This window comes from Pararhizobium sp. DWP3-4 (genome assembly GCF_049898205.1).
Lineage (GTDB): Bacteria > Pseudomonadota > Alphaproteobacteria > Rhizobiales > Rhizobiaceae > Pararhizobium.
Genome location: NZ_JAFCXF010000006.1, coordinates 222,267 through 448,517, shown reverse-complemented (window position 1 = coordinate 448,517; position 226,251 = coordinate 222,267). Strand labels below are relative to the sequence as shown.

Sequence of the window (226,251 nt, the reverse complement as noted above, 5' to 3'; positions counted from 1 at the left end):
GAAAAACCCCTGATCATCAACTTCGCGCATCACCTTGGCATTGTGTTTGCGGCCGGTGACCTGCCACCAATCGACAACGGTCATGCCGACGGTCAATTCCGACTTGGTCTCGATCTCGACATTGCAAGCGCGGCCCTTGAACAGCTCGGGACGCAGCAGATAGGCAATGACGGTCGGATCATGCAGCGGGCCGCCATCGGAGCCGTATTTCTCGATATCGAAGCGTTCGAAGAATTCCAGCATTTCCGCCATGGCGACCGCCGCCGGCGAGCCGATCGCCTTGATCTTTTCGACGCGGGCCTTGTAGGTCAGCACCCGGTGTGTGACATCAAGCGGCATCATGACGATCGGAATGCCGGACTTGAAGACGATGTCGGCGGCATCCGGATCGACATAGATATTGAATTCTGCAGCCGGCGTGATGTTGCCGCCCTCAAAGAAACCACCGCCCATCATCACGATTTCGCGGACGCGCGGCGCGATCTGCGGCGCCTTGTTGAGCGCCAGCGCGATATTGGTGAGCGCGCCCAGCGTGCAGAGCGTGACGGTGCTTGACTCCTCAGTAAGCAGGGTCTCGATGATGAAATCGACCGCATGCTGCGCCTGCATCGGCATGGTCGGCTCTTCGACGACAGGACCGTCGAGGCCGGTCTTGCCGTGTACGTGCTCCGCCGTCACCAGCTGGCGCACCAGCGGCCTGTCGGCCCCGGCATAAACCTTCACGTCGCGGCGATTGCACAGCTCGCAGATCACCCGAATGTTGCGGGATGTCAGCGCGACCGGCACATTGCCGGCGACGGCGGTAATGCCCAGCACATCGAGCTCGCCGGGGCTGCCGAGCGCCAGCATGATCGCGGCGGCATCGTCCTGCCCCGGATCGGTATCGATGATGATCTTTCTCGGCACGGCCATGCGGGTCTCCTCCAAATCGGCGAGCGGGACTATGATTTGCCTCTTGGCCCAGTGCAAGCGCCTTGCACTCGCTACGCACAGCTACCATATTAAGCCTCGCGGATGCTGCCTCGCAGGTCCGTCAAAACAGTCGCTTGAGCTGCAAGGACTAGATATGACCCGGATCACGCCCTTCACGAGCCCGCTTTTGCTCGGTTTCGACGCGATGGAAAAGACCCTTGAGCGCATCGCCAAGGGCAATGACGGCTACCCTCCCTATAATATTGAGCGCGTGCGCCACGACGATTCATCCGTCGAGCCGGACAGTCTGCGAATCACCCTGGCCGTCGCCGGTTTTTCCGAGGACGATCTCGACGTTACGACCGAGGAGAACCAGCTGATCATCCGCGGGCGCCAGACCGAAACCGGCGATCGCGACTATCTGCACCGGGGCATTGCCGCGCGCCAGTTCCAGCGCATGTTCGTGCTGGCCGACGGAATGCAGGTTTCCAAGGCCGAGCTGAAGAACGGCCTGCTGTCGGTCGATCTCATTCGTCCGGAACCTGTCCGTATGGTAAAGAAAATTAATATTTTGGTCCCAGAGTAGGATGACCGGCAGCTTGTGCCGGCTGCACCAAGGACCCGGCCGCTCCCAATGGCCTCGAACTTCGTACAGGAAAATCAATGTGTTGCGGATTTGATTGTCCTAAGGACGACGAAATCGGCAAAGCCACGGAGTACGACTCATGGGATTGAAACACGTCAGCTCACATCTGTCGAAAAATGACCTGGCGCATCTGGGCGCCGGCGAAGTTGGCTATATCCGCAAGATGCGCTCGGACGAAGTGTCCCGCGTCTTCCCGGAAGCCCCCAACATGGACCCTGATCTTGACCTGTGGGCCCTGTTCGGCGCCGACGGCACGCCGATTCTTTTAACCGACAACCGTTCCAGCACCTTCTTCAAGGCCGCAGAAGACGATCTGCGCACCGTCAGCCTGCATTAAGACGACGGGCTGACGTGACATTCCGGCCTAGGGCGCTTCATCTTGAAACGGGAGCGATTCTGTTGGCTCAAAACGGCCGCTCCACACGAAGGATGGTGCAGAGCGATGCCGATCCATCGGGCCAGCCATCCGACACAGTGGACGGCCGTTTTGAGCCAACCCGAAGGGCCGGATGAATTTCGGCCATTACCGGCGGCAGCCGTCTCGACCGCAGCTTCTGCTGCGCTCTTCGCCAACCGCCTTGGTCCTGGCCGAAATTCCTTCCGGCAGAATGCTTCCGTTTCAAGATGAAGCGCTCTAGACGCGCCGGAATGTCAGATAGGCGGACTTGCGGCCTTCCCGGCGCGCCTTGGCCTCGTAGCGCGTGCTCGGCCAGCCGGCATAGGGCGTCAGCCAGTCTGAGGCGTTTTCCGCCGTCCATTCGAACGCCGCGTGATCGTGGCAGTGCGACAGCGTCCAGTTGACATAGGTATCGATATCCGAGGCGAAGCAGAAGATGCCGCCCGGCTTCAGCACGCGCGCGAACCGGTCGAGATTGACCGGAGACACGAAGCGGCGCTTCCAGTGTTTCCGCTTCGGCCACGGATCCGGATAGAGAAGATCGATCTGATCGATCGAATTTTCCGGTAGCCAATCCAGGACCTGCGTGGCGTCATCATCGTGCAAGCGGATATTTTCAGCACCGCGCTCCTCAATGTACCCCACCAGCTTTGCCATGGAATTGACGAAGGGCTCGACGCCGATAAAGCCTGTATCCGGGTCTTCAACGGCGCGGTGAATCAAGTGCTCGCCGCCGCCAAATCCGATCTCCAGCCGCACACGTCCGACGGGATGCGTAAACAGCGTCTTCACGTCTGCGGGTGCGGGCGCGGCCAAGTCGAGCCGGATCAAGGGCAGGACCGTATCAAGATGCGTCGCCTGCAGCGCGCGCAAAGGTTTGCCCTTGCGGCGGCCGAAGAAAGCTTCGGTCGAGCGGCTGCGATGCTGTTCAGTCATGGCAATGGTCTTTCACGATAAAAGCGGACGTCTCCGTCAGGAAACATCCGCTTTACAGTTTTATCGGCAGGTCCGTAAAGAGCCGGATCAGGCGGCCTTCAGCCCTTCTTCCTTCAAAGCATCCTTGAGCGGCTTGACCAGATCAAGCTTTTCCCAGGAGAAGGAGCCGTCGCGCCCAGCCTTGCGGCCAAAATGACCATAGGCCGAAGTCTTGGCATAGATCGGCTTGTTGAGATCGAGATGGCGGCGGATGCCTGATGGAGACAGATCCATCGTCTTGCGGATTGCGCCTTCGACCTGGTCTTCCGTGACCTTGCCGGTGCCATGCAGATCGACATAGATCGACAGTGGCTGCGCGACGCCGATCGCATAGGCGATCTGGATCGTGCAACGGTCTGCAAGGCCAGCGGCCACGACGTTTTTGGCGAGGTAGCGTGCAGCGTAGGCTGCCGAACGGTCGACCTTGGTCGTGTCCTTGCCGGAGAACGCGCCGCCGCCATGCGGGGCTGCGCCACCATAAGTGTCGACGATGATCTTGCGGCCGGTCAGGCCCGCATCACCATCCGGACCGCCGATGACGAACTTGCCGGTCGGGTTGATGTACCAGTTGCAGTCGTCGGCAATGTCGATGTCGTGCAGCGCTTCGCGGATATAGGGCTCGACGACTGAGCGGACTTTGGCCGAATCCCAGCTTTCGTCGAGATGCTGGGTGGACAGGACGATCGAGGTTACCGCGGATGGCTTGCCATCGACGTAACGGACCGTCACCTGGCTCTTGGCGTCAGGACCAAGGCGGCCAGCTTCGCCGACGCCCTTCTTGCGGGCCGTCGCCAACAGATCAAGGATGCGGTGGGAGTAATAAATCGGCGCCGGCATCAGCTCTGCCGTTTCCTTGCAGGCGTAACCGAACATGATGCCCTGGTCGCCGGCACCTTCGTCACCCTGCTTGTCGGCGGCATTGTCCACGCCTTGGGCGATATCGGCCGACTGGGGATGCAAAAGCACGTCGATCTTGGCGGTCTTCCAGTGGAAGCCGGCCTGCTCGTAACCGATTTCACGGATCGCCTTGCGGGCGGCGGCCTTGAACTTCGCAGGATTGATAACCGGATGGCCGGCGGCGTCCTTCAAAACATTGCCGTCCTTGTCCTTCTTCAAAAGCGTGTCCGGCACGCGGACTTCACCGGCGATGATGACCCGGTTGGTCGTCGCCAGAGTTTCGCAGGCGATGCGAACACCCCAGGGATCCACGCCGGTTTTGGCGGCTTCACGATACACAAGATCGACGATTTCGTCGGAAATCCGGTCACAGACCTTGTCTGGATGGCCTTCTGCCACGGATTCACTCGTAAACAGGTAGTTAGCGCGCATGCGGGAAGTCCCCTCAAAGAAAAAACTGCTTCAAACGTGTTAGTGATTTTGCCAGGAAATGACAAGCACACAAGGACATAAATATATCTTTATATCAGCAAAAGAGGAACGATTTTCCGGGCATTCGACGCTTTTACGTGGCATTTCAGCAGTCTGCCACTTTCAAGACAACCGTCGTGTCGTGCATCAGCGCACAAAAAAAGCGGCACTATCGGCCGCTTTCTTTCACTCTGTGCCGTCACGTCAGCCTTATTCGGCTTCCGCTTCTGCTGCCAAAGCCTTGACGAGGTCCACGAGCTTACGGCGCACCTTGGGATCGCCAATCTTGACGAATGCACGGTTGAGCTGGAGGCCTTCGGAGGAAGACAGGAAATCGACCACGTAGTTCGAGCTCGAGGCTTCTGCCATGCCAGACGCACCGGTGGACGAATCGCCCGGAGCATCTTCGAAAAAGAAGGATACCGGAACATTCAAGATGCTTGAGATGTTCTGCAGACGGCTGGCGCCGACCCGGTTCGTGCCCTTTTCATATTTCTGAATCTGCTGGAAGGTAATCCCGAGGGCCTCTCCGAGTTTCTCCTGGCTCATGCCCAGCATGGTACGCCGAAGACGAATCCGGCTACCGACATGAATGTCGATAGGGTTCGGCTTCTTCTTGTTCTCTATCATAACGGTTTCCTAATAAGAGAAGTTTCAATTGCTCCATAACCTGGACACTTGCCGAGAGCAGACTACACGTCACGTGTGCAGCCGGGGCGGAAACCCCTCGAACATAGGTGAAGATCGATGGTGAATGCCACTATGCAATTTTAGGGGTTTTTGGTCAATTCTCTCGCAGAATAAAACTTGCGCGGGAAATAATCGCTAAACCGAGCAGAAGGCACCCAATCAGGATTGCGTTTCGTTCTTGCTCCTCATGGCTCATTAGCAAAGCAAACTTTCCCGGCAAAAGTGTGTCCACGAAGCCCCTTGTTCCGAGCGGAAACCCGGTGACGATCTCTCCGCGTCCGTTGATAACAGCCGAAACGCCGGTGTTGGCGTCGCGAATGAGCGGCAGGCCTGTCTCCACCGAGCGTACCTGGGCCTGCTGGAAATGCTGGTAAGGTCCGGGCGTATTGCCGAACCAAGCGTCGTTGGTGAGATTGAGCAGGGCGTCGGCCTGGCGCGCATCCCTGCCGATTTCGCCAGGAAAAATAGCCTCATAGCAGATCAGCGGATAGAGCGTCGTACCGCCCGGCAGTGTCAGCAACGAGCGTGTTGCCGCAGCGGAAAAGCCGCCGGGCATGGCGACCGTATCAAGCCCGGCCGCCTGCAGCAGGTTTTCCAGCGGCAGATATTCCCCGAAGGGAACAAGGTGCACCTTGTCGGACGCGCCAACTATCTGGCCCCGGTCGTCAATCACATAGATCGAATTGTAGTAGCGCGGCGGCTGGCCGGGGCCACTGGCTTCAGCCCGCACGGCGCCGGCGATGAGCAGCTGGCCATCTTGCAGCACATCGGAAATTCTCAGCAAAGCATCGGGATTTTCGGTCAGGATGAACGGCACTGCTGTTTCCGGCCAGACGACGATATCTGGGCGCTTGCCGCCATCGGCCGGTGGCGCCTGTGTCAGTGCAAGATGCTCTTCAAAGATCTTCATCCGCTCGTTATCATCGATTTTCTGCGATTGATCGATCAACGGTTGGACAAGCCGGACCATCAGAGCGGGATCGGCAGGCGGTGGCAACGGCTGTTCCAGCCGGTAAAAACCGTAGCCGAAATGTGCGCATACCAGCAGAACAGCAAGACCCAATCCGACACGCAGTCCCTTGCGGGTGCCCAGCAGCGCCGGCGCTGCGAAGACGAAGACAGCCAGCATATTGACGCCGGCAAGGCCGATCATCGCGGCCGACTGCATCATCAGCGGAACGGGCATGGCCGCATAGCCGATCGCATTCCAGGGAAAGCCGGTGAGGACAAAGCTGCGCAACCACTCAAAAAGCCCGAAGGCAAAGGCGAGCGCAGCAATCCGGCCGAGGCCGTCGGACCAAAGGATGCGGGAGATCGCGGTTGCGAACGCATAGAAGAAAGCCAAGAACGCCGGGACGCCGATAACAGCCAGTGGCACCGCCCAGGCAAAATCATCGGCTTCGACGAGAAGCGCATTACCCAGCCACCACAGGCCGCCAAGGAAGTAGCCGAAGCCGAAACACCAGCCGATCCAGAACGCCGGAAAGCTGCGCCTGATCATGCCATGGTCGGGATTGCCCGATGCGCCATCGATCAGCCAGACGAGAATGGGGAAAGACAGGAACGGTGCCGCGAAAATGCCGAAGGGCGGCAAAGCGAAAACGGCAATCAAACCGGCGACGAAGGCAACAAGAGCCCGGCGGGCTCCCGACAACAGCATGATCCTGCCCGCAAGCCACTCCATTCACTTCCCCCAATCGGCACAAGCCGCCACCCGGTCATTTGCGCGGCAAACAGAAACGCGCAAAAACCGTCGATCCGAATCAACGTGGCGGCAGTGTTCCAAAAAAGCAGCGGCTTGTCGTGCCTGGAAACAGCGTTTTAGGCGAAGAGCGTAGGGGCTCAGCCGGTTTCGCGCAGTGTTTTTTCCGGCTCGGCGATTGGTGATGCCTCGAAAGGCACATCCTCTTCGCCCTTTGCCGGACGGCGGCGGGCCGGTGGACGCTTTCGAACGATCCGCACGCGCTTCACACGGCGCGGATCGGCATCCAGAACCTGGAACTCGAAACCGGGGATCGCCTGGACCACTTCGCCACGGGCGGGAATGCGGCCGAGTGCTGCAAAGACCAGGCCACCGAGCGTATCGACATCCTCCAGCTGCTCGCGCACATCGAAATCCGGTCCGATCGCTGCGGCAATCTCTTCCAGTTCGACGCGGGCATCAGCCACGAAGACATCATCGGAGGTTTTTGCGAACATGACTTCTTCATCGTCATGCTCGTCTTCGATATCGCCGACGACCATTTCGACGATATCCTCAAGCGAAGCGAGACCATCGGTGCCGCCATATTCGTCGATCACCAAGGCCATCTGAATACGGGCGGCCTGCATGCGCTGCATCAGATCCGAGGCGTGCATGGACGGCGGCACGAACAGGACCTGGCGGATGATGCCGGCCTCTTCGACTGTCTTTGACAGATCGATGCGGCCGAGATCGAACCCGGCTTTAGGCTGGCGAACCGGCTTTTCCGCCGTGCTGGCTGTTGCGCTGGCCGTTGAACGGCTGCCGTTGCGCCGCTTGTTACGGGCCTGTTTGGTGACATAGGACAGCAGGTCGCGGATATGGACCATGCCGCGCGGGTCATCGAGGCTTTCGCTGTAGACCGGCATGCGCGAGCGGCCGGATTCCTCGAAAATGACCATCAGCTCGGCGATGGTTATGCTGAGATCCACCGCTTCGATATCGGCCCGGGGGACCATGACATCCTCGACACGGACCTCACGGAAACGCAGAATATTGTTGAGCATGGCGCGTTCGGCCGGCGTAAAAGCCGTATCGCCATCGGCCGCACCAGTCATCAACGCGTCGGTAAGATCTTCACGAAGGCTGGAGGCATTGCCCGCACGCCAGATCCGGGCTGCACGGCTCCAGAAGGAGGAGCCAGACTTGCCGTTCTCAGGTTTCGGGGCGGTGCTACTACTGCCCGCTTCGTCCTGACTGGAGGCTTCCGCCTCGTCTCTTACAGCCGGGGCCGGCTGTGCTCTAAAATCGCTCATTGTTCCAAACTATCAAACGGGATCGCTGTCCCCATAGGGATCAGATAAACCAAGACCGGCCAAAATGCGAGTCTCCAGGCTCTCCATTCTTTCGGCATCACTCTCATCGAGGTGATCATAGCCGAAAAGATGCAGAAATCCATGCACCAGGAGATGGGTCAGGTGCTCGTCGAAAGGCTTGCCGAGATCATTGGCCTCGCGCACCAGCGTCTCATGGGCAAGGATGATATCGCCGAGCATCGGCCCCGGCATCTTGCCCGGCGTCACCGGAAAGGCTGGAAAAGACAGCACGTTGGTCGGCTTGTCCTGGCTGCGCCATTCCGCGTTGATCTCACGAATGGAGGCATCGTCGGTGAAGACCAGCGACACTTCCGGCGGCATTTTCGGAAACGGCTGTTTTTCCTCGCGCTGCAGGAATTCGGCGCTCGCGCCAAGGACGCGCTCGCTCAGCGATAAAAGTTCCGCCTCGGAAGGCCATGGGCCTTCCTCGACGCTGATCTGAATATCAAGGCTCGTCATGATTGGCTTGCTTCCGCCTCAGCGGTCGCCCTGCTCGCTTTCGTCATGCACGGCGGTCGTTGCCTCATAGGCACGAACGATGCGGGCAACCATCGGATGGCGAACAACATCGACATCCTTGAAGCGGACCACCGACACGCCCTCGACCCCCTTGAGGATCTGCAGGGCCTCGACAAGGCCGGACTTGACGCCGCGGGGCAGATCGACCTGGCTTGGATCGCCGGTGACGATCATCCGGCCGTTTTCACCGAGACGCGTCAGGAACATCTTCATCTGCATCGCCGTGGTGTTCTGCGCCTCATCGAGGATGACGGCGGCATTGGCGAGCGTGCGTCCGCGCATGAAGGCAAGAGGCGCGATTTCGATGACACCGGCAGTGATAGCCCGTTCGACCTTGTCGCCGGGCATCATGTCGTAGAGCGCATCGTAGAGCGGCCGCAGATACGGATCGACCTTGTCCTTCATGTCGCCGGGCAGGAAGCCGAGGCGTTCGCCTGCTTCGACGGCAGGACGCGACAGCACGATGCGGTCAACCGCACCGCGCTCCAGAAGCTGTGCAGCGTGTGCCACCGCCAGATAGGTCTTGCCGGTACCGGCAGGGCCGACACCGAACACCAGCTCGGACCGCTCCAGCGCGCGCATATAGGCGTCCTGCGTCGGTGTGCGGGCCGCAACAGTCTTCTTGCGCGTCGAAATCTGCGCGAGGTTGAGCTTGGCTTTCTTTTCCATTGTCGGCAACTGTAGCTGGTCATCGGCGGCAACAGCCATGCGGATGGCGCCTTCGACATCGGAGGATTCAACGGTGCTGCCGTTCTGCAGGCGCCCGTAGAGATAATCGAGCGCCCGGCGGGCCTGATTGGTGGCGACCACTTCGCCCGAGATCGAAACGGAATTGCCGCGCGGCCGTGCATCGATATGCAGGCGCTGTTCGATCAATTTGAGGTTCTGGTCGAACTGGCCAAACAACTCGCTGGCGAACCGGTTGTTCTCAAATGTGAGCACGAAGTGATTGACGTCTGTCGCGGATGTTTTCGACTGGCGCGGCGAGGATGAAACCAATTCGTGTCCGTTCAAGCGGTCAGGCTCCTTGAGTTAGCGGTCCTTCAGCTTACCACTTCGGCAAACAGACTGTTAGGGCCCGCACCAGTGATTCGTACAGAAACAATGTCACCGATTTGCGATGCGTTTGCATCAACATTCACCGACTGCAGCCAAGGCGAACGGCCGATCAGCTGCCCCGGCATGCGGCCAGGCTTCTCTAGAAGCAGGTCGATGGTCTTGCCGATACATTGCTGGGCAAATTCGTTTTGCTGTTTTAGCAACAAAGCCTGCAATCTTTCCAATCGCTTGGCTTTGACGTCTTCCGGAACCTGATCGCCGAGGTCGGCGCCGGGAGTTCCCGGGCGGGTCGAATACTTGAACGAAAATGCCTGTGCATAACCAACGGTTTCCACCAGGCGCAACGTATCCTCGAAGTCCTCGTCGGTCTCGCCGGGAAAACCAACAATGAAATCGCCCGACAGCGCAAGATCGGGCCGGGCTGCCTTGATACGGGCAATCAGCGCGATGTACTCGGCCGTTGTGTGCCGCCGGTTCATCGCCTTGAGGATGCGGTTGGAGCCGGACTGGATCGGCAGATGCAGGTAGGGCATCAGCTGCTTCAGGTCGCGATGGGCCTCGATCAGGCTGTCTTCCATGTCGCGCGGGTGGCTGGTGCTGTAGCGCAGACGGGCAAGGCCCTCGATCTGGGTCAGGCGATGCAGCAGTTGGCCCAGCCCCCACTTTTCGCCATCGGCTCCAAGGCCGTGCCAGGCATTGACGTTCTGGCCGAGAAGCGTGATTTCGCGTACGCCGGCATCGACCAGCTTCTGGGCTTCGGCAACGATCTGAGCAACCGGCCGGGACACTTCGGAGCCGCGCGTATAGGGCACGACGCAGAAGGTGCAGAACTTGTCACAGCCTTCCTGCACGGTGAGGAAAGCGGTGACGCCTCTCGCCTTGGTCTTGGCCTTGTCCGGTGCCGGCAGGTGCTCGAACTTGTCCTCGATGGCATAATCGGTTTCCAGCACCCGCTCGCCGCGCTGGACGCGTTTCAAGGCTTCCGGAAGACGGTGATAGGTCTGCGGGCCGATGACGAGATCAACGGCGGGCGCCCGGCGCAGGATTTCGTCGCCTTCGGCCTGCGCCACGCAACCGGCAACGCCGATCATCATTTCGCGGCCTTCGCTGGCCTTTTTCTTCTTCAAATCACGCAACCGCCCGAGCGCCGAGTAGACCTTCTCGGCCGCTTTCTCACGGATATGACAGGTATTCAAAAGCACAAGATCGGCGTCTTCCATGACGTCGGTCGAGACATAGCCGTCTTTCGCCAGCGCATCCGTCATCCGGTCGGAATCGTAGACGTTCATCTGACAGCCGTAGGTCTTCACAAAGACCTTGCGGACCGGTGGGCTTTCAAGAGCAATTTCGGGCTTTGCGGATAAAACGGCGATTTCCTGTGTCATGCCCGGTTCCATAGAGCATCGAGGCCCAAAATTGAAGCCCCTTCCCTTGCCCCGGCTGCGTCAGCGGCCGCGCAACTTGAGAGCCAGCATCGAGCGGATGCTCTTTTCCACCTGGCGGCTGACGACCTTGCGATTGCTCTCTGCGGTGTAGGTGATCTGCTCGCCGTAGATCACATCGACATCGACAGCACCCTCGTAGAGGATACCGAGCAGATGCGGCGCCAGCGCGATGTCACCCGGCCAGGCGGCGACCGGCCGGTGATAACGGCCCATCGGCATGCCGTGAATGCCGGTATAGGCGATGGCGACCGGCTGGACATGGACGGCACCGGTTGGCGACATCGGCACGGCGGCAGCGGCGGCGCCAAACAGCGAGGTCTTGATCTCCAGCAACCGGTTGCCATCCGATGTGGTGCCCTCGGGAAACAGAACGACGATCTCGCCGTCGGCCAGCCGCTTGCCGATCTCGTTGACCTGATTGCCGGTGGTGCGCTTTTGATCGCGATCGATGAAGATCGTTGCCTGCAAGCGTGCCAGAAGGCCGAAGACCGGCCAGGCCTTGACGTCGGACTTGGCGACGAAGACCACATCGGCGATCGAGCCGAGAACAAGGATATCCTTCCAGCTGGCGTGGTTGGATACCAGCATCAGTGGCCGCTGCCGGTCCGGCGTACCGTGGACGCGGACCCGGATACCGACGAGGTGGCAGGCCAAGCGGTGCCAGAGGCGCGGCAGCGTACGCCGTTGCGGCGTGTCCAGCCAATGGAAAACGATTTGCACCGGCGCCATGACAAGGGTCGCAAGCACGAGAATCGTCATGCACAGCGTGACGCGCAGCCAATTGATCACGCGCTGTTTCCCAGCACGGCGGCCGGCATAGCCGCCACCCGCAACGAGCCGCGTCTATCGTGATCTCTGCATGGTCTGTGGGGATTGCAGCGCAAGCGCGTTTCTCTTCCAGGTCCGCTTCACATCAGTCAGGTCAAGCGGGTACGGCTAGCCAAGATCGAGACGCATGACAAGGGCGCCGGTTTTGGCGCCGTTAATATCTTGATAATATGCACGTCTCTCACCAACCTTGGCAAAGCCGAGTTTCCGGTAGAGAGCGATGGCGGCAATATTGGTCTCGTCAACTTCAAGAAAAACCGCTTCGGCCGCCTGATCGCGCACCTCGCGCAACGCGGCCCGCATCAAACGCCAACCAAGACCGAGGCGCGAAAATCGTGGATCGATACCGATCGTCAGGATTTCCGCTTCACCGCCCGCCACCCTCGACAGCACGAAGCCACCGACAAGCGGTTGCGTAATGAATGGTCGCGTATAGGCGTTGTTCTGACGGGCGATGAAGCCGAAAACGGTGCCCTGGCTCAGCAGCGAATGCAGTTCGCCGTCGCTCCAGGCGTGGGTAAAGCGCGATTTGTGGATCGCGGCTGCCTGCGGCAGATCAGCTGTTTCCAGGGCGAAGATTTCGAATTCCGGCTTGCGGACGAAATAGTCGGACAGCGACATCTTATGCTCGCGCCACCGCAAAACCGGCCTGCGACTTGACGTCGGGACCCCGCAGATAGAGCGGGCTCGGCTTGCCGCGCGAAGGATCGGCTATGGCACCCAGGCGGGCGACAAGACGGATGTCGGTCAAATCCGTTTGCGCGGTGTTTTCCGGCGGGTTGTCCTTCAGATGCCTGGTGGCGGTGCCGCAGATGAGGCCGTCGAAATCGGCAAACAGTCTTTGGGCCTCTGGAATTTCAAGCATCAGCGCTTCACTGCGCGGCCTGCCGTCGGCTTCAAAACTCTGGCAATAAAGCTCGTCGCGCTTGGCATCGATCGTCGCCAATATGGCGCGTCCCGGATGCGTTTGGCGGGCAGCTTCGGCAATGGCGGCAAGTGTTGTCACGCCGACGGCGGGCACGCCAAGCGCCAGGGCAAAACCACGCGCGGCAGCGACGCCGACACGGATGCCGGTGAAGGAACCGGGGCCGACGGTGACGGCGATGCGGTCGATATCCGCAAGTACCTTGCCACAGGCCGCCAGCGCCTCATCGATAAAGCCCATCAGTTGCTCGGCGTGGCCACGGCCGATATCGGCACCGGCAGAGGCCAGAACCATGTCGTTGCCGCTGTCATAGACCGCAGCAAAACAACCCGTCCCAGCCGTGTCGAGGGCCAGGACGATCATGCTTTTTCAACTTTGATGGATAGTCGCGGCACGGATGAACGCTCGCTCAGACGGCTTCGACCGCCTGCACTTCGGGGATGAAATGATGCAAAAGGTTCTGCACGCCGTGCTTCAACGTTGCCGTCGAAGATGGGCAGCCGGCGCATGCGCCCTTCATGTTGAGGAAAACCGTGCCGTCGCGAAAACCCTTGAAGGTGATGTCGCCACCATCCTGGGCCACGGCCGGACGAACGCGGGATTCCAGCAATTCCTTGATGGTCGCGACAATGGTCTCGTCGCCCTCATCGAAGAACTCGCCGTCCTGATCGCTTTCTTCAGCGCGCGTATGGACTGCCATCACCGGCTGGCCGGACATGAAATGTTCCATGATCGAGCCGAGGATAGCAGGCTTCAGGTGCTGCCATTCCTGCGCTTCCTTGGTGACGGTGATAAAATCATAGCCGAAATAGACGCCGGTCACGCCGGGGATCATGAACAGGCGCGCAGCGAGAGCCGATCCGGCTGCAGCTTCTTCCTCATCGCGGAATTCCGCCGTGCCATTTTCCATCACCACCTTGCCCGGCAGGAATTTCAGCGTGGCGGGGTTCGGCGTGGCTTCGGTCTGGATGAACATGTTTTTGCTCCGCGTCGGCCGGGATCGCGTTCAACCAGCCTGTTTAGAATTGTTCAAAAGAATATAAGCCGTTTGGACGGCGGCTTCAAGATGCGTGGGCAAGCGTTTCGGCCGCCCAGGATCAATTCCGTTGATCCTGGCATTAACGGCAGGGCTCAGCTCAGCGCGTCGATTTCCTCGTCCGTCAGCAAATCCGGTATCACCGTCACCGGAATCGGGAAAGCCGCAGTTTTACCGGCAATCGACGACACCAGCGGACCGGGGCCATCCTTGGCGGAACCGGCGGCCAGCACGAGGATGGCAATATCTCGATCCTCCTCGATCAGGCTGTAGATCTGATCGGTTGCGCCACCTTCACGGATGACCATTTCCGGCTCGATCCCGATCGTTTCGCGCACAGTCTGGGCGATCTTGGCAAGCGTTGCCTCGGCTTCGGCGCGGGCTTCCGCGCGCATGATACCCTCGACACCCAGCCATTGCTGGAAGTCTGCGTCGGCAATGACATAAAGCAGAACAAGACCGCCATTGGAGTTTTTGGCGCGCATGCCGGCATAGTGGACGGCGCGGCCGCATTCCGGCGTATCGTCGATCACCGCCATGAATTTGCGGCGGTGACCTTCCAGTCTTGAGAGTCGTGTTGAAACCATGAGGCGACTCTTACACCCGATATTTTTGGCTGCAAGGTTTCTTTTGCGGCGAATTATTGCAGAAAGCCGACGATTTCCCGGACCTGTTTCATCGTCACTTCCGCCCGTGCCCGCGCTCGCTCGCCGCCATCACGCAGGATGCCGTCGATATGGCTGGTGTCATCCATCAAGCGGCGCATTTCGCCCGAGATCGGGGCAAGAATAGTCACCGCAAGATCGACCAGAGCCGGCTTGAAGACCGAGAACTGCTGGCCGCCGAATTCTGCGAGCACCTCGGGCTTGGTCTTGTCGGATAGGGCTGCGTAGATGCCGACGAGATTATCGGCTTCCGGGCGGCCCTTCAGGCCATCGACTTCGCTCGGCAGGGCATCCGGGTCGGTCTTCGCCTTGCGGATTTTCTTGGAGATCGTCTCGGCATCGTCCATCAGGTTGATGCGCGACAGGTCGGAAGCGTCCGACTTCGACATCTTCTTGGTGCCATCGCGCAGCGACATGACGCGCGGCGCTGGACCGCCGATCAGGGGCTCGACCATCGGAAAATAGGCATGCACCGGCTCATCGCCGACCTTGATATCAACACCGTAATCGGTCCGGCGGATATGGTCGCTGAAATCGATGTTGAACTTCTGAGCAATATCGCGGGCGAGCTCCAGATGCTGCTTCTGGTCGTCGCCGACCGGCACATGCGTACCGCGGTAGACGAGAATGTCTGCAGCCATCAGGCTCGGATAGGCGAGCAGGCCCAGCGAAACCTGCTCGGCATTCTTGCCGCCGGACTTGTCCTTGAATTGGGTCATCCGCTCCATCCAGCCGATGCGGGCGACGCAGTTGAAGATCCACGCGAGCTCGGCATGCTGAGGCACGGCGGACTGGTTGAAGACGATGTGCTTCTTCGGATCGATGCCGGCTGCAATGAAGGCGGCAGCGATCGAGCGGATCTGGTTGCGCAAATCCTCATGAACCAGCTGTGCGGTCAGCGAGTGAAGATCGACGACGCAATAGATGCAGTCGTTGTTTTCCTGCAGCGCCACGAACTTGCGGATCGCCCCGAGATAATTGCCGAGATGGAGATTGCCTGTCGGCTGAACGCCGGAAAAGACGAGCGGCTTGAAGTCTGACATCGTGTCCTCATTCGGGCTTGTGGAGGGCCCGGCCTCTGTTGCTGTTGGCGGCTTATGCACATTGGAACAGCGGCGATCAAGAGGCGTGCGATCGACGCCGGCGGCAAATTCCCTCCAGAGTGGAGGAACGGCCTGCCAAGATATTGAATCCAAAGATCCAATTTGGAATTTTTTCCTCTAATGTTCCATGAGAGTTAACAAGTATGGCGCCAATACGGCATAGCTCTTTAGAGCTAGAAGACGAAAATTTCACAAAATTGCTTCATTTCGGATGAATTTACCAATTCGTCACCGCAACCAGGTTCTCAGCCGAGCTCGTTCTGCTGTACTGCGCACTCCGATAGCGCGGCGAACCAATATCTGGATGGGGCCTGCTCCAAAAAGGACACCGAGCAGAGCCATGCCAAGAGGATTGTCATGCGCAACCTACTATCGCTCGCGCTTGCGTGCCTGCTCGCCGTTTCCAATTTCGCCGTCGCCGAAGCCAAGGACGACCGTCCGCGTAAAGTGAGGCTTCCCGTGCACAGCAGAACCACGGCCTATGCCGTCCAGACCGTATCGGTCAAAACCGGCTGCTTTTCCCCGCGTCTCGAGGGCATACTGGCACATATCGCTGCGAAAACCGGACGCCGGCCGTTGGTCACCTCCGGCCACCGGCCGCGCTCACACCGTTCCGGTTCGATGCACCGGTTTTGCCAGGCAGCGGATATCCGCGTATCCGGTATTTCGGATAGCGCAATCATCGCGGCGGCGAAAACAGCACCGGGCATTGGCGGTATCGGCCGCTATTGCAACGGGATCATTCATGTCGATACCGGGTCCCGGCGCCAGTGGACCTATTGCGGCAAATCGAACCGCCACTTCCTCAGCGCCAAGCGCCGTTCCGGAAAGCGGGCGTGAAGCCCTGCTGCTCGCCTCACGTGTCCGTGGGGGGCGGTGTGTTGGCGGCACCCTTGCGCTTGATGTTTCGCCGGATCATCGACAGGTCTGCTCCGCCGATCAGGAAAGCGACGGCGAAATAGACGACCATCGAGACGCCGATCAAAATTCCGAGCGCGCCCAGTTTTGTCCAGAACGGCGACCCTGACGCCAATGAAACGGCGAACACACTGCGTAGATAATAGAGAACGCCACCCATGATCGACGCGGCAACAATCAGCAGAACCGTGCGGCGCAGCAGAGCCCATTCCCATGTCAGATGACCGCGCCGCAGCAGCGTCACGAAGAGCAGGACCGTGCTGATCCATCCGGCTGTGGCTTCGGCAACCGCGATGCCCGGCGCACCCAAGCGGGGAAACAGCGTGATTGCCAGAGCGCAATTGGCAGCAATGGCAACGGCCGAGAAGCGCATCGGCGTCTTGGTGTCCTCGCGCGCGTAAAAACCCGGCTGCAGCGCCTTGATCAGCACGAAGGCCGGCAGGCCAATACCGTATATGGCAAGGATGGAGCCGACGACGGCGGTATTGCCGGCATGGAAGGCACCGCGTTCGAACAGCACCCGAATGATCTCGTCGGAGAGAATCCACAGGGCGATGGCAGCCGGAATGGTGAGGAACAGCACGAACTCGATCGAGCGGTTCTGCAGGTTTCCGGCCTCGCGCAGATGGCCGCCTTTCAGCGCCCGCGACAGTTCCGGTAGCAGCACGACGCCGACAGCGACCCCGACAACACCAAGCGGAAGCTGATAGATACGGTCGGCATATTGCAGCGCGGCGATGGCACCATCCTGCGCCGAGGCGATCGCCTGGCCGATCAACTGGTTGATCTGGGTGATACCACCGGTGATGGCAGCTGGGACCGCCAGGATCAGCAGGCGCTTGACGTTGGGCGTGATGCGGGGAAACCTGAGGCCGATGCTCATGCCGGCATGAAGGACGCCAAGATAGACGACCCCGAGCTGCAGCACGCCTGCTACCATGACGCCCCAGGACAGATACCAGGCGGTCGCCAGCGGATCGGCACCGGTGTAGAGCGCGTAAAACAGCGCGCCGATCATCACAACGTTGAGGAAAATCGGCGCCACGGCGGCGGCAAAAAAGTGGTGCAGCGAATTGAGCATGCCGCTCATCATCGCGGTCAGCGACATGCACATGAGATAGGGGAACATCACCATCGCCATGCGCACGGTGAGAGCTGATTTCTCGGCATCATCGGCAAAACCGGGCGCGATGACGAAGCGCACCAGAAGCGGCATCGACAGTTCCATCGCTATGGTGATCAGCAGCAGCACCGTGAACAGAACGCCGAACACTTCCTCGGAGAAACGCTTGGCGCCATCCGTGCCGTTGGCTTCGATCTCCTTGGAAAACAGTGGCACGAAGGCGGCGTTGAAGGCGCCTTCGGCAAAGAGGCGGCGGAACAGGTTGGGGAACCGGAACGCCGCATAAAAGACGTCGGCCATCGGGCCGGTCCCAAGTGCCGCCGCCATCAGCATTTCACGGGCGAAACCGAAGATGCGGCTGCCGAGCGTGGCGCCGCCGACGGTCATGAATTTCTTGACGAGGCTCATGATTCTGCCTTGGATTTTTTAGCACCGGTGACGGAGCGCGTGTGCTGCGGCGCGATCATGCCGGAGGGCATGCGGTCGCGCATCTCGTCCGCCTCGTCCGACATCACCGCCTTCAGCCGCGCGACGATATTGCTCTGCCGGCTCTCATTGGTGATCTTCTGGCCGACAAGGTCGGTGACATAGAACGTGTCGATGACCTTCTCCCCAAAAGTGGTGATATGCGCCGAGGCGATATCGAGCGACAGGTCGGAGAGCACGGCGGTGACCTCCGACAACAGGCCGGTGCGATCGAGGCACTCGACCTCGATGACGGTGAACTTGTTCGACAGGCTGTTGCTGATGGTGACGGCCGGCGGCACCGTGAACGCCTTGTTGCGCTTGCGATGTTTCGTGCGGCTGGCAATCACTTCCGGCAGGCGTTTCTTGCCCGACAGCACGTCCTCGATCATCTTGCCGATATTCGCCGCCCGGCGCATCTCGTCGTCATCGACCGGAAACTCGCGGGTGATCAGGATCGTATCCAGCGCCCGGCCGTCGGAGGTGGTGAAAATCTGCGCATCGACGATATTGGCCCCGGCGGCGGCACAGGCGCCCGCGATGACGGCAAGCAGACGCGGATGGTCCGGTGACAGGATGGTGATCTCGGTGATGGCGTGGAACTGGTGCGTGCGCACCATCGTTGCCAAAGCACGGCCGGTCTTGTCGGCCTCGCGAATGAAGCGGGCATGGCGCAGCTGGTCTTCGAGCGGCACCGACAGCAGATAGGGCTGGTAGTGCAGCTTGGTATAGGTCTCACGATCCTTCTGGCTCCAGTCGGACAGAGCCTCAAACAGCACATCGGCCGCATGCGCCGCACGCTCCTTGCGCGGCAGATCGGAAAAACCGCCTGACAAAAGCAGTTCAGTCTCGTAGTACAGCGTGCGCAGCAGTTGGCCCTTCCAGCCGTTCCACACACCGGGCCCGACGGCACGGATATCGGCGATGGTCAGGATCAAGAGCATCTTCAGGCGGTCGAGCGATTGAACCTTTTCGGTAAAATCGATGATCGTCTTGCGATCGTTAAGGTCGCGCGTCTGTGCGACCATCGACATGGTCAAATGCTCTTCGATCAGCCACGCCACCGTTTCGGTCTGCTTGGGCGTCATGCCAAAGCGCGGGCAGAGTTTTCGGGCAACCTTGGCACCGGCAGTCGAATGATCTTCCGGACGGCCCTTGGCGACGTCGTGCAGAAGAACCGCAACGAACAAGGCGGTGCGATCCTCGACGCCCGGCATCAGCTTGACGGCCAGTGGATGCAGTTCCTCGTCACGGCCCTGATCGATCCGTGACAGCACATCGACGGCGCGCAGCAGATGCTCGTCAACGGTATAGTGGTGATACATGTTGAACTGCATCAGCGAGACGATCTTGCCGAATTCAGGGATGAAGCGGCCGAGCACACCGGCTTCGTTCATCCGTCGCAGGATCAGCTCCGGATCGCGGCGCGAGGTCAGCATCGACATGAACAGCCGGTTGGCCTCTTCATTGTCGCGCACTGCAGGGGTGATCAGGCCGAGCGACCGGGTAACCTGCTTCAAGGCGGCGGGATGGAACTCCAAGCCGTTGATATCGGCCACGTGGAAGATGCGGATCAGATTTATGGGGTCGCGCTTGAAAATATCCGGGCTTGCCAGCGCGATACGGCCGCCGTCATCGACGAATTCCAGGGTGCCGGCGATCTTGCGGATGCGGTGGGTGAAGCGGCTGAGCGCGGCGGTGAAGCCCGGAAGCTGCTTGGCCTGCTGGTCTTCCAGTGCCGCACAGAAGATACGGGTGAGATCGCCTACACTCTTGGCGACCAGGAAATAGTGCTTCATGAAGCGCTCGACGGCGGTCATGCCGGGGTGGTCGTGATAGCCGAGGCTTTCGGCAATCTCGCGCTGAATATCGAAGGACAGTCGCTCTTCCGCCTTGCCGGTCAGGAAGTGCATATGGCAGCGCACCGCCCAGAGGAAATCGTCGGCCTTCTGGAAAAGCTGATATTCCTGACGCGACAGCACGCCGAGCTTGATCAGATCGGCAGAATCCTTCACCCGGTAGAAATATTTGGCGATCCAGAACAGCGTGTGGATATCACGCAGGCCGCCCTTGCCTTCCTTGACGTTCGGCTCGACCAGATAGCGCGTGTCGCCAGCCTTGCGGTGGCGCTCGTCACGCTCGGCAAGCTTGGCGGCGATGAAGTCGGGGCCGGTATTCTTGACGATCTCGGTATCGAAGCGGGTCTCAAGCTCGTCGGCCAGCTCCTTTGAGCCGCAGATATAGCGGGTTTCGAGGATCGCCGTGCGAATGGTCATGTCGCCGCGCGACAGCCGGATGCACTCTTCGATCGTCCGCGTTGCATGCCCAACCTTGAAGCCGAGATCCCACAGGATATAGAGCATGAATTCGATGGCGGGCTCGGCCCAGACGGCCTTCTTCACCGGCAGCAGGAAAAGAAGGTCTATATCCGACCCCGGCGCCAGCGTGCCACGGCCATAACCGCCGACTGCGGTGACGGAGATGCGTGTCCACGGCTGCGCGTTGGCGGCGTTGAAAACCTCGTTGAGGACGAAATCATGCAGGACGGTGATCAGCAGGTCCTGCAGCCAGGAAATCCGCTCGGCGCATTTCAGCCCGCTGCCATCCTTGAGCAACAGTTCATGGGCCTTTTCACGGCCGGCCAAATTGGCTTGCTTGAAAGCTGCCAGCAGCGCCTGACGCATCATGTCGCGGTGTTCCGCATGCGCAGAAGCGATGAAACTGCACTTGGCCCTGAGTGCCGCTGCATTCAGGATATCGGGAAATGACGTCTCATGTATGGTCATCAAAGGCCGACCGTCTTCCTGTCCGGCGGGCTCGGCGAGCCGCTGCTTTTGCATGCGCTATAGACCTTTTGTCCGAGAATGGACAGGACTGTAGCGGTCAAGAATTGCCAAGTTGTTTCTTCAACGCGTAGAGCGCGTCCATGGCCTCCCGTGGCGTCATATCATCGGGATTGAGGCTTTTCAAAGCTTCTTCCACCTTGGATGGACCGGCCTTGACGCGCTCCTCGCGGCGGATGGCCACCTGGAACAGCGGCAGGTCGTCGATCAGCTGGCTGGCCGGGTTCTTGCGGTCAGCATCTTCGAGTTTTGCCAGCACATCCTTGGCACGCGCAACGACGGAGGCGGGCAGGCCGGCAAGGCGCGCGACCTGGATGCCGTAGGAACGATCGGCAGCACCAGGCCCGACTTCATGCAGGAAGATGACGTCGCCGTCCCATTCCTTGACGCGCATGGTGGCATTCGACAGGCGCTCGAGCTTTTCGGACAGGACCGTCAATTCGTGGAAATGCGTGGCGAACAATCCGCGGCAGCGGTTGCCCTCATGCAGATGCTCGACCGAGGCCCAGGCAATCGACAGGCCGTCGAAGGTGGCGGTACCGCGGCCGATTTCGTCGAGGATAACGAGCGAACGATCGGTCGCCTGATTGAGGATCGCCGCCGTCTCGACCATTTCGACCATGAAAGTCGAGCGGCCACGGGCGAGATCATCGGACGCGCCGACGCGCGAGAACAGCCGGTCGACAATGCCGATATGAGCCGATGTAGCGGGCACGAAGGAGCCCATCTGCGCCATGATGGCAATCAGGGCGTTCTGGCGTAGGAACGTCGATTTACCGCCCATGTTGGGACCGGTCAAAAGCCAGATAGCGCCATCGCCCTCACCGTCATGCGGCGACAGATCGCAGGCATTGGCGACAAAGGCTGCACCCGACTGGCGGCGCAGCGCCTGTTCGACGACCGGGTGGCGGCCACCATCGATGGCAAACATTTTCGACATATCGACCAGCGGACGGCAATAGGCCTGCTCCTCGGCCAGCGTTGCCAGACCTGCCGACACGTCCACGACGGCCAGCGCAAGCGCTGCCGCCTTGATCGCTTCGGCTTGCGCCACGACCATGGCCGACAGCCTGTCGAAGGCTTCGAGCTCGATGGTCAGCGCCCGGTCGGCTGCATTGGCAATCTTGGTTTCGAGATCGGAGAGTGCCGTCGTGGTGAAGCGCATGGCATTGGCCATGGTCTGGCGATGGATGAAGCGGGCCTTGGCCTCCGGGGTATCGGTCATCGGCCCGGCATTGCCCTGGGTCACCTCGATGAAATAGCCGAGCACATTGTTGTACTTGATCTTCAGCGACTTGATGCCGGTTTCTTCTGCATAGTCGAGCTGCAGCCCGGCGATCACCCGGCGCGACTGGTCGCGCAGCGCCCGCATCTCGTCCAGTTCGGCACTGGCGCCATCGCGCAGGAAGCCGCCGTCGCGCTTCAACAAAGGCAGTTCGTCGCCGAGAATGGCCGCCAGTTCTGCGACCATATCCTGCGGCAGCGCGCTGACCGCTTGACGGGCGGCACCCAGCTCTTGCGAAAGATCGCTGCGGCCGAGCAGGCCGGCAACCTCGGCTGCAGACTGGCAACCGGCAAGGATGCTGCCGAGATCACGTGGACCGCCACGGCCGAGCGACAGGCGCGACAAAGCGCGCGGCATGTCGGGTACGTGTTTCAGCGCGGCCCGCAGGTCGCTGCAGAACGACGGCTGTTCTGCAAGCGCCGAGATGGAATCGAGCCGGGCGTTGATCCGCTCCGGGTCCGTCAGCGGCGACATCAGCCGTTCGGCAAGCAGGCGAGCGCCGCCGCCGGTGACGGTACGATCCAGCGCCTTCAACAGCGTACCGTTGCGATCGCCGGACTGGGTTTTCACCAGCTCGAGATTGGTGCGGGTAGCGGGATCGATGAACAGTGTCGAGGCAGCACTCTCGCGCTCCGGCGCGCCCAGAGGCGGGCGTTCGGCAAACTGGGTCTTTTCGACATAGGAGATCGCGGCAGACGCTGCAGCGAGTTCGGCACGTGAGAAACTGCCGAAGCCGTCGAGTGTCTTGACGCCATAATAACGGGTGACGCGGTTTTCCGCCGTGGCGCTATCGAACAGCACGGCCGGCTGCGGAACCGCGACGCGGCCAAGAATATCGATAACCGGACGCATCTCCGGGTCATGAAAGACCGTATCGGCCAGGATCAGCTCACGCGGCTCGATGCGCAGGATATCGGCGAGCAGCCGCGTCTCGGTGGTCTCGGCAAGCCGGAAGACGCCGGTGGAAATATCGATCCAGGCAAGCGCGATCGCCGGCTCCGTGCCGCGAACGCGGGCGAGCGCCATCAAATAGTTGGATTCGAATGGCGACAGCAATTTGTCTTCAGTGATCGTGCCCGGCGTGACGAGGCGCACGACATCGCGTTTGACCACCGATTTTCCGCCGCGCTTCTTGGCTTCCGCCGGGTCTTCGACCTGTTCGCAGACGGCGACACGGAAGCCAAGACCGATCAGCTTCTGCAGATAATCGTCGGCCGCGTGGACCGGCACGCCGCACATCGGGATATCCTGACCGAGATGCTGGCCACGCCGGGTCAACGTGATGCCGAGCGCCCGCGATGCCTCGACCGCATCCTGGAAGAACAGCTCGTAGAAATCGCCCATCCGGTAAAACAGGATCGAATCCGGATTGTTCGCCTTGATCTCGATGAACTGTTCCATCATCGGCGTGGCCGTGGCGCGGCTTTCCTCCGTCGCCAGTTGCGCGGCGGTCAGAACCTCGGGAGGGCGGGTGATTGGCTCGGCTACAAAAGTCATGCTGGTTCCAAAAAAGTGGTGCCACACTATCCATGCGCGTTTATAGAAGACAACACCAAAGCGGCTGAGGAGAGCCGTCGCCCACAAAAGGTTGGAGGACTTATGCCCGCAAACGACAAGCCCGGTCGCAGCACGACCAGCGTTACGGATCAGGAAGCGCTGGATTTCCATTCCCAGGGGCGGCCCGGTAAACTGGAGATTTCGCCGACCAAACCGATGGCGACGCAGCGCGATCTATCGCTTGCCTATTCGCCAGGGGTCGCCGTTCCGGTCAAGGCGATCGCCGCCGATCCCTCCAAGGCCTATGACTACACGACCCGCGGCAACATGGTGGCCGTCATTTCCAACGGTACGGCCATTCTGGGCCTCGGCAATCTCGGCGCACTCGCTTCCAAACCGGTGATGGAGGGCAAATCCGTGCTCTTCAAGCGGTTTGCCGATGTCGATTCGATCGACCTTGAAGTCGATACCGAAAATGTCGACGAGTTCATCAATTGCGTGCGGTTCCTCGGCCCATCCTTCGGCGGCATCAATCTGGAGGACATCAAGGCACCGGAATGTTTCATCATCGAGCAGAGGCTGCGCGAAGTGATGGATATCCCGGTCTTTCATGACGACCAGCACGGCACTGCGATCATCGCAGCCGCCGGCCTGATCAACGCGCTAACGCTGACCGGGCGCGACTTCAAGACGACCAAGCTGGTCTGCAATGGCGCCGGTGCAGCGGCGATCGCCTGTATCGAGCTTATCAAGTCGATGGGCTTCAACCCCGCCAACATCATTCTTTGCGACACCAAGGGCGTGATCTATCAGGGCCGCACCGAGGGCATGAACCAGTGGAAATCGGCGCACGCGGTGAAAACAGATCGCCGCACCCTGACGGAAGCCATGGATGGCGCCGACGTTGTTTTCGGTCTTTCACAAAAGGGCGCGCTGTCGGAGGAAATGATCCGCTCGATGGCGGACCGGCCGATCATCTTCGCGATGGCCAATCCCGATCCGGAGATCACCCCGGAAGAAGTCGCCCGCATCCGTGACGATGCGATCATGGCGACCGGCCGCTCCGACTATCCCAACCAGGTCAACAACGTTCTCGGCTTTCCCTACATCTTCCGCGGCGCGCTCGACGTGCATGCCTCGACGATCAATGAGGAAATGAAGATTGCCGCGGCCCAGGCGCTGGCAAGTCTCGCCAAGGAAGACGTGCCGGACGACGTCGCCGCCGCCTACCAGGGCAACCGGCCGCGTTTCGGGCCGCAATATATCATTCCCGTGCCTTTCGATCCGCGCCTGATCTCGGCCATCCCGGTCGCCGTCGCCAAGGCTGCGATGGAGAGCGGCGTTGCCCGCAAGCAGATCCCCGATCTCGCCGCCTATGGACGGCAGCTGTCGGCCCGCCGCGACCCGATCGCCTCGACGCTGCAGCGTATCTACGAGCGCGTTCGCCGCCAGCCGAAGCGGATCGTCTTTGCCGAAGGCGAAGAGGTGCAGATGATGCGTTCGGCGCTTGCATACGCCAACCAGGAACTCGGCACCGCCATGCTGCTTGGCCGGGAAGACCGGATGCGCGAAACGGCGGAGCGCGAAGGCATCGATCTCGACCGGCCCGGCATCCAACTCGTCAATGCCCGCATTTCCAAGCGCACCGGTGCCTATACCGATTATCTTTACGCTCGCCTGCAGCGGCAGGGTTACCTGTTTCGCGATGCACAGCGGCTGATCAACAACGACCGCAACCACTTCGCCGCGTGCATGGTGGCACTGGGCGACGCCGATGGCATGGTGACGGGCATTACCCGCAACTATTCCACGGCACTGGACGACGTTCGCCGCTGTATCGATCCAAAACCCGGCCACCGGGTGATCGGCGTGTCGCTGGCGCTCTGCCGTGGCCGGACGGTGCTGGTTGCGGATACCGCAGTTCACGACATGCCGTCTGCGGACGAACTGGCCGACATCGCCGAAGAGGCCGCCGGCCTTGCACGCCGCCTCGGCTATGTACCGCGCGTCGCACTGCTCGCCTATTCGACCTTTGGCCACCCCTCCGGAGAGCGTTCGGAGCGGGTGCGCGAAGCGGTCAAGCTCCTCGACAAACGCCGCGTCGATTTCGAGTATGACGGCGAGATGGCGGCGGATGTGGCGCTGAACGCCAAGGTGATGGAACAGTATCCGTTCTGCCGCCTGTCGGGACCGGCCAATGTGCTGGTCATGCCGGCATTCCATTCGGCATCGATCTCGACAAAGATGCTTCAGGAACTCGGTGGAGCGACCGTTATAGGCCCGCTGCTCGTCGGCCTCGACAAATCGGTCCAGATTGTCTCGATGTCCGCCAAGGATTCCGACATCGTCAACATGGCAGCACTTGCGGCACATAACGCCAACAGTTGAGCCAAATGAAAACCCGCCTTGGAAAATACCGAGGCGGGTTTCATTTTGCGCAATATCAGACTTGATTTAAAACAGCCAAGCTCAATACTCGATACACAGCATCGGAACACTTATCAAAAGCCTCCATCAACAGGCGATGTGTATTAGCATTATCTAAACTTTGTCAAGTTAACTCTCGGTAACCTTTGCGCCCGAGCATTCAGCTTGCGAAACGGCCAGCGTCGGCTCCGTAATAGTTCAGGTAGCGGCCGGAAATATTGGTGATCGGCAAAACGATCAGCACGTCGGTGGTGCGGAAAGCGTGATCGACCACGGCACCGTCGCCGACCATGGCGCCCAGACGCATGTAACCCTTGATCAGCGGCGGCAAAGCGGCCAGTGCCTTGCGCATGTTGATGGCTTCGACCGGCATCAGGTCCATGGTGCGGTAGAGTTCCGGGCGGGCAGACACGTCCCACTCGCCCCGCACAACCATGTTGTGGTGCAAGAAGGACAAAGCCAATGCGTGCTCTTCAGGAATAACGCCTGGAAACGAGCCGCAGCCGAACATGGCATCGACGCCGTATTTCAGCGCATAGGCCCAGTTGCCCTGCCACAGAAGTTCGACGGTGCGCTTGGTGCGGTATTCCGGCAGGACGCAGGAACGCCCGAGTTCCATGAACTTCTTGTCCGGATGGCGCTCCAGCAGCGATCCAACCGAAAACTCCGAAGCCGAATAAAAACCACCGGTACGGGCAGCGATGTCCTGGCGAAGCAGGCGATAGGTTCCGACGATCTGGTCTTCGGGATCGCCTTCGATGGACGTATCGAGAACCAAGAGGTGATCGCAGACCAGATCCCAGGCATCTGCGTCGCGTTTGCGGCGATCGGCGTCCTGGGGAATCTGCGCCTTCATCTCCTCGACGAAGACCCGGTATCGGACAGCCTGCGCGGCATCGATCTCGGACGCGTTGCGGGCCAGCCGTGTCTCAAGGTTGCCGATACGGCCGAGTATGTCATGCACCGGGGCATTGACGCCCCGGACACGGGTCTGCGGCTGTTCAACCGCCACAACCATATCCAGAGTTTCGATTGTCATCGTACGTCATCCTAGTCGCTTTGAACCTGTCCGGCTTAAACCATGTTTCTGCGACAGGATAGTGACATCGGCGAGCCAAGAAAACAGTGGAAATCACGGAGCGAGCAGGCGATTGATCTCTGCGGTCAGCGCCTTCGGATCGGCGGGTTTCGACAGCACTGCGTTTGCTCCGGCAACCATGAGTTTCTGGCGCGTCTCGAGTTGCGTATCGGACGTCAGGATGATGACCGGGACGGGTCTGCTGCCGGACTGGCGCTCATGCTGGCGCAGGCGCTCCATCATCGATAGCCCATCACCGCCCGGCATGTTCAGATCGCTGATGATCAGCTCCGGCGCGATACGCACGGCAGCCGGCGCATCGAACAAGGTGACGGCAAGCGCAGCGAAATCATCGACGACCCGAACGGTGTGGCCCGCCCGCTCCAGCACCGAACGCACCATCAGGGCATTGATCGGATCATCCTCGGCGAGAAGCACGCCGCCTTGGCCCGGCATCTGGCGCAGTGCGGGGACCTCGCGCAGCATCGGGCGGTTGTCGTTAATCGCGTCGCGCACTTCCATTCCTTTCATGCGACCGCGCAGCACCTCGACCAGCGACTTTTCCCGCAGCGGCCTGATCAGCCAGGCATGGTAACCGTCCATCTGGTTGATCTGCCGGCCGTTGCGCTCTTCCGGATTGATCAGATAGGTCTTGCGAAGCTTCTGATGTTCGAGGCCGGGCATCTGCGCCAGCAGGCGGCGGAACTGCGCAGCGTGGCGATGATCGACGATGATGTCGGTCAGGGGCATCCCCGTTGACATCGCCCGCACAGCGGCGGCTTGCGCCTCCTCTATCGTTCCGGCACGTTCGCAGAAGCCGCCGAGCGTCCGGATCGTCGCAGACAGCGCTGCGGATGCCGGACCGGCCGGTGCCATGACCAGAACACGGGACATGCCCAGCACGTCTTTTCTGGCAAGAGAGGCGTTGGCGAGATCGCACCCAAGGGCGGGGAAGCGGATTTCAAACGTGCTGCCTTGGGCGGGAACGCTGGAAAGCGTCAGGGAGCCGCCAAATTCCTCCATGATCCGGCGCGAGATGGCGAGGCCGAGACCGGCGCCGCCGGCGCGCTGGGCGCTGGCGCCCGCTTGCTCGAACTCGTCGAATATCCGCGCCTGTTCCTGGGCGGTCATGCCTGGACCGCTGTCATCGATGCTGATGACGATCATTTCGCGTTCCAGCGCGGCACTGACGAGCACACCGCCAGCATGAGTGAATTTGACAGCATTGCCGATGACGTTGAACAAAACCTGGCGCAGACGGGCCGCGTCGAAATCCATCAGGCCCGGCACATCCGCGGCAATGGTGGCGCCGATCTCAATACCCTTTTCATGGGCTCGGTGCGACAGCATCTCGACAACGCTCTCGATGGTTTCCCGCAAGGGTTCCGGCGCTGGGCGCAATTGGAACCGGCCAGCCTCGATCGACGAAAAATCGAGCAGATCGTCAACCAGTTGCACCAGCGCATGGCCCGATTCGCGCATCCCGGCGAGATAGTTCTTCTGCTCGCTCGTCAACCGCGTCTGGCTGATCAGATGGCTCATGCCGAGAATGCCGGACAGCGGCGTGCGGATTTCGTGGCTTACGGTCGCCAGCAATCTCGACTTCGCCTGGCTTGCGCGTTCGGCGCGGCGGCGCGCCTCCTCGCTTTCGCGGGCGATCCGGCTTTCCTCGGTGACGTCGCGGGCGATACTGTGCAGCATGAAGACACCGCTTGCCGGCTCGCGGGCGATTACATCATGCCAGTCGAATATTTTTGACCCCGCATCGGTCAAGATGCGGACTCGGTAGCGATCGGGGGCCGATGCCGGTTCGAATTCGATCCCGAGCGCCTCGCAGGTCCGGCCTTCCGGCTTCAACCATCCGGTCAGCCGGCAAAACACCGAATTGGCCTGGACGATCTTGCCGCCCGGTTCGCGAATGATGGCGATATCGCCGAGCGCGTCGTGGATGGTGGACAGAAGCTGCGACGTCTCGCTGCGCTCCCAGCGGCTATCGCTGGCTTTTTCTTCCCGGACACGTCCCTTGGCGGCAACGGGCCTGACGCTGGATCCGTACCAATCCTTGAGCAACAGGGCGGCACCGGTGACGCCGGCAACGGCAAGACCGGCCGAAAGCAGATAGAACCCGGCGTCGATGCCGGTGCCGAGAATGGCGGCAGAACCCAGAAGACCGGTGCCGGCCAAGGCCGGTTTCAGCGCCGGATAACGCTCCTTGGAAGCATTGAAGCCATCCTCCGGCTCCAGCGAATGCGGATCATCGGCAAGGGGCGCCTTGGATACACGCCTGTTGTCCAGCGTCCGCTTCGGCGCGCTGAATTCGGTGGCAATCCGTTTTCTCAGGTTTGGCAGGTCGCTCATGACACTTGGCCTAGCACGGCAAGCGTTTTGATTGGCTTCAGCCGGTCTCTAAGATTTTAGCGATCCTGCTTTTTCATATGCAGGAGTTCGTCGAGAATGATGAAACCGGCACCGATCGTGATGAAGCTATCGGCAAGGTTGAAGACGGCAAAGGACCATGTCGGCAGGTGAAACAGCACGTAGTCGATGACATAGCCAAAGATCAGGCCATCAATCACATTGCCGATGGCGCCGGCAATAATCAGCGCGTAGCCGAGATGCGTCAGAAACCGATCCGCCGGCGTCTTGCGCCAGAGCCAGATGACGAATGCCACGACGACAATTCTCAGACCAATGATGGCCCAGCGCTCGACACCTGAAAAAAGCGAAAAGGCGACACCGTAATTGTAGACACGGTGCAGAGCCAGGAATGGCAGGACAGCAACGCTTTCGCCGTAGGGCAACCAAAGCTCGACGGCTGCCTTGATCGCCTGATCAAGCAGGACGGCGACGACAATCAGGATTGCGACCGGCACCGGGCGCGAAAAAAGGGCAGTCTTTTGCATCAGGTTCTATCGTCCAGCGTCAGCAGATGGCGGCGGGCCTCGAACAGCATGATGCCGGTGGCGATGGCCAAATTAAGGGAATCGGCCCGGCCCTGCTGGGGAATGCGGGCAAGCGCCGTCGCTTCCCTGGCAAGTTCTTCGGGCAGACCGGCCTGTTCATTGCCCATCAGCAGAACCACCGGCTTCTTGCGGTAGTCGATGGTGCGATAGTCGACGGCACCGGCCAGATGAGTGGCTGCAAGCTGCACGCCGGCGGCCTTCTGCCATTTGACGAACTCGGCGACAGTGGCGCGCATCAGCGGCATGGCGAAGACCGAGCCCATGGTGGCGCGCACCGTTTCCAGCGAAAACGGATCGGTGGTCTCGCCGATAAGGATGACGCCGGATGCACCTGCCGCATCGGCGGTGCGGATGATGGTGCCGAGATTGCCGGGGTCACGGACACGGTCGAGCGCAACATAGGTTTCGCCAACAACCGGCTTCATGTCGCGCAGATGGGCGTAACGCTGCTCGAAGACGCCGACGACCATTTGCGGATTGTCGCGGCGGGTGATCGCGGAGAGCACCTTCTCGCTGACTTCGAGCACGAGACCGCCGGTGGCGACCGTCTTCAGCGCCACCTGTTCGACCTGTGTCTTGCCCTTGGCAGCCTTGGCATAGACCAGCGTCTTGATGGTCCAGCCGAGGTCCAGCGCATCGATGACCAGCTTCAGGCCTTCGGCGATGAAGGAGCGGGTTTCGTCGCGCTCCTTCTTGTTGGCCAGCGCTTTGATATCCTTGATGATCGGGTTGGCAAGGCTGGTGACTTCCTTGACCTGGCCAACGCGCCGGGGTCCCTGATTGTAGTCGTTCATTTCGGCACCCAGCGGCTAAAGAGGGAAGTAGACAGCGCGCGGCCCGGCTCGTTGCCGTCAAGGCCGCCTTCGCGCAGGATCAGTTCGCCCGATTCCACCGCGCCGCCGCGTCCGCGCATCGTCTCGCGCATCAGCTCGTGGATGGAATAGAAGCTCGCGCGGATCGAATAGGCGGTGAGCACCAGCCCCCTGGCATCGTGCGACAGGATTTCGCGGCAAATGTCGAGCATCAACGCGAGGTGATCGAAGAGCTGCCAGACCTCCCCATTGGGTCCACGGCCGAATTTCGGCGGATCGGTGAGGATGATGTCGTAGCGGCTACCGCGGCGTTCCTCGCGCTGGATGAATTTCATCGCGTCTTCGCAGATCCAGCGGATCGGCAGATGGTCGGCGCGTCCCAGCGCCTGGTTTTCGCGTGCCCAACCGATCGCCTTCTTGGAGGCATCGACATGGGTGACCTCAGCGCCCGCCTTTGCCGCGATCAGCGAGGCGACACCGGTATAACCGAACAGGTTGAGCACCTTCAGCGGACGGCCAGCCCTTTCGATCTGCTCCTTCATCCAGCTCCAGTGCGCCAGCTGTTCCGGAAAAACGCCGACATGGCGAAACGCGGTGAAGCGGCCGTAAAATTCGGCATCGAGAATCTGCATCGGCCAGGTTTCGCCGAGCGCTTGCCTCGGAAAGCGCCAGCGCCCCATGCCGTCTTCATCGGTATCGCCGGTGAAAATCGAATCGGCGTTCTCCCAGACATGCGCGGGCAGCGTCTTCGGCCAGAGCGCCTGCGCTTCGGGGCGGACGATCCGGTAAGGGCCATATTGTTCAAGCTTGAGGCCGTCACCGCTGTCGATCAGGTGATAATCGCGCGCACCCTTGGTCTCCAGAATGATCGGAATGCGTTCGTCCGGCCTGTCGCCGGTGCGGATGCGCACCTCGGCGCGCGGCGCGGGCTCGGATGCAGCCGGCTTCGGCGCCATCTTTTCCGGTGCAGCCTTGGCCGCTGGCCGGCCGTCGCCGCTTCGCGGCGCCTGGGGCTTGGAGTACTGCGGCCGGCTGACCGGTGCCTGCACGGCACGGCCCTGCACGCCGCGCGACGACGTTGCCGGTGCGGCTTTGCCCTTTGGCCGTCTATCTTTATCTTTCACGCCGTTTCGTCCGTCAGCTGCTGGGGTTCAAAGGCTGCAAATAGCACCGCTCTTTCTCTTGGCAAAGCTGTTTCCTATCTGAGATACAATCGTGCCGCAGCGGTAAGGAGAGAATGCCAATGGAAATGAAGGGGGAAGAACGCATCGCCGCACCCCGCGACCTCGTCTGGGCGGCGCTCAACGATCCTGATGTCCTTAAAGTGTGTATCCCCGGCTGCACGGCCATCGACCGCCAATCGGCGACAGACTTCACCGCGACGCTCAAGGTCAGGATCGGGCCGATCCCGATGACCTTTTCCGGCAATATGACGCTGTCGAATATCGATGCGCCGCACAGTTACACGCTGAGCGGAGAAAGTGCCGGCGGCATCGCCGGGCTGGCAAAAGGCCGCGCCGATGTGACGCTCACGGCTGATGGCGAAGAGACGATTCTTGCGTACGATGCCACAGCCGAGATCGGCGGCAAGCTCGCGCATCTGGGATCGCGGCTTGTCGGCTCGAGCGCCAGCAAGCATGCGGCGAGGTTTTTTTCGGGTTTCAGCGATGCGGCGCGTGCAAAGGCGATGCGGAAAGCCTGAACGGCGATCGCATGCCAGCCATTATTTGGACGAAGCCGGAAGCAGCGTCTGCGAGGCGATGGTTTCGGCGCGGGTGCGGTGCTTTTCGGCTTCCGCGTGCCATTTGACCGCTTCATGCGCCTCGTTGCGGGCCCGCTTGCGGTATTTTCCCTGCGTGAACCAGGTGGTCAGCGATCCGACGACCATGCCGAAGATCACCGCGAGAAACAGGAAGACGAAGAAGGGGGCCGAGGCCGACAGGACGCTGTCGGTGGGATTGAACGGGTTGAGCGCCAACGTCACCGTCTGCCGGTTGGCGACCGAAAGCACGATCAGGATGATCGCGACCGGAACCAGCACCACGATATTCAACAGCTTCTTCATCATCATTCCGTGTCTCCGTCATGCCGCCTGCCCGGCGCTATCAGTACCGGGCGGACGTCTCATTCATCATCTTCGTCATCGGCGCCAGGATTAAGGCGCTCGCGCAATTCCTTGCCGGTCTTGAAGAAGGGAACCCATTTTTCCTCGACGAACACACTGTCGCCGGTCCGCGGGTTGCGGCCGGACCGCGAGGGCCGGTTTTTCACCGAAAACGCGCCGAAACCGCGCAATTCGACCCGGTTTCCGCCCGCCAGGGCATCTGTGATCTCATCGAGAACCGCATTGACGATATTTTCGACGTCACGGTGATAGAGATGCGGGTTGCGCGCCGCAACAATCTGCACCAGTTCTGACTTGATCACTGTCGCCCCCCTGTTGTGAATTTCCGTGTGATCTTAAAGCGTTAAGCCCATCCGACGGCCTTGTCCACCTCTTGTGCAGGCTTGCATGCCATTTTCAATCTTTCTAAAACGGCATGCAAAAGGCCGTCGCGTCTTTTCAGTCGCCGCCAACCTGCCAAACGGAAACCAGACCGTCAAGAAACAACTTGTCCCGGCCCAAACTTTCGAGCGCGCCAAAACCCGGAAAAGCGTCATATCCCAAGGATTTGACCAGAGCGGCGGCAGCAGATCCAAGGCCGAACGGCAAGGACGAACTCGGCGCCTTCCAATCGATAACGTCCAGTCCCATGCCAACCTTGCGGCTATCGAGGTAGGCGCGGATCTCGTCATCGCCGCCAAGTTCGTCGATCAGTTTGAGCTTCAGCGCCTGGCGGCCGGTAAAGATGCGTCCATCGGCAAGCTTGAGCGCCTCGTCGCGCGGCAATTTCCGCCGGTCGGCGACCAGATCGACGAACCAGTTGAAGCTGTCATCGATCATCGCCTGGATCACCGCCTTGGCGTCGTCGCTCGGTGGATGGAACGGCGACGGCTCTGCCTTGAGAGGCGCGGATTTGATTTCCTCAAGCGAGACGCCGATCTTGTCCATCAAGGTCTTGAACTGCGGATACTGGAAGATCACGCCGATGGAGCCGGTGATCGAGCTGTCCCCCGCCACGATACGGTCGCCGGCAAGCGCAATCATATAGCCCGCAGAGGCGGCCAGGGTCCGCACGTCGGAAACAACCGGTTTCTTCGCCGCGACCTTGCGGATGGCCTTGAACAGCACTTCGCCGCCATAGGTGGTGCCGCCCGGCGAGGAAATGGTGACGACAAGCGCCTTGACCGCGTCGGTCTCGGCGATCGTGTCCAGCCGCTCCAGCAGTTCGCGGTCGTCCTGGATGATGCCGGAAATATCGACACGGGCGATATGCGGCTGGCCGAGGCCGCCCATCGGGCCCGCGCCGGAATAGAAATAGGCAGCCATGCCAGCGCAGAGCACAACAGCAATGGATACAAGCCGCCAGAAACCGAGCTTTCGCCGAAGTTGGCGCCGGTCGGCGATGGCAAGCTGATCCATGATCTTTCCTCCTGTTCAAGGGTATCGGGGGAACGTCGCCCCTTCAACGAAACGAATAATTCAATAGCGTCAGCGCGGCCGCGTTGTAACCCGGTTTGAACAAAATTCGCGCCTCCATTGTCGTGGAACAAAAAAATCTCCATATTCGCGCTCACTCACATCACCTGGAACGCACGGCGCACGCGCCTTTGCGCCGCGATGTATTTTAAATAACGGATTTATTTCATGCTGAATGAAGTGCAGTTTTCCGGCGCCCTGCCGCATTCGGGGCCGACCTTGGCCGACGCCTATTCGGTCGCGGCGCGCCATTCGCGCCGGGTTAAGCGGCTGAAGATCATCCTCCCACTCGTTGCCGTTTTGATCGGCGCCGTTTTCGTGGCCGTGTCGGTAGTCCGCGCTTTCCTGCCGGAGAACCTGACGATCGAGAACGCGACGATCGAGAACGGCAAGATCGTCATGCAAAATCCAGCGATTTCCGGACGCAACAAGCAGGACATCAGCTATTCGATGAAAGCGAAACGGGCGCTGCAGGATATCGCCAATCCCGACATCATCACCCTTGAGACGATCCATGCGGAAATGCCCGTCAATGACACGCTGATGGCCACAGTCGAGGCGATCAGCGGCATCTATGACCGCGGACGCAATACGCTGGATATGAACGCCCCCTTCAGCATTACCATGAACAATGGGCTGATCGCCGATTTCGAAGCGGCCTATCTCGATATCAATGCCGGCGAAATGGAAACAAAGAAGCCGATTGCAATCAGCATGAAGGGCGGTTCCATTGTTGCACAGTCGCTGAGAATGACGGATAAGGGACGCATTGTTACATTTGAAGGCATGGTGAAGGTCATCGTCGATCCCAAAACCATCCGTAAAACCGCCAACTAGAAAACCGGGGCACATATGTCGGCCACTTCAGCCTTTTCCTTTCGGCTTGCCGGAACAGTTATTCTCTTGAGCCTTTTTGCCAGCGCTTCCCTTTCTCCTGCCGCCGCCCAGGCGACGACGAGCAAGATGAAGGGCATGCAGCTTTCCAACGATGAACCGATCCAGATCGAAAGCGACAAGCTGGAAATCAAGGACGCGGAAAGCAAGGCCATGTTCACCGGCAATGTGAAGGTCGTTCAGGGAACGACGACGCTGCAGGCCGGCAAAATGGTGGTTTTCTATAAAAAGGGCGGCGGCTCGATTTCCGGCGGCAATGCCGAGATCGATCGTATCGAAGTCGATCAGAAGGTATTCCTGCAATCGGGAACCCAGCAGGCGACCGCAGACACCGGCGAATTCAACATGACGGCGCAGACGCTGGTGCTGAAGGGCAAACAGGTCGTTCTGTCGGAAGGCAAGAACGTCTTTAGCGGCTGCCAGTTGAACGTCCAGATGGATACTGGCGAGGCACAGCTCGAAGCCTGCGGCGGCCGCGTCCAGATTCAGCTCGACCCGAAGTCCCAGAAAACGAATTGATGCAGACGCCCACGTGAACATTCCCTTTCTTCACAAACGCAAACGGGGCGCCAAACCTGAAGCCGCCGCGCCTGCCCGCGCCGTCGACAAGGCGCGCTATGAGGGCACGCTGATCGCGCGCGGCTTGACGAAGGCCTATCGTGGGCGCCGGGTCGTGGACGGTGTGTCGCTTGTGGTCCGCCGCGGCGAAGCCGTCGGCCTGCTTGGCCCCAACGGCGCAGGCAAGACCACCTGTTTTTACATGATCACCGGCCTTGTACCGGTTGATGAGGGCTCCATCGAGATCAACGGCAATGATGTCACGTCAATGCCGATGTATCGCCGCGCCCGCCTCGGCGTCGGCTATCTGCCGCAAGAAGCTTCGATCTTTCGCGGCCTGACCGTTGAAGACAACATTCGCGCTGTCCTTGAGGTGCACGACAAGAATCGCGAGCGGCGCGAAAGCAAGCTCAACGAACTCCTCAACGAGTTCAACATTTCGCACTTACGCAAATCGCCGGCCGTGGCACTTTCCGGCGGCGAGCGGCGGCGCCTGGAAATTGCCCGCGCGCTGGCAACCGACCCCACCTTCATGCTTCTCGACGAACCCTTTGCTGGCGTCGATCCGATTTCAGTTGCCGATATCCAGGCCCTGGTGCGGCATCTGACATCGCGCGGTATCGGCGTCCTGATCACCGACCACAATGTCCGTGAAACACTCGGCCTGATCGACCGTGCCTATATCATCCATGCCGGCGAAGTGCTGACACATGGACGGGCCAACGATATCGTCACCAACCCGGACGTCCGCCGCCTCTATCTCGGCGACAATTTCAGCCTTTAAAGCCCGCGCTCCAGCGGTTTAGGGAACCAGACCGGCGGTGGAGTAAAATCCTGCCGCTTTTGGGACAACTTCCTCTTGACCGGCAACAGGAATTACGCGAATTTTCGTAGCCCGGAAATGTTGCAACGCGGTATTATTTCCATGATGGGCATGGGATTCGACATTCCGCAGTGACGATAGCTGTTCAGCCTCGATTTGCACCGCGCCGATCATATTAGACGACCCTTGCACATAAAATGCGCGGCGTTGCCGATATTCACCTTATTTCCTGCCGCCGCTTGACCAAACCACATTAATAAGCAATTTTTGGGCCAGTTGACGAACTGGCATTTTTACCCCTCAAAAAATGGGTGCCGGCTCCGATCATCAAGGGGAGTTTTGCGTCAGAATGGCACTTTCAGCCAGCCTCTTCCTGCGTCAAAGCCAGACACTGGCCATGACGCCGCAACTGATGCAGTCGATCCAGCTGCTGCAGATGACGCATTTCGAATTGAACCAGTTCATCGAGCTGGAAGTCGAGAAAAACCCCCTGCTGGAATTCGCGGCCAATGACGACGGGCCTACCGGAGGCGACCGGAACGGCAAGGACGATCTGCATATCACCCAGGACGAACGTAGCGACCGGGACAACGCAGAGGCCACGACATTCGATCCGCTGGGCGACGTTTACGACAGCGCGACGTCTGCGACCGGCGAACGGATGAGCGAACAGCTCGATGCCAATTTCGAAAATGTCTTTCCAGACGACACGGCACCGCAGCGCGCCGATGCGCCGGAACTGCTGAGCCACTGGAAATCCATGCCCGGCGGCGGTGGGGAGAACAGCGACGGTTACGACCTCGACGACTTCGTCGCCAACCGCGTGACGCTGCGCGATTTCCTCAACGAGCAGGTTCCTTTCAGTGTGCATGGTGCAGCTGACCTGCTGATCGCCCAACACCTGATCGATCAGCTTGACGAAGCCGGCTACCTGCACGCCGACATAACGGAAATGGCCGAACGTCTTGGCTGTGCAACAGCGGACGTAGCGCGGGTGCTGGACAGCCTGCAGCAGTTCGACCCACCGGGCGTCTTTGCCCGCACGCTCAGCGAATGCCTGGCCATTCAGCTGAGAGCGCGCGACCGGCTTGACCCAGCCATGGCGGCATTGCTCGACAATTTGGAACTGCTGGCGCGGCGTGACTTTACCAGCCTGAAGCGGATCTGCGGCGTCGATGAGGAAGACCTTCTCGATATGCTTGCCGAAATCCGCAAGCTCGACCCCAAGCCCGGCACCGGTTTCGAGGCAAGCCCTTCGGAAGCGATCATGCCGGATATCGTCGTGCGTCCGGCGCAGGACGGCAGCTGGGCGGTGGAACTCAATCCCGACGCGCTGCCGCGCGTTCTCGTCAATCAGACCTATTACGCCACGGTCTCCCGTCATGCCCCGAAGAACAGCGCTGACCATGCCTTCCTGACCGACTGCCTGCAGACTGCCAACTGGCTGACCCGCAGCCTCGACCAGCGCGCCAAGACGATCATGAAGGTGGCGACGGAGATCGTACGCCAGCAGGATGCCTTCCTGATCAACGGCGTCGATCACCTGCGGCCGCTGAACCTCAAGACCGTCGCCGATGCCATCAAGATGCACGAATCGACCGTCAGCCGCGTGACCTCGAACAAATATATGCTGACGCCGCGCGGGCTGTTCGAGCTGAAATATTTCTTCACCGTGTCGATCGGATCGGCGGAAGGCGGCGACAGCCACTCGGCGGAATCCGTGCGTCATCGCATCCGTAACATGATCGTGCTGGAAAGCCCGGAGGCTGTCCTTTCGGATGACGATATCGTCGATCTCCTGAAAAAGGGAGGCGTCGATATTGCCCGCAGGACTGTGGCGAAATACCGCGAAGCGATGAACATCGCCTCCTCCGTTCAGCGCCGAAGAGAGAAAAAGGCGATGGCCAAGGTTTCCGCCTGACCGTTTGCAGCGCTTGAACACAACCCGTCAATTGCCCATATTTATCCCCGATATCCCGGCGATCAACGGGCTTTCGACCTCGAATTCTTGTTTTCTTAACTGTTTCGTTGACTCAAGCAACAACCGGTAGTATGAGGCGGCCGCAATGAGTACGGGCATAGAGCCTGCTTAAGCATATCCCTCCAAATCCAGGCCGTTCTGACGCAAATTTGTTTTGCGTGCGTGAAGTGCTTGGATGACGGATGCGGTTGGAATAGACTGGCTACGCAAATCACGAAAAGAGAGGAAACTCCATGAGTGTGCGTGTATCCGGTAAACATATGGAAATCGGCGAAACGTTTCGTCTGCGGATCGAAGATCAGATAGAACAAGCCGTAACCAAATATTTTGACGGAGGATATTCAAGCCAAGTCACTGTGGAAAAGTCTGGATCCCGCTTCAGCGCCGATTGCAAGATACACCTCGATTCTGGTGCTGCCTTGCAGGCGAGCGGCGAAGCGAACGACCCGCAAGCTGCATTTGATGCGGCGTCGGAACGGATTGCCAAGCGCATCCGCCGTTACAAGCGGAAGCTTAAGGACCACCACAATGGCAATGGCCATGCTGGATTTGCTGAAGTAGCCTACACCGTGATGGATTCAGTGCCCGACGAAGACGATGAGCTTCCGGACAATTATGCACCGACGATCGTGGCGGAAAGTTCAAAACAACTGAAGACGATGTCTGTCGCAAACGCCGTCATGGCGCTCGACATGACGGACGATCCCGTTCTGATGTTCCGTAGTCCTGGCAATGAACAGTTGAATATCGTCTATCGACGCAACGATGGAAACATTGGCTGGATCGACGCAGCCAATATAAAGAGCTAAGTGGATGATGTCCCGGGCCGGTCAGCCGGCGCGGGACGGTCTACTTTTTTCTGGTGGTTTACGCATGGAAGACCGTTGACGGTCCGCCGGTAAAGCGCCGAGAGAAAGATGGATGGGGACCGCCGTCCGGCATTTTGCCGGGCGATGCGGTTTCTACCTGCGAACGAGGACAAAAGAATGGCATTGGCAGGCTTGCTGCAGCAGAATGCGATACTTCCGGCCATGAAGGCCAATTCGAAGAAGCAGTTGCTTCAGGAATTGGCGGCAAAAGCATCCAAGATCACTGATCTACCCGAGCGTGAAATTTTCGACGTCATCCTTCAGCGCGAACGACTGGGCTCCACCGGTGTCGGCAATGGCATTGCCATACCGCATGGCAAGCTTGGCCATCTGTCGTCGATCGTCGGCATTTTTGCGCGTCTGGAATCGCCGGTCGATTTCGAAGCGCTGGACGACCAGCCGGTTGATCTGGTCTTCCTGCTGCTCGCGCCGGAAGGCGCCGGTGCCGATCATCTGAAGGCGTTGTCGCGGATTGCACGCGTGCTGCGCGACCCGGACATGGTCGCCCGGCTGCGCGCAACGGATTCCGCATCCGCCATCTACGCCTTCCTCAGCGACGACCAGGCCTCCAACGCGGCCTGATGTGGTCGCCTCAGTACAGGTTATGCTGATTGAGGTGATCGATGAAGATGCGAAACAGCTCTGCCTGGCTGGAAATGGCCAGGCGCTTGTAGATGTTCTTCCGGTGGATGCGCACCGTGCCTTCCGAAATACCCATGCTCTGCCCGATCGAGCCATTGCTGTGCCCGCGCAGGATAAGCCGAACGATATTGCGCTGCTGCAGCGTCAGCCGCTCGGCGCAGAGTTTTTCGAACGCCTCCTCCATCAGGTCATCCCGCCCAGCCTGTGCATGCACCGGCCTTTCCGCCGCATGCCGCCAGCTCGCACGGATCGCCGCCTGCACGATCGGCTCGTAGGCGCGCAAGTTGTCCAGTTCCGTATCGCTGAAACCCAGATGACCCGTCACCCGCATCAGCGAATACGTGGCGGTGACGCCGCCCTCCAGCGGCACCAGAAATCCGACCTCCTCCACCAGCGATCCCGATTGCGTCGATACACATGGGTGGACCTCGCGTGACGTGCTGAACTGCGTGTCGAAGAAATCATCCGGCGCCAGTTCCCGCATCCGCCACAGCCCGGCCGGATGGCGGTTGTTGCAGGCGACATAGAAGGGGTCGAGCAGATACGCGCCGCCGAGATAGGCGGCCCAGGCCTGCGGCGCCACATGCCGGGTGTAGCCGTCATGCAGAAGCAGCGGCCGCGCGTCATAGGGAAAGACGAACACACCGGACAGATCGAACGCCGCCGCCCGGCGCAACATCGCATCGAGCGCCGCGCCGAACCCAGGCGTCGAGAGACCATCTATCAGCGCAGCGATCTGGCGGGATTCCTCTGGCAGCAAAGGTGGTACCTCTATGTCTCTGGGCATTCTTCGGGCGATCTATCCCTTATGGGATATCGACAGCCCCCATTGCGTCAACAATAATCCTTGGAAAGCAAAATCACGAGGAGAACGGCGATGGCAGGCAGACTTTCCGGAAAGACCGCGTTGATCAGTGGAGGCGCCGGGGGATGCGGCCTTGTCGCCTCACAGCTGTTTGCCCGCGAAGGCGCCCGCGTCGGCATCGTCGATCTTCCCCGCAGCAAGGGCGAAGAGGTTGCAGCCCAGATCCGCGCCGAGGGTGGACAGGCCTTCTTCGCACCGGCGGATGTTTCGGTTTCTTCCGAGGTCAAAGCGGCCGTCAAGACCGTGGAAGACACGTTCGGGGCGATCACCGTTCTCTTCAATCATGCCGGCATCCTGGCCGTTGGGCCGTTTCTGGAAACGGAAGAAGACGAGTGGGACCGGCTGATGGCCGTCAATGTGCGCTCGATGTTCCTGATGACTAAGGCCGTTCTGCCGGGCATGCTGGCCGCCGGTGGCGGCAGTATTGTCTCGACCTCGTCGATCTCCGCCGTCGCCGCGACCCCGATGGAAGTGCTCTACGATACGACCAAGGGTGCCTGCCACATGTTTGCCAGGGCGATTGCGGTGGAGTTCCGCGACCGCGGCATCCGCTCCAACGCCGTCTGCCCCGGCTTCATTGCCACCGACCACGGCAAACGCGAGCTGGTCGGCCTTGCCAAATATGGCGTCGATGTTTCCGATGCGGCGATCGCCGCCCAGCAGGGGCGGATGTGCGATCCGATGGAGGTGGCGCAGGCTGCCCTGTTCCTGGCGAGCGACGAATCCAGCTTCGTCAACGGCACGCATCTGTTCGTCGATAATTGTTTTACGGCGATGTGAAGAACAAAGGGGAGAACGGGAACATGATGCAATCAGGTGGCCACTGGCGCAACTGGGTGGGGAATCAATCGTGCATCGTCCGGCACCGGGGGGCGCCGGACAGCGAGGCGGCTCTGGCGGATATGGTGCGCGAGGCAACCTCGAACGGGCTGAACGTGCGCTGCGCCGGCTCAGGGCATTCGTTCACGCCGGTGGCGCTGACCAGCGGACTGCACCTGACGCTGTCCGGCCTGCAGGGCATCAGCCATATCGACACGGCGCGCAAACGCGTCTCCGTCCATGCCGGCACGACGATCAACACGCTCGGCAAGGCCTTGAAGCGCAGCGGGCTTTCGATGATCAACCAGGGCGATATCGACAGCCAGGCGCTGGCAGGCGCGCTGACAACCGGCACGCACGGCACCGGCCTTACACTTGGCAACATGGCTTCGCAGATCGTCGGCATGCGGCTGGTGCAGCCGGACGGCAGCATTCTCGCCATCGATGATAGCGAGCCGGACATGCTGAACGCCGCCCGCGTTTCCATCGGCATGCTCGGCGTCATCTCCGAAATCACACTACAGGTGATGGACAGCTACAATCTGCATGAGAAGCTGTGGCGCTGCACCTTCGACGAATGCATGGAGCAACACGACGATCTGGCTGCCAACCACCGGCATTTCGGCTTCTTCTGGTGCCCCGTGCCAGAGAGCCGCCATTGCTACTGCCTGCCGGATACATCCTCGGTCTCGACCACCACAAGCCTGTCTGACGTCTGCGAGATGAAGACCATCGACATCACCGATGCGCCGCCGATGGAAAGCGCGTTCGAAAAGATCGCCTATTCCTCGGAGATCTATCCGATCGAATATGTGCCGAACTTCCACGAGCTGGAATATGCGGTGCCGGTCAAATACGGCAAGCAGGCCTGCACCGAGGTGCGCAAGCTGATGCTGGAGAAACACCCGACCTGCATCTACCCGATCGAATACCGCTTCACCGCCGGCGATGGCGGCTGGATCAGCCCGTTCTTCGAACAGGATTCGATCACGCTCTCGGTCTCCGGTCAGCCAGGCACGGACTACTGGAACTACCTGAAGGATGTCGACGATATCCTGCGCCAATTCGGCTCCCGCCCGCATTGGGGCAAGCTGCATTTCCTGGGCAGCGAGGATGTGACGGCGCTCTATCCACGCGCCGGGGATTTCCGGGCGCTCAGGAACAAGCTCGATCCGGAGGGCCGGTTCTTGAATGATCATTTGAGGCAGCTATTTGGGTGAGACCAATCCTGCGCTGCGAAAAATTTTAGGAAACGCATGCATTAATATGAGATTGGAGCAGGAAATGAAGTCCATTTTTGTATCGATTGTTTTATCAGCATTTATGCTACTTCCCGCGGCGGCAGCGGGCGATGTTTTTGTTACCGGATGTACGTCGGAGAATACGCCTGTACGGATCAAGCTCCTTGCTTCGGTTAAGGATCAGCCGGCAATTCAGGCAGCTTTTCGAAGCTTCAGCAAAAGCAAGGCGGCGAGTTGGTTCCTTGAGCAGAAAAAACATCCGAAGGGCAAAGACTGGCAATCAGCCCTGGTCTCGCTCCAAGGGCAAAGCGGTGGAAGACTTTCGGAACAAAATCCTCTTCGCGTCGCAAAAACCATTTCTTTTTCGAAAAAAGCATCGACCAAAAGGGTCTATTGCGGCGGTTAGGAAAGCGGCCACCAGCAAGAAGTGATGTACCGCCTCTTCCCAGGCACGGAAGCAACAATCAAGCTTCCGGGTTTTCTTCCGCCGCAACCACCTTCGGGCCGCCCTTGGCGACGCCGACCATGGCGGGGCGCAGGACGCGTTCGCCGATGGTGTAGCCGGCCTGGACCACCTGGACGACGGTGTTGTTCGGAACTTCTGCATTCGGCACTTCGAACATCGCCTGATGGAAGTTCGGGTCGAATTTCTGGCCGACCGGCTCCAGTTTCTGGACGCCATGACGCTCCAGCGCCGACAGCATGGCGCGTTCGGTCATCTCGACGCCTTCGATCAGCGCGTTGAAGCCGACATCGCCGGCCTCGCGCGCTTCCGCGGGGATGGCATCGAGCGCGCGGCGCAGGTTGTCGGACACGGCCAGCATGTCGCGGGCAAAGCCGGCGACGGAATAGGATTTTGCATCCTTGACGTCGCGCGCGGTGCGGCGGCGCAGGTTGTCCATTTCAGCGGCAAGGCGCAGGTAGCGGTCGCGCATGTCGGCAGCTTCAGCCTTGGCAAGCTCCAACGGATCCGGCTCGGAAACGGCGGTATCGACCTGATCATCGGCGGCTTCGGCATAGGCGGCAGCTGCTTCGTCCGCGTTCACTTCAGCACCGTGTTTGTTTATATCGTCGGTCATGACGGTCTCCGGAATGTCAATATGTCTAGGATTTGGTGTCGATATCGAGCTTTGAAGCCGAAAAATCAAGGGTACAATCGAAAGCTGCCGGAAAAACCGGCTTCTTCCCGGCCGATTACCGCGACAAACGCGACATCAGCTGCGCCGTATAGTCCACCATCGGCACAATGCGCGAGTAATTCAGCCGCGTCGGACCGATGACCCCGACAGCGCCGACGATCTTGTCGTCACTGTCCCTGTAGGGCGCCACGATCAGCGACGAGCCGGACAGCGAAAACAGCTTGTTTTCCGACCCGATGAAGATCCGCACCCCCGGCCCGCTTTCGGCCAGATTGAGGATTTCGATCAGGCTGTCCTTCTTTTCCAGATCATCAAACAGCATACGCAGCCGGTCGACATCCTCGGCGCCAGCCAGCCCTTCCAGAAGATTGGCACGGCCACGCACGATCAGCTGCGTCGGCTTGTCATCGGCCTCGCTGCCAGACCAGATGGCAAGGCCGCGCTCGACCAGATCCTGGCTCAGCGTATCGAGTTCGCGCCGGACGGTTTCCTTGACCTTCTCCAGCTGGCCGCGCACTTCCGGCAGCGTCTGTCCGGCGAGATGGGCGTTCAAGAAATTGGCGGCTTCCGTCAGTTGCGAGCTGGTGACGCCGGCCGGCAGCTCGATGATACGGTTTTCCACCTGGTCATGCTCGCCGACGAGGACCGCCAGCGCCTTGGTCGGCGTCAGCCGGACGAATTCGACATGCCGCAGCACCGGATCATTCTTGGCGGTGATGACCAACCCTGCCCCGCGCGACATGCCCGACAGCATCTGGCTGGCATCGTTCAGCAACGTCTCCACAGGCTGGTCGCGGTCGACGCGGCGCACATGCCGGTCGATCGAGGCGCGGTCCTCGGGCGACAGATCGCCCACCTGCATGAAGGCATCGACGAAAAACCGCAGGCCATTCTGTGTCGGCAGGCGCCCGGCGCTGATATGCGGCGAATAGATCAGGCCGAGGTCTTCGAGATCGCTCATGACGTTGCGGACGGAGGCCGGCGACAGCGACATCGGCAGGATGCGCGACAGGCTGCGCGAACCCAGCGGCTCACCGCTTTCCAGATAGCTTTCCACGATGCGACGGAAGATTTCGCCCGACCGCTCGTCGAGCGCCGAAAGCCTTTCCCGCATTGCAGATTTATCCAGGACCATTCGAACGCAAAAACCCATGTTGTTGAAGTCAATTGGAATATAGTGATCCCCGCCCGGATAGCAAAAGGGAAATTGGCTGGAAAACCCGCCGTACGCGCCTTTTGGCCCTCCTCCACTCTTTTAGAGCAAATGATTTCCCTTCCTCCCAAGTTAGGTTAGAAGGCTGACAAACATCACAGGAGTTCATGATGCGGCCTTCCGGCAGAAAAACCGACCAGATGCGCAAGGTTTCCTTCGAGCGCAATGTTTCCAAACATGCAGAAGGATCCTGCCTGGTGAAGTTCGGCGATACGCATGTGCTGGTCACGGCGAGCCTGGAAGAAAAGACGCCACCGTGGCTGCGCAACAGTGGCAAGGGCTGGGTTACCGCCGAATACGGCATGCTGCCGCGCGCCACCGGCGAGCGCATGAAGCGCGAGGCAGCCTCTGGCAAGCAGAGCGGCCGCACCCAGGAAATCCAGCGACTGATCGGCCGTTCGCTGCGCGCGGTGGTCGACTTGAAGGAGCTCGGCGAGCGCCAGATCTCGATCGACTGCGACGTCATACAGGCCGATGGCGGCACCAGAACCGCCTCCATTACCGGCGCCTGGATTGCGCTGCGCGATTGCCTTGCCTGGATGGAAGCCCGCAACATGATCAAGGTGGAAAAGGTCCTGAAGGACCATATCGCTGCGATCTCCTGTGGTATCTTCGCCAATCAGCCGGTGATCGATCTCGATTATCTGGAAGACTCGGCCGCTGAAACCGATGCCAACTTCGTCATGACCGGCTCCGGCGGCATCGTCGAGATCCAGGGCACGGCCGAAGGCAAGCCATTTTCCGAAGAGGAATTCGGCACGCTGCTCGGCCTCGCCAAGAACGGTATCGCCGAACTGGTGGGCATGCAGAAGCAGGCCATCGGGGGCTGAGCCATGGCCGCACCGTTCGAAGGCATTCTGGAGACGGCGCTCTATGTCGATGATCTCGATGCGGCAGAGGCGTTTTACGGCTCCGTTCTCGGCCTCGAGAAAATCAGCCGCGCCAGCAACCGGCATGTTTTCTTTCGCTGCGGTCCCGGTGTTCTCCTGATCTTCAATCCGGTGGAAACGCTGACACCGCCGCTGCCGCATGGCACGCAAGGTCCCGGGCATATGTGTTTTCGGGTAGCAGCCGGTGATCTCGATGCCTGGAAGAAGAAGCTGTCGGAAGCCGGGATTGCGATTGAATCCGAAGTGATTTGGCCGTCGGGCGCACGTTCATTTTATTTCCGCGATCCGGCTGGAAACAGCCTGGAATGCGCCGAAGCCCGTCTTTGGAATATCGACTGACACGAATGGGCGGAATGCCCGCCGGATGAGAAAGACGCAGATGCGCAAGCTTGAAGACAAGACCCTGATCGTTGCCAGCCACAATGCCGGCAAGATCCGCGAAATCCGCGACCTGATCGGCCCGATGGGCTTTGAAGCCAAATCGGCGGCCGATCTCAACTTCGTCGAACCGGATGAAACCGGCACGACCTTCGAGGAAAATGCCACGATCAAGGCACTGGCCTCGGCGAAAGCCTCCGGTCTGCCGGCGCTTTCGGACGATTCCGGCCTTGTGGTCGATGCGCTGAACGGCGACCCGGGCGTCTACACCGCCAATTGGGCGGAGACTTCCGACGGGACGCGCGATTTCACTATCGCGATGCAAAAAGTCGAGACCGCCCTCCAGGAAGCCGGAGCCACCGCCTTCGACCGGCGCACCGGCCGTTTCGTCTCGGTGCTGTGCCTCGCCTGGCCGGATGGACATGTCGAACTGTTCCGTGGCGAAGTGGAAGGCCATATCGTCTGGCCGCCGCGCGGGGACCAAGGTTTTGGTTACGACCCGGTCTTTCAACCGCTTGGCTACGACACCACCTTCGGCGAAATGAGTGCTGCGGAAAAGCACGGCTGGAAACCGGGCGATTCCGAGGCGCTGTCGCATCGGGCGCGGGCGTTCAAGCTTTTTGCCGAGACGTGCCTGAGTGCTTGAGAGGCCCAGGCCGGCCGTTTGCTCCGAATGTGGGTAATTACCCCCCTCTGTCACTCCGTGACATCTCCCCCTCAAGGGGGGAGATCATTCTTTTCCCTCAATGCCCAAAAGCCTGCGGCTAATCTCCCCCCTTGAGGGGGATATGTCGGCGTCGCCGACAGAGGGGGGTGACCCGGCTCCGATTTCAGACATAGAGATAAAAGACCAAACCATGTAAGAGGCGGGATAGCGTTTAGCGTCTCCGGTCTCTAAATGTGCAGACAACACGACCCTAACGACATCGCGCCCGAGCGCCTGAAAGACCTGAAAACAGAATGGCCACTTTTTCTTCCATCGGTGACAGCAAGGAGCCCGGATTCGGGGTCTATGTGCATTGGCCCTTCTGTGCTGCCAAATGTCCCTATTGCGACTTCAACAGCCATGTCCGGCATCAGCCGGTCGACCAGCCGCGTTTCGTCACCGCATTTCTCACCGAAATGGCGGCGATGCGGCATATGTCGGGGCCGCGCACCGTCACCAGCATCTTCATGGGCGGCGGCACGCCGTCGCTGATGAACCCTTCGACGGTCGAGGCCATTCTCGATGGCATCGCCAATCTCTGGCACGTGCCCGACGGCATCGAAATCACCATGGAGGCCAACCCGTCCAGCGTCGAGGCGACCCGTTTTCGCGGTTATCGTGCCGCCGGGGTCAACCGGGTTTCGCTTGGCGTGCAGGCGCTGAACGACCGGGACCTCAAGTTTCTCGGCCGGCTGCACAATGTCGAGGACGCCCTGAAGGCGATCGGCCTGGCGCGCGACATCTTTCCGCGCATGTCGTTCGACCTGATCTATGCCCGCCCGAACCAGACCGTCGAGGCCTGGGAACTAGAACTGAAGCAGGCCGTCTCCTATGCCGTCGATCACCTGTCGCTCTACCAGCTGACGATCGAAGAAGGCACGCCCTTCTATGGCCTGCACAAGGCGGGCAAGCTGATCGTGCCGGATGGCGAGCATTCCGCCGTGCTCTACGAGGCGACGCAGGAGATCACCGAAGGTTTCGGCATGCCGGCCTATGAGGTTTCCAACCATGCAGCACCCGGCGCCGAGAGCCGCCACAACCTGACCTACTGGCGCTATGGCGACTATGCCGGCATCGGCCCGGGCGCCCATGGCCGCCTGACGCGCGGCCGCAACAAGATCGCCACAGCGACGGAGCGCAAGCCTGAAGACTGGCTGCAACTGGTCGAGGAGCACGGCCACGGCATGGTCGAGCAGGAAGTGCTGGGCTATGACGAACAGGCCGACGAACTGTTGCTGATGGGCCTGCGGCTGAAGGAAGGCATCGACCTCGTGCGCTGGCAGGACCTGTCCGGCCGAGAGCCCGATCCGGACCGCGAACAGTTCCTGATCGAACACGGCTTTATCGAGCGGCTCGGCAATTCCCGCCTGCGCTGCACGCCGGCCGGCATGCTTATCCTCGACGCGGTGGTTGCCGATCTCGCCTGCTAGAGCAATTCCAGCAAAAGTGCGTCGCGGTTTTACGTCCGCAATTGCGCCAAGACAAGAAGCTGGAGCGTTTTCGCGATTCGGAGAAAAGCGGAAATGCTCCAAGTTCTATTCAAACGCTGCGAGATATTTTTTGGCGATCGTATCCAGCGTCGCCCGCTCGTCAGGCTCCAGCAGCGCCGTCAGCCGGTGCTGGTTGGCGACATGGGCGGTCACAGTGCGTTCGACCAGAGCAAGCCCTTCCGGCTTCAGCGCGATCAGCACGCTGCGGCGATCTTCCGGATTGGTCAGCCGTTCGACGAGCCCGGCCTTTTCCAGCTGGTCGATCCGGTTGGTCATCGTGCCCGACGTGATCATCGTCGTTGCCAAGAGGTCGCCCGGCGACAGCCGGTAAGGCGGGCCGGAGCGGCGCAGGGCCGCCAGCACGTCAAAGCTCGCCGACGACAGTCCGAACTCCGAAAAGGTCTTCTGGACCTCGCGGCTGAGATAGGTCGATAGCCGCGCCAGCCGGCCGAGAAGCCCCATCGGCTCGACATCGAGATCCGGACGCTGCTTGCGCCATTGTGCCAGAATTCTATCGACGTGATCTTCATCCATGGCTTCTGGTACGCAGAATTCATCTTGACGTCAAGATAATCGCGAGTATCCTGATTTTATCTTGAAATCGAGATACTTTAAATGAAGATAAAATCCGCATCCCTTACCGATATAGGCCTGACCGCCATCGCACCCGCCATCTGGGGCAGCACCTATCTGGTCACCACCGAATTCCTGCCGCATGGCTATCCGCTCACCGTCGCCATGCTGCGCGCCTTGCCGGCAGGCCTCATCCTGCTCTTTATTGTCCGGCAATTGCCGCAGGGCATCTGGTGGGCGCGCAGCTTCATTCTGGGTGCGCTCAATTTCTCGTTCTTCTGGGCGATGCTGTTCGTCTCGGCCTATCGCCTGCCCGGCGGTGTTGCTGCGACCGTCGGCGCCATCCAGCCGCTGATCGTCGTCATGCTCGCCCGGCTTTTGATCGGCACGCCGGTCAAGACGATGGCGATCATTGCCGGCAGTGTCGGCATGGCCGGCGTCGCCCTGCTGGTGCTGACACCCGGAGCAGCGCTCGACCCGATCGGCATCATCGCCGGGCTAGGGGGCGCGGTCTCCATGGCGTTTGGGACAGTGCTGACACGCCACTGGGCGCCGCCTGTGTCGAGCCTGACCTTTACTGCATGGCAACTCACCGCTGGCGGTCTGTTGCTGTTGCCGGTAGCCCTGCTGTTTGAACCGGCGCTACCAATGCCGACCACGGCCAATATACTTGGCATGGTATGGCTCGGCCTGATCGGCGCCGCCTTCACCTATCTCCTGTGGTTTCGCGGCCTGTCCAAGCTGGAACCAGCAGCCGTCGCATCGCTCGGTTTTCTCAGTCCGCTGGTGGCCACACTGCTCGGCTGGGGCGTGCTGAACCAGAACCTAACGCCGCTGCAGATCATCGGCATGGCCGCCGTGCTGGTCAGCGTATGGCTCGGGCAACGGGCGCAGATGGCGCCCCGTGCTGCAGTACCGGTCACGCCGAAAACCGTCAGCCCTTAGCGGCCTTGTCCCTTGCGGCCGCCAGCCCCTTGGAGATCGGCCCGGCGATATCGGCCGACAGCATCGCCGTCAGGCCGGCCGCAGTCGTCCCGCCGTACTCGGTAAAGACCCTAACAGTATCGGCCGGTGTTTCCGAAGCATCGGCCATCCACGCGCCGGAGCCGAGAAAGAGCTGACGGACGGCGGTATCGGCAACATCCGGAGCCACGCCGTTCTCGATCGCATCACGGATCATCACATCGGCGAACGCCGCAATGAATGCCGGGCCGGACCCTGTCAGGGCGGTGAAATAATCCAGCTCGCTTTCCGCGGACAGTTTTGTCGTCTTTCCGGAGCAGGCAAAGAAGCCGTCGGCAAAAGCAGCGTCCGCAGCAGTTACCCCCGGTGTCGAAAGCCAGGGGGTAAAAGAAAGCCCCTGCTCGGCGCAGGCATTCGGCATGGCGCGAATGACGCGTTCGCTTTTGAAGCGCGCAAGCAGCACTTCTGCAGGCACGCGAGCCATGACCGAGATGACCAGCTTGCCGGACAGATCAAGCTCCAGCGCATCGATATCCTCTGGCCGCACCGACAGAATGACGATGTCCGCCTGAGCAGCCAGCGACTTGTTATCGGTAACAAACCGGATATCCGGCCAGGCCTCGAATCCTGCTGTCTTGCCGCTGCGCGACGACAGGATGAGATCGGTGGCAGCGACGAAGCCCTTGGCAAGGGCCGGTCGAAGCAGAGCCCCGCCCAGCCAGCCGGTTCCGCCGATGACGCCGAGCGTCGTCAAGCCCACTCGCCCTTGCGCATCACCGGAACCTTGGCGCCATCGACGCGAACGCCGTCGATATCGACTTCCCCTGAACCGATCATCCAATCGATATGGATCAGGCTGGAATTGCCGCCCTGCGCCGCGATCTGTTCCTGGCTGAGCGAGGCGCCGTCAAGGAAGCATTTCGAATAGCACTGGCCGAGCGCGATGTGGCAGGAGGCGTTTTCATCAAACAGCGTGTTGTAGAACAGCACGCCGCTGGCCGAGATCGGCGAGGAATGCGGCACCAGCGCCACTTCGCCGAGGCGCCGCGCGCCTTCGTCGGTATCCAGCACCTTGTTCAGGACCTCTTCGCCCTTCGATGCCTTGGCCTCGACGATGCGGCCACCTTCGAAACGAACCTGGATATTATCGATCAGCGTACCCTGATGCGACAGCGGCTTGGTGCTTGACACATGGCCATCGACGCGCAGCGCATGCGGCGTGGTGAAGACCTCTTCCGTCGGAATGTTGGGATTGCAGGTGATGCCGTTCTTTGCAGTCGAAGCACCGCCATGCCATTCATGACCGTCGGCGAGCCCGACCGTCAGGTCGGTGCCGGGGCCGGTGAAATGCAGCGCGGAAAAACGCTCGCCGTTCAGCCATGTGGAACGCTTGGCGAGGTTGGCATTGTGCTGCCCCCAAGCCGCGATCGGATCGGCGACATCGACGCGCGAGGCGGCAAAGATCGCATTGGCGAGTTTTTCGACGGCAACAGCTTCGGCATCGTCCGGGAACATCTGCCTCGCCCAGGCGGGGTTGGGATAGGAGACGATGTTCCAGTTGATGTCGAAATTGGAGATTTTCTCCAGCGCCGGCTTATAGGCCATCGACATGGCCTTGTTGGCGCGCGCCACCTTGGCCGGGTCCTGGGCGGCCAGCATCATCGGGTTATCGCCGGAGATGGCAAGACGGGCGGTGTTGCCGGCAAAGGCTTTGGCCATGCCGTCGTAAAGCCAGCCACTGGCCTTGTCGAAGCTCTCGTCGGGGGCATGGGCATAGCGGGCGAGCGTCGTATCCTCGTCGGAATAAAACGTCGTCACCAGCCCGGCCCCGGCAATATAGGCATGCTCGGTGATCAGCCGCACCAGCGGTAGCGCGGCAATCGGCGCCGTGATCAGGAGATCCTGGCCACGCTCAAGCCTCAGCCCCACCTTGATGGCGACTTCGGCGAGCTTGTCCAGTTTGACGGGATCGATGGCTTGGTGAACGGGAGAGGTCATCGCATATCCTGCTGGCTGTTTTTTCCGAACCACTGGTTTAGAGCGCTTCATCTGGAAACGGAAGGCTTTTGCGATGACCAGGTCAGGCGGTAATCTTGCTGTGCGTCAGAAGATGAGCGCCATGATGGCGCAGGAAGGCGAGCAGCCGCTCCGGATAATCCGCCTCCACGGCACCCACCACGCTCGGCCGGACGGCAAGCATCTGCCGCCATGCATTGACGCGCGGCAATCCATCGAAGATGCCGCTTGGCAACAGGGCCTCGAACAGTTCGAAATAGCGGAACACCGGTGCAAAGACAGCATCGACCATGCTAAACCGTGACCCGGCGAAATAAGGCCCGGCTCCAAGCTCCTGCTCGAGGGTTGCGAATTTGGCCTTCAGCACCTGGCGCTTGGCCTCGAACTGCGCTGGGTCCTTTGTTGTCTCGTAGACCCAGAGGTCGGCAAGGATGGAGGATCCAAACTCCATCCAGCCGCGATGCAGGGCACGAAGCAACGGGTCTTCGGGATGCAGCGCTGGAGGTCCCTGCGTTTCCTCGAAATATTCGCAGATGACGGCGCTTTCAAACAGGATCGCATCGGCACGACCGCGCGGGATGGCCAGCAGCGGAACCTTGCCGAGCGGCGAGATCCGCAGGAACCAATCCGGCTTGGCGGCAAGATCGATATAGGTCCGCTCGAAGGCGACGCCTTTTTCCGCCAGGACGATCGAGGCACGCTGAACATAAGGGCAGAGGTGATGGCTGATGAGGGTGAGGACTTTGGAGTGCATGGCGAGGCTCCAGCTAATTATATGCAATTGCATATATTAACATTTGCCCATCCCGTCAAGATAGATGTAAATGCATTTATGTCTTTGAAAGCACCCCCAGCGGTTCAGGCGCCGAGCGCCGATGTGACGCAGGCCTGGATCAATCTGATGCGGGCACAGCAGCGCGTGCTCGGCGCCATCGAGCGCGATTTCAAGCATGCCGGCATGCCGCCGCTTAGCTGGTACGATGTGCTGTGGGAACTGGCCCGCGCCCAGGACGGGCGCTTGCGGCCATTCGAAATCGAGGAGCGGACGCTGCTTGCACAATACAATCTGTCCCGCCTGATTGACCGGCTGGAGAAAGAAGGCCTGGTCGCGCGCCGCACCTTCGACGATGACGGACGCGGCCGATGGGTCGTGATCACCAACAAGGGCCGCAGCCTGCGCGAGGCGATGTGGGAGGTCTATGGCAGATCAATCGCCCGGCATGTTGGGGCAGAACTTCAAGAGACCGAGGCGACGCAACTCGCTGGGCTATTGTCGAAACTCGCCTGAGATCAGGCGATCAAAGATGCTGCAACCGCATTCAACGCCTTGCGGGCATCATCGGGTTTAAGCCGCACCTGCAGACCACGCTGACCGCCATTGATATAGACCAGCGGCTCGGCAAGGGCAGCCTCCTCGATCGCCGTCGGCACCTGTTTCTTCTGCCCGAACGGGCTGATGCCGCCGACATGATAGCCGGTCAGCCGCTCGGCCTCGGCCGGTTTCATCATATTGGCCGATTTGCCCTGAAACGCCGCCGCCAGCTTCTTCATGCTGACTTCGCGATCGGATGGCACGACGACGCAGACCGGCTTGCCATCGACCTCTGCCATCAGCGTCTTCAACACGCGGTGCGGCGCCTCGCCCAGCGCCTCGGCCGCCGCCATGCCGATCCGGTCGGCCGACGGGTCGTAGTCATAGGTGTGGACGGTGAAGGGGGCTGCGGCCTTTGTCAGCGCAAGCGTCGCGCGGGTGCTTTTCGACATGGTCTATCCCTGGAAAAGGCCGCCATAGATTTCCGGCTTGAAGCCGGCAGTCAGCGTGCCGTCATGGTCGAGCACCGGGCGTTTGATCATCGACGGCTGGGCGAGCATCAGGGCGATCGCCTTGTCTTCGTTGAGGTCCTGCTTGTCGGTATCCGGAAGCGCGCGAAACGTCGTGCCGGCGCGGTTCAATACCGTTTCCCAGCCAAGCGCCGCCGTCCAGCGCTGCAGCACTTCGCGCGACACGCCGGAGGCCTTGTAGTCGTGGAAATCATAGGCGATCCCCTGGCCTTCCAGCCAGGTCCGCGCCTTCTTCATCGTGTCGCAATTCTTGATGCCGTAAATGGTCACGCTCATGCTCAATCCCTTTTTACCGGTATGCGGGATAGCATGAAGATATCCGGCTGAGAATGCCGGACGGCGTCTATCAGCGCTCCAGCATGTCGATCAGCTGCGGCAGGCCGGCGACGGTTTCGATGACGTGATCGGCACCGGCGGCCTTGAGCTTGGCACCGATCTTTTCATGAAGGGCAGCGCGTTCGTTCGGCGAAAGAGCGGCAAGCTCCGGCAGTGTCAGGCCTGCCTCGTTGCCCGAGAGCGTCAGTCCGACCGTGACGCAGCCGGCGGCCACGCCCTCAGCAATCCCAGGCTCGGTATCGTCGACCTTGATCACCGCGCCGGCCGGATAGACCATCAGGTCGAGGAAGCACTTGTACATGCCGATCGGCGTCGGGCGGCCAAGCGGCAGGTCATCAGCGCAGATCAGGTTTTCGGGCGCAAAGCCCTGTTCGGCCGCAAGCGGCAGCACCCGCTCCATGATCGAGCGCGTATAGCCGGTAGTCGATCCGATCTTCATGCCCTTGGCGCGCAGGTAGGCAACCGTTTCGAGTGTGCCGGGAACAAGCGTGCAATAGTCGCCGACCACCTCTTCGTTCAACGGCACGAACAGGTCATAGACCCTGTCGATGGCGCTTTCATCGGGTGCTGCCTCTTGCGCGGATGTCCAGCCCGCCGCGATATGCGGCTCGGACAGCATGGCGCTGATATGGGCGCGCTTCGGCAGCCCCATCGGTTTGCGGGCATCGGCGATGGTCACATGGACGCCGAATTTGGCAAAGGTTTCGACAAAGGCGCCCATCGGTGCGAAGGAGCCGAAATCGATGACCGTGCCGGCCCAATCGAATATGACGGCCTTGAACTTGCTCATGCGGCACTCCCATAGAGTTCATTGATGGTTTCCTCGCCGATGCCGAACGCCGTCGAGGCGCCGCATCCGGCGGTGACGACGACAATGCGGGTGCTATCGGAAGGCTTGTCGGTAAAGCGCCAGCGGTCCGGCGCCGAGGCATAGGTTCCGATCCAGCGCTCGGAAATCACGCGTCCCGGCAGATCGAGCACCCGGTCGAATTCACCGAGGATCAGGGCATCGACCGCGTCGGAGGCAAAGGGATCGGGCGTAGCGGCGTAATGATGACTGTCGCCGACGACCAGCGAGCCATCGGCCGACTGGGTGACGATCAGGTGGATGCCGTTGTCGCGCTCCGCCCTCAGGTCGGCATCGAGGCGCTTTTTCAGCAGCTCCGCCTCGGGCAGGTCGGCATAGCCGAGATAGCGGCCGAGCCCGAGATCGGACATCACGGCCGTCTTGAAACGGACCGGCTGGCGCGGCCGCACGCGCAGCATCTGCAGCTTGCAGCGGGTGACATTGTAGGCAGCAATGCGCTCGGCAAAAAGGCCGGTGAAATCGTCGCCTGGGCAAACGACCACCGTTTCGGCCTCGATCACGCCATCCGCCGTTTCCACGCGCGGCGGTTCGACCGCAGTAACGGTGGTGCTGCGCAGGAAGATGATGCCGAGCCGCTCTTCGAGAAATTGCGCTAGCAGCGGGATCGCCGTGCGGGATTCGACGCGGATTTCGTGTGGGCTATAGAGCGAGACGCGAGCAGCGTCGGTGCGCAGGCAGGCAATATGCTCTTGCGCCTGGCGCGCCGTCAGCCTTGCGCAGCCCTCTGCCATGTCTGTGCGCAGGAAAGCATCGATCACCGCTTCGGATTCATCGAACCGGGAGGCGAGCACCATGCCGCGCTGAACGACGGCGATGCCGGCCTTGTCGACGGTCTCTGCCCAGATATCCCGCGCCCGCCGCGCCATGGTCCAGCAATCGCCGGCCCCTTGGCCTGTGACGGTGACGAAACCGAAATTGCGCACCGAAGCGCCATTTGCCTGCGCATCGCGGTCGATGACGATAACCCTCTTGCCGCGTTTCGCCGCCGCATAGGCATGGGCGAGGCCGACGATACCGGCACCGACAACGGCGAGATCATAGATGGGCATGCGTTCTCTCCCTGCGTGCCTGCGACGGGTCAGTCGGGTTGGCTCGCGGCTAAAGAACGCAATTCCATAAAAGGATTATGACAACCGCCGGCAGGGCGGCGATTATCCACTTCATTCACGCCTCAAACCCGGACGGATTTTCCGAAGCGCGCCCCGAGGACAAAGACGGTGACTCAGGCTTCCAGCGCACCGGGCTTGCGCACCGCCTTGGTGGGCTCGTCGCAGGCGATCTTCATCAGGTTGTCGCGGCGGCGGGCAAAACGTTGCGAGGTGCGTGTCGCGATCAGGCCGGCCTGAGGGGCGTGGATATCAATCGCACCGCCTTCCATGCCCGGTGCGGTAATGATCGTCGCCAGGAGATCGCCGGCAGCGACGGTTTCGCCGATGGTGCGATGGAACAGCACGGCACCAGCCTGCGGGGCGCGGATCATTTCGATATTGTCGAGCGGTGTGACCTTGCCCTTGTAAGGCTGAAGGGCGGCGACGGTGCCGCGGACAGCACCGCGTGCGGCCAGAAAGCGCCACAAACCGTCGGCATCCTTGTGGGCCATGTCCGGATAGACGTCGCGCGTGCCGCGCAGCTCGACCGTGACGGCGAGGCGGCCGGGCAGCCGTTTTGCCTTTTCGGCAGTCTCGTGCTTCCAGGCATAGCCGACAGCTTCCTCGAAGGCGCTGCTTTCGCCGTCAGCCAGAAACACGGCCCCCATATCGAGCGCCGATGCCAGATCGGCGGCCTCCGGCCAGAAGGCTTCGTCGACATAGGTATATTGCACCGATTCATCGTCGCAATGCAGATCGAGCATCAGATCGGCCCCCAGCGCCATATGCAGCAGCTGCCGCTTCAGCTGTTCGACTGCCGGATAGTGCTCCAGATCCTCGACCAGCGTCTGGCGTTCGGACAGCGGGATCAGCGGGAACTCGCGGTTGAAATTGGTGCGCGAGCCGAGGTCGAAACGGCCCTGCAGATCGCCGAAATGCGATTGCGCCGTGCCGATCGGATTGGCCTGCGGAACGATGGTGATATCGCTGAGGATCGTACCGTCGGCATCGGCCTGACGCAGCTTTTCGCACAGGAAATGCAGGAGTGCTGTGCCCGGAAGTTCATTGGCATGCAATGCCGCCTGGATATAGATTTTCGGCGCCTTGGCGTCGCTGCCGTTGAACCGGATGATCGGAAGCCGCCATTCGACACCCGGTGTGTCACCCTTGATGACGATTTCAGAAATGTCCATGACCATCCTCCCTTTTGCAATTTCAGGGGCTTATGCGGGTTCCGGCCGATGGGCGCAAGATGCCAAAACTTGCAGCTTGCCCAGGATCGCGCATTGCCGAGACAGCAATGGTAAGCGTCAATCGGCGCGTGGATGACCACGCGCCGATTGACTTCAAGAAGGTTCGCGGTGACAGAAAATCACTTCTTGTCGAGGAAGGACCGGATTGCAGCAACCGTCGCCTCCGGTTGTTCTTCCATCAGCCAGTGACCGGATGCCGGGATCACCACTCCGGTGACATTGTCGGCCGCAGCACTGGCAACCACAGCCATGGTCTGCCCGAAAGACTTTTCGCCGCCGATCGCAAGGACCGGCATCGTCAGCTTGCCCTTGGCCAGAAATGCCTTGCTGTCGATCGCATCCTGATCGAAGGCCGCGAATTGCGCAAAACCGGCGTGCATCGCACCGGGCTGGGCGTAGAGAGCGGCGTAATGCTGCCGTGAAGCCTCATCCCATTTCTTCGGATCGGCGGAAAACTCATTCCAGAAGCGATCGAGATAGATGCGCTCACGGCCAGCCACAAGGCGTTCCATATCCGGCCCGCCGAAGCGGAAATGCCAGAGCAGCGGATGCTTGAGGATTTCCTCCCATGGCCCGACGCCTGGGATCGGCGCGTCCAAAAGCACGAATTTGCTGACGTCCTGCGGATATTGAGCAACGAAGGCGTATCCCACCATGTTGCCGATATCGTGGGCGACCACATCGGTCCTTTCCACATTCAGCACCTTCAGAACACCGGCGATATCCTGACCTTGCGTCTTCTTGTCGTAACCTTCAGCTGGTTTGGCCGAAAGACCCATGCCGCGCAGATCGGGCACGATGACCGTGTGATCCCGGGCGAGATCGACAGCCAGCGGCACCCACATGTCGCCGGTTTCGCCATAGCCATGCAACAGGACCACAGCCGGCCCCTTGCCGCCCACCCGGACATGCAGCACCGTGCCGTTGGTGGCGATTTCCTGCGTGGTGAACTCTGCAGGATAGTGCGGAACGCCCTCGGCAAAAGCGGGAGCGGAAAAAGCGATGACGGCAGATGCGATCAGAGAGCGGAGCATGACGATCTTCCAGTTTTGCGACAGCCGAAATAGCCGTCTGATGGCGGCAAGATCGCATTCGTTTCCGGTTCGCACTAGACACCCAATTCCGGAACTCACGTTCGGAAATGGCGAACAATCCGCCCGGGCCTTGTGCCTGCCACTGCAAGCTCAAGGCCCGATACAGGTCAATCCAGCAAAGGCCAGCGATCGAGATATTCGTATTCGCTCTTGCCAATGAGACTGCGGATCAGCACGAATTCGCGCGCAATCCAGCGGACGGGTTCGGCCAGCATATGTTCCGGCACCGGCGTCTCATCGTAAAACACCGTCATATGCGGCATGAAGCGCGGATTGTAGGTAAAGTTCAGACCCACCGCCCACATTTCCTTGGCGAGTTGGACGTGCAGGTCCATCATCTCCTCGCTGCGGATCGCATTGGCCAGAACGACAGCCTTGGCGCCGGCGAAGGACATGGCACGATCGAAGTTCACCTCGAACGGTGCCGCCTTGACGGTCGCCATCGCCGCCGATATGGCGAAGACGATATCGTCCGGGAAATCCTGATATTTGCCGATGCCATTGAGCGAGACATGCATCAGCTCATGCGGCCGCGGACTTTTCGACAGCCCATAGCGCCGCGCGATGTCCCTTCCCGTCTCGACGGCCTGCAACGCCACCTCCCGCTCCGGCACGAGGGCAAGGAACAGATTGCTCTTTCCATGATCATCGGCATATTTCTGGTGGGACCGGAGCGGCACGGCTGCGCCGGCCTGACCGAGTGAAAATGACTTCTGTTCAATGCGCACGACCCCGGCTTTTCCAAGCATGGCAGACCTCATCTCTTTTTGGATGTCGCCACTATAGCCGAGTCGAGCTTGAGATCAAGAACAAAACAAGAACAATATGAATTTATTCCCACGCCGACGGAGGTACTGCGGCGCGCCCTTGCACCAATTTGACCCTCCCCGGAACGGAGTGAAATCACCTTGGACCCGTCATTCCAGTGCAAGAAACGGGTGGCGGGATGCGAAAAACTGAGCGAAACTGCGCCTATGACCTACATTCACGAAATCATCGCCTCGCCCGTCGGCAGACTTGAGCTTGTTGCCCGGGGCGACGGTTTGGCTGCCATTCTCTGGGAGAAGGATGACCCGAAGCGTGTCAGGCTCGGGGAACGGATAGAGGGGCCAAATCACCCTGTTCTGCTTGAAACAGAACGGCAACTGGAAGAGTATTTCGCTGGCGTCAGGACGAACTTTACCGTTCCGCTTGATCTGGCCGGCACCGCGTTCCAGAAAGCGGTCTGGCAGGCGCTGTTGACAATCCCCTACGGCCAAACCCGAACCTATGCGGGCCTTGCCCGGCAGATCGGCCACCCCACGGCATACCGTGCGATGGGAGCCGCCAATGGCAGAAACCCGGTGTCGATCATCGTGCCCTGCCACCGCGCCATCGGATCGGACGGCCAGTTGCATGGATTTGCCGGAGGGCTGGAGGCCAAGCGATATCTGCTGGCACTGGAAAGCAACCGGCTGAAGGCGGCGGCCTGAAGGACGCCAGAGTATTTAACCCCGCTGCCTTGCGCGGGCAACGGAAGGAATGGAGCGATGGCAGAGAAAGCACAGACCTATCACGTTTTCGAAACAGCCGGCGGCTATTGCGGCATTGCCTGGAACGATATCGGCATCACCCGCTTCCAGTTGCCAACGAAAAGCGCAGAAGCCACCGAACGCAACGTGCTGCGCCGCGTGCCAGGCGGCGAACCCGGTGCGCCGACGCCCGCTATCAGCGAGGTCATCACCGCCATCCGGCGGTATTTTGACGGCGAGACCATCGATTTCTCAGGTGTAGCCCTCGATCTTGACGGTCAGGACGAGTTTTTCCGGCAGATCTACCAGGCTCTTCGCCGCGTCGGCTGGGGCCATACGACCACCTATGGCAGCCTCGCCAAGGAACTCGGCGCCGGACCACAGGCCGCCCGCGATGTCGGTCAGGCCATGGCCAGGAACCCCGTGCCCTTGATCATTCCGTGCCACCGCGTGGTTGCCGCCGGCGGCAAGGTCGGCGGCTTTTCCGCACCCGGCGGCGCGACCTCCAAGGTCCGCATGCTGGAACTCGAAGGCGTGCATGTCGGCGCGCCGGAAGCAGCGCAGCAGTCGCTACTGCTGTGACCGATCCGTTGACGGATGGACTGACCTCGTCATCAACCGTGCCGGGTCACAGCACATCCGCCTGAGCGCTGCAGCGGCAGGGCCTTATTCAGAAAAGACCGCGTCGGCCAAAATCATTCCCACTCGATCGTGCCGGGCGGCTTCGACGTCACGTCGTAGACGACGCGGTTGATGCCGCGGACTTCGTTGATGATGCGGGTGGCGGCGCGGCCGAGGAAGTCCATGTCGTAGTGGTAGAAATCGGCGGTCATGCCATCCACCGAGGTGACGGCGCGCAGGGCGCAGACGAATTCGTAGGTGCGGCCGTCGCCCATGACGCCGACGGTCTGGACCGGCAGCAGCACGGCAAAGGCCTGCCAGATGGCGTCGTAAAGGCCGGCCTTGCGGATTTCGTCGAGATAGACGGCATCGGCTTCGCGCAGGATTTCCAGCTTTTCGCGGGTGATGCCGCCCGGGCAGCGGATGGCGAGACCTGGCCCCGGGAACGGGTGACGGCCGATGAAGCTATCGGGCAGGCCGAGTTCCTTGCCGAGGATGCGGACTTCATCCTTGAACAGTTCGCGCAACGGCTCGACCAGCTGCATGTTCATGCGATCAGGCAGGCCTCCGACATTATGGTGCGACTTGATGGTGACCGAAGGGCCGCCGGTGAAGGAAACGCTTTCGATGACATCCGGATAGAGCGTGCCCTGGGCGAGGAAATCGGCGCCACCAAGCTTCTTGGCTTCCGCTTCGAATACGTCGATGAACAGCCGGCCGATGGTCTTGCGCTTGGTCTCCGGATCGCTCTCGCCTTCCAGCGCATTGATGAACATGTCCGACGCATCGACATGGACCAGATGCAGATTGTAGTGCTCCTTGAACATGGCAACGACATCGGCCGCCTCGTTCTTGCGCATCAGGCCGTGGTCGACGAGGATGCAGGTCAACTGGTCACCGACCGCTTCATGAATCAGCAGTGCCGCAACCGAACTATCCACGCCGCCGGAGAGACCGCAGATGACGCGCTTGTCACCAACCTGGGCACGGATATTGGCAACGGCCTTGTCGCGATAGGCGGCCATCGACCAGTCACCCTTGAGGCCGGCGATCTTGTGGACGAAATTGGCCAAGAGCTTGGCGCCATCGGGCGTGTGCACGACTTCGGGATGGAACTGCACGGCGTAAAATTTCTTCGCCTCGTTGGCGATGAAGGCAAACGGCGCGTTCGGCGAGGTGGCAACGACTTCGAAACCATCCGGGATCGCGGTGACGCGGTCGCCATGGCTCATCCAGACCTGATGGCGGGAGCCGACGGTCCAGATGCCGTCGAAAAGCGTGCATTCCTTGTCGATCTCGATGAAGGCGCGGCCGAATTCGCGGTGATGACCGGCCTCCACCTTGCCGCCAAGCTGTTCGCACATGGTCTGCTGACCATAGCAGATGCCGAGCACCGGCAGGCCGCTGTCGAACACCACTTGCGGTGCACGCGGCGAGCCGATGTCGAGCGTCGAAGCCGGGCTGCCGGACAGGATGATTGCCTTCGGATTGAGGCGCTTGAAGCCTTCATCGGCCGACTGGAAGGGTACGATCTCGCAATAGACGCCGGTCTCGCGTACGCGCCGCGCGATCAGCTGGGTGACCTGGCTGCCGAAATCGACGATGAGAACGGTATCGGGATGGACTGTCGCTGTCATGACGCGCTTCCGTTGGCTTGGCTTATTTGATGGGGAACTGTGGGCAGCCTTTAATTAAAGGCAGCCCCAAGCGCAACGTTTACATTGCACCCGGACAATTTTGCGGCTTCAGACGGCGATTTCGCCGGTTTTGACGGCCTTTTCGAGTGCATCGATCGCCCCTGCCAGCTTCTCGTCGATCACGTGCAGATATTCCGTCCAGTCGCCGATATGCTTGAGTTCCGCCTTGCCGTCGGAAATGCCACGCAGGCCGATCAGCGGAATACCGAAGGACTGGCAGGCGCGAAGGACCGCGAAGGTTTCCATTTCCACCATGTCGGCGGCAACGGCCTGATACGCAGCACCGGAAACGATGTTGGCGCCGGTCGAAAGGCTGGCCGTCTCGACGCCGGGTACGCGCAACGGCAGATCGACCGTGACAGGCAGATCGAGAAACGGCGTCGCGCCCTTTACAAAGCCGAGCGGTGAAGCGTCCATATCGCGATAGGCAACCGAGGTGGCCTGATAGACTTCGGCCTGTTCCAGCCGGGCAGAACCGGCAGAGCCGAGCGAAATGACGAGGTCGGGCCGGCTGTTGCGGTGCGCCAGTTCCGCGAGCGTGCGCGTCAGCGTTACCGCCGCTTCGACCGGACCGACACCGGTCATCAAGGGCGAGATGCGCTCGCGCAGGTGCACGCCGTATTCGGCATCGACGGCCATCACGTAGAGCAGGCTCTTATCCGCTACATGCTTCAGTTCGAATGTCATCCTTCGATCCCCTCGCGCCCACGGATCACCATCATCGTGCCGGTCATCGAGGCGATCAGCTTGGCCGGGCCATCCTGCGAAATCGCATAACCACGGCCGTCGGAGACGATGATCGTCGTGCCGGGTTTCGTCACTTCGCCGCGAAACAGGAAGCGTTCGCCCCGGCCCGGCGACATCAGATTGACCTTGAACTCAATGGTGAGGATCGAGGCATCCGGATCGATCACCGAATAGGCGGCATAGGTGCCGGCGGCGTCGAGCGCTGCTGAAATGATCCCCGCATGCAGAAAACCATGCTGCTGGGTCAGTTTCTCATCGAACGGCAGCTCGATCTCAACCGAGCCCTGCTCCACCCGTGTCAGTTCCGCCCCGATGGTCGCCATGGCGGGCTGGCGGCCGAAGCTGTTGCGGATGCGCTCGCGAAATTCCACCTTGTGCTCTCTATGTCTCAGTTTCTGGTCGCCGTTGCACAGACAGTCGCATGGCGGAAAAACAAGGACAAGCCTCAATTCATGAGGAAAATCGACGTGTTGAGCAATGTCGCGAATGCGACCCAGGCGAGATAGGGCGTAAACAGCAGCGCCGAGACAGCATCCTGCTTCCGGCTGACGACGATGAAGCCGACGATCGAGATCAGGAGCGCGGCGATGACGATCAACGCCATTGCAATTTCCTGAAATCCGAAGAACAGCGGCGACCAGGCGAAATTGAAGACCATCTGCGCCACCCAGAACCGCATCGCCGTGGTGTCGCGATGGTTGAGGAAGGTGCGGGCGCCGACAAAGCCGATGATGACGTAAAGCGCTGACCAGACCGGCGCGAAAATCCAGTTGGGTGGATTGAAGGAGGGCTTTGCCAGCGACTGGTACCATTCGCCAGGAATGTTGTTGATGCCGATCAACAGGCCGCAGCCGAGAACGATGACGATGAAGAGGATATGGATCAGGATACGGTTCATGCAGCCGACATAGGGCGAGCATGAACCGAACGCCAGATGGACCGGGCTTTTAATTTGCCACCGGCAATCCCAATATCATCGTCATGAGCGACCAAAAATCTTTCGAGATCAGGACGGGCACGGGCGATGATCTGTTCATGATCGCCGGAGTGCTGGTCGATACATGGCGATCGACCTTTCGCGGCTTGCTGGCAGACGATTTTCTCGATGGCATGTCCCGCGAGGAACAGGCCATCCGCCACGCCCGGCGCATGGGCGCTCCGGGCGTCTGTTATCTGGTCGCGGTCGAGCCTTCGGCCAATGAAATCATCGGCTTTGCCAATTTCGGGCCAGGTCGCGGCAAAGTGCCCGGCGATATCCACGAGATTTATGCGCTGTATGTCCGGGCCGGCTATCAGGGATTTGGGATCGGCACGGCGCTTGTCTGCTCGGCGGCGAGGCTCTGCGCGGAGCAAGGGGCGAAATCGCTGTTTGCATGGGTCTTGTCCGGCAACCCCAACCGGCCATTCTACGAGCGGCTGGGCGCAAAAGCGGTAGAGACGAGCAGCATCGGGCTGGGCGATCGGAGTTACGAACAGGTTGCCTATCTTTGGGAGGATATTGCTCCTCTCTTAACGCGCTGACCGGTTTGCGATCAGAGCTTGCCGACTCTGACGATATGCTGATCCCAGGCGACCCGGCTTTTGGTTTCGCCGAACGCGCCCGAATAGGACGATGCGACGAAGCCATGTGCCGATGGCGCTATCCCGGCCGCATCGGCGATACTTTTCTGCCGCACGACCCGGCCGGTCCTTGCATCGACCGTCACCTCAGCGCCGCCTTTGGGCGATGTCAGGCCGACCAATCCGTCGCGCCGGTTGACCGCAATGGCACCGACATAGTTGGCGAGCGCCAGTGTCGTCTCCTCCGGCAAATCCAAGAACCGGATGTCCTCGCCGCGCGAAAAAGAACCGGCAAGCGGCGGCAGATCGTTGCGGGCACCCTCGTACTGGCAGGCAAACCAGACTTTTCCATCCGCATCGATATCGACATGACGGGTCGAGAGCTGGCGCAAGTTGTCCGGCATCGCGTGACGTTCGATCAGCGCGCCGGTGGCCGTGTCGATCAGCGCCAGCGACGGCTCCATATGGTCGAGATTGAGCTTGGTGCGGCCGAAATCCGGATGGGTCTCGATGCCCCCATTGGCAACCACGAGCATCCGCCCATCCGCCGACAGGGTCATGTCGTGCGGCCCGATACCACAGGACGGAAACTCGCCAATGCGGGCAAAGCGGTTGGTGCCGTCATAGACGCCGATCATGCCGCGATTGGCCGAAAAATCGTTCTCTGTGGCATAGAGCAGACGCCCATCGGCGGAGAAGCAGCCATGGCCATAAAAGTGCCGGCCTTCGACGGAGGTGATCACGATCGGCTCGATGCTATCATCCGGCGCGAAGATCATTGCATAGGTGCCGGGACGGCGGGCAAAGGCGACGACGCGGTTGCTGACCGGCGACCAGGTCATGCCATGGGCACGGGCCGGCAGGGGCACCCGCTCGATGATCGCTCCCTCCTCCGTCAACGTCGCCACGCCGTAGGCACCATCGGGCGCCATGAAGGCGGAGGCGTAGATGGCGTCAGTGCCTGACAGGGCAAAGGCTGCTTGCGGGGCAAGGGTCGCCGCCCATGCCACACCGGCCATTGTCAGGAATGTGCGACGGTCGGTGAGAGTTTGGCCGGTGGAGATGGTTTGGTATGCCATGCAAACAGATCCAAATTGGCCGGTGGCGCTTTCTAGCCTCCGTCACTCCTGTGCTCGTCACAGGAATCCAGCCATGCGACGTCTGTCGCATGGAAGAGTCTCTTGCGGCGCGAACGCGCCGCAACTGGATCCCCGCCACAAGGGCGAGGATGACGGAGAATCTGGGAAATCGCCAGAGACACCGGGGTGAATAATGCGATTAAAGCCAGCCCCGCCGCTTGAAATAGAGGAACGGCAGGAAGGCCGACAGCACCATGAAGAACAGGGCCAGCGGATAGCCGAACTGGAACTTCAGCTCCGGCATCGCATCGAAGTTCATGCCGTAGATCGAGGCGACCAGGGTCGGCGGCAGGAAGACGACGGAGGCCACCGAGAAGATCTTGATGATTTGGTTCTGCTCGAGATTGATCAGGCCCAGCGTCGCGTCGAGCAGGAAATTGATCTTGTTCGACAGGAACAGGGCGTGGTCGCCGAGCGAAGCGGCGTCGCGCTGGATCAGCTTGATCCGCTGGCGGCTTTCCTTGATCGCCTTGCGCGTGCCGATCCCGTCCAGCGCCGTATGATAGGCGACGAGACGTCCGACACTGACGAGGCTTTCGCGGATGACGCTCAGAAAATCACCCTTCTGGCCGATCTGCTCGATCAGCGACTGCAGATCGCGGGTCTTTTTGGTGACGCTCGAATGGTTCTTGCGGAACACTTCCCGTGAAATGGCGTCGATCTCGTTGCCGATCCGCTCCAAAGCATCGGCCGTACGATCGATCATCGCTTCCAGCAGGCCGAGCATGACCAGTTCGCCGCTTTCGCAGGAAATGCCGTTCAGGCGCTGCGTGCGGGCGGCATAGAGATGGAACGGTTTGGGATCGGCATGACGGACGGTGACCAATGTCGCGCCCTTCAGGATGAAGGTCACCGGCACCTTGATCGGGTTGTCGCCATCGAGTTCGGTTGCCGCCGTCATCGTCATGAACTCGGCGCCGTCTTCCTGATAGAGGCGGTCGGAGAGCTCGATCTCCTGCATTTCATCGCGCGTCGGAATTTCGATGCCGAGCTGCTGTTCGACGATCCGGGTTTCATCCTGGGCGGGATTGAACAGGTCGAACCATACGACCGGCGTGATGTCACTCAGTTCCGGGATGGCGTCGATAACGGCAAGGTGATTGTTCTGGCAGGAATAGATGCGCAGCATGTCGGGTTCCAATCTGGCAAGTCGTCGACCGCCAGCGGACACCCTTGTGATCAGGGCCTGACGGTCGAAAAAATCGAAGCTCTACTTCGACTGTCGGGGTTCATGATCCGTTGATCCTTGTTTGGCCGTGCTCACAGGTGAACACGGCCGATCCCTTGCGCCAATGTGTGTTTGTTGTCAACCGCTTGCTAGCGGCCGGAATGCAGTCTTTTTTGCTCAATCGCCATCGGCAAAAGAGAAGCCGGAGCTCAGCCCGATCGCGGCACCGAAATCCAGGTTTAGCCGCTGCAGAACATCGTTGGTGTTCTGCAGGATACGGTTCAGCCTGCCGCGCTGTTCGTCACTGGCAATCGCCTCTTCGACCGGCAAATCGATCTCGTCGAGATCATCGACGATCGCCTGCAGCAGATAGTTCACGGCGCTGACCACATCGGCGTTGCCATCCGGCAAAAGCGCCTTCATGTCCGCGGTGTTGAATAGGGTCTGCAGCGCCGTGAAATTCGCCGAGAGCGCCGGCATCGTATTGCCGGAGCGCCAGTAGATCGCCATTTTCGGGTGGCCCTTGTCGGGTTCACCCTTGATGATCCCGGCATAGAACGGCCGCAGACGCTGGTCCCGGATGGCTTCGACACCATGGACGAGGATGCCGAGCAGCTCTGTCGCGGCCTCCTTGCCGTCGCGGTAGATCGGATTGTTCGGGCCGGGGTTCTTCCAGGCGGCCTGGATACCATCCGGCTTTTCCCATTCGGCATGCAGCTCGCCCGCTACCGCTTTCAGATTGTCGGCAATGGCGGCACCATAGCGGCAGCGAAAACCGTTCTTCTCGGTCGGCAGGATTTCGGCTCCGGTGCCGTAGAGCACATATTCGAGCGCGCCGAGTCCCTGCGCCGCAACGCTCTTGCCTTTGAGAGTTTCCGCCGAGGTCGCGGTTTCGTCATTCGTTGCCAGAATGCGCTGGACCTGTTTCAGGCCGGTGCTCTTGCGATCCGGGAAAAACAGGAAGCGCTCGAAACGGTTGCCTTCGATCACCGGCCCGACACGGACGATCTCGATCGTCGACCATTGCTGCACGACCTCGTCAAAACTCATCTGCACGTCGCCAAGCGTCTCGTCCGATGGCTTTTCGCACAGCATATGCGCAGCCTCTGCCAGGGCCTCGGTACCCTCCAGCAGATCGCGGTAACCGGGGCGGATGAAATCGTCGACGGCCTTCTGCATGACACCAGCCACCGCCTCCTGTTTCAGCCCGGCGCGTGGCGCCACCGCCTCTTCATCTTCCGCCATGGCAGGCAGCGACAGGAAGGCAAGGCTCAAACCGAGAAGCAGGATATGCCGGTGGCGCATCAGAGAGACTCCAGAAATGTGATCAGGGCTTGTCTATCGGCTTTTTCCAGCGCGGCAAACCGGTCGCGGGCTTTTGCCGCCTCGCCACCATGCCAGAGGACGGCTTCCGTCAGGTTACGGGCGCGCCCGTCATGCAGGAAGAACGTGTGGCCGCTCACCGTCTTGGTCAAGCCGATACCCCAGAGCGGCGGCGTGCGCCATTCGCTGCCGGATGCGACACCCACCGGCTGCCCGTCGGCAAGGCCTTCGCCCATGTCATGCAGCAGGAAATCGGAATAGGGCCAGATCAGCTGGAACGCATGCGCCGTGTTGGCGGCATCGCGGCGGGTGACGAATTTCGGCACATGGCACGACACGCAGCCGGTGTCGTAAAACACCTTCTTGCCCGCAAGCGTTTCGGCAAAGCTTGCCTTGCGCCGCGCCGGAACGGCGAGGTTCTCGGAATAGAACGTGATGAGGCCAAGGACAGGGTCAGGCGCTTCCGTATCGCCCAGGCGCGGCTGCACGCCGTCTGCCATCGACAGACAGGCCGTCTGGGCGGGCGTGCAATCGCCGTGGCTGCGCCGGGCATCCGGCGATGAAATACCGATATCGCCTGCCAGCGCGTCGGCTGCCTGCTGCCGCACCGTGGCGCTCTGCGCCTTCCAGCCGAAGCGGCCGAGCGCCAGCTTGCCGGATTGCGGATCGCGGACCACAGGCAGCTTGCCGCTGATGCCATCGCCATCGGCGTCGTCCGGATCGGCATTCGCGACGATATCGGCGGGGTGAATTGCCTCGATAAGACCGAGGCCGGACATCACCTGCGTCACCCTTGGCGAAAGGGTGGTCGCCGGGTCGAGCGGGCCGTAACCGGGCTTATCGACCGAATAGCTTGGCTTGCGAAGGGAAATGGTTTCCCCGCCCGCCAGCGCCACCGGAATTTCGGTGTAGCGGATCCGCATATGACCTTCGGCCGCAAGACCGGGGACCGCACTGTCCTGCAACTGCTGGCCATAGACGGGATCGGGGAAATTCAGCACGTCATGCGCCGCGATCGCCGCGCGCTCGGCATCGTTTTTCGGCGCACGGGCAAGGCGCAAGAACATCGACGTGGCATCATTGGAGCCTTCCGGCGGATGGCCACGACCGTCCTTCAGATGACAGGTCTGACAGGCACGGGCATTGTAGAGCGGTCCCAGACCATCCGAAGCCTGCGTTGAGGACGGCGATGACACCCAGAGCTTGCGAAACAGCGCATTGCCGAGCTTGAAGCTCTCTTCCTCGGAAAAGCTGATATTGGCGGAAAATTGCGAGAGACTATCTTGGTTGACGGATGCGATCGACGTGCCCGCTCCGCCGGACATGGCTTCGAACTTTTCAGCCTTGGAAAAATCAGTGGCGGGGCGCGTGACAGTCTCGACGCGAGCTCGATCAGCCTCAGTCAGATCATCACGGGTGGAGGAAAGCGGGAGCTGTTCCGCAAGACTTTCTGTCTTGGCAGGCCGCATACCCCCCTCTGCCCTGCCGGGCATCTCCCCCTCAAGGGGGGAGATCGATGTGGCAACCTCGCTCACCCGCTCGAATTTTCCAGTTTTTGACAGCAAGGGCTCTGAAAGATGGTTTTGCTCTGAGCCGATCTCCCCCCTTGAGGGGGAGATGTCACGCAGTGACAGAGGGGGGTATGCCGCACCCGCAAAAATATTGCCGCCAAGAACGGAAAAGCCGCCCGCCGCTGTCAGAAACAGAACGGCAGACGGCAGGATCAGGCGTCGGACGAGCCAAGTACGCATTCAGAAAAAACCGGGCCGCTCACCGAAAGCGGCGGCCCGCCTTTGCTTTTTCATTGGAAGACAGCGTTAGGATTATCCAGGCTGTCGGAACCTTCAAGCTCGATCGTACCAAGTTCCAGCGACGCAATGACGCGCTCCACCGTCTTTGCCTGCGCAACGAGGCCATCGATGGCCGCCTGAACGACGGCATTGCCCTCGGTATTGCCTTCACCGATCATCTGGTCGTACTTTTCCACGGTCTCGCCGCGCTTGGCCATGGCTTGCATCGCGGTGATCGTGGCGGCCAGCTTTTCCTTCATTTCCTTGTCGAGCGCCGGATCCTTGGCGGCAACGAGTTGCGACAGCGACGGGCCGGTCACCTTGGTACCATCGACCTTGGTATAGTCGCCGGTATAGGCCGACTGAATGCCGATCGCGTCATGAAGATGCGAGTTGTAGGTGTTGTCGGAGAAGCAATCATGCTCTTCTTCCGGATCGTGCAGCAATAGGCCGAGCTTCATGCGCTCGCCGGCCAGTTCGCCGTAGGACAGCGAGCCCATGCCGGTCAGGATGGCGCCGAGGCCAGCCTTGGGGTCGGCTTCGACATTCTTGGTGGCAGCGCCGTCCGGCGTCCAGTTGCCAACCATGTCCTTCAGATCGGACACCAGCAGGTCGCTGGCAGCCTTCAGATAGGCAGCGCGGCGGTCGCAATTTCCGTTGGTGCAGGCCTTGGCGTCATAATCGGTATACGGCCGGTTGCCGGCGCCCGGGCCGGTTCCGTTCAGATCCTGGCCCCAGAGCAGGAATTCGATGGCGTGGTAGCCGGTGGCGACGTTCGCCTCGATGCCGCCTGCCTCCTGCAGGGTGCCGGCGAGGAATTCCGGCGTGATGTTGGTCGCGTCGACATCCTTGCCGTCGATCTTGATCGACTTGTTGGCAATGACGTTGGCGGTGAACAGCGCGTTCTCGTCGCTTTCCGCGCCATAGCTCGGGTCGACATAATCGATCAAGCCTTCGTCCAGCGGCCAGGCGTTGACCTTGCCTTCCCACTCATCGACGATCGGGTTGCCGAAACGATAGACTTCGGTTTCCTGATAGGGGTTGCGGGCGGCGAGCCAGGCTTCGCGGGCGGCCTTCAGTGTCGCGTCGCTGGGTGTGTCGATCAGCGCGTCAACGGCCTTGTCGAGCGTTTCTGCGGTCGAAAGAGCATCTGAAAATTTCGCGTGAGCCACATCGGCATAGTGCTTGACGACTGCGGCGGCATCAGTAGCAGCCTGCGCCGGCTGCAGCGCTAGCATCGAGGTTGCGGTGGCAAGCGCCAGCGCAGCGCCGCGAAGGAATGATTTGGTCATGGCCTCTCCTGGTATTTTCCCGGAAAAATCCGGCGTTCCCGCCGCCCGGTCCGGTCGCGCAAGCCGCGCGGCCCGAGATTAGGGCGTCGCTGTTCAGCCCGGTTTTCATGAACCAAAAGCAAACTGGTGTCAAAGTGTATAGTTTAGAATGTTTTCAATGTGGGGTGCCGCAGAAAGGCCCGCCGCATCTGTAGCGACGAGCCCATCGGGAACCTCAATCAGGGCTCAGCTCTTGCGGCCCATCACACAGAAGAAGAAACCATCGGTATCGGTCGATGCCGGCGTCAGTGTCACGGTCTTCATGTCCGCAGACCACGGCTGCCTCTTGTCGGTGCCGTAGAGATCGGCCCAGGCGTCGGCTGCCGACAGGATTTCGAACTCGGGATTGTCCTCACAGAACGCATAGACCTGCGCCTCGTTTTCCTCCGGCAGTACCGAACAGGTAACGTAGATCAGATGACCGCCGGGACGCACGAAGGAGGCGGCACCGCCAAGCGCTTCCTGCTGCTGGCCCAGCCGCTCTTCAAGGTTCTTCTGCGTCAGCCGCCACTTGGTATCCGGACGGCGGCGCCAGGTGCCGGTGCCGGTGCACGGCGCATCGACGAGAACGCGATCGAACTTGCCGGTAAACGGCTTCAGGCCGTCCAGCCGGTCATGGACCTGGACATTGCGGGTGCCCGCACGCTTCAGACGCTCGATGATCGGAGCCAGACGCTTGCGGTCGGTGTCGTAGGCGTGGATCTGGCCCTTGTTGTTCATGGCGGCTGCCATGGCCAAGGTCTTGCCGCCACCTCCGGCGCAATAGTCGAGGATCTGATCGTTTTCCCTCGGCATGACGAGATCGGCGACGATCTGCGAGCCCTCGTCCTGAACCTCAAACCAGCCCTTCTCGAAGGAGATTTCGGCGGTGACGTTGGGAAGGCGCGATGCGCCCTCGCCCGCCTTGACGCGGATGCCGTTGCGGGCGATCGCCGTCGGCTCGACCGCGCTGCGATCCAGTGCCTTCAAAACCTTGTCGCGCGTCGATTTCAGCGTGTTGACCCGCAGGTCGAGCGCCGGACGGCCAGCCAAAGCCTGGGCTTCTTCAAGCCAGTCTTCGTCAAAATTTTCTTCAAACGACGGCTGAACCCATGCCGGGATATCGCCCTGCACATGCAGCGGCGCATCTTCGAGCTTGCGGCTGGCAAACGCGGCGGTCATTTCGGCGGTCAGCGGCTCAGGCGCAAACTTGTCGCCATCCAGTTCAGCGGCCAGCTGTTCGGGCGAAACGCCCCACTGGCGAAACATGACGGCATGGCCGAGCGCCGTGGCGCTGTCGCTATCCATCAGATAGGCATGCGAGAGTTTCATACGCAGCGCGTCATAGACGATATTGCCGATCGCGGCACGATCGCCGGACCCGGCGAAGCGGTGCGCCAGCCCCCAATCCTTGAGGGCGTCGGCAACGGGACGCTTGCGCGTTTCGATATCGGCAAGAACCTCAATGGCTCCGGCGAGCCTGCCACCCAGTCGCATCTTTTAAACTCCATTTTCCGCCGTGGTAGCGGTGATGGCCGTCAAGAGCAAGCCGGGAGGTGCTGGCGTATGACGAATGCTGACCAGATGGGAGGCTGTGGCTTATGTCGAAAGGCAGCGCCTTTCCATTCGAACCGTATCAAATCCATCCGGAACAATTCCCGGGCGGACGTGTTGTTGTCAGCTGACGACGCGGTAACAGATGCTGGCAGTACCCGAGCTGACCATGCCGATATGGGATGCGGCGGCCTTGGAAAGATCGAGGACACGGCCGCGAATAAACGGGCCACGATCGTTGATGCGAACAACGACGGTCTTGCCGTTGCGCTTGTTTGTAACGGCGACCTTGGTGCCGAATTTGAGATTGCGATGAGCCGCCGTGAGAAAGCTGGCGTTCATGCGTTCGCCGGAGGCGGTGCGCGATGAGAGCGCATACCAGGAGGCACCGCCGCAATTACCGGCCCGGGCCTTTGACTGACCAGATGCAGCCTGGCTCGGTGTCACCGCTGTAAAAGTTGCCCCCAAGGCAAAAACCGCTGCTAGAGCAACAGACGTTATTTTCATCTTGATCAAACAGATGACCCCTACGCTGGAAAATTAGTTAAGTCTTAAGAATGAAGGCTTGTGTTTTCAGCGGGAAAAATGGCGAAAACGTGCTTCAACCTTTAATGTTGCGTTAGGAACTATTGGCGATCTACGAAAAATTCAAATTACGAAATTTTGAAATTCTGTCACAAAGCTGCAGAAATGCTTTGGATTCAGGCGTTAGCCTGGTGGAGTCAATTACCATCCTCGTGAGCCTCTATAGCCTCAAGAAAAAGGATTCAATTTTTTGAAATTGCCTAAAACCCTCCCATTTCTAAGCTAGAGAATCCAATATTCCCGTCATAAGTGTATGAATTTGGCAATACCACGGGGATATTCTTGCCGCTCCGATAGACCATACGGCCATCGCCGGGGCGATATTTCGCCACAGTTTGCCCCGATCTATCGGAAACAAAACATAGACTATCGGGAGCGTTTTTTACTTGAAATATTAGCCACGCCAGTGGCCGTTACTCCATAATTCAGCTAGCGAAATCCGATAGTCTGGGAAGCGGAAGACGAAGCCGAGATCACGCAGCCGTTTATTGGAAACGCGCTTGTTTTCCCCATAGAAAGACCGGGCCATCGGCGAAAGTTCGGCGGTTTCGAAGGGTATTTCCGGTGGTGGCGCCACACCCATCAGGCGGGCCGCCTCCGCGACGATATCCTGTGGCGGCGCCGGTTCGTGATCCGTTACATTGTAAATGCCGCCGATCGACCTCCCGGAGAGAAAGACGGCAGCACCGGCAATATCCTCGACCCGGATGCGGTTGAAGACCTGGTTGGGCTTGATCAGGCGGCGCGCGGTTCCAGCCGCAAGATTGCAGAATGCATTGCGGCCGGGTCCATAGATGCCGGAGAGCCGCAGCACGGCCACGGGGATGTTGCTGGCCTGTCCGATAGCCAGCCATGCCTGTTCGGCCGCGACCCGCTCGACGGAACGGGCGGAAACGGGCTCCAGAGAGGCATCCTCAGTCACCCAGGCGCCGCCATGGTCGCCGTAAACGCCAACTGTCGAAAGATAGCCCGCCCATTCCAGATTGGGCATCAGCTCGGCAAGAGACGGTGCGCTGGGCCGCATCATTGGATCGCCGTCGCGGCCCGGTGCAATCGACTGGATGAGATGCGTCGTGCGCTTCATGATTGCGGCCAGTTCCGGTGAGATCGCCGCACCGTCATAGACAAGCGCATCGATGCCCAAAGCGCGCAGGCCCGCAAGCTTGTCCTCGGAGCGTGTCGTTCCGGTCACCGATTGCGCCAGGGGTAGAAAAGCCTTGGCAATCGCCGAGCCGGAGAAACCGGCGCCCAGAACCAGAACATGCATCAGACAACTCCTGCCAGTTTCCATTCGCCGAGAACCTCGGGATCGGTCTCGTCCTGCCGTCTTGCCGCAAAATCAGAGAAATCGCCAGCCGTCATCAACTGCGACAGCGCCCAGACCGCCACTCCCCGCACAATCGCCGACGGATCGGCGGACAGGATGCGACAAAGGTCGATCAGGCTGGTCTCACCGGAATTGCCGGCAGCAATCAGACAGTTGCGGACAAACCGGTCGCGGCCGATGCGCTTGACCGGAGAGCCGGAAAAGAACGTCCGGAATGCCGGATCGTCGAGCGTCAGCAGAAACGACAGCGGCGGTTCCTTCAGGTCCTCGCGTGCCTTCAGCTTCATCTCGGAGGCTGCGGCGGCAAACTTGTTCCAGGGGCAGACGGCAAGACAGTCGTCGCAGCCATAGATGCGGTTGCCGATCCTTGGGCGGATGGCAGGATCGATCGGGCCTTTATGTTCGATCGTCAGGTAGGAGATGCAGCGCCGCGCATCGATCCGGTAGGGTGCCGGAAATGCGTCGGTCGGGCAGGCATCGAGGCAGGCACGGCAGGAGCCGCAATGATCCCGCTCGGGCGCGTCGATCGACAGATCGGCCGTGGTGAACAGGCTGCCGAGAAACAGCCAGGAGCCGAACTCGCGGCTGACGAGATTGGTGTGCTTGCCCTGCCAGCCAAGGCCAGCCTGCTCGGCCAGCGGCTTTTCCATCACCGGTGCGGTATCGACGAACACCTTGACGTCCTCGCCTGCCCTTGCGGCAAAACGGGTGGCGACTTCCTTCAGCTTGCCCTTGATCACGTCGTGGTAATCGCGATTGCGGGCATAGACGGAGATGGCGCCGAGTTCCGGCCTGTCGAGAAGATAGCGCGGGTCTTCGTCCGGCCCATAATTCATGCCGAACAAAACGACGGAGCGAACATCGCTCCAAAGGACACGGGGATCGGCCCGGCGGTCGGCCGTATCGGCCATCCAGTCCATCGTACCGTGATAGCCTTCGGCGAGGAAGTCGGCGAGGCGCTCCGGTGCTTTGGGAATGGAATCGGGAAGCGTCACCCGGCAGACGTCGAAACCCTTGTCGCGGGCCTCGTCCTTCAGGAAGCTGGTGAGCGTCCGGCGCCGCTTGTCATGCTTCTCCTCAAGGAGCGCATTGCCGGGCACGGGACCGCTCCTTAAAAATCGAGGTCGGCGTAATGGGACACAGGCGTGACCCCGCGCACGCGCTCAGCCAGCAATGGGCGGAACGATGGACGCGACTTGAGGCGCTGATACCAGTCCTTGACAGCCGGGGCTTCCGACCAGTCGATTTCACCGAGATAATCCAGGACCGAGATGGCAGCAGCGGCGGCAAGATCGGCGTAGGACAACCGGTCGCCGGCCAGATAGGTGCGCGAGCCCGCAAGCCAGCCGAGGTATTTCAGGTGCTGGCGGATATTGGCGCGCGATGTGCGCAGCATTTTCGAGTCCGGCGCGCCACCGCCCTGATCGGGTGTCATCTGCAGCTTGAAAATGCGTTCGCGCACCAAGGGCCGCGTTACGTCGGCTTCCATCTTCTGCAGGAACCATTCGACCAGCCGGCGGATTTCCGCACGCTGGAACGGGTCTTCCGCCAGAAGCCGGCGGTCGCGCTTCAGCACGCCGTGGGTTTCGTCGACATATTCGGAAATGACCATAGCACCACAGAGCGCCCGCATGCTGTCATCGACATAAACCGGCAATGTGCCCGCCGGGTTGAGCGTCAGGAAATCCCGGCGCTTCTCCCAGGGCTGCTCCTCCGCCAGTTCCGTCTGATAGCCGTATTCCGACAGGATCAGGCGGACGAACCGGGAGGATGTGGACATCGGGTGGTGATAAAGTGTCGGCATAAGCGATCGGATTTCGTCAGTTCGGTTGGGAGGGGATGGGTGTGTCGTGGCGGTTTCGTCTGGCCACGGTGTGTTAGAAAAAGCTATAGGAACTTGCTGCCGCAAACACAAGCGAATCAGCCAATGCCCTTCGTTGGCCCAGAGCCTAACCTCCAATGCTTCAGGGAAGCTTAATTCATGGCCGATCAATCGATCATCAGTGCGCTTATCCTTGGCCTTATCGAAGGCCTGACCGAATTCATTCCGGTTTCCTCCACCGCCCATGTCCTGCTCGCCGGGCATTTCCTCGGGTTCAAATCGCCCGGCAATACCTTTGCAGTGCTCATCCAGCTCGGTGCGATCCTCGCCATTCTGCTGGTCTATTTCCAGCGGCTGCTCTCCATCGCGCTGGCCCTGCCCTCAAGCGCCAAGGCCCGGCGGTTCGTCCTGTCGGTCCTGCTCGCCTTCCTGCCGGCTGCCGTGATCGGCGCCATTGCGCATGACTTCATCAAGACCGTGCTGTTCGAAACGCCGATGCTGATCTGCGTCGTGCTGATCATCGGCGGCGTCATTCTCTACGCGATCGACCGCATGCCTCTGAAGCCGATATATCGCGACGTCATGGATTATCCACCCTCGCTGGCGTTCAAAATCGGCCTGTTCCAGTGCCTGGCGATGATCCCCGGCACCTCGCGCTCCGGCGCGACGATCGCCGGCGCGCTGCTGATGGGAACCGACAAGCGTTCGGCGGCCGAATTCTCGTTCTTCCTGGCCATGCCGACAATGCTCGGCGCCTTCACGCTCGATCTCTACAAGAACCGTGACGCACTCAACTTCGACGACGTGACGCTGATTGCAGTCGGCTTCATCGCCGCCTTCGTCTCCGCGCTGCTGGTGGTGCGTTCGCTTCTGAACTTCGTCTCGAACCGGGGCTTCGCACCGTTTGCCATCTGGCGCATCCTCGTCGGCACGGTCGGCCTCATCGGCCTTTGGCTGTTCGGCTGAGCCCAATAAAAAAACCGCATGCACCTCAAAGAAGAGGATGCATGCGGTCCCTGGCCCCCGCCATAGTCCATGCCGCCTTTTGAAAGGCGGAAACTCTTATTCTGCTGCGAGCGCACCGATCGACGCGGTCGTGCAAGGATCGACGCCATAGGCAGGCGCGCAGCCGCTATGATTGCTGGCGACCGTCTTTGGCGCAGCGAAGGATCCAGCCAGGACGATAAGTGCCGCGCACGCAAAGAAAATCGCGATCGACTTGCCCATAAAATGTGCCTCTCAAGATGATGTGACGGCGCCGGTCATTCCTTGGGTAAACGATGCGGCGCGGCTGCTGTGTATGTGCTGGAACCGTTGTTATCAATATCGATACATGTTGAATCGACGGTAAAGACCAATCGCTTTTTTAAGTGAGGCAGAACTGCAACGTTTTATTCTGCGACGGTCAAAAAGAAACCGCCGGTTTGTACCGGCGGCTTGTTCGACGACAGATTTTCAAGCTGCAGTCAGCGTGATCAGGCAGCGCTGCCGGAGCGGGTATACTGGCCCTGCGGGCGATAGCGCACCACGTAGGAGGGCAGCACGGCCTCGACCGAGGTCGGCTCGATACCGAACGCTTCCAATGTGCGGCCTTCGGCCTGCGCCTTGGCAGAGACGATATTGTCGCTCTTCAGCAGGGTCACCTGATCGACGGTCAGCGGCGGCGCGATGAACGGCACCATCGAGGCGACGGAGCCGATCAGGGATGCAAGACCGAACGGGATCGGCAGCAAGGTGCGCTTGCGATCGATGGTCTTCAGGAGAATTTCGAGACAGTTCTTGAAGGTGAGGACGTCCGGTCCGCCGATCTCATAGATCCGGCCGCGCGCAACCTTGCCCTCGACGGCCTTGGCAACGGCTTCGGCAATGTCGGTGACATAGATCGGCTGGAACGCCGTATTGCCACCGCCGACCAGCGGCAGGACCGGCGAAAAGCGTGCCATTTCGGCAAACTTGTTGAAGAAGCCGTCCTCTGGACCGAAGACGATCGAAGGCCGCAGGATGACGGCTTCCGGGACGGTCTCGAGGACCGCCTTTTCCGCACGGCCCTTGCTGCGGGCATACAACGATTCAGCATTGGCATCGGCACCGATGGCGGACACATGCGTCAATGTCGCGCCGGCACCACGGGCGGCCTCGGCGACGGCGCGGGCGCCGAAATCCTGGACCGAGTCGAAGGTGTTGCGCCCGGCTTCAAACAGGATGCCGACGCAGTTGACGACGTGATCGGAGCCAAGAACGGCCGCATCGACCGACTTGCGGTAGCGCAGGTTGGCCTGGACGAAGGAAATCTGACCGACATTGCCCAAAGGCTGCAGGAAGCCTGCGAGATCGGGCCGGCGAACGGCGACGCGAATGCGAAAGCCGCGCTTGGCCAGGGCCCGCACGACATGCCGGCCGACAAACCCGGAACCGCCGAAAACGGTGACGAGCGGCGGGAGATTGGACAAAGTCATGGCACAGGCACTCCTGATCTGCAGTATGGCGTATATGAGCTACATAGCCCAATCATCGGGCCACGGGAAGGCTTATCACCAGGGCATTGCTGCCGCTTTCCGCCGCAGTTGCGGCCGGGCGTCAGACGCCCTCGACAACGACCATTTCAGCATCGGCGACCTGCTGGCGGATTGCAGCGGCGATCTGGTATTCGGGAGAATTGTAGCAATCGATCGCCGCCTGCAGCGACGGGAATTCGATCACCACGTTGCGGGCACGCACATCGCCCTCCAGACGCTGGAAAGCGCCGCCACGCGCCAGAAAATTCGCACCGTATTTCTCGAACGCGGGCTTGGCGGCTGTGACATAGTCCTTGTAACGCTCGGTATCGCGAACATCGACCCGTGCAATCCAGTAGCCCTTGGCCATGGCAATCTCCTCAATCTCTCCGCTTACTGCGAATTGTCGCCTCGATTTCTTCCGTCAAATCGCCGGTTTGGTCAAGCCGAGGGAAGACATGTCCGGGGTGGCATCTGCAGCAGGCGTAGCAGGGCGATTGCCTAGAGGGCGCCGGTCATTTCATTCAGGATAGCCAGGGCCGCAGCGTGCGGATCGGCGGCCTTGACGATCGGGCGGGCGACGACGAGATGGCTGGAACCGGAGCGCAACGCATCGGCCGGTGTCATCACGCGCTTCTGGTCGCCCTTGTCGCTGCCGGCCGGACGAATACCTGGGGTGACGATGGCCATGTCCGCGCCGACGATCTTGCGGACGGCGGACGATTCTTCGGCCGAGCAGACGATGCCGCCCATGCCGGCGGCGCGGGCCTGTTCGGTACGGCGCAACACCAGCGTATGGGGGTCGTACTGATAACCGGCATCGATGACGTCCTGCTCGTCCATGGAGGTGAGCACGGTGACGCCGAGCAGGCAGAGATCGGAGCCTCGTGCGGCTTCCACGGCCGCCCGCATCGCCTTCGGATAGGCATGCAGCGTCAGCATTGACATCCCCATCTTGGCGATGTTTTCGACACCCTTGGCAACCGTGTTGTCGATGTCGAGCAGCTTCATGTCGAGAAAGATCTTCTTGCCGTCGGCAGCCAGATCGCGGGCAAATTCGAGACCGCCGGCGAAGGCCAGCTGGTAGCCGATCTTGTAGAACAGCACGTCGTCGCCGAGCGCTTTGACGATAACCTCTGCCTCGCCGATGGTGGGGATATCAAGGCCGACGATCAGCCGGTCGCGCGCGGTTGCAGTCATTGTTGCCATCCTTGCCAGAGCTCCATGGCGGTCCAGTCGCATGCAAGAGAACGGTCCGCAAGGGAAAATGCGTAGAGGCAGCCACCGCCTGGCAACTGGTCGTGGCTGCGCGAAATCGGCAGACCGGCCAAGTGGCATTTCAACAGCGTTCCGACGCCGCCATGCCCGACAAAGGCAATCGGCATTGCCGGATCATGCCGGTCCAGCACGGACGTGACTGCCGTGACAATCCGCCTCTGGGCATCGATCGCCCGCTCCCAGCCATGGAAACTCTGTTCGGGATTGGCGAAGAACCAGTTGGCGGCCTTTTCGAATTCTTCGGGTATGAGAAAGCCAGTGGCCGAGCGGTCGTTTTCACCGGAATGTTCCAGGACCTCGACTTCGATGCCGCTTGCCCGTGCCATGATCGTGGCCGTTTCCAGCGCCTTGGTCTCGTCGCTGGAGAGGATGCGGGAAAGCTGGTTTGTCCAACTCAGCTGCGCCGTCTTTTCGGCCCGCGCGATGCCGACCTCAGACAGTCCCCAGCGTGGAACCGGCACATCCGGCTCCAGACGGATTTGCGGATGCGTCATATAAACTGCGAACATCGACAGGCCTCAATGCGTCTTGCGGTAAACCCATAGCTGCGCGGGCGGGATGTTGCGGACGACGAAATCATAATGGGAGATCTGGTAGCGATCAGGCATGGCGACAACAGGCGAGAGCGGGCCGTAGGAAATCTGGATGACCGGGCGGCCGACGGGGATACGCGACAGGAGATCATCAATCAGCGAGACACGCTTATGCATCGGGAAGTTCAATAGCGGCACGGCGGAAACAACACTGTCGAACTGCTGGTCGCGGCGTGTGCCGAGCGTCTTGTCGAGATCGAAGGCATCGCCATTGATGAAATCGACATCCGGATAGGTCTTTACCAGATGCTGGAAGAAATCGGTGGAAAATTCGACCGACACGAGGTTTTCCGGCTGAACGCCCTTCTGCAGGATCGCCTTGGTGATGACGCCGGTGCCTGGCCCGAGCTCAAGAACGGGGAGCCCTGAATGCGGATTGACGACGCTGGCCATCCGCCGCGCGGTGATGCCGGATGTCGGCACGATCGAACCGACCGCCTTCATATTGCTTCGCCAGCCCTTGAAGAAACGGATTTCCTCATCGAATTTCTTGCCAAAACGCTCTTTCAGACGAAAATTCATGCGTATCTCCAGAAATCCCCCGTCTGCGTCTCAAACAGGCTTCATGCCTGCCGGCGCAAACGCAGCGGCCCCAACTGCAAAATGATTATGTCTTGCCCTATGCGACAAAAACAAGTCATTCCGCGCCATTATAGTCGACTACCAACAAGCGGTTAAGTCCTTGCCGCAGGTGGATAACTGCATACGAAAACGGCCGGATCAGGTCCGGCCGCTTTCGATTTCAAATATCTACCGGGCCTAAACCCGCATCGGCATCAGAACATAGAGAGCGTCATCGCCCGCCATGTCGCGCACCAAAGTCGGCGAGCCGGCATCGGCCAGCATGAAGACGGCATCGGTGCCGGACAGCTGGGCGGTGATGTCCAGCAGGTACTTGGCGTTGAAGCCGATTTCCAGCGGATCGCTGTCGTAACCGACGGCGAGTTCTTCCGTGGCGCTGCCCGAATCCGGGTTGTTGACGGTGAGCGTCAGCTGTCCGTCCGACAGCGCCAGCTTGACGGCGCGGCCGCGCTCGGACGAAATCGTCGAAACACGGTCAACGGCCTGGGCGAAGGACTGGCAATCGATCTTCAGCTCCTTGTCGTTATTGGCCGGAATGACGCGCTGGTAATCGGGGAACGTGCCGTCGATCAGCTTCGAGGTCATGATGATCGAACCGATCGTCAGGCGGATCTTCGCATCCGACACTTCGACGGTGACGACGACATCCGGATTGTCGACCAGCTTCTGCAATTCGCTGACGGTCTTGCGCGGGATGATGATGCCCGGCATGCCTTCCGAGCCCGACGGGGCTTCGAGATCGGCGCGGGCGAGACGATGGCCGTCGGTAGCCACAGCGCGCAGCTTCAGCTGCCCCTTGCTTTCGATCGTGTGAATATAGATGCCGTTCAGATAATAGCGTGTCTCTTCCGTCGAGATCGCAAACTGGGTGCGATCGATCAGCATCTTGAGGTCCGTCGCCTTCATGCGGAACGTGTGGGTGAAGGCACCGGCGGTCAAATCCGGAAAATCGGACTGGGGCAGGCATTGCAGCGAGAATTTCGAGCGGCCGGACTGCACGGTCATGGCGGTGCCGTCGGCATTGGTGGCGAGTGCCACTTCGGAGCCATCCGGCAGCTTGCGGACGATATCGTAGAGCAGGTGGGCGGGTACCGTCGTTGCACCGGGTGTTTCCACCTGCGCCGGGGTTGCCTCGGTGATTTCGAGGTCGAGGTCGGTTGCCTTCATTTCAAGGCTGGCACCGTCGGAGCGCAAAAGCACGTTCGAGAGGATCGGAATGGTATTGCGACGCTCGACCACGCGGTGAACGTGGTTCAGCGACTTCAGGAGATTGGACCGCTCGAGAGTAATGCGCATGAGATGCTACCGCTTTCAACCATCGCCGGGCGGGCCGCGCCTCCCGGCTTGAACTTTTGAAGTGTCCCCTTTCGGACGGGGAAGATGTGGACGGGCAAAATGGCAGAAACAAGCCGTCAAAAGCAAGGGGTAACGGTGGTTGAGCCCCAGTAATGTTTGCGTTGCCGCAAATTCGCTGCTCTTGCTGAAGTGCTGCCGCTCCCCCATAAAGACCGGGCGCCGGCTCAACGGCGGACAAAGGCATGAGGGCATAGCGTTTTGGAAAAGCAGGCATCGGGCGAAACGCAGACGAACGAGCGGCAGAAGAGCTACCGCCTGCACAATGTCGCGGTGCCCGCACGGCCGCTGGAACCGGCGCTCTATCTGGTCGCAACGCCGATCGGCAATCTCTCCGACATCACCCTGCGTGCCCTAGAAACATTGGCCGGGGCCGATGTGTTGGCCTGCGAGGACACCCGCGTCACCCGCGTGCTGCTCGATCGTTACGGCATCGTCAACCGGCCCTATGCCTATCACGAATACAATGCCAACGAAGTCGGCCCCAAGCTCCTGGCCGCACTTGACCAGGGCAAGTCCGTTGCGCTTGTCTCTGACGCCGGCACGCCGCTGGTTTCCGATCCCGGCTACCGACTGGGCCAGATCGCCATTGAGGCCGGGCACCGGGTGGTGCCGATCCCTGGCGCTTCGGCGCCCTTGGCAGCCCTGGTCGGGTCCGGCCTGCCGAACGACGCCTTCCTGTTTGCAGGTTTTCTGCCCTCCAAGGACAAGGCGCGCCGCGACCGGTTTGCCGAGCTTGCCGATATTCCAGCGACGCTGATGTTCTTCGAGTCCCCGCACCGGATCGCGGCCAGCATCGTTGCGGCCCATGATGTGCTCGGCGGTGAACGGCGCGCCTCGGTCTGCCGCGAATTGACCAAGACCTTCGAGGAATTCCGCCGCGGCACGCTGGCCGAACTCAAGGCGTTCTACGACGAAGGCGCCACCGTCAAGGGCGAGATCGTGCTGGTCATCGGTCCGCCGGACGCACCGGCGGCACCGGAGGCCGACGATGTCGATGCGATCCTCTTGAAACTCGTCAAGGACATGTCGACCGGCAAGGCAGCGACCGAGGCTGCTAAACAGACCGGCCTCAACCGCAAGGAACTCTACGACCGGCTGCTGGAGCTCAAAGACCGGGATGAAAGCTGAGCCACCGGACCAGAAAAGACGGAAGGCGCTGCGGCGCGGCGCGCTTGCGGAATATCGCGCCGCCCTTTGCCTCCTCCTCAAGGGCTACCGCATCGTCGCGTTCCGCTACCGCACGAAGCTCGGGGAAATCGACATCATTGCACGCAAGGGCAATCTGATCGCCTGCGTCGAGGTGAAGGCCCGCCGCTCGCTTGAAGATTCTGTATTCGCCGTTTCCGATTTTGCACAGCGCCGCATCCGCGCCGCAAGCGACCTCTGGCTCGCCAAACAGCCGGATTTTACCGCTCTTTCAGTCCGCTATGACATAATCTCCGTCACGCCCTGGCGCTGGCCGGTCCATCTTGCGGATGCTTTTTGAACAGCTGTGCACAGTTGTAATCGTCCCGACATAAAAGCGTTATGCTGATGTCATGAAAGGGCTTTAGCCGGTTCCTCACCCTAAACCTGGTGAAAGGAACTGCCATGATCAGGAAATACACGATGACCGGCCTCGCGCTGGTTTTCTCCGCCACCTCCTCGTTTGCCGCGACCAATATCAGCTGGTGGCACGGCATGGCCGGCCGCAACGGCGAAGTCATCAACGAGATCGCCACCAAGTTCAACGCCTCGCAGACCGCCTGCGCGCTGACCCCGGTTTCCAAGGGCACCTATGAGGAAGCGCTGGCTTCCGGCATCGCCGCTTTCCGTTCGGGCGAACAGCCGAACATCCTGCAGGTTTTCGATGCTGGTGCAGCAACGATCATCAATGCCAAGGGCGCCGTCATCCCGGCCGAAGACCTGATCAACAATGCCGGCTACAAGTTCGACCGCGAAGCCTTCATCGACGGCGTTCGCTACTTCTACGCCGATAGCGACGGCAAGTTCGTCGGCATGCCGTTCAACTCGTCGGCGCCGATCATGTACATCAACGACGAAGCCCTGAAGAAGGCCGGCGTCGAAGCCCCGAAGACCTGGGAAGAATTCGAAACTGCCGCTCCGAAGCTGAAGGAAGCCGGTTACATCCCGCTCGTCCAGTCGCAGCTGACCTGGCAGTTCACCGAGAACTTCTTCTCGCGCAACAACATCCAGTTCGCCACCAACAATAACGGTTATGACAGCGTCACCGACACCCAGCTGAAGGTCACCGACCCGAACCTCATCATGATGTTCGACAAGCTGAAAACCTGGGCCGACGAAGGCTACTTCGCCTTTTACGGTGCCGGCTGGAACGATAACCAGAAGATGTTCGAAGAAAACAAGGCCGCCCTCTGGATCGGTTCGTCCGGCTCGTTCGGCGGCCTGCAGAAGACGGCCCAGATGCCGTTCTCGGCAACCTTCCTGCCCTATTGGGGTTCGATCAAGGGTGCGGGCACCTCGTCCTTCATCGGTGGTGCAGCGCTCTTTGCAATGGCCGGCAAGCCTGAAGCAGAAAACAAGTGCGTCGCCGACTTCTTCCAGTTCCTGACCTCGCCGGAAATCCAGGTCTTCTACCACAAGGCCACCGGCTACGTCGCCATCACCAAGGCAGCCTACGAGCTTGCCAAGAAGGAAGGCTACTACGCCGAGAAGCCGGCTGCCGAAGTCGGCATCCAGCAGCTGATGCTGCCGGCCGGTGAATGGTCGAAGGGCTACCGCCTCGGCTTCTACCCGCAGATTCGCGAAATCATGGAACGCGAATACGGCCGCATCTTCTCGGGCGAAGTCACCGTCAAGGACGCCTTCGACACGATCGAGAAGGAAGGCAACGAACTGCTTGCCCGTTTCGCAAAGACGGCTGGTTGATCTCTGATCTTTCCCTCCCCCTTGTGGGGAGGGTCGGAGCGAAGCGACGGGGAGGGGTTCTTTCTAAAGGAAGTCCCCTCCCCAACCCTCCCCACAAGGGGGAGGGAGTTTGCCTCCCGCCCGCCGACACTTCCCCTGCCCTTAAGGCCACACCATGACGAACACGCCCTCATCTTCGGCCATGTCCGCAACACTCACGGCCCCCGTCCCAGGCGGGTTTTGGCGCATGTTCGGCCTGAACAAATCCGCCAGCAGACCGCCTGAAGAGACCGACGCCAAGCGCGTGCAGTTCAACTCGCGGTTCCTGCCCTATCTCTTCCTTGCGCCGCAGATGGCGATCATCTTCGTGTTCTTCTACTGGCCCTCGGTGCAGGCGATCCATTCGTCCTTCTACCTTGAGGACCCTTTCGGCTTCGGCTCAACCTTCGTCGGCATGGCCAATTACACCGACGTGCTGAAATCCGGCGAATATCTGGGCATTGCCCGCTTCACCGCCGTGTTCACAGCACTCGTCACCTTCTTTTCGCTGGCGATCGGCCTGCTGCTCGCCGTCAAGGCTGACGGCGTCATCCGCGGCAATGCCACCTACAAGACGCTGTTGATCTGGGTCTATGCCATCGCCCCGCCGGTTGCCGGGCTGATGGGCATGATGATGTTCGACCAGCATATCGGTCCGCTGGTGAAGTTTGCCGCCTTCTTCGGATGGGATATCAAGGTCGGGCTGAACTACAACGACACGGCCTTCGCGATGATCGTCGTCTCGGTCTGGAAACAGATCCCCTACAATTTCATCTTCTTCCTATCCGGCCTTCAGGGCATTCCGGTCTCGGTTCGCGAGGCAGCGCTGATGGATTGCCGCTCCGGCTTCCGCCGCTTCTGGACGGTCATCCTGCCGCTGCTGGCCCCGACCGCCTTCTTCCTCCTGATCATCAACACCACCTACGCCCTGTTCGACACGTTCGGCGTCATCGACGTGATGGTGAAGGACAAGGCGGCCAACAACCCGATCACGCTGGTCTACAAGGTCTACATGGACGGCTTCCGCGGCAACGACCTCGGCGGTTCCTCGGCCCAGTCGGTCATCCTGATGATCATCGTCTTCGTGCTCACCATCTTCCAGTTCCGCTTCATCGAGCGGCGCGTCCACTATAATTGAGCGGAGGCGAGATCATGCATCGCACGAAACTTTTCGACCATGTCATCCTGATGATGGGCGTCTTCTTCATGGTCGGGCCATTGCTCGTCGCCCTGATGACCTCCAGCCACGAGGCAGCCGATATCCATCGCAACGGGTTGCAAATCCTGCCCGGCGGCCATTTCATCGATACCTACACGACCGTGCTCACCAAGCAGGGCGGCTTTACCGGCAAGATTACCGGTCTCAGAATGATGATGAACTCGCTGATCCTCGGCATCGGCTTTGCCGCCGGCAAGATCATCCTGTCGATGCTGGCGGCCTATGCGCTGGTCTATTTCCGCTTCCGCTTTGCCACCATCACATTCTGGATGATCTTCACGACGCTGCTCCTGCCGCTCGAAGTGCGCATCCTGCCGTCCTACGAGGTGATGAACACGCTGAAGCTGACCAACACCTATACCGGCCTGATCGTGCCGCTTCTGGCGTCGGCCACCGGCACCTTCTATTTCCGCCAGTTCTTCAAATCGATCCCGGACGAGCTCTTGGAAGCCGCCCGCATCGATGGTGCCGGACCCTTCAAGTTCTTCATCGACGTGATCGTGCCTTTGTCGAAGACGATGATAGCGGCGATCTTCATCATCATGTTCGTCTATGGCTGGAACCAGTATCTCTGGCCGACGCTGATGACCACCGACGAGAGTTTCTTCACGCTGGTGCGCGGCATCAAGCAGATCCTGCTGGTCTGGGTCGGCTCCAACATTCCCGACTATAACGAGGCCTTTGCCCTGGCGATCCTTGCCATGGTGCCGCCTGTGATGATCGTCATGATCTTCCAGCGCTGGTTCATCAAAGGCCTCACCGAAAGCGACAAGTAGAGGAACGCCACCATGGCAGCGATCAACATCACCAATGTTTCGAAGATCTACGCAGGCGGCGTCGAGGCGGTGAAATCCGTCTCCATCGACATCGCCGACGGCGAATTCATCGTTCTGGTCGGCCCGTCCGGCTGCGGCAAGTCCACGCTTTTGCGGATGGTGGCGGGCCTTGAGGCTATCTCGAAGGGCACCGTCGAAATCGGCGACCGCGTCATCAATGACGTGGAACCAGCCGAGCGCGATATCGCCATGGTGTTCCAGAACTATGCGCTCTATCCGCATATGACCGTCTACAACAACCTGGCCTATGGCCTCAAAAACCGCGGCACGCCGAAGGCGGAGATCGAAGCGCGCGTGGCGGAAGCCGCCCGCATGCTGGAGATCGAACAGTATCTCGCCCGCAAGCCGCGCGCGCTTTCCGGCGGCCAGCGCCAGCGCGTCGCCATGGGCCGCGCCATCGTCCGCAAACCCGCCGCCTTCCTGTTCGACGAACCCTTGTCCAATCTCGACGCCAAGCTGCGCGTTTCGATGCGCGGCGAGATCAAGCAGCTGCAAAAGCGCCTCGGCACCACCTCGCTCTACGTCACCCATGACCAGCTGGAAGCCATGACGCTGGCCGACCGCCTCGTCGTCCTCAATGGTGGCGAAATCGAGCAGATCGGCAAGCCGCTCGACGTCTACCACACGCCCGCTTCCACCTTTGTCGCCAGCTTCATCGGCTCTCCGGCCATGAACCTCGTGCAGGCAACGCGCGAAGGAACACGCATTCATTTCGGCAGCCAGGTGCTCGACACGGGCCGCATGGCAAGCATGCCGGGACTGGTGACCGTCGGCATCCGCGCGGAGGACCTGCGGATTGCTGCCCCCAGCGAACCGTCGCTAACCCAGAAGGTCGACTATATCGAAGAACTCGGCGCCCAGCGCCTGGTGCACGGCACGATCGACGGCAAGAAGCTGACGGCGTCGCTGTCGCCGGAGATCGAGATCGGCGAAACGATGGCGCTGACCATCGCGCCGGAGCGCCTCCATTTCTTCGATGCCCAGAGCGGCAAACGTCTGGCACAGCCGTTCGCGGTATCCGAGGGAAGGCGCGTGGAGAGATTTGAGGTCGCGGATGCATGATCACGAAAGGCGGAAAGGCTCTGCCGGCCCGTCGCGGACGTCCGTGTTGGTTCGCCTTGGCGCTGAAGCACCTTATCGTTCAGCCCTTCGGTACGTAGATCAAATGCACTGTATCGTCATCGATCAATGTGCTCGATACCAGTTGCAGCGCAGCCCTTGCCTCGTGGAAGAAAGGCTTTCCCTTGCCGAGCACGAACGGCCTCACGTGCAGATGATATTCCTCGATCAGGCCCAGCCGGGTCATAAGGCCGGCCAGTTCCGGACCGGAAACGCTAAGGGTACCGTCGGTGCGGGCCACGATCTCGCGAATTTGCCTTTCAATATCGCCGGAGATGAGCGTGGCCTTCGGGCCGACCTCTGAAAGCGTGCGCGAAACGACCCATTTGGGCAGCTTGCGCCAGAGTGCCGCGAACTCGCGCAGCGAAACATCCCATTCCGCGTGATCATCGTCCCAGTAGCGCATCACCTCGTACATCCGCCGGCCATACACAGCGCCGGCATGGCTGCGAATCGTCTCAATCCAGTAATCGAAGTGCTTCCGGCTTGGTGCGCCCATGACCAGATTTCCGGCAAGGTCATCGACATAGCCATCGATGGAGACGTTCATTCCCAGGATAAGTTTGCCCATGACCGGCCCCATCTCATGGTAGGTTTTCAGATTAAACTGCTTTTAGTTTGCAACCGGTCGAACGCTATCGCAACTGTTTGCAAATCGCAAGCGGAATGGAAGGAAGCGTTCACGCCGCAAACGCGCCCTGCTTGTCCCGTCAACCTGACACCTGTACAGCCGGGTGACTTGTGGCCTGTCCGCTGACAGCAAGAGCGGGTGCGCGCAAGACGTCCGCACCCGGCGCGAAGCGGCCCCGGCGTCTCGGCCGCATGGGCCGGTTCCCGCTGGTCCGCTCCGGTGCCGTATGTTCGAAAGCCGACGCACTGATCCCATCCATCGTCACCCGTTGACTTCAGCATTTTTCACCGCGATAGCGTCGAGCCAAAAAATGCGGTAAGCGCCAGCCAAACAACAACAGGAGTGTAACTAGTGAGCGAACCGACCGTAGCAGATGCAACAAACCGCATTTATGAATCGCTCCAGGCGGACAATGCCGACATCGACCTGCATATTGCAAATCTCAAGGCAGCGTTGATGCACGCAGGCCTGAAAGAAGCCCTGTTCGACCCGGCTAGGCTGGTGCAGAACAACCGTTCTGGCAGGAAGCTGATGCAGGCCTACTTCCGGCAACGCGGCGTGACCGTGAAATTCTCGGCTTCGTGAAGCCTTCCGATGACGTCAGACAGACCGCAGCATGACGGCTGACCTGATCAATCTCCATGCGGCCTGCCACCGGCCTTGGGCTTCTGATGAGAATTGCAGTGCCGCGTCCGTTCCTAGGCGCGGGACTGCCGAAGGAATTTGGCAGGTTTAGGCCCGTTGCGGACATCAAGTGTATGTCATTGAACGACGACCTTGCGTCCGCATCTCGGTAATTACCGATGCGGGAGGCCGGAGAATAGCGAATCAAATGCTGTGTCTCTAAGGTGCGATGTTCGATTTTGGCTGTTCGATGCTGTAGGTGATGACCAAGAGTGTGCAGAAATATCTTTGGCAAACGTGGTGGGCCATCGCAGGTCCAAAACTCTTACGCACCGAGGCTTGGGTTAGGAAGGACATTGTCCTTTCTCCTCTTAGCGAGGGATCATTCCGTGAGATGAAGGGCCATCGAGCCCCTGCGCCAAAGATTGCCTTCAGCTCAGATTCGTTTGTGGTCCGCTACCCACCACGCGATGAGGTCCAAAGCCGTCACAAAATGCAGATAAATGTCGAAGCTAAAGACGCAGATGAAGCAGTTCTCTTAGCCCAGCAACAGGCTGACCGCTTTCTGACCAGCTTGAGCCTCGCAGTGCCGGGTGTCCGGTATCATGCTGAACTGAGAAAACTCCGCCGGGCCGATGAGGACAATGAGGTCACCAGTTGGTCGCAATCGGTCAATGGGTTCTCTCTCCAAGAGCCGGACACCCTAGAACCCGGTGACCTGAAAATCGCGGCACGGCTGTATGACGCTATCGAAAAGGACAAAACCGCCGAGAACGCATACATCCATCTACTCACGGCTTGGGAGCTACAATCCACAGCCGGAGCCAAGCCTTTGGAGCGGTCTACGCTTCAACACTATGTCCTGTGCATGGAAGCCATCGTTAATGGTGTCATGGAGCGCGTCCGAAGGGAACAAGCTGACAAAATCAAGGAGGCCGAACGTGCCTTCACGAAGGAATTCTCTGAGCTTTTTCCAAAGCTGGCCGACAAACCCAAGGCGATTCGTGAGGCCTCCACGAAGCTAAGGGACATTTCCTACTCCAATACCCTGCCGAGCATTGAGGAGGTCGCGACCCGTTTGTCCATATCTTCCGACGTCATGGAGCATGCTAAGGACCTATACCGATTCCGCTCTCGTAGTCTCAGCCATCCCGGACGTGCACAAGCAGACGCTTATAAGAAATGGCTGTCTTCAGGACCGAGTGTGTCGAACCATTGCTTAGCGGATGTCGTTGCACGAGCGTTTTTGGTTAGCTACTGCAAGCGTGATCAGGAATCTACCAAGCGATAGTTGGTCAGATTTGGCCGCCAATCGAGAGGATTTGGAAACCCGGAATCGGAGCGGTCGGTCATCTGTCGCACGTGGGTCGATGTCGGCTCCCGGCGCACAACCTCCACTGGTCATCTGCCGCTTTCAAAAAAATTTCATCCCCGCAAATCCCCGCCCTTAAAACCCGTGCCATACTTCTTTCCGTCCCATCACGGATACACCGGTTTGCGTTGCCGGCGAGATGGGGCCGGTGCCCGGATGGTTTGGCGAAACGCGCGCGAAATTCCCGGGGCTGCGTGAAAGGCGGTTCTCCTCCGGTTCGTGAAAGCGAACCGGGCGTGCCGGGTGGTCACACCGTCCTTGGACGGTCCAGGGCTAAACCCCGCCTCATTGAAAAGCCCAGCGGATAAGCGGCCGGGCTGGGGCATTGGAGGCTTTCCCGTCAGAGAGGAAAGCGCAGAAGAACCTGAGAAGCGCGGCAAAAGACACTGAAACGGGGCACACCGTGTGTCACCTACTACTATCTACTGCGGCACCCGATGTGCCCCGGCCGACCCTGCCAGGCAAAAGCCCCGGCAGACATGCAGATGACGCAAACCACGGGTGAAAAAGCCGCCGCGTGAACGGCAAGGCGTGTTCGATGGAGACGGCGGCAGAAATCTGTATGGCGTCCCCGATGCCATTTGATATAGACAAGCTCTCTCAACGATGCAGACGATCAACAGGGAATGTCTCATGGCGAAAATCGTAAATGTCGCGATCCAGATGGATCATGTCTCCGGCATCAATATCGCTGGCGACAGCACGTTCGCGATGAGCCTTGAAGCGCAAGCGCGTGGGTACAAGCTCTTTCACTGTACGCCCAACCAGCTGTCGCTGCGTGACGGCAAGGTGATCGCCACGGTCGAGCCGATGACGCTGCGCGACGTCAAAGGCGATCACTACACGCTGGGTGACGCCGAACGTATCGACCTTTCGACCATGGATGTGGTGCTCCTGCGCCAGGATCCGCCCTTCGACATGGCCTATATCACCTCGACGCATCTGCTGGAGCGCATCCACCCAAAGACGCTCGTGGTCAACGATCCGGCCTGGGTGCGCAATTCGCCGGAAAAGATCTTCGTCACCGAATTTCCCGACCTGATGCCAAAGACGCTGATCACCCGCGATCCGGCCGAGATCGCCAGCTTCCGCGCCGAAATGGGCGACATCATCCTGAAACCGCTCTATGGCAATGGCGGCGCCGGCGTCTTTCATTCGACCCGCGACGACCGCAACATGTCGTCGCTGTTGGAAATGTTCGGCCAGATGTTCCGCGAGCCCTTCATCGCCCAGGAATATCTGCCGGCGGTGCGCAAGGGCGACAAGCGCATCATTCTCGTCGATGGCGAGCCTGTCGGCGCGATCAACCGGGTGCCGGCTGAACACGACGCCCGCTCCAACATGCATGCCGGCGGCACGCCGATGCCGACCGAACTGACCACGCGTGAAAAGGAAATCTGCGCCCGTATCGGACCAGCACTGCGCGAGCGCGGCTTCCTTCTCGTCGGCATCGACGTGATCGGCGACGTGATGACCGAGATCAACGTCACGTCTCCCACCGGCATTCGCGAAGTCAAGAAATTCGGCGGCGCCGATATTGCCGCCCTGCTCTGGGACGCGATCGAGCGCAAGCGCGCCTGACTGCGTCTTCAACGGACCGGGGCGGATAGTCGCCCCGGTTCAGCCGATGCAACCTGATTTCACCCTCCGGATGTTCACGGTTGTTCTGCTTCGTTCCGGAAGGACAACCAGTCTGCAACCTGGCCGTTTGTGCAGGGCGAATCCGTTCGATAATTGTTCTTGTTTTATTCCGTTATTCGTGCAAGATTTTACACCACAACCGGAGAAGGTTGTGGTGGTGGGTTGTCGGCCTGCCTCGCGGCGAGAGGGGCAGTCATGGTCGCGCGTGTCAGCACGGTTGCATTTCAGGGCATCGAGGGCGTGCCTGTCGATGTTCAGGTGATGGTTGCACCGGGAAAAGTCGGCATGCACATGTTGAGGTGGATTAATTTATAGTGTACGCGGTGATCTCAACGGAGATCATATGTCGAAACCTCGCGCTTATTCTTACATTCGTATGTCCACCGACATCCAGCTCAAAGGCGATAGTCTTCGTCGTCAGACAGAAGCTTCGGAAGCATATGCTACCGAGAATGGCCTAGAACTCGTCCGGGACTTCAAACTCCAAGACCTCGGGGTATCTGCTTTCAAGGGATTGAACGTTTCGCAGGGCGCGTTGGGTCAATTCTTAACGGCGGTGGAAAGTCAGCTGATACCCAAGGGCTCATATCTTCTCGTCGAGTCTTTGGACCGGTTGAGCAGAGAGAGGCCGCAGACAGCGACCGCATTATTCTTGCAGATTTTAGAAGCTGGCGTTCACATAGTAACCCTGACCGATGGACGGGTTTACAGGTCTGGAAGCGACGACCTTTCGGACATCATTATATCCGTTGTCATCATGAGCCGGGCGTTCGAGGAGTCTCAGACGAAAAGCATACGTGTCTCCGCTGCCTGGTCAAACAAGCGTAAAAACGCTTCGTCTTTCAAATTAACGAAGGTTGCTCCGGCATGGCTGGAATTATCGGCTGATCGAACGTCATTTCAGCTGCTCGATGATAGAGTTGCTGTGATCCGCGAGATTTTCCAAGAGGCGGAGAGAGGGCGCGGCTCGTATCAGATTGCGCGTATGTTCAACCTAGCCTCAAAACCGACGTTTATTGTGTCTGACGGGTGGTATGAGTCATACATCACAAAAATATTGACTAACCGTGCGGTGCTCGGCGAGTTTCAACCGCATCATTATGTCAACGGAAAGCGCATACCCGACGGCGATCCGGTAACCGGCTATTTCCCCGCGATCATAGAACATGACCTTTTTGACAGGGTGCAGGTAGGGCGGAAAAACCGATTGCTGAAAGGCGCAGGACGAAAAGGCCGATCATTCACGAACCTATTCCAGGGCATCGCAAAATGTGGTTATTGCGGCGGAAACATAATGGTGGTCGACAAAGGCCCCAAGCCAAAGGGCGGTGTCTATTTGCGGTGCGATAACGCGCGACGTGGGCACGGCTGTACCGCAGGTCTATGGCAGCTCGATCACTTCGAAAAAGCGTTCCTGTTTTTCGTAAAGGAACTGAATGTCGAAGACGTCCGGAACGAGCAAGCGACATCCGACAAGCAGCGCTCGCTTGAAGAAAAGGGGCTTGCCTTAACAGGAAGTATGGACCGGCTTTCCAGCCAGAGAGATCGCGCATTCGACATGCTCGCGAACTCCTCGACGTCGGTTGATTACATATCAGAGCGCATGGACGGCCTCACGCGTCAAATTGACGAGGTGAAGCTCCAAATAGCGACGAACCAACAGGCGATCACCGATGTAAGAGGTGCTAGCAAGCTGGACAAAGCTGATGTGCTCGACCTCATGGCCAACCTTGCAACAGACGACCACGCAACGTTGGCCAACCTTCGAATCCAGATAGCTAATTGGATTCGCAATTTCATCGATAGCATCCTTGTGTATCCTGAAGGGCGTGAGGGTCCACCGGCAAACGTCCCGCAGTCCCCCTCGCCGGAAGACGAAGTCGCCACTTTCGCCTTTGACAGCATAATGCGGTTCGCAAAACGTCACGATGCAGTGAAAGAAGATTTGGACAGGCATTTTTTCGTTGGCTTTAAAAGTGGAATGTTTCGCAGTGTCTCAGTCGATCGTCAGGATGCTTCAAAAACATATCATTTTGATCGTTTTTGACACGGAGGAAGGCACCTGGAGCGTTGATGAGGCGGGTAAGGATGTTAGGGAAAGCGCGATGCGGCTATAGTGAAATTCGCCTCCAACCTAAGGCTGTACCAACGAGGTGCTCGAAACTAAGCCGCTTGTCGGGCAAGACGTTGGAAAATGAAGATGGCTCCGTTGCAGGATGGAAAGACCCTATCGCTGATGGTAGATAGGATGATTGTTACTACGCACGTTTAAATTTGTTTGGTCTCGCAAGTCGGAGAAAAGCGCCTTGGAAATGAGCAATTTCGCGACGTTGCTCTTAACCCACACCAATGGACGATTCCGCTGTGTGGTTTCGAGCCGTTAGGATGCTCAAAATCGCGTTATTTCAGTGCATTTTGATGTACAGGATGGGATTTGACCGTGGGTGAGGCCGGGAAGGATGCGATGAGATCTTCCAAACATTGAACCAACGAGAGGCCTTTTTTCCACATCCTGTCCGGTTTTCTCGGGGACATTAAAAATCGCGATTTTCAAATCGGAGCGGCTCGACGAGGCGAAGGGCGATGGGCGATCATACCGCGCAGTGCAGTACCATGGCGCTTTCACGAGGCACCGCGTGAATCGGATCGCTGTCGCCTATTTGGCGCCTGCTGTCAGTTCTGTGCTCCAGATGTCTAGCACCTGGGAGAAAATTTTCATCTCCGCAGCACCCTTTTCTAGTGTCAACAATGAGCGCTGCCCACTGTGGTATGTGATTGGTATATCGATCCAATTGCGCTCACGAAGGAGCGCAATGTTTTGAGTCAGCGCTTCCGGGAAGTCGTTCAGCGCGATCATGTGAAAGTCTTCGGTGATCTTGGCCGGAACGGCGATCAGCGCGTCCCCGCGATCCTGCTCGTTGAGCTTCATCGCCACACGCTGCACGCTGTCGATGCTGCCTCCTTCGAAATTCTCGGGCAGTGAAAACACGAATTCGATCACATGGCTGGCCGGCAGCGACAAATCGGCATTGCGCTTGATCGTTAGCAAGGCCGTCAGGGCGCGGTCCGGCACATTGATCTGGGCTTGGATAACCGGTTCCGGTTTTGCATCGCCGCCAGGCGATTGGTTTCGAACCGACCACACCACATTGCCTTGAATGGCTGTCGGCTCCGATTTTCCGAATCGCTCCTCGTAGAGGAACACCGTTTTCTTTTCACCGGGAAGAGAAGACAGGGGCAATCTAGTTTCTGCGCTCGGTGCCCGGACTTGATGCTCCGTAGCGCTTGTTGGCCCTTCAGAGAGCTGGATAGTCCCATCATTCGGCCCCAGCACCAGATCTCCCGTCAACGATGCTACCTCCCACGGAAGCTGTCTATTGTTCGTTGCCTTTAGGACGTCGCTCCGCACCTTGCGCATCGTCAACGCAATATCGACTCCAGGTTCGCCCAGATGTCTTAGTAGTGCCTCGGTATATGGGCTATTCCGACCAGCACCATCGCGAGCAATTTGTCCGGGTGAGGTTGAGTAGGAAATCATCATTCCTACGCCGGATTCCACTCGCGCTAAGCCCCTGCTCGCACCTGCCGATCGGCCCGCTCCCAGGGCACTAACGATCGGGTTATCGCGGCATGCGTCCAAGAAAACAAGGTTCGACTTCGCCTCTCGCTCCATGGTGGTCAAAATCATATCGAGTGAGATTGTTTCGAAAGGTAAATCGTCCTGCGAGGCAAGATTGGCGCTGACCGGCGCCATGTAATTCTGCCCGGCGACCTGTAGTCCGTGGCCAGCATAGTAAAACAGAGCTAAATCAGACCCGGAAATTCCGTCAAAAAATTCACGAATTTTCCGTTCCATTTCCGCACGGTTAAGATCGAAACCGGAGATGACGATAAATCCAAGCGACGTCAGTTTTTCAGATACGTCAACAGCATCATTGACCGGGTTAGACAGCGGAGGCATCGAAATATAGGCACCGTTTCCAATAACAAGTGCAACTCTCCGTTGGGCGGACGCACTGGAAGAGCCACCAATAAGAAGAAAGCACGATATCACCCAAACACACAAAAACTTCATCGCGTTTTCCCCCTAAGCGACCGTCAAAACACCGTGTCACAACGAGAAGCTGAGTCAAGCTAGGTCACCCAGCAACCCATCCAATCAACCCAGGGCTAGCGACGATGATGACCATCGATCAAAGCCCAGACGATCAATGGGATGCACACCAATGGATGATCCCCCGCCTCGATTCGAGCCGTTAGGTGCTCCGTATCGCTTTATTTCCGTGCTTTCGACGGTCGGGCTGGAGTCTGACCGTGGGCGAGGCCGGGAAGGATGTGGGTTTCTACATCAGGTCCCGATTTCCATGGCCATTAAAAAATCGCGATTTTCAAATCGGTGCGGTTCCGCGCTATGGTTGTTTTTTGACGCGCCTTTCAGGAGGCGAGTCCGGCAGGAAGGAGGCGCTCGATAAGGCTCTCAGGATCGAGCTATGCCAACTCCCGCGATAGTTTCAACACTGTAGAAAAAAAAATTTGCCTCGCTCCAAGTCGGCTGCTGTGTCTGTGAATTGCATTGTGACGTCGCGTGTGATCGCATGGACGAGATAATGGGGGCGACAATGATGGAATGGTCCGCGACGACTGCAACATGGCTCAGTGCTGCCGGAATATGCTGGGACATCTCCGGTGGCATCCTTCTGTCCAAGGGACTTTTAATGAGTGACAATAGTTTGTCCATGCGTTCGGGTTCGTATTGGGGTTCGAGTCCACCGGCGGTAAGAGGCCTTTGTGAGCAAAGAATCGACGCCAAATTCGGCCTTTGGCAATTGCTTGCGGGCTTTTTTCTGCAACTGCTTTCTTCTGCGGGGTTAGTAGTCGCCGATGGAGTCGCCTTCCTAATGATTCTGCCTATAGCGTTCGTATGGCACTACTACACGCGCAACTTTCCCTATTGGGCGGGGTTGGCCAGTTTGAAATTCGTCGGCGACGACGTCCTGGAAGAGAATTGGCGCAAGCACTTTTCTGATCTGGACGAAAGCACTTGGCGTCGAATTAATCGACGCGCAAATGTCATTTGGAAAGAGCCTCCAACCAAGACTAAACCTGCCTAGTTCGCGGCGGCTGCCGGCTTGCAGCGTCTTGTGCGGCCTTGGCGGCCGCCGGTTCCTTCTGAGGACTCTCGTTCCTCGATCGGGCAGTGTTCCTTGATAGGATCGGCCAGTGCGGGCAGCGAACTGTAGTCGACAAACAGATTGACCAGTGCCGCCCTTCAAGTCGGCTAGCGATAATCCCCTTATCGCTGTGAAGAAGTCCGCTTGACCTTCGCTTGCAGTTCGGCAACTCTGCACTAATAACGGGTTGGGGGACTGATGAGCACGATTGATAAAAGCCTGCGCGCCATATCTGAGCGCGTGAAGCCGCATTCCAGCACCATGGTAACTGAGGTGATCATCGATTCGCTCGACCAAATTTACGACCACACGGAACGCCTACGAGCGACCGCGAAGAAGTATTCTGCGGAGTGAACCCACGGGCCTCCAGCGCGGTCGTACTGGTTTTCTTCGCAGGATATAGCGGTTCGTTTGCAGCCCAGGAATGTGATCCAAACTACGATCCTTGTGTGCCAATTGCCAGCGATGTCGACTGCGCCAGCAGCGGAAACGGCCCTGCGTATGTTGAGGGTCCGGTGACAGTAGTCGGATCAGACATCTATGGTCTTGATCGTGACAATGATGGAACCGGCTGCGAGTAGGCGGAAAATTAGTAGCGAGAATAACGGTTACCGAGGGTGATCTATTGGCAGTGGAAATTTCACAGGAGATTGCGGATCGCCTTGTCAACGCTCCGTCCGAAGCGCTGAATGTGGAAATAAAGCGGTGGATTGATCCAACGGACGTTCTCGGTATCTCGAAGATTGCGATTGCGTGCATGGCCTTGAGAAACCGGAACGGGGGCTACTTGGTGATCGGGCTTGACGATACCAGCCTTGAGCCGACGACTGACGGTATGCCTACTGACGTTAAAGCCGCATTCCACATCGACGTCATCCAATCAATCGTCTCTAAGTATTCGTCTGTCGCCTTTGAGGTAGCGGTCGCCTTCGGAAAGCGTGAGGAAATGGCTTTTCCAGTGATTGCGGTTGCTGGAGGCGTGACAGCTCCCGTTGCAGCATCGAAAGAACTGAGTGTCGCTGGGAAATCGCTTATTAGGCAGCACGCTGTTTACTTTCGTACATTGAACGCAAGCGGCGTTCCAAGCTCATCTCCTGCTCGATACAGCGATTGGGCCGATATCGTCGAGATCTGTTTCGACAACAGAGAAGCCGACATTGGGCGTTTTCTTCGCCGACACTTGGGGACTACTGCGGGCGCGCTATTCGGTACCCCAGCGGAACCTCCTGATGTCCGACTTAGAAAACGAGCCGAACAGGTGCTCCGAGAGGGCGATGAGCGTCGCAAAGACGCGTTTCTGGTGGATGAATACACGGCCAAAGCCGCCGCGCTCGGCAAGTTTGGCGCTTGGAGCGTTGGACTTGCAGTCGATCCGCCGTTTCCTCCAACAGATTCCTCTCTTGAGTTTCTGCGTACATTGGCGGCCGCCAATCCAAGGTACACAGGTTGGCCAGTGTGGCTCGATTCTAGCGGAGCAGCACCAGAGTCTCAGCCACGGAAGCGGGACAAAGCCTGGGAAACGGTCCTGCTCAGCGATGAAAGTAGCAGTTGGTCGAGGCACGCTGATTTTTATCGTGTCCACGCAAAGGGCGAATTCTATCTATGGCGCGCTTTGCAAGATGATTTAACGGACAAAGTAGAGCCACTGAAGGTTTTTGATCCCGGTCTTATGATCTATCGGGTCGCAGAAACTATAGCGGTAGGATTAGTTTTTGCCAGAGCGCTTGGGGCAAATGAGCACTCCTCATTAGGCTTCGAGTTTAAATGGGAGGGAATGAAAGGACGAACGCTAGAATCGTGGGCTGATCGGCGATACTTCTCACCTTGGGGCGCGGCTTATGATGACATCGCATCTGGGTTTGTCGCTGTTCCGTTTGACACGCCAGTCAGCGCAATAGCTCCATATGTGAAGCAAGCAACAACTGAAGTATGCGGGCTCTTCAATGGTTTCGAGTATCCGGTCAGCGCAATCGAGCAAGCGGTCGAAAAACTGTTAAAACGCGGTTAATTAAAGGAACCCATCCCCCGCATGTTCTTTGAACCGATCGGCCCGGCGGACGTAGGTTTCCACTGTTCGCGGATCGGGTCACGCGATTTCGTTTTCATCCGCACCTATGGAATAGTCCGCAGTGTGATTTAGGACCGCTAGAATGCTGCGAAACACGTTACTGCAGGGGATTTCGGACGCGCAGGATGGGGATTTGGACTCTGGATGAGGCCCGAAGGATGTGAGGAGTTCTTCCAAACCTTGAACCAACGAAAGGCCATTTTTCTACATCCTGTACTGTATTCCCTTGGACATTAAAAATCGCGATTTTCAAAGCGGTCCGGCTCGGCTCTGTGGCCGCCCGCTTATAGACGACGTCACGGGCGACAAACAATACGATAGTGGGACTGAACCATTTTGCCTAGTTCTTCACGCTCTTGCCGAAGATTGTATCGATTGCTGAGAATGTGCTGGGTCCGAACTTTCCATTTGCCTTGCCCGGGAACACGCGGGCGTCTCGAAGGCGCTGTTGAAGCTCTCTCCGAAAATCATCAGGCCAGCCTCCGGAACGTTGCTTCATCTGGTACTGCGCATATGTGTTGCCCTTTCGCAGCGCCGCTTCGACAAGACGGGCTGCTTCCTTCGGGTCGCGCTCAGTTCCTAATCCATTCGCGGTGAGAAGCCCCATATATGCCATTGCCATCGGATCACCCTTTATGGACGCCTTCTGAAACCACTTTGCCGCCTGCGCGTAGTCTTGGGGCACACCTTCACCTGTTTGGTAAAGAAATGCCAAGCTGGTCATTGCGGAGACGTTATTGAGATCAGCGGCTTTCTGATACCAGTTTAAGGCTTCGCTCATGTTGCGCGGTAAGCCTTTCCCCTCCTGGTTCATAGTTGCCACTTCAAGCATTGCAGACGCGCTTCCGGCGTCAGCTGATTTTCTGTACCACGTCGTGGCAGCAGTTAAGTCGACGGGCACGCCGAGGCCTTTTTGAAAAAGATCGCCGATTCCCTTCATCGCTTCAAAGTCGCCGCGATCCGCTGCTTTCCCGAACCAGGTCATTGCCTGAGAATAGTCTTGCTCGACACCAGAGCCGTCTCGAAACAGAATTGCTACCATTCTCATGGCCGCCGGATACTCAGCTTCGGCAGCTTTCCGGTACCATTCCATGGCCACTGTAAAATCTTTCGTTTTCGAGAGCGCCCTTCCATATTGAAATTGCATCCGCGCCACGTCAGGAAATTCCTTGACCGCCGTCTCACAAGCAACCTTAGCTTCTGGCATGCGAATTTGCCCAAATTCCACACCCCCGATAGTGGCAAGCCGCATCGTATCAGTCGTGTCCGCAACCAGCAGGTCGCACTGTGTTGCAAGAGGTGCGTTTCCCCGTCCTCGAATTTGCGACAGCCTTTGCTTGGCGAGATTTGCGAACGCACAGGTTCCGAACAGAGCCAAATGCTCGTCGAGGAGCTTCACGTCGTGTCCATCGCGGACTGCATTCCAGTGAGCTTGAGCATCCCGGCAAGGATCAGATTGAATGGGCGAAGAGGAGCTCGGAAGGCTGTCGTCCAGCATCACAGTGTCTAGGATCGAACCCGTTTTGTAAGGCCGTTGTTTGCCGCCCGTCGATTGATAGACGTCTTTAGCCACCGCACGAAGGGCGGTTTCGACCTCGATCCCCGGCTCTACGAGGTGTCGTGCCAAAGCGATTGTGTAGGGGCTATTTGTGCCGGCGCCGTCGAAAGCGACTTGTCCAGGAGCGGTGGCATACCCGACGAGCAGGTTGCTATCAGTCGAGATATCGTCGAGCCTCGCCAGGCCTCGCGTCGCAACGCCTCGTGTCGCCACCCGCTTCATCTTCGCAAGGAATGGGTTGTCCCGGCACGCGTCCAGGAGGACAAGCTTCAGTTTGACCACCTTGGAAAGGGATTGCAGAACATCGTCAAGTTCGAGGGCTTCGTATTTGACATCTCGGTCTGACGCCAACGTGGCATCGACCGGAAGCAGGTAGTTCGTGCCGTTCAGCTCAAGTCCATGACCAGAGTAGAAGACCAGACCGATATCTGCACCTGCTGCCTTTTCTTCGAATTCCGAGAGCGCATCTGACATCGCACTGCGGGATAGGTCCTTGAAATCATATACTTCGAAAGCCGCGCGTTGGAGCACTGTTTTCAGCATATCAATGTCGTTTGAGGGGTTCTTCAGGACTGCTGCACCGCCAGAATAAGCGCTGTTCCCGATCAACAGTGCAACTTTGCGCTCAGCGAATGATGGTCCGCATAGAAAAAAACTGAGAAGAACAATCGCAAGCCGAAAGAGCATTGGATCAATCCGCAATTCATTTTTGAAATACGATGCTGCAAGACATTCTTACAGATTAACGTGCAACGCCAGCCGATTATTCGGTGTTCATCCGCGCTAAATAGTTTTTCACTGTCTGCGGATAGAATCGTGATCCAGTTCTCGTCCTAACGTTATTCCGATTCAGAACGCCCGCGATCGTCGAAAGACTTAGGGTCTGCCAGTCCTTGGGAAGATGTTTGACGAGCGAAACCGCAAATTGATCGGCCAAATCTCGGTTTATCAATGCCAGCTGTTTACCGTGTTGTCCAAGCAGCGTTCCCCGCTTTCGGACTTGGCTGAGTGCTGCTTTTGTTCTCTCGGAAATCAGGCGTCTTTCTTCCTGAGCCAACGCTGCAAATATGTGGAGCTGAAACTCCGTCGCCCGTGGCATCTCGGCGATCGTCAATTGAACGCCGCTCTCCATCATCGATGCTATGAAACTGACCCTACGTGAAAACCTGTCAAGCTTTGCGATCAAGAGCGGCACCCCCTTTGCTTTGGCCAGCCTCATCGCTTTTTGAAGCTGCTCTCTGTTCTCCTTTCGTCCCGAAACGACCTCCGTAAACTCGGCAATGATCGTGTCGGAACTTTCGAGGAACAGATTCACAGCGGCTTGCTGAGCGTCCAAGCCCAATCCGGATCGACCCTGCCTTTTGGTCGAGACGCGGTAATATGCAACGTATTCCATCGGACTCTTTCAGTGCTTCGCGTTAGTTCGCGGGTTGACCCTCCCGCCTCCTCCAAAGAAGCTCAACGCTGACACTGACGGTGACGCGACTAAAAAAACGGGGAGAAGTTCCGAGACGAAGTGATCGAAACTGACGAAACAACAAATAAATGCATGGTGGGTTATCTACAGCGTTCACACCACGGTGATCATTTGGAAGACATTGCTCTGCGCCTTAGCGAGCTAATAATGAGGACGCCGAATTCCAAGAATTGGAAAAGTCGCTGGATATTTTCTGCCCGTTTGAGGCAGTGGGAATGGTCAGCGCCGAAATTCGCCATTCCAATTTCCTGTCGTATATTCTGAACCCAAATAGGCCTCATGGTTTCAGGGGTGCGATTTTGAGGACGTTTTTAATGTCTGCAACGCGCATCGGTCATGAGCAGGGTCTTTCGGCTGGCTTCACCCCCTTGGACCTCCATCTCCTGGATATAGAGGTTGTCGAGGTTAGGCGCGAATGGAGGAATATTGATCTTCTTCTGATCGTGCCGGGGGCAAAATTGGTTGTTGCCATCGAGTTAAAGATCGGCGCTTCCCAATCTAAGAGCCTGACCGAAAAAGAGTTGAGTGAAATCAGCCAGTTGTGATTCTGTTTGTTTGCTTAGGACGAACGGAGACCACAATGGGCTGGACTGATTTCACCCGTCGGCAATATGCCCGACGCGCAATGCGGTATGCAAGCGATCTGACGGACCGGGAATGGGGATTGATCTCGCCTTGCCTGCCTGGACCGAGGCGGCTGGGCAGGCCGCGCAGCACCGATCTTCGCGAGGTCGTGAATGCGTTGCTTTACATCGCCACGACGGGGTGCCAGTGGCGGATGATGCCCAGGGATTTTCCGCCTTTTACAACTGTGCAGTCCTATTTCTACGAATGGCGAGCGACAGGGTTATGGGGTCGGATCAACCGTCATCTTGTGATGGAGGCGCGTGAATTGGAAGGCCGGGAAGCCTCGCCGTCTGCGGGCGTGATCGACAGTCAAAGCGTGAAAACCACGGAAAGCGGCGGAATTTCGAGCTATGACGCGGGCAAGAAGATCAAGGGACGCAAGCGTCATATCGTCGTCGACACGCTCGGACTGATGGTCGGCCTCGTGGTTCACAGCGCCGATATTCAGGATCGCTATGGTGCACCTGCCGTCCTCAAAACCATTCTCAAGCGCTGGCCGTGGCTGAGACATATCTTCGCCGACGGTGGTTATACCGGACCGAAGCTGAAGGGCGCACTGCAAAAGATCGCTGCGTTCGCTCTCCAGATCGTCAAGCGGACTGACAAGGCCAAGGGCTTCGAGGTTCTGCCGCGTCGCTGGGTCGTGGAGCGCGCCTTCGCATGGCTTGGCAGATGCCGACGATTGGCGAAGGATTGGGAAAAGTCCGTCGCATCAGCCGAGGCCTGGATCACTATCGCCCACATCCGGGTCCTGACACGACGCTTGGCAAGGTACGGATATTGTTGAAACCTTTTCGAGTCAGGTTCTTACTGGCTGACCGGAAAACCGCAGGCCGCGTGACACACGGTGGCCGAAAGGCCGAAATGCATGCCGCTGACGCGGCAATCATAATCCAATGCGAACGGTTTCTCGCCAAGTTCACCTGGAAGGCGGCTCTAAACACCCATCAAATCAAAGGCAGCCGGTAAATAGAGGTGTCCAGTTAAGCCAAGCGGTCAGTAAAGGCGCTTAACCAATTTTCCACTTAAAGAGGTGGTTCATCCTATTGACTGCAGGGCTCACTTGCTCAGAATAGAATCAACTGAATTGCACTTGAGGATAGAACAACGTGAGAGTAATTTTTGCTTTGATAATGACGCTAACCTTTTCCAACGCTTATGCTCAAGAATACTCATTTGAAGAAGCTAACCGGTTGATAAAACTGGCAAATGAAGCAGTTCCTATGGTCAACAAGTATGTATTGTTAAATAATGATTGCGTTAAAGACTATGAAGATACAATAGCAAATAATTGCAAAAAGAATGCGGACCAGAAGTTTGAATGCCCGACTAAAGCCCTGAAAAAACTTGAAATTTTAAAACCGCAGTGCGCGAGACTTCGTGAAGCCGAAGACCAAGCGCGGGCTCATTGGACGGAACGGAAGGCAATCGCGAAAAATTATGAATTAAAGTTTCAGGCACATCTCGAACAAAGACTGCGTAATTTGCAAGCCCTTCGGGGGAAACCAGCTGCTCCACAGGATACTCAATCTCACCCTACGGCGGTAACGGATCCAACAACTTCTCAACCACATCAAAATTCAGTCAAACCCAAAGTTGGGCATAGCCAAACGGCCAGCGGACAATGCAACGTCGTAAATGCACAAGGGCAAGATTGCGTGAAGTGCGGAATCAGGTTTGCGGGGTCAAATACACACACTGACCATGCCGTATTGGGCACATGGTCCTACAAAAATGTCGAATGTGAAAATATCTGCGAACACTCAGTAAAGGTGGAGGTTTGCTCTACAAAGACTGGTTGCGGAACGTCATCCGTTGCGAAGGGTAAAAGCACTCGCGCTCAAATGGACCGCGAAAATGTAAAGCGGCACGGCGATTTTACGTCCGTGAGAGCTGTATGCGGGTAAAGAACAATAAGGATCATAGCCGCGCTGACCTGTCTTCGGTGTGGTGTTCCAACGACTGTCTGGGAGGGCCATCATCCCAAGGTCACCGAGGCGATGAAGCCGCCATCGACCGGCGTGGCGCGGGTGCTGTGGGCACCCGGAGTATTTCGGGAACCAATCATATCAACGTTCTTCCCAAGCACGAACCTGCCGCTCTGCACGGCAAGGAATCGGCGCCGTTGTTTCCCTCCGGCTACGTGTCCAACTAACAGACGGGCATTTCGCCGATACACATCTACCGTCCGAAGACGTCAAGCTTTCTGACGTTTAGAGGGTCCATTTCTACCAAGACGGACTCAATCCAGCTTACTTCCGATTGAATGTTCACGTACGCCGCGGCCGTGCCGCATTGTGGTATAAGGCTTTTATCATTGAAAACAGATAGGGCACCGTCCAGATCCCGAGGCAAAACAGGCCTTATTTGCATCACAAAAATACCCATCAGGTAGTGGTTGTAATCACCTGATGCATTTTTGGCAGAAACGGTTACAGGGCCGCCGGAATCTCCCTTGCAAACCGCTTGAATCCCATTGGAAGTTAAATCCAGCGGTGTCTTGTAATAGTTTTTGCCACCCCGGAAGGGAGCCGGGGGGCTAATCCGGACAAAGGAAATTCTCCCAGTGTCAACGTGTCTTGCATCCCGTGTCCGACCAAAAATGAAAAGATGAGGATCTTCAATGTCTTCGACATTGAAGTCGAAAGGAACAATTTTAATCGGAACGGCAAAGATTGACGGATATTCTAAGATTATGACACCAATATCATGATAGTCTGAGACCCTATCCTCCGAAAATTTACTGTACATTTCCCCCGGGTGCCCTCCGTTTGTCATGGAATGCATACGAGTTGATCTTGCCAAAACAGTCTCGTAGTCCATGGGCTCCTCAGCACTCACAATTTTTACGCGGACGGAGTGAACATCTCGCAAACAATGGCCAGCAGTTAAGACGACATCTGAGGCAACGGCAACCCCTGTGCAGTAGGAAGTGCCTAAGCCACTATCGTGTTCGGCTTCAACCAAGGCCACGAAATTCGTGGCATTACCGCGAGTATCGAGAAACAGATCGTCTCCCCCGATTAACACGTTAGTGAATGATTTATATTGCTGCAAAAAGAGTGGCTCAGGCGGGCGCGAAGTTGCATGGGCGACACCTACACTGATAATAACCATTGTCGCAAATAACAATTTTAATTTAGAAAACTTATAATATTTAATATAATTACAAATTGTTAGAAATATATTCATATGAATGTTTTCCTCCGCATATATAATGCAAAGTAATGGGAACCCGACGGAAATGCCATTGAAACTTCTGTGTGTGGCAAGGAACTTTATCGCAATTGATCGTCAAATACGTGAGCACGCGTGGTAGAGTTTTATCTAGCATACCTGTCGTAGGGCTACCCATGACCGAAGCAACGTGGTCAACTCGTTGGCTGAAAAATCCTCTAGTCGAGTGCAAATGGTTGGGTGGTAACAGCCAGTCAGCGCAAAACCATGATTGGGCCTCTCGGGAGGTTGCGAGGGGCGGAAACTGCCCTATGATGCACCGGATCGACCATCACACCGTCACAGCCGCTGGGGCGTTACGAGACTCGCTAGCAGCTGGGGCCATTGGCAGCCACAGCGTCAAAAGCAGCGAATCGGCGGCATCCGGTGCTTCGCTGCGGGTAAGAAAAAAAAGGACCGCTGACGCCATCCCGTTGTAAATACGCTCGTGCTGACGTAGCGCCTCGTGTGCACCGTGTCGATCTCCTTGACCAGGGCTCCAATGCAGCAGGCGATCCATACATTAGAAAATTCATCGCCTCAACAGAACTCTCAATAACCAACACCTACATAAGTACGCTTATCAGATTTTTTGTAAGAATGGGTGTTTCGACGACGCCAGGCACCAGATTGATCTTTAAGTGTACATATATTTCTTTATCGATTTAACATACTGTAGCACCGTCCAATCTACCCCATTCTCGAATCTCTTCATATGAAGCTATTTCCTTTCGGAGCTCTAGATCAAAGAGAATGCCTTGCACGTATATAGATTTCTGTTCTTATTACTACGTCCTGGAAGTAAATACGTGTCGTATTCAATGCTTATCTATTTGCTATCGATATGACCGGCCGTAAGCAAAAAAATGCTTATCTACTGGCGTTGTTGCTCCACGCAACGACGGTTAATGCGGATGACCGCCAATACGATAGGTGGACAGCGACCGAAGCAACATCAATTGACGATGCTGTCACGGAATTCGAGAGCCTTTGCGTGAGACGCTTCCAACATAGCGTCGAGAAGCAAATTAAATCAGATTATGAGACTTCGCATCTGCGCACGGAGGAGCATTGCCTTTGCGTAAGCGATTCTCTATTAGAGAAAAATGATTTAACTTTCGTACAGATAATCAATTTGGAGCTAAAAAATCGCCTTGTTGCTTTGCCGGAACTTCCAGGTGAACTAGAAATTTACCTTCAAGGTTTCGATGAGGTACGATCCGAATGTCTGCAACGCGATATAAATGAATAGACAATATACGGTTAGTTCACCGGAACTATACTTAATAGTAACAATTAGACAACAATGTAACCATTTTTTTTACGCAACATTGCGTTTCGTACAGGTTAGCATCCTGATATGTATTGAGCTGGAGTAAAATAATGAATTTCTACGTATTTCGCAGATCGGAGTTCGCGTTACTTCTAATTAGCTTATTTCTTTATCCAGCGCTAGCGCTAGCGCAACAGCCGTTCGAGAATCCCCGTAGTTGCGTGCGATTCGATACTATCAATGCCCAGATGTTGGCTTGCTTTAAAAGCAATAGCGGTAAATGCTCAAACATAATTCGACAATCGACACAAGCTCAGTCCGTGTGTGGAGCCGATCTGTACGATGGATGGATAAATTTTTACATCAACAATCCTTCAGACCCAAGGTCAATCGCGCATTTTAACTCAATTCGTTCGGGTGATGCATCGGTTGTAAAAAACCAGCAGCTGAAAGAAGCGGCAAAAGAGCCTGAACAGACCCCACATCAGAACGCAAAGAAAACGGTACCAACTGAGAAATTTCGAACGAGCGATGGATCTAAGTGCAAATCGGTGAGGGATCCTACCTTGTGTATAAAATTCAGCATCGAAAAACGCGTCACCTACGACCAAGGAGGGATCACAGTGTTTGAGGCAACCAATAGCTGTGCTGAGACAGTTCGTTTCAAAGCAGAGTATAATGGCTGCGACGCCGGAAGCAGTGGGATGCGGGTTCGCGAGATTGAGTCTATCCTTGGAAAAGAGAGAACTAGGAGAGGATTTGGCGGGACGGGTTCTTGTGAAGATCGATGCAATTGTACCAACCTCCCAAGGGTGACTCATGCTGAATGTACTAAATACTGATGTTGAAGTACATGTGCTGACCTGAAACCTTGAGCTTTCTTCAAATTTTGGTAGTGTCCATCACACATCTGTCGCTTATTCGATGTTCATCCGCGCTAAATAGTTTTTCAGTGTCTGCGGAAAGAATCGCTATCCAGTTCTGGTTTTAACGTTATTCCGATTTAGATCACCCGCGATCATCGAAAGGCTTGATGTCTGCCAGTCTTTTGGAAGGTGCTTGACGAGCGAACTTGCAAATTGATCGGCCAAATCTCGATTTATCAATGCTAGCTGCTTACCGTGCTGTCCAAGCAGCGTCCCCCTCTTTCGGACTTGACTGAGTGCTGCCTTTGTTTTCTCGGAAATCAAGCGTCTTTCTTCCTGAGCCAACGCTGCGAATATATGAAGCTGAAGTTCCGTCGCTCCTGGCATCTCGGCGATCGTCAATTGAACGCCACTTTCCATCATTGATGCTATGAAGCTGACACTCCGTGAGAAGCGGTCAAGTTTTGCGATCAGCAACGGAACGCATTTCGCCTTGGCGAGCTTCATGGTCCTCTTGAGCTGCTCTCTATTCTCTTTTCGCCCCGCCACGACCTCCGTAAACTCGGCAATGATCGTGTCAGAACACTTAAGGAACAAGTTCACAGCAGCTTGCTGAGCTTCCAAGCCCAGTCCGGATCGCCCCTGTCTTTTTGTCGAAACGCGGTAATAAGCGACGTATTCCATTGGCTTCCTTCAAACGTAAACCCTGGTTTATGCTTTAACAGTCCAATGTGCGGATTCCGACGTGGATGTTGTTTGCCATAGGCACGTGCAATACTTGGGGAGTGCGGGAATGCCCGCCGCCCAGGAATTTCCAAGAAATAACATTTCCGCATACGCCTTTTCTGTCGGCCATTTATGGAAAAGCGGTCGGGCCTCGCAGTGATCCGACCGATAAGCTTTGACTTCCTAATCAAGTCTTAAATAATCGAGTTCTACCGAGAGCCGCCTTCAGACCCCTCAAAACTGGGCCTAGAGAAGCTTTCTCGCGGAGCCGTCGGAATGAGTTAAGTAGCTACGGAAGCGATCGTCCTGAAGTTCGACCGCACATCTTGGTGCATTAGGAAATACGGATAAAAATCAATGCGAGGGCCTGGAAGAATTCCCACACTTCGCACCACCTAAATAAGCGGCCCTATATCTTTCATTGGAGTTTCATTTGCTGACTTTGGATGCTCTGCCGGAGGCGAAGGGTGCCACGCACCAGCAAATGCCCTCCTGTCGCCGCCAACGAAATCAATAAGCGCACCGAGATACGCCTTTTCGTCGAGTGAGAGGCTGTCAAAACCGGCAAGTTCTCTGGTGAAAGCCCGAAACTCTAGGTCTCTCGCGAGCTTAAATAGACTTTCGTTTCTGAGGTGGTTTAGCACGTGATCAGAGATAATCTCTGCAGGGATCTTATCGTAACCCGCACGTATGGCGTTTGTCATCGCCCGAGCTACCGCGCCTCCATTCGGTGCGTACTGCTCAACGAGAGCAGCCGCCACCCGCACCTTTGCTAAGCCCCGCGCCTCATCTTCATCGCCATAACGGATCACATTGAGAAGAGCTTTTTTGCGCTCTTCGCCTGATTTGAACGACACTTTCGCCAAGGAAAAGTCCATAGCTACAGCGGCAATTGAGGCCGCCAAAAAGCACAGCCTTAACGCCACTCCTGCAGCATCACCTGAAGGATGGCTCGAAGTGAGAAAGGATAGAAAGCTCGAAAAATGATCGAGGGCCCTGTTGACAGTTCCTGCGCCAAACTGGTCGACGAGGGCGGACTTTAAATCCAAGTAGCCTAGTTGAAGGTCTTTGGTCCGCCGCGCTCTATCGACTTGGCGAATAGCGTTATTAAGGTCTTCTTCGTCCAGCCGATCGGGGAAAAGAATCTTGTCACTTTCACCCATTCTGGCGAGGTCAGCACCATCAAGCACGGAAACTCCAAGTCTTCTCGACATCTCCTTTAATATCGGGCGCCTGTCTGTCGTCGCAATATAAGCTCCATCGACATCAAGTAACTCCTTAAGGCCTTTTGTCCAAAGAAGTCGTTCGATTGCTTTTGGCTTATTTCTTGATTTAGCGTCAACTATCTGTCGACGACGAGATGAACCGGTCGGACGCTCATACAGCCACAGATCGACGTCCGTCATATCCTCGCCGTCGAATTGTAGGGGAACTCCCCTTACAACATAAACACTGGAGCGGAGGAAGTAAGCTCGAAGAAGCTCTTCCAATCGGTAACCTTTTTCTAAGCTGCCTGCCATCAGAATTTCCTTCCCCCACGAAGTGCCGACAAGATATCGTGCGTATGCTGCTTGCTCGGCTTTCGTTGGTTGATCCTAACGCTTTCCCTGGTCCGCTCTGGACCTGTGTAACCAGTCATAGGCGCACTTGGAGGCCCATTGATCGCCTCTGCATTAGCGTCACCACGTTTTAGAACTTGGAGCGCTAGTTGGCCAATTTCCTTCTTGAGCAACTTCATTCTGAACATACGATTATTTGCTGGAATCAGCTGAACCACACGGCTCTGTTCCAATACCCTATAATCTGCACCGATCGCAGTTGCCGGTCCGATGGTGCTCCCTCTTATCAGAGCATTAAGGATCCAATCGACACTGATAATTCGGCCTTGTGGAGCTCTGCGGAGATGCATGCCGTACGATAACGCGGAGACCAAGGCCTTCGCCATGTCAAAGCTGTCATCAATCAATGGACTAACAAACTTGTGGAATGCTCCGGGGAGAGTGACAAATGCGTGGTCACCCTGTTCATTGGACACGGTGTTGACCTCCAACACGCCCGCCGCCTTTAGCTTTTCAAAAAGATCATTCCCAAGGATGTTTTCACAGGTGGCGGCATATACACAACCTGTCGAATTCAATAGCGCGGTCACCTCCGTGAGCTTTGTTTGCTCTGCAGACGACAAGGATGACAGAACTCGAGCTGCTTTCTCGACGCTGTCACGCTTGAAAAGATTGCCATTGAACAACAAGATGTTTCCAGGGTCATCTCCTTCCTGGTCTACAAATCCCACTTCAGCCGAGCGTCTCAAAAACTCGGCAACGTCTGCGGTGGGCAGTTTGTATGTGTCGCCGACAAGCTGCTTTGCATCCGCGAGCGAAACTGGCGACTGAGAGGTGATCTCTCCTAATTCAATTGACGCAACTTCCATCTTGCTTGGGCCAGCGTCATCAAACATATCTGCAGCGTGCCCCAGCACGCTCCGGGTGTTTACGCCGAGTACTTGGATCTCGTCGTTCGATGTATCGATCAGGCGCCGGTCTTTCAGCAACTTCAGGAAGTGGGGAAGCTCGGTCCGAACGTTGAAATTCGAAGCCATGGCAATAGCCGCGACCTCGGTGTTCTTTAGGTTCGCCTCGCCTGTTTCCCCTAGCCTCATTAAGAGCTCCGCAGCTTTCCCGGTCTCGTCTAAAACAGAAAACTCGGCCTTGGCTGTTAAATCAGTCGCTATCTTGCGCGAGTGATGAACAATCCAAGCACCCTTTGTCTCTTTATCGGCATTAAACGCCATATTTTCCCCACAACACTCGATTCTTGCAATGGCGTGTTATCTCTCGTTTTAGGTGCAAAAACCAGCCGAGGTCCTCCGATTTTTTCTCTCCCTATGAGCGATGGTTAAGTTTATAAAAATATGCACTTCGAAATGGCCTTTAGGGAACCCGGGCGCGCTACCGGTATCTGATTTGCCGCTATGGATGTCAGTTTTTGCACAGAGGTATCTACGAAACGCGCCACCGCGTCCGCGAAGCTGTTGGATTGCCAAGATCAACAGGCATCTAGGCTGTCGCCATCTTCTCATTAGTAATCCCAGCCTACCCGACTGCTCAGCCGCGAGCTGGAAGCGCCGTGAACAAGAAGGACAATCTTATTCAAGAGGTGGCCCTTCCGCGAACGGAATGCTTTGCCAAGATTGGTCTCAATCGAAGGCATCGAGGGCGTGGGTTGGTGTTTCTGCTCCTCTTGGCGTAGCCCAAAAGAGATCGGGTTCTACTGCGACTGCTAGGCCTGGAGTAGACTCATTTATTCGGTCGGCGACCCATCGCACAAGCAATATGGAGGTGTCTTTCGATCCAAAACATGAACGTCCTCCAGGAGCGGCGCGAGGCGGTGAGGTCGAACCGCCGTCTCAACCCTCACAACGCCGAAACGCTGACGGGAAGCTTGGCCGCCGAACGCTGGCCGACAGTTCGGCCGCGCCGGGAGGGCGGCGCCTCCATTGGGTGGTTCTACCCGCTAACAGACCTCGATCGAGCGATCAGGGCGAACATTAAAAATCGTTCATGTTTATGATTTGAAACACGATTTTTCTTGGTGAGCGCAGAGCCGAGTTGATATGAACTGCGCGCAGCCATCAAGGCTTCCACCCCTACATTTATTCGGAGACAGAAAGGATGAATACCCATGATATGCCCAGAATTGTACCTACCATTTTTGAAAACCTGAACACCATCGCCGTTGCAGCTTCCAAAGCGGGGAAAAAAATCGCTGTCGTAAGGCACCCCTGCGACGGTGGCCCAGCCGCTTGGGATTCGAGCGCATGCCGAGCAATAGTTGCTGACTTATCTCACTCTGAAGGACAGATTGCCGCCGGACAAATACTCGATGATCCGTGCGACGTCCTTATTATCACGCTGGCGACAGATCGCAGCATCTCGCCATTTACCTACGCACCGGGCGAAATTAGTCTCGTCAACGAGCTCTTCTGGCGTCGTGCGGGCGCAGCAGGAAAATTGAATTATCCGTCGCTAGGATGAACCCCCACAGCTATAACCAGATCAAACCAGCCATACAGGGTTTATATTGACAACGCGCAGCTCTACCGTTTCGCGTCACGCGTTCTCTGTGCCTTGAACAAGCAAGTGTGAGGTCGAATAGCTTCAATCCAGCCGCGTCAGCCGCCGCCTGCATCGATGGCGGCTGGCAGAGGTGCGAAATGCGATGGACTGCAGGAAGCATTTCCGCCCCGAAACACCTAATCTGTATTCAGCCACTTCCAACTCACCGGATCACGGCTCCATCAGCTTAGGATTACCGTGTTCGTCGTATTTTTGCGTGATCGTCGAACGACCATTTTCAATCGTCGTGTGAACCCCGTTTTCACAGATATGTTTAAAATCTCGCCTGCTGCTTTCAATCGTAAGGGGAACACGGTCGACATCGATAGTGAATTCCTTCATCGCTTCGGAACCGCCATATGCCTCAACTTCATCAATGATCTCATTTGCGCAGACCCCGTCGGGGAGAGAAAAGCCACGTTTGATTATTGTTCGATCAGCGTCGGTGAGCTCTGCAAGGGTCACCACATCAGCAAGGGCCCCTGTGGCAACTGAAAAAAATGACGCAATGGCAAAAGCGCGACCGATTTTCATTTTTGACCTCCTGGTTGGAAAGGTGTGTTGCAAGCGGACCCGCAGATGCTACGGCCTCTGCGGGACATTTTGGTCCTTAGTGTTAAACGGCTGCGGGCAAGTTTGTTTTTTTGCCCCTGATACGTTCGAGCTTTTCAACCGCGTTTTGCTGTCTCACCGCGTTGGCAAGTTCCTTTGTGACCACCCTGCGACCGACCGGCCAAAATGAAAGCCCAGCAAGTTTGAAGGATTGCAGACCGAACGGGATCGTTATGATGAAGATGCAGTTAATGATACCTGCAATCATGTAGCCGAGAAACAAACCGACTCCGAAAGTGCATGCCCAGATGATGTTGACGATGAATCCAATCGTCCCGGTCAGTGCCGTGACCGCTGTCGTCCCTTTTCCGTCGAGTTCGCGGACATGAACGACATCCTTTCCAAATGGGAATGCTGACAACTTCGCCATTTCGAACGCGGCGCGTGAAAGCGGCAACCCGACGATAGTTAAGGCCGCCAGTGCGCCACCGATCAACCACCCAAGCGCGATGATCGCCCCACCGAATACGAACCAAATGATATTGCCTACAAAACGCATAGTAGCCCCCTGATTGATACAACGTGAGGTGTGTATCGCCGATATGTATGGCAACGCACAACCATAAGAAACGCATACCCAATTTCCACGGCAATCACCACATTTTCCGTAGTTAAATACGGATTAATTTCCATCTGCCGTATCCCGTCGGGGTTCCTTTTGCGGGCGGCAAAAGCAATGTCGTGTGATGATATCGGGAAAGCAGATAGGGGCATCGGTAAGGGAGCTTCGAAGAGTCAGGAAGCTGACTCAGGCGAACTTAGCCGAAGCTATTTCTCGTACCGATGATGCCATTTCGCAGATCGAACGCGGCGTCAACATTCCAAACGTCGAAACCCTCGTTGCCCTTAGCCGTGCGCTGGACGTTCCTGTAGACGCTCTGCTGGCCTCAGGCTTCGACGAACAACCGTCTTCGGATCGGCGAGAGAAAATTCAGCGGGCTGTTGCAGTTTTATGGTCGCTGGATGAGCCGGTGCTTGGTGTTGCACTTAAACAGTTGGATGCCTTGGCAACGCTGAAGAAGTAACTTACTCAATCGACCGGGTTCGAAGCAGCTTAATCATACGAATTTTCTGGGTTTTTGACCCTTTCTGTGCTATAAAGCCCGCGTGACTTAGCTCACACCTCACCCACCACCATAAATAAATCATCCAGCTTTGGCTTCACCCTGACGTATTTACTCAGGACTGGCACACCAAGCTTCCATCAACCTTCAAGGCCACCAGCAGGTGAGCCTTTATATTTCTATGCGATGAGAAAGGGATATGAATGCATCAAAAACAGCTTCACATGCATATGCGGAATGGATCGATGAGCGAGTAAAGGAGTCAATTGGCGGGGAACGGCTCCCCGGACAGACGGCAGAAAGCTATCTCCAAGCTAATGCTCGTTTCATCACGCTGACATTCGACAAAAGAATGATCGCCAGACGTAAGTCTGACCTGAACGAAAGTTCAGGTGTCGGAGCGGATCCAATGCTGTTGAACATCGACCGGTTCAATGAAAATGATCTTTCCCCTGAGTTTTTCAACGTTGACCGGCTTTATAAAACGGTATGTCAGGCTTTATTGGGTCGGAACTGGACCCGTGCATGCAAACGCGATCAACAGCCGTTGATGATCGCTGCTGCAGATGTAAATGGAACGCGTTTCGGGCGACCAACCAGCAATGAAAATCTGCACATCCATTCGCTGTGGGTCTGTAAAAAGGGCCAGATCGAGGCGTTCGACGACGCGATAGAGCGCATGAAAAACGCCCCCCGGCATGTGCTTGACTTTGACCAGATCGACGTCGCTCCAATCCATGACATGGCGATGAGATCGAATGGCGCAACGCGTCTGTCATCGTATATGACGAAGTTTCTCGGCATGAACGCGGTAGATATGTCCGTTACTCATGACTTGGCAATATACCCTCAAGGCTGCTTTCGATCGCAGCAACAACCTGTGTCCCCGATGTAGGGGCGATGCGGGTAAGATATTTACAGCAGCGTGATGACGCCCCGTGTCATGGCGAAACTCTGGTAAAATCATGAGCTTGAAGAAATTCATAAAAAGTATGCGAATCCGCTTGTAAACAAATTCATTTTTCCTTTAAGCATATGGACACCGAATAGGCACCGAGCGACAGAGCAGCTAACTACTGCCAGCCAGTATTGCCTTGGGTAACCATCGAAAACAACAACACAATATTACTTCATCTGTGGCGATACCGCAGGTATTTCACTGTGTTTTCGAGATAAATCACAATCATCGATCCATGAGGATAACAAATTGACGAAAAAGAAATCGATTTCCGTGAAATTGCCCGAAGCTTTCTACGGCGATGGGTACGAATGCGTGTCCGTAGCTTGCTTACTCGCTGACAAGGGCTTCAATGTCGCGCTATTCATGACAGAAGAAGCCGAGCCATGTGATTGGACGGTCAGCGCAACAACCGTTTATGCATCCTGTGACGCGGACCTGGAAACCCCTGATGGGCTACGCCGAGCTATCACACTGGTATCAAACAATCGCTTTGACTTTTTGATCTTTGCGAAGCCTACGAAACCAGAACTCCTCAAGACTGGCAAGAACGAGCGAGAAATCATGGCAATGGCGGCACTCACTTGTATGGAATTGACCGGTCGGATCAGTTTACTAGAATCTGAAAACGAAGCTGCATAATCCGCTGCTGCTTACGGTTGAAACCAAAACTTGCCCGATCACAAGTGAGGAGATCGGGCAAAAGATGCCCAGGAGATGGCCGTGGCTGATGTTGGTTCTTGTCGAAAGAGGAGTAGCGGCGTGCGCTCACCACTCTGGTCACCCACCTGAGACTTACGGTTACTTTGGCTTGAATCGAGCTCTGATCTGCGTCGATATTTTCGCTAGCTGATCATCGAAAGTACCCTTCGAGACGACGAGCAGAGCTTGCTTCAACGCGGAAATGCACTCTGCTGTCGTCTGGCATCCGATCGCATATTTTCCCTTGGCGAGTTCCAGATCGTGTTTACCGTAGCGGACGGAGAGGATGAACGATCCATCCGCCTGTTGGACATACCATGCACCTCGGCGCTTTTTTCCAACGGCATGATTTTCGAGGAAAGCGATCTGCTTCTGGATTTGGTTGGTCAAACGCAGGCGACGCTTTCCGACCGCATCGAGATCGGTGCGAGGTTGAATTGCAAGCAACTTCATATCGGTGAATGACATTGGCGATCTCCCTTTTCTGATTGGGAGACCGTCTTTCTGTTTCAACCAAACCTCAACGGGCGAATAGACACCATCACCGCAAAGGCCGGCGCTCCATCATCGTAGCGCAACCAGCATGCTGTTAGGGTTCCAGTTGCGTTTAATGTGCAGGGGCTGTTGTTATCTGCGGGCCGTACAGGGTGGGGCCAATCCCCTGCTATCCAGAATGCGCTTCAACTGCCCTTAGCCCGGGCGATTGCCGAGGTAGTTGAGCAGTCACGTTGATGACTTTGATCTCACTGCTATATGGTCATGGCGAGGGTGTTCCTCGCTATCATCAATGGCTAGAAGGAGAACATCATGGAATTTATCATTGGCAAAACCGTAGAGGCCGTCATCGGCTTCATCGTTGTAAACGTTTTGCGCGTGTCGGTTTGGATCAAACGCCAATTGCAGCCGAAGCCGAAGTATCAGTTGTTCTTCGTTTCGTAGGTGTTGAAAACCTCGTTTCTTAACGAAATGCCTCGACAGAAATCCGTTTCGGATTTATCAAAAGCATACGGGGACGAAATGTCCCCGTACTCCTTGAGTGATTTTCATTCGTTGGTGGAAGTCCCAACCTATCTTCTGTGTTGGTGGTGCCAGACCATGAACGTTCCCTTCTCTCATCGAGCGTTGCGCGCCTACGTTTGAGCCAGCAGTCCCCGGCAAGGGATCATGCTGACCGTTGAAAGAGGTCCCTTGTGGACCTCTTTTGCGTTGTCGTTTCCGACCGCGCACAACCATTAACGGCATCCCTACCGATTCCGTCAAGGCCTGGTTTGGGTCGTAATTGCGAACACCAGATGTTGTGTGTGTGACCTGTGGAAAACGGGGACGGTGCGCAAGACCAACCAATTCAATCAGTTGTCGCGAGATGCTCGCGTGATTCCTGTTGCGTGAGCCATAATCGCTAGATTTCGCGGGTGAAATAACACAGCAAATCGACCCTTCCCGAATTCTGCTATAGCTTTTGACGTGGAAAAGCCCGGTTGCAAACTGGACTACTTCGCAGCGATGCGTCTAAAGGCTTTTGCTCCCGAAGCGATTATTGTCCACGCCTTCTTCAAAATGGTATTTGTCAGCAAGGTACTTTTCAGTTTCATATGATCCTCCATTTGCTGACAATTCGAGCAACTTCGATGATTTCCATGCGGTCTGCTTGACCTGACCACGTTCTCAAAGGACGCGGGCTGCAGGAGGCATTCATGATGCAAAACACCGACTTCGGTTGTCAATTTCGTCCTGCAGATTGCAAAGACCGCACTTCGCTACATGAGCTTCTTCACGCATGCTGGATAGAGATCTATTCACCGCACGTTCCGGCGGTTGTGATCGAGCGGTTCAAAGCAGACGATCTTGTTGAACGTCACCTTGACGCATTTCTGAGCTGCACGGAAATCGCCGTCGTGAATGGCGACGTAATTGGATCGATTTCCCATTGCTTTGGCGCAGTTCATGGTCTTTTTGTGCGGGAGGACTTCCGTGGAAATCGGATCGGTAGCAGCTTACTGTTCAATGCTGAACTCGATGGCGCATGCATTCTGGACGTCGCAGTGTTCAACAGGAATGCTACGCGCTTTTATGAGCGGTGCGGATGGAAACTTTGCTGCTACTTCGAAGAGGATGTCTACAGTCACAGGGTCCAGATGATTTCCATGCGTTCTTTATCTAGCCGTGTAGCATAAGGCCCGGATGGGCTCTCCTTTTCCGGATTTGGCTATGCAATTTTAAGACACATTCATTCGTTTAATAAATTTAGAAATTGCGATTTTAATACAGCTCACAATCCAGATCGTCGGCCTGCCGGACAAGGCTGTGGCCGAAAGCCGCGAACGCGTCCAGGCGGCACTGCACGCATCCGGCCTGTCGCTTCCCGCCAAAAAGGTGACTATCAATCTCGCCCCGGCCGATCTTCCCAAGGAAGGCAGTCACTTCGATCTTCCCATCGCGCTCGGCCTGATGGCAGCGCTCGGCGCCATTCCCGGCGATGCGCTGGATGGTTATGTGGTGATCGGCGAGCTCAATCTCGATGGCACGATTGCCGCCGTTTCCGGGGCACTGCCTGCGGCCATCGGCGCCAACGGGCTGGGCAAGGGCCTGATCTGCCCGTCCGACAGCGGCGCCGAGGCTGCCTGGGCAGGCGCGGACATCGACATTCTGGCACCGCGTAGCCTGATTGCGCTCGCCAATCATTTTCGCGGCACCCAGGTTCTGTCGCGTCCCGAGCCCGCCGTGCGCGCCAGCCCCGCCAACATGCCGGATCTGGCCGACATCAAGGGCCAGGAAAGCGCCAAGCGGGCGCTGGAAGTGGCGGCCGCCGGCAACCACAACCTGCTAACGTTGTGCTACATTAATTGACAGGATATTCCTGCCTGCCCTCGGCCTGACGTTTGGCCTCTATGGTTGAATGCTGTCCGCTGTGACAAATTGGCCGGGCTTCTGTATGAAGGGCGGCAGACCGGGGGAGGCGATTGCCTTGCCGTTAGTTTCGAGGTTTGCCAAGTTGAGATTGAGATCGAGTAGGAACTGCAGCGGGTCTTGCTTTTTCGCCATCCCGTATGCTTTCCGTACTGCGTCGTCCAACGCCGCCGTCGCAACCTTCAGCGGATGATCGCCTGGGAGTTCTATGGACCTATAGAGTTCGCGAAGCGTGATATTATGTTTGGCGAGCAGGCGGCGACGCTCATTTCGCAGATTTACGCTCGCTGCCGCTACGTCCGAGATGGCGCGGCTGGTTGGGGCCTGAGGCCAGGGGAAACTATCGAAGACCGTGTTGGACGTATACCGGGGATCGCTTTTGATGGTGGAGCATCGTTCCACAAACCAAAGCCAATGTATTGAAGACTGGAGAATTCCGAACGTGTAGTCGTCCGCGTGTGAAAACACCGTTAGAGCGTCGTTGGGTCGAATGCTGGGTGAGACGAATTCGAAAATCGGGCGCTTCGTGACCCGCCCGCAAGCGATATATCGTGGAAGTTTGGTTATCTCTGAAATCATATCTGCGCGCGCATAGGACATTTGCCACCAGCGTTTTAGAAAGCCTTCGTGGTGGCGGTTCACCTTTGCCTTGGGGTTGTCGTCCAGAAGTTCTTTGTTCCGCTCGGCCTCCTTTGTAGCAGCCTTGATACGATCAGGAAGAACGCCTTTCTCAACCTGAGAAAATAGCTCTGGGAATTCCTTCGCCTCCAGTAGCTCAAGACCGGTGAAATCAATCACGTATCGGGATGGCTTTCCGCCTTCTTCGCCCATCAGGTCGTCGGAGATCATAAATGGCTTTAGGACTGCCGAGTAAACGGGCTTTTTTTTCAGCAGCGCCTCTGCCGTCTCCTTGGCAACCAAGAAACCCTCGTGGCCGTGTGTCTGCCCCTGATAGCAGCCGCCGCGTGTATTGGTGACAAGGGACATCGCCTTTGTGACATCGAGTGCGAATGAAAGCGAGGAGGGAATTCGGTCGAAATCGGCAAAGCGCCAACCGGAACTAATGATATTCCCCTCTTGAATATACAGCCGCTTCGGCCCTGGAACGTCCCCTTTTTTCCAATTGGCGATGGATACATGAACGACTGCCTTACCCGGCCAGATCATACTTGAGACGGCCTCAGTGATCGTTCCGCCGTTCCCGACGATATAGTCCAGGCCGCTATGGCGGCTGTAATTTTGTCGAATAGTGTTCGTCCCAACCAAACCCGCGTGCTGTCCATCCTTCAGGCGATCGTGCGCCAGACGATACCAGTAGACGCAGTAGTCTGCGCGACCATCCACCTCCGGGTGCAGCTGTCTCAGCTTGTGTAAGTATGCAGGGCCAAGTTCCGCCTGAAGCTTGTTCTTACTCTGATAAGGTGGGTTTCCGACGATCACTTCGGCATCCGGCCATTCCATAAACAGCGCATCGCCGAGAAGGAGGTTCTTGTCGAGATTGTCGAGTGGTAGTGCCTCCTCGTTGTGAAAGGCGAACTCTTTTGTTCCCCGTTGAAATTCGCCCTCTCCTTCCGCAAAGGTCCCCACTGCCTCGTCCAAAGCTAGCTTTTTGGCGAGCATCAGCGTCACTTTGGCAAGCTCGACGCCGAAAGGATCATTGTCCATTCCGAAAAACTGACGTGGGCTGACTACACTCAGCAACTTCGCTTGGTTCAGAAAATCTTTCCTGCTGACCATCGACTTCAGGCGCATCATGAGCTGAGTATCGAGGCGTGCCAGTTCGCGGAATGCCACATAGAGAAAATTTCCGCTTCCGCACGCTGGGTCCAGAACGCGATACTCTGATAGTTCTCGCCGTAGCGCCAAAAGTTCTTGGCGGTTTTTAGCTGCGTCGATTCTTGCCTGCCATGGGCGAACGATGCAGGGTCCAACGACGCGCTGAATGTCGGCCTCGGATGTGAAGTGGCGGCCGTGCTGATGCCGGAGCTTTTCGTCCATGCTTTGCTGAAAGAGCGTACCGAAGATCGCGGGATTCACCTTCGACCAGTCTTTTGTCGCCACACCTTCCTCACCGCCTATAAGCGCCATCTCCCCCGGCGTAAGGTCGATTGCCTCGACTTCTGCGAATAGTCCGCCATTGAAATAGGGAACGCCGACGAAGCGGCCACCCTTCGCCGGTTTGGGGTCATTCATCTGGCGGAAAAGCCCACCAAGCAGGTCATAAGAGGACATGCCGTGCTCAAGGCAATCGCGAATTATCGATGTAACTGACCCAGCCGGAAGCATATCAATGTCCTCGGCAAACATGGCAACCACGAGTTGGAGCACGAAGCGCTGTGCCTCATGCCGGGGAATGGGCTTCTGAGGTCTTGCTACTAAGCTGCGGAAGAGCTCCGCTGTCTGGTCAGCCGCCTGGCGAGATACTGCTTCCCTGTCGTTATTGAAAATCGGTTGTCGATCTTCTGGGAAAAAGAAATTCAGGGCAGTATAGCGGACGGCAAGTTCGGAGATCGCAATCCGATCAACTGGCTCGTCGAGCTGACGGTCGAAATCATAAATCCAGAATTCATCAAAATTGCAAAGGACTACGTAGCGCGGCCTGTTCGGAACGGCGTTTAGCCAATAATTGAACGCCTGGTAATAATGAAGTTGAAGCTTCTCTCCTCGCTTTTTCATCTCTAGGAGAAGACGAGGTTTCCATATCAAATCGGCAAAGCTTGTTCCCTTACTAGATTTCTTTTTAATCCGAAACTCTAGGGAAGCGCCCGCTTCTTTATATCCCTCATGACCGAATGCTTTGAATAGTCTGTCACAGAAGACTTGGGCTTCGCCTTTTTCGTCGCCATCGAGTAACGCGACATACGCTTGAAAGGATTTGAGATCGTCGACGACTTTAGACACGTATTTCCATCCCGTGGGGCATTAGGCGACGTTTAAGTAGTCGCTTGGTTGATCAAAGCGTAACGAGAAATCTCTAACTAACCTCGATAGATTTGGGGATCACTTTGTTCCATCGTCCATCCCAAAGCGTAGCTAACTCACTTTGAGAAGGCCGAAGTCCGCAATTGGCGCGAAGGTCCTTAAACTGCTCCGCGCCACCGATTAATGACCTCATCGAAATTGATTTCACGCCATTGGGCATTCCACTCCTGCAGATAGTTGACGCTCCGGGAGTGAGGCTCAGGGTTGGGAAGCGCGAAACGACCTACAGTTGGCATAAGTGGGGCGTCCCCGACCGCCAGGAACTCTCCCTGGCTCAGGTTGGGAAGCAGCTCGCCGATGCCTGCGGACAGGTCCGGCAGGAGCGACTTGATGTAGCTCTGGTCAATCGTGTTAGTCAGGCGCAGGGATATGAAGTTGCTGCACTGGGAAAAGATGGTTTCCGAAACCTCGGAGGGGCGTTGGCTCACGACCATCAAGGTCACGCCGTACTTGCGACCTTCCTTCGCAATGCGCTCAATGGACTTCCTCGAAGAGTCGTACTGAGCGCCTCCCGAACGAGGCAGGTAATTGTGCGCTTCCTCGCAGACGAGCATGATCGGAATATCGCTTACATGGCCAGTCGAGTGGCGATTCTTTGAATAGTGAAATCCGAAGTCGAAGATCATTCGGGAGATGAGGCTTACGACGATGCTCAAGACCTCGAAAGGAATACCGCTGAGATCGACGATCGAGATATTCGATTTGGTGAGGTAACCAATGAATTGGCGGACGACATCTGCGAAGTCTTCGGTCGAAAGCGCTTTCCCGTCTTCCTTGACTGGATAGAAAAGGAAGCTGAGACGCGGGTCGGCTAGACGCGTCCGGAGGCGTAGTATGAGCCTGTCGAATTCTCCGTGAAACGGACCGTTCGAAGCCTTCGTGGCGCCTGCGGTAGACGAAACGACGAACTGGTGGACCTTGTCGAAATAGATTTCGTCGCGATCGCTAACAAGCCTGTCATCTGACAGCTTGGGCTTTCCTTCACCTGGCAGCTTGCCGATGACCTCGGAGTTCATGTTTTCGAGGTACGTGACCACCTCGTCGATCGAGAAGTAGACCGGCGTGTCGAAGGAAACTTTCGATAGGCTCTTATTGTGCTTGCGCTTGTTCCGGACGACTGCGTGCCTGAACTGCGAAATCTGGTTATGCGAGTTGATCTCGTTTCCCTCTATGAACATCTCCTCCAATTCCTGTGCGTTCATCAGCCAGTAGGGCAGTCTGAGCGTCTCCACGTCGAGCAAGTTTAACGTGAACTTCTCCGTCTCCGCGAGCTTGAACGCCGCTGCATATTCGGCGTGGATGTCGAAGATCACGATGTGCGCGTTCTTCTGGGCCGCCTTGTGAGCGTTTAGCTCTCCCTCGATTCCGACCACCGTCTGGAGAATCCTGGCGACTGCGCAGGACTTTCCAGACCCCGTCGAACCCACGATTGCCACATGCTTACTGAAAAATCGGTCCCCGTCGATTTCGAAGCTCACGTCTGGCGCGATACTGAGGGAGCCGAGTGTGAACGATGATTTAATCTGACCCGAAAACACCGCAGCTAAGACGGCTGGAGGTGTCACGTAAGCCAACTCCGTCGGCACCGGGAGCGAATGAGCGCCGCGCGTGAATTCGCCGTCTATCGAAAGAGAGCCGATGGGCTGGGTGTCGATTTGGAAACGGAAGACCCCGGTGTCGGCGCTTCCGTCGGCATCTCCCCTTCTATCGACATGTGAAGCCCGGACAGCGATGATCGTCGCAAGCAGATACATGTTGTTTCCAGATGCCACGAGCAAATACTGACCGATCCCAAGCCGGGACTTATGCCTTTCGAAGTCCGCCGCGGTAGCTATTTCAATACGAATCTGGGATGGCGAGCTTTCGGTAACGCTGCCGATCGGGTCTTTCAGGTCAAGCATAGTCAGCCCTCAGTTGGAGTGCATATTCCAAGTCGGAAAGGCGCTCGATTTCGAATCTGTGAACATTGACGTCGGCGTGGACCCAAGGGTCCTCGGAAACGTTCACGAGGAAAAGCTCGTCGGGCCTCGCAGGCCCTAGTTCCGTGATGGAGGAGCGTCGCGCGATATGGAGGCTGAACTCTGTCTGGAAGGGTGTTCTCCGAATCATGGGCTTCCGGAAGAAGTTGTCGATACGAAACTCAGTTCCGCCGATCATCCCGTCGGCGCACCGCAAGCCCGCATCGTGCAACCGGGCAACCAGTCTGCCGACATTATAGCTCGCGGGCATGGCGAATAGCGGTGGAATGTTAGCAAGCGAGGAACTCTCGTATCGCTCGACGAACGCGCGGAGGAAACGGACGATCTCGTCGTCGAAATTCACGATCTGCGTCGGATCGATAACAAAGTATCGCCGTCGCGATCTAAGGTTCAGTGATGGCTTGAGGTCTTTCCTTAGCCTTTGGAAAATCTTCCCTCGTGTAGAGAGTTCCCGCGTCCAGCGCGTGAATGTCACATGTTTCGTTTCGCGCAGGGCGGCAATAAAAGTTACGGGGTCCACGGTCCTGTCAGCGACCGACGATTTGGTCGCCAAGTCGACGATCCTCTGGACGGCAGTTGGGAATACGACAGCCTCAACATCATCTGCCGAAAAACCTTTTCCTCTTAAAGAGGTTAAAACGCTTTTCTCTAGCTCCTCGACCGACTGTCCAAACTCGATCGTCAAGCGGCTCAGGAACTCATCAAGATCGGCATTTGCGCCAATTCTTGCGACGATCTTCTTGAGCGGTTCTGACTTCGTGGAAAGAACCGTATCGAGTTCGGTCCTCGTCAAAGACCTCAAGCCCCTGGCGTCTGGGAAGTGGCAGAAAAGCCTGTAGTGGATCACAGGCAGCGTGCTCGCATTACGAGAATAATGCTCCGCCATGAGAAGGATGGGCTTGTAAATTTTCCCGAGCGTGAAGTTTTCCGCCTGCTCATGGTATTTACATTGAACCGCCGTGGTTGATTCGTCAGTGTGGACGTCGATGTCTTCGATAGCACCTTCGATTGTTATGCGAGCGCCGACGTCCGCGGCAATGATCTCCGAAAGATACCGAAGGAACTGATATACGTAGCCTTTGATCGAGTATTCAGCTGTCCGCCCCAACGTATTCGCCCCCGTCTCCCGTGACCGATGTCTTCCCGATCGCTGGCAGCCGCTGCAGGCGGCCGAGACCATATAGTCACAGGTCAATAACGAGAGGTGTAGGTGAGTCGCTGACACCGCGCCACTGCAACCACAGATGTTTCTCCATTTTTGAACAACGGCGCTATGGATGACGCGTTGGCCATAAAGTGGGATGAGGAACGTATTCTCTCAGCAATTGCATCTCGGGGTATTTAAGTGCATTGCCGCTCCCCGCAATACATGTCGCCGTGCCAGCGAAATGAGCATCACCGCCCAATTCCCTCTTGTCCAAAATAGCGTCTTGGAGACCGCCGACGCTATACTGCTGATTTGAGATGACCCAGGATGCACTCGAGTTTTATATTAGTGCTGTACGAGGCTCCTCGAGCGACAATGCGTTGACGTCAAGGTGACGACCCCGTTCCAATGGCCAATGAGGCGGTGGGCTCTAGCTTTTCACCGCAGCCGGCTTTTGCATCGAGCCAAGCGAGTGCAGCCTTCAGTATCAAGACATTGGTGTCTTCCTCGAAGCCATGCACGACATGACACTTGAGTAGTTCCGTCCAGAGGTTCCAGCGCTCGACATGGCGCAGCCAATCCACCGACGCCTCCGGGGCACGTTTGCGAAGTTCTGATATGGCGTCTCGGCTAAAAACTCCGCCTCGACGAATGTCGTCGAATAGCCTCGCATAGGAGACCAGGCCTTGCGACAACACGACGTCCACGTATCGCGGCGCGACGTCAAGCTGTCGGGATAATTCGAGACGCCGAGCGTGTTGCGGCGACATCGGCGGCGGCGTGTAACGCAGCGGCTGCAACGTCGGCGAAGGGGCACCACGCAAGACGAAGGAAAACAATGCGAGTAGCTGTAGCGCGGCTGATTGCCCTGGGTTCGATCTTCTAGCGCGGGGGCGCTCAAGCATCCGCATCCGGAGCCGATCATAGCAAGACCGGCGGCGGCGTCTCTTTCTGGAATTGGCGTCTTTCATGGAATGGGTCTCCGTTGGTAGCCATAGGATGAAATCGGTGCGTCGCCTGCTTCCTCAGACGGAAATGATTTCCGCTTCCACGCATCTGCGATCTGGCGAATGAGGCGCTTAGTCTGCGGCTCGAACAGAGACGTCATCCACGCCGCGAGGTCTCGGGCGCGTCGAAGCAGGTCGTCGAGGTCCACCTTCCCGATGCGATGAAGCTGTAGTTGCTCCTGACGTCGCCGGAAGCCTACCGACGTGCTAACCGGTCGAGCCGTTCGGCGCAGGATTTCAAGACGACGGCTTGTTGCTGTTGCATGTCCAGAAGCAGGCGTAGCACCTCCAGCATCTGACCGAGTCGGTCGGGCTGTTCCGGCATTTCTAGCAACGAGAGGAGGGGCAGGAGGCGTGCTACAGACGTTTCCGTATTCGAGATGATGGTGAGGACGTCCGATCTGGCCTCCGATAAGTTGTTCATGGGCAAACTCCGTTTTCATGAAATTCTGGAACTCGACACGGCGGACGCCGACCGCTCGATTGGCAGCCGCGACGAACGCGCCGCCGGCTGTCGTGAGAATGGGTCCCTTGTCGCCCTCTGCGACACGGAGGCCTTGGCGATCCAGTTCCGAGCGAAAGGCTGCGCGCCCGTTGGCGAAGGCTGCCCGGAGCGCCGTTCGATCGAAGTCATGGATTTTTCGCTCCGCACGTTTCCGGGCAACGTCCGAAAATCCCTCGACCCTCGATCGGCGTCTTGCGGTGCGTGTTGGTTGCACCAGCTCACCGTTGGTGGTCTCGTATCCCCGCGCGAGTGTTTCGAGACGAGCGAAGTCGTTTCGGCAATCCAGAACCCGGAGGGTACTTGGGTCGACCTCCGCGATAGCGATATGGAAATGAGCACGCCCCTTTTTGATGTGCCTGACGACCAGGCGCGGGCGGCTGTCGCCGATACCGAATTCCGCATCAACTGACTTCAGGAACACGGACAACTGAGCTGGCGACATCGCACGTTCGGGCGATATCGAAAGGTGACGGATGCTGTATCGGCACCCTTTCGCCGACGCCAATGCTTGGGCGTCGTCCAGTGCCGTTCGGTCGCCTGCGAGGACATCGATGCGCTCATTTTCAGCCACCTTGTCCAAGAGGTGCCGGGCAATGTAGCGGACGCCGCTATCGCGACTTATACGGGTTGACTGGATGATCAAGGGAGCAGTCTCCGCAGACGAGAACGCAGTGCATTGACGTCGGCCAAGACCTGGCTGAGATCAACGTCGCCGCCCATAGGCCGCCCGGCATTGGCGAGCCGGACGAGTTGGTTTAGATTTCCCCCGACGCGCCCGAGCCCCCCCAACATGTGGGCGAGGAGAGCAGCATCGGTAGCGTCGAACGCACGGGCGGGCATCCGAGTGCCAAGGGCAGCGCGCCGAATCAGTTCGGAAATCGAAAGACCCCGCGCCGTGGCGATGTCTTTCATTTTCGAGAACTCGGTGTCGGTAGTCCGAACCCGGACAATCCTTACGCGCATGCGTCTCTCCCGTTCTACGGGCCCCGCGAAGGGGCCGAGGGGGTTCACGGGGGAGTTTGCTCCCCCTGACCAGCGCCGTGCCCGTGGGCACAAGGCATTGCTGGCTCCCTTCCTCAGTTGTCTGGGAAAATGATGGGCTCAGGATTCCGCCGGCGCAAATTCAATCCGAGAGTCGAATTATCTTCGACGGTGGCGACGTCCGGCTCTCAATGATTCGAGCTTCGAAATGAACAATCCGAAACCCGAACCATTCACTTCGAACCTCGAAACGATCATTTCGAATGTCGTAAGGTGGGAAAAGGCGGGTCACTACGGGCCGAAAGATCATGTACTTGTCCATGATGGTCGCTGCGGCCGAGGACTCTGGCGCTTGATTCAATTTTTGAAATTTCCCATCCGTTCGACTTTCGAACCATCGGATGATTCGAAAGTCAAAGTATCACTTCCCGGAGTGGAGAGTGGTCAAGTCTCGGCGCGGCGACTGGCGCGGGCGCAGGCAAAGCCGAGCCACGGGTCACAAGGCGACGCTTGACGACTCGTATCGACATAACTGTTTCGCCCCCCGGACATGACCCCCATGTCCGGGACTAGGCCAGCGCCCATAAGTGCCCTTTTTCCCGCATGGCCGAATCTACGGTTTCCGTGGCCTTCAGATAGGGGTGCGCGTTGAAAATGATGTCGGATACGGCCGAAGTGTTTACATTCGTCTGGCTGCCTGAAATCCGCTCTTCCTGCACAACGATCCATGTTGCCTGCTCCTCGATCCGGCTGAGATCGTCGCCGTGGGCCTCCGGTGCAGCGGTGCCCCACACGCCGCGCGCCTGCCAGAGGGGACTTTCAAGTGTAGCGCTCTCAGACTGAGTTTCACCATTAACCATCTCACCCAGCCGCTGATCAAGTTTCTTGTCGCGCGGAGCGATGCCTACCTTTTTATCTATACACCCATTGGCACAAATTTGCTGACAGGCGGTAAGGTGCCGATAAGCGGACGATCGGGACACGCCCGCTCGCGATGCCAGTCTCTCCAGGCTAAGCGTTTCCGACCGCTCCAGCATGGCAGAATAAGCCGCGACCAGCTTTTCAAGACTCCGATCCCGCCTGATGCCCTGGGCATACTCCGCTCCTGCTCTCTGGCGATCTCGGACATTAGTCATCCCCTCGACTACATGAAGCAGGCGCTGCCGGTTCTTTCCGCCCTGTAGCTTCGCAGGATCGAAATCCATGGCAAGGCGATCGGCGACCTTTGCGATGACATAGGATAGCTTGGTGTCTTCCAATTCCATCGTCCTGGCATAGTCTTCAAGCGCGACATGAAGGTGGTCGGCAAGCGCTGCTTTCGATCCCTTCATGCGGGCATCCGCCGCAAAGTGCCATTGGATTAGTAGCGTCTTTCCCCGATCGCGTAACGTGTTGAAGGCCACGTTCGAGGCTTTGAGACCCATTCTCGACTGAACCGCCGCAGCCTGTCGGACCAGCGCTTCGCGGTTCGACCCGGTGTCCACCCAATTGGCGTAGGCAGAAAGTGCCGGCATGTCGTGCCGGTTCGGGGTCACGGTATGCCAGATAGGTGATAGCGGGTTCTTCATGCGCATTGTCGTCGCTGGCGCGGCAGGATCGGCCCCGAATGGGAGCAAGACCTTCGTCAACCCGTTGGAGACACCGAGGAACAATCGCACGATGTCACGACGACAGCGCTTGTCGTCGGATTTCCAAACGGCGGTTCCAGGCGGCAACAGGAAAATGAAATGGGGGCGATGATAGATGCCATCGTCACGCAGGTCGCCAACGATGATATGCGGCAGGCACGGAATCTTGCCCTCCCGTACCAGTTCCTCAAGGGCAAGGAGTAGGTGATCAGGAGACGCAAACACGCCGTCGCAGTCGATACGGATCGCGCCGAGGAATTCCTTGTTCAGCTCGATATAGGGGTAGTCGAGCGTGAGAAGCTTGGAACGCGACTGAACGTCGAGTATAGCCTTGTCATTTGATGCCCGCGCCCTGCCGCCCTTGGGGACGAGGGTCACAAACAGCTTGAGGATGGGGTTATCTTCGGAGCGCAAGCCTTCCTCCACAAAGGGCTGCCGCCATCGTCCAGCGATATTCTGACCGAACGGCAGCGTATAGCCATTTTCAAGGCGGTCGCGAACGGCGAGGCGCAACTCTATGGCCTCTTGGCGAAAACGTGCGGCATCAGAAACAGTTTGGGAGACCTCGCAACGCCCGCCACTCGTTTTCCGCTTTAATCTCGCCTCAGCGGCCTTGCGCTGGGCTTCTCCATAGCGTGTTTCGAACCCCACTAGGGTCGAACTCGTACTTTCGCCTACAGCACTGCCGGCCTTTACAACATCATAGCTATCGTTCACTATCATTGAACAGTCTCCAGCAAAAGCCGCGGTAGGGTTCCCGCCCTACGACCCGCGGCTTTTCCATGGTTGGAGACAACGTGGCATAATGCAAACGCCGATAGGGCGACGCTGCATCAATAACACTCCCAATATTTCAAAGAATCCTGAGGCCAATCGCCTTCCGAAACTCGCTAGACATCGCTCGCAATTCGGCAACGAGCTCCGCCGCATGGTCGTATTCCTCGCGTTCAATCGCTACGATCGCCGCCTTCTTGTGGCGCTCGAACAGCGCCATAGCCTTCACCATTGAATCGACAGCGTCCTTGCCAACCGGTGTAACAACGTCATCAGGGGACTGCTCATCAATGGGATCAGGGGGATTGTCCAAGCCCTGCCGGATCAGGTCACTACCATTTTGCATTCAACGTTTCCTTTTTCTCAGCGGAGCGTTCTCCTCGCCCCTAATGAAGGCTCAGCCCATTTGAGGTTAGCGTCAACGATATTCTGATATCCCATTCACTGTGCTCTTCCAGTTGGGATGAAGTCGTTGCCAAAATCTGCAATGAAGTGATTGGCTACTTCGCTATCAACGTCGCTATCCAGAAGGACATAGATAGCGTTTGGCTCCATCCGAACTGCAAACCCCGTGAGGTTCGCATGCCAAAGCTTCCGCTGAGGTATGATCATCACCGCTCCATAGGTCGGTACACATGCAATGCGGTCGATTACGGTTCGTAGGATCGCGGATAGTTTGACGCGGAGGTCATGGCGGTCTTTGTCTTCAGCGGTCTGAAGCTGGCGAGATAGCGTAGCGGCTTCGGTCAGTCTCACGACGATCCCGGGATCATTTGAAAGCCTTGCTACATCAGTCTTGGCTACATCCAATTTATGGCGCTTAGCCTTCAAGCTGTCGGCAACCGTTTGAAATCGAGTAATAACGGCGTCGTCGCCTGTCTCAAGAACTTTCAAAAGCTGTGTCCGAGAGACCTCCAGGTGGCTGACCTCCGCGGACAGAGCTTCCACCTGCGCCTCGGCCTCGCTCGTAGCGTCGTCGACAGCAGAAAATGTGGAAATGTCGAGGGCACTCACGCTACGGATGACCGCGTCTTCTAGCCTATCAACTCGCCAAGCTTGGGAGTTACCACAGCCCAAATTGCGCTTATTGGTATCGCATCGAAGATATACTCCTCCTTTCGGTAGTGGACCTTTGTTCACGACATGCATGGCACCGCCGCATTTGCCGCACCTAGCTAGGCCGCGTAGAATGTGCGCGCCGGCTTTTCCGCGACGGCCACCTGTTTGGTGACGTCGGCCTAATAGTGCATTTTGCGCCCGCCAGTACGTTACATCGTCGATTATTCGAGGGTAGAAGTCCTTAATAGGATCGCCATCCGGCTCTCGATTGCCTGCTCTACCTTTGTGAGGCTGATATTCGCCAAGCACCGCGCGGTTTGATACGATTTTTGCAACGCTCGACGACTGCCATCCCGTAAACGGTCGAGGGGTCTTCCAGTTTTGGCCCGCCTTGAACGGTAGAATTCCATCACCGTTCAATCGACTAACAATTTCTCTACGACCGAATCCGCTAATGGTCTCTCGTATTATGCGACGGACTACTTCGACCCGATCCGGACGCAAGTGGAATTTATCGTCTCGAACCTCTAGCCACTCGGGGCAACGCGACGTTAGAGGGAGACCTTTCGACCGCGCTAGATTCTTCTTCTCGTTCCAAATTGGGCGGATGAGGTCTTGTTTGCGCACTGACTCGACATGTGCCTGCGTTAGTTTAATAACGAGGATGAGCATCGCTGTAACATCGCTTCCACCGAGGCTCTCAGGGGAATACTCTCTGTCGTCGTCAACGGTAACAACCGTTATCCCAGCCTTGACAAGGTCAAAGAGACGTCCGGCTGCCGTCATCGCGTTCTCACGTGAAAATCGATCCAGCGATTCGATCACCAAATAAGAACCAGGCTTGATTGTGCCATCCTTCACCAGACTGAAAAATACACCTAGAGCGCCCTCGTTGAAATGACTGCCTGTGAAGGCAGATCGGCCCAAGTCTTCAAAGCTCAAGGTCGTGTTGAGGTGCACCCCTTTTCTTTCACACCAATCTCTCGTCTTCGTGGTCTGACGACGTATCGAATCCCCAACAATCTGTTCGGGGGTGGAAAATCGAAGGTATGAATACGCTACTCGCATGGCTGATCAGTCCTCTGATTCGATCAGGTTAATGTAGCACACTCTCCTGATGGTCGGACCGCCCGGCTCCGGCAAGTCGATGCTGGCCGCCCGCCTGCCCTCGATCCTGCCGCCGCTGTCGCCGACTGAACTGCTCGAAGTGTCGATGATCCATTCGATTGCCGGGCAGCTGGCGGGCGGCAAGCTCTCAGACCGCAGGCCGTTCCGCACGCCGCACCATTCGGCCACCATGGCGGCGATGATCGGCGGGGGCATACGCGCCAAGCCGGGCGAGGCGTCGCTGGCCCATAACGGCGTGCTGTTCCTCGACGAATTTCCGGAATTCACGCCGCAGGTTCTCGATGCGCTGCGCCAGCCGCTGGAAACCGCCGAATGCATCATCGCCCGCGCCAACCACCGCGTCACCTATCCGGCGGCGATCCAGCTGGTGGCCGCGATGAACCCCTGCCGGTGCGGCATGGCGGGAGAGCCCGGCCATAGCTGCGCCCGGGGGCCGCGCTGCGTTTCCGATTATCAGGGCCGCATATCCGGCCCGCTGATGGACCGGATCGATATCCGCATCGACGTCCCCTCGGTCACGGCCGCCGATCTGATCCGCCCGGCCCCGGCCGAACCCAGCAGCGTCGTTGCCCGGCGGGTGGCGCGCGCCCGCGACATCCAGATGGACCGCTTCATCGCCCTGGGCATGCCGCACATCCTCTCCAATGCCCGCTGCTCGACAGCAATGATCGAAAAGATGGCCGAACCCGATGCCGGAGGACTGCAATTGCTGCGCGATGCGGCAGAAAAGATGAAGTTTTCGGCGCGAGGCTATCACCGGGTCCTGAAAGTGGCCCGCACCCTTGCCGACCTCGATGAAAAGATGACGGTCGGCCGCATTCATCTCGCCGAAGCGATCTCCTACCGGATCGCCGGCGAGCGTTTGAGTGCGGCGGCTTAGAGTGGTGGCGGACTTGAAGATGCTCAACAAGCCGGCGTTTATGAAACTGAACATCGACTGGAATGCGGATCCCAACGTTCCTTCCCCAGACGTCATTCCGGACTCAAGTTCGATACGATTGCGGTTTTATCTCAATCCGTGGATTCACGTGGCAAGGCGGGACCAAAAAGGCACTGTTACATTCGCCAATTGCAGTCGATGGCGGCTTGGTCCCACGAACGACGAAGGCTGGTATCGAGGGCAATGCCGTTACAGCGGGGTCGCGCCTGGAGGGGGTGAATTCTACGAACTGACAGGGGATGACGACCACCGCGACGACCCGCCCGACTGGGTATGCAGCAATGCGCCAAGTTTAGGCCAAAGGCATTTTCTCTTTTATTTTAGAGACGAAACTTTCGAATGCTTCAGCGCCGACTGGCATTATCAGGCGGACCAAGCCTGAGCCCAGTCCGCCACCGATATATGCGAGCCTTAGCCGCCCAGCCCTTCGAACAGCGCCGTCGACAGATAGCGCTCGGCAAAGGACGGGATGATCACCACGATGGTCTTGCCTTCGTTTTCCGGGCGCTGGCCGATCGTGATCGCAGCCTTCAGGGCGGCACCCGACGAGATGCCGACTGGGACGCCCTCAAGACGCGCCACGTGGCGGGCGGTCTCGATCGCGTCCGGGCTCGAAACGGTGACGATCTCGTCGTAGATCTTGGTATCGAGGATGGCGGGCGCGAAACCGGCGCCGATGCCCTGGATCTTGTGCGGCCCGGGAGCGCCGCCGGACAGGACCGGGGATTCCGCCGGCTCGACGGCGATGACCTTGATCGACGGCTTTTTGCCCTTCAGCACCTGGCCGACGCCGGTGATCGTGCCGCCGGTGCCGATGCCGGAAACGAGGATATCGACGCCGCCGTCGGTGTCGTTCCAGATTTCCTCGGCCGTGGTCTTGCGGTGGATTTCCGGGTTGGCCGGGTTTTCGAACTGCTGGGGAATGATCGCGTCCGGCAGCGACGCGGCAAGCTCTTCGGCCTTGGCGATGGCGCCCTTCATGCCCTTCGGCCCCTCGGTCAGCACCAGTTCGGCGCCGAGCAGCGCCAGCATCTTGCGGCGCTCGACCGACATGGTTTCGGGCATGGTGAGGATGAGCTTGTAGCCCTTGGAGGCGGCGGCAAAGGCCAGCGCGATGCCGGTATTGCCGGAGGTCGGCTCGATCAGCGTCGTCTTGCCGGGGGTGATCTTGCCCTGGGCTTCCAGCGCCTCGATCATTGCCACGCCGATGCGGTCCTTGACGGAGGCAATCGGGTTGAAGAATTCGAGCTTGGCCAGAAGGTTGGCCTTGACGCCATTTTCCTTGGCCAGCTTGTCGAGGCGCACGATCGGCGTATCGCCGATGGTCTCGGTGATCGAGGAATAGACGCGGCCGCGGCCGGGCTTGCGCTGTTCTGACATGGTGCTCTCCCTTTTCTCATCAGTTGCAGGGAGAATAGGGGCAAAGCCGTCCGTGTGCCAGAGTGTCATTCGCCAGCACTTTGTTTCGCTTGGAAAAAACGATTGCGGAACCGCCTGTTTCAGAACGATTTTTTCAGGCGGCGCGTGTGGCGATATAGGCGGCGGTGGTTCCGATGATACCGGCGGCAATGCGGTTCAACGACTTCAACGCCCTGGGCTGCTTGAGAAGCAGCCGTGCCCGCGACGCCAAAAGGATATAGGGGATCAGCACCGCCATCAGCACCAGGAATGTTGCGACCACAAGCACGGCATATTCATTGAGGCCGATCGTGTGCACGTCGATCAATGTCGGGACCAGCGCCACATAGAACAGCATGGTTTTCGGGTTGCCAAACGTCACCAGCAGGCCGGACAGGAAGGACAAGCCCATGCTGGTGCTTTTCTTGGCCTGGATATCCTGCGGCAAAAGCCCGGCAGTCCAGAGCTTGTAGGCGATGTAAACGAGATAGAGGGCGCCAAGGATCTTGATCACCATGAAAGTCGTGGTGAAGGTCTGTGCAACAAGCGCGAGCCCGAGGATGACCGCTGTCAGATAGACGAGATCGCCGAGCGCAAGGCCAAGTCCCATGAAGAAGGTCTCGCGAAAGCCCGAGCCCAGCGCCCGCGCCACGATCGCGGTCATGCCGGGACCGGGGATCGCGGCGGCGATGAAAAGCGCGGTGCAATAGGCAAAAAGCGTGGCAAGGCTCATCATGGGCTCCGGAGATCTGCGAAGGGAATATCTAGCCGGTTTTCTTAAGGCTGGCAATTTGCCCGGCATTGATTGAAACATCCGTTGCCGCTAATGCAATGCCGGAGCCCGTACTGGGATAACCGCCTTACGCGCTCTTCAATGGAGATGCCGCCCATGCCTGAAGCAACAAGTCTTGCAGCCTTTGCCCTGGTGGCACTCGGCATGGTGCTGACGCCCGGCCCGAACATGATCTACCTGATTTCCCGCTCGCTCTGTCAGGGGCCGATGGCGGGACTGATCTCGCTGATCGGCGTCGCGCTCGGCTTTCTCGTCTATATGCTGTCGGCCGCTTTCGGTATCACCGCGCTGCTGTTTGCCGTGCCTTATGCCTATGATGCGCTGCGGATCGGCGGCGCGCTCTACCTGCTCTATCTTGCCTGGCAGGCGGTGCGTCCCGGTGGGCGATCGGCTTTCGAAGTTCGCGATCTGCCGAAGGATTCACCCAAGCGTCTGTTTCTGATGGGCTTTGCCACCAGTCTGCTCAATCCCAAGGTCGCCGTACTCTATCTGTCGCTGCTGCCGCAATTCATCGATCCGGCGCTCGGTGATATCTTTTTGCAGTCCGTCGCCTTCGGAACCATCCAGATTGTCACCAGCGTTACCGTCAACAGCCTTTTCGTGCTGACGGCAGGCTCCATCGCCACCTTCCTCGCGGGCCGTCCAGTCTGGCTTTCCATGCAACGCTGGCTGATGGGTGGCGTTCTCGGTGCGCTTGCCTTGCGGATGGCGATGGACAGCCAGCGCTGAGCCCCATCCTTTTTCGATAACACGAACAGAGCATACCCATGACAACAGCACTTCTCATCATCGACGTTCAGAACGCGGTTCTCGACGGCGAGGGAACGCCCGAGCGCCAGCCGGCCATCGATGCCGCGCTCACCGAAACCATCGGCCGCCTTCAGTCGATCCAGGCCCGCGCCCGGGCCGCGCATATTCCGGTTATTCTCGTGCAGCATGACGGCGGCCCCGGGGATCCGCTGGCACGTTCCTCCAATGGCTGGGGACTGCGCCACGAAATCGCGCCGGTTCTCGGCGAGACCGTCATTCACAAGATGAGCTGCGATACCTTTTTTCCACACAAGCCTCGAGGAAGAGCTGGAGAAACTGTCGATCACCCATCTGGTCATCGGCGGCTGTCAGACGCAATTCTGCGTCGATACCACGGCGCGCCGCGCCGTCACGCTGGGCTACGATGTTACCCTTCTGTCCGACGGTCACACCACCGGCGACATGGGCGAACTGACCTTTTCGCAGATCATCGACCACCACAATCGCGTGCTCGGCGGCTTCAATGCCGGTGGGCACGCGATCGAGTTGCGCCGGTCGGGTGAAATCACGTTCTGAGTTTGCTTAAAAGACCGGCCGCATGAAGCTGCGCTCGTAGCTGACGATGCAGCGGGTCTTTTCGGCCAATGCAAAGGCTGAGAGGCATTCGGCATCTTTGGCCATTTTCACGCGGTAGTCTTCATAGGCCGAAAGGCTTGGAAAACTGAAGAGGGCGAGCGCGATATTGTTCGTCCCTTCATGCGGCATGAAATAGCCGTGATGCGTGCCGCCCAGACGGTTGACCAGCGGTATCCAGAGCTTGGCGTATTCCTCGAATTCGGCAAGCTTGTAGGGATCGATCGTGTAGCGCAGATAGCAGGTGATCATTTGGGCCTCCATGGGTGAACTCAGCCTGCCTGATGCCGCATCCGGCGGGGCCATGTCCAGCCGAATGTCATGCCGGCCGCCGCAATCAGGATCGCCGCAGAGCCGAGAAGCTGCGTCGCCTGCAGTTGATGCCCGAAGGCGAGGCGATCAACGGTGAGCGCTGCAATCGGATAGATGAAGGACAGCGCGCCGGTCAGATGCGTCGGCAGCTTCTGGATCGCACCATAGAGCAGCACATACATCAGCCCGGTATGAACAGCCCCCATCGTCACCAGCAGCGCCCATTGATCGGACTGCGCCGGCAGGCCGGAGGCGCCGGCGAAGGGGGCAAGCATCAAAAGGCCGGTCACCACCTGGATAAGGGCAATCAGATGCGGCGGGGTTCCCTTCAACCGCTTGGCGACGAGGGCCGCCAGCGCGTAAAAGAACGCGGCCGCCAGCGCCATGGCAATCCCCGTCAGGTAATCGCTGCCCGCATAACCCCCAGCCGGTTTTGCTTCGACGATGTCGATCATGCCGGCAAAAGCGACGGCGAGCCAACCGAGCTTCGTGGCGGTGATCTTTTCCCGGAAAACCAGACCACCGATCGCCAGAAGCATGAAGGGCTGGGTGTTGTAGACCATGGTGGCGATCGAGATCGACGAACGCGAATAGGCGCCGAACAAAAGCAGCCAGTTGACGACGATGGCGACGCCGCCAAGCACCGCGAGCCCGAGCAGCCGCCATGTCAGGATGCCGGAGTGGAAATGGCCAAGTGCCACGCAGATCGCCAAAAGCGTCAGCGTCCCGAACAGGCAGCGCCAGAACACCACATCGATCACCGGCTGGCCGGACATCAGCACGAACCAGCCGATCGTGCCCGAAATCAGCATGGCCGCCGTCATTTCGAGACTGCCGGTTCTGATATCCTTTTCCATCACATCCACTCCGTTAAACGAAGCAGAAGATTATGATGCGACGGCGGCGGAATATATAGATATCGGAAGGCGATTGCGATAAAAAACCTCATGATAGAAGGCTGATTATCAGCTTAACCTTCCGGAGCTCCCATGCTTGACGATCTCGACCGGCGCCTGCTCGATATCCTCTCCCTCAATGCCCGTATCTCGCTGAAAGAGCTGGCACAGGAGGCGGGCTTGTCATCACCCAGCACCGCAGACCGGCTGCGGCGGCTGGAGGATCGCGGTGTGATTACCGGCTTTACCATTTCCATCAATCCGGCGGCGCTCGGTTATGCGCTGCAGGCGATCGTGCGGGTTCGCCCCATGCCGGGCATGCTGCATATCGTTGAGAAGATGATTCAGGAGACGCCGGAATTCGTCGAATGCGACAAGGTGACGGGCGACGACTGTTTCATCGCCAAGCTGCTGGTGCGTGATATGGAGCAGCTCGATACGATCCTCGACAGGATCGCCGAGCGCTCCCAGACCAACACGTCGATCGTCAAATCATCACCGGTCAAGCGCCGGCTGCCGCCGCTCGGCGTCAGTAAATAGGCGTCAGAACTCGGCCATGGGCGACAGCATGACGGGGCCGGCCGGGCCGGCAGCGCTGCCGCGAACCATCAGGCTGATATCGGTTTCGAAGGTCTCCGGCGTACCCTGCCAATCCAGCCGGTCTGGCGGGAAAAAAACCTCGACACGGCCGGGGCGCCGATCAAGCGCTCCGAGAATGGCGGAGAGCGGCGGGATCGTTTTGCCGGCAATATCGAGAAGCTGGAAGGACGTTTCATCCTCTTTCCAAGCGACTACGGCCTGGAACTGGTCGAGATAAGTGAGCCCGACATCGGGATCGAAGAAACCGTTGAGCAGAAACATTTCTGCCTGCGCCGCAACCGCAAAAACAGAAGAAACGGCTGTTCTTTCGCGCAACACACAACGGATCAGGGCGATATCAGCGGCGGTGTCGAGCGAGAGCCCGTGCGCCGTACCCGCAAGCCTCATCTCCAAAGGCGGCGCGCCAACGAACTTCCGTTGCGGCACGACCGTAAAGCCATACGGCTCATATATCGCCGGCTTGTCGGCCAGGAGAATACCGAACTCAAACCCCTGTTCGTCAGACCAGCCGAACGCACGGTTCATCAAGTCACGATACAGCCCTTTGCCCCGCCATTGCGGCCGCACCGCGCCGGACTGGAAACCGGCAGCCTTCACCACGCGGCCATCGATCATCATCGGCATGGAAAAGGCGCTGAAATTGGCGGCGCAAACGCCGCCTTCATCGAAATAGCCAAACGGCATGCTGGTCGGATCCGGCCCGCCGAAGCGATCCTGAATGCTGACATCGATGCCGAACGTATCCTCAAGCAACGCCACAAGTGCGGCCCAGGCTGCCGGATCGCCGAAATAATCCTGCCGGAATGTCAGGCCGTGGCTGTTCGCTGCGGCGGTCATCAAACGCCGGTGGAGCCGAAGCCGCCGGCGCCGCGCGCGGTTTCGCTGGCATCCGTTGTTTCCAGCACGCCCACCTGCGTCACCGGAGCAATCACCATCTGGGCAATGCGCATACCGCGCTCGACGAGGAAATCCTCGTCGCCGAGATTGATCAGCAGGACCTTGACCTCACCGCGGTAATCGCTGTCGATCGTGCCGGGTGTATTCAGGCAAGTGATGCCGTGCTTGAAGGCAAGACCCGAGCGCGGGCGGATCTGCGCTTCATATCCTGCTGGGATTTCGAAGATGAAGCCGGTCGGCACCAGTGCCCGCTTGCCGGGACCGAGGAACAACGGCCGGTCCGCCTCGACGGCGGCGCGAAGGTCCATGCCGGCCGCGCCCGCAGTCTCGTAGGCGGGAAGATCGATGCCCTCGCCGTTTTCCAGGCGAACAAGGTTGAGGGTCGGGCGGGTCGAGGATTGAATAGACATTCTTCTCCCTAGCAATTCCGGCTCGGGTACGGCCAATGCGAATTGCAAGTTATCCACGGAATCGCTACATACGCGGCAACTCACAGGATTCATATCATGGCCGAAAGTATCGCCGAGGCGGTTTCCCGCCGTCGCACCTTTGCTATTATTGCGCACCCGGATGCGGGTAAAACGACGCTTACCGAAAAGCTGCTGCTGTTCGGCGGCGCCATCCAGCTTGCCGGAGAAGTGAAGGCCAAGAAGGACCGCATCCAGACGCGATCCGACTGGATGAAGATCGAGCGCGAACGCGGCATCTCGGTCGTCACCTCGGTGATGACCTTCGAATATCACGGCAATGTCTTCAACATCCTCGATACGCCCGGCCACGAAGACTTCGCCGACGACACCTACCGCACGCTGACCGCCGTCGATGCGGCCGTCATGGTCATCGATGCCGCCAAGGGCATCGAGCCGCGGACGCTAAAACTGTTCGAAGTCTGCCGCATGCGCGATATCCCGATCATCACCTTCATCAATAAGATGGACCGGGAAAGCCGCGACCCGTTCGAAGTCCTCGATGAAATCGAAGAGAAGCTGGCGCTCGACTGCGCGCCGGTGACCTGGCCGATCGGCCGTTCGAAAACATTCTGCGGCTCCTATCATCTGGCCGACAATACCGTTCGCGGCGCCGATACGCAGGAAATTCCCACCAAGGTCAACGGCCCGGAAATGGTCGCCCACCGCCTGCCGGAAAACGAGCGCGAGGCTTTCATCGACGAGACGTCGCTCGCCATCGAGGCCTGCAAGCCCTTCGACAAGAAGGCTTTCCTCGAAGGTCACCTGACGCCGGTCTTCTTCGGCTCGGCACTCCGGAACTTCGGTGTTCGCGACCTGATCAACGCACTCGGCGAAATCGCGCCGCCGCCGCGCGACCAGGTGGCCGATATTCGCACCGTGCATGCGACCGACGACAAAATGACGGCCTTCGTCTTCAAGATCCAAGCCAACATGGATCCGAACCATCGCGACCGCATCGCCTTTGCCCGCGTCTGCTCCGGCAAGCTGGAGCGCGGCATGAAGGCGCGGCTGGCGCGCACCGGCAAGCAGCTGGGCCTCACGGCGCCGCAGTTCTTCTTTGCCTCGCAACGGCAGCTGGCTGACACGGCCTATGCCGGCGACGTGGTTGGCATCCCCAACCACGGCACGCTCAGGATCGGCGACACGCTGACCGAAGGCGAACAGCTGGTGTTCCAGGGCGTACCGAACTTCTCGCCGGAAATCCTGCGCCGCGTGCGCCTGGAAGATGCAATGAAGGCGAAAAAGCTGAAGGAAGCGCTGCAGCAGATGGCCGAGGAAGGCGTCGTGCAGTTGTTTTCGCCAGAAGACGGCTCGCCTGCCATTGTCGGCGTTGTTGGCGCGCTGCAGTTGGACGTTTTGAAAGAACGGCTGCAATCGGAATACGGCCTGCCGGTGTCTTTCGATATCGCCCGCTTCTCCGTCTGCCGCTGGATTTCGGCCGACCTCCCAGCGGATCTCGACAAGTTTATCACCGCCCGGCGCGGCGACATCGCCCGCGATCTCGACGGCGATCCGGTGTTTCTGGCGCAGGACGCGTTCTCGCTGAGATACGAGGCGGAGCGCTATCCGGCCATCAAGATGATCGCCATCAAGGAATATCACGTCGCCAAGGCGGCGTGATCGGTCCCATGCTTCAAGGAGCTTAGGCGGCCTCCCTCTTCTCCCCAGCGGGGAGAAGGTGGCCCGAAGGGCCGGATGAGGGGGGCCGAAGGCCACCTTTGACTGGCTCCGGCTTCGCCGAAGCCCCCTCATCGCCTCACTGCGTTCGGCACTTCTCCCCGCTGGGGAGAAGAGGGAATTTGCCGTGCGCTCACAGCCTAAGCTTAACGGCCCCTTCCACCCTGCCGACGCCCGGGAGCGACCTCTTCTTGCGCGTTCACCCTCTCCTGAATGCACGGCTGCAATCACTTTTCGGCGACAGGCAGATTTCGGCGCTGGCCGCACGCTTTGGTCATTGCTACTAACGATATCATCGAAGGATGACGCCTGGAGGGAATGATATGGGCACGACCGAAACGAACAATCCGGGCCAGTTCCGCAATATCTGCATTTTCGGCGCAGGTGCCATCGGCGGCGCGCTGGCGGCGCGGCTGGCCTCCTCTCAGATGCTCCGGGGCGCGACGATCACGGCGATCGCCCGTGGGGCGCATCTGCAGGCAATCCGGGACAGCGGCGTGCATCTCTACGAGCCGGGCAAGACCGAACCGCTGGTGATGAAATTTTCCGCCACCGACAATGCCGGCGACCTTGGCCCTCAAGATCTCGTCATCGTCACGCTCAAGGGGCATCAATTGACCTCGGCCAGCGCCGATATCGCCGGGCTACTGAAGCCCGAGGGGCGCGTGGTGATGATCCAGAACGGTATCCCGTGGTGGTATTTCCATGGCGATACAGCGAGCGGCCTTGAAGGGCGGCAGGTCGAGGCGCTTGATCCAGGCGGTCTCGTTTGGCAGAGGATCGGCCCTGAGCGCGTTATTGGCGGGGTCATCTATCAGGGCGCGCAGATGCTGGAGCCCGGCCATATCCGGCTGACCAGCGGTGGCCTGCTTCATCTCGGCGCGCCCTCCGGCACGATGTCACCGGAACTGATGGCGATCGCGGATCTGTTGCAAGCCAGCGGCTGGACGATCAAGACGACCGATCGCATTCGCGATGAGATCTGGTTGAAGTTTCTCGGCAACGCTGCCTTCAATCCGATCAGCGCGCTGACAAGGGGGCGTATTTCGGAGATCATGGATGGGCCGGCGGTTGACCTGGTGAAGCAGGTCATGACCGAGGTGCACGCCGTGGCCGAGCGGCTCGGCTGCCATGTCCGAGAGACCGTGGACGAGAAGATGGAACATGGCCGGGGTCTCGGCAATGCCAAGACCTCGATGCTGCAGGATCTCGAGCAGGGCCGGCCGATGGAAATCACGCCGCTCACCCGCGCGGTCACGCTGCTGGGGCGCATGGCCGACGTGCCGACACCGGCCAACGACATCCTGCTGTCGCTGATCTCGCAACTGGACGAGTCCATGGCGAAGGCGCGCGCGGCAGGGGGCTAACCGATGACCGTCCTTCGCATCGTCGCCAATATCGAGGCCACCGATCCGCAGGCCGGTCGGGCTTTCTATGGCGAACTGCTCGGCCTCGATCTCGTCATGGACCATGGCTGGATCGTCACGTTCGCATCAGGAAAACAGGCGCCGGCGCAGGTTTCCATCGCCAGTGAGGGCGGCTCCGGCACGCCGGTTCCGCAGCTTTCAATCGAGGTCGACAATGTCGACGAAATCCATGCACAGGCCAAACGGATGGGCCTGGAGATCGTCTACGATATCACCGACGAGCCTTGGGGTGTCCGGCGCTTTTACGTCCGCGACCCCTTCGGCACGATCGTCAACATTCTCGCTCATGGAGAACGTTGACGAGGTTTTGATCAGCGGCGATCCGTCAGGGTGAGATCGCCGTTTTCATCGACCGAGACTTCGATGCCGATATAGCCTGGGATAGTCGGGTGCGATGTTTCGAACGGATGCGTGTGCGTGGCGGTAATGACCATCACGTCGGAACCGGCCGCTTCGCCTGCGATCACGCCAGCGGCAACGTCTTCGAATACGAGGCAATCCTTGGCATCGAAGCCGACGCGCTTGGCACCGAGCAGGTAGCATTCCGGGCTCGGCTTGCCGCGCGAGACATCCTCGGCGATGACGATAAACTTCGGCTCCGGCAGGCCGGCGGCGGCGATACGCACCTTGGCCAGTTCACGCGGCGACGAGGTGACGATTGCCCAACGCTCCGGCGGCAGGCTTTTGAGGAATTCGATCGCGCCCGGCAGCGGCTTGACGCCGTCGGTATCGTCCATTTCCAGCTGCGTGATCAGCGCCGCCTCGGCAACCGGATCGACGCCCGGCAGACCGAGCTGGCGGATCGTATCGACGCCGCGCTTGCCATGCATGGTCGGCAGGAAGGTCGCGACATCGAGGCCGTGGCTTTCAGCCCATTTTCCCCAGACCCGTTCGGCAGCTTCGATGGAGCTCAGGAGCGTTCCATCCATGTCGAACAGGAAGGCGGAGTATTTCTTGCCGAATACCGGCGAGGACGCTGAAGACACGGGGGCTGGCTCCTTTGAAGGTCTGGCGAGCCGCATGTCTTGTGACGGTGCGGCGACCCCGTTCGAATAAGGGGATTCCCCCTCAAGATCAAACGGATATCGTCTCTCGACCGGTGCCGATGTGCATTCTTGCAGGCCTCACCGCGCCGACAGCGCCAGCCGCAACCCCATTAGCCCGAAGGCGCCGGCAAAACCGCGCCGCAGCCAGAGGGTAACGCCCGGCCGGGAGATGACATAGCGCCGCGCCGCTGCGGCAAAGACGCCGTAAAACACGAAGACGATGAAGGTCAGCACCATGAACACGGCGGCAAGCCACAGCATGAACAGAGTGGGCGACGGCGTGCCATCCGGCACGAACTGCGGCAGGAAAGCCAGAAAGAACAGCGACAGTTTCGGATTGAGGCTGTTGAGCAGGATGGCCGTTCCGATGATCCTGCCTGGCCGCATGGGGCGGGCTTCTTCCGTCACCTGCAGACTGTCGGCATCGCGAAGGACGCTCCAGGCCATGTACAGCAGATAGGCGACGACAAGATATTTAATCACTTCAAACGCCATGGCGCTGGTGTGCAGCAGGGCGGCCAGCCCGGCAATACTGGCGATGATATGCGGCAGGATGCCGAGCGTGCAGCCAAAGGCCGCGAGGATGCTGGCGCGCGCACCGGAATTGAGGCCCGTTGCCAGCGTGTACAGTACGCCGGTGCCGGGCAAGAGGATGACGACGATGGATGTCAGCAGATATTCGAGGGTCACAGCGCGCGCTCCGTTCAGCAAGGAAAGCCGCAGTAAACGGATCGGCGGCCCTCCGGTCTTGAACGAAATTGCAGGATGTCAGCTATGAGCCAGCGCGTAGGCTCCGGGCGTCACGCCGTAGGCGCGGACGAAAGCCCGGGTCATATGGCTTTGGTCCGCGAACCCACCGGCAAAGGCCGCGTCGGCGAGCGGCGTGCCCTTGGCGATCATCCGGCGAACGGCTCTGACGCGGCGCTGGACCAGATAGGCGTGCGGCGTCAAACCGGTCACTTCTGAAAAGGCCCGCACCACCTGAAAACGGCTCAGCCCGCTGGCGGCGGCAAGATCTGCCAGGGTCGTGGCGGCGGCCGGATCATCATCCAGCAAGGCTTTTGCCCGGCCAATCGATGGCGGTATGAAGCGGGAGGCAGGCTTGCGATCCATCAGCGATGCCACCAGCTGCAGACAGCCGGTTTCCGGCGCCAGTGTTTCGCGCATCTGTGTCATCGCCGCATAGATCGGCAGGAGACGCCGGGCGGCGCTCCCATCACTCATAACCGGCCGTGAAAACACAAAATCCTCTCGCCGGCCTTCGCCGATATCCAGAACCGCCTGGGCAATCACGCTCGGATCAAAATAAAGCATCCGCCAGGAACGCCCCTCGCCCCCGATCGGATGGCCATCGTGCACTTCGCCGGGATTGACGGTGATCATATCGCCGGGACCGGCCTCGACAGGGCCACGGCCACTGGCAGATTTCTGGGCGCCACGCAGGATCACGCCGACACCGAACTGGTCATGCGTATGGCGGCCAAAACTGTGCGCCGTATCGGCCTCAACGGCCTCGACGCCTTCGATCGCGCACTGCCGCATCCGGAACTGGCTGGTTTTCATCGCCGCTCCTAACCCTGCTTCTTAGTCACGCTCTTGGCCCGGCAGCGCATCGCGCTCGCCAAACCAGTTCGCCGCCGAAGAACACCAGATCTGGTGGTTCGGCGCAAGCGCGCGGCGCTGGCTGATATTGCCCCAGCGAATGCCGATCTCCTCGGCGTCCTCATCGGTTCCCGTCGTATAGATCGGCGAGCCGCAATTGCCGCAGAACATCTGGAAGCGCGTCCGGCCATTGTCGCCGATCTTGGTATAGGTTTTCGGCTCGCCCGCCGTGATGCGAAAGTCAGCCTTCGGCACGGAAACCGTCACGCGGTAGACCGAGCCGGTCAGGTGCTGGCAATCGGTGCAGTGGCAGATGGCAACGTTGTCCGGATCGATCTCCGCCTCATACTGGATGGCGCCGCAATGGCAATGTCCATCGATATGCATACCGGTTTCTCCCTGTTCAGAAGGAACCTAGCGCATCAGACGCCGGTGAACAGCCAGGCATGTTCCTTGGCGTTGTTGAATTTCCAGACGCGCGACGGACCGGCCATGACATTGAGGTAATAGAGGTCATAACCATGGATGGCCGCGACCGGATGATAGCCCTCCGGCACCAGCGTCACGTCGCCATCCTCCACCGCCATCGTCTCGTCCAGCGAGCGGTCGTCGGTATAGACGCGCTGCATGGCAAAACCCTGGGATGGGTTGAGGCGGTGATAATAGGTTTCCTCGAGGAAGCTTTCGGCCGGCAGGTTGTCTTCGTCATGCTTGTGCGGCGGATAGGACGAGGTATGGCCACCGGGCGTGATCACTTCGACCACCAGCAGCGAATGGGCCGCATTGTCGTCTTCCGGCATGATGTTGGTGACGTAGCGGGTGTTGGTATTCTTGCCGCGCGTCATCTGCGGGTGGCGGCCCGGCGCGATCACATGGGCCTTGTAGCCTTCGCCGCCCGGCGCGGTGCAGATGGCAAGATCGAGCGCCGTCGTCGCCTTGGCTTCCCAGCGGCTGCCCTTCGGCACATAGACCGCGTAAGGTTGCCCTTCGAACGGCGTCATGCGTTCGCCCAGTTCGCCGAAATCCTCGCCATCAACGGAGATCTTCGCTTTGCCTGAGACCAGAACGAGGCAGGTTTCACGGTCGGCACTTTCGCCAGCCGTCTTTTCGCCTGCGGCCATCCGGTTGAGGCCGAAGCCGACATACGTCCAGGCAGCGCTTTGCGGCGTGATGTCGTGGACGAGGCCGCTGGTACCGGCCGGTTTGACGAGAAGGTTCGGCATGGTGTGGCTCCTGTTCAGTTTCCACCCTCCCCTTGAGGGGGAGGGTCGGCACGGAGTGCCGGGGTGGGGTGATCTCCTGCGCCAAACAACGGGTCACCCCCAACCCGCAGCTTCGCTGCGACCTCCACCCTCAAGGGGGAGGTGGCCTACGCCGGATCCAATCCCGTTTCCGGTGCATGGGGCCGGCACTCAACGTATCACCCTTTAGGAAAACCTTCAGTTTCCACCGTATAGCCCGCGGCGGTCATGACGCGCATCAGTTCGGCATGGCCGATCTCCGCCATCTTTTGCGGCGGCGACTTGCGGGGGTCCTGCTCGGCCTCGACCACGAACCAGCCTTCATAGCCATAGTCGGCGAAACGCTGGACGATGGCGCCGAAATCGAGCGAGCCGTCGCCCGGTACGGTAAAGGCACCAAGCGCCACGGCGTCAAGGAAGGATTGCTTGCTGCGATCCAGACCGTCGATGACGGCCTGACGGATATCCTTCACATGCACATGGTTGATGCGGGCATGGTGGTTGTCGATGGCGCGCAGCACGTCGCCGCCGGCAAAAGCCAGATGGCCGGCGTCCAAAAGCAGCGGAATGCCTTCGCCCGAATTCTTCATGAAGGCATCGAGTTCCGGCTCGGTTTCCACGACGGCCGCCATGTGGTGGTGGTAAGAGAGCGGCATGCCCTGATCGGCGCACCATTCGCCAAATTCGGTCACGCGGCGGGCATAGGCCTTCATCTCGTCATCGCCAAGGCGTGGCTTGGTGGCGAGCGGCTTGGACCGATCGCCCTGGATCGAGCGGCCGACTTCGCCATAGACGATGCAGGGCGCATTGACGGCCTTGAACAGTTCGATCATCGGCGCGATGCGGTCCTTGTTGGCCGCGAGTTCCTCGTTGACCAGCGTGCCGGAGAACCAGCCGCCGCAGAGCGTCACGTCGGCAGCGCGCAGGATCGGCAGCATCTCGTTCGGATTGTTGGGAAAACGGCGGCCCTGCTCCATGCCGGTGAAGCCGGCGCTGCGCGACTGGCGCAGGCATTCTTCGAGCGACACGTCGTCGCTGAGTTCTGGAAGGTCGTCGTTCCACCAGGCGATGGGCGACATGCCGAGTTTGGCTTTCATGAATTTCTCCCTGAAGGAAGGCGATCGGCCTTCCTGATCATCTTGGATTTCCCGTCATCTCGGCTTGACCCGAGGATGACGGAGTTTGTGATTGTCTATCCTTAACCGATACGCTGGGAAGCGAGCGCCTTTTCGTAGCCCTTGCGGGCCTCGTTGACCTCGGGCCGGGCCGAGACTTCCGGTACTGCGACATCCCACCAGTTGCCGCCCTCGTCCGTGGTGATCAGCGGATCGGTATCGATGACGATAACAGTGGTGCGGTTTTCGCCGGCGGTTTCCTTCAGCGCGATCTCCAGCTCGCTGATCGAGGCGACCTTGCGGGTGAGCGCGCCCATGGCAGCAGCATGCCCGGCAAAATCAATGGCCGGCAGCGTGACGTGATGGGTGTCGCGCAAAAGGTTGTTGAAGTTGGCCCCGCCGGTCGCCATCTGCAGCCGGTTGATGCAGCCGTAGCCGGCATTGTCGAGTAGCACGATGGTAATCTTGGCGCCGAGCATGATCGACGAGGCGATCTCGGCATTCAGCATCATGTAGCTGCCATCGCCGACCATGACGATGACGTCGCTGTCGGGCTTGGCCAGCTTGACGCCGAGACCGCCGGCCACTTCGTAACCCATGGTCGAGAAGCCGTATTCCATGTGATAGCTGCCGGGCGCTTCCGCCTGCCAGAGCTTGTGCAATTCGCCGGGCAGGCCACCGGCGGCGCAGACGAGCGTGGTGTTTTCTTTGCGGGCACGCTGGACGGCACCAATGACCTGGGCGTCGGATGGCAGCGCCGCATTGGTCCCCGCGGTCGCCTTGTCTGCGGCCTTCAGCCATTCGGCCTTGGCGTCCGTTGCCTTCTTCGTCCAGCTCGCATCGACCTTGTGCGAGCCGAGCCCGGCGCTGAGCGCATCAAGACCGACGCGGGCGTCGGAGACCAGCGGCAGCGCTTCATGCTTGGCTGCATCGAAGGCCTGGGTGTTGAGGCCGATGATCTTCAGGTTGTCGTTCTTGAACAGCGACCAGGAACCGGTGGTGAAATCCTGCAGGCGTGAGCCGACGGCGAGAACGACATCGGCATCCTCGGCCATCTGGTTGGACGCCGATGTCCCGGTGACGCCGACCGAGCCCATGTTGAGCGGATGGCTGTGCGGCAGCGATGATTTTCCGGCCTGGGTTTCGACGACCGGAATGCCGTGTCTTTCCGCGAAGGCGGCGAGTGTCTTGCTGGCTTCGGAGTAAAGCACGCCGCCGCCGGAAATGATCACCGGCTTCTTGGCTGCCTTCAGTACCGTAATGGCATGGGCCAATTCGTCCGCATCCGGATGAAGGCGGCGGGTGGTCCAGACCTTCTCGTCGAAGAAGCTTTCCGGATAATCGTAGGCTTCGGCCTGCACATCCTGGCAGAGCGACAGCGTGACGGGGCCGCAATCGGCGGGATCGGTCAGCACCTGCATGGCGCGGCGCAGTGCCGGGATGATCTGTTCGGGACGGGTGATGCGGTCGAAATAGCGCGAAACGGGGCGGAAGCAGTCGTTAACGGTCATCGTGCCGTCGCCGAAATCCTCGATCTGCTGCAGCACCGGATCGGGGCGGCGATTGGCAAAGACATCGCCGGGCAGGAGCAGCACCGGCAAGCGGTTGACATGGGCGAGCGCTGCCGATGTCACCATGTTGAGCGCGCCGGGGCCGATCGAGGTGGTGCAGGCCATGAAGCGGCGGCGGAAGCTCGCCTTGGCAAACGCAATGGCTGCATTGGCCATACCCTGCTCGTTCTGAGCGCGATAGGTCGGCAGCGTATCCTTGATGCCATGCAGCGCCTCGCCGACCCCGGCGACATTGCCATGGCCGAAAATGGCGAAGACGCCGCCGAAGATCGGCGTCTTCTCGCCGTCGATCACGGTCATCTGCTTGGTGAGAAACCGCGCGACGGCTTGCGCCATGGTCAGGCGAACGGTCTTCTGGCTCATTGTTTCCTCCTCGAACGAGGACATTGCCTCGGTTTTCTACTTCACACCCTCCCCTTGAGGGGGAGGGTCGGACCGCAGGTCCGGGGTGGGGTGACTCCTACGGCACCCAACGGATCACCCCCACCCGCAGCTACGCTGCGACCTCCCCCCTCAAGGGGGAGGTAAACTCACCGCCATCCAATCAAGCCGCCTTCGTTTCCGCCAGCCCAAGCCAGAGATTGACCAGGGCCTCGAACCTGCCCGCCATATCGGCGATCGCCTGTTCGTCATCAATCTCGCCAGCCAGCCAAGCCTTGCTTGCCTCGGCAAAGATCGTCCGGCCAACGGCAAAACCCTTGACGGTTTTTGACGTGCGGGCAGCAGCGAAACCTTCCTTTAGCGCTTCATATGAGGCTTCCAGCCCGAGCAGGACAACACCACGGCAGAGCGGATCCCGCTTTTCGATAACGGCGTCGATGGCGGCCCAGGCAGCGCGGCTTGCCTGCGGCTCGAGCTTCCACCAGTCCGGCTTCAAGCCGGCATCGTAGAGCTCATTGAGCGCACGCGGGATTGTGTTGTCGTCGAGCGTGCCATGTTTGCCCGCGATGATCTCGATCAGGATTTCGCGGCCGACTTTGCGGGCAGCCTCAAAGGCCGAGCGGAGCTTGGCAATCTGGGTCGCCTTCATCTCGGCCGGATCGTCCGGGTGGAAGAAGCTCAGGACCTTGATGCAGTGATCGACGGGCCATTCGATGAGCCGGCTACCGAGATCCTGGCTGAACTCGAACTGCAGCGGCCGTGAGCCCGGAAGCTCGATCGGCTTGCCGATCCAGAAGTTCTTGTTGACGGCATAAAGCGCGTCGCGGCCGTATTTGTCGTCGATCAGCATGCCGAAACCGGGACGGCCGTTGGCGATGCGCTCGGCGGCCTTGACGGCGAGAACCTTGAAGGCCGGGATCCGTGCCAGAATCTCGGCGTCACCACCGGCCAGATCTTCCAGCTGGCTGCGGTGATCGATGGCGAGCGCCATCAGCTGCGGGATTTCGCGGCGGCGGGTGGTTGCCCAATGGACGTGATTGATCGCTTCGTCCTTGCGCAGCGCCTTTTCCGTGCTGCCGTTTTCCAGGAAAAACTGCAGCTCGGTCCAGGTCGGGATTTCCGGCGCGCAGAGCAGGCGCGACACGGCAAAGGCGCCGCAGGCATTGGCCCAGGTGGCGGACGTCGCATGCGGCTCGCCCTTCAGCCAGCCGCGCAGGAAGCCCGACATGAAGGCGTCGCCGGCACCGAGCACGTTGTAGACTTCGATCGGGAACCCCTTGCCGATGATGCCGTCTTCGAGATCATCGGAAATCGGGCCGTCATAGACGATGCAGCCCATCGGGCCGCGCTTCAGCACGATCGTCGCCTTGGAATTGGCGCGGATGGTTTTCAGCGCTGCCAAAAGGTCGCTGTCGCCGGATGCGATCAGCACTTCCTCTTCGGTGCCGACGATCAGGTCGCAATCGGCCAACACCGTCTTGAGATGCGCGGACACCTTTTCGGAAGCTATATAGCGATTGTCACCGGCATCATGGCCGGCGAGGCCCCAGAGGTTCGGGCGGTAGTCGATATCGAATACGACCTTGGCGCCGTCTTGCTTGGCGATGCGGATCGCCTTGCGTTGGGCGGCATCCGTATGCGGCTTGGCGAAATGGGTGCCGGTGACGAGGATGGCGCGGGCCGAGAGGATGAACTCTTCGGAGATATCGTCTTCGCACAACGCACTATCGGCGCAATTGTCGCGGTAGAACAACAGCGGGAAGGAATGATCGCTTTCGACAGCCAGAATGGCCAGCGCCGTCAGCCGCTCGGGATCGGTGACGATACCCTTGGTCTCGACGCCCTCGCGCTCCAGCTGCTCGCGGATGAAACGGCCCATCTGCTCCTTGCCGACGCGGGTCAAAAGCGCCGATTTCAGGCCGAGACGCGCGGTGCCGACGGAGATATTGGTGGGGCAGCCACCGACGGATTTGGCGAAGCTGGCAACGTCTTCAAGCCGGGTGCCGATCTGCTGGCCGTAAAGATCGACCGAGGCGCGGCCGATGGTGATAAGGTCAAGTGGCTTGTCCGCCTGCGTCGCGTTGATCTGGCTCACTGCTTCCTCCCGGCGGACGCTTGCGTCGCGCCAACATTTTTATTGGCTGGTGGGGTGTCGCCTTTATGACACATAAATTCCGCCGTTTAGTCAATGTGGAATTTTCATTCCATTAAGTGATCTTCGCCGATCCGCCGCCTTTTTTCCGCAATCGCAACCGTCAGCGCCATGGCAAACGCCATGCTGGCCGAGAGCGAGCGAAACCCGGCGTGGTCGGCCTCGACAAGCTCGAACCAGACCTTCGAGGATTCTGCCAGCGGCGAGAAGGCCGAATCGGTCAAGGACACCACCGGCACCTTGCGATTGGCAAGCAGCTTGGCCTGATTGACGCTTTCGGACGCATAGGGCGAGAAACTGACGGCAAACGCCGCATCCTGCGGACCGGCCATTGCCAGAATATCGTCATCGATCCCGGCCGCCGTGCCGACCATCTGATATTTGACCTTCAGCTTGCCGAAGGCATAGGCCATGTATCCGGAGATCGGATAGGAGCGCCGCTTGGCGACCAGATAGATGGTTTCGGCACCGGCCAGAATATTGACGGCGCGCTCGAATGCCTCGGGCTCGACGGAACTGGCGATATTGTCCAGCGAGCGATGTGCCGCAGCGACAAAACCGTTGAAGATCGAACCGCTTTCCAGCTTGCTGTGGTCGTTGCCGCTCAGCGCCCTCAGACGTTCGTCATAACCCGGCGTGCGCTCGCGCAACCGTGCCCGGAAGATCTGCTGCAGGCTGGAAAACCCTTCGAAACCGAAATGCTGGGCAAAGCGCACCAAAGTCGACGGCTGAACATCGGCGGAGGTGGCGATGCTGGCAGCCGTGCCAAAGGCAATTTCGTCGGGATTGTCGAGCGCGTAAGCTGCCACCTGGCGAAGCCGCTTCGGCAATTGGGCCTTGCGCTCCAAGATGACCGCCTTCAGCCCGTCGAAATCCTGCGGAATGGCGATGCTGCTGTCGGGTTCGGCCATCTGTCCGGGTCTCTTCCTGCTTTGCGGTGTCCTCAGGACCTTATGCAAATATCCCAAGCAAGAATAGAACACACATTCCACATCTGCATTTTTCCTACCATTTCGCCCTTCCTAATATCCCACACCAACAGTTATCGGGAGGCCGGACTGGCTTTCCGTCGCACGTCCCAGAAGAACAGGCCCGGCATCCAAAATCGACAGGTTGACCGGCAAGATGCGGAAATGATCCTGTTCGTTAACGTATTTTTACCATGTTCGGCCGGATGATCGGCAAATATCATGGTTAACGAACCATCAAGGCGGGCCATCCCCGCGATCCGGAGTATCCTGCATGTGCCGCTGGGCAGCCTATCGCGGAGAGCCGCTCTATCTGGAAGAACTGGTGTCGTCGCCGACCCACTCGTTGATCGAGCAATCTCATTGCGCCACCCGCGCCAAGACGGCGACCAACGGTGATGGCTTCGGCATCGCCTGGTACGGCGATCATCCGGAACCCGGCCGCTACCGCGATATCCTTCCCGCCTGGTCGGACTGCAATCTGAAGAGCATTGCCCGGCAGATCCGCTCACCGCTGTTTCTCGCCCATGTGCGGGCGGCGACCGGCGGCGGCACGCGGCGCGACAATTGCCATCCTTTCGTGCATGGCCGCTGGTCCTTCATGCACAACGGCCAGATCGGCGACTTCGAACATCTGCGCCGGCCGATGGAGGCGATGCTCGACAACGACCTTTACACCGCCCGCACAGGATCGACCGATAGCGAGCTGCTGTTCCTGCTGGCCCTGCAGTTCGGCCTTGAGCAGGACCCGTTGGGGGCGATTGCCGAGACCCTGGCCTTCGTTGAACGGCTGGCCGAGTATCTGGAGCGCAAGGTTCTGGTGCGCTTTACCGCCGCCCTTTCCGACGGCCACAATCTCTATGCCGTGCGCTACGCGTCCGACTGGAAGGCACCGACGCTTTATGCGGCACCGATGGGACCGAGCGGCGGCTATTGCCTCGTCTCCGAGCCGCTCAACGACGATGACAATGCCTGGGTGGAAATCCCTGACGGCACCGCAGTCATCGTCGGCGAAAACGGCGTCGATGTGCGTCTATTCGGAACGGCAGGCGCTGCGCCTGATACGTCCCGAATGGAACGGATGGCATCAGGAAAAATGTGAGGCGATCAGTGTGCCGAGCCGCTCGGCAACCGCCTGCTTGTCCATTTCCGGCCAGTCCTCGTCGCCCGATTTGCCGATCACCTTCACCGTGTTGCGGTCACCGCCCATGATGCCGGTATGGGGTGAAACATCGTTGGCAAGGATATAATCGGCGCCCTTGCGCTCCAGCTTGGAGCGGCCGTTCTCAGCGACATTCTGCGTTTCCGCAGCAAATCCGACCACCAGTTTCGGCCGTTTGGCGTAATGACCGATGGTTTTCAGGATATCCGGATTTTCGGTGAGCATGAGCGGCGGCGGTGCTTCGCCCGGCTGCTTTTTGATCTTGTTGCCGGAAGCGGTGGCCACCCGCCAATCGGCGACGGCGGCGACCATCACGGCGATATCGGCCGGCAATGCCCCAATCACAGCGTCGCGCATCTCTTCGGCCCGCTCGACATGGACGACCTTGACGCCCTTCGGATCTGGGATCGTTACCGGCCCGGAGACCAACGTCACATCAGCGCCGAGCCGGGCGAGTTCGGCGGCGATGGCATGGCCCTGCTTGCCGGACGAGCGATTGGCGATATAGCGTACGGGATCGATCGGCTCATGCGTCGGTCCGGATGTGACGATGACTTTCTTGCCCGCCAAAGGTTTCGGGCCTGTATCAAGCAACGCCTCGGCTGCGGCGGCGATGTCCAAGGGTTCGGCCATCCGGCCTTCGCCTTTTTCGCCGCTTTCAGCCATTTCGCCGGAAGCCGGACCAATGAAGCGTATGCCATCGGCCACCAGCGTCGCGTGGTTGCGGCGGGTGGCGGCATGCGACCACATTTTCGGGTTCATCGCCGGTGCGACAAGCACCGGCTTGTCCGTCGCCAGAAGGATGGTCGAGGCCAGATCGTCGGCAAGGCCGTTGGCCATTTTCGCCATCAGGTCGGCGGTGGCAGGCGCAATGACGATCAGGTCGCAATCCCGGGCGAGGCGGATATGGCCGACATCCTGCTCATCCTCTCGGGAAAACAGCTCGGTGAAAACCTTGTCGGCAGCAAGCGCTCCGACGGCAAGCGGCGTCACGAAAGCCTGCGCACCCGCCGTCATCACCGGCCGCACGGAAGCGCCGCGCTCCCGCAACCGCCGGATCAGATCGAGGCTCTTATAGGCCGCGATGCCGCCGGAAATGATGAGAAGGATGCGTTTTGCCTGAAGCGTCATGACGAATTCCGGTTTCGGCGGGCCGTTGCGCCCTGCCCGTTCGGCTGGACCCTATCCGACCGACCGTTGAGAGGCAATCAGACCGTCTGCCGGTAGAAAGCTACCCGCCGCCGCTGTTCTCAAGAAGCGCCGCAATCGTCGCAATCAGCGAGGTACCATCATACGGTTTGCGAATGACAGGTACCCATGAAAAATCGGGGGGAATCATTTCGCTGTTTCCGTAGCCGGTGGCAAACAGGAAGGGAATGTTTCGCCCCGCCAACTCGCGCGCCACGGAAAGAGAGGTTTCAGCACCGAGATTGACATCGAGGATCGCCACATCCGGCGCATAGTCCGCGAGCCTGCTCAGTGCATCGGCAGCTGAGGCAGAGGTCATCACATCGAAAACGCCGTGATCGCCAAGCATGCCTTCGACATCGAGCGCGATCAGCATCTGATCCTCGACCAGCATGACCTTCAGATCTGCGGCCAACGTTCCCTTTACCGGCTCATTACCAGCGACTTGGCTGGCCGACGCGTGGGACGGTTGTTCAGCCAGCAAAATATGTTTTGCCGGCAACAGGAACCGGGCCGCCACCCCCTCGCTGGCATAGGAAACCTCGCTGCGGCCATCGAGGTCATACGGCACGCTGCGATCGATCAGCGCGGTTCCGAAGCCGGTGCGGGATGGCGGAGAGACGAGCGGCCCGCCGGTTTCCCGCCAAACGATTTCGCAGTCACCATGCAGCGTCAGCCACCATGACACCTCGAGCCGGCCGCCGGGCCGCGACAAGGCACCGTATTTGGCGGCGTTGGTCGAAAGTTCATGCAGCACAAGCGCCATCACCGAAAAGGCGCGGGAGTTGAGCAGGACCGGTGGACCATTGACGGCAATCGATATGGTGGGTTGGCGATAGGGTGTCAGTTCAGCGTTCAGAAGATCCATCAGCGGCCCGCCGCCGTCCCCACGGACCACCTGATCATGGGCGAAGGACAGCGCCTGAATGCGACCCTTCAATGAGGCGACGTAATCGGTCAACGTGCGGCCTTCCTGTATCGGCTGACCGACCAACGATTTGATGAGCGCGAGAATGTTCTTGACGCGGTGATTCAACTCTTCGTTGAGCATGCGCTGGCGCACATCCGAGCGGCTGCGCTCTTCCGCCATCAGTTCGCTGTGGCGCAATCCGACCTCGACCAGGACAGACCGTGTGACTTCGGCAATTTCCCGGTCTGCCTCCGTCCAAGGTTGAGCCTGTTGATGAACGGTCTGCTTCCAGATGGCAAAACTCTGGCGCGGCGTCAGCCGGTCACCCAACGGCCCCGTCGCATATGTTTTCTCCGGATTGCCGGCCCAGTTTAAACTCTGGACGAGTTCCTTGCGGAAGAAGAACAGATGATCCCGCCTTGTCTGCGCCAGGGGTATGGCCAGCACTCCGGCTGCCTGCGCGCAAAAATCCTCAGCTTCCGGCATCCGCTGCGACAGGGCGTGCGTCGCCCAGACGCGGCCCTCGGCAAGCGCGCCGATCAGCCGAGAAAGCGCCGGAATGGCTGCAGCCGGCGGTGCCGAGCCATGCGAACTCCAGGTACCGTTCATCCAAAGCCCGATCCCGTCGCACGGCATCAGCGCATGGAAATCCGGCAAGTGTTCCATCAACAACTGGCCGATATCGGCGTGGTGAGAGGCGAGGCGCAGGAAACGATCGAGCGAGGCGCGGGCGCGTGTGGCGGTGTCAAGCCTGGATTTTTGTTTGAGAGATGTGAGATGCAGCGAGAAAAATTGGCCAAACATCTCGGCAGAAACCCGCTGCGCCATCGACAGGATACGCGGTTTGTAATGGTGGCAGGCGATCAGGCCCCAGAGTGCGCCGTCGACGATGATGGAAATCGACATGGAGGCTGCGACACCCATATTGCGCAGGTATTCGCAGTGGATCGGCGACACACTGCGCAGATGCGCGAGCGAAAGGTCCAGCGCCTCCCCCGATGCGTCGAAGACCGGTACAAGCGCGATGCGCTCGCCGCTGGCATCGCCAATGATGCGGATGGTGTTTTTCAGATAGAGAATACGGGCCTGCTGGGGGATGTCGCTGGCCGGAAAATACTGTCCGAGAAAGCTCTCCAGATCGCCACGCTTGGCTTCTGCGGCAACCTTGCCGGACCCATCCTGCTCGAAGCGATAGATCATGACACGGTCGTATTCCAGCATGCCGCGAATCAGCCGTGCCGCCTGGCGCACCAAGGTGTCGATATCGCCGATGTCGCTGATCCGGCCGATAAGACCACGGGCAAGCTGCAACGGTTGGCCAGGTGACGCCGGTTCGAACTCGATGAGCACGGTCGAGTGGAAGATGTGGATCGAGACGTCGAAGACGCCACCTGGCAGATTCACCCCGGACAACAGAGCCGGGCGCATGCCCTCTCCCAGCGTCGCGAGTGCGTTGCGCAGAGTGTGCGTCGCTTCGGCGCCGAGAAGGGTTTCAAGCGGCAAGCCGTTGATTTCGCCGGGAACGCTCAGCATGGCGCCGGTATTGGCGGAATGCCGAACAACCGTTGCAGCCCGCGCATCACACGCGACCAGGCAACCATGCCGCTGGATGCTGCCGGGAACATGGATCGGCTCACGGTCGCAATTGGTCAGATTGACCGGCTCAGCCGGGGTAATGTCATGCTGGTTCATGGGATGCCTGACGAAAGGCCCGTTCGGCGGTTTGAAATGTTGCCCGCGAGGCATGGGCAACCCGCTCCATGTCGAGCGCATCGGCATTTTCGAGCAGGACAAGAAAATCAGGCCAGCGATCGCTTCGGCGTGACTGCACCGCCAGATGCCGGGCGCCGAAGTCCTCGTCGAAGCCAAGCTGCTTGGCACGCTTGTAAAGGACGCGGGCACCGAGCGCCGACCCTTCCAGCACGTAGAGCATACCGAAAAGCACCTCAGGGCTCCGCCCCAGATCCGGTGCGTCCATCGATGGCTGTGGCGTCACATCCAGGTCATTGAGATCATCGGCGATGAGGCCCGAAAACATTTCCGCATGCCAGGCGCCGCATTGCTCCGGCCAGACAGTGGATACGAGTTTACGCTCGACCGCCTCGCGGAAGGTCGAAATTCCACGCAGGTAGTTTTTGTATGCGTCAGGGCTATCGAACGAGCCGACCAACCGGTCGAGCGAGGCATGGGCTTGCAACGTGCTTTCGCGCAACTGGGCTCGGCGGGACCGTTCGGGCATTTAGATTTTCCGGATATGAAAATTGGCTGTGCATCTGTCGATAAGACACGAAACGCGCGCGCGCGCGAAAAGTTCCCCGAAGATAACATATTTCTGTCTGTCTCCGAGCGGCAAAATTACCTTTTCCGAAGCCGCCTTAATGGCCGTGATGCGTGCACTGGGCGTGATCGGCGAGAACTTCGATCACCCGGCATTGATCGACGCGGCCATGGCCGCACCCTTCCACCATCATTTCCAGTTCCGCTTTCAACGCCATCAGGCTGCGGATACGCTGTTCCACCTCGACGAGCCGGGCTTTAGCAATTGCATCGGCGGAGGCGCACGGCTGCAAAGGATTGTCCTGCAGGCTCAACAGCGTGCGGATCGCCTCCACTTCGAAACCCAGTTCCCGGGCGTGGCGGATGAAGGTCAGGCGGTTGAGATCGGCTTGTTCGTAGGACCGTTGATTGCCTTCGCTGCGGCTCGGCTCCCGCAGCAGGCCGATGCCCTCGTAATAGCGGATAGTCGGCACCTTGACGCCGCTTTTGCGCGCCGCCTCGCCGATACTGATATTTTTCATCGATTTTCCTCTTGCACCTCTAGTCACTAGAGGATGTAGGAAAGATGCCAGAGTTTGACAAGCACGTACACAGGAAGCGGACAATGGCAGAGGCGACACAGACACGATACCGGGTGGAGGGCATGGATTGCGCCTCTTGTGCGGCCAAGATCGATACGGCAGTCCGGCGCATGCCGGGCGTTACGGATGTTTCGGTTTCGGTGACTGCTGGCACGATGACCGTGAAACATGACGAGGTCAGCGACCTCACGGCCATCGCCAAGAAAGTCACGGGCCTCGGTTATTCGGTCTCGCAGATTGCCGGCAAGGCCGCGCTGGTTGCCAAGCCTAAGCAAGCATGCTGCGGTCATGATCATGGCGATCACAGCCATGACGGCCACGATCACGCCAAGCATGGTGAACATGATGATCATGCCGATCACGACCATAGTGGACACGATCATGCAAAGCCCGCCACCAAGGACGCTGTCGAAGGCCTGCACGGGCATGACCACGGGCCGACAAACGGCCCCTGGTGGGCCAGCAAGAAGGGCAGGCTGACCATCCTTTCGGGTGCAGCGCTGGTGATTGCCTATGCCGTCGGCCATCTCATGCCATCGATCGCGTCCTATGCCTTCATCGTCGCCATGCTGATCGGGCTTATCCCGATTGCCCGGCGCGCCATCATGGCGGCGATGGCCGGCACGCCGTTTTCGATCGAAATGCTGATGACGATCGCCGCCATCGGCGCCGTCATCATCAATGCCGGCGAAGAGGCGGCGGCCGTGGTCTTCCTATTCCTTGTCGGCGAACTCCTCGAAGGCGTTGCGGCCGGAAAGGCGCGCCAAAGCATCCAGTCGCTGGCGGCGCTGGTGCCGAAAGAGGCGCTGCTTGAGGAAAACGGCCAGACGCGCTCGGTTCCGGCTGAAAGCCTTGCCGTCGGCGCCACCATTCTCGTTCGGCCCGGCGACCGCATCTCCGCCGATGGTGTGATCCTGTCGGGCGAAAGCGCCATCGACGAGGCACCGGTGACCGGCGAAAGCACGCCGGTGCGCAAGGGCGTTGATGAAAAAGTCTTCGCGGGCACGATCAACGGCGATGCCGCATTGCGCGTCCGGGTAACGGCGACTGCCGCCGACAACACCATTGCCCGTGTCGTCAAGCTGGTCGAGGAGGCGCAAGAATCCAAGGCGCCGACCGAGCGCTTCATCGACCGCTTCTCACGCTACTACACGCCCGGTGTCGTGGTTGTTGCGGCGCTCGTGGCGATCATTCCGCCGCTGTTTCTGGGCGGCGTTTTGGGGGAATGGGTCTATAAAGGCCTTGCCATCCTGCTCATCGGTTGCCCCTGCGCCCTCGTCATCTCGACGCCGGCAGCCATCGCCGCCTCGCTTTCGGCCGGTGCGCGCCGCGGCCTGCTGTTGAAGGGCGGGGCCGTCCTGGAGACATTGGGCACCATCACCGCCGTCGCGCTGGACAAGACCGGGACGCTGACGGAGGGCAAACCGAAGGTCACGGATGTCCTAGCGTTTGGACATTCCGAAGCCGACGTGCTGATCTTTGCCGCTGCTCTTGAGACCGGATCGAGCCATCCGCTGGCCAAGGCGATCCTTGACCGGGCTGCAGCGGACAAGGTTGCGGTTCCCGCAGTCTCCGATGCCAAGGCACTGGGGGGCAAGGGCGTCACAGCGACGGTGAATGGCAAGGCCGTCTTCCTCGGCTCGCCGCAAGCGGCTGGCGACCGCATTGCGCTGTCTGCCGAGCAAACGGCGGCAATCACCGCGCTCAACGACGAGGGCAAGACCGTCTCGGTGCTGATCATCGGCGACACGCTTGCCGGTGCCATCGCCATGCGCGACGAGCCGCGCGCCGATGCAAAATCCGGGCTGAAAGCGCTTACGGATGCGGGCATCAAGATCGTCATGCTGACCGGCGACAACAAGCGCACGGCCACCGCGATCGGCAAGCAGCTCGGCATCGAGGTGCGCGCCGAACTGATGCCGGAAGACAAGCAGCGGATCGTCGGCGAGATGAAGCAGCAGGGTTTTGTCGTCGCCAAGGTCGGCGACGGGATCAATGATGCACCGGCGCTGGCAGCGGCCGATATCGGCATCGCCATGGGCGGCGGCACCGACGTGGCGCTGGAAACTGCCGATGCCGCCGTGCTGCACGGCCGGGTCGGGGATGTTGCGCAAATGATCGACCTGTCGAAACGCACGATGGGCAATATCCGCCAGAACATCACCATCGCGCTGGGCCTGAAGGCGGTGTTCCTGGTGACCACCATCGCCGGCATTACCGGGCTCTGGCCGGCGATCCTGGCCGATACCGGCGCGACCGTGCTGGTGACGATCAATGCGTTAAGGTTGCTCGCACCCCTGCGCAGCGCCTGATATCGAATGACCGGTGGCATCGCTGCCGCCGGTTCCTCAATCCCGCTTCGAAACCATGTCCTTCAGGCGCCCGACATCACCGGGCGCCAGCCCTTTCGGATCGGTGACCGCCACCCACGCATCGACATAATGTTCCGGCGACATCCGGCCACAGCGAGAGCTTTGACGACCCACTCGATCCTTGGTGGAAGCTGCAAATACAGCCAGAGCTAGCGGCCAAACCGCAGATCAGTGCTAACTCAGCCCTGCTGCATTTCCCGCCAAAACTCATAGATGTCCACCTCTCCTTCCGGCCGCACTGGATGATAGGAAAATGTCATCTGCTGATCGGCAAACGGCTTGCGCAGGTCCGCATAAAGCGGCGCCGATGTCAGCCCATAGGGTGCGCCGTCTTCGTTGGAATAGGCGTAGGAAATATCGGTTATGCCGGCGAGCCGCATGGCGGCGAGGCACATCGGGCATGGATGGCCGCTGGCATAGACGGAAGCCCCCTTGAGGGTGGCGGTGCCGCGCTTGACGGCCGCCTCGCGCACGGCGACAAGTTCGGCATGGGCGGTCGGATCCTGTGTCTCCAACACGCCGTTGACACCGGTTGCCACCACCTCTCCATCGATCACCAGCACGGCGCCAAAAGGCCGCCCGCCCTTGCGAACATTGTCGCGGGCAAGCGCGATGGCCTTCGTCATGAAGCGATCTGCGTCGGACATGGTTTCCTCCTCGTGCGTTTGCACGAGTGGAAACGATCAGGCGCGCGGCGTCAACCAGTGACGGTGCAGCGTGCTGATCAGGTGGATGCCAGCGCCACGGCCGGCTGCAGACGCGAGGCGTTGTAGGCGGGCAGATAGCCGAAGATTAATCCGGTGAGGAAGGCGCTGCCAAAGGCGAGGATCACGGGGCCGGGCGCAAAACTGACGGCGACGCCGAACGCCTGTGCCACGACGCCGATACCGAGGCCCAGTCCCACGCCGATCAGGCCGCCAAGCGCGGAAACCACCAGCGCCTCGACGATGAACTGGGTGAGGATATCGCGGCCGCGCGCGCCGGTCGCCATGCGAATACCGATCTCGCGGGTCCGCTCGGTGACCGATACCAACATGATGTTCATCACCCCGATACCGCCGACCAGCAGCGAAATCGCGGCGATCGAGCCGAGGAAGACCTTGAGGATATTGGAGGTTTCGGTGAAGGTTTCGCGGATCGCGGCCATGTTGATGATCTGCGTATCCTGGCGTTTGTGGCGCTCATCGAGCAGAGCCTGGATCTGATCCTGCGTGACGTTGATGGCGCTGCCATCCTTCACCTGCACGGTGATCGAGCGGACGTTCCTCGCCCCGAACAGGCGCAGATTTCCGGTCGATAGCGGCACCAGCACGGTATCGTCCTGATCGTTGCCGCCGGCGCTGGCGCCCTTTTTCGACATCACGCCGATGACCTGGAAGGGGATGTTCTTGATCAGAATATATTGCCCGAGCGGATCGGCACCGTCTGGAAACAGCGCGTCGGCGACGGTCCGGCCGAGCACGGCGACGCTCGCATAGGCATCCATATCGGTCTTTTCGAGGAAGGCGCCATCCTCGACGGTCCAGGATTTGGCCTCAGGGAACTGCGGCACCGTGCCGTTGACCGTCGTCTGCGTATCGAGATTGCCGGCCCGCACCGTCAACGTGCTCGACATTTCCGGCACCGCGAAGCTGATATTGGGCAGTTCCAGAATGGCGTCGGCATCGGACGGGATCAGCGAGACGATGCTGCCCCCTTCGCCGCCACGGAAATTCGACATGTTGGGCCGCACGACAAGAAGGTCGGAACCCATCGCAGCGATCCGGCTCAGCACGGAATCCTGCGCTCCCGTGCCGATGGCCAGCATCGCAACGACAGAGCTGACGCCGATGACGATGCCGAGCAAAGTCAGGATGGTGCGAAACAGATTGGCCCTGAGCGCCCGGAACGACATGCGCACGGCTTCGGCCACATCGGTGATGATGGCGGCCCTGCCGGCGCTTCTCGGCGTCAGTGCCGGCTTGGCGCGGCCGATCCGCCTAATATTGCCCGGGATACGGTCGGCGACGATCAGCCCGTCGCTGATTTCGATGACGCGGTCGGCGGATTCGGCCAGTTCCGGCGCGTGGGTGATGATGATGACGGTATGTCCGTCCTCGTTCATCTGCCGAAGGGTCGCCATCACTTCCTTGCCGCTCTGGCTATCGAGCGCGCCGGTCGGCTCGTCGGCGAGAATGATCTGGCCGCCGTTCATCAGCGCGCGGGCGATCGACACGCGCTGCTGCTGGCCACCGGAAAGCTGGTTGGGCAGGTGATCGAGCCGGTCGCCGAGCCGCAGCGAGCGCAGCAGCATGCTCGCACGCTCCTCCCGCTGCCGGGACGGCATGCCGGCATAGATGGCGGGGATCTCGACATTTTCTTGCGCCGTTGCGGTCGCAACGAGATTGTAGCTCTGGAAGACGAAGCCGAACATCTGGCGCCGCCTGGCCGCAAGCTCGTCGGCGTTCAAATCCGAGACATCCTCGCCTTCGAGCAGATATTGCCCTCCGGTCGGCGTATCGAGACAGCCGAGAATGTTCATCAACGTCGATTTGCCGGAACCGGACGCGCCGACGATGGCGACGAATTCGCCCGGCTGGATATCCAGCGAGACACCGCGCAGCACCTCAACGGCCACGTCGCCATTGACGAAGGTCTTGCGGATATCCTTGAGCGAAATGAGCGGGGTCATCGGGAGCGCCCTCAGAACATCGGCGGCATGCCGCGCCGGGAATTGCCCCGGCCGGACGATGCCTTGTCACCGGAACCCGTGCTGACGACGATGGTGTCTTTTTCGCCAAGGCCCTGCTTGATCTCGATACGGACGCGATTGCGGATCCCGGTCTCGACCTTGCGGGTTTCGTGGACGCCGGAAGCGGCAACGACAGTCACTTCGCCCGACGTGCCATTCTTGCCGAAATGGACAGCGGCGACCGGAACGGTCAGCACGTCTTTTGCCGCCGATTCGACGAAAAAGACCTGCGCCGTCATGTTCATCATCAGGGCGCCGTCCGGATTTGGCACGTCGAACAGGGCGTAATAGAGCACGACATTGTTTTCGGTCGCGGGCGTCGGCTTGATCTGGCGCAGGGTGCCGGGATAGCGCTTGCCGGGCTGGCCGAGCAGGGTGAAATAGGCGTTCATTCCCACTTTGAGCTTGCCGACATCGGCTTCGGACACTTGGGCTTCGACCGTCATGGTCGAAAGATTGCCGATGGTGACGATGGTCGGTGCCGTCTGGTTGGCATTCAACGTCTGGCCTTCCTTGGCCGACGTATTGATGATCGTTCCGGTGAGCGGTGCATAGATCTTGGTATAGCCAAGGCTGATGCGGGCATCCTTGAGCGTCGCCTCCTGCTTGCGGACCTGAGCCTTCAAGGAATCAACATTGGCCTCAGCTGCGGCAAGTGCCGCCACCGCCTCGTCGAGCGCCGACTGGGCGGCACTGTTGCCCGCGACAAGGGCGCGCTGGCGCGTCAGGTTGGCACTGCCCAGAACCACCTGCGCCGATTTATCGATCATCTGGGCCTCGAGATTGGCAAGCTCGGCCTCGGCGATCTCGATCTGTGTTTCGATGGAGGCGCTGTCGATCTCGGCGATCAGCTGGCCTTCCTTGACGCTGTCGCCGATCTCGACTTTGAGGCTCTTCAGCTGGCCGGAAACCTGGGCGCCGACATCGACATCCTTGATCGGGCTCAACAGACCGGACGCCGTGACGCTGTTTTCGATATCGCCGCGCACCGGCACTTCCGTCACGACGGCTTCGGCCGCTTCCTGCTTGCCGTAGACCGACCAGCCGTACCAGCCGGCGGCGGCGAGGATCAGGGCCGGAAGAATCAGCCAGCGCCTGCGCATGCGTCCACGTTTGCTGCGCACCGGAATCGGCTGCGCGGCGGCGTCCTGCTCTTCAACCGCAGGGGCAATTTTCCGGGTGGCGTCCGCCATTCACATCTCTTTCGGCTTCATTCGGGCATTGGCCGTCATTGCCGCGACAGCTAGATTGAAACTACGCCATAATGAAGTCCAACGGCATGAAATCTCTGTAATCTTTCCCATTTTTCGTTTCGCAATGTTTCCAGACAGTCGGCGATGCGATGGAGTTTGCACTGCTTGATAACCGCCAGCCTGCCACTGGCCGTGAAGGAAGAGCCGCGCTGACGGCAACTGTAGACGCGATGGCAGTATGCGCATGATGGTTTCTCCTCCTGGCTGGAAGAGCCGCTTCATGCTTGGGACGGACAACCTCACACGGACAACAAGCGGCGGTTCCCAAAGAACAGGGCGTCAACCGGCCGGTGTTTTGATCCGTGCCATGGCGAGCACATCGGCAAACGCTCCGTCGCGAAACGCATAAGCTTTGTGAATGCCCTCAGTGACAAAGCCGGCACCCTCATAGAGCGCGATTGCTCCTGCATTGTCGGTAAAGACGGTGAGTTCGATGCGGGCGATGTTCAGCCAGTTGTCAGCCGCATCGATGAGTTCGAGCAATAGGCCCCTGCCGATGCCCTGCCGTTGGTAGGCGTCGTGGACACTCATGCCGAGCATTGCTGCGTGATGCCGCCTTCCCGCCTGACGATGGAGCCCGGCTGCACCCAGAATGACACCGTCCCTTTCCGCGACCAGCTGAAGCCCTCTGTCGGACGGTTTCTCCAACCACGAGCGGACCTCCTCCGGACGCGTATGGGGCAGGCGCAACGTTCCCCGCCGCACACCCGGCTGGTTCAGCATAACGGCCATTTGTTCATAGTCGCCGGGACGCGAGGCCCGGATGAGCAGTTCGCTGCTTAAGGGTAACGCGGGAGAGTTTTCTGTTTGCTTCATGACGTCCTCATCTTCGAATGCGAGGAGGTAAGAAGCTTGCGACCCTACCTGCCTCGGCAGGGTCCACAAGATGAAAGCGCTTTTAGCCCAGCACCGATCCCGCGCACCCCGAAAGGTCAGTGCAGGTCACAATAAGGGTGCTGGCCACGCTGTTCATGTCCTGAAATTGAACGAACGTGGCGGCGAAGGCAAGCTCAAAAAACCCGCCATGCGATAACGACCAGTGTTAGTGCGATCACCCAAAGCGCCACACGGCCCGAACGGCTGTGGCGTGCCTCGGCGCGGCCGATGGCTTCGGCGGTCTCGGCGTCGAAACGCATGCCGTTCTCCGCCATGGCGGTGATCTCGCGCGAAAACTTCTCCGTCTTGGCGGCGATCTCGGGTGCGGCCTCGGCAAGCCTGACGGCCGCATGAAAAGCTTCCTTGACATCTCCCAGAATGCGCTTGGGGCCAAGATTGTCGCGGATCCAGGCGCCAACGACCGGCTCGGACGCCTTCCACATGTTGAAGCGTGGATTGAGCGTGCGGGCGACACCCTCGACGACGACCATGGTCTTCTGCAGCATGACCAGTTCCGGCCGCGTCTCCATGTCGAACAGTTCGGTGACCTCAAACAGCAGCGTCAGAAGCTTGGCCATCGAAATGGTTTCGGCCGGCTGGCCGTGGATCGGCTCGCCGATGGCGCGGATCGCCTGGGCAAAGCTCGCGACATTGTGGTGAGACGGCACGTAGCCCGCCTCGAAATGCACGTCTGCAACACGCCGGTAATCGCGGGTGATGAAGCCATAGAGGATTTCGGCAAGGAAGCGGCGCTCCTTCTTGCCGAGCCGGCCGACAATGCCGAAATCCACCGCGACGATCATGCCCTGTGGATCGACGAACAGATTGCCCTGGTGCATGTCGGCATGGAAGAAACCATCACGCAGGGTATGGCGCAGGAAGGACTGGATCAGCGTATCGGCCAGTGCATCCAAATCGTGGCCGGCAGCGCGCAAGCCGTCGACATCCGACATCTTGGTGCCGTCGATCCATTCCATCGTCACGACGTCGCGGCCCGTGCGTTCCCAATCGACCTTCGGCACCCGGAAGCCGGGATCATCAGCCGCATTTTCGCCAAGCTCCGAAAGGGCCGCGGCCTCAAGCCGCAAATCCATTTCGATCTTGGTGGTCTGCTCCAGTGTCTTCGTCACCTCAACCGGCCGCAGGCGGCGGCTATTGGGCAGAAAACGCTCCTGCAGCCCGGCGACGAGAAACATCGCCTCCAGATCATGGGCAAACCGCTGGCGAACGCCGGGGCGGATGACCTTGACGGCAACCTTTTGCTCGACGCCATCCTTCAGCACCATGGCCGGATGTACCTGCGCGATCGAGGCGGCGGCGATCGGGTCGCCAAAATGGCAGTAGAGATCGGCAACCGGACGGCCAAGAGAGGCTTCGACAACGGCGCGCGCTTCCTCCACTGGAAAGGTCGCCATGCGATCCTGCAGGAAGGACAGATCTTCGGCAAAATCAGCGCCGACCACGTCCGGACGGGTGGCAAGAAACTGGCCTATCTTCACATAGGAAGGCCCGAGCCGCTCGATTGCCCGGGCCAGCCGGTCGCTGCGAACCTCACTTCTGGCGCCGCGGCGGGCGAACAGGCCCGCGAAGGATTGGGCGGCTCTCGGCAACGGCGGCAGATCTTCGGACGGCAGCGCCGACACGACACCTTCGCGCACCAGAACCCAGCCGATGCGGACAAGGCGAAGATAGGCTCCAGGCGTGCTCATAGCGGCTTACCGCAGCGCCGGGGCAGCCCCTCAGAACGCTTCACGAGAATGGCTATCATGCGTCAGATCTTCCAGCCGGAATGCAGCGCGGCAATGCCGGCGGTGTAATTGGTATAGGTGACACGCGAGAAGCCGGCCTTGGTGATCATGGCGGCGAAATCGCGTTGGTTGGGGAATTTGCGGATCGATTCCACCAGATACTGGTAGGGCTCGGCCTCGCCGGTGACCATCTGGCCGAATTTCGGGATCGCGTTGAACGACCATGCATCGTAGACCTTGTCGAGCAACGGCATCTCGACTTCGGAAAACTCCAGCACCAGCAGCCGTCCGCCGCGCTTCAGGACGCGGTAGGCTTCCGACAGCGCCACATCGATGCGCGGCACATTGCGGATGCCGAAGGCGATCGTGTAGGCGTCGAAGGAATTGGCCTCGAACGGCAGTTCCTCCGCATTGGCCTCGACGAAGGTGAGATTGGGCGAAAGGCCCTTTTTTTCGGCGCGCTCGGCGCCGACGCCGAGCATCGAACCGTTGATATCGAGCACGGTCGCATGCGCCTTGCGGTCCGATGCCTCGACAATCCGGAAAGCGATGTCGCCGGTGCCGCCGGCAACGTCGAGAACCTTGTAATCATCGGACCGGCGCGGATTGAGCGCGGCGATCATGGCGTCCTTCCAGGCGCGGTGCAGCCCCATGGACATGACGTCGTTCATGATATCGTAGCGCTTGGCAACCTTGTGGAAGACGTCGTTGACGAGCGCCTGTTTCTCGCCCTGGCCAACCTGGCGAAACCCGTAGGAGGTTTCCATGCCGCCATCGGCAGAGGTGCGCTCACCAGTCATCAAGGCCTACTCCATTCAATCGCTGTTGTGCCAAGCATAGCGAATTCGTTTCATCCACGCTATCTCTGCGGCAGATCGCGGCCTGCGGCATTCGCGCCCGGGGTTAAAGCCGACCTGCTGCAGAACTGGCTTGCTATAGGATATGTACGCTGCGAATGGAATTGCCAAATGACCCGGTCGGTTGGCGCATGGTGAGGAGATAGGAATGCCGGAACTTCCCGAGGTGGAAACGGTGAGACGCGGCCTGACGCCCGCAATGGAAGGCGCGCTGCTGGTGCGGGCCGAGTTGCGCCGTCCGGACCTGCGCTTCCCCTTTCCGGCCGACTTCGCAACGCTGGTCTCGGGACGGCGCATCGTCTCGCTGGGGCGGCGGGCAAAATACCTTTTGATCGACCTGGAGGGTGGCGACGTGATTATCGCCCATCTCGGCATGTCCGGATCTTTTAGGGTGGAAGACGGTCCGCTTTCCGAGACGCCCGGTGATTTCCATCATCCGCGCGGCAAAAGCGAAAAGCATGATCACGTCGTTTTCCATCTGGAGGGGGCAAAAGGCCCGGCCCGCGTCATCTATAACGATCCGCGCCGGTTCGGCTTCATGGACCTTGCCCGGCGCGACGTGTTGAGCAACCACGCCTTCTTCCGAGAGCTCGGGGAAGAGCCGACCGGCAACGTGCTCGATGCCGCCTATCTGGCCACGCGTTTTGCCGGCAAGGCGCAGCCGCTGAAGTCGGCGCTGCTCGACCAGAAGAACATTGCCGGCCTCGGCAATATCTATGTCTGCGAGGCACTCTGGCGCTCCGGCCTTTCGCCGCTGCGGGCTGCGGGCACGCTGGTGGATCGCAAAGGAAAGCCAAAGGCGACGCTGGTGCTCCTGACCGAGGCGATCCGCGCCGTCATTGCCGATGCCATTGCTGCCGGCGGGTCGTCGTTGCGCGACCATATCCAGACGGACGGCACGCTGGGCTACTTCCAGCATTCGTTCTCCGTCTACGATCGCGAAGGCGAGCCCTGCCGCACGCTAGGCTGCGGCGGAACCGTCGCCCGTGTCGTTCAAGCCGGCCGATCGACCTTTTATTGCCCGAAATGCCAGAAATAGCGGACCCGGCCGGGGAGTCCCTCTAGCCGCGTTTTCGAAAATAGCGCGTTGACGCAGGCAGTGTTTAAGGCTATATGCCGCCCACAGTTTGGAAAGCCGCTCCAAGGTTTTCCGATATTGCTCCCTACTTGCTTGGACGACAGGTCGCAGTGACCCGGCACGGCGGTAGAGAGTTTTTGTCAGATTTCGAAGAGAGACACCAAATGGCCAATACAACTTCGGCGAAAAAAGCGACCCGCAAGATCGCCCGCCGCACGGAAGTCAACAAGTCCCGCCGTTCGCGCGTTCGCGGCTTCATCCGCAAGGTTGAAGAAGCCATCGCTTCCGGCGACCAGGTTCTTGCCCAGGCAGCCCTCAAGGCAGCCCAGCCGGAACTGATGCGCGCCGCTACCAAGGGCGTGCTGCATGCCAATACGGCATCGCGCAAGGTTTCGCGTCTCGCGAGCCGCGTAAAGTCGCTTTCGGCTTAAGCCGGCTTATTAAAATATGGTCAATGATTTAGCCCGGTCCATGACCGGGCTTTTCAGATTCGCACTTCCGGCGCACCGATGGTTAATCCTTGTGCAAGTTATTGTGTCATCGCAATGACAGAAATTTTTAAATAAAAACAAACAGTTGCGGGAGGAGCCTCAGACTCACCCGCGTCTTGGCCGGGCCTTTTGAGGCTCCAAACGAGTCAAGATATTTTTTATTTTTTTTGTTTTTCGCCAGCTAAGTTCCGGTCTGAAATTCAAAGCCCTTGATTCAAAAGCGATTCTCTTCCGCCGGGCTAGGGTCCATGCAGGACACGCTATGAGAGTCAACGCCCGAGCCTTCGCAAGTGTTAAAAATCGCGATTGATCTTGCGCCACGATCCTGCCTAAATGCCTCCACAGAAGGCGCGGGACATACCTGTGGACAAGATGAAAAGGCAGCCTTTCAACAGGCGGCATAATTTCACTTAAACCTTTTGTAACGGGGTGGTTCCACAACGTTCCATCAATCAGAACAGAGCGGTTTCAGCTGTGCAATATGTTTGCCCGGAATGACACTCCGTGACTTCTGGTTGTGAATGATCGAGGCTGCTTGATACGCCGGACAATGCACATAGCGGCTTTTGCTGCCTGTTGCATCGACGGTCGCCGATATGCGGATGAGGACGCATTATCGACAAACTGGCCTGCCCTTCTTTTAACGAGGGTCGGGATGGCCGGTTCAGAAATGGACGGACCCGGAAAGGACACGAGGCCTGACCGGACACTGGAATGAAATGTGCAAGCGGGACATGCGTTTGGCCATGCCAAATGGATTTTGCACGAAACCGGACCACGAGAGGAGGATGAGGATTCCTCTTACGGTGCGGAGAGCGTTTGAATTGGGCGGCATGCCTTTGAAAAGGGCCGCACGAGACAGACATAAAGGCTGACGCCGGCAGCAATGTCGGCGTCGCGGAATGATATTGGAAGGCGGCAATATGCTTGGTAATTCGGTGACGGCGGCGATCGTATTTGAAAATGGGGAGAATGCACGTCAGCTTTCGGTAAAACAGTCTGACGGGACGACGGGAGAAAAGGGCGACGTGATGCAGAGCGCACTTTTCGAGCGGGTCAGTGCGCGTTTGAAGGCCCAGGTCGGTCCTGATGTTTTTGCCAGCTGGTTTGGCCGGCTGAAGCTCCAATCCGTTTCCAAGAGTGTCGTGCGGCTTTCTGTTCCGACGACCTTCCTGAAATCCTGGATCAACAACCGTTACCTCGACCAGATCACCAATATCTTCCAGCAGGAAGATGCCGAGATCCTGAAGGTGGAGATTGTCGTGCGCAGTGCAACGCGCAGCGCGCGGCCCGGTCTTCAAGAGGATGTGGTGCAGGCAAACCAAAGCGATACGGCCACGCCCGCATCGTCGCGCCGTTCTGCGCCGCAGTCTCTTGCCCATCACGCGGCAAACACGGTCGGCAATCTTCAGAAAATGCAGCCGGTTGCAGGCCCCTTGTTCGGTTCGCCACTGGATTCACGCTATACATTCGAGAGCTTCGTCGAAGGTTCCTCGAACCGCGTTGCCCTTGCAGCCGCCAAGACGATCGCTGAAGCCGGTGCCGGCGCCGTGCGCTTCAACCCGCTGTTCATTCATTCGACGGTCGGCCTCGGCAAGACCCACCTTTTGCAGGCGATCGCGACTGCCGCGATCCAGAGTGCGCGCGCACCCCGCGTCGTCTACCTGACGGCGGAATATTTCATGTGGCGTTTTGCAACAGCCATTCGCGACAATGATGCGCTGTCCTTGAAGGAAACTCTGCGCAACATCGATCTTCTGGTCATCGACGACATGCAGTTTCTGCAGGGCAAGTCGATCCAGCACGAATTCTGTCACCTTCTCAACATGCTGCTCGACAGCGCCAAACAGGTCGTCGTTGCTGCCGACCGCGCGCCGTGGGAGCTGGAATCGCTTGATCCACGCGTTCGCTCACGCCTGCAGGGCGGCGTCGCCATCGAGATGGAAGGCCCGGATTACGAGATGCGTCTCGAAATCCTCAAGCGCCGCCTTGAGGTCGTCCGCCTGGACGATGCGTCGCTCGACATTCCCGCCAACATCCTCAGCCACGTCGCACGCAACATCACCGCCAGCGGCCGTGAACTCGAAGGCGCCTTCAACCAGCTGCTCTTCCGGCTCTCGTTTGAGCCGACGCTGTCGATCGAGCGCGTCGATGAGCTGCTCGGCCATCTGGTCAATGCCGGCGAGCCACGCCGGGTCCGCATCGAGGACATCCAACGTGTCGTTGCCAAGCACTACAACGTCTCGCGCCAGGAACTGGTGTCCAACCGCCGCACCCGTGTCATCGTCAAGCCGCGCCAGATTGCCATGTATCTGGCAAAGACCCTGACGCCCCGCTCTTTCCCGGAAATCGGCCGCCGTTTTGGTGGGCGCGATCACACCACCGTGTTGCACGCGGTCCGCAAGATCGAGGACCTGATCACCGGCGACACCAAGCTGTCGCATGAGATCGAACTGTTGAAGCGGCTGATCAACGAATAGGCTGTCCGGTTTCGGATAGATTGATTAAAGCATGGCCCCTTGTCCGGACGGACGGGGCCATGCTCATATCAAGCAGTGGCCGGAGATCATTTCTTGCCGTTGGCAATCAAATGATACAGCGCACGGATCGCCTGCGCCTCGCCGCCAAGGGGCGAATGCGGGCGCTCAGCCGGTGCCCAGCCGAAAATATCGAAATGGGCCCAGCTCTTGGCATTGGTGACGAAGCGCTTGAGAAACAAGGCAGCGGTGATCGATCCGGCCATGCCGCCAGAAGGCGCGTTGGTAAGGTCGGCGATGCGGGCCGAGATATCCTTCTCGTAGCCCTTGTAGAGCGGCATGCGCCACATCGGATCATCGACCGTCAGGCTCGATTCCGTCAGGTCATGAGCCAGATCTTCGTCGTCGGTGTAGAAGGGCGGCAGATCGGGACCAAGCGCGACCCGGGCAGCGCCTGTCAGTGTCGCCATGTCGATCAACAGATCGGTCTCTTCTTCGTCCGCATAGGCCAGCGCATCCGCAAGGATCAACCGTCCCTCGGCATCGGTGTTGTCGATCTGGACTGTCAGGCCCTTGCGGCTGCGGTAGATGTCGCCTGGGCGGAAAGCATTGGCGGAGATCGAATTCTCGACGACTGGCACCAGCACGCGCAAATCGACCTTCAGCTTCGCGTCCATGATCATCAGGGCGAGCCCCATGACATTGGCCGCCCCGCCCATATCCTTCTTCATCAACAGCATGGAAGAGGCAGGCTTGATATCAAGGCCGCCGGTATCGAAGCACACCCCTTTGCCGACCAGCGTCACCTTGCGGTGACCTTTCTTGCCCCAGCGCAACTCAAGCAGGCGGGGTGCCTCGGCGCTGGCGCGGCCAACCGTGTGGATCAGCGGAAAATTTTGTTTCAGCAGATCGTTGCCTGAAACGACCGAGACCTTGGCCTTGTAGTGCTCTCCCAATCCCCGGAATGCTTCTTCCAGAGCATCCGGTCCCATGTCATTGGTCGGCGTGTTGATCAGGTCGCGGGCGAGAAACACGCCTGCGAGCTGCCGTTTGATATCGGCGGCATCGGCATCGGCCGGAATCATCAGGGTTGGTGCTTCCTTGACCGCCGCCTTATAGCGGTCGAAACTGTAGGAGCCGAGGCCGTAACCCAACGCTAACCGGTTTGCCGTCAGCGGTGCAGTCTCGATATGCCATTTTCCGGCCGGCAACGTGCGTGCCAGCTTACCCGTCAGGAACGGCGCTTCCGAGGGGTTGGCGCCGAGCCCGAACAGTGCGCCGCCAAGATGACCGTCTTCCGAGGGGATCAGCAGGACCGCGCCGGGCTCGGCCTTGAAGCCAGCCTTACGGGCCCAGTCAAGCGCGATCGGATCTATGGCGCCGATATCGATATGGGCCGGCGTTACCGCGAAAATCGGCAGGGTTTTGCCTCCGCTGGTATTGAACGGCGATGGACGGTCGATGAATTGATAGGAGGCCATGAAAATCCTTCGGAAGGAATGGTGCAGAATCACCCGATTAACGCTCTGTTAGGGTTAACAGATTATTGCTGGAGTGAAGATTGCGCCGATAGTTGGGGATTTTTTCCGGTGCTTTAGAAAATGCTGAGGGGCATTGGCGATGAATTCATACGGACAGACGTCTTTTTCGAATAACCGGCTCCTGCGGGGAACCGCAATGGTGATCCTCGCGCTGACGCTGGCCAGTTGCGGCACGCAGAAGAAGGAGCTGACGACGGGCTCTATCCCCTCCGCCAGTTTTTCCAAACCCGTCCAGTCGATGAACGCAACCGAGCTTGCAGCCGCAGCGGAAAGTATCGGCAAAGCCTATGAGCGCAATCCGAAAGATCGCGCGGCCGGGCTGAACTATGCCAACATGCTGCGCATGACCGGCCGAAACGACCAGGCACTGGCCGTTATGCAGCAGGTGGCGATCAATTTCCCAACCGACCGCGAGGTTCTTGCCGCCTATGGAAAATCGCAAGCCGCAGCAGGCCAGCTGGAGCAGGCTCTGAACACGATTACCCGTGCCCAGACGCCTGACCGCCCGGATTGGAAACTGAAATCAGCCGAAGGCGCGATCCTCGATCAACTCGGCCGCGCCGGCGAAGCACGCCAGCGATACCGCGAGGCCCTCGACATCCAGCCGAACGAACCGACGGTGTTGTCCAATCTCGGCATGTCCTATCTGCTGAACAAGGATTTGAAGACGGCGGAAACCTACCTGAAATCAGCCGTCAGCCAGCCTGGCGCCGACAGCAGCGTCCGGCAGAACCTGGCGCTTGCCGTCGGCTTGCAAGGACGGTTTGCCGAGGCCGAACAGATAGCTCGCCAAGAGCTTTCGCCGGATCAGGCCGAAGCCAATGTCAAATATCTGCGCTCGATCATGTCGCAGCAAAACGCCTGGCAGAAACTGGCCAAGGATGACAAGGGCACGAACTGAGATCAGGCTGGCTACCTTGCGGCAGAAACAAGCTGCCGTATCAACGCGATAGCGTTGTACCCGGCATCCCACCGGCCATGCGTTCATAACGCGAAACGCTAACGTGCTCCACTCAGCCGAACCAGCTTCAGCAACGCAATCGATGCAGAATGACCACGCGGAAGATGCGCATGCGCAATTCCTGTCGTGCTTTGTAATCCTGTCGAAACTGATCAGAATTTGTCGGAGACCTGGATGCCAGCCGGGCCGAGGATGACGGCGATCAGAACCGGCAGAAAGAACAGGATCATCGGCACAGTGAGCTTCGGCGGCAAAGCCGCGGCCTTCTTTTCCGCCTCGTTCATGCGCTGGTCGCGGCTTTCCTGGGCCAGCACACGCAGGGCCTGCGCGACGGGCGTACCATAACGGTCGGCCTGGATCAGAGCTTGCATCACCGATTTCACATCGTCGAGCCCCGTCCGGGTGCCGAGATTTTCCAGAGCAACGCGCCGATCTGGCAGAAACGACAGTTCCGCGGTGGTCAGAACCAATTCTTCCGCGAGCGGCGCCGACTGTTCAGCGATTTCGTCGGCCACGCGCCGCATCGCGAGTTCCATCGAAACACCCGATTCCACGCAGATCAACAGCAGGTCGAGCGCGTTCGGCCATGCCCTGCGGATCGAAACCTGCCGCTTGGTTACGGCATTGGAGATGAAAATGTTGGGCGCATAAAAGCCGAGATAAGCACTGCCGATAACCGCCAGAACCCTCATCATAAACGGCTTTTCAGCAAGATAACCCAGAAAGAAGATGTAGAAGGCGCCGACAGCAAGAAAGAGGAACGGCAAGCAAAAACGAGCGACCAGAAACATGTTGAGCGCGTTTTGGGAACGATAACCGGCCGATTTCAGGCGATTGACCGTTTTATCATCGACAAGGGCCTTGCGCAGGTTCAACCGCTCGACAAGCTGGCGGGCCGAGGTATTGTTCTGGCTCCGCAACGATGCCTTGCCGCCGCTGATCTCAGCGTTCAGACGGACACGCTCGCGTGCCCGGATCACATCCCGCTCCGTGGCAACGGACTTCATCCGCTTTTCCAGATTGCCGCGCTCCAGGAAGGGGGCGGCCAGTGAATAGAAGGTCGCCAGCACCGCCACCGCCACCAGGAAGGCAACGATAACGTTCGGATTTGTCAGGGTACTGATCATGCCCTCGTTCATGCCGGACCCTTTCCTAGATGTCGAAGTTGATCATATTGCGCATGACCCAGATCCCGATGGACATCCACACCGCCGAACAGGCCATGATGAGGTGGCCGCGCGGGTCCGTGAACAGGATCATCATGTAGTCCGGCGAGGTCGTGTAAACCAGAAACGCAACGATGAACGGCAGTGCACCGATGATGCAGGCCGAAGCTTTTGCCTCCATGGACAACGCCTGAACCTTGGCCTTCATCTTCTTGCGTTCACGCAGCACCTTGGAAAGGTTGCCGAGTGCCTCGGAAAGATTGCCGCCGGCCTGCGCCTGGATGGCGATGACAATGGCGAAGAAATTAACCTCCGGCAGCGGGATGGTGTTGAACATGCGCGCGCATGCTTCCGGAATATTCAGGCCGATCTGCTGTGCTTCGATGATGCGCTTGAACTCCGTCTTGACCGGCTCCATGCCATCGCTGGCAATCAGCCGGATGGCATCATTCAGCGGCAGGCCCGATTTGATCGAGCGCACCATGATGTCGAGTGCATTCGGAAACTCATTCAGAAACGCTTTCGCGCGCCGCTTGACCATGAAATTGATAAACCAGCGCGGAATGCCGGTACTGCCGACCAGAAAAATCCCGGCGATCACCGGCAGCTGCATCCCGGCAATCAGCGCGAGGAAGCTGGCTACGCAGCCGAAGACCACACTGGCGATGTAAAACTGCGAGATCGAGATATTGAGGCCGGCCTGACTTAGCCTGACCTTCATACTCGGCTTCGCCTTGGCAGACTTTTCCTGCTGCTTCTTCTCGAGATCCTTCAGCGAATCCTGGACCGATTTCCGCCGTTTGGACATCTCATTCATGCGGTCGCGCGCAGCCTTGACCTGGACCCTGTCGGCCTCGGCGGATTTGACCTTGCGGACGCGGCTCTCGGCTTTCTTTTCAGTTTCGATGCGCGTGAACAGAATTCCATAGGCCAGCCCAGCCGTCGAAAGCGCGACGAGAGCAACGATCGCCAGAATGGTGATGTCTATTCCGAACATGAAGACCCTCAGTCCTTTTCCATCGCATCAAGCGTCGCGGCCAGCCGTTTGTCTTCGTTGAAGTAGCGGGCGCGATCCCAAAAATGCGGCCGGCCAATACCCGTCGATTTGTGCCGGCCGATGATCTTGCCGTTGGCATCTTCGCCTTCCAGTTCGTAACGCATCAGGTCTTGGGTGATGATCACGTCGCCTTCCATACCGATCACCTCGGTGATGTGGGTGATGCGACGCGAACCATCGCGCAGACGGGCGGCCTGGATGATGACGTCGATCGAACCGGCGATGATTTCGCGTACGGTCTTTGCCGGAAGCGTAAAGCCGCCCATGGCGATCATCGATTCCATTCGGCTCAGGCATTCGCGCGGCGTATTGGCGTGGATGGTTCCCATCGACCCGTCGTGACCGGTGTTCATTGCCTGCAACAGATCGAACACTTCCGGTCCACGGACTTCGCCGACGATGATGCGTTCAGGCCGCATACGCAGGCAGTTCTTGATGAGATCTCGCATGGTGATCTCGCCCTCACCTTCAATGTTTGGCGGGCGGGTTTCAAGGCGAACCACATGCGGCTGCTGCAGTTGAAGCTCGGCCGTGTCCTCGCAGGTGATGACGCGTTCTTCGACATCGATGTACCCCGTCAGGCAGTTGAGGAGTGTCGTCTTGCCGGAACCGGTGCCGCCGGAGATGACGATGTTGCAACGCACCCGGCCGATGATCTGGAGAAGGACAGCACCTTCCGGCGTGATGGCGCCGAACTTGACCAACTGGTCGAGCTTCAGCTTGTCCTTCTTGAACTTACGAATGGTCAGTGCCGTGCCATCGATGGCGAGCGGCGGTGCGATGACGTTGACACGGGATCCGTCGGGGAGACGGGCGTCGCAGATAGGCGAGGATTCATCGACGCGGCGGCCGACCTGCGAGACGATACGCTGGCAGATCGACAGCAGCTGGGCATTGTCGCGAAACCGCACTTCGGATTCAATCGTTTTGCCGTTCACTTCGATGAAGGTCTGGCCCGCGCCGTTGACCATGATATCGGCGATGTCGTCGCGTGCCAGAAGCGGTTCCAGCGGACCGTAGCCGAGAACGTCGTTGCAGATATCCTCGAGCAGCTCTTCCTGCTCGGAGATCGACATTGCGAAATTCTTGATCGTGATGATGTCATTGACGATATCGCGAATTTCCTCACGCGCGCTCTCGTTGTCGAGCTTGGCGAGCTGCGAAAGGTCAATCGTATCGATCAACGCAGAAAATACCTGGGACTTGGTATCGTAATAATCCTCGGTACGGGCAGCCTTCTTGCGAACCGGCGGAGGAGCGGGTTGCGCCCGGGTTACAGGAATCGTTTCGCGAACCGGTTCGGCAAGGACCGGCGCGCTCGGGCGTTCGGCAACCGCCACGGACGTGGCCGGTTGCATGGCGGAGCTGATAGACCCGCCCTTTCCGAAGCCGTCGTTTCCTCGTTTACCAAACATGCGCTCAATCCGGTTTTCGTTTGACTGTCAGTTACTTGCGGCCAAGCATCCCAAGAATTTTGCCGAGGCCGCCGCTCTTTGCCTTCTTGGCTGTTGCCCGACCGGTCAGGAGATGGGCCAGTTGCGAGAAGGTCTCGGCCGTCGGCGCCTTTTTGTCGATCTCCGCGATCATCCGGCCGCTATTTGCCGCATTTCCAAAAAGAACGACGTCGAATGGAATGATGGCGACGGGCTCGACCCCAAGAGAATCGCAGAAATCGCTGGGCGAGATTTCAGGCCGTTTCGGCAACCCGACCTGATTGAGCACCAGATGCGGCATCTTGTCGTTCGGCCGGATATTCTTCAGCGAATCAAACAGGTTCTTGGCATTGCGCAGGTTGGCCAGATCGGGCACGGCTGTGATCACGACCTCGTCCGCCTCCGCCAGCACCGTACGCGTCCAGTCAGACCATTGATGCGGCACATCGAGCACGGAAACCGGGGCATTGCGCAACAGGATTTCCATCAGCGGCTGGAAGGCCGTTGCGTCGAAGTCATAGGGCCGATCAAGCATCGATGGCGCGGCCAGCAACGAAAGATGCTCGGAGCATTTCGTCAAAAGCCGATCAAGGAAAACCTCGTCGAGACGTTCCGGGGAAAAAACCGCCTCGGATATGCCCTGAGGCGGGTCCTGGTCGAAATTGATGTTGGCGGTGCCATAAGGCAGGTCGAGATCGGCCAGCACCACTTCGGTTGAAAACAGGTTGGAGATGCCCCAGGCGCAGTTATGGGCCAGCGTCGAAGAGCCGACGCCCCCTTTGGCACCGATGAAGGCGATGCTGCGTCCAAGCGGTTCGGCCTCCGGATCGACGAAGATCGTGGCGATGGCGCCAAGCACGTCGGACATGGCGACCGGAGCCACCATATATTCGGAGATGCCGTTGCGGATCAGGTCGCGATAGAGCGGGATATCATTGTAACCGCCGATGATGATGACTTTGGTGCTGGGATCGCAGACGGCGGCCAGCGGCGCCAGTTCCTGCATCAGCGAACGTGGTTCCGTTGCCGTTTCAATGATGATCAGATTGGGCGTCGGTGTTGTAGAGAACATATTGGCGGCAGCCGCGATCGAGCCACTGTTGACCCTGAAGGTCACCTTGCTCATTCGCCGGTCTTGGCCGCACCGCTCCATTACCCGCTGTAACGCTTCCGTTTCGCAGAATGCATGCACGGATATCCGCGGAAGCGGCCGCAAATGGTCGACTTCGCTTGGACGAACGGCATCGGAAATACCGTCACGATCGCTGGCTGGTGTCTCTATCTTGTAGTCAATCGTGCTCATGGTGTTATCCCTTCAAACCGCCCGGATGTGTCAGTTGAAGTTGAATGTGGTGCTTTCGGGATCGCCACCAGAGTCTATCCCGCGGTAATCGCTGATCACTTTGCCGCGCTGGACGGCATCGATCGGCGACATGGCGCGAGGCCCGAGCAGATCCAACGGATTGGAGATCTGTGCTGCAAGGTTAGCCTGGCTGGAGCAGCCGAAATTTTCGTAATTCTTGTTCTGGATCGTGTTGGAAACGAGATCCTTTGGCCAGTTGCCGCAAGGGCCGGTCTTGGCAGTGATTGCCGTATAGCTTAGCCGCACGGGCGCTGCGTCGCCATAGGGATCGGCCTGATAACTGACCTCGACCAACCGGCTCGCCGGTATTCCTGCTCCGACCAGAACACCACGGATTTCCTTGCGCAGTGAAGACGCGGCCTGGGCGTTGGCGGACCCGCGCGGCAGCAGAATCTGAACGGTGCCGGTGGCGGAATTGGTATAGCTCTGCGCGAAACCGCGGATGACGTCACGCGCGCCCTTCGTCAGTCGCCTGTCGCTGGACCCCACCGGTACATCGATTGCGTGTTCGGATTCGGCGATCACGATCGGGTGGCGCGTCCGGTAATCGTCAGGCAAGGCGCCCGTGGACATGCCGTCCCGGTTGGCGCAGCCGGCAAGACTCGTACCCGCGACCAGCAAAGCGCCAAACGCCAGCAGGCGCGCAAATCGGATCGGGCCTGCAAACGTGTTTGGCCGCATGATGGTGTGCCTTTTCATATCGCGGTTCAGGATGATCGTCGTTGCCATGTCCGCTCCCGCCTACTTGTAAATGAAGCCGACATTGCCGTGATACTGCCCGGTGGGGGCGGCCTGACGGGTGCCGTAGATGCGATTGACTTCGCCGAGAAATGCGCTGGACAGATCGTCGGTCGGATTGAAATTGTCATCCGGACGCGACAGGTCGCCGCGCGCTACCGGCTGAACCAGGTAAGGCGTCGCGATGATGACCAATTCGGTCTCGTTGCGAATGAAATCTTTCGAGCGGAACAGCGTACCGAAAATCGGAATTTTCGAGGCGCCGGGAAGACCGGACATCGCCTGGCGGATATCGTCCTGTACCAGACCGCCGATCACGATAGAGCCGCCGGACGGAAGCTCAACGCTGGTCGAGGCCTTGCGGCGGCGGATCGACATATAGGTCTGACCGGGGACATTGACTGCGTTGCCGTTGACGACCGATCCCTCGAATGTGGGCTCGGAAACCTCCGTCGCGATTTCCAGGCTGATACGGCCTGGCCCGAGCACAACCGGCGTGAAATCCAGCCCGATGCCATACTCGACGGTTTCCACGGTTCTCTTCAGCACACCCTTTTCGTCGATTTCCTGCTCGGATGGCAGACGATACTCGCCGCCGACGGAGAAACTGGCCTTCTTGCCGGAAATCGCCGTCAGGCTGGGCTCCGCCAGCGTGCGCATCACGCCGGCCTGCTCCATGGCGTTGAAATAGCTGGCGAAGCCCATCGAACCCGAGCCGATGGCGCCACTGATCTGGGAGGCGAAAGCATTGACCGCATTGCCGAGGTTTGCCGGATTGCGGAAGGTGATACCGTTACCGCTGGTCGAGCTTTTGATCGAGCCGCTAAAGCCAAGCTGCTTGAGCACCTGGCGCGAGACCTCGGCCACCGTCACCTTGAGCATTACCTGGTCCTCACCGTCGATCCGGAGAAGATTGACGATCTGCGAAACCTGACGGCGCTCGGCAAAGATGTCCGCGTCGCCGTTATTGCCTTGTGCGGTAATATTGCGCGTGGTGGCCTCACCGCCCTTGATAAAGGCGCTGGCGAGTTCCTCGACACGGGTGGAGTCCAAGGGTGTACGAACGGTACCCGTCAGAACGATGTTGTCCGAGATGATTTCGACCTTGATATCGGAATCGGGTAGAAAACGCCTGAGATTGGCTTCGAGGCCGGAAATATCGCGCTCGATTTCCAGATCGAGGCTGACGATTTCCTCGCCGCCCGGTCCGAACACGAAGATATTGGTCTGGCCAACCGCTTTTCCGAACAGGTAGATCCGGCGGGAGGTTCGTGTAACGGCATCCGCAAGCGCTGGATCGGCAACAAGGATATCGTGCGCGTCCCTCGGCAGATCGATAACCACGGCCTTGTTAAGCCCCAGCTTGATGGTTTTCTTGACGCCCGGTCCACTATCGACGATGCGCACCAGCGACTGTGACGCGGCTTCGGCGACAAAGACCCCGGCCGGCAAACCCGAAAAAGCCAGGCAAAAGACCAGTCCGCCGGCGACAGAGCTCCGAAACCTGTTGTCGATCCGCTTCACGTTCCGCTCCCGCTCACATATCATTTCGCTTGCCCCATGGATGAGCTGTCATCGCTCTTGACGATAGAGCCCGACTTGATGACCTGAATTGAGGGCCGCCCATCGCCGCTCAGCAGATAATCGGCCCCGATCGTATCCGGCTCCTGTGCGTCGGCAACGCTACGCAGGACCAGCGACAGGCGTTCGGCCATTTGCTGGGCAACCGTCATCACCTTCGACTGATCCGGCGTCAGCTCGAGTGTGGCGGTCGTTCCAACCACCGACTTGGACCCGTCTTCCTTTTCTTCGACCTGCTGGTCGATGGCGAGCACGCGGACGTTGCTGAGAACGGTTTCGGTCAGGAAATTGTCCTGGTCCTTGCGAACCATGATGACGTCAACGCGGTCGTTCGGAAGGATGAACCCGCCGGCGCCGGTGGCAACGGTAATTTCGGTGGCGACAGCGCGCTTGCCGGCCGGCAATAGCGACGACATGATGCGGCTCGACGAATCGGCGATCTTTTCCTGACGCAGCGGTTCACCGTTGAAAATCGGCAGGCGAACGACCACACCCTGGAGATCGGCGACGGCGTTCGGACGGAGTTCTTCGGTGATCAGGCCCTCGACGACACCATCCTTGGGCCAGGAGATCCAGTGCACGGCATCAGGACTGAGCCTCGATCCCACCGGCAAGCTCTTGCTGGCGACCAGAACGTTGACGGTCGGTTCACGCTCGATCACCGGCTGGGCTGTGCTGATCACGGTCTTGCCGCTGGTCAGCTTGAGTGCCAGGAACCCGGCCAGTCCCGCCGATGCGACAGCCACTGCCAGAATAATAACGCGCACCGGTTTCATGATCTTTCCCTGCGGCCCAGAATATGCCCGCTGCAGATTGATCAGGAATTGGTGTAATTATAGTTAACGGACCACTTACATTCGTGGTTAACAAATGATTTGCGCCAGAAAGGCACGTCGGTCGCGCCTCTTGTGTCACAAGACGGACAGTAAAGCGTCAGGATGGTACGAAGAGATTAACGCAGCTGCGCGAGCGCGGCCATCATCAGCGGCGAGGAAGGATAGGCGAGGAAGCCGCCAAGCCCAATAGCAATGCCGTAGGGAATTTTATTGGCTGTGAACAGAAGGTGCGGTACCGGAAGACCGGCAGCGAGAATGGTGTTTTCTTGCTTGCGCAGCATCAGGATCAGGATAGTCAGGACGCCGCCGAAGAACGACACGTAGATGAGAAACTCAATCAATGAACTGTTAAATCCAAACCAGACGGCGCTGGCCGTCAACAGTTTGGCATCACCGCCACCCATGACGTTCAGCGCGAAAAGCGTAAAACACCCGGCAAAGACGATCAAGCCCATGGCAAGGTGTAGGCCAATCATCGATAAGCTGAAACCAGCCGCAGGAGCTATCAGGATAAATGCACCCAGTAAAATGGCCGATACGCGGTTCGGGATGGTCATCGTAAAAAGATCGGAGAACGCTGCGATCGCCAGGCACAGCGGGAATATGACAAAAATGGCGGCTTCAATCACCCTCATCGCTCCCAATTTTTAATTTGTAAGCACTATTGAGACCCGACGGAATAAAAACGCCTTCGCCCAAGCATACACGCGTTGATTTAACGAAATGGAAAGTCGGTAAAAACCGCCGGGGGCACAATAAGAAAAACCGCCCCGAAGGGCGGTTCTCAACATAAAACGCGACAGATTAATACTTGCCGTCAGCGGTCGTCATCTTTGTGCTCAGGTCGTTGAATGCAGTGTTCAACTGCGAACCGAGCGCCGTGGCGCCGGTGATCAGGGCAACGGAGATGAGAGCGGCAATCAGGCCGTATTCGATCGCGGTCGCGCCGGACTCATCCTTCATGAAACGTGCAAAAATCTTGGTCATGGTATCTCTCCTACTTCACTTGTTTGTTCAGCACTTCCGCCAACTGTTTCCGTTGATCGGATGAGCAAACCCTACAGAGGGTGAATTTCAATTGGCTTAAAGAAAAGAGTTACCGACATGTTAACGGTTGACACCATATTTCATGATAAAAACAACGGTAACGCAAAGTATAAAATGCTATTTCCGTCCGGGAGTCGCGATGTCTGACGGATACGTGCACGCTGAACGACCTTGGAGCGCCAAGGAAGGCACGGATTTAACGCTTCATTCACCAAAACAGTGGATGCTGGGGCATCGCATCATCAGGAAACCGCCATGAATTTGCAAAACACAGCCATCGGCGCCCGGTCGCTGACAACGGCCTTCGCAATTCTGGTTTTTACCCATTCGTTATTGGTGCGCCCGGCCGTTGCTGCCGACGAAATGCTCAACGTTTTCATGAACCAGGCGCGGGTGCTCAAGCTTGACCGGCCCGTAAGCAAGGTGATCATCGGCAATTCCGACGTCGCCGACGCCACTGTTGCCGATGCAAAAACAATCGTTCTGACCGGGCGTTCCTTCGGAACCACGAACCTCGTCATTCTCGATACGGATGGAAATGCCATCGTTGACGAGCGCATTCTGGTCTCGATCGATGAAGGAAACACCGTACGCGTCTTCCGCCAGACGGTCCGCTCCGTGCTGTCCTGCACCCCCAATTGCGAAGAGCACGCAACCCAAAAGACAGCCACTGCAAACTGAGGGACTGCGTCACCGAACGGACCAGTTGTGAGTAGCGGAAACGACGGCACGTAATTCGGATGGGAGGCAAGATCTGGCCACCAATTCTTATCATCCGGTAATTGTTTCCATTCAAATTATCATCGTCCTTGCATACGAAATATCAACAGTCGGTTCCTAATGTGCCTCATCGTATGGCGCATTGCGGAATGGCGAAATGTTCAACAACCATGATGAAGACGTCGCTGCCGGTCAGATTGACGGGCCTGCGCACAGTAAACGCAATCGGGGCCTGTTGCGGCGTCTGTTCAAAGACAAATCCGGAACATCGGCGATTGAATTCGCGCTTCTCGCTTTGCCTTTCATGGTCATCGTTTTCGCCTCTCTTGAAACGTTTGCGGCATTCACGGGAGAGCAACTTCTCGCCAACGCCACGGAAACGATGGCTCGCAAGGTGCGAACCGGCCAGATCACCTCGTCGATGACCCAGGAAGACTTTCGCCGAGCTTTTTGCGCCGAGATTTCCGTTCTCATGACCTGCTCTGCAACCGAAGCCAAAACACCGTCGAAACTGTTTATCGACGTGCGGAGCTTCGCGGATTTCTCCAAAATTCCAAGCACTCTCCCACGAAAAAATGGCGATCTTGATACAGACAGCTTCCAGTTCAACCCAGGTGGGCCGACGACGATCACCATAGTGCGCGCCTACTATCGCTGGGAAGTCATCACCGACCTTGTACGCCCCTACATTACCAATTTGCGCCCGGCTGGGAGCAGCATGCCGAAAGACTACCTGATGGTGGCAACGGCCGCCTTCCGCACAGAAAGCTACTGAGGAGCAGGCTATGAAGGCCATGGGTTATCATAGAGCATTGCTCTCCTGGAAGCTGGAGGCTTTCAGGGCTTTTTGGCGCGACCGGAAGGGAACGGGTGCGATCGAATTCGCGATCATCGCCCCGTTGCTGATCATGGCCTATATCGGTTGTTTCGAAATCTCGGTCGGCTTCAACGTCTCCCGAAAAGTCTCCCGCGCCTCAAGCACGGTGGCGGACGTGCTGACACAAATGCAAAGTGTCGATAAGGCCAGTCTCGACGGCATGAAAGCCGTCGCCAAAAGCGTCATGTCACCATTCGAGTTAAACGATAAAACATACACGCTGAAGATGACCGGCATCCAGATGACGGCGCCAGGCGTCGGCGTCGTGAACTGGTCCTATGACCAAGCAGGCACTGCCCCCTACAAGGCCGGCTCGACCGTCATAATGCCAAGCGATATCTCAGCCGTTAACACCTTCATCGTCCGATCGGAGCTGGTTGTTCCACACGAAATACTGCTCTTTGCACCGGGGCTCTCTAAAAACACTTTGAACACCGTCGATATCTCCAAAACCTCCTATTTCCGCCAGCGCGTCGGTACCGAGATAAAATGCAGCGATTGCCCTGCGTTTAAGTAAAATTCTGCCACCACCGCCTGAGCAGACATCCGGCAAACATCTGGCCATTTGCAATATGCACGGCCTCGGCGTATTTCTGCGCGCTTTCATCTCCGCTGTGACCGTGTGAGATGAAAACTAAATTTGTTCTGTCGCTCCTGCAGTATTACTGGGTGGTTCATGGCGCGTGCCTTTCTGTTCGTTCTTGATTCCTTCGGCATCGGCGGGGCGCCGGACGCTGCCGAATTTGGCGATGATGGCGCCGACACGCTCGGCCATATCGCCGAATTCTGTGCGGCTGGCGCGGGTGACCGGGAAGGCTTGCGCGAAGGACCGCTAACGCTTCCCAACATGTCGGCGCTTGGCCTGCTGCATGCCGCAAAACTTGCCAACAAACGCCTGCCCGCCGGCATGCCGCTGCCGGAACGGGTCTTCGGGCTCTATGGCGCGGCAAGCGAAGTCTCGCGCGGTAAGGACACGCCCTCCGGACACTGGGAAATCGCTGGAACGCCGGTCACTTTCGATTGGGGTTACTTCCCCGCCGAGGGCGACGCCTTTCCGCCGGAACTGGTCGAAGCGATCTGCCGTGAAGGCGACGTTCCGGGCATCCTCGGCAATTGCCATGCTTCGGGCACCGACATCATCGCCCGATATGGCGAGGAACACATGCGGACCGGCAAGCCGATCTGCTACACTTCGTCGGATTCGGTTTTTCAGATCGCGGCACACGAACAGTCCTTCGGACTGGAACGGCTGCTTGAATTTTGCCAGACGGTGCGGCGTTTGCTCGACGACTACAATATCGGCCGCGTCATCGCCCGGCCCTTCGTCGGAACGACGCCCAGAGATTTTGCCCGCACCGGAAACCGCCGCGACTATTCCGTCCTGCCGCCGGAACCGACGCTGCTGGACAGGCTGAAAGAGGCGGGCCGAACCGTTCACGCCGTCGGCAAGATCGCCGATATCTTCGCCCACCAGGGCATCGGCCGTATGATCAAGGCGAATGGCAATATGGAGCTGTTCGAGGCGACGCTGAAAGCCATGGACGAAGCCGAGGACGGTGATCTGGTTTTCACCAACTTTGTCGATTTCGACATGCTCTTCGGCCATCGCCGCGACGTGCCGGGTTATGCTGCGGCCCTCGAGGCCTTCGACCAGCGCCTTCCCGATCTGGATCGCAAGCTGAAACCCGGCGACATCGTCATATTGACCGCCGACCATGGCTGCGATCCGACCTGGCGTGGCACCGACCACACGCGCGAACGCGTGCCCATCCTTGTCTTCGGTCCGGGCATCCGCACCCGCTCGATCGGCGTGCTGCCAAGCTTTGCCGATATCGGCGAAACGATTGCCAAACATCTGGGCCTTGCACCAGGCCTCCATGGGAGAAGTTTTCTGTGACCGCATATCTGAAGAAGGCCGAACTGCATTGCCATATCGAAGGTGCGGCCCAACCGGGGCTCGCCCTGATCCTGGCGCAAAAATACAATGTCGATATCAGTGGCATCATCAAGGACGGGGCATACCTCTGGGCAGACTTCACCCAGTTCCTCAAATGTTATGACGCCGTTGCCGAGCTTTTTCGTAGCGAAGAGGACTATGCGCTTCTGGCCGAAACCTATCTGACGGAACTGGCAGCCGCAGGCACGATCTACAGCGAAATCATCGTTTCCCCTGACCACGGCAATACGATCGGCATCGGCAGCGACGCCTACATCCGTGGGCTTGCTGCCGGTATCGAGGCTGCCAAGCAAAAGACCGGCATCGAAGGCCGGATGATCATCACCATTATCCGGCACATGGGACCGGAAGCGGCGGAGCGGACGGCACTTTATGCAGCCAAGCGCGACCATCCGCTGGTCACCGGCTTCAACCTTGCGGGCGACGAACGCATGCATACGGTCGCCGACTTCTCCCGTGCTTTCGATATCGCCCGGGATTGCGGTCTTGGCCTGACCATCCATGCCGGCGAGATGGCCGGTGCCTTCAGCGTGCGCGATGCGCTCGATCATGTGCGTCCCTCCCGGATCAGCCACGGCGTCCGTGCCATCGAGGACGCAGACCTTGTCAAGCGGATTGCCGACGAGGGTGTGGTGCTGGAAACCTGCCCGGGCTCCAACGTGTCGCTGCAGGTCTTTCCGGACTTTGCCTCGCATCCGCTGCGCGCGCTCTACGAAGCGGGCTGCAGGGTGACGCTCAATTCGGACGATCCGCCATTCTTCCATACGTCGCTGAAGCAGGAATACGAGATCGCCTCACAGGTAATGGGTTTTTCCGACGACGAGATCAACGGCATGACGCGCACAGCGATCGAGGCTGCCTTTGTCGATGAGCCGACGCGTGCACGCCTGCTCGCCGCTCTTTGAACTGCGCGGGCTGGGGATGACGCTGTAAAGCGACGCTCGGGCCTTGCGGCGTCTCGCCTTTCCGTGAAAAAAGGATTTCAAATCCAGATCCCGCAGGAGGGCTTGACCATGGACGGCGTTACAGTCATTAATCACCCGCTTGTTCAGCACAAGCTGACCATCATGCGCAAGAAGGAGACCTCGACAGCGGGGTTTCGCCGCTTGCTGCGCGAAATCTCGACATTGCTCTGCTACGAGGTCACCCGCGACCTCGAACTGACGATGGAAACCATCGAAACGCCGATGCAGACGATCCAGGCGCCGGTGCTCGAGGGCAAGAAGCTGGTTTTCGCCTCCATCCTGCGTGCCGGCAACGGCTTGCTGGAGGGGATGCTGGAACTGGTTCCTTCCGCCCGCGTCTCGCATGTCGGAGTCTACCGGGATCATGAGACATTGGAAGCCGTCGAGTATTATTTCAAGGCACCGGAAGCCATGTCCGAACGACTCGTCATCGTCGTCGATCCGATGCTGGCGACCGGAAATTCCTCGATCGCGGCCATCGACAAGCTGAAGGAGCGCGGCGCAAAAAACCTGCGTTTCCTCTGCCTGCTGGCCGCGCCCGAAGGCATCAAGAATTTTCAGGCCGCGCATCCGGACGTGCCGATCTTTACTGCTTCGATCGATAGCCATCTCAACGAGCAGGGCTATATCGTGCCCGGCCTCGGCGATGCCGGCGACCGGATGTACGGCACCAAATAAAGCCAAACGGCTGGCCATTCCCGGCGGGCCGCCGACCAGACACGTCTTGCCGGTTCCTTAACCAGTTTCACAATTCGACACGCGGCCGCCGGAAAATCCGGCGGCTTTTTGCATCCCGTTAGCGGATGTCGTGCTTAGCTGCTGAGAGGTTTTGCGTGTGGAGTTGATCAATGCTGGTTCGCCTGGCTGTCTTTGCCGGAGGCATCGTTGCCGCTGCCATGGTGCTGCCAGGGCTTGCGACCTCCTATCTTGAGCGCCCGCAGGCCGACACTGCTGCCAAACCGGCCCAGACTAGCGCGGCAAAATATGCGGGCGGCAAAGGCGTCATCATGCAGCCGGGTCCAGGCGGACATTTCCTTGGTACATTCACCATCAACGGACGCAAGGCCGACGGTATGGTCGATACCGGCGCCAGCATGATCGCCATCAACATATCGACGGCGCGAAGACTGGGCATCTCGACAGGGTCACTCTCCTTCACCGCCAGAGCCAATACCGCGAACGGCATCGTCAAGGGCGCTTCCGTCATGCTGGACCGTGTCGAGATCGGCACGATCACGGTCAAGGACGTCGAGGCGATGGTTTTGCCCGACAAATCGCTGTCGGGCATGCTGGTCGGCATGAGTTTTCTCAACAAGCTCTCGTCCTACCGGGTCGAGAACGGCGCATTGCACCTTACCCGCTGATTTTGGAAACGATCACCGGCCGCTCAGGCAATGTGTCGTTACCGATCGCATAGATATCCTGCAGCCGGGCACGCGCCTTCAATGCCTGATCTTCGCTGGAGGCATGGACAAAGGCGAAGGGCTCGCCCTTTTCGACCTTGGTCCCAAGCTGCTTCAGGCCGCTGAAACCGACCCTGTGATCGATCGCTTCGTCCGGCCTTGTGCGGCCACCCCCGAGCGCAATGACTTCCATCCCGACATCGCGCGCATTGCAGGATTGAAGATAACCGTCACGCGGCGCTTCGACGGCGAGAACGACCGGCGCCTTGACCAGATAGGCCTGGGGCCGATCGATGAAATCGGCAGGCCCGCCCAGCATATGGACCATGCGGCCGAACCGCTCCAGCGCTGCACCGGTAGTGAGCGCGCGGCGGGCAAGATCGGCGCCCTCCGTGGGGCTGGCAGCAACGCCGGAAGTCATCAGCATTTCGGCGGCAAAGGTCATCACCACCGCTTCCAGGCGCGTTCCAGATTTTTCTCCGCGCAGGAAGGCGACACAGTTTTCGATTTCGACGGAATTGCCGGCCGCGTCGGCCAAGGGTTCGTTCATGTCGGTGATCAACGCCGTCGTCTTGACACCGGCGCCATTGGCGACGCCAACCAGCGAGCGGGCCAGCGTCTCCGCCTCCTCCAGCCCGACCATGAAGGCGCCGTTACCGATCTTGACGTCGAGCACCAGCGATTGCAGGCCAGCCGCCAGTTTCTTCGACAGGATCGAGGCGGTGATCAGCGGCACGGAATCGACCGTCGCAGTCACGTCACGAATGGCGTAGAGCCGCCGGTCGGCGGGCGCGAGATCGGCCGTCTGGCCGATGATGGCGCAGCCGGCTTCCTGAACCGTCCGGCGAAATAGCGCTTCGGAGGGCTTGATATCGTAGCCCGGGATTGCTTCAAGCTTGTCTAGCGTGCCACCGGTATGGCCAAGGCCGCGGCCGGAAATCATCGGCACCGCAAGCCCGCATGCGGCGACGATCGGTGCAAGCATCAGGGAAACATTGTCGCCGACCCCGCCGGTCGAGTGCTTGTCGGCGATGGGATGGCCGATATCCGCCCAGGACAGCACATCGCCGCTGTCGCGCATGGCAAGCGTCAGCGCCACGGTTTCCTCAAGGCTCATTCCGGAGAACCACACGGCCATGGCAAAGGCCGCCACCTGCCCTTCGGAGATCGATCCATCGGTCAGGCCACGGATGAAACCGGCGATGTCCACACTCTCCAGCGCTTCGCCGTTCCGCTTTCGCCGGATGACCTCCTGTGGGATCATGATCAATAGGCCGTCGCGCCGGCGACGGGTTCGCGGCCGTCGAGCACCGAGAGGATGTCGCCCAGCAGGCCGGAGGCGCCGAAGCGGAACGTCGAGGGCATCGGCCAGTCAGGACTGTGGATGGTGGCGGCGAGAGTGAGATACAGGCGGGCATCGCCGACGGTACGAACGCCACCGGCCGGCTTGAAGCCAACCTTGCGGCCGCTTTCGCGGATGCAGGTCAGCATGATATCCGCCGCCTCCAGGGTTGCGTTGACAGCGACCTTGCCGGTCGATGTCTTGATGAAATCGGCGCCTTCCTGGATGGCGATATGGGAGGCGCTGCGGATCAGGCCGCGATCCTTCATTTCACCGGTCTCCAGAATGGTCTTGAGCAGGACGGGCGCCGGGCAAGCCAGCCGGACGGCGGAGATCATCGTGCGAACAGCCTGCTCGTCGCCGGCCATGAAGGCGCGATAGGGGATGACCAGATCGATCTCGTCGGCGCCATCGGCAATCGCCAGCTGCGTTTCAGCGACGACGGTTTCGACCGGTAATTCACCAGAGGGGAAATTGACGACCGTTGCGATCTTGACCGCGCTGTTAGGTCCAAGAATTTCGCGGGCCTGAGCCACAAAACGCGGCCAGATGCAGATGGCCGCAGTATGTCCATGCAGCGTGCGGGCGGACGCGCAGAGTTTCTCAATGGCCTCAGATGTGCAGTCGTCCGTCAGGTCGGTGAGATCGAGCAGTGATAGCGCAAGTGAGGCTATCTGACGATTGGAAGCTTCGAGCATCATGGGGTCCGTCCATTTCTAGATCGCGATCAATCGTGAGCGGAGCTGCGGCCGGTCACGAACGGTTGTTCTATACGCTTGAGACGGTCGCGCAAACCCGTCTTGGGCGCTGGCAATGGCGCGAAGCCCGATCGAGCTATACTGAGATCATTTCCGCAAGGATTGAAGCCAGCCGACGGCCGCCGATCGGGGCCATGTCCTTGGTTTCGTGGTGGCTGAGTTCGCCACCCGTCATGCCCGCGCCAAAGTTGGTGATGACGGAGGCGGCGGCGACCCTCAGGCCGAGGAACCGAGCGAGAATGACTTCCGGCACGGTCGACATCCCCACCGCATCGGCACCGAGAATGCGGGCCATGCGGATTTCGGCCGGCGTTTCGAAATTCGGGCCGGAGAACCACATATAGACGCCGGAACCGAGCGGGATATCCAGCTTGATCGCCGCAGCGCGCATGCGCTCCGTCAATTCCGGATCATAGGCCGATGTCAGGCCGACGAAACGGTCGTCGCTATCGACGCCGATCAGCGGGCTGGTGCCGGAGAAATTGATGTGATCGGTGATCTGCATCACCGATCCCGGCGGCAGGTCTTCGCGCAGCGAACCGGCGGAGTTGGTGAGGATCAGCGTTTCGACGCCCAATGCCTTCAGCGTTTCGATCGGCGTGCGCATCGCATTGGCATCGCCACGTTCATAGAAATGCACCCGGCCGGACAGGACGATGACCGGGACGCCACCAATCCTTCCCGCGACCAGTTCACCGGCATGGCCTGACACGGCGCTGACCGGAAAGCCTGGAATGTCCGCATAGGAAATCCGCAAGGGATCAGCCACGGCCTCGACCAGCGATCCGAGGCCGGAGCCGAGCACGATGCCGTAACGGGGCGACAGGCCGGCAAGCTTGGCCTTCAGCGTATCAGCGGCGGCCGTCATCCGAGGATATCCGTTTCGAAGGAGTGCGGCAGCAGGTCTGACATCGACAGCGTCTTCTTCACACCGCTTTCGTCGCAGAGGAAAATGCGGGTGCTGGCGCCGGAAAACTCGGCAAGCCGTTGGCGACAGCCGCCGCAGGGCGGACAGAGCGCCAGTTTTTCGGCAATGACGGCAACCTCAAGGATCTTCCGCTGGCCAGCCATGACCATATGGCTGATCGCAGTCGTTTCGGCACACCAGCCCTCCGGAAAAGACAGGTTCTCGATATTGGCGCCGGTGTAGATCTTGCCATCCTCGGCGCGGATGGCCGCGCCGACGGGGAATTTCGAATAGGGCGCATGGGCTTTCGCCATGGCCTCGCGTGCCGCCTCGAAAAGCTCGTTTTCCATGGTCAGCGCTCCTTCACATAGGGTACGCCACCTGCCTTGGGCGGGATCGCCTTGCCGATGAAGCCAGCAAGCAGGATGACCGTGAGGATATAGGGCAGCGCCTGCATCAATTGTACCGGCACTTGGCCGATCAGCGGCAACGGATTGCCCTGCAGGCGAATGGCAAGCGCATCCAGGAAACCGAACAGAAGGCAGGCCAGCATGATATTCACCGGGCGCCATTTGGCAAAGATCAGCGCGGCAAGCGCGATATAGCCCTTGCCGGCCGTCATGCCCTTGACGAACCCGGCACTCATGGCGAGCGACAGATAGGCTCCGGCAAAGCCGCAGAGAATGCCGCAGCAGATCACCGCCCGGTAGCGCAGCCAGATCACCGAAATACCGGCGGTGTCAACGGCACTCGGATTTTCACCGACGGCGCGAAGGCGCAGGCCGAAGCGGGTGCGGTAAAGGATCCACCAGCTGAACGGCACCAGCGCGAAGGCGACATAGGTGAGGATGAAATGGCCGGACAACAGCTCGGAATAGATCGGCCCTAGAAACGGCACGTCCCTGACTGCATCGGCAAACGGCAGGGTCACCGTCTGGAAGCGGGCATCGCCGGAGAGGGCCGGCGTGCGGCCGCCCTGGCGGAACCAGGCTTCGCCGAGAATGACCGTGGAACCAGCAACGATGAAGTTAATGGCAACGCCGGAAACGATCTGACTGCCGCGCTGGGTGATCGAGGCATAACCATGCACCAAGGACAGCAGCACGGAGATGAGGACGGCGGCCAGAAGGCCCATCATCACATTGCCGGTGACGGCAGCGACAGCTCCCGCGGCAAAGGCGGCGCCGAGCATCTTGCCTTCAAGGCCGATGTCGAACACCCCTGCCCGCTCGGTGAACAGACCGGCGAGTGCAGCAAAGATCAAGGGTACGGAAACGCGGATGGTCGATTCAAGGATCGCGATGATCGTGTGGAAAAGATCCATGGCTCATGCTCCCCTTGTCTGCGCGGCGGCTACGGAGCGGCGGCCGATACTTGCAAAGGCGCGGCCGATGGCGGGGCGGAACATGTTTTCGAGCGCCCCGGCAAAGAGGATGACCAGGCCCTGGATGATGACAATCATGTCACGCGAGATGGACGGCATTTCGAATGCGATCTCGGCGCCACCCTGATAGAGCATGCCGAACAGGATCGCCGCCGGGATGATGCCGGCCGGATGCGACCGGCCCATCAATGCCACTGCGATGCCAACGAAACCGGCCCCTTGCACGAAATCCAGCTGCATGCGGTACTGCTCGCCCATGATCGGGTTCAGCGCCATCATACCGGCCAGACCGCCGGAAATCATCATGACGATGATGATGATGCGCGCCTCACCGATGCCGGCATAGCGTGCCGCCGACGGGCTGTGACCCATCGTACGCATCTCGTAGCCAAGCTTGGTGCGCCAGATCAGCACCCAGACCCCAAAGGCGGCGAGAAGCGCAAGCAGGAAGGAAACGTTGAACGGCGAATTGCCGAGATTGAGCCCGAAGATCGACATCAGCCAGTCCAGCTTCGGCAGCTGCCCGCCCGCCTCGAAAGTGCGGGTCTGCGGCGCCATCTGGCCGAGCGGCTTCAGCACCTTGGTCAAGAGATAGACCATCAGGCTGGAGGCGATGAAATTGAACATGATGGTGGTGATGACCACATGGCTGCCGCGCTTGGCCTGCAGCCAGCCGGGTAAAAACGCCCATAGCGCGCCAAAAGCGGCCGAACCGATGATCGCCAGCGGAAAGACCACGAACCAGGGCATGGTCTTGTCGAGCCAGAGACAGGCGAGCGCCACGCCGATGCCACCGATATAGGCCTGGCCTTCGCTGCCGATGTTGAACAGGCCGGCATGGAAGGCAACCGCGACCGAGAGACCGGTGAAGATGAAGGTCGTGGCATAATACAGCGTGAAGCCGATATATTCGCCGCGCCCGAAGGCGCCGGTGATCATATAATACGCGGCATCCAGCGGATTTTCACCAACGAGCAGCACGACGAGCCCGGCAACAAGGAAGGCGACGACCAGATTGAGCAGCGGGATCAGGATATATTCGGCCCAGGCCGGCAGTTTTGCGTATGGATTGCTCATTCGGCGGCCTCCTTGCGGCCTTCGACACCGGCCATCAACAGGCCCAGTTCCCCTTCGGTCGCATCCGGATCGCGCTCGCCGACGACACGGCCGGCGAACATGACGATGATACGATCGGACAGGGCGCGGATTTCATCGAGTTCGACGGAGACGAGCAGGACGGCCTTGCCCTGGTCCCGCATCTCGATGATCCGCTTGTGGATGAATTCGATGGCGCCGACATCGACGCCGCGCGTCGGCTGGCCGATGATCAAAACGTCCGGCCCACGCTCCATTTCGCGCGCCAGAACGATCTTCTGTTGGTTGCCGCCGGAGAAATTGGCGGTCTTCAGCCGTGGATTGGGCGGCCTGATATCGTATTTTTTGATCTTTTCCTCGGCATCCGCCTGGATCGCCTTGGTATTGAGGAAGATGCCGTTGAGATAACGCTTGTCGTGGTGATAGCCAAGGATACCGTTTTCGGCCTCCTCGAATTTCAGCACCAGCCCGACATGGTGGCGGTCCTCCGGCACATGGGCAAGCCCCCTGTCGCGCAGGTCGCGCGGATCGACATGGGCGGTGACATCGATGGGCTGGCCATTCAGAAGCACCCTGCCGCCGACCGCCTTGCGGATGCCGGAGATTGCTTCCAGAAGCTCCGACTGGCCATTGCCAGCCACACCCGCAATGCCGACGATTTCGCCTGCACGCAGGTTGAAGGAAACATTGTCGACCATGGTAACGCCGCGGCCATCGCGCACCGTCAGCTTTTCCACCGCGAGCTTCACCTCGCCCGGATTGGCAGCACCCTTTTCAACCCGCAGCAATACGCGGCGGCCGACCATCAGTTCGGCCAGTTCCTCGACCGAGGTTTCCTTGGTCTTGCGGGTCGCCACCATCTCGCCGCGGCGCATGACGGAGACCTCGTCGGTGATCGCCATGATCTCGCGCAGCTTGTGGGTGATGAAGATGATCGTCTTGCCCTGATCCTTGAGCTGGCCAAGGATGCGGAACAGGTGATCAGCTTCGGGCGGCGTCAGAACGCCCGTCGGTTCGTCGAGAATGAGGATGTCGGCCTTGCGGTAGAGCGCTTTCAGGATTTCGACGCGTTGTTGCAGTCCAACCGGCAATTCCTCGATCAGCGCATCGGGATTGACCTCCAGCGCATATTCTTTTTCCAGCCGCTTCAGCTCGACGCGGGCCTTGGAAATACTGGTATTGAGAATCTGGCTTTCTTCGGCGCCGAGCATGACATTCTCAAGCACGGTAAAATTCTCGACCAGCATGAAATGCTGGTGGACCATGCCGATACCGCTGGCAATCGCCGCATTGGGATCCTTGATCGTCATGGTCTTGCCGTCGATGACGATGTCGCCTCTGTCGGCCTGGTAGAAGCCGTAGAGGATCGACATCAGCGTCGATTTTCCGGCGCCGTTTTCACCGATAATGCCGTGAATAGTGCCCTTGCGGACGGTCAGGTTGATATTCTTGTTGGCATGGACAAGGCCGAAGCTCTTGTCGATACCACGCAACTCGATGGCAATATCGCTCATATTGACCCATGTTCCCCAAGCCGGCCCGGTTTTCTCCGCTTTGCCAGCGGCAGCCCAGGCATCGATTTTTTTACCAGTTGGTATAAGTTTAGCATCGAATCCCGGACGTGTAAGTCAGAAAATCAACAGCTCATCCACTCTTCCCAGATCATTGCGGAGAGTCCAGCGCGATTTACGCACTTCCGGGCGAAACGCAATACTGCGGCAGCGCATACTTTATCGATCATGTGGATATGATAGGGGATGGCATGGCACACGAACGACTGCCCTGAGGAAGAACCATGAACAACGACAGCGAGCGTATCATCCGGCTTGAGGAAACGATCGCCCATCACGCAAAGACCATCGAGGAGCTGTCCGATCAATTGACGCAACAATGGACGGTGGTCGAGCAGGTCCGGGCCAAGCTGGACCGGCTGACCGAGCGTTTCCTCAGCCTTGAGGAACAAAGCACCGAAGCGCCGGCAAATACCCGGCCGCCACATTACTGAGCCGGATATTCATCCATGCTCGAATGCACAAAAAAGCCGCCGATCCAAAGGACCGGCGGCGTCTTCAATTCAATCCCTTGGGATCAATAGGGGCAGGCTTCATCCGACATATAGTCGTGAACCTGAACCGTGCCGGCAATGATATCGGCCTTGGCCTTATCGACGGCAGCCATCATTTCCGGGGTGATCAGCGCCTTGTTGTTGTCGTCGAGCGCGAAGCCGACGCCATCTTCCTTCAGGCCGAGATTGGAGATACCAAATTCGAACTTGTCGTTCTTGGCAGCCGAGAAGGCTTCATAAACGGCAACATCGACGCGCTTCAGCATCGAGGTCAGGACCTTGCCGGGCTGCAGCATGTTCTGGTTGGAGTCGACACCGATGCCGAGCTTGCCGGCATCTGCCGCCGCCTGGAGAACGCCAACACCGGTACCGCCGGCAGCGTGATAGACGACGTCAGAGCCCTGGTCCATCTGCGACTTGGCAATTTCGCCGCCCTTGACCGGGTCGTTCCAGGCATCCGGTGTCGTGCCGGTATAGGCTTCAAGAACCTTGACATCGGCGCCGGTGGACTTGGCGCCACCGATGTAGCCACAGGCAAACTTGTGGATCAGCGGAATGTCCATGCCGCCGACAAAGCTGACGGTCTTCGACTTGGAAGCGAGACCGGCGAGAACGCCGACGAGATACGAGCCTTCCTGTTCCTTGAAGACGATCGACTTGACGTTCGGTTTGTCGACAACCATGTCGATGATGGCGAATTTGGTATCCGGATATTCAGCCGACAGCTTTTCGAGCGGCGGCGCCCAGTTGAAGCCGACAACCACGATCGGGTTGTTGCCGTCGCCGGCAAAACGGCGCAGCGCCTGTTCGCGCTGGGCGTCGTTGCTGATTTCGAACTCGCGATACTCAACACCGGTTTCGGTCTTGAACTTTTCCGCGCCGTTGAAGGCCGCTTCGTTGAAGGATTTGTCGAACTTGCCGCCGAGATCGAAGATGAGCGCCGGCTTGACGTCGGCGGCGAGCGCCGTGGCCGACATCATCGATAAGGCAAAGAGACCGAGGAGGGTTTTTTTCATTGTGCAGCCCTGTTGTTGCTATTGATCTTGTTGGGTCCTCCCGCAAGCTCCTCTTTCGGGAGCATGTCTGCGGAACCACCACTCCCTTTTTTGGGATGTCTGGCTGGCGCGCATCCTTACATGCCTCAAATCAAAATTCACCCGAAATTTTTCAATTGGTAAAAAAAGGTAAATAGCTCAAAAAACCGGCAAAATCATCGGTTTTACAGGCAAAGGGTACCACTGTTTGTGTAGGCACCATCAACGCCAAACAAAGAAAGGGTCGCGGCACCGATGCGCCGCGACCCTCAAATCTTTTAGTCCGTCTAAACCTACCAGGACTTGCTGAGCTTCAACGTCACCGTCCGCTGGTCGCCGTAGCCGCAGGTAAAGAGGCCCTGGCAACCCTTGACGTATTCTTTATCGAAGAGGTTGGTGACGTTAAGCGCGGCACCCCAGCCGTTCTTTTCGTAACGGATCGCCGCATCGGCCACCACGGCGTCTGGAACCTTGGCGGTGTTTGCCATATCGGCAAAGGATTCGCCCTGATAGCGCAGACCGGCGCCCAGGCTGACACCTTCCATCGCACCATCGGTCACCAGGTATTCTACCCACAGAGCGGCCTGATGTTGAGGGATCAGATAGGGCCGGTTGCCGACCCGTGCCGGACTGAGGTCTTCGGTGACCTCAAGATCGTTATAGGTATAGGAACCGATCAGCTTCCAGTTCTGGTTCAGGTTGACCTTGCCTTCCAGTTCCAGACCGGTAGAGGTCACTTCGCCGAGCTGTTCCTGCAGGAAGTCAGGGCGGGTGAGCGCCACATTCCTCTTGACGATATGATAGACGGAGGCCGTAAACAGGCCGTCGATGAACGTCGGCTCGTATTTGATGCCGCCTTCGATCTGATGACCATCTTCCGGCTCCAGCGCGCCGCCCGTGAAGGACGTACCGACCAGAGGATTGAAGAAAGTGGCTGCCGAAACATAGGGCGTCAGGCCATTGTCGAATTCATAGGCAAGGCCAGCACGGCCGCTCACTGCGCTGTCGGTTGTGCTGTAGGTGCCTGTCGCAAGCCGGGAAGCGTTGTCGATGTCGACATAGTCGTAACGGCCGTTCAGCGTCACCAGCCAGCCGTCGCCGAACCGGATCTGATCCTGCGCATAGGCCCCGGTCTGCTTCATCCGCGTGATACCGTCAAGATAGGGGGCATTATAAATCAGCGGACCGCCGCCGTAAATCGGGTTCGTTGGATCCAAATCTGGAGCTGGGAATGCCGAGGCCTGGGTCTGATCGATCTTGAAGTTCTTGTAATCGAGACCAAGCAACAGCGAATGATCGAGAGGCCCGGTCGAGAATTCCTTTTCCGCCCGGTTGTCGATGCTGAAGCTATCGACGGACGTATCATGCTTGAAGCCGAGGCGAGCCAGATCATAGGTGGCGGTGTAGGCATAGGGGTAGACCAGTTCTTCAGCCTTATCGAGATGGCTATAGCGCAGGTTCTGCGAGACCTTCCAGCCGTTATCGAACTCGTGCGAGAATTCGTAACCGAACATCTGCTGGTCGTAGCGGCCAAAATCGTGATCCGGCTCGCCAGTAAACAGGTCGCGATCGATCTTGCCGAACGGCGCATTGGTCACCGTTCCTTCGTAAGGCAGGAAACCGTTGCCGACATGGGTCTGGTCGAATGCCGACGCGATCGCATAGACCGTCAGCGACGTCGCATCATCCGGCGCGTAGGTGATCTGCGGCATGATGAAACCGCGCAAATCCTCAGAGTAATCCGAGTAGTTGTCGCCGCCGGCGACCTTGCCGGTGATGCGGTAGGTGATCGTGCCATCGGCATTCAGCTTGTCATTGGCGTCGAAACCGAAGAAGGCATTGCCGAAATTGTTGATGCCGATCTCGGTGGAATAGGCAGGCTCAGCTTGCGGGCGCTTGCGCACGAGATCGACGATGCCGCCGGGGTTCGAGCCGCCATAAAGTACCGAGGCCGGTCCTTTCAGCACCTCGACGCGCTCCATCATATAGGCGTCCGTCTGGAAGCCGCCAAAGCCGTAGGAATAGAGGTTGAGACCATCGAGGAAGACGCCGGTCTGCGTCGCGTCGAAACCACGGATGTAGAACCAGTCCGTATCCGGATCATTGCCGAAAGGCTCGGTCGAGACGCCGGCGGTGTAACGCAGCGCCTCGTCGATCTTGGTGACCACACCGCGATCGTCCAGTTCCTTGCGGCCAATCACCGAAACGGACTGTGGAATTTCCGAAACCGGCGTCGCGGTCTTCGATCCGGTTCCCGTCGCCTTCGGCACGTAGCCATCGACGGGACCGGTCGCGTCGCTCTCGCTGGGCTTGCCGCCCTTGCCGCCTTCGACGGTCAGGCGTTCCAGCGTGGTGGCATTGTTCGTTGCCGCATCCTGCCCATAGGCAGGCTGCACGACAGTGCCTGCCGCAATTGCCGCGCTCGCCATCAATACCCGGTAGAGACCCGTCGCCTTGATCTGCATGAATTCGTCACCCCAGCTCGAACCGGGCGCCTTCGCCCCCGTCGGCGGTACGCAATCCGGAATTTCCATGAATATAAGAGGAGTCTTTAGCTCAACTATGCTGGGTTCGGATTGTCTCTGAGTGCGGTTCTTGAACGATTCTGGTCCATATTCGGCATTGTGCCCAGGCAAAGCATAAATGTTCAGAACCGCTGACTTTTCGACCAGGTGGCTGGCGTCGCGCCAACCGTTTTGCGGAAGACACGGGTGAAATGTGCTTGATCGGCAAAACCGGTCTCGGCGGCGACCACGCTCATCGGGATTTCGCCCTTGAGCATCAGTTGCTTGGCGCGCTCGATGCGCGCCTTCATCTGCCACTGGTGCGGCGGCAGGCCGGTCGAGGCCTTGAAGGCATGGCTGAAATAGGACTGCGACAGGCCGGTGAGCGTCGCAAGCTCTTCAAGCCGGATGCCGCGCAGGCAATTTGCCTCGATATAGTCGATCGAGCGGCGCAGCTGCCACGCCGCTAGTTCGCTGCGCTTGCGTGTCCGCACCGGGCCGAGCTTCATGACATCGACGAACAGCGCCACGGACAGACCGTCGCCATAGAGGTCGTGCAGCGGCTGCGGGTTGGCGCATTCGGCAGCGATCAATTCGGCCAAAGCCAGGAAGCGCGGCTCGGAAAACATCAGGCGCGGCGTATCCAGCTTGCGCTTATCGAGATCCTCCATCAGCCGGCGGCTGAGAACCTCCGTGTTGAAATGCAGATCGAGATGGCGGACATAGTTCACATCGATCATTTCAGCCCATAATTCCATGCCGGCCGGAATATAGGAGATGATCTGGCGGCGGCTGTCTTCCGCGACGGCTTGATGCGTCTGCCGCAGCCGGATATTGCGCCGGCCGCCGCCCTTGGCGTCGAGAACGATGAACAACCGGGGATCATCCGCGACGTAAAATCCGCCGGCGACGGGCGCGCATTCGACATCCCAGAGATCGGCAACGATCCCGTTCCACTCGCGCCGGTTCAGCCCGCCAATGACGGAGAACCCGGAAATCCTGTTGTTCATGCGCGGCTGGAAAGTCATGACATCTCGGCGGAATCGGTTTCAACCGATTGGAATAAACCTACTTTATATAATCAAGTTTATATTGCTAATCCAGCATCCATGCAATTGCTGAAATGCCTGCAAAACCCTTGTTTGTCAGGGGTTGTGTCTTTTTCGCCATGCCGGACCGGCTAAGCCGGGACGACATCGCCTGTGCTCAGGCCGAGAACCGGCCTGCAGCGGGCGGGCGCTTATAGGCTATCACCCAAAGGATCAGCGCGATCAGCAGGAAGAAGGCACAAGCCGGCTGCTGCAACGACCAACGGATCACCGGATCCAGAAAGGCGCCATGCGCATGCGGACGCTCCAGGCTTTGCGCGAGCGACTGCGTCGAGGGCCCTCCAGCTGCAAGCGCTGCGGCCAATGGCGTCAACACCGGCTGCGATGCCGAGACCGACTGGATGGCATCGACGGATGCGACGAGCACACCCATGACCAGCGCCAGAAAACTCGCAAACCGCAGCAAAAACCGCATTCCACCTCCATCATCCGGCGTATTTGCCGGGTTCAGCAAGCAATAAGCACCGGCTGGGGCAAGTGCAATCCCACCTTTTCAGAGGTATGGATCGGAAGAAGTCAAAAAACTGTCAGAAATCAGTTGATCCCACCGAGTTCCTCGGTATATATCGCGCCGGTCCGCAGGTTTTCGCCCGCGGTCCACCCGGTTTGGCATCGCCGAACGGGGTTTTCAGGAGAAAGCAAGCGCTTGTCTCTAATCCACCGGCCCCAACCGCCGGTGCGATTGACAAAACGGACAGGTGGCCGAGTGGTTGAAGGCGCACGCCTGGAAAGTGTGTATACGTGAGAGCGTATCGCGGGTTCGAATCCCGCTCTGTCCGCCATTTCCTCTCCCTAGTATTCCTCATCTTTCTTGGCGCTCCCCGGTCCGGCGTGTTTTTGCATTGCGTGGCAGCAAACGTCGTTGCGGCTCGCATCAAGTTCAGCTTTGCGCAAGCGCCTGCCTGCGCTACACCATCGTGCAATCGACAGTCTGCTTCTAACGCGAATTTCCAGTCCGGCCCCATGCCAACGCCAAGGAGAAATGAGCATGACTTACATCGCATCCCCCAAACGCCCCATTGGTCATCCGGAACGCGCGCTCGACTGTGAAGAAGTGCTGCAAGTGGCGCTCGAGCACCTGTCGAAAGAGGAAGCCCTAACGGAAGAAGACGTCGAGGCAAATCTTGTGGAAGGCGGCATGGCAGCAGGATGGGAAGAGGCGGAATTGCGGATCGCGATCGCTGACTTGCGCCGGAATGCGGCCTTGGGATTGCAGGGCCTCTCAACATAGGTTCACGGGTCTTCATCGACCAAGCTCCAGTGGGCCAGCCGCAGGGAATAGCCTCGGTGAAGTCTACCCTGTCGTCAGCCTCCGGTGCAGAAGGTGGAGTGATGAGGCACTGGAGATCGAGGGTGTGCGGCAAAAACGGTCTGTCCCACCGGTGGCTGTGTCAAAAATACAATATGACCCTGTGTCATGGATCAGCCACGCCGGCCTAGTTGGACGGAACGGACTTGACGGTGACAACCGACTGTGGACTGAGTTCAGTGCACAATTCTGGGCTGTTTGTGAAAACTTGTGTTTTGTCGGAAGCGTATCCATGACCTCAGCATCGATTGGCAGACTTTTCCCGTCTTCATCGCAGGGTAACTTCCGGCGTTTGACTATCATTTTACCGCTCGTCGTGGCGCTCACGGCCTGCGGAGGCCATGTCAAGGGTGTCATGCAGCCGCTAAATCTGGCTGCAGAGCCCGGTGGCAACGCCGTCGTGGATATGCTGGTGGCAACCAGCCGGCTGCCTTCCGACGATCCGGCAACATTGTTTTCCGGCGAGCGCAGCGCAAACCCGTCGATTACCGATGTTGCCGTTTCCATTCCGTCAGACAAGGTCCGCGCATCCGGGACGGTGCAATGGCCAAAGAAGCTGCCGCCCAATCCTCAGACTGATTTCGCCGTCGTACGTGTCAAACCGCTGGAAACCATCCAGGAGGGGCGGGAATGGGTGCGCAAGCACTCCAAGGGCGGCCATGCGATGGTCTTCATCCACGGCTTTAACAATACCTATGAGGATTCGGTCTTCCGTTTTGCCCAGATCGTCCATGATTCCGGTGCCGACGTAACGCCGGTCCTTTTCACATGGCCGTCGCGTGCCAAGGTATTCGACTATAATTACGACAAGGAAAGCACCAACTATTCGCGCACCTCGCTGGAAAACACGCTGAAGGCGCTGGTCGAGGATAAAAATATCAAGGACATTACCATCCTTGCGCATTCGATGGGAACCTGGCTGGCGATGGAGGCAGTTCGCCAGATGGCGATCCGCGACGGCGGCCTTCCGAAAAAGATTGAAAACGTCATCCTCGCATCGCCCGATATCGATGTCGATGTGTTCGCGCGGCAATGGACTGAGCTGGGCGCAAGGAAGCCGAATTTCACCATCTTCGTCTCGCAGGACGACCGGGCTCTGGCCCTGTCGCGCTACATCTCTGGCGATGTGCAGCGGCTGGGGCAGATCAATCCGGCTGAAGAGCCTTTCAAGACCAAGCTTGAACAGGCCGGCATCACGGTGGTTGACCTGACGAAGGTAAAATCCACCGATCGCCTCAATCATGGAAAGTTTGCCGAGAGCCCTCAGATCGTTCAACTGATTGGCCAGCGGCTTGTGACCGGCCAGACGCTGACCGATTCCGATGTCGGGCTTGGCGATGGCATTACGGCCATCGTTGCCGGTACGGTAAACACTGTCGGCAAAGTCGCCGCAACGACCGTTGCCACACCTGTCGATCTCCTCTCCGGAAATCTGACGCCACTCCCGAAGAAGAAGAAAAAGGGTGACATCGGTGGGACATTACAGAGTGAAAAGGCTCCCTTGAACTAGGAAACGGCTGCGCCTTTGACGTGTTATTTTCCGATGAAGGCTGAAGCGAAGGTCGAATATGGACTGCGGCCTCGACGAGACGCCGGAACCATCCGCCACCAAGCATCGTTTACTCCTGAAGAAGGAGAACAATCATGCCGACAACAATCCCCACCCCACAGGACGATGGTCCGCGCGGACCGCAATCCAGCCCCGGTTTGCCTGACCGGTCGCAGGAAAAACCTGCCATACCACCGGTAATAGACAAGGGCGACACCAAAAACCCCAACGACCCTGTGCTGGAACCAGCGCTGTTGCCGATCGGCGATCCGGCCGGAATGGCTTGAGGTGGTTTTTATGTCCAATGATGATAGCAACGCCACGCCGGAACAGAGGAAGCCCCTCGACGTGCACCGGCCGCCGAGCCAGCCTTCGAATGCCGACGAACGGTCAAAGGCAGCGCCCATGGTCCAACCTGCGGGTGGCAAGGACGATAGCGAGAGGCCGGTAATCAACCCTGTTACAGGCGGCGCGATTTGACGGAGACTCGTTGTGCGTCCCTCAAGCAATGTTTCGGCCCGCTCGTTGAGGCGGACCGGAATAACTTTTGAATTTGCCGATGATGAAAATTCCAAGAATATAGACTGTCGTCACCCAGCAACGACTGATCAGACAGGCAAAAGCTTGATCAGTGACAGTTTACCTCTACCTTGTTTTCTACGAGATGCACGCCGATCACCGAAGCAGCGGCCTCTTCAATGCAGCCAATTTCGCTCTCGCAAGCAACGTACCCGCTTAAAACAACCGTACGACCGATAGCCATGACAGACAGCCGGGACGTATCGATCAGCGCCGAATACTGGATATAGCGCATGACCTTGCTGGCCAGTTCGTCATCCGTTAGGTCCGAATGATCATCCTGGTGAATGTAAATCTGTTTGTGCATGGCAATTGTCCTTCCGGGGGACAACGCAAGCTTTTCCCGAATGTTCCGGTCTTCTGAAAATGAGTTTGCAAAGAGACGTCAAGCGCCCGGTTGCACGTGAATAAAAGCCTCAACGGCAGCGGCAATAAAATCCTGACGGGCATAGTCTACCGGCTGCTCGCCACGCAACACACAACGGCATGTCTGGATGGCCGCCTGGTAGGCGCTGCCGTCCTGAACGGGCCACCTGCCCAGAAGACACTGAGCCGCTTCACTGGTGTTGCGAACCATGCGGTAACTTCCTATTCCGTCGAGTTCAAGGACGACGGGCTCCAGCCACGATTTTTCGATCATCTGGCAACCTCCCTTCCCCAATCTGGCATATGAGCCTTGCGTGAAATATGCGCTGCATCCGATATGCGCGCGCACCGGGTTGCGACAGCCGGGCGAATGGGTCTATGGCGGACGTTCATTTTGCCAAGAGGCTGCGCCTGATGTCCGATGTCTTCCTGAATGTCGTGCCGATCTTCGTCCTGATCCTGCTCGGTTGGCTGATCGTGCGGATGAATTATCTGAAGGCATCCGTGGGAGACGCGCTCGGCGATTTCGTTTTCCGGGTCGCCGTGCCGGTTCTTCTGTTCCGCACGATTGCCGAAGCGGATTTCAGGGATGGCTCGCCTTGGCCGCTCTGGGTCGCCTATTTCTCCGGTGTCTGCGCGACGTGGACCTTGGGGCATCTCGCCGCGACGCTGTTTTTCAAGAAGGACGCGCGGATCGGCGTGCTGGCCGGGGTTTCATCCGCTTTTGCCAATACCGTCTTCATCGGCCTGCCGCTGGTCTCGCGCAGCGTCGGCGAAGAAGGTGTCGTGGCGCTGTCTATTCTCTTGTCCGTGCATCTGCCGGTCATGATGATCGCCGGCACGATCCTGATGGAGCGGGCCGAACGCAAAACCAGCGGCAAGCCCGGACAGAGCCCGTTCAAGCTCCTCAAGGGCATCCTGCACAACCTTGTGCGCAATCCGCTGGTCATCGGGCTCGCGCTTGGGGCGCTGGTTCACCTTACCGGCATGCCTCTCGGCGGCCCCATCAAGGTCGTCGTCGATCAATTGGCGGGTGTTGCAGCCCCGGCAGCCTTGATCTCGATCGGCATGGCGGTCGATAAATATGGGCTTGCCGGCAATACCGGCCTGGCCTCGGTCACCAGCGCGCTGAAATTGATCGTCCTGCCGGCGACCGTCTACGGCGCCTGCCAGTTGCTCGGCCTGAACAGCAACTGGACGGCGGCGCTGGTGCTGACGTCGTCGGTTCCCACCGGCGTCAATGCCTGGCTGATCGCCAACCACTTCAACGTCGGTCACGGCCTTGCATCATCGACGATCACCATCACTACCGCACTCGGCGTCGTCTCGGTGTCCGCCTGGGCCTATATCCTGCTTTAGCAGAAACGACAGAACCCCAGACACGAAAAAGCCCGGCACATCGGCCGGGCTCTGTTCATTCTGTCGCTGCTCTGGACGGTTGACCTTACGGAGCAGGTGCCGCCTCCGTGGCAGGCTTCGTTTCTTCGCCTTCAGTCGCCGGCTTTGCAGCCTCGCCTTCCGTAGCAGGCTTGGCAGCTTCGGCCTCGGCAGCAGGCTTTGCAGTTTCACCTTCAGCGGCAGGCGCCGCAGCAGCAGTTGCGGACGGCAGTGCCACCGGCGTATCGGCATGTTCGCGAAGCCAGGCAATCAGGTTGGCGCGCTCATCCGGCTTCTTGACGCCGGCAAAGCCCATTGCGGTACCGGGAACGTGCTTCTTCGGCGCTTCGATGAAGAAGCTCAGGTGATCGTAAGTCCAGGTCTTGTTGGCTTCGGCGAATGTCTTCATGCCAGCCGAATAGGCAAAACCTTCATGCGAAGCGATCGGGCGCTCGACAAGGCCCCAGAGGTTAGGACCAACCTTGTTGGCCCCTCCCTTATCTACGGTATGACAGCTCGCGCATTTCTTGAATACGGTCTCGCCGGCCGACGCATCAGCCGATGCCAGAAGCGGCTTGATATCGACTTCGACCTCTGCCGTGGCACCGGCGCCGGCATCCGAGGCGCCCTCTTCGGCGATAATGGCAAAGCCTTCCTTTTCGGGAACTTCCGAATGGAAGATGCCTTCCGACGCAATCGATACGGACATCAAAACAAAGACCGTACCGAGGAAGGCACCCACGCCCATGTTTACATATGAGTTCATCCGCAAATGCTCCCCTTGCAACCGGCGCGAACAAAACGCCAGCCTATCTTGAAATCGCGCGGAACCTATGTCTTTTGGCTTTGTGTTGCAACAGACATTATAAGCCCCGGTCTGAGACCTTTTGACACTTTTCCGGCGCGTTTTGAAGGCCTAAGCATGAATAGCGACAATTTGGACAAAACCCTGATTCTGATCCCTGCGCGCATGGCCTCGACGCGGCTGCCCGGCAAGCCGCTGGCCGACATCTGCGGCCTGCCGATGATCGTCCAGGTCGCCCTGCGGGCAAGGGAGGCGCAGGCCGGACGGATCGTCGTCGCTGTCGACCACCAGGATGTGTTCGATGCGGTAACAGCGGCTGGCTTCGAGGCGGTCATGACCCGGCTGGATCATCAATCTGGCTCCGACCGCATCTACGAGGCGCTTTTGAAGAGCGACCCGCAGCGCAAGGCCGAGATCATCATCAATGTGCAGGGCGATCTGCCGACCATCGATCCGGAAACCATCCGGGCTGCACTTCGGCCGCTGGAAAACCCCGATGTCGATATCGCCACCCTCACCGTCGAGATAGAGGAAGAGGCGGAAAAGACCAATCCCAACGTTCCAAAGGTTATCGGTTCGCCGCTGTCGGAAACCCGGCTGAAGGCACTCTATTTCACCCGAACCACCGCGCCATACGGCAACGGACCGCTCTATCATCACATCGGTCTCTACGCCTACAGGCGGGCAGCGCTCGAAAAATTCGTTTCGCTGCCGCCTTCGGTGCTGGAAAAGCGCGAATCGCTGGAGCAGTTGCGGGCGCTTGAAGCCGGCATGCGCATCGACGTGGAAATCGTCAAATCGGTCCCGGTCGGTGTCGACACCCCGGCAGACCTTGAAAAAGCCCGGCGCTTTCTTGCCGCCAAAGCCTGATCGGACAGCACCATGATCACCAAGACAAACCGGATTTCCTTTCAGGGCGACTACGGCGCCAATTCCGACATGGCCTGCCGCGACATGTTTCCGGACATGGAGCCGCTGCCCTGCCAGACCTTCGAGGACGCCTTCCTGGCCGTCGAAAATGGCGAGGCGGATCTGGCGATGATCCCGATCGAAAACACCATTGCCGGCCGCGTCGCCGATATCCATCACCTGTTGCCCGAGTCGCGGCTGCACATTATCGGCGAATATTTCATGCCGATCCGCTTTCAGCTGATGGTGCTTCCGGGCGTTTCGCACGACGAGATCCGCACCGTGCACAGCCATATCCACGCGCTTGGCCAGTGCCGCAAGATCGTCCGGGCCAATGGCTGGAAACCGGTGGTCGCGGGCGATACTGCAGGAGCCGCCAAGCTCGTGGCGGAAATGGGCGACCGCTCGATGGCAGCACTTGCTCCAAGGCTTGCCGCCGATCTCTACAAGCTTGAGATCGTCGCCGAGAATGTCGAGGATACGGAAAACAACGTCACGCGCTTCGTGGTTCTGTCGCGTGAGCCGAAGAACATCAAGCGGCAGGCGGACAAGGACATCATCGTCACCACATTCGTCTTCAACGTCCGCAATATCCCGGCAGCTCTCTACAAGGCACTTGGCGGCTTTGCTACCAACAGCATCAACATGACCAAGCTGGAAAGCTACCAGCTCGGCGGCAAGTTCATTGCCACGCAGTTCTATGCCGATATCGAGGGCCATCCGGACGACGCGCATGTGCGCCAGGCGCTGGATGAACTGCGCTATTTTTCCGAAAAGGTTCGCATCCTCGGCTCCTATCCCGCCCATCCGATGCGGTTGGTTCTGTAGCCAAAATACCGCAGCCCAAACCTACAAAAATTAGCGGCTGGAAATAAAAGCGAAAAGATGATTGTTTCGTGTCGAACCCGATTGTGCGTCGCATTGCGTGCGGCCTGATTCGCAGCGCGCAGTGCTTTCCCCGGCAACGACAGGCGCCTGCAATCTCAGGGGCGCGGCAAAGGTCGATACATGGCAATCAGAACGCTCTTTCTCTGCTCCACAGCCGCCTTGATGGTCTCCACCGGGGTGCGCGCCGCCGATGCGATCGTCGCTGCCGAACCTGAGCCCATGGAATATGTTCGCGTCTGCGATGCGTTCGGAAAGGGCTACTTCTATATTCCCGGAACCGAAACCTGCCTGAAGATCGGCGGTTATGTCCGGTTCGATTCCAACTATGGCGAGAGCCCCTATTCGGGCGAAAGCAACGGCTGGGATGCGTTTACCCGCGGCACCATTACGCTCGATGCCCGGTCGGACACGGAGTATGGAGCACTGCGCAGCTTCATTGAATTGCGCAGCGATGTGAACAACATCACCGATACCGACACCTACCTCAATGCCGCCTATATCGAGATTGCCGGCTTTCGCGCCGGTTATGCCGATTCTCGCTACGACACCTGGCTCAACTCGGCCGGCAACATCATCAACGACGACGTCATCGACTATACCGGCGACCGGACCAGCCAGGTCAGCTATGTTTATGGCGGCGATACCGGATTTTCGGCTTTGATTGGCCTTGAAGAAGGTGCGGGAAACTACGATACCGGGTTTGCGCCGGTGCCGTCCGTCTCCTATCACGGTGACGACTTTCCGCATGTGATCGGCGGCTTGCGCTACTATCAGGAAGAAGGCACGGGTATTGCCTTTATTGGCGGTTATGACACCAACGCCGAGGCTTTCGGCGGCAAGATCCGTGTCGACGCCGCCTTCAACGACGTGTTTTCTGCCTGGGTTATGGGCGGTTACCAGTCGGATTGGGACAATGACGACGGTCCAGGCGGCACGCGGCGGCTGAATTATTACGGCCCGTGGCTCGGCGACTGGGCCGCGTGGGGCGGGTTTGCCTTCAAGGTCAATGAGAAGACGTCTCTCAACGCCCAGGCCGCCTACGAAGAGGACGGCACATTCGCCGCCGCCCTCAATGTCGAATACATGGTCACCGACATGCTGAAGTTCCAGCCCGAAATCAACTACACGGAATTCGATGGCCTGCGCGGCAATGGCAGCGCCATCGGTGGCACCATTCGCCTGCAGCGCAATTTCTGAACCGGCGATCGGCTGGCATCGATCGGCGTCCGCTTTAGCGAGTGCCGATTTCGTCTATTTCGGCCAGTCCAGCCAGTCACGCATCAGCTGATGGGCGATGGCACCCTTGGGTGGCGGCCCGAGTTCACCGGCAGCCAGCGTCACGCCGGTGTTGCGCGCCAGCATCGCTGCGGTTTCCTCGCGGGTGAACCAGCGGCAATCTTCCAGCTCCTGATCGTCGCGATGAATGTCCCGGGACTTCGCCTCCGCATAGCAGCCGATCATCAGCGTGTGCGGCATCGGCCAGGGCTGCGAGGCATGATAACGGACGCGGCCGACGCGGATGCCGGATTCCTCGAGCGTTTCACGCCGGACGGCATTTTCCATGGTTTCGCCCGGTTCGACGAAGCCTGCGAGACAGGAATACATGCCTTCGGGGAAATGCGGGCTGCGGCCGAGCAGGCAGAGGTCGCGATCCAGATCGATCGTCAGCATGATGACGACGGGATCGGTGCGCGGAAAGACCATGTGGCCGCAGGCTGAGCAGATGCGACGGTAGCCGCCGCCTTTGCTTTCCATGACTGACCCGCATTTGCCGCAAAAGCGGTTTGTCGCATTCCAAGAGATCAGGCTGGAGGCCTGCGCAAACTGGCCGAGCAGTTCGTCCGTCAACATCTGCTGGCGATAGAGCGTGCGGCCATCGGCCAGTTTGAACGGTTCCGGCAACGTTTCCTCGGTCATGCCGATGGGGACAGCCAGGCGTGGTTCGCCATTCGTCAGAAAGCCGAGCAGGATGGCGTCGTCGAGCAACGGTTCGAGGCCGGCCAACTCGTAGGGGGCAAACAGCGGATCGATGATCTTCTCGTCATGTTTCACCACCAGCTTGCCACCGGAGAAAGCAAAGACGTGTGCGCCTTCCTTGCGGAAAGCGGCTTCGACGCAATCGTCGGGCCGATGTTCCGATTGTCTATCCAGGTGATTTTCGGAAAAGGCGACGAGCGTGCTCGGCTCGGGATGCGGGCTGTGCAGGTCGAAGATCGATTTCGTCATGGTCAGAGATTTTCCACTATCCGTGCTGCGAATGCCTTGCGCGCGTCGTCGTCCCAGGGCTCGGAGGAACCAAAACCCCAGACCGGCCCCGGCCAGTTGGCATCACCCTCGCTGCGGGCGATGACATGAACATGAAGCTGGCGGACGATATTGCCAAGAGCACCCACATTGATCTTCGTCGCCCCTGTCGCTTTTTTCAATGCGGCCGCCACCATGTTGGTTTCGAATGTCAGCATGGCCTGGTCGAGAGGCGTCAGATCGAAGACTTCCGACACGCCATTGCGCTGCGGGATCAGCACAAGCCACGGCCAACGGCGGTCATTGTTGATCCGAAGCTGGCAAAGGCCGAGCGTGGAGATCAGCAATCCATCACGTTGAAGGCGTTCATCAATCTCGAAGGCAGGCAAGCGGATCTCCCCGGAAACAGTGATTTTTGTTTTGTTTCAACAACGATAGCAGTTTTTTGAAGGCGTGGCTTGCATTTGGTTTCGATATTGCCGATATGAGAGCCGGGAGGTTGGTGGTGGACGAGCCACTCGCCAACCGGGTCAGGTCCGGAAGGAAGCAGCCCCAACGAGCCAGGCACGGGTCATCGTGCCAGCCTCCCACCCTTTTCCTTCTGTCCTTTCCGGACATGATTTGCAGCCAAGCGGCCCCGTCTTGGGGAAAAAAGGGCGATGAGCGAAGATAGTCTGATCCCGACATCCGAAAAACCCGCCGCCTACCGCGTGCTTGCGCGCAAATACCGGCCGAAGGATTTCTCCGACCTGATGGTTGGCCAGGAACCGATGGTGCGGACGCTCACCAATGCGTTCGAGACCGGCCGTATCGCCCAGGCCTATATGCTGACCGGCGTTCGCGGAGTCGGCAAGACCACCACCGCCCGCATCCTTGCCCGCGCGCTGAATTACAAGACATCCGAGATCGACAAGCCGACGATCGACCTTCGGATTCCGGGTGAACATTGCCAGGCGATCATGGAAGGCCGCCATGTCGATGTGATCGAGATGGACGCCGCCTCGCATACCGGTATCGACGATATTCGCGAGATCATCGAGCAGGTGCGCTACCGTCCGGTGTCGGCCCGCTACAAAGTCTATATCATCGACGAAGTGCACATGCTCTCGACCCAGGCCTTCAACGGCCTGTTGAAGACGCTCGAAGAGCCGCCGGAGCATGTGAAGTTCATCTTCGCCACCACTGAAATCCGCAAGGTTCCGATCACGGTGCTGTCGCGCTGCCAGCGCTTCGACCTGCGCCGCATCGGCGCGTCCGATCTGGTCGGCCTGTTCACCACCATTCTCGGCAAGGAAGGCATCTCGGCCGATCCGGATGCCATGGCGATGATCGCGCGCGCGGCCGAAGGCTCGGCACGGGACGGCCTGTCGCTGCTCGACCAGGCGATCGCCCATGGCGGCGGCGTGGTCGAAGTCGAAGCCGTGCGCTCGATGCTCGGCCTTGCCGATCGCGCCCGCATCGTCGATCTGTTCCAGCACATCGTCAAAGGCGACGTGGCCGCGGCCCTCGACGAGTTCGCCGGACAATACGAGGCCGGCGCCAGCCCATCGGTGGTGCTGACCGATCTTGCCGATTTCACCCATCTCGTCACCCGGCTGAAATACGTGCCGGATGCCTCCAACGACCAGTCTCTGAGCGAAATCGAGCGCACCCGTGGCGCCGAATTTTCGTCCAGCATTGCCGTGACGACGCTGTCGCGCATCTGGCAGATGCTTTTGAAGGGCATTCCGGAAACGGAAAGCTCCTCGCGCCCGGCCGGTGCAGCCGAAATGGTGCTGATCCGCCTTGCCCATGCCGCTCACCTTCCCTCCCCCGAAGATGCCGCCCGGCGTGTGCTCGAACTCTCCAGCGGCGACGCGCCGCGCCAGCCGTCCGTCCCGAACGGTGGCAATGGCGGTGGCGCGCAGGCCTCCATGGGTGAATCCGTCCAGGCGCGCGGCAACGACATGCCGCCGGCCCAGCGGGCGACCGGAAATGGCGCGACCATGCTACGCGCCGTGCCGGACGTGGCGCCGTCTGCGGCCATGCCTGTCGGAAAGATCGAGGAACGGCCGTTCGAAGCACCGGTGGCCAAGGCTGAGCCTAAAGTTCCGGTGCGCTCGGTCAGCGACCTTGCCGAACTTTGCGGCACCAACCGCGATATCAAACTGAAGACACTGGTGCGCGGTTTCGTGCGGCTGGTGAACCTTGAGCCCGGACGGCTGGAAATCAACCTGCCGGAGGATGCGCCGAAGACACTGGTCGCCGAGCTGCAGAAGAAGCTTGAGGACTGGACCGGCATCCGCTGGATGGTCATCCTCAGCCGAGAGCCCGGAGCCCCGACACTGCTCGAAGCCGAGACGCAGGCGCAGGAAAAGCGCGTCAGCGACGCGCGCCAGGATCCGGACGTTGCTGCCATTCTCGCCAAGTTCCCGGGCGCCAAGATCACCGACGTGCGGATCAAGGGACCGGAGCTGGAAGAGGAAAACGAGCCGGTGGCCGTCGCCGCCGCCGAATCCGAAGAGGGCGACATCCTTCCCGGCGACGATATCGAGCACTAGTTTAAGATTTATCGAGACATTCAGAAGAGGACATGACGATGCGCGACATCATGGGCATGATGGGCAAGGTCAAGGAAATGCAGGCCAAGATGGAGAAGATGCAGGAAGAGATTTCTGCGCTCGAAGTCGACGGCGCCTCCGGCGGCGGTCTCGTCACCGTGCGTATGGACGGCAAGGGCAACCTCAAGGGCCTGAAGATCGACCCGTCGCTGTTCAAGGAAGACGATGTCGAAATCCTCGAAGACCTGATCGTTGCCGCTCACAAGGACGGCAAGGACAAGGCCGAAGCCATCACCGCCGAAAAGACCCGCGAACTGACCGCCGGCCTGCCGATCCCGCCCGGCATGAAGCTGCCTTTCTAGGACAGCAGACGCTGGCGGGACTGTGAAAGTGCCCGCCGGTTCAAGCCGGGATCAATTGTCCGGCAGGTAAGCGGCGCCGACGACGCGGACCTTGCGGGCCGGTGGCTGTACGAAACTGCTGGTGCCGCGCAGTCCGACATTTCCGAGAAGCGCTACGTTCAGCGCCTCGACCGGTTGGACACTTTCCGCATTCGAACTCGACGCATCTGCGGCTGGGGGCATTTTTGCCAGAACGGTTTTGTAGAAGCGATTGATATCGCAGGTCTTGAGAGACGCCACCATGCGGTAGACCCCGGTGTTGGGCAATTGCGCATAACGCGCGCCTGTGGTCACCGAGATCATTTCATCGGTGTTCCGGTCTGTACTCGTCATCCGGTAGACATCCATCGCCGGATCGGCGCAGATGAATTTGCACTGCGCCGAAATTGCTTCGACATCGCTTGCGGTATTGTATCCAGAATTCGGGGTGGGGAAGGAATAACCATCCGACAGGCGCACGCACCGCGTCTCCATCCTGGCGCTGATCCGTGGCAGGGCATAACCCGTGGCCAGGCCGCGCGTTGCCGCTATTGCGCTGCGGCGACCTTGAGTGCGATCCGCGACAATCGGCTTGCAGCTCCGGCCTTGCGCACCTGACAGGCTGGCAAGCCGGGTGCTCGCCTGGGCGATCCGGCCGGTGATCTCGCGGCATGCGAAGCTTGAAACGGCAGCACAGCTGTATTTGACCTGGAACGCCCGGTTGGCGGCGATCTGGCGCTGCAGGCGGGCAATCTCGGGACTGCCCCGCGAAGGGGCACATTCCCCCGCCACAGCGATAGCGCTCTGCACCAGCAGGCTGCAAAGCACGACGCCCAGCACGGTACCCACTCGCCCAAAACGGGCTGCCAAAAATCCGGACATGATCACAGCCCTTGCCGCTCTTCTGTTCGCAGACGCAAGCAACCTCGCGCCCTCGCCCTCGCAAGTCCGCTTCGGTTTTCCAGATGTCTGCACAATCATCGATTTATCGCACCGACCCCAATGCAATGACGGGCCTTGCGACAGCCTCTCCATAGGTTGAGAAACGATTGAAAGAAAGCGGAACTTCAGCAGATGGTTAAAGTCGCGGACGGCGAAGCGAACGGAACTCAGCCGCTGAGCTTGGCTCTCAGCTTGTGGTGGATGGGCGCTGCGATATAGCGGGCGCGGTCCTCGTCGGAGAGGTTCTTGCCATAGGTTTGCAGCAGCTCCGGCATCAGAACGGGAGAGCCGGAATAGGCGTGATAGCTGATGGCATCGCCAGCCTGGACGACACCATCCTTCAGCACGCGGCAGTAAAAACCCGGCCGTCCGGCACTGGCAAAGCGCTTTGCAAAGCCGGGATCGTCCATGCGAACCGCCAATGTGGCGCAGGGGATGCGGGCCGATGTGACCTCAAGTTCGACCGTCTCCGTCTCGAACCGGTCGCCGACAGAGATTTTGCGGCTGTCGGCACCCTCGATCACCAGATTTTCGCCGAAAATACCCGGCTCCAGATCGCGGCCGAGCTCCTTCGACCACCAGTCGAGATCGACCGAACCGAGCGCATAAACCGCCTGATCGACGCCGCCATGGTGTTTGCGGTTGCAGATCTTGTCGCCGATCAGCCCTTCGCGGTCGATCATCACTCCGGCATCGACCGGATGCTTGAAGATGCCGGTTTTGTAGGATTTGCCGGGCAGCATTTCGGCGTTGCCGGTGCAGACGGCGCGGATTTTCATGGGCGGCACTTTCTTTTCAGCGATTCCGTTCTGTGGAGATATGGAGTAGAAACCCCGCATGGCAAAGCGAGTCACCGGTCCTGAAATTGAAAAACTCATCCAGCTCTTGGCAAAGGTGCCCGGGCTCGGGCCGCGTTCGGCCCGGCGCGCCGCCCTTCATCTGGTCAAGAAGAAGGACCAGCTGCTTGGCCCTCTGGCCGACGCCATGGGCGAAGCGCACCGCAAGGTCCGCATCTGCTCGTGCTGCGGCAATGTCGATACGATCGATCCGTGCAGCGTCTGTTCCGACGAACGGCGCGACAATTCGGTGATCATCGTCGTCGAGGACGTTTCCGACCTCTGGGCGCTGGAGCGGGCAAGCGCCATGAATACGGCCTATCATGTGCTTGGCGGTACCCTGTCGCCGCTCGATGGCGTCGGGCCTGACGATCTGAATATCAAGGGCCTTATCGAACGGGTGGCGAAAGGCGGCGTGCGCGAACTGATCATCGCCGTCAACGCCACCGTCGAGGGCCAGACGACGGCCCACTACATCACCGACCAGCTCGACGGCCTCGGCGTCAAGATCACCCGGCTGGCGCATGGCGTGCCGGTGGGTGGCGAACTGGATTATCTGGACGAAGGCACGCTGACGGCGGCACTGAGGGCGAGGACGGCGATTTGAGGAAAGTTATGCGTATGCCGCTGCCTGCCCCCCTCTGTCACTGCGTGACATCTCCCCCTCAAGGGGGGAGATCATTCTTTTCCCTCTGCACCTCGCTGGTAAGGCGGGCAAAAAGCCTGCGGTCAATCTCCCCCCTTGAGGGAGAGATGTCGGCGTTGCCGACAGAGGGGGGTAGGGCGCGGCAAACACTGGCGATGGTGGTTGCGGCAATCGTCTCGCTGATGCCCCTACCCGCCCTCGCCGCCTCCAAGGCCGAGACCGAAGCGCAATTCCGCCAATGGCTGCAAACCGACCTCTGGCCGCAGGCGCAGGAATCCGGCATTACCGCTAGCGCCTTCAAAGCTGCCTTTGCCGATGTGAAACTCAACTGGGACCTGCCGGATCTGGTGCCCCCGGGCAGCAAGCCGCCCGGCGAGCAGAAGCAGAGCCAGGCGGAATTTTCCTCGCCCGGCGCCTATTTCTCCGAACAGCGGTTGCAGGGCCTGGCGGCAACGGGCCGCAGCCTAGCCAAGGAGAACGCCGCGACGCTCAAGCGGATCGAGAAGACCTACGGCGTTCCAGGTCCGGTCATCATTGCCATCTGGGGCCGCGAGTCCGGTTTCGGCCGGGCAAAGATCCCGCATCCGGTCATGGATGTGCTTGCCACCAAGGCCTTCATGTCGACGCGTGGCGATCTTTTCACGCGCGAACTGATCGCTGCCCTGCACATCCTCGACAGCGGCGACGTGAAGGAGGCCGATATGCGCGGCTCCTGGGCCGGGGCCATGGGCCAGCCGCAATTCCTGCCGACCAGCTTCCTGAAATATGCCGTCGATTTCGATGGAGACGGGCGCCGCGACATCTGGAAATCGACGCCCGACACGCTCGCCTCGATCGCCAACTACCTGTCCAAGAAAGGCTGGCAGCGCGGCCGCGACTGGGGTTTCGAGGTCTACATTCCCGCCAATGTGACGTGCGCGCAGGAAGGCCCGGATCTGGCCAAACCGATTTCGAAGTGGGCATCCGAAGGCATCGAACGGGCATCCGGCAAGGCGTTTCCACCCAGCGAAGCCAAGGCAGAAGGCATGATGCTGGTCCCCGCCGGCCGCAATGGGCCTGAATTCATCGTCACGCCGAATTTCTACGTCATCAAGGAATACAACAATTCCGACCTCTATGCGCTGTTCATCGGCAACCTTGCCGACCGGATTGCCTCAGGCGGCGGCGCGTTCAAGCGCGAGTTCGGCGATGTCGGCAAGATGCTGCGCTCGGACGTCCTGAAAATGCAGAAGGCGCTGGAAAAACAGGGTTACGATATCGGCAAGGCCGATGGCTTAGCGGGCTACAAGACCCGCCGCTCGATCGGCGCATGGCAGGCAAAAAACGGCATCGAGCCGACATGTTTTCCCCAGAAGAACCTGTTGGGAAAATTGTAGAGCGGGCGAAACCGCTTTCGATTTCGCCCGGCTTTATGGTCAGGCGGCGGCGAGGCTGGTTTCGAGCAGGTTGAGGATCGCCGTCCAGCCCTGTTCGTGGCCTTGGCGTGCTTCCTCGGTTTTGAACTTTACCTGCTTCAGGGTGATTTCCGTGGTGCCGGCATCGACCGTGGCCAGATCGATGGTCACGACGCTGTCGTCAAGCGAGTACGGCGATTCCCAGGTGAACGACAGATGGGAATGCGGGTCGATCGCAAGATAGGTGCCCGCATGCGGAATTTCCTTTTCGGGCGTCACCATGACGATCGAAAACCGGCCGCCCTTTACCGGATCGTTCTTGACCTTGCTCGGCTGCGAACTGCCGAACGGCGGGGCCATGAATTTTGCCAGCGTCACCGGCGAAAGCCAGGCGTCGAACACTTTTTGGCGCGATGCCGCGATTGTGCGGCTGACTGTGAGTTCAAGCTCCTTCATTGTCTTCATCCTTTGAAACGAGTAAGTTTTCCAGCGCCGCAAGGCGCAGTTCCCAGATCGACTTCAATTGCGCGAACCAATCCTCGGTCAGCTTCAGCGGAACGAGTTCGGCTGCGATGAAATGTTCGCGGCCCAAGGTCCGGCGGGTGACAAGTCCTGCCTCCTCCAGCACCTTGATATGCTTGGAGACGGAATTCAGCGACATGTCGAAATGGGCGGCCAGTGCCGTCACTCTCAATGCACCCTCCTGAACAAGCAGCGTAAGGATGCGTCGCCGGGTCGTATCGCCGGCGGCCTTGAGAACCCGTGACAGATCATCCTCGTCCATTTATTCACCCTAATAGTTGAATATATAAAACATCCGCGATAGTCAACCATATGGATGAATATTATCAAACAGCCAAATTCTGCCCTCCCCGGTTTTTTGAGGCACCCGCGCGACGGGCAACGAAAAGGCCGGCATTGCGCATTGCAAAGCCGGCCCATCGAGAGATCGCAACTGCTAAGCAGTGTTCAGTGCATGTCCATCTGCTGCTTGTAGCGCTCATACTCGTAAGGAAGGATCGTCTGGCGCTCGATCATCCGGTGAACGCGGGGAGCAGCAGCGCCCCGATGCAGTGCCGTCAACCTGTCGCCGATCTCCGCGTCGGCCTGTGTGCGGCGCTGGTTGTGGCGTACATATTCCACCCAGGTCGGCACGTGATATGTCTCGGTCCAGACCGTCGGATTTTCCAGATCGCGCATCAGCCCCCATTGCCCCGCGCCATCCCTGATCCGGATACGGCGGCGCTCGGCCATGGCGGTGAGGAATTCCGGCACGTCGTCATCGGCGATCTCGTAATCGATCATCACCACGATCGGGCCGCTGCGGGGTTTGAGGTCAAGCTTCAGCAGAGGTTCCGAAAAGCGGTTGAGCGGGTCGAGATTGAGCGACTGAAACTCCGGCAGCGGCAGTTTCAGCCCGATCGCGGCACCGACGACCATCAGCAGAGCCGAGGCAATCAGGGCAATGGCCGGGCCATAGTTCTCTGCCGCCTGCCCCCACATCCAGCTGCCTGCCGCAATGCCGCCAAAGGTGGTGGTCTGGTAGAGCGACAGAGCCCGCCCGACCACCCAGCGCGGCGTCGAAAGCTGCACGGTCGTATTGAACAGCGACAGCGCCAGCACCCAGCCGGCACCCGACAGAAGAAGTGCAAGGCTGGTCAGCCAGCCATAGGGGCTGATCGCCGTGACCAGACTGCTGACGGCAAAACCGGCAAAGGCGATGCGCACGACCCATTCGCTGGACATATGTTCGCGCAGCCGGGCGCTGAGCAGCGCACCACCGATGGCACCGAGGCCGAAGGCACCCAGCATGATGCCGTAGGTGAGAGGGCCGCCGGCGACCAGATCACGGGCGACCAGAGGCAGAAGGGCGAGGATGGCGCTGGCCGAAAGACCGAAAAAGAAGCCGCGCACCAGCACCTTGCCGATATTCGGCGACATCGCCACATAGCGCAGACCGGCGGAAATCGCCCGGCCCATCGATTCGCGCGGCAACGTCGACAGCGTCTCCTCCCGGCGCCAGCGCAACAGTGCATAGATAATAGCGAAATAGCTGAGCGTGTTGGCAGCAAAAGCGGCGGCTGCCCCGGCTGCAGCAACGATCACGCCACCGATGGCGGGACCGACCGAGCGGGTGATGTTGAACCCCATGCTGTTCAGCGCAACTGCTGCCGGCAGTACGTTGCGCGGCACCATGTCCCCGACCGAAGCCTGCCAGGATGGATTGTTCAGCGCCGTGCCGCAGCCGATCAGGAAGGTGAACAGCAGAAGCAGCCAGGGGGTGATAAAGCCGAAATAGGCGCAGAGCGTCAGAAGCGCCGAGACGCAGAGCATGAAACACTGGCCGATCAGCATGATGCGGCGGCGGTCGAAATTATCGGCAAGAGCGCCGGAGATCAGCGAGAACAGCATGATCGGCAGCGAGGTCGAGGCCTGCACCAGCGCCACCATGTTCACCGAATCGGTAATGGAGGTCATCATCCAGGCGGCGCCGACGGCTTGGATCAGCCCGCCGAAGTTGGACGCAAGGCTTGCCACCCAGATGACCCGGAACGTATCATGCTTGAACGGCGCCAATGGCGATAATCGATGCGGCAACGCGCTTTCCTACCCTGTGCGTGATTGAATCGTCTTTGACGCCCAATCTAAGCCAGATGACCGGCCGGGCAAGCAAAAGCACCGTCACTGGCAGGATTTCACCACTTAACAGCCTGCATTGGCCTTTTGCGCCTCGGTGAGCGGGATATCTTGCATTTGCGGATAATCGAGCGTATATGACCCTCAAATTCTTGATCGGTTGATGAAGAGTGGGCCCGTCAGGACCCGCTCTTTTTTGTTACCGATGTTTTGGGAGAACATCGTTTGTCCGATACGACAACGGCAGAAAACACACAGGAACCGCGCCTGGTCACAGAAACCGGCATCGACCGGCGCATCGCCGACATCATCGAACCCGTCCTCGTTCCGATGGGCTACCAATTGGTGCGCGTGCGCCTGTCCTCGCAGAACGGTGCGACGTTGCAGATCATGGCCGAGCGGCTCGACGGCACGATGACCGTGGAAGACTGCGAAGCGATCTCGACGGCGATCTCGCCCGTGCTCGACGTGGAAGATCCGGTCGATCGGGAGTATCATCTGGAAGTATCGTCGCCGGGCATCGACCGGCCGATGGTGCGCAAGTCGGATTTCACCCGGTGGACTGGTCACCTGATCAAGTTCGAAACGTCGGTGCTGGTCGATAGCCGCAAGCGTTTCCGCGGCAAGATCATTTCCGCCGACGACGAAGGTTTCACGATCGAGCGCGATCAGCCGGCAGCCGGCGAAGAACCGAGCGTGGTCATTCCCTTCACGGCGCTGGCCGAAGGCAGGCTGATCCTCACGGACGACCTGATCCGCGATGCGCTGACAGCAGACAAGAAGGCGAAGGCAGCCCAAGCCGAACATGGTGTGGCTGCCAACGAAAACTTCGAAGACGAAGATTCGCCGATCAATTGAGTTCATGGGCGCGGGACGCCTTCAAGTGAGGCCCCGGCAATCAGACGGAGACTTTAATATGGCAGTGAGTGCTAACAGGCTCGAACTTCTGCAGATCGCGGATGCCGTCGCGCGCGAAAAAGTGATCGACCGCGAAATCGTTCTGGCCGCCATGGCCGACGCGATCCAGAAGGCCGCCCGCTCGCGCTACGGTTCGGAAAGCAACATCCGCGCCGACATCAATTCCAAGACCGGCGAAATCCGGCTTCAGCGCCTGCTCGAAGTCGTCGAGGTTGCCGAGGATTACGCCACCCAGATCCCGCTGGAGCTGGCCCGCGACCGCAATCCGGACGCCATTCTCGGCGACTTCATCGCCGACCCGCTGCCGCCGATGGATTTCGGCCGTATCGCCGCGCAGTCGGCCAAGCAGGTCATCGTCCAGAAGGTTCGCGAAGCCGAGCGTGACCGCCAGTTCGACGAATTCAAGGATCGCATCGGCGAAATCGTCAACGGCACGGTCAAGCGCGTCGAATATGGCAACGTCATCGTCGATCTCGGCCGTGGCGAAGGCATCATCCGCCGCGACGAAATGATCCCACGGGAAAACATGCGCTACGGTGACCGCGTCCGCTCGTATGTCTACGACGTGCGCCGCGAACAGCGCGGCCCGCAGATTTTTCTGTCGCGGACCCATCCCCAATTCATGGTGAAGCTGTTCACCATGGAAGTTCCGGAAATCTACGACGGCATCATCCAGATCCGTTCCGTTGCCCGTGACCCGGGTTCGCGCGCCAAGATCGCCGTGATCT

At 59.0% G+C, this 226,251-nt stretch carries 218 protein-coding genes, 1 tRNA gene, 1 other RNA gene and 7 pseudogenes (2 of these 227 running past the window's edge); 87 read left to right on the top strand and 140 right to left on the bottom strand.

The window, feature by feature from the left end; translation table 11 throughout:
* A protein-coding gene (locus ACP7E6_RS18385; RefSeq protein WP_426231161.1) for a nucleoside hydrolase crosses the window boundary here: on the bottom strand, positions 1-912 show its 5' portion. The gene continues 33 nt to the left of window position 1, outside the view; only the first 912 of its 945 coding nucleotides appear in the window; the start codon lies at positions 910-912; the stop codon falls past the left edge of the window.
* A 154-nt stretch (positions 913-1,066) separates the two neighbouring features.
* Here ACP7E6_RS18385 and ACP7E6_RS18380 point away from each other — a divergent pair, with 154 nt between their 5' ends.
* Complete coding sequence (locus ACP7E6_RS18380; RefSeq protein WP_426231160.1) at positions 1,067-1,498, top strand: Hsp20 family protein; 432 nt, start codon at positions 1,067-1,069, stop codon at positions 1,496-1,498.
* A gap of 139 nt (positions 1,499-1,637) precedes the next feature.
* Positions 1,638-1,895: a DUF1150 family protein gene (locus ACP7E6_RS18375; RefSeq protein WP_037104558.1), complete on the top strand. Its 258-nt coding sequence runs from the start codon at positions 1,638-1,640 to the stop codon at positions 1,893-1,895.
* Between the two features lie 297 nt (positions 1,896-2,192).
* Here the strand turns inward: ACP7E6_RS18375 and trmB are convergent, their stop codons facing one another.
* The 14 genes from trmB to trpS all read right to left on the bottom strand — a co-directional run bounded on the left by trmB (position 2,193) and on the right by trpS (position 15,565).
* Positions 2,193-2,891, bottom strand: coding sequence for a tRNA (guanosine(46)-N7)-methyltransferase TrmB (gene trmB / locus ACP7E6_RS18370; protein WP_426231159.1), 699 nt, complete (start codon positions 2,889-2,891; stop codon positions 2,193-2,195).
* A gap of 87 nt (positions 2,892-2,978) precedes the next feature.
* A complete protein-coding gene (gene metK, locus ACP7E6_RS18365; RefSeq protein ID WP_426231158.1) occupies positions 2,979-4,259 on the bottom strand; it encodes a methionine adenosyltransferase in 1,281 nt (426 codons plus the stop codon).
* A 249-nt stretch (positions 4,260-4,508) separates the two neighbouring features.
* Positions 4,509-4,928, bottom strand: coding sequence for a helix-turn-helix domain-containing protein (locus tag ACP7E6_RS18360; RefSeq protein WP_113246676.1), 420 nt, complete (start codon positions 4,926-4,928; stop codon positions 4,509-4,511).
* Positions 4,929-5,082: 154 nt separating this feature from the next.
* The gene (gene lnt / locus ACP7E6_RS18355; protein ID WP_426231157.1) at positions 5,083-6,672 is read right to left on the bottom strand and encodes an apolipoprotein N-acyltransferase; all 1,590 of its coding nucleotides are present in this window, start codon (positions 6,670-6,672) and stop codon (positions 5,083-5,085) included.
* 158 nt (positions 6,673-6,830) lie between these two features.
* Positions 6,831-7,985: a transporter associated domain-containing protein gene (locus tag ACP7E6_RS18350; protein WP_426231156.1), complete on the bottom strand. Its 1,155-nt coding sequence runs from the start codon at positions 7,983-7,985 to the stop codon at positions 6,831-6,833.
* A 12-nt stretch (positions 7,986-7,997) separates the two neighbouring features.
* Positions 7,998-8,504 carry an rRNA maturation RNase YbeY gene (gene ybeY, locus ACP7E6_RS18345; protein WP_426231155.1) on the bottom strand — a complete coding sequence of 169 codons (507 nt, stop codon included), beginning with the start codon at positions 8,502-8,504 and terminating at the stop codon, positions 7,998-8,000.
* A gap of 18 nt (positions 8,505-8,522) precedes the next feature.
* Positions 8,523-9,578 (bottom strand): PhoH family protein, encoded by a 1,056-nt coding sequence (locus tag ACP7E6_RS18340; RefSeq protein ID WP_426231154.1) that lies wholly within the window; start codon positions 9,576-9,578, stop codon positions 8,523-8,525.
* A 29-nt stretch (positions 9,579-9,607) separates the two neighbouring features.
* On the bottom strand, positions 9,608-11,008 hold the full coding sequence (gene miaB / locus ACP7E6_RS18335) for a tRNA (N6-isopentenyl adenosine(37)-C2)-methylthiotransferase MiaB (RefSeq protein ID WP_426231153.1): 1,401 nt from the start codon (positions 11,006-11,008) through the stop codon (positions 9,608-9,610).
* A gap of 60 nt (positions 11,009-11,068) precedes the next feature.
* On the bottom strand, positions 11,069-11,857 hold the full coding sequence (locus ACP7E6_RS18330; protein ID WP_426231152.1) for a lysophospholipid acyltransferase family protein: 789 nt from the start codon (positions 11,855-11,857) through the stop codon (positions 11,069-11,071).
* A gap of 147 nt (positions 11,858-12,004) precedes the next feature.
* Positions 12,005-12,517, bottom strand: coding sequence for a GNAT family N-acetyltransferase (locus tag ACP7E6_RS18325; protein WP_426231151.1), 513 nt, complete (start codon positions 12,515-12,517; stop codon positions 12,005-12,007).
* A gap of 1 nt (position 12,518) precedes the next feature.
* Positions 12,519-13,184 carry a tRNA (adenosine(37)-N6)-threonylcarbamoyltransferase complex dimerization subunit type 1 TsaB gene (gene tsaB / locus ACP7E6_RS18320; RefSeq protein WP_426231150.1) on the bottom strand — a complete coding sequence of 222 codons (666 nt, stop codon included), beginning with the start codon at positions 13,182-13,184 and terminating at the stop codon, positions 12,519-12,521.
* Positions 13,185-13,230: 46 nt separating this feature from the next.
* On the bottom strand, positions 13,231-13,797 hold the full coding sequence (locus ACP7E6_RS18315) for a NifU family protein (RefSeq protein WP_113313971.1): 567 nt from the start codon (positions 13,795-13,797) through the stop codon (positions 13,231-13,233).
* Positions 13,798-13,952: 155 nt separating this feature from the next.
* Positions 13,953-14,444 carry a universal stress protein gene (locus ACP7E6_RS18310; RefSeq protein WP_037104521.1) on the bottom strand — a complete coding sequence of 164 codons (492 nt, stop codon included), beginning with the start codon at positions 14,442-14,444 and terminating at the stop codon, positions 13,953-13,955.
* A gap of 53 nt (positions 14,445-14,497) precedes the next feature.
* Complete coding sequence (gene trpS / locus ACP7E6_RS18305; protein WP_426231149.1) at positions 14,498-15,565, bottom strand: tryptophan--tRNA ligase; 1,068 nt, start codon at positions 15,563-15,565, stop codon at positions 14,498-14,500.
* A gap of 417 nt (positions 15,566-15,982) precedes the next feature.
* Here trpS and ACP7E6_RS18300 point away from each other — a divergent pair, with 417 nt between their 5' ends.
* Positions 15,983-16,465 carry a YcbK family protein gene (locus ACP7E6_RS18300; protein WP_426231148.1) on the top strand — a complete coding sequence of 161 codons (483 nt, stop codon included), beginning with the start codon at positions 15,983-15,985 and terminating at the stop codon, positions 16,463-16,465.
* A gap of 16 nt (positions 16,466-16,481) precedes the next feature.
* Here ACP7E6_RS18300 and murJ read toward each other — a convergent pair whose 3' ends face one another.
* The 3 genes from murJ to mutS all read right to left on the bottom strand — a co-directional run bounded on the left by murJ (position 16,482) and on the right by mutS (position 23,756).
* Positions 16,482-18,074: a murein biosynthesis integral membrane protein MurJ gene (gene murJ, locus ACP7E6_RS18295; RefSeq protein ID WP_426231147.1), complete on the bottom strand. Its 1,593-nt coding sequence runs from the start codon at positions 18,072-18,074 to the stop codon at positions 16,482-16,484.
* Positions 18,071-20,917, bottom strand: coding sequence for a [protein-PII] uridylyltransferase (locus ACP7E6_RS18290; RefSeq protein ID WP_426231146.1), 2,847 nt, complete (start codon positions 20,915-20,917; stop codon positions 18,071-18,073). The genes murJ and ACP7E6_RS18290 overlap by 4 nt, the downstream gene beginning before the upstream one ends.
* A 97-nt stretch (positions 20,918-21,014) precedes the next feature.
* The gene (gene mutS / locus ACP7E6_RS18285) at positions 21,015-23,756 is read right to left on the bottom strand and encodes a DNA mismatch repair protein MutS (RefSeq protein WP_426231145.1); all 2,742 of its coding nucleotides are present in this window, start codon (positions 23,754-23,756) and stop codon (positions 21,015-21,017) included.
* A gap of 102 nt (positions 23,757-23,858) precedes the next feature.
* Here mutS and ACP7E6_RS18280 point away from each other — a divergent pair, with 102 nt between their 5' ends.
* Entirely contained in the window at positions 23,859-26,144 is a 2,286-nt protein-coding gene (locus tag ACP7E6_RS18280) for an NADP-dependent malic enzyme (protein WP_426231144.1), read from the top strand.
* Positions 26,145-26,343: 199 nt separating this feature from the next.
* Here the strand turns inward: ACP7E6_RS18280 and ACP7E6_RS18275 are convergent, their stop codons facing one another.
* From ACP7E6_RS18275 to ACP7E6_RS18255, 5 genes are all read right to left on the bottom strand, one after another.
* Entirely contained in the window at positions 26,344-27,222 is an 879-nt protein-coding gene (locus ACP7E6_RS18275) for a GNAT family N-acetyltransferase (protein ID WP_426231143.1), read from the bottom strand.
* A 93-nt stretch (positions 27,223-27,315) separates the two neighbouring features.
* Positions 27,316-29,619, bottom strand: a complete 2,304-nt coding sequence (locus tag ACP7E6_RS18270) for an ATP-binding protein (protein WP_426231142.1) — start codon at positions 29,617-29,619, stop codon at positions 27,316-27,318.
* 56 nt (positions 29,620-29,675) lie between these two features.
* Positions 29,676-30,164, bottom strand: coding sequence for a signal peptidase II (lspA, locus tag ACP7E6_RS18265; protein WP_426231141.1), 489 nt, complete (start codon positions 30,162-30,164; stop codon positions 29,676-29,678).
* Positions 30,164-31,018: a TrmH family RNA methyltransferase gene (locus ACP7E6_RS18260; protein ID WP_426231140.1), complete on the bottom strand. Its 855-nt coding sequence runs from the start codon at positions 31,016-31,018 to the stop codon at positions 30,164-30,166. Before ACP7E6_RS18260 ends, lspA begins: the two co-directional genes overlap by 1 nt.
* Positions 31,015-31,992 carry a class I SAM-dependent methyltransferase gene (locus ACP7E6_RS18255; RefSeq protein ID WP_426231189.1) on the bottom strand — a complete coding sequence of 326 codons (978 nt, stop codon included), beginning with the start codon at positions 31,990-31,992 and terminating at the stop codon, positions 31,015-31,017. Before ACP7E6_RS18255 ends, ACP7E6_RS18260 begins: the two co-directional genes overlap by 4 nt.
* Positions 31,993-32,279: 287 nt before the next feature.
* Here ACP7E6_RS18255 and ACP7E6_RS18250 point away from each other — a divergent pair, with 287 nt between their 5' ends.
* Positions 32,280-32,738, top strand: a complete 459-nt coding sequence (locus ACP7E6_RS18250) for a CoxG family protein (RefSeq protein ID WP_426231139.1) — start codon at positions 32,280-32,282, stop codon at positions 32,736-32,738.
* 21 nt (positions 32,739-32,759) lie between these two features.
* Here the strand turns inward: ACP7E6_RS18250 and ACP7E6_RS18245 are convergent, their stop codons facing one another.
* From ACP7E6_RS18245 to sppA, 3 genes are all read right to left on the bottom strand, one after another.
* Positions 32,760-33,104: a DUF1049 domain-containing protein gene (locus tag ACP7E6_RS18245; RefSeq protein WP_426231188.1), complete on the bottom strand. Its 345-nt coding sequence runs from the start codon at positions 33,102-33,104 to the stop codon at positions 32,760-32,762.
* 56 nt (positions 33,105-33,160) lie between these two features.
* A complete protein-coding gene (locus ACP7E6_RS18240) occupies positions 33,161-33,463 on the bottom strand; it encodes an integration host factor subunit beta (protein WP_037104485.1) in 303 nt (100 codons plus the stop codon).
* Between the two features lie 136 nt (positions 33,464-33,599).
* Positions 33,600-34,559: a signal peptide peptidase SppA gene (sppA, locus tag ACP7E6_RS18235; RefSeq protein WP_426231138.1), complete on the bottom strand. Its 960-nt coding sequence runs from the start codon at positions 34,557-34,559 to the stop codon at positions 33,600-33,602.
* A gap of 225 nt (positions 34,560-34,784) precedes the next feature.
* Between sppA and lptC the strand changes: the two genes are divergently transcribed.
* The 6 genes from lptC to ptsN all read left to right on the top strand — a co-directional run bounded on the left by lptC (position 34,785) and on the right by ptsN (position 40,323).
* The gene (lptC, locus tag ACP7E6_RS18230; RefSeq protein ID WP_426231137.1) at positions 34,785-35,453 is read left to right on the top strand and encodes an LPS export ABC transporter periplasmic protein LptC; all 669 of its coding nucleotides are present in this window, start codon (positions 34,785-34,787) and stop codon (positions 35,451-35,453) included.
* A 15-nt stretch (positions 35,454-35,468) separates the two neighbouring features.
* Entirely contained in the window at positions 35,469-36,029 is a 561-nt protein-coding gene (locus ACP7E6_RS18225; protein ID WP_113313959.1) for an LptA/OstA family protein, read from the top strand.
* A gap of 13 nt (positions 36,030-36,042) precedes the next feature.
* A complete protein-coding gene (gene lptB / locus ACP7E6_RS18220) occupies positions 36,043-36,852 on the top strand; it encodes an LPS export ABC transporter ATP-binding protein (RefSeq protein WP_426124627.1) in 810 nt (269 codons plus the stop codon).
* Between the two features lie 388 nt (positions 36,853-37,240).
* Positions 37,241-38,812 (top strand): RNA polymerase factor sigma-54, encoded by a 1,572-nt coding sequence (gene rpoN, locus ACP7E6_RS18215; RefSeq protein WP_426231136.1) that lies wholly within the window; start codon positions 37,241-37,243, stop codon positions 38,810-38,812.
* Positions 38,813-39,105: 293 nt separating this feature from the next.
* Complete coding sequence (gene hpf, locus ACP7E6_RS18210; protein WP_060500852.1) at positions 39,106-39,681, top strand: ribosome hibernation-promoting factor, HPF/YfiA family; 576 nt, start codon at positions 39,106-39,108, stop codon at positions 39,679-39,681.
* Between the two features lie 177 nt (positions 39,682-39,858).
* Positions 39,859-40,323, top strand: coding sequence for a PTS IIA-like nitrogen regulatory protein PtsN (ptsN, locus tag ACP7E6_RS18205; protein WP_426231135.1), 465 nt, complete (start codon positions 39,859-39,861; stop codon positions 40,321-40,323).
* Between the two features lie 10 nt (positions 40,324-40,333).
* On the opposite strand, the gene ACP7E6_RS18200 is transcribed toward ptsN, so the two are convergent.
* The gene (locus ACP7E6_RS18200; protein ID WP_426231134.1) at positions 40,334-41,170 is read right to left on the bottom strand and encodes a helix-turn-helix domain-containing protein; all 837 of its coding nucleotides are present in this window, start codon (positions 41,168-41,170) and stop codon (positions 40,334-40,336) included.
* 90 nt (positions 41,171-41,260) lie between these two features.
* On the opposite strand from ACP7E6_RS18200, the gene ACP7E6_RS18195 reads away from it, so the two are divergent.
* The 3 genes from ACP7E6_RS18195 (at position 41,261) to ACP7E6_RS18185 (ending at position 43,714) form a co-directional block, all read left to right on the top strand.
* Entirely contained in the window at positions 41,261-42,028 is a 768-nt protein-coding gene (locus ACP7E6_RS18195; protein WP_426231133.1) for an SDR family NAD(P)-dependent oxidoreductase, read from the top strand.
* Positions 42,029-42,051: 23 nt separating this feature from the next.
* Positions 42,052-43,287 carry a D-arabinono-1,4-lactone oxidase gene (locus ACP7E6_RS18190; protein ID WP_426231132.1) on the top strand — a complete coding sequence of 412 codons (1,236 nt, stop codon included), beginning with the start codon at positions 42,052-42,054 and terminating at the stop codon, positions 43,285-43,287.
* A 64-nt stretch (positions 43,288-43,351) separates the two neighbouring features.
* Positions 43,352-43,714, top strand: a complete 363-nt coding sequence (locus tag ACP7E6_RS18185; protein ID WP_426231131.1) for a hypothetical protein — start codon at positions 43,352-43,354, stop codon at positions 43,712-43,714.
* 58 nt (positions 43,715-43,772) lie between these two features.
* On the opposite strand, the gene grpE is transcribed toward ACP7E6_RS18185, so the two are convergent.
* Together grpE and hrcA are read right to left on the bottom strand one after the other, a co-directional pair.
* Positions 43,773-44,387 carry a nucleotide exchange factor GrpE gene (gene grpE / locus ACP7E6_RS18180; RefSeq protein ID WP_426231130.1) on the bottom strand — a complete coding sequence of 205 codons (615 nt, stop codon included), beginning with the start codon at positions 44,385-44,387 and terminating at the stop codon, positions 43,773-43,775.
* Between the two features lie 115 nt (positions 44,388-44,502).
* Complete coding sequence (hrcA, locus tag ACP7E6_RS18175) at positions 44,503-45,561, bottom strand: heat-inducible transcriptional repressor HrcA (RefSeq protein ID WP_426231129.1); 1,059 nt, start codon at positions 45,559-45,561, stop codon at positions 44,503-44,505.
* A gap of 209 nt (positions 45,562-45,770) precedes the next feature.
* On the opposite strand from hrcA, the gene rph reads away from it, so the two are divergent.
* The 4 genes from rph to hemW all read left to right on the top strand — a co-directional run bounded on the left by rph (position 45,771) and on the right by hemW (position 49,064).
* Positions 45,771-46,490 (top strand): ribonuclease PH, encoded by a 720-nt coding sequence (gene rph, locus ACP7E6_RS18170; RefSeq protein ID WP_426124937.1) that lies wholly within the window; start codon positions 45,771-45,773, stop codon positions 46,488-46,490.
* Between the two features lie 3 nt (positions 46,491-46,493).
* Positions 46,494-46,889 carry a VOC family protein gene (locus ACP7E6_RS18165; protein ID WP_426231128.1) on the top strand — a complete coding sequence of 132 codons (396 nt, stop codon included), beginning with the start codon at positions 46,494-46,496 and terminating at the stop codon, positions 46,887-46,889.
* A gap of 40 nt (positions 46,890-46,929) precedes the next feature.
* Positions 46,930-47,574 carry an RdgB/HAM1 family non-canonical purine NTP pyrophosphatase gene (rdgB, locus tag ACP7E6_RS18160; RefSeq protein ID WP_426231187.1) on the top strand — a complete coding sequence of 215 codons (645 nt, stop codon included), beginning with the start codon at positions 46,930-46,932 and terminating at the stop codon, positions 47,572-47,574.
* Between the two features lie 314 nt (positions 47,575-47,888).
* On the top strand, positions 47,889-49,064 hold the full coding sequence (gene hemW, locus ACP7E6_RS18155) for a radical SAM family heme chaperone HemW (RefSeq protein WP_426231127.1): 1,176 nt from the start codon (positions 47,889-47,891) through the stop codon (positions 49,062-49,064).
* A 105-nt stretch (positions 49,065-49,169) separates the two neighbouring features.
* On the opposite strand, the gene ACP7E6_RS18150 is transcribed toward hemW, so the two are convergent.
* Entirely contained in the window at positions 49,170-49,658 is a 489-nt protein-coding gene (locus tag ACP7E6_RS18150) for a MarR family winged helix-turn-helix transcriptional regulator (protein WP_426231126.1), read from the bottom strand.
* Positions 49,659-49,739: 81 nt separating this feature from the next.
* Between ACP7E6_RS18150 and ACP7E6_RS18145 the strand changes: the two genes are divergently transcribed.
* Positions 49,740-50,642, top strand: a complete 903-nt coding sequence (locus tag ACP7E6_RS18145) for an EamA family transporter (protein ID WP_426231125.1) — start codon at positions 49,740-49,742, stop codon at positions 50,640-50,642.
* On the opposite strand, the gene ACP7E6_RS18140 is transcribed toward ACP7E6_RS18145, so the two are convergent.
* The 3 genes from ACP7E6_RS18140 to ACP7E6_RS18130 form a co-directional block, all read right to left on the bottom strand.
* Positions 50,632-51,414 (bottom strand): pyrroline-5-carboxylate reductase family protein, encoded by a 783-nt coding sequence (locus ACP7E6_RS18140; protein ID WP_426231124.1) that lies wholly within the window; start codon positions 51,412-51,414, stop codon positions 50,632-50,634. The genes ACP7E6_RS18145 and ACP7E6_RS18140 overlap by 11 nt on opposite strands.
* Positions 51,411-52,658 (bottom strand): aminopeptidase, encoded by a 1,248-nt coding sequence (locus tag ACP7E6_RS18135; protein ID WP_426231123.1) that lies wholly within the window; start codon positions 52,656-52,658, stop codon positions 51,411-51,413. The genes ACP7E6_RS18140 and ACP7E6_RS18135 overlap by 4 nt, the downstream gene beginning before the upstream one ends.
* A gap of 82 nt (positions 52,659-52,740) precedes the next feature.
* Positions 52,741-53,430, bottom strand: a complete 690-nt coding sequence (locus tag ACP7E6_RS18130) for a glutathione S-transferase family protein (RefSeq protein ID WP_426231122.1) — start codon at positions 53,428-53,430, stop codon at positions 52,741-52,743.
* Positions 53,431-53,508: 78 nt separating this feature from the next.
* Here ACP7E6_RS18130 and ACP7E6_RS18125 point away from each other — a divergent pair, with 78 nt between their 5' ends.
* Positions 53,509-53,964, top strand: a complete 456-nt coding sequence (locus ACP7E6_RS18125) for a MarR family winged helix-turn-helix transcriptional regulator (RefSeq protein WP_426231121.1) — start codon at positions 53,509-53,511, stop codon at positions 53,962-53,964.
* Between the two features lie 2 nt (positions 53,965-53,966).
* Here the strand turns inward: ACP7E6_RS18125 and ybaK are convergent, their stop codons facing one another.
* The 7 genes from ybaK to ACP7E6_RS18090 all read right to left on the bottom strand — a co-directional run bounded on the left by ybaK (position 53,967) and on the right by ACP7E6_RS18090 (position 59,906).
* A complete protein-coding gene (ybaK, locus tag ACP7E6_RS18120) occupies positions 53,967-54,440 on the bottom strand; it encodes a Cys-tRNA(Pro) deacylase (RefSeq protein WP_426231120.1) in 474 nt (157 codons plus the stop codon).
* 3 nt (positions 54,441-54,443) lie between these two features.
* Complete coding sequence (locus ACP7E6_RS18115; protein WP_426231119.1) at positions 54,444-54,794, bottom strand: ArsC family reductase; 351 nt, start codon at positions 54,792-54,794, stop codon at positions 54,444-54,446.
* A gap of 70 nt (positions 54,795-54,864) precedes the next feature.
* On the bottom strand, positions 54,865-55,644 hold the full coding sequence (phnX, locus tag ACP7E6_RS18110; protein WP_426231118.1) for a phosphonoacetaldehyde hydrolase: 780 nt from the start codon (positions 55,642-55,644) through the stop codon (positions 54,865-54,867).
* The gene (locus tag ACP7E6_RS18105; protein ID WP_426231117.1) at positions 55,641-56,771 is read right to left on the bottom strand and encodes a TIGR03364 family FAD-dependent oxidoreductase; all 1,131 of its coding nucleotides are present in this window, start codon (positions 56,769-56,771) and stop codon (positions 55,641-55,643) included. Before ACP7E6_RS18105 ends, phnX begins: the two co-directional genes overlap by 4 nt.
* A 173-nt stretch (positions 56,772-56,944) precedes the next feature.
* Entirely contained in the window at positions 56,945-58,003 is a 1,059-nt protein-coding gene (locus ACP7E6_RS18100) for a M14 family zinc carboxypeptidase (protein WP_426231116.1), read from the bottom strand.
* Positions 58,004-58,182: 179 nt separating this feature from the next.
* Entirely contained in the window at positions 58,183-59,097 is a 915-nt protein-coding gene (locus ACP7E6_RS18095) for an alpha/beta fold hydrolase (RefSeq protein WP_426231115.1), read from the bottom strand.
* A gap of 167 nt (positions 59,098-59,264) precedes the next feature.
* Positions 59,265-59,906 carry a 2'-5' RNA ligase family protein gene (locus ACP7E6_RS18090; protein WP_426231114.1) on the bottom strand — a complete coding sequence of 214 codons (642 nt, stop codon included), beginning with the start codon at positions 59,904-59,906 and terminating at the stop codon, positions 59,265-59,267.
* Positions 59,907-60,131: 225 nt separating this feature from the next.
* Between ACP7E6_RS18090 and ACP7E6_RS18085 the strand changes: the two genes are divergently transcribed.
* Both ACP7E6_RS18085 and ACP7E6_RS18080 read left to right on the top strand, forming a co-directional pair.
* Positions 60,132-60,629: a methylated-DNA--[protein]-cysteine S-methyltransferase gene (locus tag ACP7E6_RS18085; protein WP_426231113.1), complete on the top strand. Its 498-nt coding sequence runs from the start codon at positions 60,132-60,134 to the stop codon at positions 60,627-60,629.
* A gap of 57 nt (positions 60,630-60,686) precedes the next feature.
* On the top strand, positions 60,687-61,250 hold the full coding sequence (locus ACP7E6_RS18080) for a methylated-DNA--[protein]-cysteine S-methyltransferase (RefSeq protein ID WP_426231112.1): 564 nt from the start codon (positions 60,687-60,689) through the stop codon (positions 61,248-61,250).
* 113 nt (positions 61,251-61,363) lie between these two features.
* Here ACP7E6_RS18080 and guaA read toward each other — a convergent pair whose 3' ends face one another.
* The 4 genes from guaA to ACP7E6_RS18060 form a co-directional block, all read right to left on the bottom strand.
* On the bottom strand, positions 61,364-62,926 hold the full coding sequence (gene guaA, locus ACP7E6_RS18075; protein ID WP_426231111.1) for a glutamine-hydrolyzing GMP synthase: 1,563 nt from the start codon (positions 62,924-62,926) through the stop codon (positions 61,364-61,366).
* A gap of 108 nt (positions 62,927-63,034) precedes the next feature.
* Entirely contained in the window at positions 63,035-63,673 is a 639-nt protein-coding gene (locus ACP7E6_RS18070) for a 5'-methylthioadenosine/S-adenosylhomocysteine nucleosidase (protein WP_426231110.1), read from the bottom strand.
* A complete protein-coding gene (locus ACP7E6_RS18065) occupies positions 63,670-64,056 on the bottom strand; it encodes a PaaI family thioesterase (protein WP_234937238.1) in 387 nt (128 codons plus the stop codon). Before ACP7E6_RS18065 ends, ACP7E6_RS18070 begins: the two co-directional genes overlap by 4 nt.
* Before the next feature lie 122 nt (positions 64,057-64,178).
* Positions 64,179-64,631: a TspO/MBR family protein gene (locus tag ACP7E6_RS18060; protein ID WP_426231109.1), complete on the bottom strand. Its 453-nt coding sequence runs from the start codon at positions 64,629-64,631 to the stop codon at positions 64,179-64,181.
* Positions 64,632-64,714: 83 nt separating this feature from the next.
* Between ACP7E6_RS18060 and ACP7E6_RS18055 the strand changes: the two genes are divergently transcribed.
* On the top strand, positions 64,715-65,254 hold the full coding sequence (locus ACP7E6_RS18055) for a GNAT family N-acetyltransferase (protein WP_426231108.1): 540 nt from the start codon (positions 64,715-64,717) through the stop codon (positions 65,252-65,254).
* A gap of 11 nt (positions 65,255-65,265) precedes the next feature.
* Here the strand turns inward: ACP7E6_RS18055 and ACP7E6_RS18050 are convergent, their stop codons facing one another.
* The 10 genes from ACP7E6_RS18050 to ACP7E6_RS18005 all read right to left on the bottom strand — a co-directional run bounded on the left by ACP7E6_RS18050 (position 65,266) and on the right by ACP7E6_RS18005 (position 77,293).
* Complete coding sequence (locus ACP7E6_RS18050) at positions 65,266-66,372, bottom strand: DUF1513 domain-containing protein (RefSeq protein ID WP_426231107.1); 1,107 nt, start codon at positions 66,370-66,372, stop codon at positions 65,266-65,268.
* Between the two features lie 199 nt (positions 66,373-66,571).
* On the bottom strand, positions 66,572-67,561 hold the full coding sequence (locus tag ACP7E6_RS18045) for a magnesium transporter CorA family protein (protein WP_426231106.1): 990 nt from the start codon (positions 67,559-67,561) through the stop codon (positions 66,572-66,574).
* A gap of 216 nt (positions 67,562-67,777) precedes the next feature.
* On the bottom strand, positions 67,778-68,905 hold the full coding sequence (locus tag ACP7E6_RS18040; protein ID WP_426231105.1) for an imelysin family protein: 1,128 nt from the start codon (positions 68,903-68,905) through the stop codon (positions 67,778-67,780).
* Positions 68,905-70,392 (bottom strand): di-heme oxidoredictase family protein, encoded by a 1,488-nt coding sequence (locus ACP7E6_RS18035; protein WP_426231186.1) that lies wholly within the window; start codon positions 70,390-70,392, stop codon positions 68,905-68,907. Before ACP7E6_RS18035 ends, ACP7E6_RS18040 begins: the two co-directional genes overlap by 1 nt.
* Before the next feature lie 332 nt (positions 70,393-70,724).
* Positions 70,725-72,005 (bottom strand): imelysin family protein, encoded by a 1,281-nt coding sequence (locus ACP7E6_RS18030; RefSeq protein WP_426231104.1) that lies wholly within the window; start codon positions 72,003-72,005, stop codon positions 70,725-70,727.
* A gap of 225 nt (positions 72,006-72,230) precedes the next feature.
* On the bottom strand, positions 72,231-73,520 hold the full coding sequence (locus tag ACP7E6_RS18025; protein ID WP_426231103.1) for an RsmB/NOP family class I SAM-dependent RNA methyltransferase: 1,290 nt from the start codon (positions 73,518-73,520) through the stop codon (positions 72,231-72,233).
* Between the two features lie 180 nt (positions 73,521-73,700).
* Positions 73,701-74,093: a septal ring lytic transglycosylase RlpA family protein gene (locus ACP7E6_RS18020; protein WP_426231102.1), complete on the bottom strand. Its 393-nt coding sequence runs from the start codon at positions 74,091-74,093 to the stop codon at positions 73,701-73,703.
* 463 nt (positions 74,094-74,556) lie between these two features.
* The gene (locus ACP7E6_RS18015; RefSeq protein ID WP_426231101.1) at positions 74,557-75,429 is read right to left on the bottom strand and encodes an SDR family oxidoreductase; all 873 of its coding nucleotides are present in this window, start codon (positions 75,427-75,429) and stop codon (positions 74,557-74,559) included.
* Complete coding sequence (gene queG, locus ACP7E6_RS18010; RefSeq protein ID WP_426231100.1) at positions 75,429-76,589, bottom strand: tRNA epoxyqueuosine(34) reductase QueG; 1,161 nt, start codon at positions 76,587-76,589, stop codon at positions 75,429-75,431. Before queG ends, ACP7E6_RS18015 begins: the two co-directional genes overlap by 1 nt.
* A gap of 11 nt (positions 76,590-76,600) precedes the next feature.
* On the bottom strand, positions 76,601-77,293 hold the full coding sequence (locus tag ACP7E6_RS18005; RefSeq protein WP_426231099.1) for a glutathione S-transferase family protein: 693 nt from the start codon (positions 77,291-77,293) through the stop codon (positions 76,601-76,603).
* A 177-nt stretch (positions 77,294-77,470) separates the two neighbouring features.
* Here ACP7E6_RS18005 and ACP7E6_RS18000 point away from each other — a divergent pair, with 177 nt between their 5' ends.
* Positions 77,471-78,277, top strand: coding sequence for an undecaprenyl-diphosphate phosphatase (locus ACP7E6_RS18000; RefSeq protein ID WP_426231098.1), 807 nt, complete (start codon positions 77,471-77,473; stop codon positions 78,275-78,277).
* 96 nt (positions 78,278-78,373) lie between these two features.
* On the opposite strand, the gene ACP7E6_RS17995 is transcribed toward ACP7E6_RS18000, so the two are convergent.
* From ACP7E6_RS17995 to dnaN, 7 genes are all read right to left on the bottom strand, one after another.
* Positions 78,374-78,538 (bottom strand): hypothetical protein, encoded by a 165-nt coding sequence (locus ACP7E6_RS17995; protein ID WP_426231097.1) that lies wholly within the window; start codon positions 78,536-78,538, stop codon positions 78,374-78,376.
* A gap of 248 nt (positions 78,539-78,786) precedes the next feature.
* On the bottom strand, positions 78,787-79,767 hold the full coding sequence (locus tag ACP7E6_RS17990) for a complex I NDUFA9 subunit family protein (RefSeq protein WP_426231096.1): 981 nt from the start codon (positions 79,765-79,767) through the stop codon (positions 78,787-78,789).
* Between the two features lie 121 nt (positions 79,768-79,888).
* Positions 79,889-80,176 carry a DUF1330 domain-containing protein gene (locus ACP7E6_RS17985; protein WP_264220847.1) on the bottom strand — a complete coding sequence of 96 codons (288 nt, stop codon included), beginning with the start codon at positions 80,174-80,176 and terminating at the stop codon, positions 79,889-79,891.
* 131 nt (positions 80,177-80,307) lie between these two features.
* Entirely contained in the window at positions 80,308-81,006 is a 699-nt protein-coding gene (gene pyrF, locus ACP7E6_RS17980) for an orotidine-5'-phosphate decarboxylase (RefSeq protein WP_426231095.1), read from the bottom strand.
* Positions 81,003-81,593, bottom strand: a complete 591-nt coding sequence (locus tag ACP7E6_RS17975) for a histidine phosphatase family protein (RefSeq protein WP_426231094.1) — start codon at positions 81,591-81,593, stop codon at positions 81,003-81,005. Before ACP7E6_RS17975 ends, pyrF begins: the two co-directional genes overlap by 4 nt.
* A gap of 9 nt (positions 81,594-81,602) precedes the next feature.
* On the bottom strand, positions 81,603-82,199 hold the full coding sequence (gene pmtA / locus ACP7E6_RS17970) for a phospholipid N-methyltransferase PmtA (RefSeq protein WP_426231093.1): 597 nt from the start codon (positions 82,197-82,199) through the stop codon (positions 81,603-81,605).
* 237 nt (positions 82,200-82,436) lie between these two features.
* Entirely contained in the window at positions 82,437-83,555 is a 1,119-nt protein-coding gene (dnaN, locus tag ACP7E6_RS17965; protein ID WP_426231092.1) for a DNA polymerase III subunit beta, read from the bottom strand.
* A 258-nt stretch (positions 83,556-83,813) separates the two neighbouring features.
* Between dnaN and rsmI the strand changes: the two genes are divergently transcribed.
* The 6 genes from rsmI (at position 83,814) to ACP7E6_RS17935 (ending at position 89,639) form a co-directional block, all read left to right on the top strand.
* Positions 83,814-84,743 (top strand): 16S rRNA (cytidine(1402)-2'-O)-methyltransferase, encoded by a 930-nt coding sequence (gene rsmI, locus ACP7E6_RS17960; RefSeq protein ID WP_426231091.1) that lies wholly within the window; start codon positions 83,814-83,816, stop codon positions 84,741-84,743.
* Positions 84,733-85,101 carry a YraN family protein gene (locus ACP7E6_RS17955; protein ID WP_426231090.1) on the top strand — a complete coding sequence of 123 codons (369 nt, stop codon included), beginning with the start codon at positions 84,733-84,735 and terminating at the stop codon, positions 85,099-85,101. The genes rsmI and ACP7E6_RS17955 overlap by 11 nt, the downstream gene beginning before the upstream one ends.
* A 104-nt stretch (positions 85,102-85,205) precedes the next feature.
* Positions 85,206-86,504, top strand: coding sequence for an extracellular solute-binding protein (locus ACP7E6_RS17950; protein ID WP_426231089.1), 1,299 nt, complete (start codon positions 85,206-85,208; stop codon positions 86,502-86,504).
* A gap of 226 nt (positions 86,505-86,730) precedes the next feature.
* Positions 86,731-87,660, top strand: coding sequence for an ABC transporter permease subunit (locus ACP7E6_RS17945; protein WP_426231088.1), 930 nt, complete (start codon positions 86,731-86,733; stop codon positions 87,658-87,660).
* Positions 87,661-87,674: 14 nt separating this feature from the next.
* Positions 87,675-88,517, top strand: coding sequence for a sn-glycerol-3-phosphate ABC transporter permease UgpE (ugpE, locus tag ACP7E6_RS17940; RefSeq protein WP_113246747.1), 843 nt, complete (start codon positions 87,675-87,677; stop codon positions 88,515-88,517).
* 12 nt (positions 88,518-88,529) lie between these two features.
* Positions 88,530-89,639 (top strand): sn-glycerol-3-phosphate import ATP-binding protein UgpC, encoded by a 1,110-nt coding sequence (locus ACP7E6_RS17935; protein WP_426231087.1) that lies wholly within the window; start codon positions 88,530-88,532, stop codon positions 89,637-89,639.
* Positions 89,640-89,718: 79 nt separating this feature from the next.
* Here the strand turns inward: ACP7E6_RS17935 and ACP7E6_RS17930 are convergent, their stop codons facing one another.
* A complete protein-coding gene (locus tag ACP7E6_RS17930; protein ID WP_426231086.1) occupies positions 89,719-90,267 on the bottom strand; it encodes a dihydrofolate reductase family protein in 549 nt (182 codons plus the stop codon).
* A gap of 411 nt (positions 90,268-90,678) precedes the next feature.
* Here ACP7E6_RS17930 and ACP7E6_RS17925 point away from each other — a divergent pair, with 411 nt between their 5' ends.
* From ACP7E6_RS17925 to ACP7E6_RS17905, 5 genes and pseudogenes are all read left to right on the top strand, one after another.
* Entirely contained in the window at positions 90,679-90,912 is a 234-nt protein-coding gene (locus ACP7E6_RS17925) for a hypothetical protein (protein WP_426231085.1), read from the top strand.
* A 301-nt stretch (positions 90,913-91,213) separates the two neighbouring features.
* Entirely contained in the window at positions 91,214-92,242 is a 1,029-nt protein-coding gene (locus ACP7E6_RS17920; RefSeq protein WP_426231084.1) for a hypothetical protein, read from the top strand.
* Between the two features lie 714 nt (positions 92,243-92,956).
* The gene (gene gshB / locus ACP7E6_RS17915; protein ID WP_426231083.1) at positions 92,957-93,904 is read left to right on the top strand and encodes a glutathione synthase; all 948 of its coding nucleotides are present in this window, start codon (positions 92,957-92,959) and stop codon (positions 93,902-93,904) included.
* A gap of 255 nt (positions 93,905-94,159) precedes the next feature.
* Positions 94,160-94,261, top strand: a pseudogene (locus ACP7E6_RS17910) (ATP-binding protein); the annotation flags it as partial.
* A 46-nt stretch (positions 94,262-94,307) separates the two neighbouring features.
* Complete coding sequence (locus ACP7E6_RS17905) at positions 94,308-96,011, top strand: recombinase family protein (RefSeq protein WP_426231082.1); 1,704 nt, start codon at positions 94,308-94,310, stop codon at positions 96,009-96,011.
* 609 nt (positions 96,012-96,620) lie between these two features.
* Here ACP7E6_RS17905 and ACP7E6_RS17900 read toward each other — a convergent pair.
* Both ACP7E6_RS17900 and ACP7E6_RS17895 read right to left on the bottom strand, forming a co-directional pair.
* Positions 96,621-97,190 (bottom strand): annotated as a pseudogene (locus ACP7E6_RS17900) (hypothetical protein); the annotation flags it as partial.
* 120 nt (positions 97,191-97,310) lie between these two features.
* Positions 97,311-98,039: pseudogene (locus tag ACP7E6_RS17895) on the bottom strand (caspase family protein); the annotation flags it as partial.
* A gap of 544 nt (positions 98,040-98,583) precedes the next feature.
* On the opposite strand from ACP7E6_RS17895, the gene ACP7E6_RS17890 reads away from it, so the two are divergent.
* The 3 genes from ACP7E6_RS17890 to ACP7E6_RS17880 all read left to right on the top strand — a co-directional run bounded on the left by ACP7E6_RS17890 (position 98,584) and on the right by ACP7E6_RS17880 (position 101,143).
* Positions 98,584-99,075 carry a hypothetical protein gene (locus ACP7E6_RS17890; protein ID WP_426231081.1) on the top strand — a complete coding sequence of 164 codons (492 nt, stop codon included), beginning with the start codon at positions 98,584-98,586 and terminating at the stop codon, positions 99,073-99,075.
* Positions 99,076-99,333: 258 nt separating this feature from the next.
* Positions 99,334-99,489 carry a hypothetical protein gene (locus ACP7E6_RS17885; RefSeq protein ID WP_426231080.1) on the top strand — a complete coding sequence of 52 codons (156 nt, stop codon included), beginning with the start codon at positions 99,334-99,336 and terminating at the stop codon, positions 99,487-99,489.
* 271 nt (positions 99,490-99,760) lie between these two features.
* Positions 99,761-101,143 (top strand): hypothetical protein, encoded by a 1,383-nt coding sequence (locus ACP7E6_RS17880; RefSeq protein ID WP_426231079.1) that lies wholly within the window; start codon positions 99,761-99,763, stop codon positions 101,141-101,143.
* Between the two features lie 400 nt (positions 101,144-101,543).
* On the opposite strand, the gene ACP7E6_RS17875 is transcribed toward ACP7E6_RS17880, so the two are convergent.
* Positions 101,544-103,448: a caspase family protein gene (locus ACP7E6_RS17875; RefSeq protein ID WP_426231078.1), complete on the bottom strand. Its 1,905-nt coding sequence runs from the start codon at positions 103,446-103,448 to the stop codon at positions 101,544-101,546.
* Between the two features lie 76 nt (positions 103,449-103,524).
* On the bottom strand, positions 103,525-104,157 hold the full coding sequence (locus tag ACP7E6_RS17870) for a recombinase family protein (RefSeq protein ID WP_426231077.1): 633 nt from the start codon (positions 104,155-104,157) through the stop codon (positions 103,525-103,527).
* A gap of 251 nt (positions 104,158-104,408) precedes the next feature.
* Here ACP7E6_RS17870 and ACP7E6_RS17865 point away from each other — a divergent pair, with 251 nt between their 5' ends.
* The 3 genes from ACP7E6_RS17865 to ACP7E6_RS17855 all read left to right on the top strand — a co-directional run bounded on the left by ACP7E6_RS17865 (position 104,409) and on the right by ACP7E6_RS17855 (position 106,772).
* Positions 104,409-104,783, top strand: a complete 375-nt coding sequence (locus ACP7E6_RS17865; RefSeq protein ID WP_426231076.1) for a PD-(D/E)XK nuclease family protein — start codon at positions 104,409-104,411, stop codon at positions 104,781-104,783.
* A gap of 35 nt (positions 104,784-104,818) precedes the next feature.
* Positions 104,819-105,652 (top strand): IS5 family transposase, encoded by an 834-nt coding sequence (locus tag ACP7E6_RS17860; RefSeq protein ID WP_426231075.1) that lies wholly within the window; start codon positions 104,819-104,821, stop codon positions 105,650-105,652.
* 322 nt (positions 105,653-105,974) lie between these two features.
* Positions 105,975-106,772 (top strand): hypothetical protein, encoded by a 798-nt coding sequence (locus ACP7E6_RS17855; protein ID WP_426231074.1) that lies wholly within the window; start codon positions 105,975-105,977, stop codon positions 106,770-106,772.
* Positions 106,773-107,046: 274 nt separating this feature from the next.
* Here the strand turns inward: ACP7E6_RS17855 and ACP7E6_RS17850 are convergent, their stop codons facing one another.
* Positions 107,047-108,057, bottom strand: a complete 1,011-nt coding sequence (locus tag ACP7E6_RS17850; RefSeq protein WP_426231073.1) for a trypsin-like serine protease — start codon at positions 108,055-108,057, stop codon at positions 107,047-107,049.
* A gap of 868 nt (positions 108,058-108,925) precedes the next feature.
* Between ACP7E6_RS17850 and ACP7E6_RS17845 the strand changes: the two genes are divergently transcribed.
* Positions 108,926-109,333 (top strand): hypothetical protein, encoded by a 408-nt coding sequence (locus ACP7E6_RS17845; RefSeq protein WP_426231072.1) that lies wholly within the window; start codon positions 108,926-108,928, stop codon positions 109,331-109,333.
* Positions 109,334-110,325: 992 nt separating this feature from the next.
* On the opposite strand, the gene ACP7E6_RS17840 is transcribed toward ACP7E6_RS17845, so the two are convergent.
* The 3 genes from ACP7E6_RS17840 to ACP7E6_RS17830 form a co-directional block, all read right to left on the bottom strand.
* Entirely contained in the window at positions 110,326-110,904 is a 579-nt protein-coding gene (locus ACP7E6_RS17840) for a recombinase family protein (protein ID WP_426231071.1), read from the bottom strand.
* 437 nt (positions 110,905-111,341) lie between these two features.
* On the bottom strand, positions 111,342-112,466 hold the full coding sequence (locus ACP7E6_RS17835; protein WP_426231070.1) for a hypothetical protein: 1,125 nt from the start codon (positions 112,464-112,466) through the stop codon (positions 111,342-111,344).
* Positions 112,466-113,734, bottom strand: a complete 1,269-nt coding sequence (locus tag ACP7E6_RS17830; RefSeq protein ID WP_426231069.1) for a hypothetical protein — start codon at positions 113,732-113,734, stop codon at positions 112,466-112,468. The genes ACP7E6_RS17835 and ACP7E6_RS17830 overlap by 1 nt, the downstream gene beginning before the upstream one ends.
* Positions 113,735-114,614: 880 nt before the next feature.
* On the opposite strand from ACP7E6_RS17830, the gene ACP7E6_RS17825 reads away from it, so the two are divergent.
* A complete protein-coding gene (locus ACP7E6_RS17825) occupies positions 114,615-114,977 on the top strand; it encodes a hypothetical protein (RefSeq protein WP_426231068.1) in 363 nt (120 codons plus the stop codon).
* Between the two features lie 252 nt (positions 114,978-115,229).
* On the opposite strand, the gene ACP7E6_RS17820 is transcribed toward ACP7E6_RS17825, so the two are convergent.
* Positions 115,230-115,592 carry a hypothetical protein gene (locus ACP7E6_RS17820; RefSeq protein WP_426231067.1) on the bottom strand — a complete coding sequence of 121 codons (363 nt, stop codon included), beginning with the start codon at positions 115,590-115,592 and terminating at the stop codon, positions 115,230-115,232.
* 82 nt (positions 115,593-115,674) lie between these two features.
* Complete coding sequence (locus tag ACP7E6_RS17815; protein ID WP_426231066.1) at positions 115,675-116,169, bottom strand: YccF family protein; 495 nt, start codon at positions 116,167-116,169, stop codon at positions 115,675-115,677.
* A gap of 187 nt (positions 116,170-116,356) precedes the next feature.
* Between ACP7E6_RS17815 and ACP7E6_RS17810 the strand changes: the two genes are divergently transcribed.
* The 3 genes from ACP7E6_RS17810 (at position 116,357) to ACP7E6_RS17800 (ending at position 118,334) form a co-directional block, all read left to right on the top strand.
* Entirely contained in the window at positions 116,357-116,695 is a 339-nt protein-coding gene (locus tag ACP7E6_RS17810) for a helix-turn-helix domain-containing protein (RefSeq protein WP_426231065.1), read from the top strand.
* A 238-nt stretch (positions 116,696-116,933) separates the two neighbouring features.
* A complete protein-coding gene (locus ACP7E6_RS17805) occupies positions 116,934-117,629 on the top strand; it encodes a hypothetical protein (RefSeq protein ID WP_426231064.1) in 696 nt (231 codons plus the stop codon).
* Between the two features lie 312 nt (positions 117,630-117,941).
* Entirely contained in the window at positions 117,942-118,334 is a 393-nt protein-coding gene (locus ACP7E6_RS17800; RefSeq protein ID WP_426231063.1) for a hypothetical protein, read from the top strand.
* A gap of 159 nt (positions 118,335-118,493) precedes the next feature.
* On the opposite strand, the gene ACP7E6_RS17795 is transcribed toward ACP7E6_RS17800, so the two are convergent.
* Complete coding sequence (locus tag ACP7E6_RS17795) at positions 118,494-118,907, bottom strand: hypothetical protein (RefSeq protein ID WP_426231062.1); 414 nt, start codon at positions 118,905-118,907, stop codon at positions 118,494-118,496.
* 294 nt (positions 118,908-119,201) lie between these two features.
* Here ACP7E6_RS17795 and ACP7E6_RS17790 point away from each other — a divergent pair, with 294 nt between their 5' ends.
* From ACP7E6_RS17790 to ACP7E6_RS17780, 3 genes and pseudogenes are all read left to right on the top strand, one after another.
* Complete coding sequence (locus ACP7E6_RS17790; protein ID WP_426231061.1) at positions 119,202-119,333, top strand: hypothetical protein; 132 nt, start codon at positions 119,202-119,204, stop codon at positions 119,331-119,333.
* A 755-nt stretch (positions 119,334-120,088) separates the two neighbouring features.
* Positions 120,089-120,568: a GNAT family N-acetyltransferase gene (locus tag ACP7E6_RS17785; protein WP_426231060.1), complete on the top strand. Its 480-nt coding sequence runs from the start codon at positions 120,089-120,091 to the stop codon at positions 120,566-120,568.
* Positions 120,569-120,668: 100 nt separating this feature from the next.
* Positions 120,669-121,220 (top strand): annotated as a pseudogene (locus tag ACP7E6_RS17780) (magnesium chelatase domain-containing protein); the annotation flags it as partial.
* A gap of 60 nt (positions 121,221-121,280) precedes the next feature.
* Here ACP7E6_RS17780 and ACP7E6_RS17775 read toward each other — a convergent pair.
* The 10 genes and pseudogenes from ACP7E6_RS17775 to ACP7E6_RS17730 form a co-directional block, all read right to left on the bottom strand.
* Positions 121,281-124,202: a DNA methyltransferase gene (locus ACP7E6_RS17775; RefSeq protein ID WP_426231059.1), complete on the bottom strand. Its 2,922-nt coding sequence runs from the start codon at positions 124,200-124,202 to the stop codon at positions 121,281-121,283.
* 179 nt (positions 124,203-124,381) lie between these two features.
* Positions 124,382-126,184, bottom strand: coding sequence for an ATP-binding protein (locus tag ACP7E6_RS17770; protein WP_426231058.1), 1,803 nt, complete (start codon positions 126,182-126,184; stop codon positions 124,382-124,384).
* On the bottom strand, positions 126,177-127,370 hold the full coding sequence (locus tag ACP7E6_RS17765; RefSeq protein ID WP_426231057.1) for a hypothetical protein: 1,194 nt from the start codon (positions 127,368-127,370) through the stop codon (positions 126,177-126,179). Before ACP7E6_RS17765 ends, ACP7E6_RS17770 begins: the two co-directional genes overlap by 8 nt.
* A gap of 425 nt (positions 127,371-127,795) precedes the next feature.
* A complete protein-coding gene (locus ACP7E6_RS17760) occupies positions 127,796-128,380 on the bottom strand; it encodes a hypothetical protein (RefSeq protein ID WP_426231056.1) in 585 nt (194 codons plus the stop codon).
* Positions 128,381-128,612: 232 nt separating this feature from the next.
* Positions 128,613-128,840 (bottom strand): hypothetical protein, encoded by a 228-nt coding sequence (locus ACP7E6_RS17755; protein ID WP_426231190.1) that lies wholly within the window; start codon positions 128,838-128,840, stop codon positions 128,613-128,615.
* Positions 128,841-129,207: 367 nt separating this feature from the next.
* Positions 129,208-129,363 (bottom strand): annotated as a pseudogene (locus tag ACP7E6_RS17750) (hypothetical protein); the annotation flags it as partial.
* A 197-nt stretch (positions 129,364-129,560) separates the two neighbouring features.
* Positions 129,561-129,884 carry a plasmid mobilization protein gene (locus ACP7E6_RS17745; protein WP_426231055.1) on the bottom strand — a complete coding sequence of 108 codons (324 nt, stop codon included), beginning with the start codon at positions 129,882-129,884 and terminating at the stop codon, positions 129,561-129,563.
* A gap of 587 nt (positions 129,885-130,471) precedes the next feature.
* The gene (locus tag ACP7E6_RS17740) at positions 130,472-132,253 is read right to left on the bottom strand and encodes a hypothetical protein (RefSeq protein WP_426231054.1); all 1,782 of its coding nucleotides are present in this window, start codon (positions 132,251-132,253) and stop codon (positions 130,472-130,474) included.
* A gap of 130 nt (positions 132,254-132,383) precedes the next feature.
* Positions 132,384-132,650, bottom strand: a complete 267-nt coding sequence (locus ACP7E6_RS17735) for a hypothetical protein (protein ID WP_426231053.1) — start codon at positions 132,648-132,650, stop codon at positions 132,384-132,386.
* A gap of 95 nt (positions 132,651-132,745) precedes the next feature.
* A complete protein-coding gene (locus ACP7E6_RS17730; protein ID WP_426231052.1) occupies positions 132,746-134,431 on the bottom strand; it encodes a recombinase family protein in 1,686 nt (561 codons plus the stop codon).
* 37 nt (positions 134,432-134,468) lie between these two features.
* Between ACP7E6_RS17730 and ACP7E6_RS17725 the strand changes: the two are divergent.
* Both ACP7E6_RS17725 and ACP7E6_RS17720 read left to right on the top strand, forming a co-directional pair.
* Positions 134,469-135,371 (top strand): annotated as a pseudogene (locus tag ACP7E6_RS17725) (YifB family Mg chelatase-like AAA ATPase); the annotation flags it as partial.
* A gap of 13 nt (positions 135,372-135,384) precedes the next feature.
* Entirely contained in the window at positions 135,385-135,813 is a 429-nt protein-coding gene (locus ACP7E6_RS17720) for a hypothetical protein (protein WP_426231051.1), read from the top strand.
* Between the two features lie 29 nt (positions 135,814-135,842).
* On the opposite strand, the gene cysK is transcribed toward ACP7E6_RS17720, so the two are convergent.
* Both cysK and ACP7E6_RS17710 read right to left on the bottom strand, forming a co-directional pair.
* Entirely contained in the window at positions 135,843-136,811 is a 969-nt protein-coding gene (gene cysK / locus ACP7E6_RS17715; RefSeq protein WP_426231050.1) for a cysteine synthase A, read from the bottom strand.
* A gap of 133 nt (positions 136,812-136,944) precedes the next feature.
* Positions 136,945-137,562, bottom strand: a complete 618-nt coding sequence (locus tag ACP7E6_RS17710) for a LysE family translocator (protein ID WP_426231049.1) — start codon at positions 137,560-137,562, stop codon at positions 136,945-136,947.
* Between the two features lie 156 nt (positions 137,563-137,718).
* On the opposite strand from ACP7E6_RS17710, the gene ACP7E6_RS17705 reads away from it, so the two are divergent.
* Together ACP7E6_RS17705 and ACP7E6_RS17700 are read left to right on the top strand one after the other, a co-directional pair.
* Positions 137,719-138,351, top strand: a complete 633-nt coding sequence (locus tag ACP7E6_RS17705) for a LysE family translocator (RefSeq protein WP_426231048.1) — start codon at positions 137,719-137,721, stop codon at positions 138,349-138,351.
* Positions 138,352-138,389: 38 nt separating this feature from the next.
* Positions 138,390-138,948, top strand: a pseudogene (locus ACP7E6_RS17700) (cysteine hydrolase family protein).
* A 6-nt stretch (positions 138,949-138,954) separates the two neighbouring features.
* Here the strand turns inward: ACP7E6_RS17700 and ACP7E6_RS17695 are convergent.
* Positions 138,955-139,257, bottom strand: coding sequence for an NIPSNAP family protein (locus tag ACP7E6_RS17695; RefSeq protein ID WP_426231047.1), 303 nt, complete (start codon positions 139,255-139,257; stop codon positions 138,955-138,957).
* 20 nt (positions 139,258-139,277) lie between these two features.
* On the bottom strand, positions 139,278-140,174 hold the full coding sequence (locus ACP7E6_RS17690; RefSeq protein ID WP_426231046.1) for a DMT family transporter: 897 nt from the start codon (positions 140,172-140,174) through the stop codon (positions 139,278-139,280).
* 132 nt (positions 140,175-140,306) lie between these two features.
* Between ACP7E6_RS17690 and ACP7E6_RS17685 the strand changes: the two genes are divergently transcribed.
* Positions 140,307-140,753, top strand: coding sequence for an Lrp/AsnC family transcriptional regulator (locus tag ACP7E6_RS17685; protein ID WP_426231045.1), 447 nt, complete (start codon positions 140,307-140,309; stop codon positions 140,751-140,753).
* Positions 140,754-140,756: 3 nt separating this feature from the next.
* Here ACP7E6_RS17685 and ACP7E6_RS17680 read toward each other — a convergent pair whose 3' ends face one another.
* Positions 140,757-141,650 carry a GNAT family N-acetyltransferase gene (locus ACP7E6_RS17680; protein WP_426231044.1) on the bottom strand — a complete coding sequence of 298 codons (894 nt, stop codon included), beginning with the start codon at positions 141,648-141,650 and terminating at the stop codon, positions 140,757-140,759.
* Positions 141,650-142,120, bottom strand: a complete 471-nt coding sequence (dut, locus tag ACP7E6_RS17675; protein WP_426231043.1) for a dUTP diphosphatase — start codon at positions 142,118-142,120, stop codon at positions 141,650-141,652. Before dut ends, ACP7E6_RS17680 begins: the two co-directional genes overlap by 1 nt.
* 96 nt (positions 142,121-142,216) lie before the next feature.
* On the opposite strand from dut, the gene ACP7E6_RS17670 reads away from it, so the two are divergent.
* The 3 genes from ACP7E6_RS17670 (at position 142,217) to ACP7E6_RS17660 (ending at position 145,584) form a co-directional block, all read left to right on the top strand.
* The gene (locus ACP7E6_RS17670) at positions 142,217-143,800 is read left to right on the top strand and encodes a peptide chain release factor 3 (RefSeq protein WP_426231042.1); all 1,584 of its coding nucleotides are present in this window, start codon (positions 142,217-142,219) and stop codon (positions 143,798-143,800) included.
* A gap of 380 nt (positions 143,801-144,180) precedes the next feature.
* Positions 144,181-145,224 (top strand): ketopantoate reductase family protein, encoded by a 1,044-nt coding sequence (locus ACP7E6_RS17665; protein ID WP_426231041.1) that lies wholly within the window; start codon positions 144,181-144,183, stop codon positions 145,222-145,224.
* A gap of 3 nt (positions 145,225-145,227) precedes the next feature.
* Positions 145,228-145,584, top strand: coding sequence for a VOC family protein (locus ACP7E6_RS17660; RefSeq protein ID WP_426231040.1), 357 nt, complete (start codon positions 145,228-145,230; stop codon positions 145,582-145,584).
* 11 nt (positions 145,585-145,595) lie between these two features.
* Here the strand turns inward: ACP7E6_RS17660 and ACP7E6_RS17655 are convergent, their stop codons facing one another.
* From ACP7E6_RS17655 to ACP7E6_RS17615, 9 genes are all read right to left on the bottom strand, one after another.
* Positions 145,596-146,270: an HAD family hydrolase gene (locus ACP7E6_RS17655; RefSeq protein WP_426231039.1), complete on the bottom strand. Its 675-nt coding sequence runs from the start codon at positions 146,268-146,270 to the stop codon at positions 145,596-145,598.
* Between the two features lie 138 nt (positions 146,271-146,408).
* Complete coding sequence (locus tag ACP7E6_RS17650) at positions 146,409-147,020, bottom strand: LysE family translocator (RefSeq protein ID WP_426231038.1); 612 nt, start codon at positions 147,018-147,020, stop codon at positions 146,409-146,411.
* Positions 147,021-147,098: 78 nt separating this feature from the next.
* A complete protein-coding gene (locus ACP7E6_RS17645; RefSeq protein ID WP_426231037.1) occupies positions 147,099-147,893 on the bottom strand; it encodes an AraC family ligand binding domain-containing protein in 795 nt (264 codons plus the stop codon).
* Positions 147,894-147,914: 21 nt separating this feature from the next.
* Positions 147,915-148,319 carry a GFA family protein gene (locus ACP7E6_RS17640; RefSeq protein ID WP_426231036.1) on the bottom strand — a complete coding sequence of 135 codons (405 nt, stop codon included), beginning with the start codon at positions 148,317-148,319 and terminating at the stop codon, positions 147,915-147,917.
* A 35-nt stretch (positions 148,320-148,354) separates the two neighbouring features.
* Positions 148,355-149,155 carry a 5-deoxy-glucuronate isomerase gene (gene iolB / locus ACP7E6_RS17635; RefSeq protein ID WP_426231035.1) on the bottom strand — a complete coding sequence of 267 codons (801 nt, stop codon included), beginning with the start codon at positions 149,153-149,155 and terminating at the stop codon, positions 148,355-148,357.
* 197 nt (positions 149,156-149,352) lie between these two features.
* Positions 149,353-150,270: a myo-inosose-2 dehydratase gene (gene iolE, locus ACP7E6_RS17630; protein WP_426231034.1), complete on the bottom strand. Its 918-nt coding sequence runs from the start codon at positions 150,268-150,270 to the stop codon at positions 149,353-149,355.
* A gap of 101 nt (positions 150,271-150,371) precedes the next feature.
* The gene (gene iolD / locus ACP7E6_RS17625; RefSeq protein ID WP_426231033.1) at positions 150,372-152,222 is read right to left on the bottom strand and encodes a 3D-(3,5/4)-trihydroxycyclohexane-1,2-dione acylhydrolase (decyclizing); all 1,851 of its coding nucleotides are present in this window, start codon (positions 152,220-152,222) and stop codon (positions 150,372-150,374) included.
* A 181-nt stretch (positions 152,223-152,403) separates the two neighbouring features.
* On the bottom strand, positions 152,404-154,335 hold the full coding sequence (locus ACP7E6_RS17620) for a bifunctional 5-dehydro-2-deoxygluconokinase/5-dehydro-2-deoxyphosphogluconate aldolase (protein ID WP_426231032.1): 1,932 nt from the start codon (positions 154,333-154,335) through the stop codon (positions 152,404-152,406).
* A 104-nt stretch (positions 154,336-154,439) separates the two neighbouring features.
* The gene (locus ACP7E6_RS17615) at positions 154,440-155,303 is read right to left on the bottom strand and encodes a MurR/RpiR family transcriptional regulator (protein WP_426231031.1); all 864 of its coding nucleotides are present in this window, start codon (positions 155,301-155,303) and stop codon (positions 154,440-154,442) included.
* Positions 155,304-155,634: 331 nt separating this feature from the next.
* On the opposite strand from ACP7E6_RS17615, the gene ACP7E6_RS17610 reads away from it, so the two are divergent.
* Positions 155,635-156,462, top strand: a complete 828-nt coding sequence (locus tag ACP7E6_RS17610; RefSeq protein ID WP_426231030.1) for a class II glutamine amidotransferase — start codon at positions 155,635-155,637, stop codon at positions 156,460-156,462.
* On the opposite strand, the gene coaBC is transcribed toward ACP7E6_RS17610, so the two are convergent.
* The 4 genes from coaBC to ACP7E6_RS17590 form a co-directional block, all read right to left on the bottom strand.
* Positions 156,448-157,653 carry a bifunctional phosphopantothenoylcysteine decarboxylase/phosphopantothenate--cysteine ligase CoaBC gene (coaBC, locus tag ACP7E6_RS17605; protein ID WP_426231029.1) on the bottom strand — a complete coding sequence of 402 codons (1,206 nt, stop codon included), beginning with the start codon at positions 157,651-157,653 and terminating at the stop codon, positions 156,448-156,450. The genes ACP7E6_RS17610 and coaBC overlap by 15 nt on opposite strands.
* Positions 157,654-157,753: 100 nt before the next feature.
* Positions 157,754-160,312: an HWE histidine kinase domain-containing protein gene (locus ACP7E6_RS17600; protein WP_426231028.1), complete on the bottom strand. Its 2,559-nt coding sequence runs from the start codon at positions 160,310-160,312 to the stop codon at positions 157,754-157,756.
* Entirely contained in the window at positions 160,299-160,859 is a 561-nt protein-coding gene (locus tag ACP7E6_RS17595) for a biliverdin-producing heme oxygenase (protein WP_426231027.1), read from the bottom strand. The genes ACP7E6_RS17600 and ACP7E6_RS17595 overlap by 14 nt, the downstream gene beginning before the upstream one ends.
* A 136-nt stretch (positions 160,860-160,995) precedes the next feature.
* Complete coding sequence (locus ACP7E6_RS17590; protein WP_426231026.1) at positions 160,996-161,418, bottom strand: MerR family transcriptional regulator; 423 nt, start codon at positions 161,416-161,418, stop codon at positions 160,996-160,998.
* Between the two features lie 83 nt (positions 161,419-161,501).
* Here ACP7E6_RS17590 and ACP7E6_RS17585 point away from each other — a divergent pair, with 83 nt between their 5' ends.
* Positions 161,502-163,790 (top strand): heavy metal translocating P-type ATPase, encoded by a 2,289-nt coding sequence (locus ACP7E6_RS17585; protein ID WP_426231025.1) that lies wholly within the window; start codon positions 161,502-161,504, stop codon positions 163,788-163,790.
* 239 nt (positions 163,791-164,029) lie between these two features.
* On the opposite strand, the gene ACP7E6_RS17580 is transcribed toward ACP7E6_RS17585, so the two are convergent.
* The 7 genes from ACP7E6_RS17580 to ubiE all read right to left on the bottom strand — a co-directional run bounded on the left by ACP7E6_RS17580 (position 164,030) and on the right by ubiE (position 171,258).
* Complete coding sequence (locus tag ACP7E6_RS17580) at positions 164,030-164,497, bottom strand: nucleoside deaminase (protein ID WP_426231024.1); 468 nt, start codon at positions 164,495-164,497, stop codon at positions 164,030-164,032.
* Between the two features lie 77 nt (positions 164,498-164,574).
* Positions 164,575-166,521, bottom strand: a complete 1,947-nt coding sequence (locus tag ACP7E6_RS17575) for a MacB family efflux pump subunit (protein ID WP_426231023.1) — start codon at positions 166,519-166,521, stop codon at positions 164,575-164,577.
* Between the two features lie 11 nt (positions 166,522-166,532).
* Positions 166,533-167,774 (bottom strand): efflux RND transporter periplasmic adaptor subunit, encoded by a 1,242-nt coding sequence (locus ACP7E6_RS17570; RefSeq protein WP_426231022.1) that lies wholly within the window; start codon positions 167,772-167,774, stop codon positions 166,533-166,535.
* On the bottom strand, positions 167,775-168,020 hold the full coding sequence (locus ACP7E6_RS17565; protein ID WP_426231021.1) for a hypothetical protein: 246 nt from the start codon (positions 168,018-168,020) through the stop codon (positions 167,775-167,777). It lies immediately after the preceding gene.
* Positions 168,021-168,113: 93 nt separating this feature from the next.
* The gene (locus ACP7E6_RS17560; RefSeq protein WP_426231020.1) at positions 168,114-168,650 is read right to left on the bottom strand and encodes a GNAT family N-acetyltransferase; all 537 of its coding nucleotides are present in this window, start codon (positions 168,648-168,650) and stop codon (positions 168,114-168,116) included.
* Positions 168,651-168,844: 194 nt separating this feature from the next.
* Positions 168,845-170,419 (bottom strand): 2-polyprenylphenol 6-hydroxylase, encoded by a 1,575-nt coding sequence (gene ubiB, locus ACP7E6_RS17555; RefSeq protein ID WP_426231019.1) that lies wholly within the window; start codon positions 170,417-170,419, stop codon positions 168,845-168,847.
* Positions 170,420-170,481: 62 nt separating this feature from the next.
* Positions 170,482-171,258, bottom strand: a complete 777-nt coding sequence (ubiE, locus tag ACP7E6_RS17550) for a bifunctional demethylmenaquinone methyltransferase/2-methoxy-6-polyprenyl-1,4-benzoquinol methylase UbiE (RefSeq protein ID WP_426231185.1) — start codon at positions 171,256-171,258, stop codon at positions 170,482-170,484.
* A 205-nt stretch (positions 171,259-171,463) separates the two neighbouring features.
* Here ubiE and mutM point away from each other — a divergent pair, with 205 nt between their 5' ends.
* The 3 genes from mutM to dnaA all read left to right on the top strand — a co-directional run bounded on the left by mutM (position 171,464) and on the right by dnaA (position 175,364).
* Entirely contained in the window at positions 171,464-172,354 is an 891-nt protein-coding gene (mutM, locus tag ACP7E6_RS17545; protein WP_426231018.1) for a bifunctional DNA-formamidopyrimidine glycosylase/DNA-(apurinic or apyrimidinic site) lyase, read from the top strand.
* A 203-nt stretch (positions 172,355-172,557) separates the two neighbouring features.
* Complete coding sequence (gene rpsT / locus ACP7E6_RS17540; protein WP_068951970.1) at positions 172,558-172,824, top strand: 30S ribosomal protein S20; 267 nt, start codon at positions 172,558-172,560, stop codon at positions 172,822-172,824.
* A 1,088-nt stretch (positions 172,825-173,912) separates the two neighbouring features.
* A complete protein-coding gene (gene dnaA / locus ACP7E6_RS17535) occupies positions 173,913-175,364 on the top strand; it encodes a chromosomal replication initiator protein DnaA (RefSeq protein WP_426231184.1) in 1,452 nt (483 codons plus the stop codon).
* 86 nt (positions 175,365-175,450) lie between these two features.
* Here the strand turns inward: dnaA and ACP7E6_RS17530 are convergent, their stop codons facing one another.
* Positions 175,451-176,842 carry a leucyl aminopeptidase family protein gene (locus ACP7E6_RS17530; RefSeq protein WP_426231017.1) on the bottom strand — a complete coding sequence of 464 codons (1,392 nt, stop codon included), beginning with the start codon at positions 176,840-176,842 and terminating at the stop codon, positions 175,451-175,453.
* Between the two features lie 139 nt (positions 176,843-176,981).
* Between ACP7E6_RS17530 and ACP7E6_RS17525 the strand changes: the two genes are divergently transcribed.
* Complete coding sequence (locus tag ACP7E6_RS17525; RefSeq protein ID WP_426231016.1) at positions 176,982-177,803, top strand: tetratricopeptide repeat protein; 822 nt, start codon at positions 176,982-176,984, stop codon at positions 177,801-177,803.
* 212 nt (positions 177,804-178,015) lie between these two features.
* Here the strand turns inward: ACP7E6_RS17525 and ACP7E6_RS17520 are convergent, their stop codons facing one another.
* From ACP7E6_RS17520 to ACP7E6_RS17480, 9 genes are all read right to left on the bottom strand, one after another.
* Positions 178,016-179,002 carry a type II secretion system F family protein gene (locus tag ACP7E6_RS17520; RefSeq protein WP_426231015.1) on the bottom strand — a complete coding sequence of 329 codons (987 nt, stop codon included), beginning with the start codon at positions 179,000-179,002 and terminating at the stop codon, positions 178,016-178,018.
* 13 nt (positions 179,003-179,015) lie between these two features.
* Positions 179,016-180,026: a type II secretion system F family protein gene (locus ACP7E6_RS17515; RefSeq protein WP_426231014.1), complete on the bottom strand. Its 1,011-nt coding sequence runs from the start codon at positions 180,024-180,026 to the stop codon at positions 179,016-179,018.
* A gap of 8 nt (positions 180,027-180,034) precedes the next feature.
* Entirely contained in the window at positions 180,035-181,501 is a 1,467-nt protein-coding gene (locus tag ACP7E6_RS17510) for a CpaF family protein (protein WP_426231013.1), read from the bottom strand.
* Between the two features lie 31 nt (positions 181,502-181,532).
* On the bottom strand, positions 181,533-182,822 hold the full coding sequence (locus ACP7E6_RS17505) for an AAA family ATPase (RefSeq protein ID WP_426231012.1): 1,290 nt from the start codon (positions 182,820-182,822) through the stop codon (positions 181,533-181,535).
* A gap of 30 nt (positions 182,823-182,852) precedes the next feature.
* On the bottom strand, positions 182,853-183,611 hold the full coding sequence (locus tag ACP7E6_RS17500; RefSeq protein ID WP_426231011.1) for a CpaD family pilus assembly protein: 759 nt from the start codon (positions 183,609-183,611) through the stop codon (positions 182,853-182,855).
* A 12-nt stretch (positions 183,612-183,623) separates the two neighbouring features.
* Positions 183,624-185,144 (bottom strand): type II and III secretion system protein family protein, encoded by a 1,521-nt coding sequence (locus tag ACP7E6_RS17495; RefSeq protein WP_426231010.1) that lies wholly within the window; start codon positions 185,142-185,144, stop codon positions 183,624-183,626.
* A 20-nt stretch (positions 185,145-185,164) separates the two neighbouring features.
* Positions 185,165-185,977: a Flp pilus assembly protein CpaB gene (gene cpaB / locus ACP7E6_RS17490; RefSeq protein WP_426231009.1), complete on the bottom strand. Its 813-nt coding sequence runs from the start codon at positions 185,975-185,977 to the stop codon at positions 185,165-185,167.
* Between the two features lie 176 nt (positions 185,978-186,153).
* On the bottom strand, positions 186,154-186,672 hold the full coding sequence (locus tag ACP7E6_RS17485) for an A24 family peptidase (RefSeq protein WP_426231008.1): 519 nt from the start codon (positions 186,670-186,672) through the stop codon (positions 186,154-186,156).
* A gap of 169 nt (positions 186,673-186,841) precedes the next feature.
* Positions 186,842-187,024 carry a Flp family type IVb pilin gene (locus ACP7E6_RS17480; RefSeq protein WP_426231007.1) on the bottom strand — a complete coding sequence of 61 codons (183 nt, stop codon included), beginning with the start codon at positions 187,022-187,024 and terminating at the stop codon, positions 186,842-186,844.
* A 315-nt stretch (positions 187,025-187,339) separates the two neighbouring features.
* On the opposite strand from ACP7E6_RS17480, the gene ACP7E6_RS17475 reads away from it, so the two are divergent.
* The 7 genes from ACP7E6_RS17475 (at position 187,340) to ACP7E6_RS17445 (ending at position 192,967) form a co-directional block, all read left to right on the top strand.
* The gene (locus ACP7E6_RS17475) at positions 187,340-187,765 is read left to right on the top strand and encodes a pilus assembly protein N-terminal domain-containing protein (protein ID WP_426231006.1); all 426 of its coding nucleotides are present in this window, start codon (positions 187,340-187,342) and stop codon (positions 187,763-187,765) included.
* A 196-nt stretch (positions 187,766-187,961) separates the two neighbouring features.
* Entirely contained in the window at positions 187,962-188,579 is a 618-nt protein-coding gene (locus ACP7E6_RS17470) for a TadE/TadG family type IV pilus assembly protein (protein WP_426231005.1), read from the top strand.
* Positions 188,580-188,598: 19 nt separating this feature from the next.
* Positions 188,599-189,198 (top strand): TadE/TadG family type IV pilus assembly protein, encoded by a 600-nt coding sequence (locus ACP7E6_RS17465; RefSeq protein ID WP_426231183.1) that lies wholly within the window; start codon positions 188,599-188,601, stop codon positions 189,196-189,198.
* A 159-nt stretch (positions 189,199-189,357) separates the two neighbouring features.
* The gene (locus ACP7E6_RS17460) at positions 189,358-190,578 is read left to right on the top strand and encodes a phosphopentomutase (RefSeq protein ID WP_426231004.1); all 1,221 of its coding nucleotides are present in this window, start codon (positions 189,358-189,360) and stop codon (positions 190,576-190,578) included.
* Entirely contained in the window at positions 190,575-191,543 is a 969-nt protein-coding gene (locus ACP7E6_RS17455; protein ID WP_426231003.1) for an adenosine deaminase, read from the top strand. Before ACP7E6_RS17460 ends, ACP7E6_RS17455 begins: the two co-directional genes overlap by 4 nt.
* Positions 191,544-191,651: 108 nt before the next feature.
* On the top strand, positions 191,652-192,281 hold the full coding sequence (upp, locus tag ACP7E6_RS17450; RefSeq protein ID WP_037104170.1) for a uracil phosphoribosyltransferase: 630 nt from the start codon (positions 191,652-191,654) through the stop codon (positions 192,279-192,281).
* Between the two features lie 170 nt (positions 192,282-192,451).
* Positions 192,452-192,967 carry a retropepsin-like aspartic protease family protein gene (locus tag ACP7E6_RS17445; RefSeq protein WP_426231002.1) on the top strand — a complete coding sequence of 172 codons (516 nt, stop codon included), beginning with the start codon at positions 192,452-192,454 and terminating at the stop codon, positions 192,965-192,967.
* Here ACP7E6_RS17445 and deoA read toward each other — a convergent pair.
* From deoA to ACP7E6_RS17410, 7 genes are all read right to left on the bottom strand, one after another.
* A complete protein-coding gene (gene deoA, locus ACP7E6_RS17440; RefSeq protein ID WP_426231001.1) occupies positions 192,957-194,276 on the bottom strand; it encodes a thymidine phosphorylase in 1,320 nt (439 codons plus the stop codon). The genes ACP7E6_RS17445 and deoA overlap by 11 nt on opposite strands.
* Entirely contained in the window at positions 194,273-195,046 is a 774-nt protein-coding gene (deoC, locus tag ACP7E6_RS17435; protein ID WP_426231182.1) for a deoxyribose-phosphate aldolase, read from the bottom strand. Before deoC ends, deoA begins: the two co-directional genes overlap by 4 nt.
* Positions 195,047-195,182: 136 nt before the next feature.
* Positions 195,183-195,974: a purine-nucleoside phosphorylase gene (locus tag ACP7E6_RS17430; protein ID WP_426231000.1), complete on the bottom strand. Its 792-nt coding sequence runs from the start codon at positions 195,972-195,974 to the stop codon at positions 195,183-195,185.
* Complete coding sequence (locus ACP7E6_RS17425) at positions 195,971-196,363, bottom strand: cytidine deaminase (RefSeq protein ID WP_426230999.1); 393 nt, start codon at positions 196,361-196,363, stop codon at positions 195,971-195,973. The genes ACP7E6_RS17430 and ACP7E6_RS17425 overlap by 4 nt, the downstream gene beginning before the upstream one ends.
* Positions 196,364-196,365: 2 nt before the next feature.
* Entirely contained in the window at positions 196,366-197,337 is a 972-nt protein-coding gene (locus ACP7E6_RS17420; RefSeq protein ID WP_426230998.1) for an ABC transporter permease, read from the bottom strand.
* 3 nt (positions 197,338-197,340) lie between these two features.
* Entirely contained in the window at positions 197,341-198,474 is a 1,134-nt protein-coding gene (locus tag ACP7E6_RS17415) for an ABC transporter permease (RefSeq protein WP_426230997.1), read from the bottom strand.
* Positions 198,471-200,006 (bottom strand): ABC transporter ATP-binding protein, encoded by a 1,536-nt coding sequence (locus ACP7E6_RS17410; protein ID WP_426230996.1) that lies wholly within the window; start codon positions 200,004-200,006, stop codon positions 198,471-198,473. The genes ACP7E6_RS17415 and ACP7E6_RS17410 overlap by 4 nt, the downstream gene beginning before the upstream one ends.
* Positions 200,007-200,287: 281 nt before the next feature.
* Between ACP7E6_RS17410 and ACP7E6_RS17405 the strand changes: the two genes are divergently transcribed.
* Positions 200,288-200,497, top strand: a complete 210-nt coding sequence (locus tag ACP7E6_RS17405) for a SlyX family protein (protein WP_426230995.1) — start codon at positions 200,288-200,290, stop codon at positions 200,495-200,497.
* An 83-nt stretch (positions 200,498-200,580) separates the two neighbouring features.
* Here the strand turns inward: ACP7E6_RS17405 and ACP7E6_RS17400 are convergent, their stop codons facing one another.
* The 4 genes from ACP7E6_RS17400 to ACP7E6_RS17385 form a co-directional block, all read right to left on the bottom strand.
* Entirely contained in the window at positions 200,581-201,573 is a 993-nt protein-coding gene (locus tag ACP7E6_RS17400; protein ID WP_426230994.1) for a BMP family lipoprotein, read from the bottom strand.
* A gap of 311 nt (positions 201,574-201,884) precedes the next feature.
* Positions 201,885-204,056, bottom strand: a complete 2,172-nt coding sequence (locus ACP7E6_RS17395) for a TonB-dependent siderophore receptor (protein WP_426231181.1) — start codon at positions 204,054-204,056, stop codon at positions 201,885-201,887.
* 182 nt (positions 204,057-204,238) lie between these two features.
* Positions 204,239-205,123, bottom strand: a complete 885-nt coding sequence (locus ACP7E6_RS17390; protein WP_426230993.1) for a helix-turn-helix domain-containing protein — start codon at positions 205,121-205,123, stop codon at positions 204,239-204,241.
* A gap of 178 nt (positions 205,124-205,301) precedes the next feature.
* Entirely contained in the window at positions 205,302-205,619 is a 318-nt protein-coding gene (locus ACP7E6_RS17385; RefSeq protein ID WP_426230992.1) for a hypothetical protein, read from the bottom strand.
* A 277-nt stretch (positions 205,620-205,896) separates the two neighbouring features.
* Between ACP7E6_RS17385 and ACP7E6_RS17380 the strand changes: the two genes are divergently transcribed.
* From ACP7E6_RS17380 to ACP7E6_RS17360, 5 genes are all read left to right on the top strand, one after another.
* Positions 205,897-205,986 (top strand) — tRNA-Ser (locus ACP7E6_RS17380).
* A 206-nt stretch (positions 205,987-206,192) separates the two neighbouring features.
* Positions 206,193-206,435: a hypothetical protein gene (locus ACP7E6_RS17375; protein ID WP_426230991.1), complete on the top strand. Its 243-nt coding sequence runs from the start codon at positions 206,193-206,195 to the stop codon at positions 206,433-206,435.
* A gap of 310 nt (positions 206,436-206,745) precedes the next feature.
* A complete protein-coding gene (locus tag ACP7E6_RS17370; protein ID WP_426230990.1) occupies positions 206,746-208,023 on the top strand; it encodes an alpha/beta hydrolase in 1,278 nt (425 codons plus the stop codon).
* A 134-nt stretch (positions 208,024-208,157) separates the two neighbouring features.
* Positions 208,158-208,349 (top strand): hypothetical protein, encoded by a 192-nt coding sequence (locus ACP7E6_RS17365; protein WP_426230989.1) that lies wholly within the window; start codon positions 208,158-208,160, stop codon positions 208,347-208,349.
* Positions 208,350-208,359: 10 nt separating this feature from the next.
* Positions 208,360-208,542 carry a hypothetical protein gene (locus tag ACP7E6_RS17360; RefSeq protein WP_426230988.1) on the top strand — a complete coding sequence of 61 codons (183 nt, stop codon included), beginning with the start codon at positions 208,360-208,362 and terminating at the stop codon, positions 208,540-208,542.
* A 148-nt stretch (positions 208,543-208,690) separates the two neighbouring features.
* Here ACP7E6_RS17360 and ACP7E6_RS17355 read toward each other — a convergent pair whose 3' ends face one another.
* Together ACP7E6_RS17355 and ACP7E6_RS17350 are read right to left on the bottom strand one after the other, a co-directional pair.
* On the bottom strand, positions 208,691-208,948 hold the full coding sequence (locus tag ACP7E6_RS17355; RefSeq protein ID WP_426230987.1) for a BON domain-containing protein: 258 nt from the start codon (positions 208,946-208,948) through the stop codon (positions 208,691-208,693).
* Between the two features lie 78 nt (positions 208,949-209,026).
* Positions 209,027-209,281: a DUF982 domain-containing protein gene (locus ACP7E6_RS17350; protein WP_426230986.1), complete on the bottom strand. Its 255-nt coding sequence runs from the start codon at positions 209,279-209,281 to the stop codon at positions 209,027-209,029.
* Positions 209,282-209,421: 140 nt separating this feature from the next.
* Between ACP7E6_RS17350 and ACP7E6_RS17345 the strand changes: the two genes are divergently transcribed.
* Entirely contained in the window at positions 209,422-210,366 is a 945-nt protein-coding gene (locus tag ACP7E6_RS17345) for an AEC family transporter (protein ID WP_426231180.1), read from the top strand.
* Positions 210,367-210,451: 85 nt separating this feature from the next.
* On the opposite strand, the gene ACP7E6_RS17340 is transcribed toward ACP7E6_RS17345, so the two are convergent.
* The gene (locus ACP7E6_RS17340) at positions 210,452-211,150 is read right to left on the bottom strand and encodes a c-type cytochrome (protein WP_426230985.1); all 699 of its coding nucleotides are present in this window, start codon (positions 211,148-211,150) and stop codon (positions 210,452-210,454) included.
* A gap of 156 nt (positions 211,151-211,306) precedes the next feature.
* Between ACP7E6_RS17340 and ACP7E6_RS17335 the strand changes: the two genes are divergently transcribed.
* The 3 genes from ACP7E6_RS17335 to ACP7E6_RS17325 all read left to right on the top strand — a co-directional run bounded on the left by ACP7E6_RS17335 (position 211,307) and on the right by ACP7E6_RS17325 (position 214,183).
* On the top strand, positions 211,307-212,059 hold the full coding sequence (locus tag ACP7E6_RS17335; protein WP_426230984.1) for a 3-deoxy-manno-octulosonate cytidylyltransferase: 753 nt from the start codon (positions 211,307-211,309) through the stop codon (positions 212,057-212,059).
* Between the two features lie 12 nt (positions 212,060-212,071).
* The gene (locus ACP7E6_RS17330) at positions 212,072-212,926 is read left to right on the top strand and encodes a prephenate dehydratase (RefSeq protein ID WP_426230983.1); all 855 of its coding nucleotides are present in this window, start codon (positions 212,072-212,074) and stop codon (positions 212,924-212,926) included.
* A 180-nt stretch (positions 212,927-213,106) separates the two neighbouring features.
* Positions 213,107-214,183: a porin gene (locus ACP7E6_RS17325; protein WP_426230982.1), complete on the top strand. Its 1,077-nt coding sequence runs from the start codon at positions 213,107-213,109 to the stop codon at positions 214,181-214,183.
* A 54-nt stretch (positions 214,184-214,237) separates the two neighbouring features.
* Here the strand turns inward: ACP7E6_RS17325 and nudC are convergent, their stop codons facing one another.
* A complete protein-coding gene (gene nudC / locus ACP7E6_RS17320; protein WP_426230981.1) occupies positions 214,238-215,212 on the bottom strand; it encodes an NAD(+) diphosphatase in 975 nt (324 codons plus the stop codon).
* A gap of 2 nt (positions 215,213-215,214) precedes the next feature.
* On the bottom strand, positions 215,215-215,619 hold the full coding sequence (locus tag ACP7E6_RS17315; RefSeq protein ID WP_426230980.1) for an HIT family protein: 405 nt from the start codon (positions 215,617-215,619) through the stop codon (positions 215,215-215,217).
* Between the two features lie 105 nt (positions 215,620-215,724).
* On the opposite strand from ACP7E6_RS17315, the gene ffs reads away from it, so the two are divergent.
* From ffs to ACP7E6_RS17300, 3 genes are all read left to right on the top strand, one after another.
* Positions 215,725-215,821, top strand: an RNA gene (gene ffs / locus ACP7E6_RS17310) — signal recognition particle sRNA small type.
* A gap of 68 nt (positions 215,822-215,889) precedes the next feature.
* On the top strand, positions 215,890-217,770 hold the full coding sequence (locus ACP7E6_RS17305) for a DNA polymerase III subunit gamma/tau (RefSeq protein WP_426230979.1): 1,881 nt from the start codon (positions 215,890-215,892) through the stop codon (positions 217,768-217,770).
* A gap of 38 nt (positions 217,771-217,808) precedes the next feature.
* Positions 217,809-218,132, top strand: a complete 324-nt coding sequence (locus ACP7E6_RS17300) for a YbaB/EbfC family nucleoid-associated protein (RefSeq protein ID WP_113313667.1) — start codon at positions 217,809-217,811, stop codon at positions 218,130-218,132.
* Positions 218,133-218,183: 51 nt separating this feature from the next.
* Here the strand turns inward: ACP7E6_RS17300 and ACP7E6_RS17295 are convergent, their stop codons facing one another.
* On the bottom strand, positions 218,184-219,032 hold the full coding sequence (locus tag ACP7E6_RS17295; RefSeq protein ID WP_426230978.1) for a DUF2865 domain-containing protein: 849 nt from the start codon (positions 219,030-219,032) through the stop codon (positions 218,184-218,186).
* 227 nt (positions 219,033-219,259) lie between these two features.
* Complete coding sequence (locus tag ACP7E6_RS17290; protein WP_426230977.1) at positions 219,260-219,871, bottom strand: MOSC domain-containing protein; 612 nt, start codon at positions 219,869-219,871, stop codon at positions 219,260-219,262.
* A gap of 58 nt (positions 219,872-219,929) precedes the next feature.
* Between ACP7E6_RS17290 and recR the strand changes: the two genes are divergently transcribed.
* Both recR and ACP7E6_RS17280 read left to right on the top strand, forming a co-directional pair.
* Positions 219,930-220,535 carry a recombination mediator RecR gene (gene recR / locus ACP7E6_RS17285; RefSeq protein WP_426230976.1) on the top strand — a complete coding sequence of 202 codons (606 nt, stop codon included), beginning with the start codon at positions 219,930-219,932 and terminating at the stop codon, positions 220,533-220,535.
* 194 nt (positions 220,536-220,729) lie between these two features.
* Positions 220,730-221,950: a lytic murein transglycosylase gene (locus ACP7E6_RS17280; RefSeq protein ID WP_426231179.1), complete on the top strand. Its 1,221-nt coding sequence runs from the start codon at positions 220,730-220,732 to the stop codon at positions 221,948-221,950.
* Positions 221,951-221,989: 39 nt separating this feature from the next.
* Here the strand turns inward: ACP7E6_RS17280 and ACP7E6_RS17275 are convergent, their stop codons facing one another.
* From ACP7E6_RS17275 to ACP7E6_RS17265, 3 genes are all read right to left on the bottom strand, one after another.
* Complete coding sequence (locus ACP7E6_RS17275) at positions 221,990-222,424, bottom strand: SRPBCC family protein (RefSeq protein WP_426230975.1); 435 nt, start codon at positions 222,422-222,424, stop codon at positions 221,990-221,992.
* A complete protein-coding gene (locus ACP7E6_RS17270; RefSeq protein WP_426230974.1) occupies positions 222,411-222,752 on the bottom strand; it encodes an ArsR/SmtB family transcription factor in 342 nt (113 codons plus the stop codon). Before ACP7E6_RS17270 ends, ACP7E6_RS17275 begins: the two co-directional genes overlap by 14 nt.
* A gap of 185 nt (positions 222,753-222,937) precedes the next feature.
* Positions 222,938-224,566: an MFS transporter gene (locus ACP7E6_RS17265; protein WP_426230973.1), complete on the bottom strand. Its 1,629-nt coding sequence runs from the start codon at positions 224,564-224,566 to the stop codon at positions 222,938-222,940.
* Between the two features lie 264 nt (positions 224,567-224,830).
* Between ACP7E6_RS17265 and rimP the strand changes: the two genes are divergently transcribed.
* Positions 224,831-225,463 (top strand): ribosome maturation factor RimP, encoded by a 633-nt coding sequence (gene rimP / locus ACP7E6_RS17260; protein WP_426230972.1) that lies wholly within the window; start codon positions 224,831-224,833, stop codon positions 225,461-225,463.
* Positions 225,464-225,521: 58 nt separating this feature from the next.
* Positions 225,522-226,251, top strand: partial view of a transcription termination factor NusA gene (nusA, locus tag ACP7E6_RS17255; protein WP_426230971.1) — the beginning only. 878 nt of this gene lie beyond the right edge of the window; only the first 730 of its 1,608 coding nucleotides appear in the window; its start codon is at positions 225,522-225,524; its stop codon lies beyond the right edge, outside the window.

Excerpts from the sequence above, each read along its gene's own strand:
- ACP7E6_RS18380 (WP_426231160.1), top strand. The coding sequence starts at position 1,067 with ATGACCCGGATCACGCCCTTCACGAGCCCGCTTTTGCTCGGTTTCGAC.
- ACP7E6_RS18375 (WP_037104558.1), top strand. The coding sequence starts at position 1,638 with ATGGGATTGAAACACGTCAGCTCACATCTGTCGAAAAATGACCTGGCG.
- trmB (WP_426231159.1), bottom strand. The coding sequence starts at position 2,891 with ATGACTGAACAGCATCGCAGCCGCTCGACCGAAGCTTTCTTCGGCCGC.
- metK (WP_426231158.1), bottom strand. The coding sequence starts at position 4,259 with ATGCGCGCTAACTACCTGTTTACGAGTGAATCCGTGGCAGAAGGCCAT.
- ACP7E6_RS18360 (WP_113246676.1), bottom strand. The coding sequence starts at position 4,928 with ATGATAGAGAACAAGAAGAAGCCGAACCCTATCGACATTCATGTCGGT.
- lnt (WP_426231157.1), bottom strand. The coding sequence starts at position 6,672 with ATGGAGTGGCTTGCGGGCAGGATCATGCTGTTGTCGGGAGCCCGCCGG.
- ACP7E6_RS18350 (WP_426231156.1), bottom strand. The coding sequence starts at position 7,985 with ATGAGCGATTTTAGAGCACAGCCGGCCCCGGCTGTAAGAGACGAGGCG.
- ybeY (WP_426231155.1), bottom strand. The coding sequence starts at position 8,504 with ATGACGAGCCTTGATATTCAGATCAGCGTCGAGGAAGGCCCATGGCCT.
- miaB (WP_426231153.1), bottom strand. The coding sequence starts at position 11,008 with ATGACACAGGAAATCGCCGTTTTATCCGCAAAGCCCGAAATTGCTCTT.
- ACP7E6_RS18325 (WP_426231151.1), bottom strand. The coding sequence starts at position 12,517 with ATGTCGCTGTCCGACTATTTCGTCCGCAAGCCGGAATTCGAAATCTTC.
- tsaB (WP_426231150.1), bottom strand. The coding sequence starts at position 13,184 with ATGATCGTCCTGGCCCTCGACACGGCTGGGACGGGTTGTTTTGCTGCG.
- ACP7E6_RS18315 (WP_113313971.1), bottom strand. The coding sequence starts at position 13,797 with ATGTTCATCCAGACCGAAGCCACGCCGAACCCCGCCACGCTGAAATTC.
- ACP7E6_RS18310 (WP_037104521.1), bottom strand. The coding sequence starts at position 14,444 with ATGGTTTCAACACGACTCTCAAGACTGGAAGGTCACCGCCGCAAATTC.
- trpS (WP_426231149.1), bottom strand. The coding sequence starts at position 15,565 with ATGTCAGACTTCAAGCCGCTCGTCTTTTCCGGCGTTCAGCCGACAGGC.
- ACP7E6_RS18300 (WP_426231148.1), top strand. The coding sequence starts at position 15,983 with ATGCGCAACCTACTATCGCTCGCGCTTGCGTGCCTGCTCGCCGTTTCC.
- murJ (WP_426231147.1), bottom strand. The coding sequence starts at position 18,074 with ATGAGCCTCGTCAAGAAATTCATGACCGTCGGCGGCGCCACGCTCGGC.
- ACP7E6_RS18290 (WP_426231146.1), bottom strand. The coding sequence starts at position 20,917 with ATGACCATACATGAGACGTCATTTCCCGATATCCTGAATGCAGCGGCA.
- mutS (WP_426231145.1), bottom strand. The coding sequence starts at position 23,756 with ATGACTTTTGTAGCCGAGCCAATCACCCGCCCTCCCGAGGTTCTGACC.
- ACP7E6_RS18280 (WP_426231144.1), top strand. The coding sequence starts at position 23,859 with ATGCCCGCAAACGACAAGCCCGGTCGCAGCACGACCAGCGTTACGGAT.
- ACP7E6_RS18275 (WP_426231143.1), bottom strand. The coding sequence starts at position 27,222 with ATGACAATCGAAACTCTGGATATGGTTGTGGCGGTTGAACAGCCGCAG.
- ACP7E6_RS18270 (WP_426231142.1), bottom strand. The coding sequence starts at position 29,619 with ATGAGCGACCTGCCAAACCTGAGAAAACGGATTGCCACCGAATTCAGC.
- lspA (WP_426231141.1), bottom strand. The coding sequence starts at position 30,164 with ATGCAAAAGACTGCCCTTTTTTCGCGCCCGGTGCCGGTCGCAATCCTG.
- ACP7E6_RS18260 (WP_426231140.1), bottom strand. The coding sequence starts at position 31,018 with ATGAACGACTACAATCAGGGACCCCGGCGCGTTGGCCAGGTCAAGGAA.
- ACP7E6_RS18255 (WP_426231189.1), bottom strand. The coding sequence starts at position 31,992 with ATGGCGCCGAAGCCGGCTGCATCCGAGCCCGCGCCGCGCGCCGAGGTG.
- ACP7E6_RS18250 (WP_426231139.1), top strand. The coding sequence starts at position 32,280 with ATGGAAATGAAGGGGGAAGAACGCATCGCCGCACCCCGCGACCTCGTC.
- ACP7E6_RS18245 (WP_426231188.1), bottom strand. The coding sequence starts at position 33,104 with ATGATGAAGAAGCTGTTGAATATCGTGGTGCTGGTTCCGGTCGCGATC.
- sppA (WP_426231138.1), bottom strand. The coding sequence starts at position 34,559 with ATGGATCAGCTTGCCATCGCCGACCGGCGCCAACTTCGGCGAAAGCTC.
- lptC (WP_426231137.1), top strand. The coding sequence starts at position 34,785 with ATGCTGAATGAAGTGCAGTTTTCCGGCGCCCTGCCGCATTCGGGGCCG.
- ACP7E6_RS18225 (WP_113313959.1), top strand. The coding sequence starts at position 35,469 with ATGTCGGCCACTTCAGCCTTTTCCTTTCGGCTTGCCGGAACAGTTATT.
- rpoN (WP_426231136.1), top strand. The coding sequence starts at position 37,241 with ATGGCACTTTCAGCCAGCCTCTTCCTGCGTCAAAGCCAGACACTGGCC.
- hpf (WP_060500852.1), top strand. The coding sequence starts at position 39,106 with ATGAGTGTGCGTGTATCCGGTAAACATATGGAAATCGGCGAAACGTTT.
- ptsN (WP_426231135.1), top strand. The coding sequence starts at position 39,859 with ATGGCATTGGCAGGCTTGCTGCAGCAGAATGCGATACTTCCGGCCATG.
- ACP7E6_RS18200 (WP_426231134.1), bottom strand. The coding sequence starts at position 41,170 with ATGCCCAGAGACATAGAGGTACCACCTTTGCTGCCAGAGGAATCCCGC.
- ACP7E6_RS18195 (WP_426231133.1), top strand. The coding sequence starts at position 41,261 with ATGGCAGGCAGACTTTCCGGAAAGACCGCGTTGATCAGTGGAGGCGCC.
- ACP7E6_RS18190 (WP_426231132.1), top strand. The coding sequence starts at position 42,052 with ATGATGCAATCAGGTGGCCACTGGCGCAACTGGGTGGGGAATCAATCG.
- ACP7E6_RS18185 (WP_426231131.1), top strand. The coding sequence starts at position 43,352 with ATGAAGTCCATTTTTGTATCGATTGTTTTATCAGCATTTATGCTACTT.
- grpE (WP_426231130.1), bottom strand. The coding sequence starts at position 44,387 with ATGACCGACGATATAAACAAACACGGTGCTGAAGTGAACGCGGACGAA.
- hrcA (WP_426231129.1), bottom strand. The coding sequence starts at position 45,561 with ATGCGGGAAAGGCTTTCGGCGCTCGACGAGCGGTCGGGCGAAATCTTC.
- rph (WP_426124937.1), top strand. The coding sequence starts at position 45,771 with ATGCGGCCTTCCGGCAGAAAAACCGACCAGATGCGCAAGGTTTCCTTC.
- ACP7E6_RS18165 (WP_426231128.1), top strand. The coding sequence starts at position 46,494 with ATGGCCGCACCGTTCGAAGGCATTCTGGAGACGGCGCTCTATGTCGAT.
- rdgB (WP_426231187.1), top strand. The coding sequence starts at position 46,930 with ATGCGCAAGCTTGAAGACAAGACCCTGATCGTTGCCAGCCACAATGCC.
- hemW (WP_426231127.1), top strand. The coding sequence starts at position 47,889 with ATGGCCACTTTTTCTTCCATCGGTGACAGCAAGGAGCCCGGATTCGGG.
- ACP7E6_RS18150 (WP_426231126.1), bottom strand. The coding sequence starts at position 49,658 with ATGGATGAAGATCACGTCGATAGAATTCTGGCACAATGGCGCAAGCAG.
- ACP7E6_RS18145 (WP_426231125.1), top strand. The coding sequence starts at position 49,740 with ATGAAGATAAAATCCGCATCCCTTACCGATATAGGCCTGACCGCCATC.
- ACP7E6_RS18135 (WP_426231123.1), bottom strand. The coding sequence starts at position 52,658 with ATGACCTCTCCCGTTCACCAAGCCATCGATCCCGTCAAACTGGACAAG.
- ACP7E6_RS18130 (WP_426231122.1), bottom strand. The coding sequence starts at position 53,430 with ATGCACTCCAAAGTCCTCACCCTCATCAGCCATCACCTCTGCCCTTAT.
- ACP7E6_RS18125 (WP_426231121.1), top strand. The coding sequence starts at position 53,509 with ATGTCTTTGAAAGCACCCCCAGCGGTTCAGGCGCCGAGCGCCGATGTG.
- ybaK (WP_426231120.1), bottom strand. The coding sequence starts at position 54,440 with ATGTCGAAAAGCACCCGCGCGACGCTTGCGCTGACAAAGGCCGCAGCC.
- ACP7E6_RS18115 (WP_426231119.1), bottom strand. The coding sequence starts at position 54,794 with ATGAGCGTGACCATTTACGGCATCAAGAATTGCGACACGATGAAGAAG.
- phnX (WP_426231118.1), bottom strand. The coding sequence starts at position 55,644 with ATGAGCAAGTTCAAGGCCGTCATATTCGATTGGGCCGGCACGGTCATC.
- ACP7E6_RS18105 (WP_426231117.1), bottom strand. The coding sequence starts at position 56,771 with ATGCCCATCTATGATCTCGCCGTTGTCGGTGCCGGTATCGTCGGCCTC.
- ACP7E6_RS18100 (WP_426231116.1), bottom strand. The coding sequence starts at position 58,003 with ATGGACATTTCTGAAATCGTCATCAAGGGTGACACACCGGGTGTCGAA.
- ACP7E6_RS18095 (WP_426231115.1), bottom strand. The coding sequence starts at position 59,097 with ATGCTCCGCTCTCTGATCGCATCTGCCGTCATCGCTTTTTCCGCTCCC.
- ACP7E6_RS18090 (WP_426231114.1), bottom strand. The coding sequence starts at position 59,906 with ATGCTTGGAAAAGCCGGGGTCGTGCGCATTGAACAGAAGTCATTTTCA.
- ACP7E6_RS18085 (WP_426231113.1), top strand. The coding sequence starts at position 60,132 with ATGACCTACATTCACGAAATCATCGCCTCGCCCGTCGGCAGACTTGAG.
- ACP7E6_RS18080 (WP_426231112.1), top strand. The coding sequence starts at position 60,687 with ATGGCAGAGAAAGCACAGACCTATCACGTTTTCGAAACAGCCGGCGGC.
- guaA (WP_426231111.1), bottom strand. The coding sequence starts at position 62,926 with ATGACAGCGACAGTCCATCCCGATACCGTTCTCATCGTCGATTTCGGC.
- ACP7E6_RS18070 (WP_426231110.1), bottom strand. The coding sequence starts at position 63,673 with ATGACATTCGAACTGAAGCATGTAGCGGATAAGAGCCTGCTCTACGTG.
- ACP7E6_RS18065 (WP_234937238.1), bottom strand. The coding sequence starts at position 64,056 with ATGGCGACCATCGGGGCGGAACTGACACGGGTGGAGCAGGGCTCGGTT.
- ACP7E6_RS18060 (WP_426231109.1), bottom strand. The coding sequence starts at position 64,631 with ATGAACCGTATCCTGATCCATATCCTCTTCATCGTCATCGTTCTCGGC.
- ACP7E6_RS18055 (WP_426231108.1), top strand. The coding sequence starts at position 64,715 with ATGAGCGACCAAAAATCTTTCGAGATCAGGACGGGCACGGGCGATGAT.
- ACP7E6_RS18050 (WP_426231107.1), bottom strand. The coding sequence starts at position 66,372 with ATGGCATACCAAACCATCTCCACCGGCCAAACTCTCACCGACCGTCGC.
- ACP7E6_RS18045 (WP_426231106.1), bottom strand. The coding sequence starts at position 67,561 with ATGCTGCGCATCTATTCCTGCCAGAACAATCACCTTGCCGTTATCGAC.
- ACP7E6_RS18040 (WP_426231105.1), bottom strand. The coding sequence starts at position 68,905 with ATGCGCCACCGGCATATCCTGCTTCTCGGTTTGAGCCTTGCCTTCCTG.
- ACP7E6_RS18035 (WP_426231186.1), bottom strand. The coding sequence starts at position 70,392 with ATGCGGCCTGCCAAGACAGAAAGTCTTGCGGAACAGCTCCCGCTTTCC.
- ACP7E6_RS18030 (WP_426231104.1), bottom strand. The coding sequence starts at position 72,005 with ATGACCAAATCATTCCTTCGCGGCGCTGCGCTGGCGCTTGCCACCGCA.
- ACP7E6_RS18025 (WP_426231103.1), bottom strand. The coding sequence starts at position 73,520 with ATGCGACTGGGTGGCAGGCTCGCCGGAGCCATTGAGGTTCTTGCCGAT.
- ACP7E6_RS18015 (WP_426231101.1), bottom strand. The coding sequence starts at position 75,429 with ATGCATGTTCTGGTTCTGGGCGCCGGTTTCTCCGGCTCGGCGATTGCC.
- ACP7E6_RS18005 (WP_426231099.1), bottom strand. The coding sequence starts at position 77,293 with ATGCCGACACTTTATCACCACCCGATGTCCACATCCTCCCGGTTCGTC.
- ACP7E6_RS18000 (WP_426231098.1), top strand. The coding sequence starts at position 77,471 with ATGGCCGATCAATCGATCATCAGTGCGCTTATCCTTGGCCTTATCGAA.
- ACP7E6_RS17995 (WP_426231097.1), bottom strand. The coding sequence starts at position 78,538 with ATGGGCAAGTCGATCGCGATTTTCTTTGCGTGCGCGGCACTTATCGTC.
- ACP7E6_RS17990 (WP_426231096.1), bottom strand. The coding sequence starts at position 79,767 with ATGACTTTGTCCAATCTCCCGCCGCTCGTCACCGTTTTCGGCGGTTCC.
- ACP7E6_RS17985 (WP_264220847.1), bottom strand. The coding sequence starts at position 80,176 with ATGGCCAAGGGCTACTGGATTGCACGGGTCGATGTTCGCGATACCGAG.
- pyrF (WP_426231095.1), bottom strand. The coding sequence starts at position 81,006 with ATGACTGCAACCGCGCGCGACCGGCTGATCGTCGGCCTTGATATCCCC.
- ACP7E6_RS17975 (WP_426231094.1), bottom strand. The coding sequence starts at position 81,593 with ATGTTCGCAGTTTATATGACGCATCCGCAAATCCGTCTGGAGCCGGAT.
- pmtA (WP_426231093.1), bottom strand. The coding sequence starts at position 82,199 with ATGAATTTTCGTCTGAAAGAGCGTTTTGGCAAGAAATTCGATGAGGAA.
- dnaN (WP_426231092.1), bottom strand. The coding sequence starts at position 83,555 with ATGCGCATTACTCTCGAGCGGTCCAATCTCCTGAAGTCGCTGAACCAC.
- ACP7E6_RS17955 (WP_426231090.1), top strand. The coding sequence starts at position 84,733 with ATGAAAGCTGAGCCACCGGACCAGAAAAGACGGAAGGCGCTGCGGCGC.
- ACP7E6_RS17950 (WP_426231089.1), top strand. The coding sequence starts at position 85,206 with ATGATCAGGAAATACACGATGACCGGCCTCGCGCTGGTTTTCTCCGCC.
- ACP7E6_RS17945 (WP_426231088.1), top strand. The coding sequence starts at position 86,731 with ATGTTCGGCCTGAACAAATCCGCCAGCAGACCGCCTGAAGAGACCGAC.
- ugpE (WP_113246747.1), top strand. The coding sequence starts at position 87,675 with ATGCATCGCACGAAACTTTTCGACCATGTCATCCTGATGATGGGCGTC.
- ACP7E6_RS17935 (WP_426231087.1), top strand. The coding sequence starts at position 88,530 with ATGGCAGCGATCAACATCACCAATGTTTCGAAGATCTACGCAGGCGGC.
- ACP7E6_RS17930 (WP_426231086.1), bottom strand. The coding sequence starts at position 90,267 with ATGGGCAAACTTATCCTGGGAATGAACGTCTCCATCGATGGCTATGTC.
- ACP7E6_RS17920 (WP_426231084.1), top strand. The coding sequence starts at position 91,214 with ATGACCAAGAGTGTGCAGAAATATCTTTGGCAAACGTGGTGGGCCATC.
- gshB (WP_426231083.1), top strand. The coding sequence starts at position 92,957 with ATGGCGAAAATCGTAAATGTCGCGATCCAGATGGATCATGTCTCCGGC.
- ACP7E6_RS17905 (WP_426231082.1), top strand. The coding sequence starts at position 94,308 with ATGTCGAAACCTCGCGCTTATTCTTACATTCGTATGTCCACCGACATC.
- ACP7E6_RS17890 (WP_426231081.1), top strand. The coding sequence starts at position 98,584 with ATGATGGAATGGTCCGCGACGACTGCAACATGGCTCAGTGCTGCCGGA.
- ACP7E6_RS17885 (WP_426231080.1), top strand. The coding sequence starts at position 99,334 with ATGAGCACGATTGATAAAAGCCTGCGCGCCATATCTGAGCGCGTGAAG.
- ACP7E6_RS17875 (WP_426231078.1), bottom strand. The coding sequence starts at position 103,448 with ATGCTCTTTCGGCTTGCGATTGTTCTTCTCAGTTTTTTTCTATGCGGA.
- ACP7E6_RS17870 (WP_426231077.1), bottom strand. The coding sequence starts at position 104,157 with ATGGAATACGTTGCATATTACCGCGTCTCGACCAAAAGGCAGGGTCGA.
- ACP7E6_RS17860 (WP_426231075.1), top strand. The coding sequence starts at position 104,819 with ATGGGCTGGACTGATTTCACCCGTCGGCAATATGCCCGACGCGCAATG.
- ACP7E6_RS17850 (WP_426231073.1), bottom strand. The coding sequence starts at position 108,057 with ATGAATATATTTCTAACAATTTGTAATTATATTAAATATTATAAGTTT.
- ACP7E6_RS17845 (WP_426231072.1), top strand. The coding sequence starts at position 108,926 with ATGACCGGCCGTAAGCAAAAAAATGCTTATCTACTGGCGTTGTTGCTC.
- ACP7E6_RS17840 (WP_426231071.1), bottom strand. The coding sequence starts at position 110,904 with ATGGAATACGTCGCTTATTACCGCGTTTCGACAAAAAGACAGGGGCGA.
- ACP7E6_RS17835 (WP_426231070.1), bottom strand. The coding sequence starts at position 112,466 with ATGGCAGGCAGCTTAGAAAAAGGTTACCGATTGGAAGAGCTTCTTCGA.
- ACP7E6_RS17830 (WP_426231069.1), bottom strand. The coding sequence starts at position 113,734 with ATGGCGTTTAATGCCGATAAAGAGACAAAGGGTGCTTGGATTGTTCAT.
- ACP7E6_RS17825 (WP_426231068.1), top strand. The coding sequence starts at position 114,615 with ATGAATACCCATGATATGCCCAGAATTGTACCTACCATTTTTGAAAAC.
- ACP7E6_RS17820 (WP_426231067.1), bottom strand. The coding sequence starts at position 115,592 with ATGAAAATCGGTCGCGCTTTTGCCATTGCGTCATTTTTTTCAGTTGCC.
- ACP7E6_RS17815 (WP_426231066.1), bottom strand. The coding sequence starts at position 116,169 with ATGCGTTTTGTAGGCAATATCATTTGGTTCGTATTCGGTGGGGCGATC.
- ACP7E6_RS17810 (WP_426231065.1), top strand. The coding sequence starts at position 116,357 with ATGATATCGGGAAAGCAGATAGGGGCATCGGTAAGGGAGCTTCGAAGA.
- ACP7E6_RS17805 (WP_426231064.1), top strand. The coding sequence starts at position 116,934 with ATGAATGCATCAAAAACAGCTTCACATGCATATGCGGAATGGATCGAT.
- ACP7E6_RS17790 (WP_426231061.1), top strand. The coding sequence starts at position 119,202 with ATGGAATTTATCATTGGCAAAACCGTAGAGGCCGTCATCGGCTTCATC.
- ACP7E6_RS17785 (WP_426231060.1), top strand. The coding sequence starts at position 120,089 with ATGATGCAAAACACCGACTTCGGTTGTCAATTTCGTCCTGCAGATTGC.
- ACP7E6_RS17770 (WP_426231058.1), bottom strand. The coding sequence starts at position 126,184 with ATGCTTGACCTGAAAGACCCGATCGGCAGCGTTACCGAAAGCTCGCCA.
- ACP7E6_RS17760 (WP_426231056.1), bottom strand. The coding sequence starts at position 128,380 with ATGAAAGACGCCAATTCCAGAAAGAGACGCCGCCGCCGGTCTTGCTAT.
- ACP7E6_RS17755 (WP_426231190.1), bottom strand. The coding sequence starts at position 128,840 with ATGAACAACTTATCGGAGGCCAGATCGGACGTCCTCACCATCATCTCG.
- ACP7E6_RS17745 (WP_426231055.1), bottom strand. The coding sequence starts at position 129,884 with ATGCGCGTAAGGATTGTCCGGGTTCGGACTACCGACACCGAGTTCTCG.
- ACP7E6_RS17740 (WP_426231054.1), bottom strand. The coding sequence starts at position 132,253 with ATGATAGTGAACGATAGCTATGATGTTGTAAAGGCCGGCAGTGCTGTA.
- ACP7E6_RS17735 (WP_426231053.1), bottom strand. The coding sequence starts at position 132,650 with ATGCAAAATGGTAGTGACCTGATCCGGCAGGGCTTGGACAATCCCCCT.
- ACP7E6_RS17730 (WP_426231052.1), bottom strand. The coding sequence starts at position 134,431 with ATGCGAGTAGCGTATTCATACCTTCGATTTTCCACCCCCGAACAGATT.
- cysK (WP_426231050.1), bottom strand. The coding sequence starts at position 136,811 with ATGTCAGAACAGCGCAAGCCCGGCCGCGGCCGCGTCTATTCCTCGATC.
- ACP7E6_RS17710 (WP_426231049.1), bottom strand. The coding sequence starts at position 137,562 with ATGAGCCTTGCCACGCTTTTTGCCTATTGCACCGCGCTTTTCATCGCC.
- ACP7E6_RS17705 (WP_426231048.1), top strand. The coding sequence starts at position 137,719 with ATGCCTGAAGCAACAAGTCTTGCAGCCTTTGCCCTGGTGGCACTCGGC.
- ACP7E6_RS17695 (WP_426231047.1), bottom strand. The coding sequence starts at position 139,257 with ATGATCACCTGCTATCTGCGCTACACGATCGATCCCTACAAGCTTGCC.
- ACP7E6_RS17690 (WP_426231046.1), bottom strand. The coding sequence starts at position 140,174 with ATGGAAAAGGATATCAGAACCGGCAGTCTCGAAATGACGGCGGCCATG.
- ACP7E6_RS17685 (WP_426231045.1), top strand. The coding sequence starts at position 140,307 with ATGCTTGACGATCTCGACCGGCGCCTGCTCGATATCCTCTCCCTCAAT.
- ACP7E6_RS17680 (WP_426231044.1), bottom strand. The coding sequence starts at position 141,650 with ATGACCGCCGCAGCGAACAGCCACGGCCTGACATTCCGGCAGGATTAT.
- dut (WP_426231043.1), bottom strand. The coding sequence starts at position 142,120 with ATGTCTATTCAATCCTCGACCCGCCCGACCCTCAACCTTGTTCGCCTG.
- ACP7E6_RS17670 (WP_426231042.1), top strand. The coding sequence starts at position 142,217 with ATGGCCGAAAGTATCGCCGAGGCGGTTTCCCGCCGTCGCACCTTTGCT.
- ACP7E6_RS17665 (WP_426231041.1), top strand. The coding sequence starts at position 144,181 with ATGGGCACGACCGAAACGAACAATCCGGGCCAGTTCCGCAATATCTGC.
- ACP7E6_RS17660 (WP_426231040.1), top strand. The coding sequence starts at position 145,228 with ATGACCGTCCTTCGCATCGTCGCCAATATCGAGGCCACCGATCCGCAG.
- ACP7E6_RS17645 (WP_426231037.1), bottom strand. The coding sequence starts at position 147,893 with ATGAAAACCAGCCAGTTCCGGATGCGGCAGTGCGCGATCGAAGGCGTC.
- ACP7E6_RS17640 (WP_426231036.1), bottom strand. The coding sequence starts at position 148,319 with ATGCATATCGATGGACATTGCCATTGCGGCGCCATCCAGTATGAGGCG.
- iolB (WP_426231035.1), bottom strand. The coding sequence starts at position 149,155 with ATGCCGAACCTTCTCGTCAAACCGGCCGGTACCAGCGGCCTCGTCCAC.
- iolE (WP_426231034.1), bottom strand. The coding sequence starts at position 150,270 with ATGAAAGCCAAACTCGGCATGTCGCCCATCGCCTGGTGGAACGACGAC.
- iolD (WP_426231033.1), bottom strand. The coding sequence starts at position 152,222 with ATGAGCCAGAAGACCGTTCGCCTGACCATGGCGCAAGCCGTCGCGCGG.
- ACP7E6_RS17615 (WP_426231031.1), bottom strand. The coding sequence starts at position 155,303 with ATGGCCGAACCCGACAGCAGCATCGCCATTCCGCAGGATTTCGACGGG.
- ACP7E6_RS17610 (WP_426231030.1), top strand. The coding sequence starts at position 155,635 with ATGTGCCGCTGGGCAGCCTATCGCGGAGAGCCGCTCTATCTGGAAGAA.
- coaBC (WP_426231029.1), bottom strand. The coding sequence starts at position 157,653 with ATGACGCTTCAGGCAAAACGCATCCTTCTCATCATTTCCGGCGGCATC.
- ACP7E6_RS17600 (WP_426231028.1), bottom strand. The coding sequence starts at position 160,312 with ATGAACCAGCATGACATTACCCCGGCTGAGCCGGTCAATCTGACCAAT.
- ACP7E6_RS17595 (WP_426231027.1), bottom strand. The coding sequence starts at position 160,859 with ATGCCCGAACGGTCCCGCCGAGCCCAGTTGCGCGAAAGCACGTTGCAA.
- ACP7E6_RS17590 (WP_426231026.1), bottom strand. The coding sequence starts at position 161,418 with ATGAAAAATATCAGTATCGGCGAGGCGGCGCGCAAAAGCGGCGTCAAG.
- ACP7E6_RS17585 (WP_426231025.1), top strand. The coding sequence starts at position 161,502 with ATGGCAGAGGCGACACAGACACGATACCGGGTGGAGGGCATGGATTGC.
- ACP7E6_RS17580 (WP_426231024.1), bottom strand. The coding sequence starts at position 164,497 with ATGTCCGACGCAGATCGCTTCATGACGAAGGCCATCGCGCTTGCCCGC.
- ACP7E6_RS17575 (WP_426231023.1), bottom strand. The coding sequence starts at position 166,521 with ATGACCCCGCTCATTTCGCTCAAGGATATCCGCAAGACCTTCGTCAAT.
- ACP7E6_RS17570 (WP_426231022.1), bottom strand. The coding sequence starts at position 167,774 with ATGGCGGACGCCACCCGGAAAATTGCCCCTGCGGTTGAAGAGCAGGAC.
- ACP7E6_RS17565 (WP_426231021.1), bottom strand. The coding sequence starts at position 168,020 with ATGCGCATACTGCCATCGCGTCTACAGTTGCCGTCAGCGCGGCTCTTC.
- ACP7E6_RS17560 (WP_426231020.1), bottom strand. The coding sequence starts at position 168,650 with ATGAAGCAAACAGAAAACTCTCCCGCGTTACCCTTAAGCAGCGAACTG.
- ubiB (WP_426231019.1), bottom strand. The coding sequence starts at position 170,419 with ATGAGCACGCCTGGAGCCTATCTTCGCCTTGTCCGCATCGGCTGGGTT.
- ubiE (WP_426231185.1), bottom strand. The coding sequence starts at position 171,258 with ATGACTGGTGAGCGCACCTCTGCCGATGGCGGCATGGAAACCTCCTAC.
- mutM (WP_426231018.1), top strand. The coding sequence starts at position 171,464 with ATGCCGGAACTTCCCGAGGTGGAAACGGTGAGACGCGGCCTGACGCCC.
- rpsT (WP_068951970.1), top strand. The coding sequence starts at position 172,558 with ATGGCCAATACAACTTCGGCGAAAAAAGCGACCCGCAAGATCGCCCGC.
- ACP7E6_RS17530 (WP_426231017.1), bottom strand. The coding sequence starts at position 176,842 with ATGGCCTCCTATCAATTCATCGACCGTCCATCGCCGTTCAATACCAGC.
- ACP7E6_RS17525 (WP_426231016.1), top strand. The coding sequence starts at position 176,982 with ATGAATTCATACGGACAGACGTCTTTTTCGAATAACCGGCTCCTGCGG.
- ACP7E6_RS17520 (WP_426231015.1), bottom strand. The coding sequence starts at position 179,002 with ATGAACGAGGGCATGATCAGTACCCTGACAAATCCGAACGTTATCGTT.
- ACP7E6_RS17515 (WP_426231014.1), bottom strand. The coding sequence starts at position 180,026 with ATGTTCGGAATAGACATCACCATTCTGGCGATCGTTGCTCTCGTCGCG.
- ACP7E6_RS17510 (WP_426231013.1), bottom strand. The coding sequence starts at position 181,501 with ATGTTTGGTAAACGAGGAAACGACGGCTTCGGAAAGGGCGGGTCTATC.
- ACP7E6_RS17505 (WP_426231012.1), bottom strand. The coding sequence starts at position 182,822 with ATGAGCACGATTGACTACAAGATAGAGACACCAGCCAGCGATCGTGAC.
- ACP7E6_RS17500 (WP_426231011.1), bottom strand. The coding sequence starts at position 183,611 with ATGGCAACGACGATCATCCTGAACCGCGATATGAAAAGGCACACCATC.
- cpaB (WP_426231009.1), bottom strand. The coding sequence starts at position 185,977 with ATGAAACCGGTGCGCGTTATTATTCTGGCAGTGGCTGTCGCATCGGCG.
- ACP7E6_RS17485 (WP_426231008.1), bottom strand. The coding sequence starts at position 186,672 with ATGAGGGTGATTGAAGCCGCCATTTTTGTCATATTCCCGCTGTGCCTG.
- ACP7E6_RS17480 (WP_426231007.1), bottom strand. The coding sequence starts at position 187,024 with ATGACCAAGATTTTTGCACGTTTCATGAAGGATGAGTCCGGCGCGACC.
- ACP7E6_RS17475 (WP_426231006.1), top strand. The coding sequence starts at position 187,340 with ATGAATTTGCAAAACACAGCCATCGGCGCCCGGTCGCTGACAACGGCC.
- ACP7E6_RS17470 (WP_426231005.1), top strand. The coding sequence starts at position 187,962 with ATGTTCAACAACCATGATGAAGACGTCGCTGCCGGTCAGATTGACGGG.
- ACP7E6_RS17465 (WP_426231183.1), top strand. The coding sequence starts at position 188,599 with ATGGGTTATCATAGAGCATTGCTCTCCTGGAAGCTGGAGGCTTTCAGG.
- ACP7E6_RS17460 (WP_426231004.1), top strand. The coding sequence starts at position 189,358 with ATGGCGCGTGCCTTTCTGTTCGTTCTTGATTCCTTCGGCATCGGCGGG.
- upp (WP_037104170.1), top strand. The coding sequence starts at position 191,652 with ATGGACGGCGTTACAGTCATTAATCACCCGCTTGTTCAGCACAAGCTG.
- ACP7E6_RS17445 (WP_426231002.1), top strand. The coding sequence starts at position 192,452 with ATGCTGGTTCGCCTGGCTGTCTTTGCCGGAGGCATCGTTGCCGCTGCC.
- deoC (WP_426231182.1), bottom strand. The coding sequence starts at position 195,046 with ATGCTCGAAGCTTCCAATCGTCAGATAGCCTCACTTGCGCTATCACTG.
- ACP7E6_RS17430 (WP_426231000.1), bottom strand. The coding sequence starts at position 195,974 with ATGACGGCCGCCGCTGATACGCTGAAGGCCAAGCTTGCCGGCCTGTCG.
- ACP7E6_RS17425 (WP_426230999.1), bottom strand. The coding sequence starts at position 196,363 with ATGGAAAACGAGCTTTTCGAGGCGGCACGCGAGGCCATGGCGAAAGCC.
- ACP7E6_RS17420 (WP_426230998.1), bottom strand. The coding sequence starts at position 197,337 with ATGGATCTTTTCCACACGATCATCGCGATCCTTGAATCGACCATCCGC.
- ACP7E6_RS17415 (WP_426230997.1), bottom strand. The coding sequence starts at position 198,474 with ATGAGCAATCCATACGCAAAACTGCCGGCCTGGGCCGAATATATCCTG.
- ACP7E6_RS17410 (WP_426230996.1), bottom strand. The coding sequence starts at position 200,006 with ATGAGCGATATTGCCATCGAGTTGCGTGGTATCGACAAGAGCTTCGGC.
- ACP7E6_RS17405 (WP_426230995.1), top strand. The coding sequence starts at position 200,288 with ATGAACAACGACAGCGAGCGTATCATCCGGCTTGAGGAAACGATCGCC.
- ACP7E6_RS17400 (WP_426230994.1), bottom strand. The coding sequence starts at position 201,573 with ATGAAAAAAACCCTCCTCGGTCTCTTTGCCTTATCGATGATGTCGGCC.
- ACP7E6_RS17395 (WP_426231181.1), bottom strand. The coding sequence starts at position 204,056 with ATGCAGATCAAGGCGACGGGTCTCTACCGGGTATTGATGGCGAGCGCG.
- ACP7E6_RS17390 (WP_426230993.1), bottom strand. The coding sequence starts at position 205,123 with ATGACTTTCCAGCCGCGCATGAACAACAGGATTTCCGGGTTCTCCGTC.
- ACP7E6_RS17385 (WP_426230992.1), bottom strand. The coding sequence starts at position 205,619 with ATGCGGTTTTTGCTGCGGTTTGCGAGTTTTCTGGCGCTGGTCATGGGT.
- ACP7E6_RS17375 (WP_426230991.1), top strand. The coding sequence starts at position 206,193 with ATGACTTACATCGCATCCCCCAAACGCCCCATTGGTCATCCGGAACGC.
- ACP7E6_RS17370 (WP_426230990.1), top strand. The coding sequence starts at position 206,746 with ATGACCTCAGCATCGATTGGCAGACTTTTCCCGTCTTCATCGCAGGGT.
- ACP7E6_RS17365 (WP_426230989.1), top strand. The coding sequence starts at position 208,158 with ATGCCGACAACAATCCCCACCCCACAGGACGATGGTCCGCGCGGACCG.
- ACP7E6_RS17360 (WP_426230988.1), top strand. The coding sequence starts at position 208,360 with ATGTCCAATGATGATAGCAACGCCACGCCGGAACAGAGGAAGCCCCTC.
- ACP7E6_RS17355 (WP_426230987.1), bottom strand. The coding sequence starts at position 208,948 with ATGCACAAACAGATTTACATTCACCAGGATGATCATTCGGACCTAACG.
- ACP7E6_RS17350 (WP_426230986.1), bottom strand. The coding sequence starts at position 209,281 with ATGATCGAAAAATCGTGGCTGGAGCCCGTCGTCCTTGAACTCGACGGA.
- ACP7E6_RS17345 (WP_426231180.1), top strand. The coding sequence starts at position 209,422 with ATGTCCGATGTCTTCCTGAATGTCGTGCCGATCTTCGTCCTGATCCTG.
- ACP7E6_RS17340 (WP_426230985.1), bottom strand. The coding sequence starts at position 211,150 with ATGAACTCATATGTAAACATGGGCGTGGGTGCCTTCCTCGGTACGGTC.
- ACP7E6_RS17335 (WP_426230984.1), top strand. The coding sequence starts at position 211,307 with ATGAATAGCGACAATTTGGACAAAACCCTGATTCTGATCCCTGCGCGC.
- ACP7E6_RS17330 (WP_426230983.1), top strand. The coding sequence starts at position 212,072 with ATGATCACCAAGACAAACCGGATTTCCTTTCAGGGCGACTACGGCGCC.
- ACP7E6_RS17325 (WP_426230982.1), top strand. The coding sequence starts at position 213,107 with ATGGCAATCAGAACGCTCTTTCTCTGCTCCACAGCCGCCTTGATGGTC.
- nudC (WP_426230981.1), bottom strand. The coding sequence starts at position 215,212 with ATGACGAAATCGATCTTCGACCTGCACAGCCCGCATCCCGAGCCGAGC.
- ACP7E6_RS17305 (WP_426230979.1), top strand. The coding sequence starts at position 215,890 with ATGAGCGAAGATAGTCTGATCCCGACATCCGAAAAACCCGCCGCCTAC.
- ACP7E6_RS17300 (WP_113313667.1), top strand. The coding sequence starts at position 217,809 with ATGCGCGACATCATGGGCATGATGGGCAAGGTCAAGGAAATGCAGGCC.
- ACP7E6_RS17295 (WP_426230978.1), bottom strand. The coding sequence starts at position 219,032 with ATGTCCGGATTTTTGGCAGCCCGTTTTGGGCGAGTGGGTACCGTGCTG.
- ACP7E6_RS17290 (WP_426230977.1), bottom strand. The coding sequence starts at position 219,871 with ATGAAAATCCGCGCCGTCTGCACCGGCAACGCCGAAATGCTGCCCGGC.
- recR (WP_426230976.1), top strand. The coding sequence starts at position 219,930 with ATGGCAAAGCGAGTCACCGGTCCTGAAATTGAAAAACTCATCCAGCTC.
- ACP7E6_RS17280 (WP_426231179.1), top strand. The coding sequence starts at position 220,730 with ATGGTGGTTGCGGCAATCGTCTCGCTGATGCCCCTACCCGCCCTCGCC.
- ACP7E6_RS17275 (WP_426230975.1), bottom strand. The coding sequence starts at position 222,424 with ATGAAGGAGCTTGAACTCACAGTCAGCCGCACAATCGCGGCATCGCGC.
- ACP7E6_RS17270 (WP_426230974.1), bottom strand. The coding sequence starts at position 222,752 with ATGGACGAGGATGATCTGTCACGGGTTCTCAAGGCCGCCGGCGATACG.